Origin of the sequence: Bradyrhizobium sp. 45, from assembly GCF_023073155.1 — a bacterium.
In the GTDB taxonomy this organism is placed as follows: Bacteria; Pseudomonadota; Alphaproteobacteria; order Rhizobiales; family Xanthobacteraceae; genus Bradyrhizobium; species Bradyrhizobium canariense_D.
The window spans coordinates 54,733-272,679 of the sequence record NZ_JADPIX010000109.1 but is presented as its reverse complement, the minus strand read 5'-3'; the positions used below and the strand labels follow the sequence as shown (position 1 = coordinate 272,679).

The 217,947-nt window shown below is 64.4% G+C and carries 210 protein-coding genes, 2 pseudogenes and 1 riboswitch; of the genes and pseudogenes, 114 read left to right on the top strand and 98 right to left on the bottom strand.

Annotated elements, in window-relative coordinates; genetic code table 11:
• The 3 genes from IVB42_RS18885 to IVB42_RS18875 all read left to right on the top strand — a co-directional run.
• Positions 1-346, top strand: a 346-nt coding sequence (locus tag IVB42_RS18885) for a polysaccharide biosynthesis protein (RefSeq protein WP_247470852.1), incomplete at its 5' end; no start/stop codon positions are given.
• Positions 347-348: 2 nt separating this feature from the next.
• Positions 349-1,569: a glycosyltransferase family 4 protein gene (locus IVB42_RS18880; RefSeq protein WP_247470849.1), complete on the top strand. Its 1,221-nt coding sequence runs from the start codon at positions 349-351 to the stop codon at positions 1,567-1,569.
• Positions 1,566-2,513: an NAD-dependent epimerase/dehydratase family protein gene (locus IVB42_RS18875; RefSeq protein ID WP_247470846.1), complete on the top strand. Its 948-nt coding sequence runs from the start codon at positions 1,566-1,568 to the stop codon at positions 2,511-2,513. Before IVB42_RS18880 ends, IVB42_RS18875 begins: the two co-directional genes overlap by 4 nt.
• Here the strand turns inward: IVB42_RS18875 and IVB42_RS18870 are convergent.
• Together IVB42_RS18870 and IVB42_RS18865 are read right to left on the bottom strand one after the other, a co-directional pair.
• Positions 2,501-3,520, bottom strand: a complete 1,020-nt coding sequence (locus tag IVB42_RS18870; RefSeq protein WP_247470839.1) for a glycosyltransferase family 4 protein — start codon at positions 3,518-3,520, stop codon at positions 2,501-2,503. The two genes, IVB42_RS18875 and IVB42_RS18870, sit on opposite strands and share 13 nt — an antisense overlap.
• Positions 3,517-4,476, bottom strand: a complete 960-nt coding sequence (locus tag IVB42_RS18865) for a lysylphosphatidylglycerol synthase transmembrane domain-containing protein (RefSeq protein ID WP_247297118.1) — start codon at positions 4,474-4,476, stop codon at positions 3,517-3,519. The genes IVB42_RS18870 and IVB42_RS18865 overlap by 4 nt, the downstream gene beginning before the upstream one ends.
• A gap of 221 nt (positions 4,477-4,697) precedes the next feature.
• Between IVB42_RS18865 and IVB42_RS18860 the strand changes: the two are divergent.
• From IVB42_RS18860 to IVB42_RS18815, 10 genes and pseudogenes are all read left to right on the top strand, one after another.
• Positions 4,698-4,967, top strand: a pseudogene (locus tag IVB42_RS18860) (UDP-glucuronate 5-epimerase); the annotation flags it as partial.
• Between the two features lie 7 nt (positions 4,968-4,974).
• A complete protein-coding gene (locus IVB42_RS18855; RefSeq protein ID WP_247470836.1) occupies positions 4,975-6,387 on the top strand; it encodes a mannose-1-phosphate guanylyltransferase/mannose-6-phosphate isomerase in 1,413 nt (470 codons plus the stop codon).
• Between the two features lie 184 nt (positions 6,388-6,571).
• Positions 6,572-7,576 (top strand): Gfo/Idh/MocA family oxidoreductase, encoded by a 1,005-nt coding sequence (locus tag IVB42_RS18850; protein WP_247470833.1) that lies wholly within the window; start codon positions 6,572-6,574, stop codon positions 7,574-7,576.
• Positions 7,577-7,615: 39 nt separating this feature from the next.
• The gene (locus IVB42_RS18845) at positions 7,616-8,767 is read left to right on the top strand and encodes a DegT/DnrJ/EryC1/StrS family aminotransferase (protein WP_247470855.1); all 1,152 of its coding nucleotides are present in this window, start codon (positions 7,616-7,618) and stop codon (positions 8,765-8,767) included.
• Between the two features lie 43 nt (positions 8,768-8,810).
• Complete coding sequence (gene murJ, locus IVB42_RS18840; RefSeq protein WP_247470828.1) at positions 8,811-10,337, top strand: murein biosynthesis integral membrane protein MurJ; 1,527 nt, start codon at positions 8,811-8,813, stop codon at positions 10,335-10,337.
• Between the two features lie 163 nt (positions 10,338-10,500).
• On the top strand, positions 10,501-10,917 hold the full coding sequence (locus tag IVB42_RS18835) for an SRPBCC family protein (RefSeq protein WP_247470825.1): 417 nt from the start codon (positions 10,501-10,503) through the stop codon (positions 10,915-10,917).
• Between the two features lie 285 nt (positions 10,918-11,202).
• Complete coding sequence (locus tag IVB42_RS18830; protein ID WP_247297128.1) at positions 11,203-11,481, top strand: DUF1127 domain-containing protein; 279 nt, start codon at positions 11,203-11,205, stop codon at positions 11,479-11,481.
• A gap of 278 nt (positions 11,482-11,759) precedes the next feature.
• Entirely contained in the window at positions 11,760-14,069 is a 2,310-nt protein-coding gene (locus IVB42_RS18825) for a xanthine dehydrogenase family protein molybdopterin-binding subunit (RefSeq protein WP_247470822.1), read from the top strand.
• A gap of 91 nt (positions 14,070-14,160) precedes the next feature.
• Entirely contained in the window at positions 14,161-14,610 is a 450-nt protein-coding gene (locus IVB42_RS18820) for a cytochrome c (RefSeq protein ID WP_247409817.1), read from the top strand.
• Between the two features lie 250 nt (positions 14,611-14,860).
• Positions 14,861-16,156 (top strand): cystathionine gamma-synthase family protein, encoded by a 1,296-nt coding sequence (locus tag IVB42_RS18815; protein WP_247470819.1) that lies wholly within the window; start codon positions 14,861-14,863, stop codon positions 16,154-16,156.
• A 77-nt stretch (positions 16,157-16,233) separates the two neighbouring features.
• Here IVB42_RS18815 and IVB42_RS18810 read toward each other — a convergent pair whose 3' ends face one another.
• Positions 16,234-16,650 (bottom strand): CHRD domain-containing protein, encoded by a 417-nt coding sequence (locus IVB42_RS18810; RefSeq protein ID WP_007602019.1) that lies wholly within the window; start codon positions 16,648-16,650, stop codon positions 16,234-16,236.
• Between the two features lie 155 nt (positions 16,651-16,805).
• Between IVB42_RS18810 and IVB42_RS18805 the strand changes: the two genes are divergently transcribed.
• Complete coding sequence (locus IVB42_RS18805) at positions 16,806-17,735, top strand: cytochrome c (RefSeq protein ID WP_247470816.1); 930 nt, start codon at positions 16,806-16,808, stop codon at positions 17,733-17,735.
• A gap of 24 nt (positions 17,736-17,759) precedes the next feature.
• On the opposite strand, the gene IVB42_RS18800 is transcribed toward IVB42_RS18805, so the two are convergent.
• The gene (locus IVB42_RS18800; protein ID WP_007602021.1) at positions 17,760-18,005 is read right to left on the bottom strand and encodes an Lrp/AsnC family transcriptional regulator; all 246 of its coding nucleotides are present in this window, start codon (positions 18,003-18,005) and stop codon (positions 17,760-17,762) included.
• A gap of 129 nt (positions 18,006-18,134) precedes the next feature.
• Here IVB42_RS18800 and thiD point away from each other — a divergent pair, with 129 nt between their 5' ends.
• The 4 genes from thiD (at position 18,135) to IVB42_RS18780 (ending at position 22,058) form a co-directional block, all read left to right on the top strand.
• The gene (thiD, locus tag IVB42_RS18795; RefSeq protein WP_247470813.1) at positions 18,135-18,935 is read left to right on the top strand and encodes a bifunctional hydroxymethylpyrimidine kinase/phosphomethylpyrimidine kinase; all 801 of its coding nucleotides are present in this window, start codon (positions 18,135-18,137) and stop codon (positions 18,933-18,935) included.
• Between the two features lie 206 nt (positions 18,936-19,141).
• On the top strand, positions 19,142-19,954 hold the full coding sequence (locus tag IVB42_RS18790; protein WP_085383974.1) for a UDP-2,3-diacylglucosamine diphosphatase: 813 nt from the start codon (positions 19,142-19,144) through the stop codon (positions 19,952-19,954).
• A gap of 13 nt (positions 19,955-19,967) precedes the next feature.
• Entirely contained in the window at positions 19,968-21,011 is a 1,044-nt protein-coding gene (locus tag IVB42_RS18785) for a glycosyltransferase family 1 protein (RefSeq protein ID WP_247470809.1), read from the top strand.
• 63 nt (positions 21,012-21,074) lie between these two features.
• A complete protein-coding gene (locus IVB42_RS18780) occupies positions 21,075-22,058 on the top strand; it encodes a threonine/serine dehydratase (RefSeq protein ID WP_085348824.1) in 984 nt (327 codons plus the stop codon).
• 72 nt (positions 22,059-22,130) lie between these two features.
• On the opposite strand, the gene IVB42_RS18775 is transcribed toward IVB42_RS18780, so the two are convergent.
• Entirely contained in the window at positions 22,131-23,933 is a 1,803-nt protein-coding gene (locus IVB42_RS18775) for a caspase family protein (protein WP_247470806.1), read from the bottom strand.
• Positions 23,934-24,097: 164 nt separating this feature from the next.
• On the opposite strand from IVB42_RS18775, the gene IVB42_RS18770 reads away from it, so the two are divergent.
• Positions 24,098-24,541, top strand: a complete 444-nt coding sequence (locus IVB42_RS18770) for an RbsD/FucU domain-containing protein (RefSeq protein ID WP_018457525.1) — start codon at positions 24,098-24,100, stop codon at positions 24,539-24,541.
• Between the two features lie 30 nt (positions 24,542-24,571).
• Here IVB42_RS18770 and IVB42_RS18765 read toward each other — a convergent pair whose 3' ends face one another.
• Entirely contained in the window at positions 24,572-24,889 is a 318-nt protein-coding gene (locus tag IVB42_RS18765) for an antibiotic biosynthesis monooxygenase (RefSeq protein WP_018457526.1), read from the bottom strand.
• A 123-nt stretch (positions 24,890-25,012) separates the two neighbouring features.
• Here IVB42_RS18765 and IVB42_RS18760 point away from each other — a divergent pair, with 123 nt between their 5' ends.
• Positions 25,013-25,372 carry a hypothetical protein gene (locus tag IVB42_RS18760; protein ID WP_039800124.1) on the top strand — a complete coding sequence of 120 codons (360 nt, stop codon included), beginning with the start codon at positions 25,013-25,015 and terminating at the stop codon, positions 25,370-25,372.
• A gap of 221 nt (positions 25,373-25,593) precedes the next feature.
• Here the strand turns inward: IVB42_RS18760 and IVB42_RS18755 are convergent, their stop codons facing one another.
• Positions 25,594-26,991: a hypothetical protein gene (locus IVB42_RS18755; RefSeq protein ID WP_247470803.1), complete on the bottom strand. Its 1,398-nt coding sequence runs from the start codon at positions 26,989-26,991 to the stop codon at positions 25,594-25,596.
• Between the two features lie 75 nt (positions 26,992-27,066).
• Between IVB42_RS18755 and IVB42_RS18750 the strand changes: the two genes are divergently transcribed.
• The gene (locus IVB42_RS18750; protein ID WP_247470800.1) at positions 27,067-28,263 is read left to right on the top strand and encodes a major facilitator superfamily domain-containing protein 6; all 1,197 of its coding nucleotides are present in this window, start codon (positions 27,067-27,069) and stop codon (positions 28,261-28,263) included.
• Here the strand turns inward: IVB42_RS18750 and dgcA are convergent.
• Positions 28,233-29,234 (bottom strand): N-acetyl-D-Glu racemase DgcA, encoded by a 1,002-nt coding sequence (gene dgcA / locus IVB42_RS18745; protein ID WP_247470797.1) that lies wholly within the window; start codon positions 29,232-29,234, stop codon positions 28,233-28,235. The genes IVB42_RS18750 and dgcA overlap by 31 nt on opposite strands.
• A 143-nt stretch (positions 29,235-29,377) precedes the next feature.
• On the opposite strand from dgcA, the gene IVB42_RS18740 reads away from it, so the two are divergent.
• Genes IVB42_RS18740 through IVB42_RS18730 form a run of 3 tightly spaced genes read left to right on the top strand, consistent with a single transcriptional unit; the run spans position 29,378 to position 32,179 of the window.
• Positions 29,378-30,511 carry an ABC transporter permease gene (locus IVB42_RS18740; protein WP_247470794.1) on the top strand — a complete coding sequence of 378 codons (1,134 nt, stop codon included), beginning with the start codon at positions 29,378-29,380 and terminating at the stop codon, positions 30,509-30,511.
• Positions 30,512-30,513: 2 nt separating this feature from the next.
• On the top strand, positions 30,514-31,284 hold the full coding sequence (locus IVB42_RS18735) for an ABC transporter ATP-binding protein (protein WP_247470791.1): 771 nt from the start codon (positions 30,514-30,516) through the stop codon (positions 31,282-31,284).
• A gap of 16 nt (positions 31,285-31,300) precedes the next feature.
• Complete coding sequence (locus IVB42_RS18730) at positions 31,301-32,179, top strand: MlaD family protein (protein WP_247470788.1); 879 nt, start codon at positions 31,301-31,303, stop codon at positions 32,177-32,179.
• 205 nt (positions 32,180-32,384) lie between these two features.
• Here the strand turns inward: IVB42_RS18730 and IVB42_RS18725 are convergent, their stop codons facing one another.
• Positions 32,385-38,225, bottom strand: coding sequence for a negative regulator of septation ring formation (locus IVB42_RS18725; RefSeq protein ID WP_247470785.1), 5,841 nt, complete (start codon positions 38,223-38,225; stop codon positions 32,385-32,387).
• A 426-nt stretch (positions 38,226-38,651) separates the two neighbouring features.
• On the opposite strand from IVB42_RS18725, the gene IVB42_RS18720 reads away from it, so the two are divergent.
• Both IVB42_RS18720 and IVB42_RS18715 read left to right on the top strand, forming a co-directional pair.
• On the top strand, positions 38,652-38,996 hold the full coding sequence (locus tag IVB42_RS18720) for an Hpt domain-containing protein (protein ID WP_247470783.1): 345 nt from the start codon (positions 38,652-38,654) through the stop codon (positions 38,994-38,996).
• Between the two features lie 166 nt (positions 38,997-39,162).
• Positions 39,163-39,483: a 2Fe-2S iron-sulfur cluster-binding protein gene (locus IVB42_RS18715; protein WP_247470780.1), complete on the top strand. Its 321-nt coding sequence runs from the start codon at positions 39,163-39,165 to the stop codon at positions 39,481-39,483.
• 12 nt (positions 39,484-39,495) lie between these two features.
• Here IVB42_RS18715 and IVB42_RS18710 read toward each other — a convergent pair whose 3' ends face one another.
• Positions 39,496-39,963, bottom strand: coding sequence for a thioesterase family protein (locus IVB42_RS18710; RefSeq protein ID WP_247470777.1), 468 nt, complete (start codon positions 39,961-39,963; stop codon positions 39,496-39,498).
• 179 nt (positions 39,964-40,142) lie between these two features.
• Here IVB42_RS18710 and IVB42_RS18705 point away from each other — a divergent pair, with 179 nt between their 5' ends.
• The 3 genes and pseudogenes from IVB42_RS18705 to IVB42_RS18695 all read left to right on the top strand — a co-directional run bounded on the left by IVB42_RS18705 (position 40,143) and on the right by IVB42_RS18695 (position 42,623).
• The gene (locus tag IVB42_RS18705; RefSeq protein WP_018457536.1) at positions 40,143-41,171 is read left to right on the top strand and encodes an NAD(P)/FAD-dependent oxidoreductase; all 1,029 of its coding nucleotides are present in this window, start codon (positions 40,143-40,145) and stop codon (positions 41,169-41,171) included.
• Between the two features lie 115 nt (positions 41,172-41,286).
• Entirely contained in the window at positions 41,287-41,889 is a 603-nt protein-coding gene (locus tag IVB42_RS18700; RefSeq protein WP_026233392.1) for a DUF2147 domain-containing protein, read from the top strand.
• 376 nt (positions 41,890-42,265) lie between these two features.
• Positions 42,266-42,623, top strand: a pseudogene (locus IVB42_RS18695) (hypothetical protein).
• On the opposite strand, the gene IVB42_RS18690 reads toward IVB42_RS18695, so the two are convergent.
• From IVB42_RS18690 to IVB42_RS18650, 9 genes are all read right to left on the bottom strand, one after another.
• Entirely contained in the window at positions 42,569-42,946 is a 378-nt protein-coding gene (locus IVB42_RS18690) for a hypothetical protein (RefSeq protein ID WP_247470774.1), read from the bottom strand. The pseudogene IVB42_RS18695 and the gene IVB42_RS18690 sit on opposite strands and share 55 nt — an antisense overlap.
• A 260-nt stretch (positions 42,947-43,206) precedes the next feature.
• Positions 43,207-44,748, bottom strand: coding sequence for a galactarate dehydratase (garD, locus tag IVB42_RS18685; protein WP_247470771.1), 1,542 nt, complete (start codon positions 44,746-44,748; stop codon positions 43,207-43,209).
• A gap of 129 nt (positions 44,749-44,877) precedes the next feature.
• Positions 44,878-46,326 carry an aldehyde dehydrogenase family protein gene (locus tag IVB42_RS18680; RefSeq protein ID WP_247470768.1) on the bottom strand — a complete coding sequence of 483 codons (1,449 nt, stop codon included), beginning with the start codon at positions 46,324-46,326 and terminating at the stop codon, positions 44,878-44,880.
• A gap of 17 nt (positions 46,327-46,343) precedes the next feature.
• Complete coding sequence (gene gudD, locus IVB42_RS18675; protein ID WP_247470765.1) at positions 46,344-47,687, bottom strand: glucarate dehydratase; 1,344 nt, start codon at positions 47,685-47,687, stop codon at positions 46,344-46,346.
• 24 nt (positions 47,688-47,711) lie between these two features.
• A complete protein-coding gene (gene kdgD / locus IVB42_RS18670) occupies positions 47,712-48,656 on the bottom strand; it encodes a 5-dehydro-4-deoxyglucarate dehydratase (protein ID WP_247470763.1) in 945 nt (314 codons plus the stop codon).
• A 125-nt stretch (positions 48,657-48,781) separates the two neighbouring features.
• Entirely contained in the window at positions 48,782-49,687 is a 906-nt protein-coding gene (locus IVB42_RS18665; protein WP_007602059.1) for a LysR substrate-binding domain-containing protein, read from the bottom strand.
• A gap of 123 nt (positions 49,688-49,810) precedes the next feature.
• Complete coding sequence (locus IVB42_RS18660) at positions 49,811-51,151, bottom strand: MFS transporter (RefSeq protein ID WP_085383951.1); 1,341 nt, start codon at positions 51,149-51,151, stop codon at positions 49,811-49,813.
• A gap of 299 nt (positions 51,152-51,450) precedes the next feature.
• Positions 51,451-53,403 carry a hypothetical protein gene (locus tag IVB42_RS18655; RefSeq protein ID WP_247470761.1) on the bottom strand — a complete coding sequence of 651 codons (1,953 nt, stop codon included), beginning with the start codon at positions 53,401-53,403 and terminating at the stop codon, positions 51,451-51,453.
• Positions 53,404-53,557: 154 nt separating this feature from the next.
• The gene (locus IVB42_RS18650; RefSeq protein WP_247297161.1) at positions 53,558-54,640 is read right to left on the bottom strand and encodes a YbhN family protein; all 1,083 of its coding nucleotides are present in this window, start codon (positions 54,638-54,640) and stop codon (positions 53,558-53,560) included.
• Positions 54,641-55,056: 416 nt separating this feature from the next.
• Between IVB42_RS18650 and IVB42_RS18645 the strand changes: the two genes are divergently transcribed.
• On the top strand, positions 55,057-55,563 hold the full coding sequence (locus IVB42_RS18645; RefSeq protein ID WP_007612365.1) for a ferritin-like domain-containing protein: 507 nt from the start codon (positions 55,057-55,059) through the stop codon (positions 55,561-55,563).
• A gap of 154 nt (positions 55,564-55,717) precedes the next feature.
• Positions 55,718-57,115 (top strand): MFS transporter, encoded by a 1,398-nt coding sequence (locus IVB42_RS18640; protein ID WP_247470759.1) that lies wholly within the window; start codon positions 55,718-55,720, stop codon positions 57,113-57,115.
• A gap of 14 nt (positions 57,116-57,129) precedes the next feature.
• On the opposite strand, the gene IVB42_RS18635 is transcribed toward IVB42_RS18640, so the two are convergent.
• Positions 57,130-57,564 (bottom strand): hypothetical protein, encoded by a 435-nt coding sequence (locus IVB42_RS18635; RefSeq protein ID WP_018457549.1) that lies wholly within the window; start codon positions 57,562-57,564, stop codon positions 57,130-57,132.
• 79 nt (positions 57,565-57,643) lie between these two features.
• Between IVB42_RS18635 and IVB42_RS18630 the strand changes: the two genes are divergently transcribed.
• Positions 57,644-58,231: a hypothetical protein gene (locus tag IVB42_RS18630; protein WP_247470757.1), complete on the top strand. Its 588-nt coding sequence runs from the start codon at positions 57,644-57,646 to the stop codon at positions 58,229-58,231.
• Between the two features lie 62 nt (positions 58,232-58,293).
• Complete coding sequence (locus tag IVB42_RS18625; protein ID WP_018457551.1) at positions 58,294-58,893, top strand: YdcF family protein; 600 nt, start codon at positions 58,294-58,296, stop codon at positions 58,891-58,893.
• A 19-nt stretch (positions 58,894-58,912) separates the two neighbouring features.
• Here the strand turns inward: IVB42_RS18625 and IVB42_RS18620 are convergent, their stop codons facing one another.
• Entirely contained in the window at positions 58,913-60,256 is a 1,344-nt protein-coding gene (locus IVB42_RS18620; protein WP_247470755.1) for a PLP-dependent aminotransferase family protein, read from the bottom strand.
• Positions 60,257-60,440: 184 nt separating this feature from the next.
• On the opposite strand from IVB42_RS18620, the gene IVB42_RS18615 reads away from it, so the two are divergent.
• Positions 60,441-60,677, top strand: coding sequence for a DUF1127 domain-containing protein (locus tag IVB42_RS18615; RefSeq protein ID WP_018457553.1), 237 nt, complete (start codon positions 60,441-60,443; stop codon positions 60,675-60,677).
• Positions 60,678-61,589: 912 nt separating this feature from the next.
• Here the strand turns inward: IVB42_RS18615 and IVB42_RS18610 are convergent.
• The 3 genes from IVB42_RS18610 to IVB42_RS18600 form a co-directional block, all read right to left on the bottom strand.
• Positions 61,590-62,051 (bottom strand): hypothetical protein, encoded by a 462-nt coding sequence (locus IVB42_RS18610; RefSeq protein WP_085348849.1) that lies wholly within the window; start codon positions 62,049-62,051, stop codon positions 61,590-61,592.
• 15 nt (positions 62,052-62,066) lie between these two features.
• Entirely contained in the window at positions 62,067-62,492 is a 426-nt protein-coding gene (locus tag IVB42_RS18605) for a universal stress protein (RefSeq protein WP_007602088.1), read from the bottom strand.
• A 104-nt stretch (positions 62,493-62,596) separates the two neighbouring features.
• Entirely contained in the window at positions 62,597-63,130 is a 534-nt protein-coding gene (locus tag IVB42_RS18600) for a histidine phosphatase family protein (protein WP_247470753.1), read from the bottom strand.
• 194 nt (positions 63,131-63,324) lie between these two features.
• Between IVB42_RS18600 and IVB42_RS18595 the strand changes: the two genes are divergently transcribed.
• From IVB42_RS18595 to IVB42_RS18555, 9 genes are all read left to right on the top strand, one after another.
• Positions 63,325-64,782 carry an FAD-binding oxidoreductase gene (locus IVB42_RS18595; RefSeq protein ID WP_247406869.1) on the top strand — a complete coding sequence of 486 codons (1,458 nt, stop codon included), beginning with the start codon at positions 63,325-63,327 and terminating at the stop codon, positions 64,780-64,782.
• A gap of 85 nt (positions 64,783-64,867) precedes the next feature.
• A complete protein-coding gene (gene msrB / locus IVB42_RS18590) occupies positions 64,868-65,380 on the top strand; it encodes a peptide-methionine (R)-S-oxide reductase MsrB (protein ID WP_247368235.1) in 513 nt (170 codons plus the stop codon).
• 178 nt (positions 65,381-65,558) lie between these two features.
• Positions 65,559-67,814 (top strand): flagellar hook-basal body complex protein, encoded by a 2,256-nt coding sequence (locus tag IVB42_RS18585; protein ID WP_018459565.1) that lies wholly within the window; start codon positions 65,559-65,561, stop codon positions 67,812-67,814.
• Between the two features lie 35 nt (positions 67,815-67,849).
• Positions 67,850-69,733 (top strand): flagellar hook-associated protein FlgK, encoded by a 1,884-nt coding sequence (gene flgK / locus IVB42_RS18580; protein ID WP_247368231.1) that lies wholly within the window; start codon positions 67,850-67,852, stop codon positions 69,731-69,733.
• A gap of 21 nt (positions 69,734-69,754) precedes the next feature.
• Positions 69,755-72,157 carry a flagellar hook associated protein gene (locus IVB42_RS18575; protein ID WP_247406871.1) on the top strand — a complete coding sequence of 801 codons (2,403 nt, stop codon included), beginning with the start codon at positions 69,755-69,757 and terminating at the stop codon, positions 72,155-72,157.
• A 70-nt stretch (positions 72,158-72,227) separates the two neighbouring features.
• On the top strand, positions 72,228-73,010 hold the full coding sequence (locus IVB42_RS18570; protein ID WP_247368225.1) for a hypothetical protein: 783 nt from the start codon (positions 72,228-72,230) through the stop codon (positions 73,008-73,010).
• Complete coding sequence (locus tag IVB42_RS18565) at positions 73,000-74,649, top strand: hypothetical protein (protein ID WP_247470750.1); 1,650 nt, start codon at positions 73,000-73,002, stop codon at positions 74,647-74,649. The genes IVB42_RS18570 and IVB42_RS18565 overlap by 11 nt, the downstream gene beginning before the upstream one ends.
• Before the next feature lies 1 nt (position 74,650).
• Positions 74,651-75,904, top strand: coding sequence for a hypothetical protein (locus tag IVB42_RS18560; RefSeq protein ID WP_247456819.1), 1,254 nt, complete (start codon positions 74,651-74,653; stop codon positions 75,902-75,904).
• Positions 75,901-77,397 (top strand): aspartate aminotransferase family protein, encoded by a 1,497-nt coding sequence (locus tag IVB42_RS18555; protein WP_247406878.1) that lies wholly within the window; start codon positions 75,901-75,903, stop codon positions 77,395-77,397. Before IVB42_RS18560 ends, IVB42_RS18555 begins: the two co-directional genes overlap by 4 nt.
• A 118-nt stretch (positions 77,398-77,515) precedes the next feature.
• Here the strand turns inward: IVB42_RS18555 and flbT are convergent, their stop codons facing one another.
• The gene (flbT, locus tag IVB42_RS18550) at positions 77,516-77,953 is read right to left on the bottom strand and encodes a flagellar biosynthesis repressor FlbT (RefSeq protein ID WP_085357252.1); all 438 of its coding nucleotides are present in this window, start codon (positions 77,951-77,953) and stop codon (positions 77,516-77,518) included.
• A gap of 319 nt (positions 77,954-78,272) precedes the next feature.
• Between flbT and IVB42_RS18545 the strand changes: the two genes are divergently transcribed.
• The 4 genes from IVB42_RS18545 (at position 78,273) to flaF (ending at position 86,359) form a co-directional block, all read left to right on the top strand.
• Positions 78,273-80,561, top strand: coding sequence for a DUF1522 domain-containing protein (locus tag IVB42_RS18545; RefSeq protein WP_247456821.1), 2,289 nt, complete (start codon positions 78,273-78,275; stop codon positions 80,559-80,561).
• 340 nt (positions 80,562-80,901) lie between these two features.
• Positions 80,902-83,190, top strand: a complete 2,289-nt coding sequence (locus tag IVB42_RS18540; RefSeq protein ID WP_085358973.1) for a DUF1522 domain-containing protein — start codon at positions 80,902-80,904, stop codon at positions 83,188-83,190.
• Between the two features lie 226 nt (positions 83,191-83,416).
• Complete coding sequence (locus tag IVB42_RS18535) at positions 83,417-85,699, top strand: DUF1522 domain-containing protein (protein WP_247368213.1); 2,283 nt, start codon at positions 83,417-83,419, stop codon at positions 85,697-85,699.
• A 291-nt stretch (positions 85,700-85,990) separates the two neighbouring features.
• The gene (gene flaF, locus IVB42_RS18530) at positions 85,991-86,359 is read left to right on the top strand and encodes a flagellar biosynthesis regulator FlaF (RefSeq protein WP_007612319.1); all 369 of its coding nucleotides are present in this window, start codon (positions 85,991-85,993) and stop codon (positions 86,357-86,359) included.
• Between the two features lie 137 nt (positions 86,360-86,496).
• On the opposite strand, the gene IVB42_RS18525 is transcribed toward flaF, so the two are convergent.
• The 4 genes from IVB42_RS18525 to IVB42_RS18510 form a co-directional block, all read right to left on the bottom strand.
• Complete coding sequence (locus IVB42_RS18525; protein ID WP_085358969.1) at positions 86,497-86,856, bottom strand: hypothetical protein; 360 nt, start codon at positions 86,854-86,856, stop codon at positions 86,497-86,499.
• 159 nt (positions 86,857-87,015) lie between these two features.
• Positions 87,016-87,513 (bottom strand): hypothetical protein, encoded by a 498-nt coding sequence (locus tag IVB42_RS18520; RefSeq protein WP_247368212.1) that lies wholly within the window; start codon positions 87,511-87,513, stop codon positions 87,016-87,018.
• A gap of 11 nt (positions 87,514-87,524) precedes the next feature.
• Positions 87,525-87,890 (bottom strand): flagellar assembly peptidoglycan hydrolase FlgJ, encoded by a 366-nt coding sequence (flgJ, locus tag IVB42_RS18515; RefSeq protein ID WP_247368210.1) that lies wholly within the window; start codon positions 87,888-87,890, stop codon positions 87,525-87,527.
• A complete protein-coding gene (locus IVB42_RS18510; RefSeq protein ID WP_247406891.1) occupies positions 87,890-89,014 on the bottom strand; it encodes a flagellar basal body P-ring protein FlgI in 1,125 nt (374 codons plus the stop codon). Before IVB42_RS18510 ends, flgJ begins: the two co-directional genes overlap by 1 nt.
• Positions 89,015-89,284: 270 nt before the next feature.
• On the opposite strand from IVB42_RS18510, the gene IVB42_RS18505 reads away from it, so the two are divergent.
• Positions 89,285-89,698 (top strand): flagellar assembly protein FliX, encoded by a 414-nt coding sequence (locus IVB42_RS18505; protein ID WP_247368207.1) that lies wholly within the window; start codon positions 89,285-89,287, stop codon positions 89,696-89,698.
• Positions 89,699-89,702: 4 nt separating this feature from the next.
• Here IVB42_RS18505 and IVB42_RS18500 read toward each other — a convergent pair whose 3' ends face one another.
• Positions 89,703-90,074, bottom strand: a complete 372-nt coding sequence (locus tag IVB42_RS18500) for a helix-turn-helix domain-containing protein (protein ID WP_026233175.1) — start codon at positions 90,072-90,074, stop codon at positions 89,703-89,705.
• A 147-nt stretch (positions 90,075-90,221) separates the two neighbouring features.
• Here IVB42_RS18500 and IVB42_RS18495 point away from each other — a divergent pair, with 147 nt between their 5' ends.
• The 3 genes from IVB42_RS18495 (at position 90,222) to IVB42_RS18485 (ending at position 92,714) form a co-directional block, all read left to right on the top strand.
• A complete protein-coding gene (locus IVB42_RS18495) occupies positions 90,222-90,833 on the top strand; it encodes an NAD(P)-dependent oxidoreductase (protein WP_204511739.1) in 612 nt (203 codons plus the stop codon).
• A gap of 215 nt (positions 90,834-91,048) precedes the next feature.
• Positions 91,049-91,414, top strand: coding sequence for an RNA polymerase-binding protein DksA (dksA, locus tag IVB42_RS18490; RefSeq protein ID WP_008554760.1), 366 nt, complete (start codon positions 91,049-91,051; stop codon positions 91,412-91,414).
• A gap of 520 nt (positions 91,415-91,934) precedes the next feature.
• A complete protein-coding gene (locus IVB42_RS18485; protein ID WP_018456425.1) occupies positions 91,935-92,714 on the top strand; it encodes a fumarylacetoacetate hydrolase family protein in 780 nt (259 codons plus the stop codon).
• 292 nt (positions 92,715-93,006) lie between these two features.
• Here the strand turns inward: IVB42_RS18485 and flgH are convergent, their stop codons facing one another.
• The 4 genes from flgH to flgF are packed head-to-tail and all read right to left on the bottom strand — an operon-like array spanning position 93,007 to position 96,494.
• Positions 93,007-93,774: a flagellar basal body L-ring protein FlgH gene (gene flgH / locus IVB42_RS18480; RefSeq protein ID WP_018456424.1), complete on the bottom strand. Its 768-nt coding sequence runs from the start codon at positions 93,772-93,774 to the stop codon at positions 93,007-93,009.
• Between the two features lie 3 nt (positions 93,775-93,777).
• Complete coding sequence (gene flgA / locus IVB42_RS18475) at positions 93,778-94,917, bottom strand: flagellar basal body P-ring formation chaperone FlgA (RefSeq protein ID WP_247368204.1); 1,140 nt, start codon at positions 94,915-94,917, stop codon at positions 93,778-93,780.
• Positions 94,918-94,927: 10 nt separating this feature from the next.
• Complete coding sequence (gene flgG / locus IVB42_RS18470; protein ID WP_007602131.1) at positions 94,928-95,716, bottom strand: flagellar basal-body rod protein FlgG; 789 nt, start codon at positions 95,714-95,716, stop codon at positions 94,928-94,930.
• 16 nt (positions 95,717-95,732) lie between these two features.
• A complete protein-coding gene (gene flgF, locus IVB42_RS18465) occupies positions 95,733-96,494 on the bottom strand; it encodes a flagellar basal-body rod protein FlgF (protein ID WP_085349414.1) in 762 nt (253 codons plus the stop codon).
• Positions 96,495-96,873: 379 nt separating this feature from the next.
• Here flgF and fliL point away from each other — a divergent pair, with 379 nt between their 5' ends.
• From fliL to IVB42_RS18440, 5 genes are all read left to right on the top strand, one after another.
• Positions 96,874-97,374, top strand: a complete 501-nt coding sequence (gene fliL / locus IVB42_RS18460; RefSeq protein ID WP_007602133.1) for a flagellar basal body-associated protein FliL — start codon at positions 96,874-96,876, stop codon at positions 97,372-97,374.
• 19 nt (positions 97,375-97,393) lie between these two features.
• Positions 97,394-98,596: a flagellar motor switch protein FliM gene (gene fliM / locus IVB42_RS18455; protein ID WP_018456420.1), complete on the top strand. Its 1,203-nt coding sequence runs from the start codon at positions 97,394-97,396 to the stop codon at positions 98,594-98,596.
• Positions 98,593-99,039, top strand: coding sequence for a DUF6468 domain-containing protein (locus IVB42_RS18450; RefSeq protein WP_247470745.1), 447 nt, complete (start codon positions 98,593-98,595; stop codon positions 99,037-99,039). The genes fliM and IVB42_RS18450 overlap by 4 nt, the downstream gene beginning before the upstream one ends.
• 9 nt (positions 99,040-99,048) lie before the next feature.
• On the top strand, positions 99,049-99,807 hold the full coding sequence (locus IVB42_RS18445; protein ID WP_247470742.1) for a flagellar protein FlbB: 759 nt from the start codon (positions 99,049-99,051) through the stop codon (positions 99,805-99,807).
• 102 nt (positions 99,808-99,909) lie between these two features.
• Positions 99,910-103,656 carry a tetratricopeptide repeat protein gene (locus tag IVB42_RS18440; protein ID WP_247470739.1) on the top strand — a complete coding sequence of 1,249 codons (3,747 nt, stop codon included), beginning with the start codon at positions 99,910-99,912 and terminating at the stop codon, positions 103,654-103,656.
• 277 nt (positions 103,657-103,933) lie between these two features.
• On the opposite strand, the gene IVB42_RS18435 is transcribed toward IVB42_RS18440, so the two are convergent.
• The 3 genes from IVB42_RS18435 to IVB42_RS18425 form a co-directional block, all read right to left on the bottom strand.
• Complete coding sequence (locus IVB42_RS18435) at positions 103,934-105,139, bottom strand: multidrug effflux MFS transporter (RefSeq protein ID WP_247470736.1); 1,206 nt, start codon at positions 105,137-105,139, stop codon at positions 103,934-103,936.
• A 197-nt stretch (positions 105,140-105,336) separates the two neighbouring features.
• Positions 105,337-106,098 (bottom strand): flagellar type III secretion system pore protein FliP, encoded by a 762-nt coding sequence (gene fliP, locus IVB42_RS18430; RefSeq protein ID WP_026233171.1) that lies wholly within the window; start codon positions 106,096-106,098, stop codon positions 105,337-105,339.
• Entirely contained in the window at positions 106,095-107,066 is a 972-nt protein-coding gene (locus tag IVB42_RS18425) for a flagellar biosynthetic protein FliO (protein ID WP_247453350.1), read from the bottom strand. Before IVB42_RS18425 ends, fliP begins: the two co-directional genes overlap by 4 nt.
• A 350-nt stretch (positions 107,067-107,416) precedes the next feature.
• On the opposite strand from IVB42_RS18425, the gene flgB reads away from it, so the two are divergent.
• From flgB to atzF, 9 genes are all read left to right on the top strand, one after another.
• A complete protein-coding gene (flgB, locus tag IVB42_RS18420) occupies positions 107,417-107,821 on the top strand; it encodes a flagellar basal body rod protein FlgB (protein ID WP_247361815.1) in 405 nt (134 codons plus the stop codon).
• 18 nt (positions 107,822-107,839) lie between these two features.
• A complete protein-coding gene (flgC, locus tag IVB42_RS18415) occupies positions 107,840-108,265 on the top strand; it encodes a flagellar basal body rod protein FlgC (RefSeq protein WP_247361817.1) in 426 nt (141 codons plus the stop codon).
• Between the two features lie 16 nt (positions 108,266-108,281).
• On the top strand, positions 108,282-108,590 hold the full coding sequence (gene fliE, locus IVB42_RS18410; protein WP_007612285.1) for a flagellar hook-basal body complex protein FliE: 309 nt from the start codon (positions 108,282-108,284) through the stop codon (positions 108,588-108,590).
• Between the two features lie 152 nt (positions 108,591-108,742).
• Complete coding sequence (gene fliQ / locus IVB42_RS18405) at positions 108,743-109,006, top strand: flagellar biosynthesis protein FliQ (RefSeq protein ID WP_007612284.1); 264 nt, start codon at positions 108,743-108,745, stop codon at positions 109,004-109,006.
• A 17-nt stretch (positions 109,007-109,023) separates the two neighbouring features.
• The gene (gene fliR, locus IVB42_RS18400; protein WP_007602155.1) at positions 109,024-109,794 is read left to right on the top strand and encodes a flagellar biosynthetic protein FliR; all 771 of its coding nucleotides are present in this window, start codon (positions 109,024-109,026) and stop codon (positions 109,792-109,794) included.
• Between the two features lie 11 nt (positions 109,795-109,805).
• Positions 109,806-110,885, top strand: a complete 1,080-nt coding sequence (gene flhB, locus IVB42_RS18395; protein WP_247377919.1) for a flagellar biosynthesis protein FlhB — start codon at positions 109,806-109,808, stop codon at positions 110,883-110,885.
• 154 nt (positions 110,886-111,039) lie between these two features.
• The gene (locus IVB42_RS18390; RefSeq protein WP_247470732.1) at positions 111,040-113,622 is read left to right on the top strand and encodes a PAS domain-containing protein; all 2,583 of its coding nucleotides are present in this window, start codon (positions 111,040-111,042) and stop codon (positions 113,620-113,622) included.
• A gap of 291 nt (positions 113,623-113,913) precedes the next feature.
• Positions 113,914-114,906, top strand: a complete 993-nt coding sequence (locus tag IVB42_RS18385; protein ID WP_247470729.1) for a Tim44-like domain-containing protein — start codon at positions 113,914-113,916, stop codon at positions 114,904-114,906.
• A gap of 167 nt (positions 114,907-115,073) precedes the next feature.
• Positions 115,074-116,459: an allophanate hydrolase gene (atzF, locus tag IVB42_RS18380; protein WP_247297214.1), complete on the top strand. Its 1,386-nt coding sequence runs from the start codon at positions 115,074-115,076 to the stop codon at positions 116,457-116,459.
• 10 nt (positions 116,460-116,469) lie between these two features.
• Here the strand turns inward: atzF and IVB42_RS18375 are convergent, their stop codons facing one another.
• The 4 genes from IVB42_RS18375 to IVB42_RS18360 all read right to left on the bottom strand — a co-directional run bounded on the left by IVB42_RS18375 (position 116,470) and on the right by IVB42_RS18360 (position 119,991).
• Positions 116,470-117,195 (bottom strand): Crp/Fnr family transcriptional regulator, encoded by a 726-nt coding sequence (locus IVB42_RS18375; RefSeq protein WP_247406908.1) that lies wholly within the window; start codon positions 117,193-117,195, stop codon positions 116,470-116,472.
• Positions 117,196-117,281: 86 nt separating this feature from the next.
• Positions 117,282-118,121: an ABC transporter ATP-binding protein gene (locus IVB42_RS18370; protein WP_247368184.1), complete on the bottom strand. Its 840-nt coding sequence runs from the start codon at positions 118,119-118,121 to the stop codon at positions 117,282-117,284.
• 20 nt (positions 118,122-118,141) lie between these two features.
• Entirely contained in the window at positions 118,142-118,798 is a 657-nt protein-coding gene (locus IVB42_RS18365) for an ABC transporter permease (RefSeq protein WP_247368182.1), read from the bottom strand.
• 179 nt (positions 118,799-118,977) lie between these two features.
• A complete protein-coding gene (locus tag IVB42_RS18360; RefSeq protein WP_247361830.1) occupies positions 118,978-119,991 on the bottom strand; it encodes an NrtA/SsuA/CpmA family ABC transporter substrate-binding protein in 1,014 nt (337 codons plus the stop codon).
• A 365-nt stretch (positions 119,992-120,356) separates the two neighbouring features.
• Here IVB42_RS18360 and IVB42_RS18355 point away from each other — a divergent pair, with 365 nt between their 5' ends.
• Together IVB42_RS18355 and IVB42_RS18350 are read left to right on the top strand one after the other, a co-directional pair.
• Positions 120,357-121,034 (top strand): lectin, encoded by a 678-nt coding sequence (locus IVB42_RS18355; RefSeq protein ID WP_247297222.1) that lies wholly within the window; start codon positions 120,357-120,359, stop codon positions 121,032-121,034.
• 184 nt (positions 121,035-121,218) lie between these two features.
• Entirely contained in the window at positions 121,219-121,926 is a 708-nt protein-coding gene (locus tag IVB42_RS18350; RefSeq protein WP_247297224.1) for a glutathione S-transferase, read from the top strand.
• 78 nt (positions 121,927-122,004) lie between these two features.
• On the opposite strand, the gene IVB42_RS18345 is transcribed toward IVB42_RS18350, so the two are convergent.
• From IVB42_RS18345 to IVB42_RS18335, 3 genes are all read right to left on the bottom strand, one after another.
• Entirely contained in the window at positions 122,005-122,679 is a 675-nt protein-coding gene (locus IVB42_RS18345) for an isoprenylcysteine carboxylmethyltransferase family protein (RefSeq protein WP_247406912.1), read from the bottom strand.
• A gap of 113 nt (positions 122,680-122,792) precedes the next feature.
• A complete protein-coding gene (locus IVB42_RS18340; RefSeq protein ID WP_018456406.1) occupies positions 122,793-122,966 on the bottom strand; it encodes a hypothetical protein in 174 nt (57 codons plus the stop codon).
• Between the two features lie 282 nt (positions 122,967-123,248).
• Complete coding sequence (locus IVB42_RS18335; RefSeq protein ID WP_026233168.1) at positions 123,249-123,722, bottom strand: hypothetical protein; 474 nt, start codon at positions 123,720-123,722, stop codon at positions 123,249-123,251.
• 247 nt (positions 123,723-123,969) lie between these two features.
• Here IVB42_RS18335 and IVB42_RS18330 point away from each other — a divergent pair, with 247 nt between their 5' ends.
• On the top strand, positions 123,970-125,625 hold the full coding sequence (locus IVB42_RS18330) for a fumarate hydratase (protein ID WP_247337293.1): 1,656 nt from the start codon (positions 123,970-123,972) through the stop codon (positions 125,623-125,625).
• Between the two features lie 60 nt (positions 125,626-125,685).
• Here IVB42_RS18330 and IVB42_RS18325 read toward each other — a convergent pair whose 3' ends face one another.
• The 7 genes from IVB42_RS18325 to IVB42_RS18295 all read right to left on the bottom strand — a co-directional run bounded on the left by IVB42_RS18325 (position 125,686) and on the right by IVB42_RS18295 (position 131,082).
• The gene (locus IVB42_RS18325) at positions 125,686-126,735 is read right to left on the bottom strand and encodes a DUF3616 domain-containing protein (RefSeq protein ID WP_247337295.1); all 1,050 of its coding nucleotides are present in this window, start codon (positions 126,733-126,735) and stop codon (positions 125,686-125,688) included.
• Positions 126,736-126,818: 83 nt separating this feature from the next.
• On the bottom strand, positions 126,819-127,739 hold the full coding sequence (locus tag IVB42_RS18320; protein WP_247406916.1) for an SH3 domain-containing protein: 921 nt from the start codon (positions 127,737-127,739) through the stop codon (positions 126,819-126,821).
• Positions 127,740-127,753: 14 nt separating this feature from the next.
• Entirely contained in the window at positions 127,754-128,050 is a 297-nt protein-coding gene (locus IVB42_RS18315) for a hypothetical protein (protein ID WP_247470725.1), read from the bottom strand.
• Between the two features lie 104 nt (positions 128,051-128,154).
• Positions 128,155-128,709, bottom strand: coding sequence for a septation protein IspZ (locus IVB42_RS18310; RefSeq protein WP_247470722.1), 555 nt, complete (start codon positions 128,707-128,709; stop codon positions 128,155-128,157).
• 12 nt (positions 128,710-128,721) lie between these two features.
• On the bottom strand, positions 128,722-129,297 hold the full coding sequence (locus tag IVB42_RS18305; RefSeq protein ID WP_247406918.1) for a hypothetical protein: 576 nt from the start codon (positions 129,295-129,297) through the stop codon (positions 128,722-128,724).
• A 77-nt stretch (positions 129,298-129,374) separates the two neighbouring features.
• Positions 129,375-129,644 carry a hypothetical protein gene (locus IVB42_RS18300; RefSeq protein ID WP_026233167.1) on the bottom strand — a complete coding sequence of 90 codons (270 nt, stop codon included), beginning with the start codon at positions 129,642-129,644 and terminating at the stop codon, positions 129,375-129,377.
• A gap of 40 nt (positions 129,645-129,684) precedes the next feature.
• Entirely contained in the window at positions 129,685-131,082 is a 1,398-nt protein-coding gene (locus tag IVB42_RS18295; RefSeq protein WP_247392655.1) for a carotenoid oxygenase family protein, read from the bottom strand.
• 107 nt (positions 131,083-131,189) lie between these two features.
• On the opposite strand from IVB42_RS18295, the gene IVB42_RS18290 reads away from it, so the two are divergent.
• Positions 131,190-131,915 carry a TetR/AcrR family transcriptional regulator gene (locus IVB42_RS18290; RefSeq protein WP_018456399.1) on the top strand — a complete coding sequence of 242 codons (726 nt, stop codon included), beginning with the start codon at positions 131,190-131,192 and terminating at the stop codon, positions 131,913-131,915.
• Positions 131,916-131,933: 18 nt separating this feature from the next.
• Here the strand turns inward: IVB42_RS18290 and IVB42_RS18285 are convergent, their stop codons facing one another.
• Positions 131,934-132,554: a hypothetical protein gene (locus IVB42_RS18285; protein ID WP_018456398.1), complete on the bottom strand. Its 621-nt coding sequence runs from the start codon at positions 132,552-132,554 to the stop codon at positions 131,934-131,936.
• Positions 132,555-132,719: 165 nt separating this feature from the next.
• On the opposite strand from IVB42_RS18285, the gene IVB42_RS18280 reads away from it, so the two are divergent.
• Entirely contained in the window at positions 132,720-133,280 is a 561-nt protein-coding gene (locus IVB42_RS18280; protein ID WP_018456397.1) for an SET domain-containing protein, read from the top strand.
• 140 nt (positions 133,281-133,420) lie between these two features.
• Here IVB42_RS18280 and IVB42_RS18275 read toward each other — a convergent pair whose 3' ends face one another.
• Both IVB42_RS18275 and IVB42_RS18270 read right to left on the bottom strand, forming a co-directional pair.
• A complete protein-coding gene (locus IVB42_RS18275; RefSeq protein ID WP_018456396.1) occupies positions 133,421-133,819 on the bottom strand; it encodes a hypothetical protein in 399 nt (132 codons plus the stop codon).
• Positions 133,820-133,857: 38 nt separating this feature from the next.
• Complete coding sequence (locus tag IVB42_RS18270; protein WP_026233166.1) at positions 133,858-134,088, bottom strand: hypothetical protein; 231 nt, start codon at positions 134,086-134,088, stop codon at positions 133,858-133,860.
• A gap of 101 nt (positions 134,089-134,189) precedes the next feature.
• Between IVB42_RS18270 and IVB42_RS18265 the strand changes: the two genes are divergently transcribed.
• Both IVB42_RS18265 and IVB42_RS18260 read left to right on the top strand, forming a co-directional pair.
• The gene (locus tag IVB42_RS18265) at positions 134,190-135,011 is read left to right on the top strand and encodes a helix-turn-helix transcriptional regulator (RefSeq protein ID WP_018456394.1); all 822 of its coding nucleotides are present in this window, start codon (positions 134,190-134,192) and stop codon (positions 135,009-135,011) included.
• A gap of 40 nt (positions 135,012-135,051) precedes the next feature.
• Positions 135,052-135,876: a helix-turn-helix transcriptional regulator gene (locus IVB42_RS18260; protein WP_256470524.1), complete on the top strand. Its 825-nt coding sequence runs from the start codon at positions 135,052-135,054 to the stop codon at positions 135,874-135,876.
• Here IVB42_RS18260 and IVB42_RS18255 read toward each other — a convergent pair.
• On the bottom strand, positions 135,864-136,664 hold the full coding sequence (locus IVB42_RS18255) for a thioesterase family protein (RefSeq protein ID WP_018456392.1): 801 nt from the start codon (positions 136,662-136,664) through the stop codon (positions 135,864-135,866). The two genes, IVB42_RS18260 and IVB42_RS18255, sit on opposite strands and share 13 nt — an antisense overlap.
• 168 nt (positions 136,665-136,832) lie before the next feature.
• On the opposite strand from IVB42_RS18255, the gene IVB42_RS18250 reads away from it, so the two are divergent.
• On the top strand, positions 136,833-137,498 hold the full coding sequence (locus tag IVB42_RS18250; protein ID WP_247368172.1) for a DsbA family oxidoreductase: 666 nt from the start codon (positions 136,833-136,835) through the stop codon (positions 137,496-137,498).
• Between the two features lie 8 nt (positions 137,499-137,506).
• Here IVB42_RS18250 and IVB42_RS18245 read toward each other — a convergent pair whose 3' ends face one another.
• Positions 137,507-138,670: a GNAT family N-acetyltransferase gene (locus IVB42_RS18245; RefSeq protein ID WP_018456390.1), complete on the bottom strand. Its 1,164-nt coding sequence runs from the start codon at positions 138,668-138,670 to the stop codon at positions 137,507-137,509.
• Positions 138,671-138,841: 171 nt separating this feature from the next.
• Here IVB42_RS18245 and IVB42_RS18240 point away from each other — a divergent pair, with 171 nt between their 5' ends.
• Both IVB42_RS18240 and IVB42_RS18235 read left to right on the top strand, forming a co-directional pair.
• The gene (locus IVB42_RS18240) at positions 138,842-139,270 is read left to right on the top strand and encodes a YeeE/YedE family protein (protein ID WP_085396317.1); all 429 of its coding nucleotides are present in this window, start codon (positions 138,842-138,844) and stop codon (positions 139,268-139,270) included.
• A 5-nt stretch (positions 139,271-139,275) separates the two neighbouring features.
• A complete protein-coding gene (locus tag IVB42_RS18235) occupies positions 139,276-139,743 on the top strand; it encodes a DUF6691 family protein (RefSeq protein WP_247297238.1) in 468 nt (155 codons plus the stop codon).
• A 57-nt stretch (positions 139,744-139,800) separates the two neighbouring features.
• Here IVB42_RS18235 and IVB42_RS18230 read toward each other — a convergent pair whose 3' ends face one another.
• Both IVB42_RS18230 and IVB42_RS18225 read right to left on the bottom strand, forming a co-directional pair.
• On the bottom strand, positions 139,801-140,130 hold the full coding sequence (locus IVB42_RS18230) for a hypothetical protein (RefSeq protein ID WP_018456387.1): 330 nt from the start codon (positions 140,128-140,130) through the stop codon (positions 139,801-139,803).
• A gap of 110 nt (positions 140,131-140,240) precedes the next feature.
• Complete coding sequence (locus IVB42_RS18225) at positions 140,241-140,645, bottom strand: hypothetical protein (protein WP_018456386.1); 405 nt, start codon at positions 140,643-140,645, stop codon at positions 140,241-140,243.
• Between the two features lie 184 nt (positions 140,646-140,829).
• Here IVB42_RS18225 and IVB42_RS18220 point away from each other — a divergent pair, with 184 nt between their 5' ends.
• Both IVB42_RS18220 and IVB42_RS18215 read left to right on the top strand, forming a co-directional pair.
• Positions 140,830-141,063 carry a hypothetical protein gene (locus IVB42_RS18220; protein ID WP_247297239.1) on the top strand — a complete coding sequence of 78 codons (234 nt, stop codon included), beginning with the start codon at positions 140,830-140,832 and terminating at the stop codon, positions 141,061-141,063.
• On the top strand, positions 141,064-143,112 hold the full coding sequence (locus tag IVB42_RS18215) for a pyrroloquinoline quinone-dependent dehydrogenase (RefSeq protein ID WP_247470715.1): 2,049 nt from the start codon (positions 141,064-141,066) through the stop codon (positions 143,110-143,112). It abuts the gene before it with no gap.
• 46 nt (positions 143,113-143,158) lie between these two features.
• On the opposite strand, the gene IVB42_RS18210 is transcribed toward IVB42_RS18215, so the two are convergent.
• Positions 143,159-143,401 carry a PilZ domain-containing protein gene (locus IVB42_RS18210; protein WP_247297240.1) on the bottom strand — a complete coding sequence of 81 codons (243 nt, stop codon included), beginning with the start codon at positions 143,399-143,401 and terminating at the stop codon, positions 143,159-143,161.
• A 180-nt stretch (positions 143,402-143,581) separates the two neighbouring features.
• Between IVB42_RS18210 and IVB42_RS18205 the strand changes: the two genes are divergently transcribed.
• A complete protein-coding gene (locus tag IVB42_RS18205) occupies positions 143,582-143,929 on the top strand; it encodes an HdeA/HdeB family chaperone (RefSeq protein WP_247368170.1) in 348 nt (115 codons plus the stop codon).
• Between the two features lie 59 nt (positions 143,930-143,988).
• On the opposite strand, the gene IVB42_RS18200 is transcribed toward IVB42_RS18205, so the two are convergent.
• Entirely contained in the window at positions 143,989-144,453 is a 465-nt protein-coding gene (locus IVB42_RS18200; protein WP_247297241.1) for a PaaI family thioesterase, read from the bottom strand.
• Positions 144,454-144,813: 360 nt separating this feature from the next.
• Between IVB42_RS18200 and IVB42_RS18195 the strand changes: the two genes are divergently transcribed.
• Together IVB42_RS18195 and IVB42_RS18190 are read left to right on the top strand one after the other, a co-directional pair.
• Positions 144,814-145,125 (top strand): hypothetical protein, encoded by a 312-nt coding sequence (locus IVB42_RS18195; RefSeq protein ID WP_026233159.1) that lies wholly within the window; start codon positions 144,814-144,816, stop codon positions 145,123-145,125.
• A 106-nt stretch (positions 145,126-145,231) separates the two neighbouring features.
• Positions 145,232-145,486, top strand: a complete 255-nt coding sequence (locus IVB42_RS18190) for a hypothetical protein (protein WP_007612182.1) — start codon at positions 145,232-145,234, stop codon at positions 145,484-145,486.
• Between the two features lie 9 nt (positions 145,487-145,495).
• Here IVB42_RS18190 and IVB42_RS18185 read toward each other — a convergent pair whose 3' ends face one another.
• Together IVB42_RS18185 and IVB42_RS18180 are read right to left on the bottom strand one after the other, a co-directional pair.
• Positions 145,496-145,729 (bottom strand): hypothetical protein, encoded by a 234-nt coding sequence (locus IVB42_RS18185; RefSeq protein WP_018456379.1) that lies wholly within the window; start codon positions 145,727-145,729, stop codon positions 145,496-145,498.
• A 140-nt stretch (positions 145,730-145,869) separates the two neighbouring features.
• Positions 145,870-146,058, bottom strand: coding sequence for a hypothetical protein (locus IVB42_RS18180; RefSeq protein WP_247470712.1), 189 nt, complete (start codon positions 146,056-146,058; stop codon positions 145,870-145,872).
• Between the two features lie 296 nt (positions 146,059-146,354).
• Between IVB42_RS18180 and IVB42_RS18175 the strand changes: the two genes are divergently transcribed.
• Positions 146,355-146,612 carry a DUF2798 domain-containing protein gene (locus tag IVB42_RS18175; RefSeq protein WP_018456377.1) on the top strand — a complete coding sequence of 86 codons (258 nt, stop codon included), beginning with the start codon at positions 146,355-146,357 and terminating at the stop codon, positions 146,610-146,612.
• Between the two features lie 638 nt (positions 146,613-147,250).
• On the opposite strand, the gene IVB42_RS18170 is transcribed toward IVB42_RS18175, so the two are convergent.
• Positions 147,251-147,418: a hypothetical protein gene (locus tag IVB42_RS18170; RefSeq protein ID WP_247297243.1), complete on the bottom strand. Its 168-nt coding sequence runs from the start codon at positions 147,416-147,418 to the stop codon at positions 147,251-147,253.
• Positions 147,419-147,681: 263 nt separating this feature from the next.
• On the opposite strand from IVB42_RS18170, the gene recA reads away from it, so the two are divergent.
• The 3 genes from recA to IVB42_RS18155 all read left to right on the top strand — a co-directional run bounded on the left by recA (position 147,682) and on the right by IVB42_RS18155 (position 150,892).
• On the top strand, positions 147,682-148,770 hold the full coding sequence (recA, locus tag IVB42_RS18165) for a recombinase RecA (protein ID WP_026233157.1): 1,089 nt from the start codon (positions 147,682-147,684) through the stop codon (positions 148,768-148,770).
• A gap of 103 nt (positions 148,771-148,873) precedes the next feature.
• Positions 148,874-149,860: a hypothetical protein gene (locus IVB42_RS18160; protein ID WP_247368167.1), complete on the top strand. Its 987-nt coding sequence runs from the start codon at positions 148,874-148,876 to the stop codon at positions 149,858-149,860.
• A gap of 9 nt (positions 149,861-149,869) precedes the next feature.
• Entirely contained in the window at positions 149,870-150,892 is a 1,023-nt protein-coding gene (locus IVB42_RS18155) for a hypothetical protein (RefSeq protein WP_247470710.1), read from the top strand.
• 102 nt (positions 150,893-150,994) lie between these two features.
• Here the strand turns inward: IVB42_RS18155 and gcvP are convergent, their stop codons facing one another.
• The 3 genes from gcvP to gcvT all read right to left on the bottom strand — a co-directional run bounded on the left by gcvP (position 150,995) and on the right by gcvT (position 155,545).
• The gene (gene gcvP / locus IVB42_RS18150; protein ID WP_247297348.1) at positions 150,995-153,859 is read right to left on the bottom strand and encodes an aminomethyl-transferring glycine dehydrogenase; all 2,865 of its coding nucleotides are present in this window, start codon (positions 153,857-153,859) and stop codon (positions 150,995-150,997) included.
• Between the two features lie 157 nt (positions 153,860-154,016).
• Positions 154,017-154,385: a glycine cleavage system protein GcvH gene (gene gcvH / locus IVB42_RS18145; protein ID WP_085349374.1), complete on the bottom strand. Its 369-nt coding sequence runs from the start codon at positions 154,383-154,385 to the stop codon at positions 154,017-154,019.
• 11 nt (positions 154,386-154,396) lie between these two features.
• The gene (gene gcvT / locus IVB42_RS18140) at positions 154,397-155,545 is read right to left on the bottom strand and encodes a glycine cleavage system aminomethyltransferase GcvT (protein WP_247297248.1); all 1,149 of its coding nucleotides are present in this window, start codon (positions 155,543-155,545) and stop codon (positions 154,397-154,399) included.
• 159 nt (positions 155,546-155,704) lie between these two features.
• A riboswitch (glycine riboswitch) is annotated at positions 155,705-155,794 on the bottom strand.
• Between the two features lie 222 nt (positions 155,795-156,016).
• On the opposite strand from gcvT, the gene alaS reads away from it, so the two are divergent.
• Positions 156,017-158,710, top strand: coding sequence for an alanine--tRNA ligase (gene alaS / locus IVB42_RS18135; RefSeq protein WP_247297250.1), 2,694 nt, complete (start codon positions 156,017-156,019; stop codon positions 158,708-158,710).
• Positions 158,711-158,714: 4 nt separating this feature from the next.
• The gene (locus tag IVB42_RS18130) at positions 158,715-159,941 is read left to right on the top strand and encodes a cyclic nucleotide-gated ion channel (protein ID WP_247368163.1); all 1,227 of its coding nucleotides are present in this window, start codon (positions 158,715-158,717) and stop codon (positions 159,939-159,941) included.
• Between the two features lie 4 nt (positions 159,942-159,945).
• Here the strand turns inward: IVB42_RS18130 and IVB42_RS18125 are convergent, their stop codons facing one another.
• On the bottom strand, positions 159,946-160,440 hold the full coding sequence (locus IVB42_RS18125; RefSeq protein ID WP_247368161.1) for a DUF3455 domain-containing protein: 495 nt from the start codon (positions 160,438-160,440) through the stop codon (positions 159,946-159,948).
• A gap of 99 nt (positions 160,441-160,539) precedes the next feature.
• On the bottom strand, positions 160,540-161,754 hold the full coding sequence (locus IVB42_RS18120) for an NADP-dependent isocitrate dehydrogenase (RefSeq protein WP_018456365.1): 1,215 nt from the start codon (positions 161,752-161,754) through the stop codon (positions 160,540-160,542).
• Positions 161,755-162,111: 357 nt separating this feature from the next.
• Between IVB42_RS18120 and IVB42_RS18115 the strand changes: the two genes are divergently transcribed.
• Positions 162,112-163,311: a TrmJ/YjtD family RNA methyltransferase gene (locus IVB42_RS18115; RefSeq protein WP_247297255.1), complete on the top strand. Its 1,200-nt coding sequence runs from the start codon at positions 162,112-162,114 to the stop codon at positions 163,309-163,311.
• 60 nt (positions 163,312-163,371) lie between these two features.
• Here IVB42_RS18115 and IVB42_RS18110 read toward each other — a convergent pair whose 3' ends face one another.
• The 5 genes from IVB42_RS18110 to mddA all read right to left on the bottom strand — a co-directional run bounded on the left by IVB42_RS18110 (position 163,372) and on the right by mddA (position 168,473).
• Complete coding sequence (locus IVB42_RS18110) at positions 163,372-165,075, bottom strand: amidohydrolase (RefSeq protein ID WP_247470707.1); 1,704 nt, start codon at positions 165,073-165,075, stop codon at positions 163,372-163,374.
• 171 nt (positions 165,076-165,246) lie between these two features.
• The gene (locus tag IVB42_RS18105; protein ID WP_247297259.1) at positions 165,247-165,996 is read right to left on the bottom strand and encodes a hypothetical protein; all 750 of its coding nucleotides are present in this window, start codon (positions 165,994-165,996) and stop codon (positions 165,247-165,249) included.
• A gap of 28 nt (positions 165,997-166,024) precedes the next feature.
• Positions 166,025-167,002 carry an NADPH:quinone oxidoreductase family protein gene (locus IVB42_RS18100; protein WP_247297261.1) on the bottom strand — a complete coding sequence of 326 codons (978 nt, stop codon included), beginning with the start codon at positions 167,000-167,002 and terminating at the stop codon, positions 166,025-166,027.
• The gene (locus IVB42_RS18095) at positions 166,999-167,649 is read right to left on the bottom strand and encodes a helix-turn-helix transcriptional regulator (protein ID WP_247297263.1); all 651 of its coding nucleotides are present in this window, start codon (positions 167,647-167,649) and stop codon (positions 166,999-167,001) included. Before IVB42_RS18095 ends, IVB42_RS18100 begins: the two co-directional genes overlap by 4 nt.
• A 23-nt stretch (positions 167,650-167,672) precedes the next feature.
• The gene (gene mddA, locus IVB42_RS18090; protein WP_247297265.1) at positions 167,673-168,473 is read right to left on the bottom strand and encodes a methanethiol S-methyltransferase; all 801 of its coding nucleotides are present in this window, start codon (positions 168,471-168,473) and stop codon (positions 167,673-167,675) included.
• A gap of 148 nt (positions 168,474-168,621) precedes the next feature.
• Here mddA and IVB42_RS18085 point away from each other — a divergent pair, with 148 nt between their 5' ends.
• Positions 168,622-170,166 (top strand): alpha/beta fold hydrolase, encoded by a 1,545-nt coding sequence (locus IVB42_RS18085; RefSeq protein ID WP_247470705.1) that lies wholly within the window; start codon positions 168,622-168,624, stop codon positions 170,164-170,166.
• 138 nt (positions 170,167-170,304) lie between these two features.
• The gene (gene cynS, locus IVB42_RS18080) at positions 170,305-170,793 is read left to right on the top strand and encodes a cyanase (RefSeq protein WP_018455520.1); all 489 of its coding nucleotides are present in this window, start codon (positions 170,305-170,307) and stop codon (positions 170,791-170,793) included.
• Positions 170,794-170,848: 55 nt separating this feature from the next.
• On the opposite strand, the gene IVB42_RS18075 is transcribed toward cynS, so the two are convergent.
• Complete coding sequence (locus tag IVB42_RS18075; RefSeq protein ID WP_018455521.1) at positions 170,849-171,172, bottom strand: DUF1476 domain-containing protein; 324 nt, start codon at positions 171,170-171,172, stop codon at positions 170,849-170,851.
• Positions 171,173-171,482: 310 nt separating this feature from the next.
• Between IVB42_RS18075 and purC the strand changes: the two genes are divergently transcribed.
• Both purC and purS read left to right on the top strand, forming a co-directional pair.
• The gene (gene purC / locus IVB42_RS18070; RefSeq protein WP_008974302.1) at positions 171,483-172,250 is read left to right on the top strand and encodes a phosphoribosylaminoimidazolesuccinocarboxamide synthase; all 768 of its coding nucleotides are present in this window, start codon (positions 171,483-171,485) and stop codon (positions 172,248-172,250) included.
• 12 nt (positions 172,251-172,262) lie between these two features.
• Positions 172,263-172,505, top strand: a complete 243-nt coding sequence (purS, locus tag IVB42_RS18065) for a phosphoribosylformylglycinamidine synthase subunit PurS (protein ID WP_026232966.1) — start codon at positions 172,263-172,265, stop codon at positions 172,503-172,505.
• Between the two features lie 10 nt (positions 172,506-172,515).
• Here purS and IVB42_RS18060 read toward each other — a convergent pair whose 3' ends face one another.
• Positions 172,516-173,532 carry a magnesium and cobalt transport protein CorA gene (locus tag IVB42_RS18060; protein WP_018455523.1) on the bottom strand — a complete coding sequence of 339 codons (1,017 nt, stop codon included), beginning with the start codon at positions 173,530-173,532 and terminating at the stop codon, positions 172,516-172,518.
• Positions 173,533-173,695: 163 nt separating this feature from the next.
• Between IVB42_RS18060 and purQ the strand changes: the two genes are divergently transcribed.
• Positions 173,696-174,397: a phosphoribosylformylglycinamidine synthase subunit PurQ gene (gene purQ / locus IVB42_RS18055; RefSeq protein ID WP_247368158.1), complete on the top strand. Its 702-nt coding sequence runs from the start codon at positions 173,696-173,698 to the stop codon at positions 174,395-174,397.
• On the top strand, positions 174,394-175,365 hold the full coding sequence (locus IVB42_RS18050) for a tripartite tricarboxylate transporter substrate binding protein BugD (protein WP_247368156.1): 972 nt from the start codon (positions 174,394-174,396) through the stop codon (positions 175,363-175,365). Before purQ ends, IVB42_RS18050 begins: the two co-directional genes overlap by 4 nt.
• A 45-nt stretch (positions 175,366-175,410) precedes the next feature.
• Here IVB42_RS18050 and IVB42_RS18045 read toward each other — a convergent pair whose 3' ends face one another.
• A complete protein-coding gene (locus IVB42_RS18045) occupies positions 175,411-175,809 on the bottom strand; it encodes a RidA family protein (protein ID WP_018455526.1) in 399 nt (132 codons plus the stop codon).
• Positions 175,810-175,962: 153 nt separating this feature from the next.
• Here IVB42_RS18045 and IVB42_RS18040 point away from each other — a divergent pair, with 153 nt between their 5' ends.
• Positions 175,963-176,559, top strand: coding sequence for a TetR/AcrR family transcriptional regulator (locus tag IVB42_RS18040; protein WP_085349363.1), 597 nt, complete (start codon positions 175,963-175,965; stop codon positions 176,557-176,559).
• A 31-nt stretch (positions 176,560-176,590) separates the two neighbouring features.
• Here IVB42_RS18040 and IVB42_RS18035 read toward each other — a convergent pair whose 3' ends face one another.
• Positions 176,591-177,547: a DMT family transporter gene (locus tag IVB42_RS18035; RefSeq protein ID WP_247470703.1), complete on the bottom strand. Its 957-nt coding sequence runs from the start codon at positions 177,545-177,547 to the stop codon at positions 176,591-176,593.
• 75 nt (positions 177,548-177,622) lie between these two features.
• Positions 177,623-178,102 carry a PaaI family thioesterase gene (locus IVB42_RS18030; protein ID WP_085384292.1) on the bottom strand — a complete coding sequence of 160 codons (480 nt, stop codon included), beginning with the start codon at positions 178,100-178,102 and terminating at the stop codon, positions 177,623-177,625.
• 183 nt (positions 178,103-178,285) lie between these two features.
• Here IVB42_RS18030 and purL point away from each other — a divergent pair, with 183 nt between their 5' ends.
• Positions 178,286-180,496 carry a phosphoribosylformylglycinamidine synthase subunit PurL gene (gene purL, locus IVB42_RS18025; protein ID WP_247297271.1) on the top strand — a complete coding sequence of 737 codons (2,211 nt, stop codon included), beginning with the start codon at positions 178,286-178,288 and terminating at the stop codon, positions 180,494-180,496.
• A 101-nt stretch (positions 180,497-180,597) separates the two neighbouring features.
• Here purL and IVB42_RS18020 read toward each other — a convergent pair whose 3' ends face one another.
• Positions 180,598-181,776, bottom strand: coding sequence for an acyltransferase (locus tag IVB42_RS18020; RefSeq protein ID WP_085349361.1), 1,179 nt, complete (start codon positions 181,774-181,776; stop codon positions 180,598-180,600).
• Between the two features lie 190 nt (positions 181,777-181,966).
• Here IVB42_RS18020 and IVB42_RS18015 point away from each other — a divergent pair, with 190 nt between their 5' ends.
• A complete protein-coding gene (locus IVB42_RS18015) occupies positions 181,967-182,140 on the top strand; it encodes a DUF1328 domain-containing protein (RefSeq protein ID WP_007602280.1) in 174 nt (57 codons plus the stop codon).
• Between the two features lie 175 nt (positions 182,141-182,315).
• Here the strand turns inward: IVB42_RS18015 and IVB42_RS18010 are convergent, their stop codons facing one another.
• Positions 182,316-182,675, bottom strand: a complete 360-nt coding sequence (locus IVB42_RS18010; RefSeq protein ID WP_247297272.1) for a DUF427 domain-containing protein — start codon at positions 182,673-182,675, stop codon at positions 182,316-182,318.
• A gap of 210 nt (positions 182,676-182,885) precedes the next feature.
• On the opposite strand from IVB42_RS18010, the gene IVB42_RS18005 reads away from it, so the two are divergent.
• Both IVB42_RS18005 and IVB42_RS18000 read left to right on the top strand, forming a co-directional pair.
• Positions 182,886-183,122 (top strand): BolA family transcriptional regulator, encoded by a 237-nt coding sequence (locus IVB42_RS18005; protein ID WP_007602284.1) that lies wholly within the window; start codon positions 182,886-182,888, stop codon positions 183,120-183,122.
• Positions 183,123-183,146: 24 nt separating this feature from the next.
• A complete protein-coding gene (locus tag IVB42_RS18000) occupies positions 183,147-184,340 on the top strand; it encodes a low temperature requirement protein A (RefSeq protein ID WP_026232969.1) in 1,194 nt (397 codons plus the stop codon).
• Positions 184,341-184,365: 25 nt separating this feature from the next.
• Here the strand turns inward: IVB42_RS18000 and egtD are convergent, their stop codons facing one another.
• The gene (gene egtD, locus IVB42_RS17995; protein ID WP_085384329.1) at positions 184,366-185,337 is read right to left on the bottom strand and encodes an L-histidine N(alpha)-methyltransferase; all 972 of its coding nucleotides are present in this window, start codon (positions 185,335-185,337) and stop codon (positions 184,366-184,368) included.
• 52 nt (positions 185,338-185,389) lie between these two features.
• Entirely contained in the window at positions 185,390-186,682 is a 1,293-nt protein-coding gene (egtB, locus tag IVB42_RS17990) for an ergothioneine biosynthesis protein EgtB (RefSeq protein WP_162496424.1), read from the bottom strand.
• Between the two features lie 240 nt (positions 186,683-186,922).
• Here egtB and grxD point away from each other — a divergent pair, with 240 nt between their 5' ends.
• From grxD to IVB42_RS17970, 4 genes are read left to right on the top strand one after another with little or no spacing between them, the layout of a single operon-like run.
• Entirely contained in the window at positions 186,923-187,249 is a 327-nt protein-coding gene (gene grxD / locus IVB42_RS17985) for a Grx4 family monothiol glutaredoxin (protein WP_007602294.1), read from the top strand.
• A gap of 3 nt (positions 187,250-187,252) precedes the next feature.
• The gene (locus tag IVB42_RS17980) at positions 187,253-187,804 is read left to right on the top strand and encodes an O-acetyl-ADP-ribose deacetylase (protein WP_018455537.1); all 552 of its coding nucleotides are present in this window, start codon (positions 187,253-187,255) and stop codon (positions 187,802-187,804) included.
• Between the two features lie 46 nt (positions 187,805-187,850).
• Positions 187,851-189,137, top strand: a complete 1,287-nt coding sequence (locus IVB42_RS17975) for a serine hydrolase domain-containing protein (protein ID WP_026232971.1) — start codon at positions 187,851-187,853, stop codon at positions 189,135-189,137.
• A gap of 1 nt (position 189,138) precedes the next feature.
• Positions 189,139-190,401 (top strand): serine hydrolase domain-containing protein, encoded by a 1,263-nt coding sequence (locus IVB42_RS17970; RefSeq protein WP_247392675.1) that lies wholly within the window; start codon positions 189,139-189,141, stop codon positions 190,399-190,401.
• Here the strand turns inward: IVB42_RS17970 and IVB42_RS17965 are convergent, their stop codons facing one another.
• The 6 genes from IVB42_RS17965 to murI all read right to left on the bottom strand — a co-directional run bounded on the left by IVB42_RS17965 (position 190,402) and on the right by murI (position 195,325).
• A complete protein-coding gene (locus IVB42_RS17965; protein ID WP_247297275.1) occupies positions 190,402-191,469 on the bottom strand; it encodes a threonine aldolase family protein in 1,068 nt (355 codons plus the stop codon).
• A 90-nt stretch (positions 191,470-191,559) separates the two neighbouring features.
• Entirely contained in the window at positions 191,560-192,177 is a 618-nt protein-coding gene (rpsD, locus tag IVB42_RS17960) for a 30S ribosomal protein S4 (RefSeq protein ID WP_247470700.1), read from the bottom strand.
• Between the two features lie 196 nt (positions 192,178-192,373).
• The gene (locus IVB42_RS17955; protein WP_018455541.1) at positions 192,374-193,141 is read right to left on the bottom strand and encodes an acyltransferase; all 768 of its coding nucleotides are present in this window, start codon (positions 193,139-193,141) and stop codon (positions 192,374-192,376) included.
• A 105-nt stretch (positions 193,142-193,246) separates the two neighbouring features.
• The gene (locus IVB42_RS17950; protein ID WP_027518835.1) at positions 193,247-193,630 is read right to left on the bottom strand and encodes a cupin domain-containing protein; all 384 of its coding nucleotides are present in this window, start codon (positions 193,628-193,630) and stop codon (positions 193,247-193,249) included.
• A gap of 62 nt (positions 193,631-193,692) precedes the next feature.
• Positions 193,693-194,466: an aldolase/citrate lyase family protein gene (locus tag IVB42_RS17945; RefSeq protein WP_247470698.1), complete on the bottom strand. Its 774-nt coding sequence runs from the start codon at positions 194,464-194,466 to the stop codon at positions 193,693-193,695.
• Between the two features lie 61 nt (positions 194,467-194,527).
• On the bottom strand, positions 194,528-195,325 hold the full coding sequence (gene murI / locus IVB42_RS17940) for a glutamate racemase (RefSeq protein WP_247297282.1): 798 nt from the start codon (positions 195,323-195,325) through the stop codon (positions 194,528-194,530).
• Between the two features lie 173 nt (positions 195,326-195,498).
• Here murI and IVB42_RS17935 point away from each other — a divergent pair, with 173 nt between their 5' ends.
• Positions 195,499-196,050, top strand: coding sequence for a cytochrome b (locus IVB42_RS17935; protein WP_247297283.1), 552 nt, complete (start codon positions 195,499-195,501; stop codon positions 196,048-196,050).
• Positions 196,051-196,157: 107 nt separating this feature from the next.
• A complete protein-coding gene (locus tag IVB42_RS17930) occupies positions 196,158-196,799 on the top strand; it encodes a glutathione S-transferase family protein (protein ID WP_247297284.1) in 642 nt (213 codons plus the stop codon).
• 16 nt (positions 196,800-196,815) lie between these two features.
• On the opposite strand, the gene IVB42_RS17925 is transcribed toward IVB42_RS17930, so the two are convergent.
• Positions 196,816-197,622 carry a cyclic nucleotide-binding domain-containing protein gene (locus IVB42_RS17925; protein ID WP_018455547.1) on the bottom strand — a complete coding sequence of 269 codons (807 nt, stop codon included), beginning with the start codon at positions 197,620-197,622 and terminating at the stop codon, positions 196,816-196,818.
• A 278-nt stretch (positions 197,623-197,900) separates the two neighbouring features.
• Positions 197,901-198,992 carry a preprotein translocase subunit SecD gene (locus IVB42_RS17920; protein ID WP_247297286.1) on the bottom strand — a complete coding sequence of 364 codons (1,092 nt, stop codon included), beginning with the start codon at positions 198,990-198,992 and terminating at the stop codon, positions 197,901-197,903.
• A gap of 258 nt (positions 198,993-199,250) precedes the next feature.
• On the opposite strand from IVB42_RS17920, the gene IVB42_RS17915 reads away from it, so the two are divergent.
• The 4 genes from IVB42_RS17915 (at position 199,251) to IVB42_RS17900 (ending at position 206,477) form a co-directional block, all read left to right on the top strand.
• The gene (locus IVB42_RS17915) at positions 199,251-201,158 is read left to right on the top strand and encodes an acyl-CoA synthetase (RefSeq protein ID WP_247361890.1); all 1,908 of its coding nucleotides are present in this window, start codon (positions 199,251-199,253) and stop codon (positions 201,156-201,158) included.
• A 167-nt stretch (positions 201,159-201,325) separates the two neighbouring features.
• Positions 201,326-203,179 (top strand): caspase family protein, encoded by a 1,854-nt coding sequence (locus IVB42_RS17910; RefSeq protein WP_247361893.1) that lies wholly within the window; start codon positions 201,326-201,328, stop codon positions 203,177-203,179.
• Positions 203,180-203,218: 39 nt separating this feature from the next.
• Complete coding sequence (locus IVB42_RS17905) at positions 203,219-205,027, top strand: caspase family protein (RefSeq protein ID WP_247297292.1); 1,809 nt, start codon at positions 203,219-203,221, stop codon at positions 205,025-205,027.
• Between the two features lie 124 nt (positions 205,028-205,151).
• On the top strand, positions 205,152-206,477 hold the full coding sequence (locus IVB42_RS17900) for a hypothetical protein (protein WP_085358876.1): 1,326 nt from the start codon (positions 205,152-205,154) through the stop codon (positions 206,475-206,477).
• A gap of 105 nt (positions 206,478-206,582) precedes the next feature.
• Here IVB42_RS17900 and IVB42_RS17895 read toward each other — a convergent pair whose 3' ends face one another.
• Positions 206,583-207,755 (bottom strand): M20 aminoacylase family protein, encoded by a 1,173-nt coding sequence (locus IVB42_RS17895; protein ID WP_085349348.1) that lies wholly within the window; start codon positions 207,753-207,755, stop codon positions 206,583-206,585.
• Positions 207,756-207,863: 108 nt separating this feature from the next.
• Complete coding sequence (purB, locus tag IVB42_RS17890; protein ID WP_247337346.1) at positions 207,864-209,171, bottom strand: adenylosuccinate lyase; 1,308 nt, start codon at positions 209,169-209,171, stop codon at positions 207,864-207,866.
• A gap of 575 nt (positions 209,172-209,746) precedes the next feature.
• Between purB and IVB42_RS17885 the strand changes: the two genes are divergently transcribed.
• Complete coding sequence (locus IVB42_RS17885; protein WP_018455555.1) at positions 209,747-210,331, top strand: TetR family transcriptional regulator; 585 nt, start codon at positions 209,747-209,749, stop codon at positions 210,329-210,331.
• Positions 210,332-210,388: 57 nt separating this feature from the next.
• On the opposite strand, the gene IVB42_RS17880 is transcribed toward IVB42_RS17885, so the two are convergent.
• From IVB42_RS17880 to IVB42_RS17870, 3 genes are all read right to left on the bottom strand, one after another.
• A complete protein-coding gene (locus IVB42_RS17880) occupies positions 210,389-210,691 on the bottom strand; it encodes a hypothetical protein (RefSeq protein WP_018455556.1) in 303 nt (100 codons plus the stop codon).
• Between the two features lie 143 nt (positions 210,692-210,834).
• Entirely contained in the window at positions 210,835-211,482 is a 648-nt protein-coding gene (locus IVB42_RS17875) for a response regulator transcription factor (protein ID WP_085385056.1), read from the bottom strand.
• A gap of 7 nt (positions 211,483-211,489) precedes the next feature.
• Entirely contained in the window at positions 211,490-212,860 is a 1,371-nt protein-coding gene (locus IVB42_RS17870) for a histidine kinase (RefSeq protein WP_085361683.1), read from the bottom strand.
• A 179-nt stretch (positions 212,861-213,039) separates the two neighbouring features.
• Here IVB42_RS17870 and IVB42_RS17865 point away from each other — a divergent pair, with 179 nt between their 5' ends.
• From IVB42_RS17865 to IVB42_RS17845, 5 genes are all read left to right on the top strand, one after another.
• Entirely contained in the window at positions 213,040-213,810 is a 771-nt protein-coding gene (locus IVB42_RS17865) for a MotA/TolQ/ExbB proton channel family protein (protein ID WP_085351049.1), read from the top strand.
• Positions 213,807-214,493, top strand: coding sequence for a hypothetical protein (locus IVB42_RS17860; RefSeq protein WP_085351050.1), 687 nt, complete (start codon positions 213,807-213,809; stop codon positions 214,491-214,493). Before IVB42_RS17865 ends, IVB42_RS17860 begins: the two co-directional genes overlap by 4 nt.
• A complete protein-coding gene (locus tag IVB42_RS17855) occupies positions 214,486-215,091 on the top strand; it encodes a hypothetical protein (protein WP_018455562.1) in 606 nt (201 codons plus the stop codon). The genes IVB42_RS17860 and IVB42_RS17855 overlap by 8 nt, the downstream gene beginning before the upstream one ends.
• Before the next feature lie 116 nt (positions 215,092-215,207).
• Positions 215,208-215,948 carry a metallophosphoesterase family protein gene (locus IVB42_RS17850; protein ID WP_085351051.1) on the top strand — a complete coding sequence of 247 codons (741 nt, stop codon included), beginning with the start codon at positions 215,208-215,210 and terminating at the stop codon, positions 215,946-215,948.
• 6 nt (positions 215,949-215,954) lie between these two features.
• Positions 215,955-217,379: a bifunctional serine/threonine-protein kinase/universal stress protein gene (locus IVB42_RS17845; RefSeq protein WP_018455564.1), complete on the top strand. Its 1,425-nt coding sequence runs from the start codon at positions 215,955-215,957 to the stop codon at positions 217,377-217,379.
• Between the two features lie 24 nt (positions 217,380-217,403).
• Here IVB42_RS17845 and IVB42_RS17840 read toward each other — a convergent pair whose 3' ends face one another.
• Genes IVB42_RS17840 through IVB42_RS17830 form a run of 3 tightly spaced genes read right to left on the bottom strand, consistent with a single transcriptional unit; the run spans position 217,404 to position 217,938 of the window.
• Entirely contained in the window at positions 217,404-217,595 is a 192-nt protein-coding gene (locus IVB42_RS17840) for a hypothetical protein (RefSeq protein WP_085351052.1), read from the bottom strand.
• A gap of 21 nt (positions 217,596-217,616) precedes the next feature.
• Entirely contained in the window at positions 217,617-217,793 is a 177-nt protein-coding gene (locus tag IVB42_RS17835) for a hypothetical protein (RefSeq protein ID WP_162847283.1), read from the bottom strand.
• A gap of 4 nt (positions 217,794-217,797) precedes the next feature.
• Positions 217,798-217,938, bottom strand: a complete 141-nt coding sequence (locus tag IVB42_RS17830) for a hypothetical protein (RefSeq protein WP_162847284.1) — start codon at positions 217,936-217,938, stop codon at positions 217,798-217,800.
• Positions 217,939-217,947: the final 9 nt, after the last annotated feature.

Below are 217,947 nucleotides of genomic sequence, written 5' to 3'. Positions count from 1 at the left end.
GGACGTGTCGGTCTACGTGCTCAACATGGGCCAGCCGGTGAAGATCGTCGATCTCGCCGAGCGCATGATCCGTCTCTCGGGCTTGCAACCCGGCTACGATATCGAAATCGTGTTCACGGGCATGCGGCCCGGCGAACGGCTGCACGAAATCCTGTTCGCCTCCGAGGAGCCGACGCGCGAGATCGGCGTCGCCGGCGTCATGGCCGCGCAGCCGAACGAGCCGCCGATGCAGACGCTGCGCAAATGGATTGCGGCGCTGGAGCAGGCGATCGCGCGCGACGATCGGGCCACCATCAGGACCATCCTGAAGGACGCGATTCCGGAATTCGGGTCGACCGCGGCCTGATCATGCAGCCTCGAGGCAAGATCATCGTGGCGAGCCAGCATTACCCGCCTGATCCGAGCACGACCGCGGCGATCATGGCCGAGATCGCCTGCCGCATCGCCGGCGATCACGAGGTCGTGGTGCTGTCGGGCTCACCGGGCGCGTTGCCGGCCTCGCAGACCGGCCCGGGCAAGCCGCGGGTCGTCGCCGTCAAGAACCGGATGGCGGGCAAGGCGGCGCTGGTGCGGCGCGGCGCCTCCGAACTGCTGTTCGCGGCGCGCACGTTCCTGGCGTTGACACGGGAGCTGAGACGAGGTGACGTCGTGCTCACCGTCACCGCACCGTTCATGCTGCCTTACGCCGTCGCGGCGGCGGCAAGGCTGAAGCGCGCGCGCTCGGCGCTGATCATGCACGACCTCTTCCCCGACGTGCTAGTGATGGCGGGCCTGCTGAAGCCCGGTTCGATCGTGGCCATGACGATGCGTGCCGCCAACAGCCTGATGTTCCGTGCGCTCAATGCCGTCATCACCATCGGCCGCGATGCGGAACGGCCGCTGCTGAGCTATTCCGGCATGACGCGGAACAAGATCCGCTTCATCCCGAACTGGGCGACGCTCGTGGCCGCCCCCCGGCCGGTGACGGCGGATAATCCATTCCGCAAAGCGCTCTCGGCGCGTTTCGTTGTCGGCCTGTCGGGCAATCTCGGCTTCACCCATGATCCGGAGATCGTGTTCGAGGCGGCGCGCCTTTTGAGGGCCGAGCCGGACATCCACTTCCTGCTCTCCGGCTGGGGCATCGGCTTCGAGCGGTTGAAGCAGTTGCAGGCCGAAGCGACCTTGCCCAATGTCTCCTTCGTGGGGCGGGTTGAGGATGCCGAGCTCGAGGCCTTCCTGGCGGCGGCCAATCTGTGGATCATTCCGTACCGGAAGGACGTTGCGGGGGTGTCGGTGCCGAGCCGGTTCTACAATCTGCTGGCCGTCGGCCGTCCCGTGGTGCTGGTCTCCGAACCGGAGGCCGAGGCCGCGTTGACGGTGGTGGAGAGCGGGCTGGGCTGGGTCGTGACGCCCGGCCGTGCCGATCAACTGGCCGAGGCGATCCGCGCGGCCTCTTGCTCCGACGGTGTCACCATTGCGGAGCGCGCGGTCAAGGCGGCGGCGAAGTTCGATCGCGTCACCGCGATGAACGCCTATGCCGCCCTGATCGACGAATTGTTGCGCAACCCCGAACTGGAGGAGCAGAGATGAACGGACACAAGCCAGTCGTGCTGGTGACGGGTGCGAGCGGTTTCGTCGGCCGTCATGTCGTGCCCGCACTGGCGCACGAGGGGTGGTCGGTCCGCCGCGCGGTGCGCAGATCGAAAGGCATGGACGACGAGGTCGTGATCGAAACGATTGGGCCCGAAACCGACTGGCAGGCGGCGATCGAAGGCGTCGACGCCGTCGTTCATCTCGCCGCGCGGGTGCATCACAAGCACGAAGAGCATGCGGTCCAGCTCTATCGCAACGTCAACATTGCCGGCACGCTGCACCTGGCGCGCAGCGCGGCGACGGCCGGCGTGCGCCAGTTCATCTTCATCAGCACCGTTCTCGTGCATGGTCGCAGCAATGACGGTCGCGCGCCGTTCAGCGAGGACGATGTCCTGACGCCGCGCGGTCTCTACGGCATGTCCAAGGCCGCGGCCGAAGCGGGCTTGAAGACGCTGGCGCGCGACAGCGCCATGAAGATCTCGGTGATCAGGCCGCCGCTGGTCTATGGTGCGGGCGCCAAAGGCAATTTCGCGCTGCTGACGCGCGCAGTGAACCTCGGGCTGCCGCTTCCGTTTGCCGCGATCCGCAATCACCGCGCCTTCCTTGCCGTGCAGAACCTGTCGTCGTTCATCCTGCGACGGCTCTCTCAGCCAGATCCCGCGAGCAATTTCGAGATCTTCCTGGTGGCTGACAGGGAACAGGTCTCGACTCCTGACTTCATCAAGCGCGTGGCCATCGCGTCCGGCAAGAACCCCCGGCTGTTCGGCATGCCGCCGGACCTGCTCAGCAAGCTTCTCATCGTGATGGGCCGGCAAGAAACGCATGACAGCCTGATCGGCTCGCTCGAGCTCAACGTCTCCAAGGCGATCGCAACCGGGTGGCAGCCGCAGGTCACCCTGGACGAGGGCCTGCGGCTTGCACTGTTGGCTCAGGACAGCTGAGGGCGCGAGAACCGTCGCAGCACGAATCCTACTGCGATCGCACCTGCCAGCAGCGCCAGCATCGTGATCGTCGCCACACCGGCACGAATGGTGACGACAGCAAGCAGCGCAAGCACGAGATTGAGCGCGAACACCTCGCCGACCACGCGGGAGACCGTGAAGCCGTGGTCGGTGGCGCGCTGGTAGAAATGCGAGCGATGCGCCGACCAGAATTGCTCGCGTCTTGCGATGCGCCGGAACAGCGTGATGGTGGAATCCACGAGGTAATAGGCCGGCAGCAACAGCGCCGCGGCGGGCTGCCCGCGCCAGGCGAGCTCGAGCAGGCACCAGCCGAGCAAAAGGCCGATCGGCAGGCTGCCGACATCGCCCAGGAAGACTTTTGCGACCGGCTTGTTGAACGGCGCAAAGCCGAGCATGGCGCCGCACAGCGCCGCGGCGATCAGCGCGGCCGGCCACGACAGATCGCCGAGCAGTCCCAGCAGCAGCAGCGCCGCGGTGACGGGCACGACTTCCGCCACGGTCATCAGGTCGAGCCCGTCCATGAAGTTGACGAGGTTCACGAACCACACGCCCGCCAGCAGGATGAGGCCGCGCTCCAGCGCGAGCGGCAGCGCCGGCACGATGCGCGCGTCCTCGGGCGTGGTGAACACGACGGCGCCGACGGCTGCGGCCTGCAGCACGAGCCGTACCAGCACCGGCAGCGACATGATGTCGTCGGCAAATCCGACCACGGCGATCAACACAGTCGCAGCGATCAGCGCCGGCGGAATCGCGACATTCGCCCAGACTGCCCAGGCTGATGCGACCAGCAGCGTCGCTGATATCACGGCGATGCCCGCCCCCTGCGGGGTCGGGATACGGTGCGAGGACCGCGCGTTGGGCCGCGCCAATGCGTAACGCTGGAGCAGGGGGCGGCTGCTCCAGGTGATGACACCCGACACCAGCGCGGCAATCGCAACGGCAAGCAGCGAGGGGACGGCGCCGAGCGCATCGACGGCCGCGTTCACTGCGGCACCCCGAGCGGCGCCGATCCCTGCGCGGCTTTCTCGGCGCTGAGGATCCAGACCAGGCCGCCGATCGCGCCGACGATGAAGTACACGGCGCCGAACAGCAGCGAGACGTTGACGCCCTCGTTTGCGGCCAGCCCCGCGAAGCCGAACGCGAGGCCCATGGTGGCTTCCCGCACGCCCCAGCCGGCGATCGAGATCGGCATCATCGTGATCAGCATCACCGGCGGCACCAGCATAAAGACGTCGCTGAATCCGACCGGCGCGGCAATCGACTGCACGACGCACCAGGCGACCACGACGGCCAGCACATGCACGGCGAGCGACAGGATCACGACGGCCGGTCCGCGCGAGCGGCTGAAGATCACGCGGTTGGCGATCACGGCACAGGCGTGGATGTGATGCGTGGCCCACCAGGTTTTCAGCCAGTGCCATTTCAGCGCGCCGAAGACCAGAAAGCCGAGGCCACCCGCGAGCGCCGCGAGGTCGACGAGCAGCAGCGCCGAGCGCCCGTGCGGATCAGCGATGAGGCCGTAGCTCCAGGGTAGGCTCGCGACGATCATGATCGCGAGCGCGATCAAACCGATCGCGCGGTCGACGAAGATCGAGTAGGTCGCAGCGCGCCAGCCGGCGCCGGCGCGCGCGACGAGCCACAGCCGGACCGCATCGCCGCCGATCGCCGAGGGCAAGGTCTGGTTGAAGAACGATCCGATTACGTTGTAACGCATGGCCCGGCCGAGCTCGAGCGGGGCGCCGCATGCGGCGCTGATCTCGCGCCAACGCAACACGCCGACGAAGATTTGCAGGAACGTGACGGCGATCGCCAAGCCGATCCAGAACAGGCTGGTCACGGTGAAACGCGAAAACAGTTCGGACAGATCGACCTTGCGCAGCGCCAGGTATAGCAGCGCTCCGGAAATCAGGATCTTGGCCGTCGACAGCAGGATTCGGCGCATTTCGCCCGCATGAACAAGGTTTTGAAGCAACCCGACGCAAGGCGCCGAATTCGGCCGCTTTGGTATGGTTTTGGCGCCGATCTTGCAATAGCGGTGATCAGGAGCCCGCATGCAGGGCGGCCGGCTATTGCGGCCCCGTCGATGCGGAGGCTAAAGAGGCGCCGCGGGCGAAAGATCGAGCGACGGATCGGGCGAAGCGGTCCTTGGGAACAGGATGAGGGATCACCGCAGATCGTCCGGCTGCCGCAAATGCGCCGTCTAAGGTCTACAATGTCGGCAACCACCACCCGGAAGAGCTGATGCACGTCGTCGGAGTTCTGGAGCCGGAGCTGGGTCGGACGGCGATCAAAGAATTGCTGCCGAGAGACCTTTTGGAAACGTCCGCGGATGTCGAGGATCTGATGCGCGATACCGGCTTTGCACCGTCAACGCCGATCGCGCACGGAATTCGTAATTTTGTCACCTGGTATCGGAACGACCTCAAGGTTTGAAATGACGATGGACAAACGCATTATCCCCCTGATCATGTGCGGCGGTGCCGGAACGCGGCTGTGGCCGGCTTCGCGCGAGGTGCGCCCCAAGCAGTTCCTGCCGCTGTTCGGCACGCGCTCGACCTTCCAGGACACGCTGTTGCGCGTCTCGGAGGCCTCGCTGTTCGATCGCCCGATCGTCATCACCAATGCGTCCTATCGCTTCATGGTGCTGGAGCAGCTCGCCGAAATCGGCATCGAGGCCGACGTGATCCTGGAGCCGATGCGGCGCGATTCCGGTCCTGCGATCGCAGCCGGCGCGGTGTTCGCGCAGAACCGCGCCAGTGAGGCGATCGTGCTCGCGCTCGCCGCCGATCACGTGGTGCAGGACAATGCCGCCTTCGTCGCGGCGTGCCGCCAGGGCCTCACCGCCGCGAGCGCCGGGCGCATCGTCACGTTCGGCGTCAAGCCGGAGCGGCCGGCGACTGAATACGGCTATATCAGCCCGGGCGAGGTCATTTCCGGCGAGGTGCACGCGGTCGCGCGCTTCGTCGAGAAGCCGGATGCGGTGAAGGCGGCCGACTATGTCAATTCCGGCTATCTCTGGAACAGCGGCAACTTCATGTTTCCGGCCAGCGTATTGCTGGACGAATACCGCAAGGTCGACGCTTTGAGCGTGGAGGCCATCTCCAATGCCGTGACCAATGCCGGCCGCGATCTCGGCTTCGTGACGCTGGAGCCCGAGGCGTTCGGCGCAGCCAAGGCGATCTCGATCGACTATGCGGTGATGGAGAAGACCGCGCGCGCAGCGGTGGTGCCGGTGTCGTGCGGCTGGTCCGACGTCGGCTCCTGGCACGCGGTGTGGGAATTGTCGGACAAGGACGCGCAAGGCAATGCTTCGCATGGCAGTGCGGTGTTCGAGGATTCCCGCAACTGCAACGTCACCACCGACTCCGCGCTGGTCGCGCTCGAAGGTGTCGACGATCTCATCGTGGTGGCGACCGCGGACGCAGTGCTGGTCTCGCGTCAGAAGGATGCCAACGGGCTGAAGCGGCTGGTCACAAAACTCAAGGCGGTCGCACCGAAGGTCACCGAGGAGCACCTCAAGGTGCATCGGCCCTGGGGCAGCTACCAGTCGGTCGACAATGGCGAGCGCCACCAGGTCAAGCGCATCGTGGTGAAGCCGGGCGGGCGTCTGTCGCTGCAGAAGCACCATCATCGCGCCGAGCACTGGATCGTGGTCCGCGGCACAGCCCGCGTCACCGTCAACGAGACCGTCAAAAGCGTGCACGAGAACGAGTCGATCTACATCCCGATGGGCGCGGTGCACCGGATGGAGAATCCCGGTAAAATCATGCTGGAGCTGATCGAGGTCCAGACGGGAAGCTATCTCGGGGAAGACGACATCATCCGGATTGAAGACGACTATCAAAGGTCGTAACCACCACACTCCGAATCACGCGACCCGGGCCAAAAGAGTGGTCTCTTCCAGAGGCTTAAGGCCCGGGGAACGTGTAACTGTTTGAATCAAATCGTGTCCGGACCGCTAGCTCCGCATTCGCCACAAATGTGGCGTCCGTGCTAGAAGCGCCCCGGGGATTTGCGTTGAATCGGGGTTTGCTCAAATGAGTTCCACAGGATCTACACCGGCAAAGGCCGGCTTGCGCGTCGGCGTCATTGGTGCCGGCGTGATGGGCAGCAACCACGCGCGCGTGCTCGCGGGTCTTCCCGGCGTCAGCCTCGTCGGCGTCGTCGATCCTTCGCCGGCACATCGCACGCGGGCGATGGAGCTTGCCAATTGCGCGAGCTTTGAGACGCTCGACCAGCTCTTGGCCGAAGGCGTCGATGCCGTCACCATTGCGGCGCCGACCCATCTGCATCATGAGGTCTCGCTCGCCTGCATCGCCAAGAACATCCACGTGATGGTCGAGAAGCCGATTGCGTCCACGGTCGCGGAAGGCCGCGAGATCGTCACGGCTGCGCAAAAGGCCGGCGTGACGCTGATGGTCGGCCATGTCGAGCGCTTCAATCCAGCCGTTGCCGCCGTCAAGCAGGCGATCGCGGGCGAGGATATTCTGTCGATCGCGATCACGCGCGTCGGCCCATTCCCGCCGCGCATGTCCAATGTCGGCGTCGTCATCGATCTTGCCGTGCACGACATCGATCTGATCCGCTGGTTCACCGAATCCGACATCGTCGAGGTGCAGCCGCAATTGTCGAGTGCGGTCGCCGAGCGCGAGGACATCGCGCTCTTGCAGTTCCGCACCGCCAACGGCGTGCTCGCGCACATCAACACCAACTGGCTGACGCCGTTCAAGGCGCGCAGCGTCACGGTCGCGACCCGCGGCAAATACGTGATGGGCGATCTCCTGACGCGCCAGGTCACCGAATGTTTCGGCTTCAAGCCTGACGGCAGCTATTCGATGCGGCATCTGCCGGTCGGCCATGACGAGCCGCTCCGCGCCGAACTGATCGCGTTCCTCAAGGCCGTGCGCAACGGCGAGACGCCGGCGGTCACCGGCGACGAAGGCGTCGCCAGCCTCGAGATCGCGACGCAGTGCCTGGAAACGCCGTCGCGGCCCGCCGCCAAGTCGTCCGCCCTCAAGGGCCCGCGCCGCGTCGCGGGTTGATCCCACTCCATGTTGACCGATCAAAACCCGCAAGGCGCCATGAACCAGCATCTGCGTTCCGAACCCATTCCCTTCATCGACGTCGCCTCGCAGCGCCGCCGGCTCGGCGACTCGCTCGATGCCGCCGTGAAGCGCGTTCTCGATCATTGTCAGTTCGTCAACGGCCCTGAAGTCGCCGAGCTCGAGAAGCAGCTTGCGGCCTATTGCGGCGCCAAACACGTCATCGGCTGCGCCAGCGGCACCGACGCGATCCTGATGGTGATGATGGCGAAGAATGTCGGGCCTGGCGACGCCGTCCTGTGTCCGTCCTTCACCTTCATCGCGACGGCTTCGCCGGTGGCGCGGACCGGCGCGACGCCGGTTTATGTCGATGTTGACGAAGCGACCTTCAACATGAGCCCGGAATCGCTCAAGCGCGGCATCGCGACCGCCCGCAAGGCCGGCCTCAAGCCGGTCGCGGTCATTCCGGTCGATTTGTTCGGCCAGCCGGCCGATCACGATGCCATCGCGGAGATCGCCAAGGCCGAAGGCCTGTTCGTGCTCGATGACGCAGCCCAAGGCTTTGGCGCGAGCTACAAGGGCCGCAAGCTCGGCACCTTTGGGCTCGCCACCGCGACCAGCTTCTTCCCGGCAAAGCCGCTCGGCTGCTTCGGCGACGGCGGCGCGATCTTCACCGATGATGACGAGCTCGCGGCGACGCTGCGCAGCATCCGCGTGCACGGGCAGGGCGTCGACAAATACGACAACGTCCGCCTCGGCCTGACCGGCCGGCTCGATACCATGCAGGCCGCGATCCTGATCGAGAAGCTGAAGATCTTCGACGACGAGATCGCCGCCCGCAACAAGGTCGCGGAGCGCTACGCGCGCGGTCTCGGTAATGTGGTCACCGTGCCGCGCGTGGCGCCCGGCAATACGTCGGTCTGGGCGCAGTACACGATCCGCCTTCCCGAGGGTACCGACCGCGACGGCTTTGCCGCCGCGCTGAAGGCCCAGGGCGTGCCGACGGCGATCTACTACGGCAAGTCGATGCATCAGCAGACGGCCTACAAGCAGTACCCGGTGGCAGAGGGCGGTCTGCCGGGCTGCGAGAGCCTGTCGCAGGACGTCATCAGCCTGCCGATGCATGCCTATCTGACCGAAGCCGATCAGGAGCGAATCATCGCGGCCGTGCGCGGCGCGCTTTCAACCTGAATTCGCCGTTTTGCTGCGCGAGCTCTTCCTTTAGAAGGGAACGATGCTCGGACGTATCTTCACGGTTGGTGGCTACACGCTGCTCTCGCGGCTGACGGGATTTGCCCGCGACATCATGCTTGCCGCGATTCTCGGCGCCGGCCCCGTGGCCGACGCCTTTTTCGTAGCGCTGCGGCTGCCCAACCATTTCCGTGCGATCTTCGCCGAGGGCGCCTTCAACGCCGCCTGGGTGCCGGCCTATGCGCACGTGCACGGTGAGCGCGGGGAGGGGGCGGCAAGATTGTTCGCCGACCGCATCTTCACGCTGCTGCTGGCCTCGCAAGTGGTGCTGCTGATCGTCGCCTGGGTGTTCATGCCGCAGGCCATGAGCATTTTGGCGCCCGGCTTTTCCGAGGACGCCGAGCAGCGCAAGCTCGCGATCGAGCTGACCCGGATCACCTTTCCCTATCTACTGCTGATCACGCTGGTGACGCTCTATGGCGGCATGCTCAACGTGATGCAGCGCTTTGCGAGCGCCGCAGCCGCGTCGATCTTCCTCAACATCTCGATGATGATGACGCTGGCGCTCGCCGCATGGTTTCCCGGCGCGGGCCACGCTGCCGCCTGGGGTGTCCTGATCTCAGGTTTTTTGCAGTATTTCCTGCTCGCCGGCGATCTCGCCCGCCATGGCGGCCTGCCGCGCTTTGCGCCGCTCAAGCTCGACGAAGACGTCCGCGCATTCTTTAAAGCACTCGGGCCGGCGACGCTGGGCTCGATGGGCACGCAGCTCGCGCTGTTTGCCGACACCATCATCGCGACTTTCCTGCCGGCGGGCGCGCTGTCGGCGCTGTATTACGCCGACCGTCTCAACCAGCTCCCGATCGGCGTGATCGGCATTGCCATCGGCACGGTGCTGCTGCCGGAGATGTCGCGGCGGATCACGGCCAACGATCATGACGGCGCGATGAAGGCGCAGCGCCGCGCGTTCGATTTCACGCTGCTGTTCTCGGTGCCGTTCGTCGCCGCCTTCCTCACCGTGCCCGACGCGATCATGCGCGCGCTGTTCGCCCGTGGTGCGTTCTCGAAAGCCGATGCCGCCGCTGCCGGCGCCACGCTCGCGGCCTATGCCATCGGCCTGATCCCCTTCGTACTGATCCGCAGCGCGGTCGCGACCTTCTACGCGCGCAAGGACACGGCGACGCCGGTGCGGGCGTCGCTGACCGGCATCGCGGTCAACGTCGCCTTGAAAATTGCCTTGATGGGATCGCTGGCCCAGATCGGGCTTGCGCTGGCCACTGCCGTCGGCGTGTGGACCAACCTGCTACTGGTGCTGTTCTTCGCGGTGCGGCGAGGCTTTCTCGTGCCGGACCGCGCCTGGCTGTTGTCGCTCGCCAAATTCCTGCTGACCGGGCTCATCCTGGCCGCCGCCTTCTGGCTCATCGCGCGCTTCAGCAGTCCTTCGTTGGGCGCGATGCACTTCCGGGACGAATTGACGCTGCTTCTGCTGGCCGTCGGGGGCACGATCGTCTATGCGCTCGCCATCCTTGCGCTGTTCGGGCGCCGCTGGCTGGTCTCACTGGTGCGAGGTTAACTTTTTCATGTTTTCAACGCATTGACGGCTCGACCTTGTCGGCACGGGCCAGTCTCGATCGTCCTTGGATGGACACATCTCGGAAGTGCGGCGGATGGACCCTGCACACGTGACGTGATGCCGTCACCTCGAGCCGGCAAAATTCGAACCAGGAGCACTGTTTATGAGGATCACCGTCGAAACCAACGTAGCAGCCCCCATCGATCAGGTCTGGCGCGCTTATACGACGCCTGCCGACATCATGAAGTGGAACGCAGCGTCCGACGACTGGCATACGACCAAGGCGACCGTCGACCTGCGAGAAGGCGGTGTCTTCTCATCGCGCATGGAGGCCAAGGACGGCAGCATGGGCTTTGACTTCGCCGGTACCTACACGAAAATCGTCGAGCACAAGCGTATCGAATACGCGTTCGGCGAGCGAAAAGCCGAAGTCGAGTTTGTGCCCGGCCCGAAGGGCATTCTGGTGCGCGTGGTCTTCGATGGCGAATCGACGCATTCGGTCGAGCAGCAGCAAGGCGGTTGGCAGGCAATCCTCGACAACTTCGCACGATACCTGGAAGCGAAGCAGACGAAGTCGTGAAGGCGTTTAGAGGGGAAAAGAGTGCCAGAGCAGGGTGCTCGCCCCAAAGATGCAGCCGACGTCAACACATCTCTTGATTTTGCGCGATTGTTGTGGTAATCGCGTCGCATGATCAAATCAGTGCGCAAACTCAACCGCAACCACATGACCCGCTTCGGCCGGGCCGTGGAAGGAGTCGCGCGCTAGAAATTCGACGACGACATCTTTTCACCAGGCCCCGCCGGCATCGGACGGGGCCTTTTGTTTGGCCACGCTTCCCTGCCGGCACAACAGCAGGAGCGTCCGATGCCACCCCAACAGACGATCATGACATCCGAGACGGAGAGGCTCCCCCTCGAGCTTGCCTCGACGTGGAGCATCCCAGGCTTGCTCGCGCGATACTGGCGTGCGCTCCAGGACTGGCGCTGGCGGCACGGCCCACAAATCGCCTTGCGGGACCTGAGTGACCGGGAGCTGATGGATATCGGCCTGACGCGCGGCGAGATCGACTACATCTCGCCGGAACGGGCTATCGATAGGCTGAGGGATCACGCCAGAGATCTATGGAGCCGCGGGGGGATGTAACTGATGAGCCATCCGAAGCGGAGATGCGCTTTGCGAGCAAGCAGCCGTCAGCACGGCTGCGCGTTCTCAGGCGTGCACTGCGGGCGGGTTCGGCAACTATCATGCCATCAAGCGGACCGTTCCTCACGGCGAAATGACCGAGTTGCGGCGCTCCCGTTCCATCCTGCTCTGACAGGTGAGGGCGCTGGACGGTTTTCGCATGGCTAAACCCGTTTGCCTTGCCAGTTTTTCCACGGCAATATGCCGGCAAAACAACCATGAGAAACGGGACGAGAAAAATGGCGGCTCCCATCAAGTTTGGCGTTGGCCAAAGCGTGTTGCGCAAGGAGGATGACGCGCTCATCCGCGGCAAGGGCCGCTATACCGACGATTATGCGCCGCAGGCCGTGCTTCACGCCCTGATGCTGCGCTCGCCGCATGCGCATGCCAAATACACCATCGATGCGAGCCGCGCCCGCACCCTTCCCGGCGTCGCGCTGATCCTGACCGCCGATGACGTCAAGGATCTCGGCAATCTGCCCTGCCTGTTCAATCTCGAGACAGATCCCTTCACCGGCCCGCCTTACCCGATCCTCGCCAAGGACGAGGTGCGCCATGTCGGCGATTCCATCGCCTTCGTGGTCGCCGAGACCATCGACCAGGCCCGCGACGCGATCGAGGCGATCGAGGTCAAATGGAGCCCGCTGCCGGCAGTGACCGGCGTCGTCAACGCCGTGAAGAAGGGCGCGCCGCAGGTCTGGCCGGACAAGCCCGGCAACGTGCTGTTCGACGTCTCGATCGGTGACAAGAAAGCGACCGAAGCTGCCTTTGCAAAAGCGCATGCGGTGGCCGAGATCTCGATCGTCAATCCGCGCGTGGTCGCGAACTTCATGGAGACGCGCGCGGCGGTGTGCGAATACGACGCCAAGCGCGACCATCTGACGCTGACGGTCGGCAGCCAGGGCAGCCATCGCCTGCGCGATATCCTCTGCCAGAACGTGCTCAACATTCCGACCGACAAGATGCGGGTGATCTGCCCCGACGTCGGCGGCGGCTTCGGCACCAAGCTGTTTCCCTATCGGGAATACGCCCTGTTGGCAGTCGCCGCGCGAAAGCTGAAGAAGGCGGTGAAATGGGCGGCCGACCGCACAGAGCATTTCATGGGCGACGCGCAGGGCCGCGACAACGTCACCACCGCGAAGATGGCGCTGGCCGAGGACGGCAAGTTCCTCGCGATGGATTGCGACCTGATGGGCGACATGGGCGCGTATCTGTCAACCTTCGGGCCCTATATCCCGCATGGCGGCGCCGGCATGCTGCCGGGCCTCTACGACATCCAGGCGTTCCACTGCCGGGTGCGCACCATCTTCACCAACAGCGTGCCGGTCGATGCCTATCGCGGCGCCGGGCGGCCCGAGGCTGCTTACGTCGTCGAACGTCTCGTGGACGCCTGCGCGCGAAAACTCGACATGACGGTGGATGCCGTCCGCCGCAAGAATTTCATCCAGCCGAAGGCGCTGCCCTACAAGACCGCGACCGGCAAGGTCTACGATTCCGGCGACTTTGCCGCGCATCTGAAGCGCGCGATGGAGATCGCCGAGTGGAAGGATTTTGGCAAGCGTGCCAAGGCGGCCAAGAAGAACGGCCTGATCCGCGGCATCGGACTTGCGAGCTATGTCGAGGTCTGCGGCACCATGGGCGAGGAGACCGCCAATGTGCGGATGGACCCCAATGGCGATATCACGGTCCTGATCGGCACCCAGTCGAGCGGGCAGGGCCACCAGACGGCCTATGCGCAGATCGTTGCCGAGCAGTTCGGCGTGGCGCCCGAGCGCGTGCACGTCCACCAGGGCGACACCGAGATGATCGCCACGGGCCTCGGCACCGGCGGCTCGGCTTCGATCCCGTCGGGCGGTGTCAGCGTCGAGCGCGCGACCCGCGAGCTCGGGCAGAAGCTGAAGGAAATCGCGGCCCAGGCGCTGGAAGCCAGCGCCGGCGACCTCGAGATCACCGACGGCATTGTGCGCATCGCCGGCACCGACCGCTCGATCTCGTTCGCCGATCTCGCCAAGCGACCCGGCGCGGATCCCTCGAAGCTGAACGCGAGCGCGACCTTCGCCAGCGCCGACGGCACCTATCCCAACGGCACCCATGTCGCGGAGGTCGAGATCGATCCGGCCACCGGCATCATCAAAATCGTCAACTACGTGATCGTCGACGATTTCGGCATGACGCTCAATCCGCTGCTGCTGGCCGGCCAGGTCCATGGCGGCGCCATGCAGGGCATCGGCCAGGCGCTGATGGAGCAGGTGGTCTATGGCGCGGGCGACGGCCAGCTCGTCACCGCGACCTTCATGGACTACGCGCTGCCGCGCGCGGCGGACGGGCCGGCCTTCGTGTTCGAGACCGCCAACGTTCCCTGCAAGACCAATCCGCTGGGGGTGAAGGGGGCGGGCGAGGCCGGCGCGATCGGATCCTGCCCGGCCGTCGTCAACGCCATCGTCGACGGGCTCTGGCGCGAATACAAAATCGACCACATCGACATGCCGGCGACTCCGGAACGGGTGTGGATCGCCATCAACGAGCACCATCGCCGTCACAGCCTCTAAGCTGCGATCTCCCACGGCGGGAATAAACGCCCGTCGCCGGGTTCTATCCATGATGGCGCACCCCAAACTCTACGAGCGGAGAAACAAACCGATGAAACGGATGATGATTGTTGTGGGCATCCTCTCGCTGGGTGCGGGCGCCGTGATGGCGCAGCAGGAGATTGCCGTGCAGCAGGACAATCTCATGCGCTCGATCGCCAAGAACCAGTATGGCATCATCCAGAAGATGACGAAGGGCGATATCCCCTACGATCAGAAGGCCGTCGATCAGGCCATTGCCAGCATCGAGGCCGACGTCGCCAAGATCGCAAAGACCTTCGAGGTCAATCCCAAGCAGGACGTGGTGAACGCCACCTACGGTGCTTCAGCAAAAGTCTGGCAGAACAAGGCCGATTTCGACTCCAAGATTCCGCCGGTGCAGAAGGCGATCGCCGACGTCAAGGGCAAGATCAGCGATGTGGCGAGCCTGAAGGCCGCCTACACGGCTATCAACGAGCGCTGCAACGACTGCCATGAGACTTATCGGGTCAAGTTGAAGTAGCGGTCGGATTGCGCTTCGCTCCATCCGCGCTACTGTTGAGTCGAGAAAGGGCGGTTGCGAAAGCAGCCGCCTTTTCGGGAAATTCTATCCGCAAGGCCTGACGGATCGCTGCCGTAGCAGCTATCTTTGCTCCAGCCGCCGCGGCATTGGCGTGAGCTTTGACGCTGACGCATCTCGCTCCTGACTGCGTCACGACATCAGGAGTTCCAACCCACGGCGAGTGCCTCAATCAGCAACAGCGAGACAAGCCATGGTAAAACCGTTCCCGTCGAAGACGCACATCGGCAACCATATGCTGCATCCGGAAACGCTGATGCTGACCTATGGCTACGATCCGCAATTGTCGGAAGGCGCCGTCAAGCCGCCGGTGTTCCTGACCTCGACCTTCGTGTTCAAGACGGCCGAGGACGGACAGGACTTTTTCGATTTCGTCTCCGGCCGGCGCGAGCCGCCGGAAGGGATGGGCGCGGGCCTGGTCTATTCACGCTTCAATCACCCCAACAGCGAAATCGTCGAGGACAGGCTCGCGATCTATGAGCGCACCGAGAGCTGTGCGCTGTTCTCATCCGGCATGGCGGCCATCGCGACCACGATCCTGGCGTTCGTCCGCCCCGGCGACGTCATTCTGCACTCCCAGCCGCTCTATGGCGGCACGGAAACGCTGCTGACGAATACGCTTGCGCGTCTGTCGATCGGCGCCGTCGGCTTCGCCGATGGAGTCGATGAAGCCGGGGTCAGCCAGGCCGCGGAGGAGGCCATGCGCAAGGGCCGGGTTTCGATGATCCTGATCGAGACCCCGGCCAACCCGACCAACGGGCTGGTCGACATCGCGATGATGCGGCGTGTCGCTGAGAGCATCGGAAAGACCCAAGGACACGTTCCGATCATCGCCTGCGACAATACGCTGCTCGGACCGGTGTTTCAGCGACCGATCGAGCACGGCGCCGATATTTCCCTGTACTCGCTCACGAAATATGTCGGCGGTCATTCAGATCTGATCGCGGGCGCCGCGCTCGGCGCGAAGGCGGTGGTGAAAGGCATCAAGGCGCTGCGGGGCGCCATCGGCACCCAGCTCGATCCGCATTCCTGCTGGATGATCAACCGCTCGCTCGAGACGCTGAGCCTGCGCATGGAAAAGGCGGATGCGAATGCGCGCCTCGTGGCGGACTATCTCCGCGATCATCCCAAAGTGGCCAAGGTGCACTATCTCGGTCATCACGACGCGGCGTCGCCGGACGGACTTGTGTTTGCACGGCAATGCTCGGGGGCAGGGTCCACGTTCTCGTTCGACATCGTCGGCGGCAAGGCCGCCGCCATGAAATTCCTCAACGCGCTGCAAATCCTCAAGCTGGCGGTGAGCCTTGGTGGAACGGAGTCGCTTGCGAGCCTGCCTGCCACCATGACTCATTCCGGCGTTCCCGCCGACATCCGCCGGAAGATCGGCGTGCTCGATTCCACGATCCGGCTGTCGATCGGCATCGAACACCCGTCGGATTTGATCGCCGACCTCGCGCAGGCGCTGAACGCAGCCGAACCTGACGTGTGACGCCTGCGCCAGCGCTACGCGGAATCGGAAAGGGCGGCTGCGATGGCAGCCGCCCTTTTTGTTGGTCTGTGCGAAGCTTACTTCGTCACCTGACCGCGGATCTCGCCGCCCGGATTGGCCGCGGTGTGGATGTTGACGTAGAGCTTGCCGCCGAGCAGATCGGCGGCCTGCGCGTCGGTCAGCGTCGCCGAGCCCTCGGCCGGGCTGGTGGCAGCGCCTGGGATCGGGATCGCAACGCCGGCGTTCTTGCCGGGCTCGGCAGGTCCGTGGAAATGCGCGGCGGTGGCGGGCCCGGACAGGCCGGAATAGGTGACCTTCCAGGACAGCTTCTTGCTGGCGGCGTCGTAATCCAGATCGGCCGTTCCGGTGCCGCTGCTGGTCGTTGCGGGGACCTCGGACTTGGCGTCGAGCGTTGCTTTCAGCTTTTCCGCGCTGGCCGAACCCGCAAAAGCTACGGCGCCAAGCACTGACATGGCGATGACGATCTTGTTCATGATTTTTCTCCCTGCTGAACCCGTTTGGGCTGCCAAACTTCCAACAGCCGGCATTGCAGTTTATTCCCGTTTCATGCTGCGGTGGGCTAAATTCTTCGTGGCTGGAGCCGCGAGGACATCGGTCATAAGCTTCGCCGCGACGACGAAAGGACCGCATGTTGCGACGAACAATCTCCGTGGCGCTGCTCGCCGCACTCGCCACAGCCGGCGTCTATTGGTGGCTCAGCGCGCCGGTGGGGGCGGCCGTCGGCACCGCGCCTGCCCGCGTCCCTGATCTTGCCAATGGCCAGGTGATGTTCAACGCCGGCGGCTGCGCCTCATGCCATGCCGTCCCCGACCAGCCCGATCGTCTCAGGCTCGGCGGCGGCGTCGCGATCAAGTCGCCGTTCGGAACGTTCTATGCGCCGAACATCTCGTCCGATCCGACCGACGGCATCGGCAAATGGAACGATGCCGAATTCGTCAATGCGGTGATGCACGGGGTCTCGCCGGACGGAGGGCATTATTTTCCGGCCTTTCCTTACACGTCCTATCAGCACGCCAGGCGCGAGGACGTGCTCGATCTCTTTGCGTACCTGAAAACGCTGCCGGCCGTCGCAGGCAAGGTGCGCGACCACGATGTGCGCTTTCCGTTCAACATCCGGCGCAACGTCGGCATTTGGAAATTCTTGTTTCTGGACGACAAGCCCTTCGTCCCCGACAGCGCGAAGTCACCGCAGTGGAATCGCGGCGCCTATCTCGTCAACAGTTTTGGCCATTGCGCGGAATGCCACAGCCCGCGCAACGCGCTCGGCGGCATCACCGCCGCACAACGCTTCGCCGGCGGCCCCAATCCGGAAGGCGAGGGGTGGGTGCCCAACATCACCCAGAAGGGCCTCGGCGAATGGAGCGCGAAGGATATTGCCTATTTCCTGAAGACCGGCGAATTGCCCGACGGCGACAGCGTTGGCGGCGCGATGACGCGGGTGATCAAGAACACCTCGCAATTGCCGGACGACGATCTCGCGGCGATGGCGGCTTATCTCAAATCGCTGCCGCCGGTGGACGGTCCGCCGCGTCCCAAGCGCAAGGAGGGCGGCACCTGATCGGGCCTGCCCTTTTTCGGACGGTCAACTCGCGCCAAACGCCTTGAAGGTGATGATGGTGAGGGTGTCCTGGATGCCGGGCAGCACCTGCACCTTCTCGTTGACGAAGTGGCCGATATCGGTGTCGTTGTCGACGTAAAACTTCACCAGCAGGTCGTATTGCCCGGCCGTGGAATAGATCTCGGAGGCGATCTCGGCTTCGGCAAGCGCATTGGCGACCACATAGGATTGGCCGAGCTTGCATTTGATCTGGACGAAAAAGGGAACCATCGCGGTCACTCCGAAAGCATATCTGACGGCTAATAGGCCAAACCCGGCCGGATTTAGCAAGTGAACTTGCTGGGCTGGGAGAGGCGCGCTAGGACGGGCCATGGCTTCGAAAACGCTGAAGATCGCCCCATGACGACACCCGTAGCGCTGACCATTGCCGGCTCCGATTCGAGCGGCGGCGCCGGCATCCAGGCCGACCTGAAGACCTTCGCCGCGCTCGGCGTTTTTGGCGCTTCCGCCATCACGGCGCTGACGGCGCAGAACACCCGCGGCGTCACCGGCATTCACGCCGTGCCCGCCGAATTCGTCACCGCGCAGATCGACGCGGTGTTTTCCGATCTCGAGGTCGGCGCGGTCAAGATCGGCATGGTCGCGCAAGCCGCCAGCATCGATGCGATCGCGGCCGCGCTGTCGCGCTGGGCCCCCCAGCATATCGTGCTCGATCCCGTGATGGTGGCGACATCGGGTGATCGCCTGCTCGCGTCCGATGCCGTCGACGCCCTGCGCATCAAGCTGATGCCGCTGGCCTCGGTGATCACACCCAATCTGCCCGAGGCCGCGGCTCTGCTCGACGAGCCGGTCGCGGCCAGCGAGGCCGAGATCGAAAGCCAGGGGCGCCGGCTGCTGGCGCTCGGCTGCCGGGCGGTCCTGATCAAGGGGGGGCACGGCGAGGGCGCCGAGAGTATCGATTATCTCGTCGATGCCAGCACCACGATCGCGCTCGCCGCGCCGCGCGTTGCCACTCGCAACACCCATGGCACCGGCTGTTCGCTGTCCTCGGCGGTCGCCGCCGGGCTCGCCAGGGGCGAGGATCTCGAGCGTGCCGTGCGCAACGCCAAGACCTGGATCAGCGCGGCGATCGCGGCCGCTGATCGCTTCAGCGTCGGCCACGGCCACGGCCCGATCCATCATTTCCACAAATTTTACTGAACGCCGCTCGCGAGCGCGCCACCGCTAGTCCGTCCCGCCATGCAGCTCCGGCTTCTTGCGGAGGCTGCCGCGACGCCATGTCGCCTGATTGTCGCATGCGACTGATATTCGCGGGGTGGGCGAGGCAAGCGCGATTCGTATCTGAGGGTGCCTCAAAGGTTCGATTGGTCATCCCCCTGTCACGGGACATTGTTACAGGCTGGCGCATGGGAAGTTACGATGTGAGTGACGAGAGCCCGGAGCGGCGCTTTCGCACGTTGTTCATCTCCGACGTTCATCTCGGAGCCCGCGGTTCTCAAGCCGACCTTCTGCTCGATTTCCTGCGTTTCCACGACGCCGACACGATCTATCTCGTCGGCGATATCGTCGACGGCTGGGCGCTGAAATCGAGCTGGCATTGGCCCCAATCGCATAACGACCTCGTCCAGAAGCTTTTGCGCAAGGCGCGCAAGGGCGCCAAGGTCATCTACATCCCCGGCAATCACGATGAGTTCCTGCGCAACTATTACGGCACGCATTTCGGCGGCATCGACGTGGTGGAGAACACCGTCCACATCGGCGCGGACGGCAGGCGTTATCTCGTCATCCACGGTGACATCTTCGACCTCGTGGTGCAGAACGCACGCTGGCTCGCCCATCTCGGCGACAAGGCCTACGATTTCGCGATTCAGCTCAATCGCTTCGTCAACTTCTTCCGGCGCATGTTCAAGGTGCCGTATTGGTCGCTGTCGCAATGGGCCAAGCAGAAGGTCAAGAACGCCGTCAATTATATCGGCGCATTCGAGCAGGCACTCGCTGCCGAGGCACGGCGCCACGACGCCGACGGCGTGATCTGCGGTCACATCCATTACGCGGTGATCCGCGACGAGGGCGGAATCCGCTACATGAATTGCGGCGACTGGGTCGAGAGCTGTACGGCGCTGGTCGAGCACGACGACGGCCATTTCGAGATCATCACCTGGGCGGACCAGGCCGAGAAGCCGGCACAGGTCCCGCAGGTCGCAGCCAGAGCTGCATGACAAAGGCAGCCTGATGCGCATCCTGGTCGCGACCGACGCCTGGCACCCGCAAGTCAACGGTGTGGTTCGGACGCTGACCAAACTTGCCGACGCCGCCAAAAGTCTCGACGTCGAATTCTCGTTCCTGACGCCACAATCGTTCCGCACCTTTGCGATGCCGAGCTATCGGGACGTGCGGGTGGCCATGCCGCGCCCGGGCAGAATCGCGAAGCTGATCGAAGAGGCGCGCCCGGACAGCATCCACATCGCGACGGAGGGGCCGATCGGCCTGATGGTCCGCCGCTATTGCCGGCAGCGCAAGCTGCCCTTCACGACCAGCTTCCACACCCGCTTTCCCGAATATGTCCGCGCCCGCGTGCCGGTGCCGGGCTCGCTGATCTGGCGGGCGCTGTGCCGATTCCATAGCCCCAGCCGCGCCGTGATGGCGGCAACGCCGGCGCTCGCCAGCGAACTGACCGAGCGCGGCTTCGACAATGTCGTGCTGTGGCCCCGCGGCGTCGACACCCATCTGTTCCATCCCCGCCCGATTGATCTCTGCCTGCCGGCGCCGGTGTTCCTCTCGGTCGGCCGCGTTGCCGTGGAGAAGAATCTCGAGGCGTTCCTCGACCTCGAGCTGCCCGGCACCAAGGTGATCGTCGGCGACGGTCCGGCGCGTGTCGCGCTGGAGGAGGCCTATCCGGACGCGATCTTCCTCGGCGAAAAGCATGGCGAGGAGCTGGCGGACATCTACGCGGCCGCCGATGTCTTCGTGTTTCCGAGCAAGACCGACACGTTCGGCCTCGTTCTGCTCGAAGCGCTGGCGAGCGGCCTGCCGGTCGCGGCTTTCCCGGTGAAGGGCCCCCGCGACGTGATCGGCGATGCGCCGGTTGGCGCGCTCGATCACGATCTGCGCAGCGCCTGCTTTGCCGCGCTCGACATCTCCCGGCAGGACTGCGTGGAATTCGCCGCCAACTACACCTGGGAGGCCTCGGCCCGGGCTTTTATCGACAGCATTTTGGCCGTCGGCGCGGTAATGCCCGGCCGAAACGGGGCAGAGCCGGCGCGATTCGTCGCCTGAGAGCCCAAAGCCTCGCGCGGAGATGCCTTGCCCGCGCCTCATCCGGCGCGATAACATTCAGGCATGACAGAACAGCTTCTCCCGATCGGCCCTGCCGATATCGACGCCGCAGCACGCGTGATCGCACCTTTCGCCGTCCGCACCCCGCTGTTGTCCTTTCCCGTGCTCAACGAGCGTGTCGGTGCAAAGGTCTATCTCAAGCCGGAGATGCTCCAGCGCACCGGGTCGTTCAAGTTTCGCGGTGCCTTCAACAAGGTCGCCTCGATCCCGCAGGACAAGCGCGCCGGCGGCGTGGTTGCGTTCTCCTCCGGCAACCACGCCCAGGGCGTGGCGGCGGCGGCAAAGATCCTCGACATGCAGGCGACCATCGTGATGCCCGCGGATGCGCCGTTGTCAAAGCGCGAGCGTACCAAATCCTACGGTGCCGAGGTCGTGCTGTACGACCGCGACCGCGACGACCGCGAGGCGATCTCGCGCGGCATCGCCGAGAAGCGCGGCGCGACGCTGGTCAGGCCCTATGACGATCCCTTCGTGATCGCCGGTCAAGGCACGGCCGGCCGCGAGATCGCCGAGGACATGGCGGCACTCGGTCTCGCTCCTGACATCGTGGTAGCGCCGGCCTCCGGCGGCGGTCTGATCGCGGGCGTCGCGACGGCCGTGAAGGCACGCTTTCCGTTGGCCCAAATCGTCGTCGCCGAGCCCGAGGCATTCGACGATCATAGCCTTTCGCTGACCGCGGGCCATCGCGAGCCGCACGCACCCGCCGGCCGCACCATCTGCGATGCGCTGATGGCCCTGATTCCCGGCGAGATGACGTTTGCGATCAACAGCAAGCTGCTCGCGCGCGGCGTCACCGCCTCGGACAAGGAAGTCGGCGCGGCCGTCGCGTTTGCCTATCGCGAGCTGAAGCTTGTGGTCGAACCGGGCGGAGCGGTGGGCCTGGCCGCGCTGCTTGCGGGACGACTTGATGTTGCCGGCAAGAACGTCGTCATCGTGCTCTCCGGCGGCAATGTCGACGCCGATTTGTTTGCCGAGCTGGTGGCCTGATAATCAGTCTTCCGACATCAAGAAGGGCAGAGCGTCTCCGCTCTGCCCTTTGTCGTGTGTGGCCGACCGCGATCAGTGCATGAAGCCGCGGTGGTTGTTGCCGCCGTTGCCACCCTGGCTCTGGTTCATCGACTGCCGGAAGTTGTTGCTGCCGTTGTTGACGATCCGGTTGGTCTCATTGAACTGCGGGTGGTTGTTGTTCTGCACCTGCACCTTGTTTACGGGGTTGTTGCTGATCTTCGCCCCGTTGTTGATGCGGATCGGGTTGTTCTGGGTCTGAACGTTGACGGGCTTCGTATCGATGGTCGTGCCGCCCTTGCCGACATTGACCGGCATGCTCACGATCTTGCCAGGATTGCCACTGGTTGTGCCGTTGGCAGTACCATTCGGCGTCTTTTTGGTCGCAGGCAGCGTCACGATCTTGCCGATGCCGCCATTGTTGTTGGTGGTGTTGGTCGGCGCAGGCAGGGTCACGATCTTGCCCGGGGTCTGCGACGGCGTGCCGTTCTGCTGGTTGGGCTGGTTGTTGCCCGCGGGCAGGTTGACGATCTGGCCGCCATTGCCGAGCTTGCCGATGCCGTTATTGTCGCCCGACTTCTGCACGATCGGCAAATTGCCGTTCACTTGCGCGCCGCCATTACCCTGCTGCTGCGGCATGTATTTGGGCTGGCCGAGATTGCCGATCTTGAAGGTCGGGGCGATATTCTGCGGCGCCAGGAACTTGGTCGCCTGCATCAAGGGGATCTGCTTCGGCTGCATCTGGAGCTTCAGCGCGACCTGCGCATAGGGCGTGTTGCCGTAGTTGTCGTAGAAGTTCTTGTAGCCGAGCGGCGAGTTCGCGAGCACCGCCTTGTGCCAGGCCTGCGTGAGCAGCAGGTTGTTGAGCAGCCAGCGGACGTGATCGCACAGCGGGTCGTGCGGATACATCGTGATGAATTCCTGATAGTACTCCGGCCGAGCCTCGGACACCACGTAGTCATAGGCCTGGCGGGTCGAGCGGCTCGGCAGATTGGAGGCCATCTGCACCACAGGCGTATTCACCGGCGTGCGGCTGGCGGCAACGGCGGTGTCGCCGAAGAAAGTGAAGTCAGACGTCAGCGACGAGCTCTCCCACGGGATCTGCGCGCCGCTGGTGGTCTGGTTCACCTCGAGGCGCACGCGCTTGAACAGCTGCTCGATTGGCACGTTGGGCTCGCGCGCGACGTTCAGGAAGGCCTGCGTGTAGGGGCTGTGGCCGCCGGTGCCGTCCTGCGCTTCGGCGCCCGGCGCGGTCGAGTAGCCGACGATCGAGCCGTTCGGGGCATCGACGATGGCCAGGCCGCGGCCGGCATCGTTCACGTTCGGGAACGGGTTATTGCGGCAGGCATCGAGGATGACGATGCGCATACGGCTCGGGATCGTCTCCAGCGTCGACATCACGTCGACCAGGCGGACGGAGTTGTTGACGAGTTCGGTCTGGCTCGAGACCTTGGCGTCGACAGGAACGAGGTAGTTCTCGCCGGCGAGCTGCACGCCGTGACCGGCATAGTAGACCATCGCCACCGTGTTCGGACCGCGCGCTGACACTTTGGCGGAGAAGTCCTGAACGACGCGGAGCATGTCGTTCTGGGTCAGGTCGGTCGCGGCGACCACTTCGAACCCGGCGGAGTTCAGGAACTTCGCCATGGACTCCGCGTCGTTGTCCGGATTGGCGAGATGCGGCGCGTTCTGATAGTTCGAATTGCCGATCACCAGCGCGACACGCTGTTCCGGGCCTTGCAGCGCGGTGGGGGCCGGCTCGACCGGGGCGACTTGCGCGGAAACTGGGCCGCAGGCAAAGCCGAACAGGCTCCCCAGCAGGCTAGCCGTCATCAGGAAAGGTTTTAGGCGGAACATGGCGTGCTCCTTTGGCACTGATCTCGATACGGTATTGGTTGCCGGCAAACTTGGCCGCGTTCGAGTTTGATGTCCGTGATCCCCATCACCATGGTAGGCTGCGTGATCTGAATCACGCTTGGAACCTGCCAAGGTGGGCGCCCAATGGGAGGACAGTCCGTCACATGCTGAAATCGATCGATCCGATCCTCACGCCCGACCTGCTTTGGCTGCTGGCTTCCATGGGCCATGGCGACGATCTCGCTTTCGTCGATGCCAATCACCCCTCGGCGCGCATCGCGCAGAGCACGCATTCGCAGCGCTTGATCCAGTTGCCAGGCATGAGCATGGAGACCGCGATTCGCGCCATCATGTCGGTCTATCCGCTCGACGATTTCGATCCCGATCCGGTCCGCGTGATGATGCCGGTCGACGATCCCGACCGCGTCCCCGACGTGCAGCGCGCGGTGCTCGCGGAGATCGAGCGTGCCGCCGGCCGGCCCGTCACGCCCGGAAAACTCTCGCGGCCGGATTTTTATCGCGCGGCGGCGGCGAGCTTTGGCGTCGTACAGGTCGGCGACAGCAGCAGTTACGGATGCTTCCTGATCAGGAAGGGTGTGATCAGCTAGCAGCGCACGATCGAACGATGCGGGACGGCGTCACGCGTGCTCGAATGGTCCGACCTCGCGGATCACCTTGCAGATCTGCAGGAAGCCGCTGGCGTAGAATTCGGCATGTCCTCGCTTCATCGTCTCGACATGTTCGGGATGGGTGCGCCAGGCTTCGAGCGCTTCCTCAGAGGCAAAACGGAACACGGTGAGCTCCTCGCCGTCGTCGGCCTTGAACGACTTGACCGATACAAAGCCGGGAAGACGGCTGACGATGTCGTACATGCGCGCGCCGAGTCGGTCGTGTTCGTCGACAGAGGCGCCGTTACGCAATTGTAGATCGCCAATGACAATCACTTCACCAATCATATTTCTACACCTTAATTGATAGTATTCCTGCCGCTCGATCTGCTATTCGGTTTGGTGAGGGCTTTGTTACTTGGCACTCGAAATTGAATGGTCATTCCGCAAGCGGCCGTCTATCGTCCATCCATGTCACGCTTTTTATGTCTATCTGTCGCTATCGTCCTATCGCTGCTGCCGGCTGTCGCGCCGGCTGCTTCAATCCAAAAGCGTCCCAAGCAAGCTTGGCATGGCTACGGCTTCCTGCCGGGCTATCGCCAGCCGCTGAGCAACAGCATTCCCCTCTACAAGCAGAAGGAAGCGATGCGGCGGATGTCGCCTAGCGACCGGCGCCATTGGTATATCGATCCGGTTCCGCAATATTACGGCTGGGATGGTGAGTGGCGCTATTTCGGCCGGCCCGGCTTCGGCGGCGGCCGCTACAATGGCGGCAGTTTTGGGCCGTGCTGGACGCGGACGCCGATCGGTGCGGTGTGGAATTGCGGGTGATCGGCTGAGCATCCGTCATTGCGAGCGGAGCGCGCTGCGCTCGCAATGACGTTGAGGAGAGAGTGTTTCCTCATTCCGCTCTCGTGCCGCGGACGCAGCGTGGCGTCTCTTCGACGGTGCGCTGCAGAGCCGGGGCCATGTGGCGACGGAAGCTGTGGCTCGTGGGTCCCGGATCTGTGCTTCGCTTGTCCGGGACACGAGACGGAGCAGGCCGCATCCCCTTACGAGAAGAACGCGATCTTCTCGGCCTGGGTCATGCGGCGGATGGGCGCCATGGGATCGTTGGCGGCGGCGCGGGGCTTTTGCAGGATGCCGCTGGCGAGGATGGTGGCGCCAAGTGAGGCTTCCGGAACCGGCGACGTCATCGGGAGCGTCGTGGCCTGCGCCGCGCCGAATGTCGCGGATGCTGCCATGACGGGCGCTGGCTGCTCCATCACTTCGGCGGCGGCTTCCGCAATGGCGTTGGTGAGGCGCGCCAGCGATTCCATCGCGATCGGCGCTTCCTCTACGGGCTCCTCCACCATCGCTGCAGCGGCGACTGGCTCTGGTGCGAACGGCTCGGGTGCGATCGGCTCCGGTATCTCGGCTGCGATGGGCGCTGCGGCCTCCGCAACCACCGGCTCCGGAACCGTGGCTTCCATCTCGACCGGTTCGATGATCTCGTCGAATTCCGGGTCTGGCGCGGCCATCTCCAGCGCGATGGCCTCGAGGATGGCTTCGTCCTCGGCTTCGGCGGCGGCATCGAGCGAAAATTCGTCCGTCACCTCCGCGAAGGCCTCAGTGGCTGGCTCTTCAAAAGCGGTGTCTTCAGGCGCGATCCGGCTCTCGGCGACGGTCTCCGGCTCGAGCGCGACGTCCGTCGCCTGCTCGGCAACGGAGAAGCCCTCGGCGACGATTCCGGCCGCTTCCATGGCGGCTTCGGGCTCGATCGCCTCTGCGATGCCCTGCGGCGCCTCCGTAAGAGCCACGGGTGCTTCGCTGGCCATCGCCGCAGGCGCGGCCTCCGGCAGCGGAGCTTCCGCAACGGGCGAGGGTGCCTCCTGCACCGGAGCCGGCGAGGGGCGCGCGGCCTGCGGCATTGCGTCAGCGTCGGTCTGGTCGATCCGGTCCTTGAGCAGATCGAATGCGGCCTTGAGGTCGGCGCGAGGGTCGATGGTGGCAACCTGCGCGCAGGCCGCCTCGATCGACGCGAGCTGCGAATCAATCAGGTCGCAGATTCGCCCGTCGGCGCCGATCTCGCGCCAGCGCCAGGAGATCTCCTTGATGATGCGCAGGCCGCGCGGAATCGGCGCGAGGCTCGCCTCGATCGCCGCGGGATCGAACGCCGCGATCGCAATCGTCTCGGCTTCGCGGATCGCGTGCCGGATCGCGACCAGCGCCTCGGGGAGGCGGTCCTCGACGACGGGTTGGCGCTGTGCCGCAAGGGCTTCTTCGATTTTCGCGACCGCGTCGAGCACCATGCGGGTATCGGCATTGCGGTTGCGCTTGGCGTATTCGCCGAGGAACCAGCGGCCGCGCGCGGTCTCCATGAAGGCTTCGCGGATCGCGTCGTAATCCTGCTCGTTCGGCTCGGCCGCACGGGCAGACATAGGCGAGAGGGCGAATGCTTCGTTGGCCATGTCAATCTCGTCGCGCAAATCAGTGCGCGTTACAGTAACGATCATCACGATATCGACCGAATCGCAATTGGTTTAATGGCAGGCGAATCACAAATCCCCATCGCAGCAGCTCAGAAGCGGCGATTCGCCGTGAGCCTCGCGCTGTTCTACTCGGCCGTGTTCGCGGTGTCGGGAACGCATCTGCCGTTCTTTCCGCTCTGGCTGAAGGCGATCGGCATCGACGCGGCCTGGATCGGCCTCATCAACGCGCTGCCGGCGATCACGCGCTTCACCACGCTGCCGCAGATCACCGCCTTTGCCGAAAAGAGACATGCGATTCGCGCCGGCATGATGGTGTCGGTGCTGGCGACCGCGATCGGGTTCACGGCGGTCGGCTTGCAGCAGCAGCCGCTGGCACTGTTCCTGATCTATGCGCTGACCTGCATGATGTGGACGCCGACCATGCCGCTGACCGACGCCTATGCGCTGCGTGGCGTCGCCCGCTACGGGCTCGATTACGGGCCGGTGCGGCTGTGGGGTTCGGCAGCCTTCGCGGCCGGCTCGCTCGCCTGCGGCTATCTCGTGGACCATATCGCGGCGCGCGATCTAATCTGGGTCATCGTCGCCTGGGCCGTGGTTGCGGTCGCCGCCGGCATGCTGCTGCAGCCGCTCGACGATGTCAGGCGAAGGACGACGGCGGTGCCCGCCAGCAAGGCGCTGCTGCGCGATGCCGGCTTCTGGGCCATCATCGTTTCGGCCGCGCTGATCCAGGGCAGTCACGTCGCGTATTATACGTTCTCGGCCATCAACTGGCAGGCCCACGGTCTCGGCGGGCTGACGATCGCGGGCCTCTGGACGTTAGGGGTGATCGCCGAGATCGTCGTGTTCGCGCTGTCGCCGCGCTTCTCGCTGCACCCGTCCTCGCTCATGGCGATCGGGGGCGCGAGCGCGGTCGTGCGCTGGGTCGTCACCGCGTACGACCCGCCGCTCGCGCTGCTGGCGGTCGTGCAGCTCGGCCACGGCCTCACCTTCGGGATGACCATTCTCGGCACGATGAGTCTGCTGGTGCAGCGCGTGCCGTCGCATCAGATCGCGCGGGGGCAGGGCTATTACGCCGCGTGCAACGGGCTGCTGGGTGCGACCACCTCGATCGCGTCGGGCGCGATCTACGCCCGCATCGGCGACGGCCTGTATTACGTCATGGCCGCGATGGCCGGTGTGGGTGCGCTTGTGATCTGGTCGGCGCGCCACCGGCTGAAAGCTCATCCCCAGAGCGACGCGTCCGGCGGGTAGACCAGGCTGTCATCATAACGCAGGCCATGATCGCGGTCGCGCGTCAGCAGCAGCGGGCCGTCGAGATCGACGAAGCGCGCCTGCGGCGTCACCAGCATCGCAGGCGCCATCGACAGCGAGGTCGCGACCATGCAGCCGATCATGATCTCGAAGCCGAGCGCCTGCGCGGCATCGGCCATCGCCAGTGCCTCGGTGAGGCCGCCGGTCTTGTCGAGCTTGATGTTCACGGCATCGTAGCGCTCGCGGAGCGGCGCCAGCGAAGTGCGGTCGTGCACGCTCTCGTCGGCGCAAACCACCAGCGGCCGCTTGATCCGCGCCAGCGCGTCGTCTTGGCCTGCGGGCAGCGGCTGCTCGACCAGGGTGACGCCGACGGCCTCGCAGGCCGCAAGATTCTGCTCCAGATTGGCTTCGGTCCAGGCCTCGTTGGCATCCACGATCAGCTCGGATTCGGGCGCGGCGTTGCGCACCGCGGCGATCCGCTCCCCGTCGCCGTCGCCGTCGCCGCCGAGCTTGATCTTGAGCAGCGGCCGGTGCGCCGCTTTGGCGGTCGCCGCTGCCATGGCCTCGGGCGTGTCCAGCGAAATGGTGTAGGCCGTGGTGCGCTCGCCCGGCACCGGGCGGTCGAGCAGGCTCCAGGCCCGCAGGCCCGCCGCTTTGGCTTCCAGATCGATCAGGGCACAATCCAGGGCATTGCGGGCCGCCCCGGGCGGCATGGCGGCTTGCAGGGCCTGGCGGGTGAGGCCGCGGGCCACGGCCGCCTGCATGGCCTGGATGGCGGCAAGGGTCGCCTCCGGCGTCTCGCCATAGCGGGGATAGGGCACGCATTCGCCGCGGCCCGTCAGGCCCTTCCGGCGGACCTCGGCCACGACGGTAACGGCCTCGGTCTTGGCGCCACGGCTGATGGTGAAACTGCCGGCGATGGGAAAGCGCTCGATTCGCGCGCCGAGGGCAGGAACTTTGCTGGAAGTCATTTTGAACTCTGGCGAAATCTGAACCTGCTGGTTACCTCTAGCAACTAAGGTTAACCAGTTGGGGATACCTTCTCCGGGTAAGGGCGCGTGCGCAACCATCTGATTTCATCCGTTTCTCGCGCCTCGGCACGGGAGCGGTCATCTTGAGCGGCGATCCGAAGCTGGAACGGATTGCGAAGGGCAATGCGCTGGCACTCTGCGCCACCGGAACCTGGACGGCGAGCTTCGCGCCGGTTCTGGAGCGGATGGTGGCTGACGCCGAGAAGCTCGCCGGCGGCCCACAAAGCATCTTCATCGACGTGTCCGAGGTCGCCAAGCTAGACACCTTCGGCGCCTGGCTGATCGAGCGGCTGCGCCGCAGCCTGACGCAGGGCGCCGTTGAGGCGCAGATCGCCGGCCTCTCCGCCAATTATTCGAGCCTCGTGGACGAGGTGCGGCGGGTCAGGGCGACGCCCGTCATCGACAACAGCACGATCACCATCACCGGCATGCTGGAGCAGATCGGCCAGACCGTGGCCGGGGTTGCCGGCACCGTGGCAGGCCTGATCGACATGCTCGGCGCAGTGCTCGCGGCAGGCGCGCGCACCCTGATTCACCCGCGCTCCTTCCGCCTGACCTCGACCGTGCATCATCTCGAGCAGGTCTGCTGGCGCGCGGTGCCGATCGTGGTGCTGATCACCTTCCTGATCGGCTGCATCATCGCCCAGCAGGGCATCTTCCATTTCCGCAGGTTCGGCGCCGACATCTTCGTCGTCGACATGCTCGGCGTGCTGGTGTTGCGCGAAATCGGCGTGCTGCTGGTCGCGATCATGGTCGCCGGCCGCTCGGGCAGCGCCTATACGGCCGAGCTCGGCTCGATGAAGATGCGCGAGGAGATCGACGCGCTGCGCACCATGGGCTTCGATCCGATCGAGGTGCTGGTGCTGCCGCGCATGCTGGCGCTGGTGCTGGCGCTGCCGATCCTGGCCTTCCTCGGCGCGATGGCCGCACTCTATGGCGGTGGTCTTGTCGCCTGGCTCTACGGCGGCGTCGATCCCGAAGCCTTCCTGCTGCGCCTGCGCGACGCCATCTCGATCGACCATTTCATCGTCGGCATCGTCAAGGCGCCGGTGATGGCTGCGGTGATCGGCATCGTTGCCTGCGTCGAGGGCCTCGCCGTGCAGGGCAGTGCGGAATCGCTCGGCCAGCACACGACCGCGTCGGTGGTGAAGGGCATTTTCTTCGTCATCGTCATGGACGGCGTGTTCGCCATCTTCTTCGCCTCGATCGGGATGTGAGGATGGCAGGCGAGATCCAGAACCCCATCATCCGCGTCCGCGACATCACCGTGCAGTTCGGCGCGACGCGCGTGCTCGACGGGCTCGACCTCGACGTCAAGCGCGGCGAGATTTTGGGCTTCGTCGGCCCTTCCGGCGCGGGCAAGTCCGTGCTGACACGCACGATCATCGGCCTCGTGCCGAAGCTCGCAGGGAGCATCGAGGTGTTCGGTGTCGACCTGGATGCCTCCAATACCTCGCAGCGGCGCGCCGTGGAGCGGCGCTGGGGCGTGCTGTTCCAGCAGGGCGCGCTGTTCTCCTCGCTCACGGTGCGGCAGAACATCCAGTTTCCGATGCGCGAATATCTGCGGGTGTCGCAACGGCTGATGGACGAGATCACCATCGCCAAGCTCACCATGGTGGGTCTCAAGCCCGAAGTCGCCGATCGCTTTCCCTCGGAACTTTCGGGCGGCATGATCAAGCGCGTGGCGCTGGCGCGCGCGCTGTCGCTCGATCCGGATCTCGTCTTCCTGGACGAGCCGACCTCGGGCCTGGACCCGATCGGCGCCGGCGACTTCGACGAGCTGGTCAGGACGCTGCAGCGTACTTTGGGGCTGACCGTTTTCATGGTAACCCACGACCTCGATAGCCTTTACACAGCATGTGACCGCATCGCCGTTTTAGGCAACGGTAAGATCATTGCGGCAGGGTCGATCGCCGACATGCAGGCCTCGCAGCATCCCTGGCTGAGGCAATATTTCCATGGCAAGCGCGCTCGCGCGGTGATGGGCTGAGGTGCCGGAGTAGCTGATGGAAACGCGGGCAAATTACGTGCTGATCGGGTCGTTCACACTGGCGGTGATCGCCGCCGCGATCGGCTTCGTGCTATGGTTTCAGTCGCTGCACACGACCAAGCAGCGCAGCCCGCTCCGCGTCGTCTTCGAGGGCCCGGCCGCGGGCCTACGCAACGGCGGCAGCGTCAATTTCAACGGTATCCGGGTGGGCGAGGTGGTCTCGGTGAAGCTCGACAACCCGCGGCGGGTTGTCGCACTCGCCATGGTCGAGAACAACGCCCCGATCCGCAAGGACACCCTCGTCGGCCTCGAATTCCAGGGCCTGACCGGCGTCGCCGCGATTTCGCTCAAGGGCGGCGAGGAGGCAGCGCCTGCGCCGCCGCTCGACGAGGACGGCATTCCGACGCTGACGGCCGATCCCAACAAGCTCCAGGACGTCACCGAGGCGATCCGCGGCACGCTGCAGAACATCAACAAGATCGTCGCCGACAATCAGGAATCGGTGAAGAACTCGCTGAAGAACCTCGAGACCTTCACCAACTCGCTCGCCCGCAACTCCGAGAAGATCGACGGCGTGATGGCCAAGGTCGACGGGGTCATGCTCAAGGCCGACAGCCTCATGCTCGGCCTCAACACGCTCGCCGGTGGCAAGGACGGCGGCGAGCTGTTTCTGGCGGTGAAGTCGATCCGCGAACTGGCCGACGATTTCGACAAGCGCTCCGGCGCATTGATGGCGGACGGCCGCCGCACGCTCGGCGACATCAGCCGCGCCGTCAACAATTTCGATCGCAACCCGACCCGCGTCCTGTTCGGCGCCAGCAACAACGCGCCGGCGGCCGCGCCGCCACCGCCGCCAGAGCCGCCGAAACCCGCCGTGCCGGAGCGCAGGCGGTAGTAGGCGCGTTGCACTCGACCCTCTCCTTCGTCATTGCGAGCGAAGCGAAGCAATCCAGACTGCCTCCGCATAAGCAGTCTGGATTGCTTCGTCGCAAGAGCTCCTCGCAATGACGAGTTTGTGGAGGCGCAACAACCTCCCCAAAACAAAACGGAGGCCGTGAGGCCTCCGTTTTCATTCGTCATGCGTCTTGGCGACTGACCGCTTATCCCAGCCGGCCCGCTGCGTGAGCGAGCAGCGTGTACACCAGGCCCGTCTCCGAGGTCAGGTGGTTGCGCAGCTCCTGCGGGCCGCGGCCGTCGCGGGCGACTTCGTCGAGCAGGCGTTCGAACTCGGCGACATAGCGGTCGACCGTGGCCTTGAAGTTGCGGTCGGAGCGATACTTGCGGGCGACCTCATCAAAGGCCTTCTGGCCGGCGGGCGTGTAGAGCCGCTTGGTGAAGGCCTTGTTCTCGCCGCGCTGATAGCGGTCCCACATCTCGGAGGCGAGGTTGCGGTCCATCAGCCGGCCGATGTCGAGCGACAAGGATTCCAGCGGATTGCCGCCACCTTGCGGAGCCTGCGGCTGCGGAGCCGGTGCAGCCTGGCGGCCGCGCTGGGGCTCACGTCCGGTAGGCGCACCCTGGTTGGCGTCCGTGCGGCTCAGCAGGTCGGACAGCCAGCCGTCACGGCCCTGGTCGTTGCCGGCCGGTGCCACCGGCGGGGCTTCGGTGCGGCGCGAGGAGGCCGGCATACCGAGGTCCGGCGGTGGCAGCGTCGAGGCGCTGGCGCTCTCGCGCATGCGCGTCTCGGTGCTGCGCGCGCCGACGGCCGCCAGTATCGGCTCTTCCTGGCGCTGCACGCTGGCGCGCCCCGTCGTGGAGACGTCGAGACCACGGCCGTGCTGAGCCACGATGCGGTTGAGCTCGGCGAGCGCCTCGATCTGGTCGACGATCACCTTGCGCATCTGCGCAGTGCTCTCGGCCGCCTCCTGCGGCATCTCGAGCACGCCGCGGCGCAGCTCGTTGCGGGTGGCTTCGAGCTCGTTGTGCATCTCGAACGCCATCTGCTTCATGCTGGAGACGAGGTTGGTGAACTTCTCGGTGGACTGCTTGAACATCGCATCCGCCTCGTCGGTGGTCTGGCGGTAGATGTCGTGCATGGCCTCGACGGTCTGCCGATGCTCCTCTTCTGAGGCCGACCGCACCGCTTCGAACTGGCGGGTGATCGCGGCGGAACCGGCGCCGGCGGTCTCCGCGACGACGCGGGCGATGTCGCGGGCACGCTCTTCGGCGGCCGCCAGCGATTCATCGAGCAGGCCGGTGAAGCGCGACAGGCGCTGGTCGAGATCGGCCGTGCGCAGGTCGATCGTGGTGACGAGCGATTCCAGCGCCTCCTTGCGTTCGGCGAGCGAGGCGGTGGTGTTCTTGTTGCTCTGTTCCACGACCTGTGCGGCCTCGACCAGTGCCTTGCCGTGCGCGTCGAACTGGGTCGACAGCTCGCCGAGATCCTGGAGCGCCCGGGTGGTCTTGCTGTTGAAGACGTTGAGCTGGTCTTCCAGGTTCTGCGTCGCAGCGCCGTTGCGCGAGGTGACGTCGTTCATCGCCGAGACGAAGTCGGCGACGCGCGTCACCAGCGCCCGCTCGAGCGAGTTGAGGTTGTCGTGCGCACCGGTCAGCACCTCCTGGAGCAGGATGTTGCCTTCGCGCAGGCGCTCGAACAGGGCGACCGTGTCGGTGCGCAGGATCTTGCTGGTCTCCTGCATCTCGGTGACGGCCGCGATCGAGACCTGGCGCGACTGGTCGATCGCCGCGCGGGAGGCCTGCTCGAGGTCCTTGAGCGACTTGTTGACGGCACCTGTCGCCATCTCGCTCGCCGAGTTGATGGTTCGCGCCACCTCGGAGCCGTTGCCCATCATGGTCTGCGAGAACGCATGTCCGCGCGTCTCGATCGACTTCAGCGCGTCGGATGTGACGCGGTCGATGTCGAGCGTGAGCTGGCTGGTCTTGGAGCCGATCGCGTCCACGAGCGAGCCGCGCTTGGCGTCGATCATGTTGGCGAGACGGTCGGACTGCTGCTGCACGTAGGTGACGATCTCGTCGGTCTTGCCGGTCATGGCCTGGCCGAAGCTGCTGCTGGCGGCGAGCACCGAGCGCTCGACGTCGGCCGAACTCGACTTGACCCGCGAGCTCGCCTCGTTGGAGGCGTTGATCAACGCGTTCTGGGCGTTGAGCGCGCTGGTCTGGATGTCGTTGGTCGCGTTCGCGGTGGCCGTGCTCAGCGTACGCTCGATCTCGCTCGAGATCGTGCGGATCTGGCTTGCGGCATCCGCCGAGGTCGAGGTCAGCGAGGTCTGCGCCTCACGCGCGCTGTTGAGGATGGTCGAGGCGGTGTCGGCGCCGACCGAGGTCAGCGTGCGCTCGATGTCCGTGGTCAGCGACTTGATCTGGCTCGCAGCGTCCGTCGAGGCGGAGATCAGCGTGCCCTGGGCCTCGCGTACGCCGCTGGTGAGCGCCTCGATGGTGGCGCCGCCGGCGGTCGCCAGCGCGCGCTGCATCTCGGCCGCCAGCGAACGAACCTGGCCGGTCTGTTCGGCGGAGACCGCCAGCAGGGTGCTCTGGGCATCACGGGCGCTGGTCGTGATCGTCTCGGCGGTCGACTGGCCGACCTGCGAGAGCGAGCGATGCACTTCGGCGGCGAGAGACTTGACCTGGCTCGCCGCATCCGAGGATGCGTTGACGAGCGTGCTCTGGGCTTCGCGGGCGCCGGTCATGATGGTCTCTGCCGTCGCGGTTCCCGCCATCGAGAGCGAGCGCTGCACGTCCGAGGACAGCGCCTTGATCTGGTTGGCGGTCTCGCTCGAGGCCGCGATCAGCGCGCTCTGCGCATCGCGGGCGCCGGCGGTGATCGATTCCGCCGTGGTGGTGCCGGCCATCGACAGCGAGCGCTGCACGTCGGCGGTGAGGGTCTTGACGTGGTTGGCGGCGTCCGAGGACGCCGTGACGAGCGTGGTCTGTACCTCGCGGGCACCGGCCAGGATCGAGGCGGCGGTCGCCGAGCCTGCCGACGACAGCGTGCGTTCGACGTCGGCGGTGAGAGTCTTGACGTGGTTGGCCGCATCCGAGGACGCCGTCACGAGCGTGGTCTGCACCTCGCGGGCACCGGCCAGGATCGAGGCGGCGGTCGCCGAGCCTGCTGACGACAGCGTGCGTTCGACGTCGGCCGCGAGCCCCTTGATCTGGTTGGAGGCATCGCCCGACGCGGCGACCAGGGTCGACTGGGCTTCGCGGGCGCTGGTCAGGATCGAGTTCGCGGCACCGGTGCCGACGGCGGTCAGCGCACGCTCGACCTCGGCGGAGGTCATCTTGAGCTGGGCGTTGACGTCGGAGGAGACCGTCATCAGCGACTGCTGCGCGGTGCGCGCACCGGTCTGGATGGTCTCGCTGGTGTTGACCACGAGGTTGGTGAGCGAGCGCTCGGCGTCCTCGACATGCGAGCGAATCGCGGTCGAGATCATCTCGGCGCGGGACATCATGTCCTCGCTGGCCTGGCGTCCGCTGCTCTCGATGCGGCCGGCGACGGCCTCGACGCGCGAGCCGAGCAGGTCCTCGAACTGCGCCACGCGCACGTCGATGTCGCTGGCGACGGCACCGACCTTGGTCTCGATAGCCTGCTGGATGTCCTGGAAGCGCGCCGTGACCGTGTCGGTCAGGTGCATGCTGCGGCCGTCGATGATCTCGGCGACGCCGGTGATGCGGCGATCGACCGCCTCGATCGCCTGCGCGGTGCCGTCCGTGAGTGTCGAGGTCAGCAGGGTGAGGCGGGAATCGATCGACTGCACGGCCTGCGAGGCGCCGTTCGTCACCGCGCTGGTCAGGTAGGTGAGGCGCGTGTCGATCGATTCGAGCGCCTGCGACGCGCCGCCGGTGAGGGTGGTCGTCAGATGCGTGAGGCGCGTGTCGATCGTGTGGATGGTCTGCGACGCGCCATCGGTCAGCGAGGTCGCGAGGTGGTTGAGGCGGTTGTCGATGGTCTCGACAGCCTGAGACGCGCCGTCGGTCAGCGACGTCGTGAGGTGGGTGAGGCGGGAGTCGATCGACTGGATCGCCTGCGCGGCACCGTCGGTCAGCGACGAGGCGAGGGTGTTGAGCCGTCCGTCGATGGTCTCGGTAACCGACTTCGCACGGGTATCGAACGACTGTTCGAGCGCGGCGACGCGGCCGACGAGCTGCTCGTCGAAGGTCTTGATGTGACCGTCGATCGTGGAGTCGAGGCTCGAGATCTTGCCGTTCAGCGAGGCATCGAGGTTGCTGACACGTTCGCCGATCGTGGTCTCGAACTGCACCAGGCGCTGGTCGAGCACAGCGGTGATCGCGCCGCCATTGGCGGTGAAGCGGGTGTCGAAATTGTCGACATAGGTCTTCAGCGATTCATGGATGTCCTGCGTGCGCTGGCCCATCCGTTCGACGATCTCGCCGCCGAAGGTCTTCACGGTGCGGTCGAATTCGGAGATGTGGCGGGTGATCAGCGCGCCCAGCGTGCCGGAGTCGCGGGCGAACTTCTCGACCAGCTCGGTGCCCTGGTTCTTCACCAGCTCGTCGAAGGCGCTCATCTGGAGCGACAGCGAGTCGTGCGCGGTCTCGGTCTGGCTGACGACCTTGGCGACCAGCGTGTTGACGGTGGCGTCGAGCGCTTCGCTCGCCTTGTCGCCGGAGGTCATGATCTGGCCGGCGAGGCGGTTGCCGGCGTCATCGATCTTGGCGGAGAGGTCGTTGGAGCGCAGCTCGAGCTCGAGCAGCAGCGAGTCCGAAGAATTCTTCAGGCTGTCGTGCACCTGCTCGGTGCGCTCGGAGATGCCGTCGACGATCGCGGCGGAGCGCTGCTCGAACTCGCCGGTGATGCGGTCGATGCGCTCGTTGAGCATTTCGTGGACGCGGTCGGCCAGGTCGACGAACTCGTCGTGAACGTGGCCGGTCTTGAAATTGAGGCTGGTGGTCAGACGCTCGCTGGCGTCGAGCACGGCGCGCGTGGTCTCGTTGCTGGCCTCCTCGAGGCGGTCGAGCAGGTCGCCGCCGCGCTCGCCGAGCGCGAGGATCATGTTGTCGCCGGCGTTGCTGAGCGCACCGGTGATGTGGGCGCCGCGCTCTTCGAGTGCGCCGGTGATGGACTTGGCGACCTCGTCGACGCGCGAGGCGATCGCGTCCGAGATCAGCGCGATGTCATGGCGCAAATCGATCTGCACGCCGGAGATGGCGCTGCGGACCTGCTCGGCCTGGCCGACCAGATTGTCGCGCTGATGCGCGATGTCCTGGAGCAGGGCGCGGATGCGCACTTCGTTGTCGGAATAGGCGCGTTCGAGCGCCGCGACCTCGTTGGCGACCAGCGTCTCGAGTTCGCCGGCGCGCGCGATGGCGCGCTCGATGCCGTCGCCCATCGCCGCAACCTCGCGGCGGATGGCCTGGCCGACGGTCACCATGGAATCGGAAGCCGAGCCTTCCGGCTCGGAGAAGCGGATCGCAACCTGGGCCATCGCCTGCGCGACCGAGCTCATTTGCTGGCCGCGCCAGACGAGGCTCGCCAGGAAGAAGAACAGCATGATCGGCGCAAAGAACATCGTGACGAGGCCGGCAATGGCCAAGACGCCGCCGCTCTGGCCCATCGCCGCCTGGATCGAAGGCAGGAAGCCGACCGTCAGTGCGGCGCAGGCGGCCAGCCAGATGACGGTGAAGATTGTCGCGCCGGTGTAGATGTTGCGGGTCGGGCGTCCCGTCTGCAACGTCTGCAAGAGCTGGCCGATGGTCGCACGGTCGTCATTGGCGGCGCGGCGCGAGGAGCGCGGCTCCTCGATCTGGTCGAACATCGCGCGTTCGTTCGCGGCAGGGCGCGCGTCGAAGCTCGGTTCGTCGAACATCGGGGGAGCCGGTGGCGCGACCGGGGGCGACGTTTCGTTGCGCATCGAGGCGTTGCGGCTGGTGTCCGCGGCCGTGTCGCTGATGTTCAGGGCTTCCTGGATTGCAGAAAGCGCATCTTCTGTGGGGTCTTTGACCTTCTTCGGAGTGTTCGCCATGTTCAGTCCGAGCCCTCGTTACTTGTACGCGTCCCCCCGCGAGCTCTGCGCGCTGCGCAAGCCCACAGTCCGGATCATGCCGCTTGCGCGGATCTCCGAGCCATCCCCACCCGGATGGCTTGTCCGCCAATTTCTCCAACATCCTATTGGCAGAGCGTCGCGAATGAAATGCCCGCGATTAAGACAATCTTAATCATCGTTAACAGGATCGTGCCGTAACGCCTTAGCAATAAATGCAATTCTCCACCGGACTCGCCGGATTGCGGCAACTTTTCGTCAATAAGCAGGCAGATTTGCGCAAAACGGCCAGAACATTTCGTTAACCATTTCCGTGCTTGGGTGGAGGGAACTTGACCGCCGGACCGGCGGACATCGCGCGATGCCGGGGCCTGCGCCATGATGCCTGAACTGCAACGGATGGACTGGATGCCCTCGCCCCCGCTTGCACCCATCGACAGCCCGCTCGACCTCGATCATCTCTCCCGCATGACGCTCGGCGATTCCGAGCTGAAACAGGAAGTGCTGGCGATGTTTGCCGAGCAGGCGGTCCGCCTGATCGCGGCGATGGCAGCGCTGCCGGCCGAAGCCGGCGCACTCGCCCACAAGCTCAAGGGCTCGGCGCGGGGGATCGGCGCCTTTGCTGTGGCGGACGCCGCAGCCAGCCTGGAGACCGCGATCCAGACCGGCCAGGGCCGGCCTCACGCCTTCGCCGCACTGAAAGAGGCGGTGACCGAGGCTCGCACCGCCATCGAGGCGATCCTGAATCCTTAAGCCAACAGGGCCAGAACCGTGCTGTAGTCTTTTGTTTTGACGGGTTTTCTTCCCGCGAAGCGGTATTCGCGACTTCATCAAAACGCTATGGCGCCGGGCTGACCGACCCGTTATAGGACAGCCCGGACCCTCCTTCATTCCCTAGATCGCGGCAGCACGAGCACACATGGCCAAAATCCACTTTGTCGATCACAAGGGCGAAACCCGTACGGTGGACGTCGAGAACGGCGCGACTGTGATGGAAGCCGCCATCCGCAACAGCATTCCCGGCATCGAGGCCGAATGCGGCGGCGCCTGCGCCTGCGCCACCTGCCATGTCTATGTCGACGAAGCGTGGCGCGAGAAGGTCGGCAGCCCGACGCCGATGGAAGAGGACATGCTCGACTTCGGCTACGACGTGCGCCCGAACTCGCGCCTGTCCTGCCAGATCAAGGTCTCCGACGAGCTCGACGGCCTCGTGGTGGCGACGCCGGAACGGCAGGCTTAACTCTCTTAGCTATCATGTGCTGGGCTGCGCGACCTGGATGCCGCGCTTGTGCCAGGGGCTGAGCTTCTCGAGCACTTCCGCGGTCAGCGGCGTTGGCCGGCGCGACGCTTCGTCGATCATCACGGCGACCGATGTCGCCGATGCAATGCACTTCCCTTCCGAAAACACCACCTGCTCGAACGTGACCGACGTTCGTCCCAGCTTCACGACGCCGAGACCGAGCTCGATCGTGTTCGGCCAGTGCAGCTCCGCGCGAAAATGGATGTCGAGCCGCACCATGATCCAGGCAAGTCCGGGCGGCGTCAGGCCGTATTCCGGGAGCTTCATCAGCGTGACACGGCCGGTCTCGAAATAGGTGGCGTAGACCGCGTTGTTGACGTGCTGGTTAGGGTCGAGATCGCCGAAGCGGACGTTGTCGCTGAGGCGAAAAGGGTAGTCCTCCAGGCACGGCGTCGTATCGAGGCGGCTTGGTGCGTTCACCGATTGATCTCCGTCATATCGTTGCTGGTTACAGCCCAGTTATCCTGACCCGGCAAGTGGGCGCGGCCGCGGGGCGCTCCCGCTTTTATGCCTTCCCTGATCCATCCCCGTTGGCTAGACAGGCAGGGTCACCTCGGCCCAAAGGGCGCCGTCCCACGAACGACCGATAAAGAGACGACATGAGCGACGCGATCAAAACCGATGTGCTGATTATTGGTGCCGGCCCCTGCGGTCTGTTCGCCGCCTTCGAGCTGGGCCTTCTGGACATGAAGACGCATTTCGTCGACATCCTCGACAAGGTCGGCGGCCAGTGCGCAGAACTCTATCCGGAAAAGCCGATCTACGACATTCCCGGCATTCCGCAGGTTTCTGGGCAGGGCCTCACCGACGCGCTGATGGAGCAGATCAAGCCGTTCCATCCGACCTTCCATCTCGGCGAGATGATCGAGACCGTCGAGAAAATCGGCGATCCGCTGTTCCGCTGCACCACGGACGCCGGCAAGGTGTTCGAATGCAAGGTGCTGGTGATCGCTGCCGGCGGCGGCTCGTTCCAGCCCAAGCGTCCACCGGTGCCGGGGATCGAAGCCTATGAAGGAAGCTCGGTGCACTACGCCGTGCGCAAGATGGAGACGTTCCGCGACAAGAACGTGCTGATCGTGGGCGGCGGCGATTCCGCGCTCGATTGGACGCTCAATCTGCATCCGATCGCCAAGCGCATCACGCTTCTGCACCGTCGCGACGATTTTCGCGCCGCGCCCCACAGCGTCGAGCAGATGCGCGCGCTGGTCGCGGCCGGCAAGATGGATCTTCGGCTCGGCCAGGTCACTGCGCTGTCAGGCAATGAGGGCAAGCTGAGCGGCGCCACCGTGAAGGGCAACGACAACAGCGTGAACGAAATTGCCTGTGACACCATGCTGCCGTTCTTCGGGCTGACCATGAAGCTCGGTCCGGTCGCGAACTGGGGCATCGCGCTGGAGAACAATCTGGTGCCGGTCGAGACATCCGCGTTCGAGACCAACGTGCCAGGCATCTTCGCGATCGGCGACATCAACACCTATCCCGGCAAGATCAAGCTGATCCTGTGCGGCTTCCACGAAGGCGCGCTGATGTCGCAAAAAGCCCATCGCTACGTCTATCCGGGGAAGCGGCTCGTGTTCCAGTACACGACGTCGTCCTCCAGCCTGCAAAAGAAGCTCGGCGTCAACTGATGGCGGGGGCGATGCCTCATGTTTCTGGTGCTGGAACAGTTCGCGAAATCGCCGTAGTCTGCGGCCATTGCAGCTGGCGGCTTAGCAAGGCGATTGGCTCAGCAAGGTGATGATAATGCGGACTCTCTTTTTCAGCTTTCGGCTGTTCTCGCTTCTCGCGCTCGCGATGACGCTCGGTGCGGTGAGCCCGGTTGTGGCGCAAGTGCAGCAGCCGACCGCCGCAGGCCTCTGGCAGAAGGTCGAAGACGGCAAGACGGTGGGATGGTTTCTCTTCATCGACCACAACGGTGTGTTCGAAGGCGTCATCGCAAAAACCTTCCCGCGGCCCGGCGACGACCCGAACGAGATCTGCGCCAAATGCACGGACGATCGCAAGAACGCGCCGGTGCTCGGGCTCTCCTTCATCCGTGACATGAAGCGCGACGGCTTGAAGTATGACGGCGGCAACGTGGTCAATCCTCGCGACGGCAACATCTGGAAGGCCAAGATGACGGTCAGCCCGGACGGACAGACCCTGACGATGCGCGGTTTCCTCGGCATCTCCCTGTTCGGCAAGGACGAGACCTGGACGCGTCTTCCCGACGCCAACATCGCGCAGGTCGATCCCGCCATCGTCGCGAAATATCTTCCGGCGCAAGCGACCGCCGCGACCAAGCCGGTGCCTGTGGCACCGGCGAAGAAGGGCGGCGCAATGATGGCGCCGGTGCCGAAGCAGTAGGTCTACGTCGCGCGCTGTGCCACCTGAACTTCGGTAGCTCCACACACCGCCGTCATTGCTCGCGAAGGCGGGGATCCAGTACGCCGCAGCCTCTCGGTGTTCTGGCGCGGTGTCCGTGGCCTCGTGCGTAATCGCGCATGCGGCCAGCTATGACAGCGGAGATCTTGGCCCGCGAGCAGCGGTCATACCCGTCGAAAGACCAATGCGTGCCGGACTTGCGCCAGTAGTTCCCCGGAATGCGCGGTGGCGCCGGATTTGCATAGCTATCCGCAAAGCTGTTGGGGGATGAGTCGCCGTCCTTGACGCCTTCGCCGAGTCGCGGAAGGCGGACGGCAGTTATCGCCCCGCGGCGATGATCTCGATCCGCGGAGACGACATGAGACGTGCAATATCGTGTGCCGCCATGCTGCTGGTCCTGACGGTGCTGCTGACGGCCCCGATGATGGCGCGCGACGACGGGCGCTACGCCAACTCGCCATTAAAACACCTGGTTCGAGAGCCTGCACAGCGAATACGGCCAATGCTGCTCGGATGCCGACGGCTATATGGTCGCCGACGTCGACTGGGAATCCGACAAGGGCCGTTATCGCGTGCATCTCGAGGGCGAATGGGTGGTCGTGCCCGACGGCGCCGTCATTACCGAGCCGAACAAGATCGGCCGCACCATGGTGTGGAAGCACTATATCGACGGCCATCCGCGGGTGCGCTGCTTCATGCCGGGCAGCATGACGTAGAGTGAAACGTCATCCCGGGCGACGCGCAGCGTCGAACCCGTAATGGCGTCAAGGCTTAGCGCGCCTCGTTGTTCGCGCTGACGCTCGCAAGCCGCTTCACGCGTGGCGACAGCACCGACATCTGCGGGCGAGGCGGGCATGCCGGCGACGATCATCGCGGGCGCAGTCGACTGCTCCTCGACGCCTGCGCCGCCGAGCACCTGGACTTGCGTCGCCGAGATCGGAAACGACGTCACTTCGTAAGAGGGAAGCTCGCCGGCGAACGCGCCTGACGAGTTGGCAATCATCGCTGCGGCAACGGCAACCATCGAAAGAACGCGCATTGGAAAATCTCCGTGAGAAGTGCCAATCGGAGGTTAGGTCGCGGTGATGCCGCAACAGGTTCGCCTGTGTGCGAACATTAGATCGCGGTCGCTGATCTATTTGATTGCGTGATGTCGAGCGACGAAGCGCGAAGGAAGTTTTCCGCGCCAATGTTTCCGGGCGGTTTCGCGGAAGTGGTCGCGCGGTGACGTGTCGGTGCCCTACGTGCCGAAACGGCACCAATGCATCCACGCGGCGAGGCAGCGTCCGCGCGCGGCGCTCAGGTCACTGGCGCCGGATTGAACAGCGTCAAATCGTTGTGGATGCCCCAGCGATCCGACCACGGCTTGGTGCGACCGCTGGCGACGTCGAGGATCAGGCGGAACAGGTCCCAGCCGGTTTCCTCGATGGTCTTCTCGCCGGTGGCAATGCCGCCGGCATCGAAATCGATCAGGTCCTTCCAGCGTCGTGCCAGCTCGGTCCGTGTCGCGACCTTGATCACGGGCGCAGCCGCAAGGCCATAAGGCGTGCCGCGGCCGGTGGTGAACACCTGCAAGGTCATGCCGGAGGCGAGCTGGAGCGTGCCGCAGATGAAGTCGGACGCCGGCGTTGCCGCAAACAGCATGCCCTTCTGCGTTGCCTTCTCGCCGGGCGAGAGGACGCCGGTGATCGCGCTTGATCCGGACTTGACGATCGAGCCGAGCGACTTCTCGACGATGTTGGCGAGGCCGCCCTTCTTGTTGCCGGGCGTGGTGTTGGCGCTGCGGTCCGCGCCGCCACGGGCCAGATAGGAATCGTACCAGGCCATCTCGCGGACCAGCGCGCGGCCGACGGCCTCGTTGATGGCGCGCCGCGTGAGCAACTGGATCGCGTCGCGCACTTCGGTGACTTCCGAGAACATCACGGTGGCGCCGGCGCGCACCAGCAGGTCGGCGGCGAAGCCGACCGCAGGGTTCGCGGTGACGCCGGAGAACGCGTCGCTGCCACCGCATTGCAGGCCGATGACGAGATCGGCGGCCGGGCAGGTCTCGCGGGTGCGCTTGTTGAGGATCTTGAGGCGGGCCTCTGCCTGGGTCATGATTGCCTCGACGATGGCGCCAAAGCCGTCGAAGGCTTCGTCCTGCATGCGCACGATGGCATTGCTGACGCCTTCCGGCACCAGACGCTCGGGCGCAAGCTTCTCGCAGCCGAGGCTGATGACCAGGATCTCGCCGCCGAAATTCGGGTTCTGTGCGATGTTTTGCAGCGTGCGGATCGGAATCACGGCATCAGGCGCGTTGATGGCGACGCCACAGCCATAGGCATGCGTCAGCGGCACGACGTCGTCGACATTCGGATATTTCGGCAGCAGTTCGGCGCGGATGCGCTTCACCGCATATTCCATCGTGCCCTTGACGCATTGCACCGAGGAGGAGATGCCGAGGATGTTCTTGGTGCCGACCGAGCCGTCGGAATTGCGAAAGCCTTCGAACGTGAAACCTTCGAGCGGCGGCAGCGGCGCGGGAACGGCGGTGGAGATTTCCAGCTTGTCGAGGGCAGGGGCCTCCGGCATGCGGATGCGCGCTTCGTCCACCCATTCGCCGGCCAGGATCGGCGCGAGCGCATGGCCGATCACCTCGCCATAGCGGATGATCGGGGCGTCCTGCGGGATGTCGACCAGCGCCGTCTTGTGTCCCTGCGGCACGAAGGCGCGCAGCGTCAGCCCGCTGGCGAAGCGGGAGCCGGCGGGAAGCCCGAAATCATTGACAACGATCGCGACGTTGTCGCGCTCGTTGAGCTTGATGTAGCGAGGCTGCTCTTTCGCTGCGACTGACTGGTCCATCTGCTTTACCTCGGAAACTCAAGTCGTAGGGTGGGCAAAGGCGCAAAGCGCCGTGCCCACCATGCTTCGTGCCGAACGTAAGCGGTGGGCGCGCCTCGCTTTGCCTACCCTACGATATCTTGCCCGTGGTTAGCCGGGATAGGTATAGGCGGTCTTCACCGTCGTGTAGAACTCGCGGGCATAGGAGCCCTGTTCGCGGGCGCCGTAGCTCGAACCCTTCCGGCCACCGAACGGCACGTGATAGTCGACGCCGGCCGTCGGCAGATTGACCATCACCATGCCGGACTCGCTGTTGCGCTTGTAGTGCGAGGCGTATTTAAGGCTGCTGGTGCAGATGCCGGAGGCGAGGCCGAACTCGGTGTCGTTGGAGATCGCGAGCGCCTCCTCGTAGTTCTTGGCGCGAATGACGGCGGCGACCGGGCCGAAGACCTCCTCGCGCGAAATGCGCATGTTGTTGTTGGCCTCGGTGAACAGCGCCGGCTGGAGGTAGTGGCCGGGCGTTTCGCGCTTGAGCAACTCGCCGCCCCAGGCGAGCTTGGCACCCTCGTCCTGGCCGATCTTGATGTAGCGCAGGTCCTGGTCGAGCTGGCTCTGGTCGACCACCGGGCCGATATGCACGCCGGCCTTGAGCGCGTCGTCCACCGTGAGGCCTTTCAGGCGCTCGGTCACCGCCGCAACGAAACGGTCGTGAATACCTTCGGTGACGATCAGGCGCGAGGACGCCGTGCAGCGCTGGCCGGTGGAGAAATAGGCGCCGTTGACGGCGACTTCGACGGCGGTCTTGAGATCGGCGTCGTCGAGCACGACCAGCGGGTTCTTGCCGCCCATCTCGAGCTGGAATTTCTTCATGTTGCTCGAGGTCACGCAAGCCTGCGCGATCTTGCGCCCCGTCTGCACCGAGCCGGTGAAGGTGATCGCGGCGACGTCGGGATGCTCGATCAGGGTCTGGCCGACCACGGAGCCCGAGCCGACAACGAGGTTGAACACGCCGGCCGGGATGCCGGAGCGGGTGATGATCTCGGACAGCGCATGCGCCGAGCCCGGCACCAGTTCGGCAGGCTTGAACACCACCGTGTTGCCATAGCAGAGCGCGGGGGCGATCTTCCAGGCAGGGATCGCGATCGGGAAATTCCAGGGCGTGATCATGCCGACGACGCCCATCGGCTCACGGGTGAGCTCGACGTCGATGCCGGGACGGACGGAAGCACCCTTCTCGCCGATCATGCGCAGCGCCTCGCCGGCGAAGAATGCGAAGATCTGGCCGGCGCGCGCGACCTCGCCAATTCCTTCCGGCAGCGTCTTGCCTTCCTCGCGGGCGAGCAGTCGGCCGAGCTCTTCCTTGCGGGCGATGATTTCGAGAGAGATCTTGTTCAGCGCGTCGTAACGCACCTGCGGCGTCGACTGCGCCCAGGCGGGGAAGGCGGCCTTGGCGGCTGCGATCGCCTTCTCGGTCTGCGCCTTGTCGGCCTTGGCGTATTCGCCGACGACGTCGTTGGTGTCGGAGGGGTTGATGTTCTTGGTGACAGCGGAGCCATCGACCCATTCGCCGCCGATGAAGTTCTTCAGGATCGCAGTCATAGCTTCCTCCAGAGTTTTTAACGAACCAGGCAAGGACGCTTGTCGTCGAAGGTCCAGCCGGGGATCAGGTCCTGCATGGCAATAGCGTCATCGCGGGCGCCGAGTCCATGCTGCTTGTAGAGGTCATGCGCGGCGTCGATGGCGGCCCTGTCGATTTCGATACCCAGGCCGGGCCGTTCGGGCACGGCGATCTTGCCGGCCTTGATCTGGAGCGGCTCCTTGGTCAAGGCCTGACCGTCCTGCCAGATCCAGTGTGTGTCGATCGCGGTGACCTTGCCGGGGGCGGCGGCGCCGACATGGGTGAACATGGCGAGCGAGATGTCGAAATGGTTGTTGGAGTGCGAACCCCAGGTCAGGCCGTTGTCGCGGCAGGTCTGGGCCACGCGCACCGAGCCTTGCATGGTCCAGAAATGGGGATCGGCCAGCGGAATGTCCACCGCGCCGAGGCGCAGCGCATGGGACAATTGCCGCCAATCGGTCGCGATCATGTTGGTCGCGGTCGGCAGGCCCGTTGCGCGGCGGAACTCGGCCATGATCTCACGGCCGGAGAAGCCGCCTTCGGCGCCGCAGGGGTCCTCGGCATAGGCGAGGATGCCGTGCATGTCCTTGCAGAGGCTGACGGCCTCGTCGAGCGACCAAGCGCCGTTCGGATCCAAGGTCACGCGCGCATTCGGAAAGCGCTTGGCGATCGCGGTGACGGCTTCGATCTCCTGCTCGCCGCGCAGCACGCCGCCCTTGAGCTTGAAATCGGCGAAGCCGTAATGGTCGTGGGTGGCTTCCGCGAGCCGCACCACGGTCTCCGGCGTCATCGCCTCCTGATGGCGGAGGTTGAACCATTCCGCCTTGCCGGTCTCGCTGCTGACATAGTCGAGCTTGGACTTGCGGCGGTCGCCGACGAAGAAGAGATAGCCCAGCGTCTCGACGCTGGTGCGCTGCTGGCCCTCGCCGAGCAGGGCTGCGACCGGCAGGTTGAGATGCTGGCCGAGCAAATCGAGCAGCGCGGACTCCACGGCCGTGACGGCGTGGATCATGACGCGGAGATCAAAAGTCTGCTTGCCGCGGCCGCCGGCATCGCGATCGGCGAAGGCGGTCCTGATATCGGCGAGGATGTTGTTCATCGCGCCGACGGTCTTGCCGATCACGAGATCACGGGCGTCCTGCAGTGTCTGCCAGATCTTCTGCCCGCCAGGCACCTCGCCGACGCCGGTGTGACCGGCATTGTCGGTGAGGATGACGATGTTGCGGGTGAAGAACGGCGCATGCGCGCCGCTCAAATTGACGAGCATGCTGTCACGGCCTGCGACCGGGATCACCTGCATCGCGGTGACGACCGGTGCGCCAGTGATCTCGGTCTTGACCATCGCAGGCTCCTCCCTGTGTTGTTGTTATTCTGCAGCCTGTTGTGACGATCGGATGACGGGCAGATTCTTCACCAGCGCCGTGACTTCCGCGATCTCCTGCTCGGTGAGGTCGGTCAGCGGCGGGCGGACCGGGCCGGAATCGCGGCCGATCACTTTCATGCCGGCCTTGATGATCGAGACCGCATAGCCCTTCTTGCGGTTGCGGATCGCGATGAGGGGCAGGATGAAGTCCTTCAGGCCGGCGTGGATCGTCGCGTGGTCGCGCTTGCGCACGGCGGCGTAGAAATTGGTGGCGAATTCCGGAACGAAGTTGAATACCGCCGAGGAGTAGGTGGTCACGCCCATGTCGAGGTAGGGCAGTGCGAAGGTCTCAGCGGTCGGCAGGCCGCCGATATAGGTCAGGCGGTCGCCGAGCTTGGTGTAGACGCGGGTCATCAGCTCGATGTCGCCGATGCCGTCCTTGTAGCCGACGAGGTTCGGGCAGCGTTCGGCGAGGCGGGCGAGCGTATCGGGCTGGAGGATGGCGTTGTCGCGGTTGTAGACGATGACGCCGATCTTCACGGAGGCGCAGATCGCTTCCACGTGGGCAGCAAGCCCGTCCTGCTCGGCATGGGTGAGATAGGGCGGCAGCAGCAACAGGCCGTCGGCGCCGGCCTTCTCCGCGCCGATCGCGATCTCGCGCGCGGTGGCGGTGCCGTAGCCGGTGCCGGCGAGGACGGGCACGCGGCCCTTGGTCTCGTCCACGGCGATCTTGACGACCTGCGGAACCTCGGCCGCCGTCAGCGAGAAGAACTCGCCGGTGCCGCCGGCGGCGAACAGGCCTGCGACGTCATAGCCGCACAGCCAGTCCATGTTAGCGCGGTAGGTCGCCTCGTCGAAGGAGTAATCCGCCTTGAACGGCGTGACGGGGAAGGACAGGAGGCCGGATCCGATCTTCTGGGCCATTTCCTGCGGGGTCATCTTGCTCATGGGCGCTGCTCCCTGGTCTCGTGTTGTGGAGGACGCAAAGGCTGCGCGTCCATGCGACCGTGGTTTAGGAGACCGTTCGATGCGGGTCCAAGCCAAAGCCTATATCGACCAATGCGAAATCAGCATCAATCTTCCATCACCTCCGCCGAGGACAATTCGCTCGCGATTTTGACGAGCGCCGAGAGCAGCGGATTCTCATCGTCGCGGCGCCAGACCATGAACAACTCGACCGGGACGCGGGTGCGCAGCTTCAGCGGCCGCAGGCGGACGTCCGCGATCTTCAGGCTCGCCGCCGCCGCCGGCACGATGGCGAGGCCGAGGCCGGCGCGGACCATGGCGAGGATGGAGTGGATCTGGCTGAGGTGCTGCACATAGCGCGGCAGAATGTCGGCGCGGGTGAACAGCGCCACCAGCACGTCATGAAAGTAGCGGCTCTCATAGGGCGAATACATCACGAAGGGCTGGTTGTCGAAATCCTTGATCGTGACGCTCTCGGCATTCGCCAGCGGATGCTTTTTCGGGATTGCGGCGAGCAGGGGCTCGGCGACGACGCGGCGGCTGGCGATTTCGGGGCGCGCGATCGGCGGCCTGAGCAGGCCGGCATCGATCTGGCCCGAGGTCAACGCCTCGAACTGGTCGCCCGACACCATCTCCTTCAGCGAGAAGTCCACCTCGGGCAGCTTGGCGCGGCAGGCGGCGACGAGCTCCGGGAGGAAGCCGTAGGCTGCGGCCGCGGTGAAGCCGATCTTCAGCGAGCCGGACTTTCCGAGCGCGATACGGCGGGCGACCTGCGAGGCGCTTTCCGCAAGCTTCAGGATGCGCCGCGCTTCCGGCAGGAAGCTGCGCCCGGCAGGCGTCAGGCGCACCGAGCGGCTGGTACGCTCCAGCAGCGGCGCATCGATGATGTGCTCGAGCACCTGGATCTGCCGGGACAGCGGCGGCTGGGTCATGTTCAGCCGCGCGGCGGCGCGGCCGAAATGCAATTCCTCCGCCACCGTGACGAAACAGCGGAGCTGGTTGAGGTCGAACATCGATACATGCCTTAGATGGATAAGGCGTTTCCCCGGCGCTTCTAGCATCGATTACTCCCAAAACAAAGACGGCGGCCGTGAAGCCGCCGTTAAGTTGCCTGGTCAAGCCCCCATGGGGAGCCCTCAGGAGGAACGTTTGAGCACCACGCGCTCGATCTTGCCGACGACCACGAGATAGGCGAATGCGGCCACCAGCGCATTGGCGCCGACGAATATCAGCGCACCGTTGAAGGAGCCGGTCGCGGCCAGGATGTAGCCGATCACGATCGGAGTGCTGATCGAGGAGAGATTGCCGAAGGTGTTGAACAGGCCGCCCGAGACGCCGCCGGCTTCCTTCGGCGAGGTGTCGGAGACGACAGCCCAGCCGAGCGCGCCGATGCCCTTGCCGAAGAAGGCGAGCGCCATGAAGCCGACCACCAGCGCCTGGCCGTCGACATAGTTGCAGGCGATGATCGACATCGACAGCAGCATGCCGCCGACGATCGGGATCTTGCGCGCCATCGTCAACGAGCCGGTCTTGCGCAGGATCGCGTCGGAGATGACGCCGCCGAGCACGCCGCCGATGAAGCCGCACAGCGCCGGCAGCGTCGCGACGAAGCCGGCTTGCAGGATCGACAGGCCGCGCTCCTTGACGAGGTAGACCGGGAACCAGGTCAGGAAGAAATAAGTCAGCGTGTTGATGCAGTACTGGCCGAGATAGACGCCGAGCATCATGCGGTTGGAAAGCAGCTGGCGGATATGGTCCCATCCGGAGCCGGGCTCGGGCGCGCGCTCTTCCTTGGGAGCGTCGAGGTCGACCAGCGCACCACCTGCCTTGATGTAATCGAATTCGGCCTCGTTGACGCCGGGGTGCTCTTTCGGCCCGTAGACGGTCTTGATCCAGACCAGGCCCATGACGATTCCGAGCGCGCCCATCACGAAGAACACATAGCGCCAGCCGTAGTCGTGCGCGATCCAGCCCATCAGCGGCGCGAAGATCACTGTTGCGAAATACTGCCCGGAATTAAAGAACGCGGACGCGGTCCCTCGCTCGTTGCTCGGAAACCAGGCCGCGACGATGCGAGCATTGGCGGGGAACGAGGGCGCTTCGGCGATGCCGACAAGGAAGCGCAGGCCGAACAGCACGGTGATCGCGGTGCCGGCGCTGAAGAAGCCGACCCAGCCCTGCATCGTCGTGAACAGCGACCAGACGATGATGCTGAAGGCATAGACGAGGCGGGAGCCGTAGCGGTCGAGCAGCCAGCCGCCCGGCACTTGCGCGATCACATAGGACCATCCGAACGCCGAGAAGATGTAGCCCATCGCGACGGGATCGAGGTGCAGCTCCTTGGAGAGCGCGGGGCCCGCGATCGACAACGTGGCGCGGTCGGCATAATTGACGGTCGTGACCAGGAACAACATGGTCACGATGAACAGCCTGACGCGAGACCTTCTCACATCCGCTGCGGACATCACTGCGCTCATTGCGCGCCTCCTTAGAACTCGAAACGTTTCCCCACTGCGACTCCTAGAGGTGCGCGCGGCAAAGTGTCCAAGTTCAAGGCAGTATCGATCGATGCTGCTTTTGGATTGATGGAACGGCAGGTGGGAGGAACGATCGAGGTGACGGCGAACCCGATCGCACCACGCGCGCCGTTGTCATTCCCCGCGAAGGCGGGGAATCCAGTACGCCGCGACGTCTCGATTCAATCACGTCTGTCACGGAGTACTGGATCGCCCGCCTGCGCGGGCGATGACAGTGTGCGGTTAGAGGCTGCGCGCGTCTACTGCCGCGCGGCCGGCAGCAGCGGCGCGAGCAGCCCGCGTGTCACGCCCGGCGGTGCCGCATCCAGACCCAGCACGGCGCTTGCCGCCGGCAGTGCCGCGTCCGCCATCGCGGCGTGGCCTTCGGCGCTCGGATGCACGGCGCCGCCGTAGACGGCGGAGAGCACGCCCCAGGTCGCGTCATGAATGTCGGTCGGCTGGCTCGCCGCCGGCAGGCCTTGCGGATAGGTCATCGCGGCGAAATAGCTGTCGTTGGCGTCCCGGATCCACCGCGCGCGCGGCAAATAGGCGCGGAATTCGGAGGCGCCGCGGCCGCACAGCATCGGCTGGCTCGCCGCACTCACGATATCAGGATTGAAGCTCTGGCCGTTCTCGGCAAAGCAGGTGCGGTCGAATTCGGGATCGTTGCCCGAATGCGCGCAGAAGCCGTGATCGGCGAACGCCGCCTGATGCGAATCCACGAAGGTCATGCGGTCGGCCTCGGGATCGCGGCACAGCGCGCCACGGGTGCAGGTGGCGAGCCCCTTGAGTTGCGGCAGGAATTCGGTGTCGACGAAGGTCGAGACGCGGGCAAGGCGCTGCGGGTCGGCGTTGAAGGACGGATGAATGTCGAAGCCGGCGCGGCCGCCGCGGCAGGGCACGCCGCCATCGGCGAGCGCCGGGTTGGCATAGGAGACGTAGACCACATGCGAGAGGTCGCCGCCGACCAGCGGCTTCAGCGCCTCGCGCAGCTTGACGAAATTCTGCGGCAGTTCGCGCGCCAGCGCATCGCGGGAATCATCGACGCTCGCCATCACGCCGGAGCGGCGGAATATCGCGCGCTCGGTTGCGGTCTCGACGATCACGTCGGCAACGAGGCCGGAGAAATAGACGTCGTTGGCGCCGACCGAGAGCAGCACGAGGTCGAGCGTGCGCTCGGGCTGGCGTTTCCTGGCGGCGGTCAGCGCCTCGCGCAGCTCGGCGACCTGCGCGTTCACGCTGATGTTGCAGACGCCGGTCTTGCCGGGCGGGCATTCACGGGCACGCTGCGAGCCGAGCAGCCCGTCGCTGATGCCGGCGCCAGTGCAGGCGAGCGGCAGAAAGGTCACCGCGACGTGGGTGTAGCGTACCGCAAGCGCCAGCGCGGTGCGGGCCTGGTAGCTGTAGAGCGATCGGTGGCAAGGCGAGTTGAACCAGAGGGCGCTGTAGCGCTGCCAGTTGGCAAGCGTATCCGGCGCTTCGCAGGCGCGGCCGCCCTTGAAGCCGGCTCGGCTCGGCCGGTAATACTGCGCGCCGGCGGTGCCGAGATAGGAGCGGAAGCAAAAACCTTCGTCCGACAGCGCCAGCGGCCGGTCCGGATTGCCTTCGCCCGAGGCGATGCTGTCTCCGAGGCCAGCGACGAAGATGTCGCGGACCTGGATCTCGGTTTGGACCCGCTGGGTCGGATCGGAGCCGGAGGAGACATCGACGCTCGCAACCGTCTGTTTGCCGTAGCGGACCCGCAGATTGATCGGCTCGGCGCAGTCGAAGGTGGATTGCTGCGGCCCGTCGCCGTCGTCGAACGACCAGGCGCAGGTGGCGCCGACCGGCACCGCGCCGGCGAGGCGCACGGTGACGGGATGGTCGATGGGGGTGAGGTAGTTTTCCTTGGTGTTGTCGCGGGTGCAGGGCTGGTTGACCCGGCCCTGGAGGTCGATGCAGAGCCGGTTGACCATGTTGCGGGCCCAGCCGCGGCCCTCGCTCTGGAGCTCCAGCGATTGCTCGGCGGCGAGGATGCTGCGGTTACGCGCGTTCTCGACATGGAGCAGGAAGTCGCGCTCCTCGCGGAACAGCCGGAAGCGGTTGCGCACCTCCCAGCTGATCTGCATGGCGCCCGCGTCCTGCGCGGCCGCCCGCTCCGGCGGGAAGGCGGTGAGGAGCCCGGCGAGCAGCAGGGCACCGGCGAGGAAACGGCGATGGAAGAAAGGGATCATGGCCCGCGTCTTCAACGGCAAAGTTGAGGCGGAAATAAGAGAGCTAGTCTCCGCCTGCAACATTGGTCTGACGGTTTTGCCGGCCGGCGTCTAGCGGACTATCGTGGGAGCATGATCTTTTCGGAAAACCACTTCGCACTTTTCCGGATCACGCTCAGCGTTTGCTGGCCTGCCGCAGCGACCGCTCGCGCTCCATCGCTGCCACCTGCTTGGGCAGGTTGGCCTGCGCGCAGGCCTCCGCCAGCCGTCGGCGCTCCTGCCAGGGCTCCACCACATTCATCCAGAGCTCGCGTGCGCCCATGATGGAGATGGCAAGACCGAACGGGATCACGAAATAGAGGATGCGGAAGACGAGGAGCGTGGCCAGAAGCTGCTCGCGGCCGAATTCGGGCAGCGCCACCAGCATGGCGGCGTCGAACACGCCGAGCGAGCCGGGAGCATGGCTGGCGAAGCCGAGCAAAGTCGCCAAAATGAACACCACGGAGAGCGACAGGAAGTCGATCTGCGGAGTGGCCGGCACCAGAAGGTACATCGCCAGCGCGCAGAATCCGAGATCGACGACGCCGATCAGGATCTGCACCAACGTCAGCGGCGCTGAGGGCAGCACCACCTTCCAGCCTTTCTGGCCGAGCTCGCGGCGCTTCTCGCCCATGCACAGCCAGACCAGATAGGCGCCGATCGAGGCGAGGCCGCCGATCGCAATCAGCCGGTTGATCGACGACGGCAGCTGATCCATGTAGGAGGCGGCATCCGGATGGATGGCCATGCCGATCGAGAGCACGAAGATGTTACCGAGCCAGAAGGTCAGGCCCGACAGGAAGCAGATTTTTGCGACGTCGATCGCATTCAGCCCGTAATCCGAATAGATCCGGAAGCGGATCGCGCCGCCGGTGAAGACGGTGGCGCCGATATTGTGGCCGATCGAATAGGACGTGAAGCTGGAGAGCGCTGCGATGCGATAAGGCACGTGCCTCTTGCCGATCGTTCGCAGTGCAAAAAAGTCGTAGAAGGTCAGCGTACAGAACGCGAAGCATACGCAGATCGCCGCCAGCCCGATATTGCCGCGGGGGATCTCGGTCAACGCGGTCAGGATGACCCCGGTGTCGATGCCCTTGAGCGTCCGTACCAGCGTGGTGATCGCGAACGCGATGATGAAGACGCTCGCCGCAACGCCGAGTCGCCGCCAGCCGATCCATCTCTTGAAGCCGCGCTTGAGCGCGGTCAGCAGTCCGTGCATTCATCCTCCCGGCGGGGGGCAAGACCGACCAGGCCAGACATTGGCCGGTCGGATGCGATCAGTGCCCGATGTGGGCTTGGATCGCTAGGCATGATGTAGCTCATTTAAGGCAAAAACAGTGACTTGTGCAGCCCTTGACAAGGATAGGTTCTGCCTTGGACCAGCTACTTTGTCATACGCGGTTCACATCGGACGCGCGTTAAGCATATGAGTCGTGGCACCGGTCGCGTCCGTCCGTGACATAGTCTCAGACCCTGCATGGCCGGCATTGTTCCAGCGCAAGGGATGCGGGCTTTTTTGGAACGACGATGCCGTGCGCTGGTTAGTGCCCCATCAGCAATCGAACATGGCGGAATAACCGGCTTCTCCTGCGAGCCGGTGCCTCCGTGTTCCCACAACCCGAGAGGATCGGACCGATGGGATTGTTCACAAAAGACATCAAGACCATGAACGACCTGTTCGTGCATCAGCTCCAGGACATCTATTACGCCGAGCAGCAGCTCACCAAGGCTCTGCCTAAAATGGCGGATAAGGCGACCGATCCGCAGCTGAAGCAGGGCTTTTTGACGCACCTCGAAGAAACCAGAGAGCACGTCAAGCGCCTCGAGGAAGTGTTCAAGATGCACGGTGCGCAGGTGAAGGCGGTCGATTGCCCCGCGATCGACGGCATCATCGAGGAAGCCGACGAGACCGCCGGCGAAGTCGCCGACAAGGCGGTGCTCGACGCCGCGCTGATCAACGCGGCACAGGCGGCGGAACACTACGAGATCGTCCGCTACGGCAGCCTGATCGCCTGGGCCAAGCAACTCGGCCGCAACGACTGCGCCAGCGTGCTCGCCAAGACGTTGGAAGAAGAGAAGGCGACCGACAAGAAGCTGACCACGATCGCCGAGAGCAAGGTGAATCTGCGCGCGGCCAGCTGAGGGCAAGGCATAGCCAGGAGAGAGCGTCGCGCGGTCATCCGCGCGACGCTCGAACATGAGGCATCCGTCCCGCATCCATCATTCGATCCTTGTCGTAACATGACGAGGGGCTGGAAGCGTATCGTTCGCATGGGGCTGCAACCGAGATGGCAGCATGCGAGTAAGCACCGCCAGATACGAAGCCTTCGAAGCCGGCGCGCCGCATTCCGGCTCCCGCCTTGCGACGTCCCTCACCCTTGCCGCGATGAGCCTTGGTTATGGCGTGGTGCAGCTTGACGTCACCATCGTCAACACCGCGCTCGACGCGATGGGCAGGACGCTCGGCGGCGGCGTCGCCGAGCTGCAATGGGTTGTCAGCGCCTACACCATTGCGTTTGCCGCCTTCATCCTGACGGCGGGCGCGCTCGGCGACCGCATCGGCGCCAAGCGCGTCTTCATGGCGGGTTTCGCAATCTTCACCGCCGCATCGCTCGCCTGTGCGTTGTCGCCCAATGCAACCGTGCTGATTGGGGCGCGCCTGGTCCAGGGCCTGGCGGCGGCGATCCTGGTGCCGAATTCCCTTGCCCTGCTCAATCATGCCTATCCGGACGACCGCGAGCGCGGCCGCGCCGTCGCGATCTGGGCCGCCGGTGCGAGCCTCGCGCTCACCGCGGGCCCCTTCGTCGGCGGCGCGCTGATCACGCTGGTCGGCTGGCGCGCGATCTTTCTCGTCAACCTTCCGATCGGCCTCATCGGCCTTTGGCTGAGTTGGCGCTATGCGACCGAGACCACGCGCGCGCCCTCACGCGAGATCGATCTGCCCGGCCAGCTCGCGGCAATTGGTGCGCTGGGGGCGCTCGCCGGCGCGATCATCGAGGGGGGCGCGCTTGGCTGGCAGCATCCGGCTGTGCTCGCGGCGTTCGCTTCAGCCGCTTTCCTGGCGGTGCTGTTCGTCTGGCGCGAGAGCCGCGCGAGGCAGCCGATGCTGCCCCTGTCCCTGTTCGATCACCGGCTGTTCAGCCTGACCGCGCTCGTCGGCCTGCTCGTGAACGTCGCGATTTACGGGCTGATCTTCGTGCTCAGCCTTTACTTCCAGAGGATCAACGGCCTGTCGGCGTGGTGGACCGGTCTCGCCTTCGTGCCGATGATGGCGGTGGTGCTGCCGGTCAATCTGCTGGCGCCGCGTCTCGCCGAGCGCATCGGGTCGTGCCCGACCATCGTCGTCGGCGCCTGCGTCTCGGCGCTCGGCTGTCTCGGCCTGCTGTGGATCGAGGCCGGCACAAGCTATTGGGCGATCTTTGCGCAGATGATCGCGATCAGCAGCGGGCTTGGGCTGCTGGTGCCGCCGCTGACCTCGACCTTGCTGGGCAGCGTCGAGAAGGCACGCTCCGGCATCGCGGCGGGCGTCCTGAACGCGACGCGGCAGACAGGCAGCGTGCTCGGCGTTGCGCTGTTCGGTTCGCTGGTGGCCTCGGAAGGCACGTTCATGACCGGCCTGCACGCATCGCTGGTGGTATCGGCCGCCGTCCTCGTGCTCGCCGCCGCCGTGATCGGCGCGCCGTCGCGCGGATGAATTGTGCGGAGGAATTAGCCGCGGCGCAGTGCGAAATGCGCGCCGCAGAACGCCATCACGGCACCGAGGCCCAGCGCGGCAATCCCGGCCAGCACGCCTGAGACCGTCGGGACCGGGCTCGGCGCCGAGGCCACCTGGCCAGCCCCCGCAAGCAGCAGCACGCCGACCGCGATGAGGAATTGCCGCATCCGTTGCGGGATCTGGCCCGAGACGGCGCTCTGCATCAACGTCGCCGTGAAATAGCCGCCGGAGAAGCCGACGGAGGCGATCAGCCACCAGGCGATCGCCGCGCCCGCCGGTATGAACTCGTGCGAGTCCGAGTGCCAGAGGCCGCCGAGATCGAGCCCGTAGCGCGCGCCCAGCATGTGCACGGCGAGCGCGAGCAGCACGCCGGAGATCACGGCGGCGCCGAGAATCAGGCGGCGCGGAAAAAAAATCGTCTCAGCCATGTCTCGCTTGTAGGATGGGGCAGGGCGCTCACGCAAGCGGGTCGCAGACTGGATTGCCCGGATAGGATCGATTGTGAAGATGCGGGATTCGGGAGTTGAGCCGGCTGCGGGTGCGAGCTATGCCTACAAGGCGTCGCTGATCGGCTCGGCGCATCGCTTCGAACTGACCGAGGAGGGGCTGTCCTGGCACATCGCCGGCCGCACCTCGCTGTGGCGTTATGACGAGATCAGTGCGATCCGGCTGTCGTTCCGCCCCGTCTCGATGCAGCAGCACCGCTTTCGCGCCGATGTCAGCCACATCGGTGGCGGCCGTATCGCAATCCTCTCGACGAGCTGGCAGACCGCGGCCCTGATGGCGCCGCAGGACAATGGCTTTCGCAATTTCATCGTCGGGTTGCATGCGCGCATGGCGCAGGCCGGCAGCCACGCCGAGTTGACCGCGGGCCTTGGCCGCAGGACCTACGCGACAATGCTGGCTTTTCTTGCGGTGCTTGCAGTGGCGATGACGGGGCTCCTGATCCGGGCGCTTGCGATCGGCGAATTCGCCGGCGCGCTGTTCATCATCGGTTTTGCCGCGCTGTTCGCGTGGCAGATCGGCGGCTTCGTGCGGCGTAACCAGCCGCGGAGCTACAGCTTCGATCGCGTGCCGAGCGCCTTGCTGCCCTAGGTGCAACGGGCCGCAATCAAACGTGACTTCGCGCCGTTGCGGCAGTGTCGCATCGTGCTGCCATGTCAACCCTGGATCGCAGCACGCGGAGGCCTTCGGCGGATGAGATCGCCAGGATCAACTGCGCGCACCTGATCGATACGCGACTTCGGCCGGCCGACCTGTTGTTCATGTTCGGCACCCGCGAGGACGTCACGCTGCGGGCCGACACAGCAGCCCGGCTGTGGCACGAGGGTTTGTTCCGCTGGTCGATTGTCAGCGGCGGCGTGACGGCGGGCTCGGAGCAATCCGAGTGCACGATCATCAAGGCGGCGATGGTCGCGGCGGGCATTCCGGCTGACCGAATTCTCGAGGAACATCGTGCCCAAAACACCGGCGAGAACGTGATCCTCTCGCTGCCGATCATTGACGCGGCGCTCGGGCTGCACAATGTCCGCAGCGTGATCTGCCTCGGCAACACCTGGACCGCGCGGCGTTATCCGATGACGCTGCACCGGCACTGGCCGGAGGTCGAGAAAATGCTGCTCACAGTCGACAGCTTTGCGACGCCGCGCGCGCTCTGGCACACCGATCCCGAATTTCGCCGCCGCATGCTGCACGAATGGGACAAGATCGAGCCTTACAAGGCGAGGGGCTTCATCGCGGAATGGCCGGAGGCCTGAGCTTGGGGCAAGCGCCGCATTACTCCGTCGAGTCGAAATCCTCTTCCTTGGTGCCGAGCAGCGATGCGATCGTGCGCAGGCCGGAATCGAGCTGCTCGAACGAAGGCGGGGCGAGCGCGAGCCGCACTGCGTTCGGTGCGTGGCCATGGGCGATCGCGAAGGTCGAGGACGGTGTCAGCGCGATGCCGCGCCGGGCTGCCGCGGCGACGAAGGTCTGCGAGCGCCAGTGCGCCGGCAGCGTGAGCCAGAGATGATAGGAGCGCGGATCCGCGGCGAGCTGGTAGCCGGCGAGCAGCCTTGCCGCGGTCTGCTGGCGGCGCGCGGCGTCGATGCGTTTCAACCGCGTCAGCTCGGCGACGGTGCCGTCTGCCATCAGTCGCTGTCCGGATGCCAGCGCATGACCGGACGCGATCCAGCCGCCGGTGCGGACCGCGCTCATCACGTTCTCGCGCAATCGCGGCGGCGCGACCAGGATGCCGAGCGCGAGGCCAGGGGCGACCTTCTTGGACAGGCTGTCGATCACGATGCAGCGGTCGGGGCCGAGCGCGGCCAGCGGCGTGTCATCGGCCAGGAAGCCGTAGACGGCGTCCTCGATGATGGTGAGATCGAGCTTCTCGGCGACGCGCATGATGTCGGCGCGCCGCGTGGCGTTCATGGTGACGCCGAGCGGGTTCTGGATGATGGGCTGGAGATACAATGCCGACAGATGCGCCTCGCGATGCGCCTTCTGGATGGCGTCGGGGCGCGCGCCAAATTCGTCGATCGGTATCGGGACCAGCGTCACGCCGAGCCGCGCGGCGATGCTCTTGACGTAAGGATAGGTCAGCGCCTCGACGCCGCAGCGACCGCCGGTGGGAACGAGGGCTGCGAGGGCGGCCGCGAGCGACTGCTTGCCGTTGGCGGTGAAGACGATCTGTTCGGCCTGCGGCGCAAAATCCTTGCGCGCGAGATAGGCGGCGGCTGCATTGCGCGCGCTCTTGGTGCCGGTGCTGGTGGAGACGCGCAATGCGGATTCGAGCGCGTCGACACGCTCGAGGCCCGCAAGGCTTTTGGCGATCATTGCCCATTGCTGCGGCAGCAGCGGGTAATTGACCTCGAAATCGATCCGCGCGTCGCGCGGCTCGCTCAGCGCCTCGACCTCGCGCCTGATGTCGCCGGAGATGAAGGTGCCACGGCCGACCTCGCCGACGACGAGGCCGCGGCGGAGCAACTCCGTATAAACCCGGCTCGCGGTCGAGACCGCGATGCCGCGGTCATAGGCAAAATTGCGCTGCGGCGGCAGCCGGTCGCCGGGCCTTAACGTACCGTTAGAGATATCCGAGGCAATGGCATCGGCAAGCTTCACGTACTCGAACTTGGACATTATTGCACCGAGAGCAATGTTTCACTTGCTCCGAGTAGTGTACTGGAGCATTTAAGTTCCATCAAGCTTCACGATTGAGCCGAGGAGAGCGAGAGCAATCCGACGGCAAATGAGGTGCATGCGTTCAGGCGCTTGCGCCAACGGCATCCGCTTCGCCGCGTGGACAACAGGCCGGAGAAGGACAATGACCACGATCTCGCAGAACGCCGGGCGGAGTTTACGCTCATCCTCGTCAAACGGATTTTTCCGCAAGCTGGCCAACGGCGCCTATGCGCTGTTCGACAGTCTGGAGCAACGCTCCGCCGTCAAGACGCTGAACGACCTCGATGACCGCGCCTTGCGCGACATCGGCATCACGCGCAGCCAGATCGAGGACGCGGTCTACGGTCAGGCCAAAGCAGAGCTGACGCGGTATTTGTAAGCGCTTCGCTCTTGTCCCGGACGCGCAGCAGCGTTCTGACGCTGCTGCGCAGAGCCGACGAGACTGGAGCTTCTGGCATACCTGCTTCGACATCGTCATTGCGAGCGCAGCGAAGCAATCCAGAATCCCACCGCGGAAAGACCCTGGATTGCTTCGCTGCGCTCGCAATGACGGCGTTTGTGGGTAGCACTGTCGCTCCTTTAGCTCGCGCTTTCATTGCAGACACACCTTCGCCCTCTCGCGGCTTGTTCGCCCGAGCTTTGCTTGATCGCCTCACCCTCGAATGAAAGAGGGCGCAGGGAAGACCGGGCGCCGGCTGGCACCCGCGGTCCACTGTGCGAAGTTGCAGTAAAAAATCTGCACAGCGGCATACAGGTGAAGCCCAAACGTCCGGCCTTCCCTGCGCAGCGGTTTTACGGCTTATGCCGTGCTCTCCCCGGGGAGCGATGCACTATTGCCCCCGTCGCCTCATGGATGGCTGATGCGCGAACCCGGTCGGGCCGCCACATCACCACAAGACTTGACGCACAGACCCCGGGCGTCAGGACGACACGGTTTTGCCGTACGCTGTCAGCACCGGTCGTGTGCGCGACGCCTTCGCTCACGGTTGCCCGCCCTGCGAAACCATTCGCGCCGGTGTGGCCCAGCGTCCGCCGCTGTCCGGCCCGCGTTCGTGACGATCGCGATACGCCCCTCTTCCTTGGGCCGGGTTGCGGCGACACATACGTCGTTTCCGAATTTCGGTAAAGTGGAATATTTTCAGCGGCGGGCGTTGACCGACAGCTTGGGTGTTTTGCCCGACGGGCAATGCAAGGGCTCGTAGCCCGGATGAGCGAAGCGATATCCGGGAATCGTGATACGAGTCGTCGCGGGTATCGCTTCGCTCATCCGGGCTACGAGCTTGTATATGGCTCAGGCGAAAGCGGCCTGGTCCCAAACACCGCCGAGAGCTCGATCGTCTTCAGAGCGCTCGGGCTTGCGGTGAGGTCGTGTCGCTGCGCCGCGTTGGCGCCGATGCCGGACATCCCGACGCGGCAAATGTGCAGCGACGTTGCCCGCGAACTTGGCGATACGTGCGGCGGCCTGTTTAAGGACGAACAGCATCGTCGTGACGCGGCTAAGCGCGCCGAGCAGGATCAGCACCGAGAAGATGTCGATATAGGCGAGGAAGTCGCCGACCAGCATCAATTCCGGCGGGATTGGGATCCTGTGGTAGTAAGCCAGTACGAGGATCACGACGGGGATGAAGGCGATCACCTTCCGCACCGTCAGCCTGTCCAGCAGTGCGGCCAGTTGCACGACCAGCACCTCCCACAAAGCATCGCCGATCGCGAGCGGGATCTCGTACGTCCATCTCCGCCACCATTGCTTCACGACATTGCTCCGAGCTCAGTGCCTGACCACCAGCACGGAGCATTTTGCGTAGCGCACGACGTGCCCGGCATTGGAGCCGAGAAAGTAGGTGCGCATCGCCGGCCGGTGCGAGGTCATCACGATCAGCTCGGCCTTCATGTGAACGGCTTCCTCCAGGATCTCGTGATAGATGCCGCCCTGGCGCACCACGCTGGAGATGCGGGAAGGCTCGATGCCGGACTCGCGTGCCACGATGGCGAGGGCTTCTTCCGAGGTCTGGCGCTGCTGCTCGTCGAAATCGGCCGGCACGTATTCGGCCAGCATCACCGGCGTCATCGGCAGCACGTTGAGCAAGCGCACCACGCCGCTCCAGGTCTGCGACAGCGTTGCCGCGGTCGCGATCGCCGGCTTGGCGAGGTCGGTGTCGGCGAGGTCGATGGGCACGAGGATGGACTTGAACATCTGCGCCTCCAAATCTTCCAGTCAGGACGTCTTGCCGGCACGTCGCGCGATCAACCCGATCGAAGCAGCCTTAGCTTCGAAGCAGCCTTAACTTCGAAGTAGCCTTAGCTTCGAAGTAGCCTTGGACTGACGAACAGCACCAGCTTGCCGCGGCGGTAAGCCACGTCACCCCAATCCTTGACGTCAAAATCGAAGATCGCAAGCCCCGACGTGGGCAGGTTGTCGGCGAGCGCCTTGGCGGCGGCCGGATCGCCGCCGCCCGTCAGCATCAGGGCGATCTCGTGCATGCCCGGATTGTGGCCGACCAGCAGCAATTGTCTCGGATCAGCCGGAATGGTTGCAGTGCGAATGGATTCCAGGATCTGGGCGGGATCGGCGGCGTAGAGTTCCGGCAGGACCTCGACCTGCGGCGCGGCGACGCGGTCCTTCATGGTCTCCCAGGCAATGTCCCAGGTCTGCCGCGCCCGGACGGCATGCGATACCAGTACGGCCTCGGGAAAGGGGGGATGGGCGGCCATCCAGTCGCCGATCTCGGCGGCATCCTTGTGGCCGCGGTCGTCGAGCCGGCGGTCCTGGTCACGGCCGCTCGGCGCGTCAGTCTCGGTCTTGGCGTGACGCAGCAGCATCAAACGGCGCATGGCACTCTCGAATCGTTACGCGTTCCAGAATAATCTACAGGTGCCGGTTGAGGGCAAGGTGACAAGGGCCTGCACAGTCCTCTAAAGCGCGATGAGATTAGGACAATCCCCATCGCGCTTTAAATTATTGTTTTGAGCATGATCTTTTCGGAAAACCGCTGCACACTTTTCCGGATCATGCTCTAAGAAACGACATGAGCGAGACTTTCACAAGCGTGTCCCAGGAAGAAGCCGGCTTTCGTGAACGCGCGCGACTGTCGTTTGATCTCGACGCCGACATCTGCGTGATCGGGGCGGGGCTTGCAGGGCTCTCCATTGCGCTCGAGGCGGCCCGGCTGGGGGCCAGCGTCGCGGTGCTCGAGGGCCGCCACATCGGCTGGAACGCTTCCGGCAATCAACTCGGCACCGTGATGCCGGGCTTCGCGCTGCCGCTCGCCGAGCTGATCGAGCGCATCGGCTTCGAGGATGCGCGGGAATTGTGGACGCTGTCGAAAGAGGGCGCCGAGTTCGTCCGGGCCAACGCCACCGAAGAGAACATGCCCGGGATCGGCCGGACCGACGGCGTGCTCGAGGTCTCCAACGTCGATGCCGGCGACCGGCTGATCAGCCGGTTGCAGATGCTGAACGAGGATTTCGACACCGAGGCCGAGGGCTGGCAGGTCGATCGCGTCCGCGCGGCACTCAAGACCGATCGCTACTTCCACGGCGTGTATTATCCGAAGGCGTTCCAGGTCGACGGGCGCAAATATGTGCACGGCCTCTCGGCGCTGGCGCGGCGCGCAGGCGCCCGCATCTTCGAGGACACGCCGGTCGTCAGCATCGATCATTCCGGCATCCGCAAGCGCATCGTCACGCCCTCGGCGCGGCTGCGCGCCACCCATATCGTGCTCGCCGGCAACATCCATCTCGGCGCGCCGTTGCGGCGCCTGTCGGAAACGCTGCTGCCGGTCTGGCGCTATGCCGGCATCACCGCGCCGCTCGGCGAGCGCGTGCACGAGATCATCGGCTTCAAGGGATCGGTGATGGATTCCGACGGCGTCGACCATTTCCGGATCGTCGATGGCGACCGGCTGATGTGGGAAAGTCCGGAGACCACTTGGGCCGCACGGCCGCAGCGCTTTGCAGGCAGCGTCAGGCGGCGGATCCGGTCGATCTTTCCTCAATTCGGCAATGTCGAGATCACCGAGATGTTCGGCGGCGTCACCGGGCAGACCGTGCATGGCATGCCGCAGATCGGCCAGTTGCGCAAAGGCCTCTGGGTCGCAAGCGGCTTCGGCCGCCAAGGCATGAACACCTCGGCCATGGCCGGGCAGATGATGGCCCGCAGCATCCTGGGGGGCGACGAGCGCTGGAAGCTGTTCTCGCCGTTCGAGCTGGTCTGGGCGGGGGGAACGACCGGGCGGGTTGCCGGGCAACTGGTCGGAATCTGGGGCAGGGCGAGTTCCGCCGCCGCAGGCTCGCTTGCCCGCTATCGCGAGCGTGCCAGGGTCAAGGACCGGGAACGCGAGGCGCGGCTGGCCGAAGCCAACCGGGCCGCCGGGACCGGTCCGCGCCGTCCGCAGCCCGGGGTTCGGCCCCGGCCGGCCCCACCGTCGAAGCCTGTGGCGGAAGCCGTGGAACCAGTCCCGCAGGAGGACAGCGCCTCGCGATAAGGTGAGAAAATCCCCGCCCGGAAGTGTAACGTCGACGGTTAGAGTCCGTATCTCAGGGCGTAGACGCTCCCGCATGGAGAATGAGATGTTTGACCGCCGCATCCTGTTGACGACCGTCGCCGGCCTGTTCGGCTTTGCGGCCTTTCGCTGGCTCAGAGCATCGCCGGCTGAGGCTGGAGAGAAAGCCGCGCAAAAATTCGAGATCGAGAAGACCGACGCCGAATGGCGTGCCCAGCTCACGCCGCAGCAATATGAGATCCTTCGCAAGGAGGGTACCGAGCGGCCGGGCTCCAGCCCGCTGCTCAAGGAGCACCGCAAGGGCGTCTTCGCCTGCGCCGGCTGCGACCTGCCGCTGTTCGCCTCCGACACCAAATTCGAGAGCGGCACGGGCTGGCCGAGCTTCTACCAGCCGATCGAGGGCAATGTCGGCAAGACCGAGGACCGGACCTACGGCATGCTCCGCACCGAGGTGCATTGCCGGCGCTGCGGCGGCCACCTCGGCCACGTCTTCGACGACGGTCCCAAGCCGACCGGATTGCGCTACTGCATCGACGGTTTCGGGCTGGTCTTCCATCCCGCGGCGGCGTCCGCAACCTAGGTTTCGTCCCGGCAATTGTTGCCGGTCCCGGCAATTGTGCCCCGGTCATCAGACCGGGGCTTTTTCGTTAAGCCATTGATTTCATGAGAAAACCCGCATTGGCATAGCCCTTGCGACAGTCTCCTCCGACTGCGGCCATGGTCGACCGGCCGCCGAGATCGGATCTGGAGACAAAGTTATGGGTATCTTCGATGCAATGAACACCTCGGTGGGTGGCCTGCAGGCGCAGTCCTACGCGCTGCAGAACATTTCCGGCAACATCGCGAATTCTTCCACCACCGCTTACAAGGGCATCGGCACCAGCTTCGTCGATCTCATTCCCGACTCCTCGGTCCCGAGCAAGCAGGTCGCGGGCGGCGTGACCGCCAACGCCAAGGCCACCATCACCACGCAGGGCACAATCTCGGGCTCCAGCGTCGCCACCAACATGGCGATCACCGGTGATGGCTTCTTCTCGATCCAGAAGGCCACGGGCGTCGTCGACAATGCGCCGGTGTTCAGCGGGGTCACCTATTACACACGGCGCGGCGACTTCCAGCTCAATGCCAACGGCAATCTGGTCAACGGCGCCGGCTATTACCTGATGGGCGTCACGGTCGACCCGAAGACCGGCAACCCGCAAGGCAACGTTGCGACGGTCCTGAAATTCCAGAACAACTTCATCCCGGCGCAGGCGACCACATCGATCCAGTACGCGGCCAACCTGCCGACCCAGCCGAACACCGTGGCGAGCACGACGGCGGCAACCAAGACGCTGCTGGCGGCCGGCGGACTGAACCCGTCGGACTTCGCGGCCAACCCGCTGCCGGTCGGCACGCCGCCTCCGCCTTATGCAAACGCCACAACGTCCGGCGCTGCCGCGACCGGCAATGTCCGCTCGCCATACTCGTCGACCACTGCGACCGGCACAACGGCGCTCCAGAATAACTCTGCGGCGGTGGCATCGAGCACCACCTCGCTCGACAACTCCCTGGGTACGCATCTCGCCTCCAGCATTCTCGCTCAGCTGAGCGGCCAGACGCTGGTCGTCAACGGTCACAATATTGTTTTCGATAATAGCTTGACCAGCACTCCCGACGGTCTTGGCGGCACGGCGATTGGTCTCGGCTCGGGTACTAACACAACGGTGGCCAGCATCATCTCCGCTATCCAGTTGGCCGGCGGCCCCGGCGTCACCGCATCGCTCAGCCCCAGCGGCAACATCGTGATCTCCAGCGGCACCACCACCGACGTACCGGTTGGTAGCGGCCAGGTGGCCACGGCGCTTGGCATCAGCAGCGTGACGCGCGGCGGCAACGTGCTGTCATCGCCCGCGATCTCGGGCGCCACGGTGCTGAGCGGCGCGGCGGCGGCCGGCGGCGCCGAGGTGCTCACATCGGGCTTCTCCGCCGGCGACGTCATCACCGTCAATGGTCAGTCGCTGACCTTCATGGCCTCCGGCGCGTCAGGCCCGAACCAAATCAACGTCACCGACAACATCACGATGCTGCTCGGTAAGATCGACACTCTCTCCGGTGCAACGGGGTCGTCAGTCAGCAGTGGGGGCGTGATCACGCTGAACACCGGCACAGCTTCCAACCTTTCGGTGGCGAGCTCCAACAGCGCCGCCTTCGCCGCGCTCGGCTTCACCTCGACCATCATCAAGAATCGTGACGGTGGTGGCGTTGCCGGCACCGGCGGCGTGATCGGCAACGACATCGCCACCTTCACCAAGGAATCGATCAGCGGTGGCGCGGTGACCGCTTACAACGCGGCCGGCACGCCGGTGAACCTGCAATTGCGCTGGGCCAAGACCGACAGCGCCTCGCTCGGCGCGGGCCATGCCGATACCTGGAACATGTTTTACCAGACTGACCCGAATGCGACGGGCACGACCGTCGGTTGGGTCAATACCGGCCAGGCCTTCACCTTTGCCGCCGACGGCTCGCTCACTTCGCCGAGCGGCTCGGGCATCACCATCAACAATGTCAGCGTCAGCGGCCAGTCGCTGGGCTCGGTCTCCTTCAACATCTCCTCGGGCGGACTGACCCAATATGCCAGCACCAGCGGCGCGGTCACCATCAACACCATCACCCAGAACGGCTACGCCGCCGGTCAGCTTCGATCGGTCGCCGTCAACAACAACGGCCTCGTGGTCGGGACCTTCTCCAACGGTCAGAACCTCGACCTCGCACAGGTCTCGTTGTCGCACTTCAACGGCACCAACTACCTGAAGGCGCAGGACGGCGGCGCCTACGCCGCGACTGAACAGTCGGGCCCTGCCATCGACGGTGCTTCCGGTTCGATCAGCGGCTCGTCGCTGGAAGGCTCGAACACCGACATCGCCGACGAATTCACCAAGCTGATCGTGACCCAACAGGCCTATTCGGCCAACACCAAGGTGATCACGACGGCGAATACGATGGTTCAGGATCTTTTGAACGTGTTGCGCTGATTGGGGCGTGACGTAACCAGAGGCGGCAAGTCAACATGGGTTTGAGTTCAGCCCTCGCCAGTGCGATGAGCGGTCTGCGTGCCAATCAGGCTGCGCTCTCGATCGTTTCGTCGAACGTCGCCAACTCGCAGACGCCGGGTTACGTCGTCCAGACGCCGAACCAGATCGAGGTCACCACCGGCGACTTCGGCTCGACGGTCACGACGACCGGCGTCAGCCGCGAACTCGACACCTATGTGCAGAAACAGCTGCGCACCGAGACCGGCGGCAGCGGCTACGCCGACCAGATGGCGAACATCCTGAAGCAGCTTCAGAATGTCTATGGCACGCCCGGCAACAGCGGTACGCTCGAAACCGCGCTGAACAGTTTCACCACGGCGCTGCAGGCGCTGTCGACCAACGCGGGCTCGTCGTCGGCGCAAACGGTTGCGCTCGGCGCCGCGCAGACGCTGGCGCAGCAGCTCAACCTCACCACCAAGGGCATCCAGTCGCTGCGCTCCAACGTCGAGCAGGATCTCAGCACCTCGGCGCTAGCTGCCAACGCGGCGATGCAGCAGGTCGCCGACATCAACTCCCGGCTCCAGGGCCTGTCGGAACACGACCCCTCGGCTGCGACACTGATGGACCAGCGCGACCAGGCCATCAATAACCTGTCGAAATATGTCGACGTCCACGTCACCACCGACGGGTCCAATCAGGCCAACATCTACACCACCACCGGCATCCAGCTGGTCGGCGCTGGGCTGGCGTCGCAATTCACCTTTGCGTCCGCCGGCGCGCTGTCGGCGACTTCGCTCTACAACATCGATCCGGCCAAATCCGGCGTCGGCGCGTTCAACATCAAGCTCCCGAACGGATCCTCGGTCGACGTCATCGCCAACAACGTGGTGTCTTCGGGCCAGATCGCGGCCGATCTGAAGCTGCGCGACCAGACGCTGGTGCAGGCGCAGAACCAGATCGACCAGTTCGCCGCGACGATGTCGAGCGCGTTGTCGGACAAGACCACGGCCGGCAGCCCGGTCACCGGCCCGCCGGCCGGCTTCGATCTCGACCTTGCCGGGGCGGCGCCGGGCAACAGCGTCAACTTCACCTACACCGACACGACCACCAATACCAAGCGGCAGGTCACGCTGGTCAACGTGACCGATCCGGCGGCGCTGCCGCTCCAGAACCCCACCAACGCCAATCCGATGCAGATCGGGGTGAACTTCTCCGGCGGCATGGGCGCGATCGCCTCGGCGCTCAACACCGCGCTTAACGGCTCGCATCTGTCGTTCGCCGCCGCCCCGTCGCCGGCAACGGCGACCACATTGCGGGTTACCGACGACAACAGCGGCCTCGCCAAGGTCAATTCGGCCTCGATCACCAAGACGATCTCGTCGCTGACCTCGGGCAATCCGCAACTGCCGCTGTTCACCGATGGCGGGCAGGCGCTCTACACCGGTGCGATCACGGCATCGGGCTCGCAGATGACCGGCCTTGCCGGACGCATCGCCGTGAACACGCAGCTCACCACCGACCCGACCAGGCTGTCGGTCTACAATACCTCGCCGGTTACGCCCACCGGCGACACCACGCGCTCGGACTATCTCTATTCGCAGCTCACCTCGGCGGTGTTCTCCTATTCGCCGCAATCCGGTCTGGGCTCGGCGAGCCAGCCCTTCACCGGCAGCGTCTCGAACTACCTCCAGCAGTTCCTGAGCGTTCAGGGCAATGCCGCGACCCAGGCGACCCAGCTCCAGCAGGGCCAGAGCGTCGTGGTCTCGACGCTGCAGGCCAAGTTCAACTCGACCGCCAGCGTCAACCTGGACTCGGAGATGTCGAACCTGATCCAGCTCCAGAATGCCTATGCCGCCAACGCCCATGTCATGTCGGTGGTGCAGAGCATGATGAATACGTTGCTCCAGGCTCAAGTGTAACAAGTAACAGGGCTCTGAAACATGTCGATCAGCAGCATCAACTACTCCTCGTCGGTTCTCGGCTCGCAGATCCGCAACATCAACCGGCAGCTCACCGACCTGTCGACGCAGCTCTCGACCGGCAAGCTGTCGCAGAACTATTCCGGGATGGGCACCAACGAGGGCTTTGCGATCGCCGGGCGCGCGCAGCTCTCCAACATTGCCGCCTATACCGACACGATGACCAACGTCAACGTCAGCATCAACCTCGCCAATACCGCGTTGCAGTCGCTGACCACGATCCGCAACACGGTGCAGACGGGCTCGGCCAACACCGCGCAGGATCTCAACGTCAACGGCCAGACGGTTGCGCAGAACACTGCGGCTGCGCAATTCGGCTCGATGGTCGGCGTTCTCAACACGCAGTCTGGCAACCGCTATCTGTTCTCCGGAACCGCCTTCAACACGCCGTCGGTCGCGAATGCCGGCGACATCATCAACGGCACCACGACGCAGGCGGGCTTCAAGACCGTCATGGCGGAGCGTCAGGCCGCCGACCTCGGCGCCAACGGCATGGGCCGGCTGGTGCTGGCGACGCCACAGCCGACGCCGAGCTCGGTGAAGGTCTCCGAGGACGCGCCCGCATCGCCATTCGGCCTGAAGATCGCCGCAGTCTCCTCGACGCTGACCGGCGCGACGGTCACCGGCCCGAGCGGCTCGCCGGTGTCGTTCTCGGTCGACCTCAACGGCGTCAACCCGAAAAATGGCGACAAGCTCAGCGTCCAGTTCACGCTGCCCGATGGCTCGACCGAGCAGATCGACCTGACGGCATCGACGGCGACGCCGACACCTGTCGGCAGCTTTGCGATCGACCCCGGTAATCCCAATGTCGTTCCGGTCGTTCCTCCGGACCCGAACATCACGGCGACGAACCTCAACACTGCGCTGAATACCGCGATCAAGAAGCTCGCCGGCACCTCACTGGTGGCGGCGTCCGCTATCACGGCCGGTGACAATTTCTTCAATACGGCGGGATCCGCCACCGCGAATGTGGCGGCCACCGGCAATCTGCGCTCCTATACCTCGACGACCGGGACGGGCTCGGTCGCGTTGCAGGACAGCGCATTGGCGATTGCGTCTACGACCACGTCGCTCGATTCGTCGTCGACACCCCATCTCAACGGGACCATTCTCAACGCGCTCGCCAACGCTCCGACCGGTACCACACTGACCATCACCGGCGCGAGCGGCGCCCACACGATCACCTTCGACCCTACCGTCACTACCGTCACCACAACGGCCAGCGGCAATACCACTATCGGACTGGCTTCGGGCAGCGCCGCGAAGGTGTCTGATATCTTGAATGCGATCGCGACGGCCGCCGGCATCCCCGCCGCCAACGTAACTCTGAGCGCCGGCGGCAATATCCAGATCGCGACCGGCACCGGCACGGACGTGGCGGTCACCGGCGGCGCGGCGGCCACGGCGCTCGGTCTCAGCAGCGTGACGCGCGGCAGCGTGGCGTCGACGCCTCAGATCACCGGTTCAACTGTGCTGAGCGGCATTGCGACTACGGGCGGCCCGGAAGTCCTCTCAGCGGCGTTCCAGGCGGGGTCGGCGGGTCCGCCTGCCGTTAATCCCGATACGATCACGGTGAACGGTCAGACGCTGACTTTTGTCGCCTCGGGCGCCAGCGGCCCAAACCAGATCAACATCACCGACAACATCACAACTCTGCTTGGCAAAATCGATCAGATCACCGGCACCACGAAGCCGTCGACGATCCATGGCGGCGTGATCACGATCAACACGGACGATCCCGGGAGCCTCAACATCACGAGCTCGAACAGCACGGCGTTCGCGGCGCTCGGCTTCACGACCTCCCCGGTCACGGCGGCAAAGGCTCCGCTGCGCGTCGGCTCGTCGCCCCTCGGCTCGGCGATGACGCTGGTGAACGGCTCGGCCACCACCGTGCAATGGTACCTGGGCAATGACGGCCCCGGCTCGCCGCGCTCCACCGCGATGGCCCGGGTCGACGATTCCGTCACGGTGCAGTATGGCGCGCAGGCGAACGAGGACGCGATCCGCAAGGAGCTGCAGGCGGTCGCCGTGTTCGGGACGTTCTCGACCTCACCGACCGGGCAGTATTCGGGCGGGCAGGTCGCCGCGCTGAGTCTGCGGGTGACACAGGCCCTGACGAAGCAGCCAGGCGAGCAGCGCATCGAGGACATCCAGACCGACATCGCGATGGCCCAGAACACCATGAAGGACGCAGGCACGCGCCAGACCCAGGCCAAGGCGCAGCTCCAGACCATCATCGACCAGGCGGAATCAGCCTCGCCGGACCAGGTCGCGAGCGAGATCCTGTCGCTCCAGAATGCGCTCCAGGCGTCCTACCAGGTGACCTCGAACCTCGCGCAGCTCTCGCTCGTCAAGTTCCTGTAAGCGGGCGTTAAGGCGCCGTTAACCATGCCTCTTTACCTCTTGGTGAGGATTGCAGGGGGCGGAGCTGACGATGTCGGAGAAGATGAAACTGGTGGTGGCCACGCCATGTTTCGGTGGGCAGGTGACGAGCATCTATGCGAGCTCGATCTTCGCGCTTCAGCGCGCCGTGCACGGCATGGCCAATCTCGAGCTCAAGGTGCTGCTGCGCGACGGCGATGCGCTGATCACGCGCGCGCGGGCCAATCTGGCCGCGATGTTCCTGGACGATCCCGAAGCGACGCATTTCCTGTTCATCGATGCCGACATCGGCTTCAAGCCGGAGCAGGTGTTCCGGCTGATCGAGTGCGGCGCGGACGTCGTCGCCGGCTGCTATCCGATCAAGCGGATCAACTGGGACAAGGCCGCGCGGGCGATCCAGTCCGGCCGCACCGACGTGCCGGCCGCATCGCTCGACTACGTGCTCGAGATCGAGGACCCCGACCGCATCGTGGTGGTGAACGGATTCACCCGTGTGCGCTACGCCGGCACCGGCTTCCTGATGATCCGGCGCTCCGTGCTGGAGGCGATGTGCCGCCATCCGGACTACGCCGCCTTGCAATTCTTCCGCGAGCATTCGCATGACACGCTGGCGGCGAGCCAGAACCGGTTTGCCTTGTTCGAATGCATGATCGATCCGGCGACCGGCACCTATCTGTCCGAGGACTTCGCCTTCTGCAAGCGCTGGACCGACATCGGCGGCGAGATCTGGGCCGACATCGAGAGCTCGCTCGATCACGTCGGACCGTCGGTGTTCCACGGCGACATCACCTCGCAATTCGCACCGGCGCCCGCGGCGGCGGCCGATGCAGCGTGAGCCTTTCGGGATGAGCGCTGGCGCATCCCGTCTGTCAGCCGGCGAGCGCCCGTCCGACAGCGGCTCGCGCTATCGCCTGCGCGATCTCTTCACGCCACTGGATACGCTGCTTGCCTCCGGCGGAGATCCGCGGCTGGCGCTCGATCGGAACGACCGTGTCAACGCCTATGGCTGCGCGGCTTCCCCGGAGCCGGAGCTCTGGAATTTCGCCTCCGCGACCGCGTCGACGATCTCGCAGATGGCCTACGACCGCGCCGCGCTGGCGCGCGAAGAGCTGATGCACAAGTGCCTATTCGACGAGGTCGAAATCGCCTTCGACGCCCGCTGCGAGGACATGCGCGAGGAGCTGCGCGGCCACCTTGCGCTCTCGTCGCGCATCGAAATCGTGTTCTCGCCGTCCGGCACGGACTCCCAGCTTCACGCCCTGTTCGTGACGCGCGCGGTGCTCGGCGCGGCGCCGGTGACGATCGTGGTCGGCGCCGACCAGACCGGAAGCGGGACGTCGCATACCGCACGCGGCCACCATTTCAGCACGATGACGGCAGGCGGCATGGCCGTGCGCAAGGACGGCGCGGTGACGGGGCTCGCCGGCGACAGCATTGCGGTGCCGCTGATCGACATGGCGGCCGGCATTGCGATGCGCACCGATGCCGATGCCGCGGTGCTGCATGCGGTCGAGACCAGCCTCGCGCAAGGCCGGCGCGTTTTGTTGCAGATCATGGATTCGTCAAAACTCGGTTGGCGTGCCCCAAGCGAGGCGTGTCTCGACGAGATCGCGCGGCGCTGGCCGCGCAAGGTTCAAATTGTCGTCGATGCCTGTCAGGCGCGGCTCGGTCGCCGGCGGCTGCGCGCCTATCTCGACCGTGGTTACATGGTGCTGATCACCGGCTCGAAATTTTTCGGCGGACCGGCCTTCAGCGGTGCGCTGCTGTTGCCGAAAGGCCTGTCGCGGTCGATCGACCGGATGTGCCGGATCGCGCCTGGCATCTTCGACTATGCCGGTCGCTGCGACTGGCCGGTGGCGTGGACGATGCTGCGCTCGCGCTTTGAGCGCCGGCCGAATTTCGGTCAATGGCTGCGCTGGGAAGCCGCGCTGGCCGAGATCGGCAGCTACTACGCCGTGCCCGGGGCCTTCCGCGCCAGGATGCTGGCCGAGCTCGCAGCCGGCATCGACAGCATGATCGCGTTGTCGCCGTCGCTTCGTGCCATTCCAACCGCCATCGACAAGTCCAGCGCAGACGATGAGGAATTCGTGCAAGCCACGATCTTTCCGTTCACGCTGCTGCGCGGCGGCAAGCCGGTCTCGCTCGCCGAGACCAGCGCCGTGCATCGGGCGCTGGCGTGCGACATGGCCGAGGAGATCAGCGGCAGCGCGGCGGACCGGCAAGTGGCCGCCCAGCGCTGTCTCGTCGGCCAGCCGGTCCGACTGGAGCGGCAGGACGGTGCGCCTCAGGCCGTGTTGCGCCTCTGCGTCGGCGCACGATTGGTGACCGAGGCATGGTCGCCGGATACAATGCAGGCGCAGCGCAATGTGCAGCACGTTCTTGATCGCATCGCCCATGTGCTGGTGAAGATCGAGCTGCTGCTTGATCGTGGCGCGGTTGCGGCCGTGCCGGCAAAGTTCGCGTTCGAGGTGTGAGATGCAACATCCAGTTTCCGCGCCGAGCGGCGTGACCGCGCCGACCTATGCCGACCGCATCGGCTTTGCGCAGTTGACGCGCAGCGCCTTCGAGGGAGGTGACCTGTATCCGTTGCGCGAGCGGCTGCTGGCGCGGATCGAGGAGGGAACGGCGGAGGCCGGCGAAGGCCTCGATCTCTCGCTGATTGCCCAGCTTCTCGGCGAGAAGGAGGCTGGGCTGGTGATCCAGACCGAGGTGCTCTCCTTCCACCAATTGTTTCGTACGCCTTGCGCGGCTCCAAAACCCCGCCTGCGCGTGCTCGCGCTCGCCGCCGATATCGACATGGGCGGCAACACGCCGATCGACTTCCTGCTTGAAGATTCCGACATCGAGCTGTTGACGCTCTACGTTGTCAAGGGCATCGGCCTGCCGGATACTCTGCCGGAGCACGACGTCGCCATCGTGATCGCATCCGATTCCGAGGAGTGCCGGGAGGCGCTCGCGCTGATCGAGAAGGCCGCGCCGCACTGGCCGAAGCCGCTGCTCAATCGTCCCGATCTCATTGGCAATCTCGATCGCGACAAGCTGTATCGTCTGCTGACGGGCGTGCCCGGCCTCGACATTCCCGTGACCGCCCCCACGACGCGTGCGCAATTGTCGGAGCTTTCGCGAGGCAGGATCGTTTGCGAGGAGATCACGGGCGAACTGCGCTTTCCAATGATCGTGCGGCCGCGCGGTACGCATGCCGGCGTCGGTCTCGCGAAACTCGACGATGCTGGAGCGCTCGCGGCCTATCTCGCCGAGCGACAAGAGCAGGACTTCTTCGTCGCACGTTTCGTCGACTATGCGAGTCCGGACGGGCTCTACCGCAAATATCGTCTCGCGATGGTCGACGGCGAACCTTATGCCTGCCACATGGCAATCGCCGATCGCTGGGACATCTGGTATCTCAACGCCTTCATGGCGTTCAGCGAGGAGAAGCGGGCCGAGGAAGCCGTCTTCATGCTCAACTTCGACCATGCTTTCGCTGCGCGCCACAAAATCGCGCTGGACGAGATGAGCAGACGCGTCGGCCTCGACTACTTCATCGTCGATTGCGCCGAGAACCAGAACCGCGAGCTGCTGGTCTTCGAAGCCGACAATACCGCCGTCGTGCACAACATGGATCCGCCGGCCGTGTTTCCGTACAAGCCGCCGCAGATGCGCAAGATCTTTGCGGCATTCACGGCGATGCTGTCGCGGCATGCACAGGCCAGAGAAGAGAGTGCGGCATGAACGAGCTCATCCGCAACACGCACAGCTCCGTCACGCACACCTCGCTCGATCCGCAGGACTGGAGCGATTTCCGCGCGCTCGCCCATCGCATGCTGGACGAGACGATCGACGGCATCGCCAATATTCGCGCGCGCCCGGTGTGGCAGGCGATCCCCGACGAGGTCCGTGCGGCATTCAGGACGGACGTGCCGCGCGATGCCAGCGATCTCGCCGATGTCTACCGCGAATTCGCCGAGCATGTCGCGCCTTATGCGACCGGCAATGTTCATCCGGGTTTCATGGGCTGGGTGCATGGCGGCGGCACGGCCGTCGGCATGATCGCCGAGATGCTCGCCGCGGGCCTCAACGCCAATCTCGGCGGGCGCGACCACATGCCGATCGAGGTCGAGCGCCAGATCGTCGACTGGATGCGCCGCCTGTTCGCGTTTCCCGAGAGCGCGAGCGGCATCTTCGTCACGGGCACGTCGATGGCCAATCTGATGGCGGTGCTGGTCGCGCGCACCGCTGCGCTCGGCGCGCTGGCGCGGCAGTACGGCATCGGCAACGATGGCGCGCTGCTTACGGCTTATACTTCGCGGGCCGCGCATGGCTGCATATCGCGGGCGATGGATATCGCGGGATTTGGGAGCGACGCCCTTCGCAAGATCGGGGTCGACGCGGATCATCGCATCGACGTTGCCGCGCTCCGTGCGCAGATCGCTACCGATCGCGAGGTCGGCTTCAAACCGTTCCTCGTCGTCGCCTCCGCCGGCTCGGTCGATGTCGGCGCGATCGACGACCTCAAGGCCGTCGCCGCGCTGTGCCGCGAGGAGGGACTTTGGTTTCACGTCGACGGGGCGTTCGGTGCGCTCGCAATTCTTTCGCCCGAGCTCGCACCGCTGCTCGGCGGCATCGAGCTTGCCGATTCCATTGCGCTCGACTTCCACAAATGGGGCCAGGTGCCCTACGACGCGGGCTTCCTGCTGGTGCGTGACGGCGAGCAGCACCGGCGGGCCTTTGCCCAGCCGGCGGCTTATCTGAGCCGCGAGGCGAGGGGGCTTGCGGCCGGCGCGGTCTGGCCGTGCGATCTCGGCCCCGATCTGTCACGCGGCTTCCGCGCGCTGAAGTCCTGGTTCACGCTCAAGACGTTCGGTACCGACAGGCTGGGCGCGGTCATCGCGCGCAGCTGCGCGCTGGCGAAATATCTGGAGACGCGCGTTCTGGCCGACCCGCGACTGGAATTGCTGGCGCCAGTGAACCTCAACATCGTCTGCTTCCGCTACCGCGCCGGCGATGCGATCAATCGCGAGATTGTCGCCGACATCCAGGAGTCCGGCATCGCGGCGCCGTCGAGCACGACACTGGATGGCAGGTTCGCGATCCGTGCCGCGATCGTCAACCACCGCACCGCGGAGATGGATATCGATGCGCTGGTCGCGGCCGTGCTGGAGTTCGGCGGACGGCGCAGCGGCGGCGTGATCGAGGTCGAGGCGCCGCCGCTTGTGGCGCAGTGACATCAGGTTTTTTTGACGCGGTTTCTTCAAGCGAAGCGGTACCTTCGCTTGAAAGCGGTTGAACGAAAAACGCCCCGAACCTGGTTTGGGGCGTTTTTGTTTGCAATGCGTGAAGCGCTCAGGCGGCCGAGCTGACGTCTTCCTTGACCTCATCCTTGGGATGGGTGGCCTCGAACTGCTCACGCAGCTTGTCTTCATAGGCGATCAGCTTGCGGGCGTCTTTCAGCGCCCGGTAGAGGTCGCCGCTCATGATGTGGTTGTTGATGTCCTCGATGATAGGCCAGGCGCTCGGCACCGCCGTGACGATGTCACGCACCAGGTTGAAATAGGTGCCGTGCTGGCTCTGCGGATCCGGCGAGATGTACATGAGCTGGACCGCCAGATAGACGAGCTTGGCGGGCGTATCGGCGGTCTCCGGCGTGAGAATGTCGCGCTCGCGCAGGATCGGCACGTTGTCGCCGTCGATCAGAAGGCGGGCCCGCTGTTCAGTGTTGGTTATCACGCAGTTACCGACGATGATGCGTTCGTGCGGTCTCAGCTCGACCTTGAGGGCCATGCCTGTTCTCCATCAACGCTTTCGTAACCGAGCGTGTGTTGCGGCGGATCAGGGCGCAATACTCCATCAAGACTAGTTAACGAGTTGTAAATCTCGGGTCTGGGGACGAAAAACCCCAATCATTTCAACGCCGAACTATGCGGCGCCGGAGCGGCAGAAGCCGTTTGCCCCTCCGAATCATGCCGCGACTCAGCGAAAGCGCCGGTTTCATTTCATGCTTCGTTAGATTCTCGGCGCCACGGTCCGCCGGTCGCTGGATCATGCTCGATCCAAGCAGACGCGTAACAGTAAGCGTCGTTTACCAGAAAGGTAACACCCAATGTCCGGTATCGTTCTCTCCTCCTCGGTTCGTCAGAACCTGCTCTCCCTCCAGTCCACCGCTGATCTTCTCGCCACCACGCAGAACCGTCTGTCGACCGGCAAGAGCGTCAACTCGGCTCTGGACAGCCCGACCAACTTCTTCACCGCCCAGTCGCTCGACAACCGCGCCAGCGACATCAACAATCTGCTCGACGGCATTGCCAACGGCGTGCAGGTGCTGCAGGCCGCCAACACCGGCATCACCTCGCTGCAGAAGCTGATCGACAGCGCGAAGTCGATCGCCAACCAGGCGCTGCAGACCACCGTCGGTTACTCCACCAAGTCCAACGTCTCGGCCACGATCTCGGGCGCGACGGCGTCCGACCTGCGCGGCACGACTTCCTATGCAAGCACGGTTGCCACTAGCAACGTGCTGTATGACGGCACGGCGGGCGGCACGCACGCGGCGACCTCGGCGATCACCCTGGGCGCGACCCAGGGCGTCAACACCGGTGCGACTGCAACGGCTGGTGACGGCACGACGGCTCTCTCCGCTGGCATCACCCTGATCGCGAGCGGTGCGGCGACGGCGACCGGCCTGGTCGGCACCGCCCAGCCGGCCGACGGCGACACGGTCACCGTCAACGGCAAGACCATCACGTTCCGTGCCGGCGCTGCTCCTGCCGCCACTGCTGTTCCCAGCGGCTCGGGCTTCAGCGGCAACATCGTCACCGACGGCAGCGGCAACTCGACAGTCTATCTCGGCACCAGCGGTACCCCGGCTGCGACCGTGGGCGACCTCGCCACCGCGATCGATCTCGCCAGCGGCGTCAAGGTTGCGACCATCAGCGCCGGTGCGGCCACCATCAGCACGAGCGCTGGTGCGACGCCATCGGACGTCGGCACCACGACGGCCAGCAAGGTCACGCTGCGCAGCTCGACCGGTGCCGATCTCAGCGTCACCGGCAAGGCGGACTTGCTCAAGGCCCTCGGCCTGAGCTCGGCCGTCGGCGGCGGCAACGCGACGGTGAACGTGGCCCGCACCACCAGCGCGGCCTCGCTCGGTCAGTTGATCCAGGACGGCTCGACGCTGAATGTTGACGGACACGTCATCAGCTTCAAGAACGCCCCGGTTCCGGGCTCCGCGGGTGCTCCGGCCATTCCGTCCGGCTTCGGCAAGAGCGGCAACGTCATCACCGACGGCGCCGGCAACTCGACGGTCTATCTGCAGGCTGGTACCATCGGTGACGTCCTGAATGCGATCGATCTTGCCACCGGCGTTCAGTCCGCCAGCATTGCCGCCAACGGCACTGCGACGCTGTCGACCGCCTCGGGCCAGACCAACTCGTCGATCAACGCGTCGGGCCAGCTCAAGCTGTCCACCGGCGTCAACGCCGACCTGTCGATCACCGGCACCGGCAATGCGCTGAACTCGCTCGGCTTCGCCGGCAACACCGGCACCGCGACCGCTTTCACCGCGGCCCGCACCTCCGGCGTCGGCGGCATCAGCGGCAAGACCTTGACCTTCTCCTCCTTCAACGGCGGCACGGCGGTCAATGTCACCTTCGGCGACGGCACCAACGGCAGCGTCAAGACGCTCGACCAGCTCAACACCAAGCTGCAGGCCAACAACCTGACTGCGACGATCGACGCCAACGGCCTGCTGACGGTGTCGACCACCAACGACTACGCGTCCTCGACGCTTGGTTCGGCGGCGGCGGGCGGTGCGATCGGCGGCACGCTGACCTCGTCGCTGACGTTCTCGACCGCTTCCAGCCCCGTCCAGGACTCGGTTGCGCAGACGTCCCGTGCCAACCTGGTGTCCCAGTACAACAACATCCTGCAGCAGATCGACTCGACTGCGCAGGACTCCTCGTTCAACGGTGTCAACCTCTTGAACGGTGATCAGCTCAAGCTGGTGTTCGACGAAACCGCCAAGTCGAGCCTCAGCATCACCGGCGTGACGTACAACTCCAAGGGTCTGGGCCTCGCTGCGCTGACCAGTGGCGTCGACTTCATCGACAACGCTGCGACCAACAAGGTGCTGACCAACCTGAACTCCGCGTCGAGCACGCTGCGTTCGGAAGCGTCGGCGCTCGGTTCGAACCTGACCATCGTGCAGGTTCGTCAGGACTTCAACAAGAACCTGATCAACGTGCTGCAGACGGGTTCGTCCAACCTGACCCTGGCCGATACCAACGTCGAAGCGGCGAACAGCCAGGCGCTGTCGACCCGCCAGTCGATCGCAGTCTCCGCGCTGTCGCTGGCCAACCAGTCGCAGCAGAGCGTGCTGCAGCTGCTCCGCTAACAAGCGGACGACATCGCAAGCAAGATATCGTTAAGCAAGACATTGCGGCGGGGCTTCGGCTCCGCCGCTTTCTTTTTGCGTTTGTCCCGCGTCCGCAGCGTCGTGTCGTGCTCCGAAAAGTAACCAGCGGTTATGGTTAATGGAGCGTAAGCACGGAAAATCGCCAATAGATTCAGTCGGATTTCAGGCCGTGCCAACGCCTTCGGTCGGTTTATGGTGAACCGGCACTTACGCAGGCGAGGCTAGTTTCACCCTTTGTTAGCCATGTCGCGGCACGCTGTCCCCGTCACTCGATCCGAAGCGATCGAACGAAGACGCGTAAACCAGAAGGGTAAGAGTCATGTCCGGTATTGTTCTTTCTGCGTCGGTTCGCCAGAACCTGCTGTCTCTCCAGTCCACCGCCGATCTCCTCGCCACCACACAGAACCGTCTGTCGACCGGCAAGAGTGTCAACTCGGCTCTGGACAATCCCACCAACTTCTTCACCGCCCAGTCGCTCGACAATCGCGCCAGCGACATCAACAACCTGCTCGACGGCATTGCCAACGGCGTGCAGGTTCTGCAGGCCGCCAACACCGGCCTGACCTCATTGCAGAAGCTGATCGATTCCGCGAAGTCGATCGCCAATCAGGCGCTCCAGACCACGGTCGGTTATTCCACCAAGTCCAACGTCTCCACCACCATCGCGGGTGCGACTGCCGCCGACCTGCGTGGCACCACCAGTTTTGCCAGCGCGATCGCTTCCAGCAACGTGCTCTATGACGGCACTGCGGGCGGCACGCACGCGGCGACTTCGGCGATCACTCTGGGCGCGACCCAGGGCGTTAACACCGGTGCGACTGCAACGGCTGGTGACGGCACGACGGCTCTCTCCGCGGGCATCACCCTGATCGCGAGCGGTGCGGCGACGGCGACCGGCCTGGTCGGCAACGCTCAGCCGGCTGACGGCGACACGCTCACCGTCAACGGCAAGACCATCACCTTCCGTTTGGGGGCTGCTCCTGCCGCCGCTGCTGTTCCCAGCGGCTCGGGCTTCAGCGGCAACATCGTCACCGACGGCAGCGGCAACTCGACAGTCTATCTCGGCACCAGCGGTACCCCGGCTGCGACCGTGGGCGACCTCGCCACCGCGATCGATCTCGCCAGCGGCGTCAAGGTTGCGACCATCAGCGCCGGTGCGGCCACCATCAGCACGAGCGCTGGTGCGACGCCATCGGACGTCGGCACCACGACGGCCAGCAAGGTCACGCTGCGCAGCTCGACGGGTGCCGACCTCAGCGTCACCGGCAAGGCTGATCTGCTCAAGGCTCTCGGTCTCAGCACCGCCTCGGGCGGAGGCAATGCGTCCTTGAGCGTGACCCGTACCACCAGCGCGGCCTCGCTCGGTCAGCTGATCCAGGACGGCTCGGCGCTGAACGTCGATGGTCACACCATCACCTTCAAGAACGCCCCGGTTCCGGGATCCGCCGGTGCACCGGCGATTCCGACCGGCTCCGGCAAGAGCGGCAACGTCATTACCGACGGCAACGGCAATTCGATCGTCTATCTGCAGGCCGGCACGGTCGCCGACGTGCTGAACGCGATCGATCTTGCCACCGGCGTGCAGACCGCAAGCATTGCCGCCAACGGCACCGCGACGTTGTCGACCGCAACCGGCCAGTCCGCGTCCTCGATCAACACCTCCGGTCAGCTGAGGATCGCGACGGGTATCAACGCCGACCTCTCGATCACCGGTTCGGGCAATGTGCTCAACGCGCTCGGTCTCGCCGGCAACACCGGTTCGGCCAACGCTTTCCAGGCGGCCCGCACCTCCGGCATCGGCGGCATCGCCGGCAAGACCCTGACTTTCGGCTCCTTCAACGGCGGCACGGCAGTCAAGGTCACGTTCGGTGACGGCACCAACGGTACGGTGAAGACGCTCGACCAGCTCAATACGCAGCTGCAGGCCAACAACCTGGCCGCGACGATCGACGCCAACGGTCAGCTCACCATCACCGCTTCCAACGACTACGCGTCGTCGACTCTCGGCTCGACCACTGCGGGCGGTGCGATCGGTGGTACGCTGACCTCGGCGCTGACCTTCTCGACGGCGTCCACGCCGATCCAGGATGCAGTGGCACAGACGGCCCGTGCGAACCTGGTGTCTCAGTACAACAACATCCTGAACCAGATCGACACCACCTCGCAGGACTCCTCGTTCAACGGTGTCAACCTGCTGAACGGCGATCAGCTCAAGCTGGTGTTCGACGAAACCGCCAAGTCCAGCCTCAACATCACCGGCGTGACCTACAATTCCAAGGGTCTCGGCCTCGCCTCCTTGACCGTCGGCGTCGACTTCATCGACAACGCCGCAGCCAACAAGGTGCTGACCAACCTGAACGCCGCGTCGAGCACGCTGCGCTCGGAAGCCTCCGCGCTCGGTTCGAACCTCTCGGTGGTGCAGGTTCGTCAGGACTTCAACAAGAACCTGATCAACGTGCTGCAGACCGGTTCGTCCAACCTGACCCTGGCCGACACCAACGTGGAGGCCGCCAATAGCCAGGCGCTGTCGACCCGCCAGTCGATCGCGGTCTCGGCGCTGTCGCTGGCCAACACCTCGCAGCAGAGCGTGCTTCAGCTGCTCCGCTAAATAACTGAAGATACAAGAAGATTTAGAGCGGCGGGGCTTCGGCCCCGCCGCTTTCTTTTTGGCGTGAAGCCGTGTGAAACCGGGGGAGGGGCGCTAACCCCGCATTAACCGTATCCCTTAAACCGGCGTTAACCATACTTTAAAGGACAGGCTCTAAGACTGGACAAAAGCCCGCTTCCAGACCCGCGTGGCCGATTCGTATCCGGTTCAAGAGGAAGACCTGCCAATGTCCAACATCGTTCTCTCGGCGTCCGTTCGCCAGAACCTGTTGTCGCTGCAGTCGACGGCCGACTTGCTGGCCACGACGCAGGAGCGGCTGTCGACCGGCAAGAAGGTCAACACCGCGCTCGACAATCCCACCAACTTCTTCACGGCGCAGGGACTGGATAACCGGGCGAGCGACATCAGCAACCTGCTCGATGGCATCAACAACGGTGTCCAGGTGCTCCAGGCCGCCAACACCGGCATCACCTCGCTGCAGAAGCTGATCGACTCTGCGAAGTCAATCGCCAACCAGGCGCTGCAGACCACGGTCGGCTACTCAACCAAATCGAACGTCTCCACCACGATTCCCGGTGCAACGCCCGCCGATCTCCGCGGCACGACCTCCTATGCCAGCGCGACCGCCAACAGCAACGTGCTTTATACCGGCGCACCTGGCGGCGTGACGCCGGTAACGTCAGGCGCCTCGCTCGGTGCGTCGCTCGGATCGACCGCCGGCACACTGACCGGCGCGGTTGCCAAGGCAGCCGACAACGCCACGAACCTCGCCGGCACCAACACGCTGATCGGGGCGACCGCCGCGACCACGTTCGGATCGTCGCCGGCAGACGGCGACTCGATCACCGTGAACGGTAAGACGGTCACGTTCCGCACCGGTGCTGCACCTTCGGCGCAGCCGACCGGCTGGGGCCTCGACCCGAGCGGCCATATCGCCACGGACGGCACTGGCAATTCGATCATCTACATGGGAACGACTGGCGCTCCCACGGCTACGGTCAATGACCTCCTCAGCGCGGTGGACCTTGCCAGCGGGGTCAAGACAGCGACGATCAGCGCAGGCGCCGCCACGATCGCGACGAGCGGCGCGACAGTCGGTACGGCCCAGACGCCCTCGTCCATTGCCGCGGGCGCGGTTACGCTGAAGAGCTCGACCGGTTCCGATTTGAGCGTGACTGGCAAGGCCGACTTCCTGAAGGCGCTCGGACTGACCTCGGCGACCGGCGCAGGCAATGCCAGCGTGAGCGCCAACCGCCAGACGACTGCGGGTTCGCTCGGCAGTCTCGTCAAGGATGGCTCGACGCTGAACATCGACGGCCACACCATTACCTTCAAGAACGCCGAGACGCCGCAATCGGCCACGAGCGTGACCTCCGGCGGCGTTAGCGGCAACATCGTCACCGACGGCAACGGCAACTCGACCATCTATCTCCAGAGCGCGACGCTGACTGACCTGCTCAATTCGATCGACCTTGCTACCGGCGTGAAGACCGCCAGCATCTTCCTGGGTGCCGCGACGCTCTCGACCACCGCAGGCCAGATCCCGTCGTCGGTGAATACCAGCGGCCAGCTGGCGCTCTCGACCGGCATCAACGCCGACCTCTCGATCACCGGCACCGGCAATGCGCTCGCCGCATTCGGCCTCAGCGGCAACACCGGAACGGCGACCGCCTTCAGCGCGGCGCGCACCTCCGGCGTCGGCGGTGTTAGTGGCAAGACGCTGACCTTCACCTCCTTCAACGGCGGCACGCCGGTCAACGTCACCTTCGGCGACGGCACCAACGGCACGGTCAAGACGCTCGACCAGCTCAATGTGCAGCTTCAGGCCAACCACCTGACGGCGACGATCGACGCCAACGGCGTGCTGACGGTCACCACCGTCAACGAGTACGCATCCTCGACCCTCGGCTCGAGTACCGCTGGCGGAACGGTCGGCGGTACGCTCACCGGCGTGCTGGCCTTTACCACCGCGCAGCCCCCGATTCAGGATCCCGTCGCGCAGACCGCGCGCTCCGGCCTGGTCAGTCAGTTCAACAACATCCTGGCGCAGATCGACACGACCTCGCAGGACTCGTCCTTCAACGGCGTCAACCTGCTCAACGGCGACACGCTGAAGCTGGTCTTCAACGAGAACGGCAGTTCGACGCTCGGCATCAACGGCGTCGTGTTCAACGCGGCCGGTCTCGGTCTCAGCAATCTCGTTCCGGGCACGGACTTCATCGACAACGGTGCCACCAACAAGGTGCTGGCCAGCCTGAATGCGGCCTCGAGCACGCTGCGCTCCGAGGGTTCTTCGCTCGGTTCGAATCTGTCGATCGTGCAGGTGCGTCAGGACTTCTCCAAGAACCTGATCAACGTGCTGCAGACCGGCTCGGCCAACCTGACCCTGGCCGACACCAACGAGGAAGCGGCGAACAGCCAGGCGCTGTCGACCCGCCAGTCGATCGCGGTCTCTGCGCTGTCGCTGGCCAACCAGTCGCAACAGAGCGTGCTACAGCTGCTCCGCTAATTTCGCGGCGCAAGATCACTCATCGATTTCGCGGCGGGGCTAACGCTCCGCCGTTCATTTTACGGAGATCGCTAAGGCAGGATTAGCTGAGATCGACGCGCACCACGCGTGACGTGTTTACAGCGTGTACATGCGCGCCTAGCTTCACAATGACGAAGAACTCCGAGACCCGTAATAATCCGGAGTGCTTCCAAGCACACATGTAAGCAAATCTTAAGCGGTGCTGCCTAGGGTCGGGAAAGAAATCCTTAAGCGCGTTCAACGGGCTAGGTAACCTCCAGGGTGTGATTGATGTCGAATTCCGCTGCCTCGGCCTACGCGCGTGTTGCAACGACCACCGCATCTCCTCGCGACATCGAAGCGCAGACCCTGCTCAAGGCCGCGAACAAGCTTCAGGATGCGATCAACAGCGCCGAGCCGTTCAGCGAGCAGACCACGCAGGCCCTGATGTTCAATCGCAAGCTCTGGACGATTTTCCTGAGCGAGGCCATGCGCGAGAACAATCCGCAGCCGATCGACGTCCGGCAGAAGATCGCCAACATCAGCGTGTTCGTGCTGAGCCAGACCGCCGCGCTGCAGATGAGCCCGCAGTTCGATCACTTCCGTCCGCTGATCGAGATCAACCGCAATATCGCCGCTGGTCTGTCCGGCCGTCCGTGATCGAGCACGGCTCGTTCCTTCAACACCAAATTATGCTGACGTATACCGACAAGACGCAGATCAGGAACGTCGTCACCGGTCCCGCGACCGGTGCGAGCGATCTCGATGTTGCCGTTGCGACGCTCGACGCCTGATGGTCAGGCGCTGCGGTCCGTGCTGGCCGGACGCGAGGGCTCGGATTTCAAATCCTGCGCATGGAAATAGGCCCGCCGGCGCAGCATTGCTTCGTCGGGGAACTGGTTGACCACCGCGTCGGTCCTGTCGTTGACGACCTGGAAGACGAACGACGCCGCCGCCTGGTCGAACACGACCTGGCGTGAGACGTTCTCGTTGCTTCGCAAATCATTGCGTGCAGGCGCGCTCGCCTCGCCAGCGGCCACTGTCTGGCTCACGGGCAGATCGGTTTGTACGGCCTCGTTCGCCGCCGCATTCGACGTCGCTACGATCTGCACGGCAACCGGTATCCCCACCGGCCTGATGCTGAAATCTGTACTCATGGCAGCCTCCTGGTTGCCTCACGTGAGTCAAATCCCAACCCCTCTCAATACGCAACCATGGAACACCGGGATTGAACATCCGGTAAGGAAACGTGCCTAACCGCGCGACGATGTTGCCGCGCGGTTTTTCGTAAAATTGTGGCTTGTTGTTGCGCGCGCTCAGAGCGAGCGGCTGACCGCGAGCGGCGTGATGTGGCGCGGGCCCGGCGTGGCGCGTCGTCCCGCGGCCGTATAGGTGTTCGGCACGTTGCGCTTCTGGATCTCGGCGTTGACGCCGCGCACGACGCTCTCCGACACGGCGTGAGCGGTTGCGAGCACGGTGAGGTTGACCTGGAGCATCGCGCGGAATGCATCGTGGTGCCGATGCAGCGTCGAGAGCAGCTCGGGCGCGGATTTGGCGAGCTGGGCTTGGTTCGCCTTCAACTGGGTGACCGCGCCGACATAGTTTCGCGACAGCTCCTGCTTCTTGCTCTCGAGGGTCATCGCCTCGCGGACTTGGCCGGCGCGCACGAGCTCGGTCTCGCGCTCGATCAGACCGAGCAGGGCGCTCATCGCATCCATCAACTGCTCGGCGATCTTGCGCGCCTCGGCGCTGCTGGGTGCGGTGTTCGGGCGCTGCGCTTGCACGGGCTTACGCGAGGCGTTGAAATGATTCATCTCGTTTGACCTTATGCCGTGCGGATCGTTTTTGCCTGCTGCATGATCAGGGTGCGATAGACGTCGGTTGCGATGCCGACGCCGCCGGCGTTGGCGAAGTTCTTCGAATATTGCTCGGTCAGCATCGAGCGCCACACGCCGGTACCAGGCGTGTCGCCGAACGGGCCTTCGCCCTTCAGGCCCGAGGTCATCTGCGAGAACATGCTGTTGAGGAACATCGCCTCGAAGTCGGTGGCGATCTTCTGCGCCTTGGCCTGCTGTTTCGGCGAGACCTTTTGCAGTGCCGCGGCGAGATCGAAGTCCGGCCGGCCGTTGCGGCTCTCTACCGCGAAGGCGGAGCTGGCGAGCCGTGCGGTGTTGACCATGCCGGTCTGCATCACATCACCTCGATGTCGGCTTCGATCGCACCGGCGGCCTTGATCGCCTGCAGGATGCTGATGAGATCGCGCGGGCCGATGCCGAGACCGTTGAGGCCGTCGACGAGCTGCTGAAGCGAGACGCCGTCCTTGACGACAGCGAACTTCTTGCCGTCCTCGGTGACGCTGACGCTGCTGCGTGGTGCGACCACGGTCCGCCCCCGCGACAGCGGGTTGGGCTGGCTGACCTGCGGGCTCTCGGAGATGGTGACGGTGAGGTTGCCCTGTGCGACCGCAACGGTGGCGACGCGGACGTCGCGACCCATCACGATGATGCCGCTGCGTTCGTCGATGATGATCTTGGCGGCGAGATCCGGATCGACCTGGAGCTGCTCGATCTCGGTGAGAAAGGCGACGACGTTACCCTTGAACTCCGGCGGGATCGCAAGCTGCACGGTCGATGGGTCGATCGGCTCGGCGGTCTTGACGCCGAGATAGTCGTTGATCGCGGCGGCGATCCGCTTGGCCGTGGTGAAGTCGGCATTGCGCAGCGCAAGCCGGACGTTCGGCAGGCGATTGAGCGCAAATTCGATCTCGCGCTCGATGATGGCACCGTTGACAATGCGTCCGACGGTCGGCACGCCACGCACGATTTTCGCCGCCTCGCCCTCGGCCTGGAAGCCTGAGATCGCGAGCGAGCCCTGTGCGACCGAATAGACGTTGCCGTCGGCGCCGAGGAGCGGGGTGACGAGCAGGGTGCCGCCCTGGAGATTCTTGGCGTCGCCGAGCGCGGAGACGGTGACGTCCATGCGCGTGCCCTGGGTGGCGAAGGCCGGCAGATTGCCTGTCACCATCACGGCGGCGACGTTGCCGGTGCGGATGGTGGCGCCGCGGATGTTGACGCCCATGCGCTCGAGCATCGCTTGCAGCGACTGCTTGGTGAAGGGGATGTTGTTCAGGGTGTCGCCGGTGCCGTTGAGACCGACGACGAGCCCGTAGCCGATGAGCTGGTTCTGCCGCACGCCTTCGATGTTGGCGAGATCCTTGATGCGCGATGTCGCGCTTGCAGAATTGACCGAGAGCACCAGCGCTGACAGCGCGGCGCAGGCCACCCCCACAAGTCTCACCCAACGAACGCCTGGCATCCCCTGCTCCCCCGAGGCTCCTCAAATCGATGGACCATCACGAGACTCCCATGACGAGCTGGTCCGACGCTGTCCTTGCGAGCGCTGTGCCAACTCGGTGCAGCGGGGGTAGGTAGCTGAATAGGTTGAATAAATCTGTTTCGAGCGACCTCAGCACGTGTTGTCCTGAGGAGCGAAACTGCCGCCTGTCGGCAGATTTTGCCGGGCTGTTTACGCGCCGTTAACCATAAAACGGCGAATGTGGCGCATTGATCACCCGGATTGCTTCCGATGCGCATCTACGGACCGAACGGCACCACGCTTGGAACGCCGGCCAGCCAGGCCAGGCGCACGAGCTCCGGCAGCTTCGTGCTGCCCGACACCTCGTCGGCGCCGGAGACGCGAGGCGCCGCCGCACCGAAGGCGGCCGCAAACATCGACGGGCTGCTGGCGCTGCAAGGCATCGAGGAGGATCCGGTCGAACGTCGCAAGCGCTCGGTCGTGCGCGGAAAGACCGCGCTCGACGTGCTCGACGATCTCAAGATGGGGCTCCTCTCCGGCAAGCTCGACGCCTCGACCGTGATGCGGCTGCGTGACGCTGCGGCGAACCTGAAATCGTCCTCCGGCGATTCCGGCCTGGATTCGGTGCTGTCCGAGATCGAGCTGCGCGTCGAGGTCGAGCTCGCCAAGGCCGGGCAGGCGTAGCGGCTTACGCCGCTTCATCCTTCAACTGCGCGTCATAGCGGCGCTGGGCGGCGAGCACGTCTTTCAGATTCTGTTCGGCCCAATCGCGCAGCGGATCGACGGCGGCGGCGAGCGTCACGCCGAGCTGCGTGATCGAATATTCCACGGTCACCGGCACGGTTGCGATGGCGTGACGCTTGATCAATCCGTCGCGCTCGAGCGACTTGAGAACCTGGCTCAGCATCTTCTGCGAAATGCCTTCGATCGTGCGGCGCAATTGATTGAAGCGCATCGGATCCTCGCGCAGCAGCAGCAGGATCAGCACCGCCCATTTGTCACCGACGCGGTCGAGGATCTGTCGCGTGGGGCAGTTCGCTGCATAGACGTCTGGCTTCATCGTAGGGTCCTCACGATCCATTCCGCTGATTTGCCGGCCGCCGCCGGTTACTCCGGTGTAATCAGGTAAGCACAAAGTGCTCTCTTAACACCAGCGCTCTTTGCGATATTTAGTCACCGTTGGTTACTACGAGCAAAGGGGCCTTCCATGAAAATCGCAGTTGCCGGCGCCTCGGGCCGGGCCGGGTCGGAGATCACCAAGGAACTGTCCCGCCGCGGCCACGCGGTTACGGCCATCGCCCGCAACCCGGAGAAGATCGCGGTCCTGCCGAACGTCACGCCGACCAAGGGGGATGTGCTCGACCAGCCAGCCCTTGCCAAGTTGTGGGCCGGGCACGACGTCGCCGTGAGTTCCGTGCACTTCCTGGCCAGCGACGCGCTCAAGCTGATCGGCGCGGCCAAGGACTCCAAGGTCGGCCGTTACCTCGTCGTCGGCGGGGCCGGCAGTCTGGAGGTCGCTCCGGGCGTCAAGCTGGTGACAACTCCCGGTTTTCCGGCTCAGTACAAGGCTGAGGCGGAGGCGGGTTCAGCCTTTCTCGACCTGCTGCGGCAGGAAAAGGAGCTGAACTGGACCTTCATCTCGCCGTCGGCCCTGTTCATCGAGGGAGAGCGCACCGGCAAATTCCGGCTTGGGACGGATCAGCTTCTCGCAGATGCGAACGGAAAGAGCTGGATCACCTTCGCGGATTACGCCATCGCGCTCGCCGACGAGATCGAGCGGCCGGCCCATGAGAGCCAGCGTTTCACGGTCGGCTACTAGGCCGTCGGCCGCTCCCGGGCCCTCCAGGATAAACCTTCCTGTGCAAGGGCTTGGGGGCGCCGGTCGGGCGATCAGGGAAACATTGTCTGTCACAGGAGGCCGCTATATAACGCCCCGCTCAGCGGACCCCGTTCCGTGTACGAGTCGTTGCTTAGACAGATAGGCCGCCCTTGGAAAAGTTGAAAAACTACCGACCGACCGAAAAAGAGCCTTTCATGAACGACAGGCAGAAGGAGTACTTCCGCCTGAAGCTCCTCGCCTGGAAGGATGAGATCCTCAAAGAGTCCAAGCTCACCCTGCAAGCCCTGCAGGAGGAGAATGTGAACCACCCCGATCTCGCCGATCGGGCATCGTCCGAAACCGACCGCGCCATCGAACTCCGTGCCCGCGACCGCCAGCGCAAGTTGATCGCCAAGATCGACGCCGCGCTCCAGCGTATCGAGGACAACACCTACGGCTATTGCGAGGACACCGGCGAGCCGATCTCGTTAAAGCGGCTCGAGGCCCGTCCCATCGCGACGCTTTCGGTGGAGGCGCAGGAACGCCACGAGAAACGCGAGAAGGTCTATCGCGACGAATAGAGTCCGAGCCGCAGCGATGCGGCTCTTTGTTTTTTGAACGCAAGGTGCGCCTTTTCGCGCCGTGATCAGCATTTTGCCTGTCGCTTGCAACCGCGCGTTTCGGCGCGCGGGCGCAATCGCGAAAAGTGAATCGCGATCAATGGGCTAGACTCAACTCCTCCGAACTCACGTGAGTTCGGATGAGAAACAGCCTTCACTTCAGGTGCGAGAGGTTTTGCGAGTCGCATCAAGGACATCGACTCGAATGCTGAGGCGCTGATCCAGCAGCTTCATACATTGCTGCAATCAGGCCTGTTGCGACGCTACAAGGCGTGCATCCCCATAAAGCCCGGACCAGCTCAATATTTCCTTAAACGCCGGCGCCGCCCGTGAGGCTTGCCATGATGTGGACGATCAGCGTCCGCATCTCATCCAGCCTGGGCTGGCATGACGTGCTGCCGCGCGGCGCCCTGCGCTTGTCACGCCCCGGCGGGGATGCTGAAGTGCCGCCCTCGATTGTGGTGTGTAGGAGCCGGCGCCGATGGACAGAATTCTCGCAGCCGCAAAGGCGATCGCGCTGGCGCGCCGCAACCATGCGCCGCTAGCGGCGCTCGAAGTTCCTCCGGCCGATGAAGCCGAGGGCTATCAGGTCCAGCGGGCGCTGCACGATCTGCTGCTGCCGCATGCCGGCCCGCTGGTCGGTTACAAGATCGGCTGCACCAGCCAGGTGATGCAGGATTACATCGGGATTCCACACCCATGCGGCGGCGGCGTGTTCCAGAAAGGCGTGCACGACAGCGGCGTGCAGCTCGCGGCTGCCGACTATGTCCGCGTCGGCGTCGAATGCGAGATCGCGGTGCGGCTGAAGCGCAATCTCGCCGCCGGCGAGGCGCCGTTCACGGCCGAATGGGTCGGCGAAGCCGTCGAGGCCTATCATCCCGCGATCGAGATCGTCGACGACCGCTATGTGAAGTGGGAAACGATGGGCGCGCCGACGTTGATCGCCGACGATTTCTTCGCCGCCGGCTGCGTGTTGGGCGAGATCGTGCCGCGCTCGTCGGTGCCGGACCTGAAGGCCGTCAAAGGCCGCGCTATCGTCAACGGCGAAGAGGTCAGCCACGGCACCGGCGCCGACGTGCTCGGCCATCCCCACAACGCACTCGCCTGGCTCGCCAACCATCTCGCCGCCGAGGGCAAGGGTCTTCACGCGGGACAGCTCGTCCTGACGGGGAGTCTGGTCAAGACGCTGTGGCTGAAGGCCGGCGACAAGGTGCGGATGGAGCTGGACGGGCTGGGCGTGGTGGAGGCGGAGTTTACGTAGGCTCTGCGGGCACCGCGTTGTCATTCCCCGCGAAGGCGGGGAATCCAGTACGCCGCGGCTTCTCGGTTCATCGCTGACGTCTCGAAATACTGGATCGCCCGCCTTCGCGGGTGATGACAGTCGAGGGGGCGGAGAGGGGATAGCGGCGTCGCTACAATCGCGCGTCGCTGAGCGCTGTATGCAGCCATCGCCAAAATACATGCGGCCCTCGCCAGGGGAGCTAGCGAGGGCCGCGTCGTACATCGTCGTCCGCGCCTAGGTTCGCGAACACGATGTGGGAGCTCGGGAGAAGCTAGAAGGGCAGCAGCACGTCCATGACTTGCTGGCCGTAGCGCGGTTGCTGCACGTCCATGATCTGGCCGCGGCCGCCGTAGGCGATGCGGGCCTGCGCGATCTTGGTGGAATCGATGGTGTTGTCGCTCTGGATGTCTTCGGGACGGACGATGCCGGCGACGATGAGCTCGCGGATTTCGTAGTTGACGCGGATCTCCTGCTTGCCCTCGACCACGAGGTTGCCGTTCGGCAGGACCTGGGTGACGACCGCCGCGACGTTGGTCTGCAACGCTTCCTTGCGGTCCACGCTTCCTTTGCCCTCGCTGGACGCGGTCGAGTCGGCGGTGAGGATGCGGCCGGGCAACACCTTCTGCGCTTGGGCCCCCAATGTCTTGGCGCCGATGAAGTCGGTGATCCCGGAATCTTCCTTGTTGGTGCGGCTGCGCTGGGTGTCGTTTTCGATATTGGCCTTGTCGGTGATGTTCACGGCCACCGTCAGGATGTCGCCGACCTGATGGGCACGCTGGTCCTTGAAGAAGGCCCGGCTGCCGCTGCGCCACAGCGAGTTCGGATTGTAGGAGGCGACCTCGGGCTTCGGCATCGGCATCTGCACCGGCTTGTAACCGGGCTGCGTCGTCGGATTGTCGATCGCCGACAATTTCGGCTGCTCGCCGATCTGCGACAGACGGTCGATCGAGGAGCAGCCGCTCGCCAGCGCGCACGTCGCCAGCAGCAGGGCAGAGATCGCGATGCGACGGGGACGAAAAGCCGAACTGAACGTGGACATGACTTACTCTGACTTGGCTGGAGTTTGCGAGACGCGAACTTGCGGGATCTGGGCTTGTGCGATCTGGGCCGGGGATGCCGGGGCTTGGACCAGGTTCCGGACGAGGGCTGCGGTATCGACGGGGGCGGGCGCCTCGTCGCGCTTGAGCGAGGAGGTCTGTTCTACCGCGGCCGGCATCGGCGCGGCCTGGCTGGCGCCCTGGACCGTCACCTGGCCGCGGCCGGTGACGACGCCGCTCAGCGTGCGCTTGGTCTGCAGGTTGAGCACGCTGATGGTATCGCCCTCGGCGCCGCTCTCGATCGCCTTGCCGCGCGTGGTGAGATAGATTCCGGGAACCTGGTAGATGACGGTGACGTTCTGGTCGCGCTGCACGAAGTCGGGCTTGACGATGTCGGCGACGCGGATCGGCGTCCCCGCCCGCATCGGCCGGCGGAGCTGCATGCCGAGCGTGCGATCGCGCGAGGCGGCCTCACCGGTGACCTCGGCCTTCGGCCGCCGCTCCATGGCGACATCGGACGCCTTCAGGAGATCGACGCGGTCGATGTCGCGCGTCAGCACGGCCACTTCCACCGTTTCGATCGCGGTGCCGGTAAAACGCAGCTTGGTCGGTGCCGGATTGTTGTCGTTGTTGATCTCGAAGGCGATGTCGAAACGGCCGCTGCGGGCGTCGTAGCGGGTTGCCACCGGCTGCAGCACGCCGGTGTTGGAGGCATCCAGCCGCATGTCGGCAATGCCGCGGTCGAACGTGACGGTGATGTTGGCGGCATCGCCAAGTCCAAAGCGGCGCTCGAGCGCCGAGGCGACCGCGGTCTCGAGGTCCTTGTTCACGAGCGTGCGGGCGAGACGGGTGACCTGGACCTCCTTGATGTCGCCGGTCATCACGCCGATCACCTGCTTTGCGCGCAACACCGCCAGCACGTGGGCGACCGGCAGCGCGCCGGTGGTGCCGAGATCGGGCGAGCGGTAGACCGGGATTAGCGCGGCCGAGCCGGCATTGTCGATGAGATCGCCGACCCGCACCACGTCCGAGGTCACGGTGATGCTCGCGCGCAGCGTCGGCGTCGCGATGAAGTCGTCGGCGGCCCGTGCGGGCAGCGCCAGCACGAGGAGAGCGGAGATCGTGGCGAGGGTGGTGCGGATCATCGTCATCACCTCAGCGGAACAACGCCGTGGTCGACTGCATCATCTGGTCGGCGGCGCTGATCACCTTGGCGTTCATCTCGTAGGCGCGCTGGGCGGCGATCAGGTCGCTCATCTCCGAGACGACGTCGACATTGGCCTGCTCGAGGCTGCTCTGGGTGATGTTGCCGAAACCCTCGGAGCTCGCGGTACCGTCCTGCGGCGGGCCGGAGGAGGGCGTCTCGGTGAACTGATTGTTGCCGACCGGCTGGAGGCCCGCTTTGTTGATAAATCGGGTCAGGCCGATCTGGCCCTGGACGGCCGAGGTCGACGAACCCGGCAGCGTCACCGAGACCTGGCCCTGCACGTTGATGGTGAGGCCCGAGGCGTTGTTCGGGATCGTAATCGTCGGTTGCACCGGGTTGCCCTGCGCCGTGACGATGCGCCCCTGATTGTCCATCTGGAAGGTGCCGTCGCGGGTGTACTGGTAGCTGCCGTCGGGCATCAGGATCTTGAAGAAACCTTCGCCCGTGATGGCCATGTCGAGGTCGTTGCCGGTCTGCGACAGCGTGCCCTGGGTCATGCTGCGCGGCGTGCCGACGGTCTTGACGCCGCCGCCGATGTCGACGCCGACCGGCAGGATGGTGCCCTGGTCGGACGACTGGGCGCCGACCCGGCGGACGTGTTCGTAAATCAGATCCTGGAACGCCGCGGTCTGCTTCTTGAAGCCGGTGGTGCGCAGGTTGGCGATGTTGTTGGAGATCACCTGAACGTTGAGTTCCTGTGCCGCCATTCCGGTTGCTGCGGTGTGAAGCGCCTGCATGTCAGTTCTCCCTCAATCAGGCCGGAACGTCGGCGAGCTTCTCGATCGCCGACTTGTGCATGTCACTCTGCTGCTGGAGCAGGTTGGCGATGGCGGTGTAGCTGCGCATGACTTCGACCATGCGGCTCATCTCACCGACCGAGTTCACGTTCGACTTCTCGACATAGCCCTGCTGCACGGTCGACTTGGTGTCGGCCTGCGGGACCGCGGAGCCGATGTCATAAAGGTTGGCGCCCAGCTTGGTCAGCTTGGCCGGATCGTCGAACGAGGCCATGCGGATCTTGCCGCGGATCGAATCGTTTTTGGCCGTGCCCTCGAGCACCGTGACGGTGCCGTCCGGCGCGACGTTGATGTCGTGGTCGGTCGGCTGGAAGGTGATCGGGCCGCTGGTGCCCAGCACGAGGTTGCCGTCGGAGGTGACGAGCTGGCCGGTGCTGTTGAGCGAGAATTTTCCGTCCCGGGTGTAGCGCTCGGCGCCATTGGCCTGAACCGCGAAATAGGCATTGCCGCTGATCGCCATGTCGAGCGGATTCTTGGTCGGCTCCATCGGCCCCTGGCCGACGTCGCGGAAGGTGCCGCGGTCCTGCACATAGGAGACCCGGCGGTCGGAGCCGACGAAATTGTCCTCACGCGCGTTCGAGTTGAGGTACTCCTCGAACAGCGAATGATCGGCCTTGAAGCCGTTGGTGTTGGCGTTGGCGACGTTGTTGGCGATGACATCCATCTGCCGTTCCAACGTCATCTGTCGTGACAAGCCGATCAGAAGCGCGTTCTGCATCGGAAATCTCCCCTGAGTGAGATCTGCCAGCTCGCTCTCCCAAGCGCATTGGCCGATCCCGTGAACGAGACCTCGGGTTCTCCCAAACCTTGGGTCTCGGTCCTTTCTCAGCGAAACTCGTGCCAGGCGGGAAAATTATGTACTTTCAATACCTTGTCTGTTTTTCGAGGATGCGGGGAGGCGGCAGAAAGGGTCTGTTAGCCATGTTTGCCCGGCAGATTTTTCCTAGTGAAGGCCCAATCGAAAGGTTCCGTTAACCATTATTACCGTAGCGTTTGCGCGTAAGAGGAGCACTGCGCTGGGGCATTTGTATCGCGTCACTGTCTGCCAGGAGCTTCGCTCTTTCGACCCTTTTGAGAGATGAGCGAGCGCGGCGATCATGGCAGAGAATGAAGCGGAAGGCGGCGGAGCCGCTGAGGGCGCGGAAGCCGCTCCGCCCAAGAACAAGTTCAAGCTGATGATCATGGTGGTGGGCCTGCTCGCCGTTCTCGGCGGCGGCGCCGCGACGTGGTTCTTCTTTTTCCGTCACGGCGACGACGAGCATCACGCCGAGGCGGCGCCTCCGCCGAAGCCGCCGGCTTTCGTCGAGGTTCCCGACATCATGGTCAACCTCGCCGGCGCGCCGGGCGAGCGCGTGCAATATCTGAAGCTCAAGATCGTGCTGGAGCTGAAGGAAGAGAAGCAGGTCGAGGCGATCAAGCCGACGATGCCGCGCATCACCGACATCTTCCAGACCTATGCGCGCGAGCTGCGCTCCTCCGACCTCAACGGTTCCGCCGGCATCTTCCGCCTCAAGGAAGAGCTGACCAAGCGCGTCAATGCGGCGGTGGCTCCGGTCCAGGTCAGCGCGGTGCTGTTCAAGGAAGTCGTGATCCAGTGAGCATGACGGGCTAGGGATCATGGCAGGCACCGACCAACCAGACCAGGATGCAATTGCCGCCCAATGGGAGGCCTCGCTCGATTCCGAGGATCCCGCTGAGGCCGCGAAGGCTGCTGCCGAAAACGAACTATCCGAGACCATGGCCCTGCAATGGGCGGCCATGGTCGAGGATGGCAGCCGCGATCTCGGCGCCGGTAAGAATTCCGGCGAACGCGTGCTGTCGCAGGAGGAGATCGACAACCTCCTCGGCTTCGCGGTCGGCGACGTCACGCTCGACGATCATTCCGGCATTCGCGCCATCATCGATTCGGCAATGGTCTCCTACGAGCGTCTGCCGATGCTCGAAATCGTCTTCGACCGCCTGGTGCGATTGCTGACGACCTCCTTACGCAATTTCACCTCCGACAACGTCGAAGTCTCGCTCGACCGCATCACCTCGGTGCGCTTCGGCGACTATATGAACTCGATCCCGCTGCCCGCCGTCCTCACCGTCTTCAAGGCCGAAGAGTGGGACAATTTCGGCATGGCCGTGGTCGATTCCAGCCTGATCTACTCGATGATCGACGTGCTGCTCGGCGGCCGCCGCGGCTCGAGCCAGCTGCGCATCGAGGGCCGGCCCTACACCACGATCGAGACAGAGTTGGTCAAGCGATTGGTCGAAGTCGTCATGGCCGATGCCGAACAGGCGTTCCGGCCGCTGTCGCCGGTGACCTTCACCATCGACCGGCTCGAGACCAACCCGCGTTTCGCCGCGATCAGCCGTCCTGCCAACGCAGCGATCCTGGTGCGGCTGCGCATCGACATGGAAGATCGCGGCGGCAACATCGAGCTGTTGCTGCCTTACGCGACCATCGAGCCGATCCGGGGCGTCCTGCTCCAGATGTTCATGGGCGAAAAGTTCGGCCGCGACCAGATCTGGGAAGGCCACTTCGCCACCGAGATCGTCCAGGCCGAGATCTCCGTCGACGCCGTGCTCTACGAAGCCGACATTCCGCTCAAGCAACTGATGCGGCTGAAGGTCGGGGACACGCTGCCGCTGGACATGCGCGCGGATGCCAGCGTCACCGTTCGCTGCGGCGACGTCACCATCACCGAAGGACGCATGGGCCGGGTCGGCGACCGCGTCGCGATACGGGTGACGAAACCCTTGCGCAAGCCAAGTACGACACTTGCGATGTTCGAAAAGGTCGACGAGCAGAACAAGATGATGGAGGCCCCATGAACCACTCCCTGGGAATGGCGATCGAGACGCTGGTGGCTGTCCTGCTGATGCTGACTATCGTCTACTGCGTCACGCTCAACAAGCGACTGACGCGGCTGAAGGCGGACGAGCATTCGCTGAAGGCGGTCATCGGCGAGCTGATCACCGCAACCGAGATCGCCGAGCGCGCGATCGGCGGGCTGAAGCTCGCCGTGCGCGACGTCAACGAGAACCTCGGCAGCCAGCTTGCGGCGGCGACCCAGATGTCCGAGCAGCTCTACAAGCAGCTCGGCGAAGCCGACAACGTGGTGCGGCGCCTGTCCAAGATCGCGATCGCCGCGCGCCCCGTGACGAACCCGGAAACGGTCGCCGCGCCCGCAGCCAAGCCTTCGTCGGCGAAGGCGGTGGCGGCTGCGGCCGAAGCCTTCTCCGAACGCCGACGATCCAACGGTCTTGCCGCATAAAGTCAGGGTATGAAGTCTTTTCGCAACATCCGCGTCATTCCGATCGTGCTGGTTGCCGTCGCTGGCCTGGCCACGCTGAAGGTCACGGGTCTTGTGATCAATGGCGGCTATGTCTTCGACTACAAGCCGAGCCAGACCAAGAAGTCCTGGGCGCAGGAGAATCTGAACTTCCCGGCCAGCCGCGAGGATCCCGATATCACGGGCTCGACCCATGGCGCGCCGAAGGAGGCGCCGAAGCCGGCCGCACCGGACACCAAGTCCGAAGGCGCCGCGGTCAAGGAGGAAGCCCAGCCGCAGATCTCCGCCTCGGAGCGCTCGATCCTGGAACGCCTGCAGTCGCGTCGCCAGGAGATCGAGGCCCGCCAGCGCGAGATCGACATCCGCGAGAGCCTGTTGAAATCCGCCGAGAAGCGCATCGAAAACAAGGTCGAGGAGATGAAGGCGGTAGAAACCCGTATCTCCGCGACGCAGGCCGAGCAGAAGGCCGCCGAAGCCCAGCGCATGAAGGGCCTCGTGACCATGTATGAGGGCATGAAGCCCAAGGACGCCGCGCGGGTCTTTGACCGGCTCGAGATGGGCGTGCTGATTGAGATCGCCTCGCAGATCGCGCCGCGAAAAATGTCGGACATCATGGGATTGATGTCCCCGGAGGCCGCCGAGCGGCTGACGGTCGAGATGGCCCGCAGGGCCAATGGCGGCGGCGATCAGTCCGCCTCGGCCGGCGAGCTGCCCAAGATCGACGGCAAGCCGACGCAAAAGCCGAATTGAGGGCTCATACTTAAGAAGTCCTTAATTGCCAAAATCTACAGTCTGGGGCAGGGGCCGGCAGCAATGCCGGCGTGGACCGTCGAACCGGAAGTAATGCCGCCAATGGCGCGAGACGCTGCCGCTGGATTTGTGTCGCGAGCCCGCGCCCTGGCGCGGAGGCTGTCGCGTCATGTCCGCGCGGCGCCGCTGCTGGCAGCCAGCCTGCTGATCGGCTTCACGGCGCCTGTCCGGGCGGCCGACGCGATCAGGGGCGAGGCGACTTTCTCGGCCAGCGGCGGCTTTGCCCGTCTCGTGATCAAGCTCGGGGAGGACGTTCCGTCAGAGGTTACGACGGCCGGCTCCATTCTCGTCATCCGTTTCGACCGGGCGGTCGACGTTCCCGTCGATCGCGTCCCGGAAGGCGCGCCCGATTACGTCAACTCCGCCCGCCGCGATCCCGATGGCGGCGCCATCCGCCTGTCGCTGGCGCGGCGCGTCACCGTCAACACCATGAATGCCGGCGAACGCACCTTCATCGACCTCTTGCCGGAGGGTTGGAAGGGGCCGCCGCCAAGCCTGCCGATGGACGTCGTCAAGGAACTCGCCGAGCGCGCGCGCGTCGCCGAACGCGCATTACGCGCCCAGCGCGCCGCGGCGGAGAGCAAGAAGCGGCCGCAGATCCGCGTGCGCGCGTCGGTGCAGCCGACCTTCGTCCGCTTCGTGTTCGAGATGCCGGACGGCGTCGGCGTATCCTCCGTGCTCAACGAACAGAAGCTCACGCTCGCCTTCAACGCCAACCTGAATTTCGATCTGGCGGACGCGGTCGTCGCAGCGCCGCCGAACGTCGCCTCGATCAAGCAGAAGGCCGACATCGACCAGACCAGTGTCGAGATCGCGCTGATCGGCGATTCCGACGTGCATTCGTTCCGCGACGAGAAGAACTACGTCGTCGACATCTCCTTCCAGCCGGACAAGGGCAAGATGGCCACGTCGGCGGAAGCTGCGATCGCGCAGGCCAAGCCCGCCGCTCATGGACCGGCGCCTGCGCCTGAAAAGCCGGCGGCCGAGAAGCCGAAGGACGCGCATCGCGAGATCGCGCCGCCGACGTCCGAGACGATCGCGCGCGAAGCCAGGATCGATGCCAAGCCCGAGGTGAAGCCGGAAGCGCCTGCCGCCATGCCGCCCGCTGAAGCGCCGAAATCGGTGCCGGCTCCTGCATCCGAAGCCGCGCCCGCTGCGCAAGCGCCCAAGGAAGCGCCCAAGGAAGTTTCGAAGTCTGTCGCGCCAGTTGCAGACGCTGCGGTCGCGCCCGCCAAGCCGGTCATGGCCGAAGCGCTTCAAGAGGTCGTGAAGGATGCTCCCAAAGAGCCGGTCAAGGAGCCCGTCAAGGCCGCGCCAGCAGGGGCGCCCGCTGCGCCGCAGCCGACTGGTGCCAGCGTCGATGTCCGCCGCGACAGCGACGGCCTGCGGGTAACTTTCCCGCTTCAGGTCGCAACCCCTGCGGCGGCGTTCCGCCGCGGCGACACCGTTTGGCTGGTGTTCGATACGGCAAAGCCGATCGACGTCGAGGCGATCCGCACCAAGGGCGGTGCGATGATCGGCGAGGTCGGCCGCGTCCCGCTCGAGAAGGGACAGGCCGTGCGCATCCGTCTCACCCGGCCGCTGGTCTATTCGCTGTCGAGCGAGGAGGTCGGCAAGCAGACCAACTGGCTCTTGACCCTCGCCGACAAGATCCAGGCGACGCCGCTGCCGCTGATGATCTCGCGCAACATCACCGACCCGGCGCTCGCCAACATCGCGATCCCCTTCGCCAATCCGGGGCTCCTGCACAAGCTCACCGATCCCGATGCCGGCGACACGCTCTATGTCATCACCGCGCAGCGGCCGGTGCGCGGCTTCATCAAGCGGCAGGACCTCGTCGATCTCGCGCTGCTGGAATCCGCGCATGGCATCGCGATCCGGCCGAATTCCGATGAGGTCGGCGTCGAGGTCGGGGCTGACAAGGTCATCCTCGGCAAAAAGGGCGGGCTAACGCTGTCCCCGGTCGACATCTCGGCCGAGCGCGCGCCGACCGCAGTGCGGCCGGTCTTCAGCCCCGAAGGTTGGCGCAAGGGCCAGTCGGAAAATTTCATAGCGCGCCAGAACGAGCTGATCACGGCGATCGCCAACCTCGAACCGGCGATGCGTTCCCTGCCGCGGCTCGACCTCGCGCAATTCTACATGTCGCGCGCGATGTATCACGAGGCGAAGGCCGTCACCGAATTGATGCTCGCCGATCCTCTCAACAAGGAGGAGAGCGGTGCGCTGATCATGCATGCGATCGCGAGCATCCTGATCGGTCGGCCGGCGCAGGGCCTGAAGGACCTCGCCAACCCCGTGATCGGCAACAGCCACGATTCCCAGCTCTGGAAAGCGCTCGCCTATGCGCGCCAAGGCAAATGGGCGGACGCGCGCGAGAAGTTCAAGAACGTCGAATTCGCCATCGCCTCGCTACCGCTCGACATCCAGCGCATCGTGACGATGGAGGCGATGCGCGCTTCGCTCGAGGTGAAGGACTATGCCGGCGCCTCCAAGCGCCGCAGCGAGCTCGAGGTGGTCGGCGTCTCGCCCGAGGCCGCGCCCGGCTTTGCCGTGCTGCGCGGCCGGCTTGCCGAGGCGCTCGGCCACGACAAGGACGCGCTCGACGACTACAAGTTCGCCGTCGGCTCGTCCGATCGGCCGGCTGCGGCCGAGGCCAAGCAGCTCGAGGTCGCGCTGCGGCAGAAGCGCGACGAGATCGGCAAGGAAGACGCGTTGCGCGAGCTCGAAACGCTCTCGATGACCTGGCGCGGCGACTCGATTGAGGTCAAGACGCTGCAGATGCTGTCGCAGATGTTTGCAGAGAACGGACGCTACCGGGACGCGCTCACCGCGGCGCGCACCGCGACAAAGCTGCAGCCGAACGCGGAAGCCTCGCGCCAGGCGCAAGACCTCGCCTCCGACCTGTTTACGCAGCTCTTCCTGGGACCCAAGGGCGACGAGCTGCCGCCGATCGAATCGCTCGGGATGTTCTACGAGTTCCGTGAGCTGACGCCGATCGGCCGCCGCGGCGACGAACTGATCCGACGCCTCGCCGACCGTCTCGCCTCGATCGATCTGCTCGACCAGGCCGCCGAGCTCCTGCAATACCAGGTCGACCATCGCCTCGAAGGCGCGGCGCGTGCGCAAGTCGCTGCGCGCCTCTCCATGATCTATCTCGCCAATCGCAGACCCGACATGGCGATCACGGCGTTGCGCGCGAGCCGGATCAGCGACCTCTCAGGCGAGCTCAGGCAGCAACGCCTGCTGCTGGAGGCGCGTGCACAGAGCGACGTCGGCCGCCACGATCTTGCGCTCGATATCGTCTCCAACGTTACAGGCCGCGAGGTGCTGCGCCTACGCTCGGATATCTTCTGGGCGGCGCGGCGCTGGCGTGAATCCGCCGAGCAGATCGAGCTCTATTACGGCGAGCGCTTCCGTGACTTCAAGCCGCTCAACGCGGTGGAGAAAAGCGACATCATCCGCGCCGCCGTCGGTTATGCGCTCGCCGACGACTCGATCGGCATGTCGCGCTTCCGCGAGAAATATGCGCCGCTGATGAGCGAGAGCGCCGATCGGCTCGCCTTCGACATCGCGAGCAAACCGACCGGCGCTTCCAGCGCCGAATTTGCCGATATCGCCAAGCTGGCTGCCAGCGTCGACACGCTCGACGGCTTCCTGCGCGAGATGAAGCAGCGCTTTCCCGACGCCACCGCCCGCGCGCCGGCCTCTCCACAGGCCAAGGACGAGTCCGACCACACCGGCTCGCTGCCCACGATCCCCGTCGTGCGCCAGATCAAGATGACGCGATAGGATCGCCGCTCCTTCTTGGCCTCGCGACAGGTACCCGTGAGCCAGTTCTCAAGTGACGGGCAGGGCCGAAGACTATCGCCCGCGTACTCATCAACCCGATCAGTCCGCGAGGACGTAGGCCTTGTCCATTCAGTCTTTGAGACCGGACATGGCCCGTTTGCCTTTGCTAGTCGGCTGAGGGCTCCAGGTCCATTGTGAGAAACATATGCTCCGCGAACCGATCTTAGGGCGTGGAAACAGGGGAAGCCGCTAAGGCCAGCAAGCGACGTTAACGGGGCTAATTGAGCTTTGCCCGGACCTGATAAATTGCCGAGCCCAAGCTCGAGGCAAGCACTAGCACAAGACCAAGCCCGATCATGGGGTTGCTTGCGATCACCGCCGCAAGCGATACGCCTAGCGCCGCGGCCAACATCTGCCAGAAACCTAACAGGGCCGAGGCAGCACCGGCGCGATCGCCGAATGGCGAAAGAGCTTGCGCGCTGCAGAGCGGATTGACCATGCCCATGCCCAGCAGGAATACACATGCGCCGACAAGAAATGGCAAAAAGCGCCCGTCGAAAAGCGCGAATAGCAACACCATGCCGCCGCCGACACAGGCCAGCGCGAGACCGATGCAAATCGATCGGTCGAGACCAAGGTGCGGAACAATTTTGGTAGCGATAATGCCGGCACTAAAGACGATCATGACAGTGCCTGCGAAGAACAGGCCGAGTTGCATGGGTGTGAAGTCGAGGCCTTCTATCAAGACACGCGGCAACGCCGAAAACATTGCAAACAGCGCACCTAAGATGAGGCTAACAGTTGTGGCAGGAACCACGAAACGGCGGTCAGTCGATAGCGACCAGTAATTCTTGGCGATCGTCGAGGAATTGAACTCGGCGCGTGGCGCGTGGTGCGTTTCTCCGAAAGCCGCAAGAAATGCCGAAGCGGCGACGACGGCAAAGATTCCGACGAACACAAAGGCTGAACGCCAGCCAAAAAAATGATCCAGCGCGCCACCGACCAGGGGCGAGAATCCAGGCGCCGCTGCCATCGCAACCATAACAAAGGTGAGCACGCGCGCTAGCTTTTCGCCCTGGAAAAGATCTCTTGCGATAGCTCGCGAAAGGACAGACGTGGCACATGCGCCACCGGCCTGCACAACGCGGCCAATCAATAGTGCCGCCAAATCATTGGCTAACGCGCACCATATGCTACCTGCGAAAAATACAGCAAACCCGATCATCACGGGCACGCGCCGGCCGAAACGATCCGACAACGGACCGACAACAAGTTGTCCCACCGCGAACATGGCGAGGAATATGGTGATAGCTGACGTTACCTGAGCGCTGGAGACGCCTACCGCGACGGCGATACTCGGTAGCGAAGGCAACAGAATGTTGGTGGCCAACGTGCCACTCGCAGACAACGCAGCAAGAACGGCGACCTGAAGACCGAGCGGCACGACCCGAGCGAGCAGATGGTTTTCGACGTTGCTGGTCATAAGCCGCTTCGGATCTAGGGATGATGACCATCATATCAATGACCCATTGAATGCGCAACCTGAGCATATTCCGATATATCACGAGCCTCCGAACGCGCTGACGATAGCAGGCTTCCGCCTTGCGCTGGTAAGCTCAAGTGCACGCCTACAAGCATCGGGCTAGAGAGGATGGGGTCGCTGACCTCTGCCCAGGACCGCTACCCCCCGTAACTCTGCACCAGACTGCCTGCCACCAGCGACCAGCCGTCGACCAGCACGAAGAAGATCAGCTTGAACGGCAGCGAGATCGTTGCCGGCGGCAGCATCATCATGCCCATCGACATCAGCACGGACGCGACGACGAGGTCGATGATCAGGAAGGGAAGGAACAGCAGAAAGCCGATCTCGAAGGCGCGCTTCAGCTCCGAGATCATGAAGGCGGGGACGAGGATGCGTAAGCCTAGATCGTCGGGGGTTGCCGGCGGCGGCTCGCCGGAGAGATCCAGGAACAGCTTGAGGTCCTTCTCGCGGACGTTCTTCTGCATGAAGCCGCGCAGGGGGACGGAGGCGCGCTGGAGCGCGTCCTCGACGCCGAGCTGATTGGCGACCAGCGGACGGATGCCTTCGTCGTAGGATTTTTGCAGGACGGGTCCCATCACGAAGAAGGTGAGGAACATCGCCAGCGCGATGATCACCGAGTTCGGCGGGGCGGTCGCGGTGCCCATTGCGGTGCGCAGCAGCGACAGCACGACCACGATGCGCGTGAACGACGTCATCATGATCAGGATCGACGGGGCGATCGACAGCACCGTGAGCAGCGCGATCAGCTGGATCGCGCGCTCGGTGACGCCGCCACCGCCAGCGCCTCCGCCGCCGAGATTGATGCTGATGTCCTGCGCATGTGCCGGCATCGCGAGCGAAGCCGCGCCGATCAGGACAGAAAGAAGAAAAACTCTACGCGGGAGGGCCGGCAGCCTCACGAAGACGGCTTCGGACGGCCGAGCAACGAGGCCATCTCGTCTTCGAGATTTTCAAAGCTGGTCTTTTCCGGAGCCGGCTTTGCGGCAGGTGCCGATGGCGCCGGCGGCTCGCTGCGGGCCACACGCGGAGGAGCGGCCGGGGGCTCCGGGGCGACCGGTGGGGCAAGCGTCTCGCCGGCGGGGCGGCGCAGCGCAGCTTCGAGCCGCTGCGCCATCTCGGCGAGATTCTGCTCGGCGCTCGATGGCCCCCCAGGAGCGGACGCCGGCGGCGGAACGGGCGGAGCCTGCGGCACAGGCGGAGGAGGCGCGGCTACGCGCTCGGAGCGCACCGGAGGCGCCTTTACCGGCTCGCTCTGGCGGGGCGGGCGCGGCATCAGAGGGGGTTCGTTGCGCGCAACGCGCGGCGGAATAGGTTCGGGACGCGGCTCGCGCTCGGGGCGCGGCGCGAGCGGCTCGGAGGTGAAGCCGGCCAGTGGCGGCTCGTTGCGGCGTTCGGCCAGCCCGGGAGCGGGCCGGCGCACTTCGTCGGCGAAGGAGGGACGCGCGGGCCGCGGTGGCGGCTCGGGCATTTGCGGCTCGGGATGATCGAGCAGCTCGGGCCGCGGTGCTTCGTCGGCCCAGCTGCTGGTATCATGCATCGGCGCAAGACGCGGCGGCTCGGCGGCATTGGAACGCTGCGGGAGCTGGTCGCGGCCGGGTACTGCGCGCACGATGTTGGGTTCGACGACGATGTCGGTGGGGCCACCGATCATCAGAAGATGCTCGACATTGTCACGCCGGACCAGCACCAGACGGCGGCGACCGTCGACCGCGGCGGCATCGATGACGGCGAGCCGGGGCATCCGGCCGCGCTGGGTGTTTGCGCCGAGCCGGCTGGTGGCGAATCGGCGAACCAGCCATGCAGCGACGCCGATCAACGCCAGAACGACGATGAACGCGACGATGAAGGTGATAGGGCTGCCTTGCATACTTGTCCCCGACAAATGGCGCTTGTCTCGGGCCAGTGGTCAGATGCGCCAACCACCGGCTTACGTTGCCCCAAACTGCGATTTCTTAACGTCCCACGGCAAGTTTTGCCGTCCCCAACTCTTAATAACCCATGAATCGCTCGATCCAAAACGACTTCTTGACCTGTGAATGCGCCGCCAAGCGGTTGGGTTAATGCCGCTTCTGGAGGCGTAGAATCACGGGGCACGCGCAGTGGTGTCCCGCCGGGGGACAACTGCCTGCGACCTCCTTAACCGGCTGTTAACCATACAGGCGGCAAATTCTGCCTAGCTTCGGACCTGGGTCCTGCGAGGCGGAAGGAGCCGCAACGATGTCCATCAACGATCTTCCGGTGCTATCGGCGCTTCGCACCAAGATGCAATGGCACCAGGAGCGCCAGCGCGTCCTGTCCGAGAACGTCTCCAATTCCGACACGCCCAAATTCCGGCCGCGCGACCTGGTGGAGCCGAAACTGGACAAGGCCGGGGCCGTCACGGGTTCGATGGGGCCCTTGACGCTTACCCGCACCAGCGGTTCCCACATGGCGCCGTCAGGCGCGGCCTCCGGATTCGACCAAAACAAGAATGCGGGTTTTGAGACCCGCCCCGCGGGCAACGCCGTCAATCTCGAAGAGGAGATGATGAAGGCCGCCAGCAACCAGATGGATTATGCGGCGGCGACCTCGCTCTACTCGAAGAGCCTGCACCTGCTCAAGACCGCGATCGGCAAAGGCTAGAGCTAGAGGAAGCGCATCATGGCGAATGACAGCAGCGACTTTGCCCGTTCGATGGCTATCGCGACCTCCGGTCTGCGGGCGCAGGCCGGGCGCATGCGGGTGATTTCCGAGAACATCGCGAACGCGGATTCGACCTCGCAGACCGCCGGCGGCGATCCCTACCGGCGCAAGGTGCCGACGTTCTCCTCCGCGCTCGACCGTACACTCGACGCGCAGGTCGTCACCCTTGGCAGGATCAAGCCCGACCAGTCCAATTTCCGCACCAAATACGAGCCGAACAATCCGGCGGCGGATGCGACCGGCAACGTCAAATATCCCAACGTGAACTCGGTGGTCGAGATGACCGACATCCGCGACGCGCAGCGGTCGTACGAGGCCAACCTCAACATCATCAGCGCGACGCGCCGGATGATCCAGCGCACCCTCGACATCCTCAAGAGCTGAACAGGACATTTGAACCATGGCAACACCGACAATTGCCGCCAACGCCTATGCAAACCTCGCTCGCGTGCTGGAGAACAGCGGTGCCGGCAAGGGCAGCGAGCCGAGCGGGCAGTCCTTCGCCTCTCTTCTGAAAGATACTGTCGGCAGCGTCCTGGAGTCCGGCCGTAAATCGGACGCACAGACGGTGGCGATGGCCGCCGGGAAGGCCAACGTGATGGACGTGGTGACGGCGGTCGCAGATACCGACGTCGCCGTGTCCACGCTGGTCTCTGTCCGCGACCGCGTGATCGCGGCCTATGAAGACATCATGAAGATGCCGATCTGATTTTATCCATCGTCATTGCGAGCGTAGCGAAGCAATCCAGAATCTTTCCGCGGTGGCAGTCTGGATTGCTTCGCTTCGCTCGCAATGACGAGGAGAGGTTCGTGTCGTCCTCATCAAGCGGTGGGGATGAGACTTGAATAGAGGACTGTGCAATGACCGGACCGGAAACCCTCGACGTCGCGCGTGATGCGATCTGGACCATCGTGATCGTGTCGTCGCCCCTGATGGTGGTTGGCCTCGTTGTCGGCGTCGTCGTGTCGCTGTTCCAGGCGCTGACGCAGATCCAGGAGCAGACGCTGATCTATGTGCCGAAGATCCTGGCCATCTTTGCCACGATGCTGTTGGCATTGCCGTTCATGGCCGACGCACTGCATTCCCACATGCTGCGGATATCGTCGCGAATCATCGGCGGCTGAGGCACTATGCGCCCATCATGCGCATCGACGTCTCGCTGCTGCCGGCGCTTGCCGCCTCCTTCATGCTCGCCTTTGCCCGGGTCGGCGCGATGGTGATGCTGTTGCCGGGGCTGGGCGAGACCAATATCCCGACACGGATCAAACTGTCGATCGCGCTGCTGCTCACGCTGATCATCCTGCCGCTGCATCGCAACGCCTATCAGGTCGATATGGGCTCGATCGCGCCGCTGCTGGTCCTGATGCTGCATGAGATCGTGATCGGCATCGTACTGGGGGCGACCGCGCGGGTGACGTTGTCGGCGCTGCAGGTCGCCGGTGCCGTGATCGCACAGCAGATGGGGCTCGGCTTCGTCACCTCGGTCGATCCGACGCAGGGACAGCAGGGCGTGCTGGTCGGCAACTTTCTGACGATACTGGGGGTGACGCTGCTGTTCGCCACCGATAGCCATCATCTGGTCATCGCGGCACTGAACGACAGCTATACTATCTTCGCGCCCGGCGAGACCGTATCGAGCGGCGATGTCGCTGCGCTTGCGACGCGCGCCTTTGCCGCCGCGTTCCGCCTGGGTTTGCAACTTTCCGGCCCGTTCCTGGTGTTCGGCCTCGTCTTCAACATCGGGCTCGGCGTGCTGGCGCGGCTGATGCCGCAGATGCAGGTCTATTTCGTCGGCGTGCCGCTCTCGATTTTCGCCGGCTTCCTGGTGCTCGCCGTGGTGCTCACGGCGATGATGGGCACCTATCTCGACTACTTCATCGGTGTCATGCACCAGATGATGCCACTCAAGTGACCAGGTGATCGATGGCGGAAGACAACGATCCAGAGAGTCAAACAGAAGACCCGACGCAAAAACGTCTCGAAGAGGCGCTGGAACGCGGTGACGTCGCCAAGAGCCAGGAGATCAACACCTGGTTCATGATCGCGGGCGCCACGCTCGTGGTTTCGAGCTTCTCGGGATCAGTCGGCAGCGGGCTGTTGGCGCCGATGCGCAACCTGCTCGCCAATTCCTGGATGATCAAGACCGACGGCAGGGCGCTGCTCGCCCTGATGCAGCAGATCGAAGTCGCGGTGCTCGCGGCGGTGGGCGTTCCGCTGCTGATGCTGGTGCTGGCGGCAATTGCCGGCAACATGCTGCAGCACCGCCTGGTCTGGTCGGCCGAATCCCTCAAGCCCAAGTTCAGCAAGCTGTCGCCTGCCGAAGGCCTCAAGCGCATCTTCGGCAAGCAAGCGGCGGCGAACTTCCTCAAGGGTCTCGGCAAGCTGATCGTGCTCGGCGCGGTCATGACCGTGATCCTGTGGCCGGAGCGGCATCGCATGGAGGCGATGGTCAGGCTCGATCCGGCCGCCCTGCTCGGCGCCTCCACCAGCCTGACCATTCATCTGCTCGGCGCGGTAGTCGCGGCGCTCGCGATCATCGCCATCGGCGACTATTTCTTCCAGTATCGCAGCTGGTTCCAGCGCCAGAAGATGTCGCTCCAGGAGATCAAGGAAGAGTACAAGCAGTCCGAAGGCGATCCGCACATCAAGGGCAAGCTCAGGCAGCTGCGCCAGCAGCGCTCCAAGAAGCGCATGATGGCGGCGGTTCCCAAGGCCTCGGTGATCATCACCAACCCGACCCACTATTCGATCGCGCTGTCCTACGAGCGTGGCATGTCGGCGCCGATCTGCGTCGCCAAGGGCGTCGACAACCTCGCTTTCAAGATCCGGGAGATCGCGCGCGAGCACGACATCCCGATCGTCGAGAACGTTCCGCTCGCCCGCGCGCTCTACGCCACCGTCGAGATCGACGAGGAAATCCCGACCGAGCATTACCATGCGGTCGCCGAAGTCATCGGCTACGTCATGCGTCTGAAGAGCGGATTCGGTGCCAGCCGGCAATAAAACCCCTGAAAAGTACTGGAAATGGCCGTAATCTGGGAATCAGCGTACCTTTCGCCCATGCTGCCCTTGCGCCTGCGGGTCCGATTCAGGCAGGGAGGACCCTGCGCGCCCTGTAGCGCGTTGATTCTCTGCCGACAGGCTGTGCCAGCTTGAGATGACTGCCGAGACCGACCACGACCTCACACGCGAGCCCGTTGCGGCGCACGAGCCGTCGCCGCGCTCGGGCAGCATTGCGCTGGTGCTGCTGGTGGCCGCCGGCCTCGTCGCCGTTGCCGTCGGGTTGATGACGCTCGGGCGCGCGCAGGCCCAGCCCTATATCCTCGGTATCCTCGCCGTGCTGGCGATGGTCGGCCTGTTCAACCTGTTCGCCTTCGCCGCCGGCATCATCCGCTTCGCCGATCGCAATCTCGACGATCCCGTGATGGGGCGCATCGCCGACCACGCCTTCGACGGCCTCGCCGTGACCGACCCGCGCGGCCATGTGGTCTATTCCAATGCGGCCTACCTGACGCTGACCGGCGCCGCCGGTCCGCAGGACGTGCGCCCCGTGGAGCGCGTCTTCATCGGCAACCCCGACGTCTCCGAGGCGGTGTTCCGCCTGTTGAAAGCCGCGCGCGAAGGCAAGCGGCAGCAGGAAGAGGTCCGCATCTCCGGCAATGATGGCAGCCAGGGCCGCTGGCTCCGCATGCGGGTGCGGCCCCTCGGCACCGGCAAGCGCGAGACGAGATACGCGGTGTGGTCGATCGCAGACATCACCCGCGACCGCGAGCGCCAGGAGGACGTGTTCCAGGAACTCCAGCACGCGATCGAATATCTCGATCACGCGCCTTGCGGTTTCTTCTCGGTCAATCCGGCCGGCGAGCTCGCTTATGTCAATGCGACGCTGGCGAACTGGCTCGACTACGACCTCGCCGAGATCGGCTCGGGCGGGCTGAAGCTCACCGACATCGTCTCCGGCGACGGTGCTTCGCTGCTCACCGCGATCGTGGCGGTGCCGGGCGAGGTCAAGACGGAAGTCTTCGACATCGACCTGCGCATGCGTACCGGCAAGACCATGCCGGTTCGGCTCTATCACAAGCTCGCCTTCGGCGCCGACGGTGCGCCGGGCCCGTCGCGTACGCTGGTGATCAGCCGTGCCCGCGACGAGCGCAGCGATCCGGATCGCGCCGCCGAAGTGCGCTTCATGCGCTTCTTCGACCATACCCCGATGGCGATCGCGACGGTAGACCGTGGCGGCAATGTCGTGCGCGCCAATGCGCGCTACGCCAAGCTCGGGCAGGCACTGGGGCTCGACAGCGCCAGCAAGTCGATCTTCCGCGCGGTCAATTCGCGCGACCGGCACCTTTTGATCGCGGCCATCAACCAGGCTGCCCAGGGCCAGGCCGACGTCGCGCCGGTCGAAGTGGCGCTCGAAGGAACCAGAGAGCGCTGGGGCCAGTTCTTCGTCACGCCGGTGGATGCGGCCGAGAACGACGCCGAAGTCGCCATTGTGCACATGCTCGAGACCACCGAGCGGCGCGCGCTGGAGAACCAGATCAACCAGTCGCAGAAGATGGAGACCGTCGGCCAGCTCGCGGGCGGCATCGCCCACGACTTCAACAACGTGCTCTCCGCCATCATGATGGCGAACGACTTCCTGCTGAACGCGCACAAGCCGACCGACCCGTCGTTCCAGGACATCATGCAGATCAAGCAGAACGCGACGCGGGCCGCCACGCTGGTGCGGCAGTTGCTGGCGTTCTCGCGCCGGCAGACGCTGCGGCCGCAGGTGCTCGACCTCGGCGATGCGCTCTCCGATCTCGCCATGCTGCTGCGCCGGCTGATCGGCGAGAAGGTCAAGCACGAGACCATCCACGGCCGAGATCTCTGGCCGGTCAAGGTCGACGTTTCCCAGTTCGAGCAGGTCATCGTCAACCTCGCGGTCAACGCGCGCGACGCCATGCCCGACGGCGGCAAGCTGATCATCCGCACCGCAAACGTCACCACCGAGGAAGCGGCCAGGCTGGCCTACAAGGGCATGCCAGCCGCCGACTATGTGCGGATCGAGGTCGCCGACACCGGTACCGGCATTCCCGCCGACATCCGCGACAAGATCTTCGAGCCGTTCTTCTCGACCAAGGAGGTCGGCAAGGGCACCGGCCTCGGGCTCTCCACCGTCTATGGCATCGTCAAGCAGACCGGCGGTTTCATTTACGTGGACTCCGAGCCCGGGCAGGGCACCTCGTTCCACATCTTCCTGCCGCGCCATCATGCCGAGCCGGAGGTGCAGGTCGAGCAGCCGGCGCCGGTCGTTGGCGCCAGCAATGGTGCCGCGAAGGAGGCCGGGTCCGTGGCGGACGCCAAGCCCCGCACCGATCTCACCGGACAGGGCACCATCCTCCTGGTCGAGGACGAGGAGGGTCTGCGCGCGCTCAACGCACGCGGGCTGCGCTCGCGCGGCTACACCGTGGTCGAGGCCGAGAACGGCGTCGAGGCGCTGGAGGTGCTGGAAGAGCAGAGCGGCGGAATCGATCTCGTCGTGTCCGACGTCGTCATGCCGGAGATGGACGGCCCGACATTGCTCAAGGCGATGCGCGAGAAGAACCCCGACATCAAGTTCATCTTCGTTTCCGGCTACGCCGAGGACGCGTTCGAGAAGAGCCTGCCCGAAGGCCAGCAGTTCGACTTCCTGCCCAAGCCGTTCACACTTAGCCAGCTCGTGGCGGCCGTGAAGGAGACGATGGCGAAGGCGGGGTGAGGGCGCGGGCTCCACATTCTCCGTCATTGCGAGGAGCGAAGCGACGAAGCAATCCAGTTGCCTCCGCGGAAACAGCCTGGATTGCTTCGCTTCGCTCGCAATGACGGAAAAAAGCTGAACTGCTGTCGCCAAACCGACCGGTAGCCGGCGACCGCGGCTCCTTTGCACACCCGGCCAAGCCGCCGCCAAATATGGGCTTTTGCCACATCCCCGCGACTGAGGGCCGCAGCCATAAGTTCCGATAGTGGCTTCCTTTTTACGGAAGGCTGCCCATCTTAGGGGCACATCCCCATGCCGGGGATCTGGGAAACCAACATGAATTTCTCGCAACGCTCCCGCAGTCTCTTGAAGACGATTGCCGTCGTGCTGGCGCTTGCGCTGCCGACTGCGCTGGCGATCTCGTCCGCCGACGCGCGCGTCGGTGGCGGTATGTCGTCGGGTTCGCGCGGTTCGCGCACCTATTCGGCCCCGCAATCGACCACGACCGCGCCGGGCTCGACCTCGCAGTTCAATCGGACCTACACCCAGCCGGGCGCAGGCATGAATTCGGCTGCCGCCGCACCCGCGCGTGGCGGTCTGTTCGGCCGGGCCGGCGGCTTCATGGGCGGCCTTGCGGCCGGGTTCCTCGGCGCGGGCCTGCTCGGCATGCTGTTCGGCGGTGGCCTGTTCGGCGGCCTCGGTGGCCTGTCGTCGATCATCGGCCTGATCATCCAGATCGTCCTCGTGGTGCTCGTGGTTCGGCTGGCGATGTCCTGGTGGCAGCGCCGCCACACCCCGCAGGCGGCCTATGCCAATGCTGACGCCGGTGCCGGTCCGGGACCGCAGGCGAACAATCGTAGTGGTCTTGGCGGTGGCTTCGGCTTCGGCGCCAACAACGCACCGCTCGAGATCAAGCCGGACGACTATGAAGCGTTCGAGCGCCTGCTCAGCGACGTCCAGTCGGCCTGGTCCAACGAGGACGTGGCCAAGCTGCACACGCTCGCGACGCCGGAAATGGTCTCCTATTTCGAGCAGGACCTCGGCCAGAACCGCGCGCGCAATGTCGTCAACAAGGTCAGCGGTGTGAAGCTGTTGCAGGGCGACCTCGCGGAATCCTGGCGCGAAGGCGAGACCGATTACGCGACGGTGGCGCTGCGCTTCGCGCTCACCGACAAGACGCTCGACCGCAATACCGGCGCGATTGTCGCCGGCAGCGAGCAGCCGGGCGAGGCCACCGAAGTCTGGACCTTTGCCCGACGTCCGGGCGGCACCTGGGAACTGTCGGCGATCCAGCAGACCAACTGATCGCCCGTATAGCGACAAACGAGGGCGTCGTGCTTCGGCACGGCGCCCTTTTTGTTTGAGCGGTGCGTTTCCGGTCAGGCGGCCATTTGGGCGAAGCACTTAATTGCTTGTTGGCCGCGCAGAGCTGCCGCAATTTCGCGCCTGCCGGTTGGATGAGGAGATATTCCGTGAGCCAGTGTGTCGCGCGCCTCAGGACAAACTACGAAGGCATTGCCAGGAGTTCGTCCCTGCTGCTGGAGGCGATCGGAACGGCGTATGACCGGATCGAGGCCGAGCGCGACCGCAATTGCTGGATCTATCTTCGCCCGCGGCAGGAGGCACTCGAAGAATGCCATAAGCTGGTGGCGCGCGCGCGGACGGGCGAAAATCTTCCGCTGCTCGGCATTCCATTTGGTGTGAAGGACAACATCGACGTCGCGGGAATGCCGACCACTGCCGCATGTCCGGCGTTCAGCTATACGCCCTGGCATTCCGCGCATAGCGTCGAACGCCTCACCGCAGCCGGCGCAATTTGCCTCGGAAAGACCAATCTCGATCAGTTCGCCACAGGCCTGTCCGGCGTGCGCTCGCCCCATGGCCCTTGCGCGTCGGTTGCCGATGCGCGCTATGTTGCGGGCGGTTCCAGTTCCGGCTCCGCGGTCGCCGTGGCGGCGGGGCACGTCGCCTTTGCGCTCGGCACCGATACCGGCGGCTCGGGGCGCATACCTGCCGGGTTCAACAACATCGTCGGAATCAAGCCCACCGTTGGGCTGGTGTCATCACGTGGCCTGGTGCCGAATTGTCCGACGATCGATTGCGTGTCGGTATTCTGCAATACCGTCAGCGACGGCGAAGCAATCCTCGACATCATCGAAGGGTTTGATTTCGAAGATCCGTACAGCCGCCTGCCCAGAACCTTTTTCCCCGCCAACGGGGCGGCGGCATCATTCCGGTTCGGCCGCGTTGCGCCAGCAGATCTCGAATGCTTCGGCATGTCGGAATGCGGCGAACTCTACGAGAGTGCCTGCGAACGTCTTGCTCATATCGGAGGAACGGCGATCGAGGTGGACTTCGCCCCATTCCGCCAGGCCGGGGAGTTGATGTTCAGCGGTCCCTGGGTCGCGGAGCGGCACTCGGCCATCGCTTCGCTCATCGACGTCGAATCCGGCGCCTTGCTTGATGTCACGAGGACCGTGCTGGGCTCAGCCGCCGGGTATTCGGCGATCGACACGTTTGGCGCCATTCACCGGCTGCACCGGCTTCGCCGCGACGCCGAAGCAATCTTTGCCGGCATCGATGCCCTGGTGGTTCCGACAGCACCGCGGCCGTTCACACTGGAGGAGATGCATCGTGATCCGATCACCCTCAACAATCGTCTGGGCTACTACTCGTACTTTGCCAATCTGCTCGATCTCTGCGGCGTCGCCGTTCCGAATACGAAATTGCCGAACGGCATGCCCATGGGCGTGACCCTGCTGGCGCCGGCCTGGCACGATCGCGCGCTGATCGGACTCGCACGGCGGTTCGAGGCCGGCGCAGACGGATCGGCATTCGAATTGAAGTCTGCCGGCTAACGGGCGGACATTATCCCATCGCCTGCCCGAGTGTAGAAACATCCAGGATCGAAATCACGGATCTTTCGTATCTGATCACGCCTTCGTCCTGGAGCCGCGCGAGTTGCACGGTCACCCATTGGCGGGTGGATCCGATCAGATTGGCAAGGTCGCCGTGCGTAAACGGCATGCCGACGACGATCTCGCCGTCGCGTTTCACGCCGTAGACGTGCGACAGGAAGATCAGCAGGCTGTGCAGCCGCTCGGTGACCGAGCGCGTCCCAAGCATCTGGGCCATTGCCGAATAGCATCGCGCCTTGAATGCGAGGGCATCCAGCAAGGCGACGGCGATTGCCGGCGATTCGAGCGCAAGCCCCCGCAATGCCAGTCCGGGCATGAACGTCAACCGGCTGCGCTCGGCCGCAACCGATGTCCACATGTGCGGGCCCGTCCCGAATATGTCGGGCCCGCCGACGAAGTTGCCGGGAAACCAATAGGCGAGCGTGACTTCGCGCCCCGACGGTGCCGCATAGTAGCTGCGTATGCGCCCCTCGCTGATCAGGTAGATTCCGGCCTGTGCGTCGCCCTGAGACCAAACCAGTTGGCCGGCTTCCAGGATCTTTTCGCGTCCGATCGCACGCAAGCGATTGCAATCAGCCCGGTTGAGACCATCCAGCAGGCCGGGCAGCGGTCTGACGAGATCGTCCGACTCCGCGAGCATCACACCTGCCGCTATCGCGCTGTTCGCCCTGTGCATGGCCGGCTCCGCATGTGAGACCCGGCATCGGCTATTCAAGAACCATGCCAGCCCGCTGCGTTCGCCTCAGACGCGCGGGCTCCGCGTCAGTCCGCGTCCGACTGATTGAACGCCCGCAACCCTTCTGCGCGGATGACGTCGAGACAATCCTTCTTGAGCGAAAGATATGCTGGCTCGACCATGACAGAACTCGACCGTGGGCGCGGCAGCTTGACCGCGACTTCGCGCAGGATGCGGCCGGGTCCCGCGCTCATGATGAGAACGCGGTCGGCCAGCACGATGGCTTCATCGATGTCATGCGTCACGAACACGATCGTCGCCTTGATCCGGTCGCGCAGCGCCAGCAGATTGTCCTGCATCACCGCGCGGGTCTGCGCGTCGAGCGCCCCGAAGGGCTCGTCCATCAGCAGCACACGGGGCTGATTGGCCAGCGCTCGCGCGATCGCCACGCGCTGTTGCATGCCGCCGGACAGCGTGTTCGGATAAGCGTCGGCGAAACGCTTGAGGCCGACCATCGCGATCAGATCGTCGGCGATGGCATACGCTTCCGTCGTGGACTTGCCGAGCATCCTGGGACCGTGGGCGATGTTGCTGCGGACGGACTTCCAGGGGAAGAGATGCGGCTGCTGGAACACCATGCCGACATCGGGACGCGGACTGTAGACGGGCGCGCCCTCGACCAGGATCTCGCCTTCGAACGGCACTTCCAGCCCGGCGATCGTATTGAGCACCGTCGACTTGCCGCAGCCGGAGGGACCGGCGATGCAGACGAACTCGCCAGGCGCCACGTCAAACGAAACGCGATCGACCGCGATGATTTGCCCGCGCTTGGTGTCGAAAACGATGCTCAGGTTCGAGACTTGAATGGCCGGTTGTTTTCGCGCCGATTCGACGGAGGCAGGCGAACTTGCCAGTGCCAGTTTCATGCCCGATCGAGATCCCGACATCAGCGCCACCAGACGATACGTTCGGCAAGAGCCGCAAACAGCCGGTCGGCGATGAACGACATCAACCCGAGCGCTGCGAGCCCGCCCATGACCTGGCCCGTTTGCAAATTCTGCTGCGCAATCTCGATCCTGTACACAATGCCGGCGAAAGCGCCGGCCAGTTCAGCCGCGACGAGCGTGTAGAAGGAGATGCTGACGGCGGTGCGCAACCCGACGACAATGTAGGGAAGCGCGCCCAGCAGCACGATCTCCTGCAGCATCTGCCGTCGGGGCGTGCCGAGCATCAATGCCGCCCGGATCAGGCCACGGTCGACCTTCTGCACGCCGATGTGAGTCGAAAGCCATACCGTGAAGAATACGCCCCATACGACGAGGAACAATTTTCCCGCCTCCGACAGGCCGAACCAGAGGATGACGATCGGCACGAACGCAATCGGCGGAATTGGCCGCAAGATATGGAATAGCGGGGACAGCAAGCTCGAGATAACGGGGAATTGGCCGGTGAGAACACCGAGCAGGATGCCGAGCGTGCCGCCTATGATGAATCCCGTGGTGACGCGAAAGAGGCTGGCCAACAGATCGCTAAAGAACTGTCCGCTTCGTATCCACTCAAGCACGGCCGCAGCAACCACCGTCGGCGGTGGAAACAGCACCATGTTGACGGTCCCGGAACGGGAGACCAGTTCCCAGAGCCCAATGAACAAGGGAAGCGAAAGCGCCCCGACCAGAATATTGAGGCGGCGAAGCCGAACTGAATTCGGCCGAGCGCGACCGCCAGTGCGGATGGCAATATCGCGTCCTGCTGAAATGGCTTCCTGCATGGCCGCGCGGGTGCCTATTTCCACGACAGGGTGACGCGTGCGGGATCGACCTTTTTCAGTGGCTCGGTGACGACGACCTTGCTGAAGTCGGGCATCGCCGCTCCCGGAGGATGGTTGCCGCTCTCGAGGCGCCATGCGGAATGGGTCTTCAGAATCTCGATCAGCCGGTCGTCGAGACGCACCCGGTAAACATAGTCGGCCCAGATGGGGGCGAGTTCGTCCCGCTTCATTCCAACTGCGTCCGCGACTGTCGTGATTGCTTCATCCGGCTGTGCCTTCATCCAGATCTCGGCATCGATCAGTGCGGCGATGAATTTCTCGACCAGCACCGGGTTGGCGTCCAGGTAGGGCTTCATGACGACGATATTGAACGTCTCGGAGTAGGTGCCCTTTGTATCTACCTCAGTGACGGCTTCGCCCAGGGCTTTCTTCGCGTTGGCGACGTGGGGCTCCCAGGTGTCGATCGCGTCGATGCTTCCGGCTGCAAGTGCCGGCAGCATCTCCTGCGGCCGCAGATTGACGAGGGTGACATCCTTGGGCGTCAATCCCGCCGACTTCAGCAAGGTCGCCGTGTAAACCTCGCTACCGGTGCCGGCAGTGAAGGCGATTCGCTTGCCGCGAAGATCTGCCTTGGTCTTGACGCCGGCCTTGGCCGCGACGAGCGTCTTGAGATCGGAGTATTCCATCCCGGCGACGAAGGCGATGGGCTGGTTTGCCATCGTCGATGCGGTGACCGGCGCCTCCGCCGTGGTCGCGATGTCGGCACCGCCCCCGATCACGGTGTCCAGGCACTGCTTGCCGGACGTGAAGTTCGAAACCGTGATGTCAAGTCCGTGCTTTTCGAAGATTCCCTTCGACTTGGCGACGATCGCAAGGCCGGAGATCGGTGCGAGATTTTGCGCCAGCCGGGCTTTGAGCAGTTCCGCGGCCAAGGCGCAGTTCGGACCCAGGGCAAGACCGACGGCAAGGCAGCAAAGGGTGGCGCGGCCGGCAATTGTCGTGATTGGGCGGATTGTGGTCCGGTGCATGAACGATCTCCCCTTGCGCCGCGCGCTACGCAGCCCCGATGTGATCGCGGATACCGCCCTGAACGGTCCCGCCACAGTCCCCCGCGTCCTCCCCTGGACGATCACTTGAGGATCGGCCCATTTGGTATGCTCGCCCGGCACCATTGTCCCGGGAAGCAATTAATCGACATGGCAGTCGGGAAGCGGCTGGGAATCGTCGGCGATCCCGTCGACCAACTGATCGCAGACGACATGAAAAAACCAGGGCATCGTGCTTCTTGCACGGGGCCTTTTTCTTTTGGGCGTCTCGCATCGCGGCATCGGAATAAGCGGGCCTGCGTCGGGTTGAAATCTGGCGGCCAACGACAACACAAATGGAGGACAGGATGATCCGCATTGAGAGAACCATGACGATTTCAGGCCTCGCGCTCGCTGCGGCCTTGCTTGCGGCGCCATCGGCGCAGGCGCAGTCGGCCAACATGACGTTCTTCGTGACTTCCAACGGTCCTGGCAAAGGCGCCGATCTCGGCGGTCTGGAGGGGGCCGATGCGCAGTGCCAGAAGCTGGCCCAGGCCGGCGGCGCCGGCAGTAAGACCTGGCGCGCCTATCTCTCCACGCAGGCCGCCGACGGCAAGCCGGCCGTCAACGCGCGCGACCGCATCGGCAAGGGACCGTGGCAGAACGCCAAGGGCGTGGAAATCGCCAAGGACGTGGCCGATTTGCACAGCGCCAACAAGATCAGCAAGGAGACAGCGCTGACCGAGAAGGGCGAGATTGTAAACGGCTATGGCGACCAGCCTAACCGGCACGACATTCTCACGGGATCGCAGTCCGACGGCACCGCGTTTGCGGGTCCCGACGACCGCACCTGCAAAAACTGGACGTCGAGTACGCAAGGCGCGGCGATGCTCGGCCACTCCGACATCAACGGCCCTGCGACCAACCCGACGGTCAAATCCTGGAACACCGCACACCCCTCGCGCGGACCCGATGGCGGCTGCTCGCAGGCCGATCTGAAGAGCACCGGCGGCGGCGGCTTGCTCTATTGCTTCGCATCGAATTGAGGCTTCCGTCATTGCGAGGAGCGCAGCGACGAAGCAATCCAGAGTCCCTCCAGGGTGACAGTCTGGATTGCTTCGCTGCGCTCGCAATGACGGAGCGTGTGGTGCCGCCCTTCAGCCCCATCCTGACGGAACCTTGTCGCGCGTGATAGATTGGTCCTGTCGCTTCCACGCTCACGGACCCTCCATGAAATACGAGCTCTATTATTGGCCCGAGATCCAGGGCCGCGGTGAATATGTGCGGCTGGCGCTGGAGGAGGCGGGCGCGGCATACGTCGACGTGGCGCGTGGCCCACGCGGCACAGCCGCGATGATGAAGATGATGGACGCGCACAGGGGCACGCCGCCCTTTGCGCCGCCGTTCCTCAAAGCCGGCAAGCTCGTCATCGGCCAGACCGCGAACATCCTGCTCTATCTCGGCGCCCGCCACGCCCTCGCCCCGAAGTCGGAGGCGGGTCAACTCTGGGTGCATCAGCTCCAGCTGACGATCACCGATTTCGTGGTCGAGATTCACGACACCCATCACCCGCTCGGGCCCTCGCTCTACTACGAAGATCAGAAACCGCCGGCAAAGAAGCGCACCGCCGACTTCTGGGGCGAGCGCGTGCCGAAATATCTCGGCTATTTCGAAGAGCTTCTCGCGGACAATGGCGGCGCCTATGTCACCGGCCGCAAGCTGACCTATGTCGATCTCTCGCTGTTCCAGCTCGTCGCGGGACTACGCTATGCGTTTCCGAAGCGGATGAAGGCGTTCGAGACAGATATCCCAGGCCTCGTCGGCCTGCACGACCGCGTGTCGGCGCGCCCGAACATCAAGGCTTATCTCGAAAGCGAGCGCCGTATTCCCTTCAACGAGCAGGGCATCTTCCGCCGCTACCGCGAGTTGGATGGCTAGAGCGCCTGCGAACGCTTCGGGCGACGTCAGTCGATCGGAGGAAACGCTTTTCCGCAAATTGCAGACTGATGCGTGCGCTCACCACACGCCAGGCAGCAGGCGATAGCGCACGCGCGTCACATAGTCGGCATAGCCCGGCAGGCCCTCGCGCAGCGTACGCTCCTCGATGCGAATGCGGCCCGCAAACAAGACGAGGAATAGCGGCACCATCAGAAGTCCCCACCATGAGCCCAGAAGCAGCGGCACGCCGGCGAAGAACAGGATCATGCCGCTGTACATGGGATGGCGCACATGGGCATAAGGCCCCGTCGAGATCACGTGCTGCGCGCGCTCGGCTTGCAGCTTCACCACGGGCGCCGCGAACGAGTTCTCGCGGAACACCCAGAGGATGAACAGCGTCGAGAGCAGGAACAGGGCGAGGCCGAGCACCTGCAGCGCCATCGGCATGTCGGAGGACCGCGTACGCCGGTCGAGCCCCATCGCCGCCAGCCAGACCAGCATCGCGACGACGAAGACGGTCATGAACACCTTGTCGGCAGCGGGCTGGTCCTTTTGCAGGACCGGCCGCAGACGTTCGGCGAGCAGTGCGGGGTCGACCCGGTAAAGCCACCAGCCGCAAAGCGGGCCGAGCAGGGCGGAGGTCGCGAGGAACACCCAGGCCGACGGCCAATGCAAGGTGCCGGCGGACGCGAACAGCAGCGCGCCCATGGCGGCGGTGGTGATCGTGCTCTGCAACAGGAGTCTTGCGATCATGCAGGTCTCAGGGTAGCCGCGCACGATATTGGTCCCGCTATCCGGCGAAGTTGCGGCCGGACACGCGAAAAGCCCGATCGACCGGATCGGGCATTTCATCTCGACGCGGCTGATCAGGCGAGCTGATCGATCCGAGTACCCTGACCCGGCGGCAGCGGCGCAGGCGGCGGCGGCTTATAGGTCGGGTCGTTGTCCTTGGTCTTGGTCTGATCGTCCTGCTGCTTGGTCGTGTCGTAGCTCGGCACCACGATCGCGATCGGCGGCGGCGAAACGGTAGAAACGCTCATCCACAAATCCTCACATATGGAACAATTGACCCTGCGCCGCGAGACGCAAAATTTCCTTCAAGCCAATCGTTAAAATGCGAGGGATCCGGTGCGGTGGAGAGGCCGCTTTCGTGCCGCCACACGCGCTGTTTCCGCGAGAGGACAGACCTCTCCTCGTCATTGCGAGCGCAGCGAAGCAATCCAGTCTGTCTCCGCGGAGGGATTCTGGATTGCTTCGCTACGCTCGCAATGACGGTCTGTAGTGGGCGGTGTGCTGTCAGGCGCACACCGCGCGGGGACCGCCTATTCGTCCTTGCCGCGCGTGATCGCGATGGACGCATCCGTCTTGGTGCGGGCGCATTCCATGTTGAGACGCCGGTAACGCATGCTGATCTTGTCGCCGCGCAAGAGCCCCATCCGCTTCAGGCAGCGTGTCGCGCCCGTCGTCGTATCGTCCTTGGTCACGGTGAAGACGATCGCGGCCATCGACCCCACCAGCGCAAAGAACTCCGGCTTGGGCTTGCGATCGCCCTTGGCATAGAGCTCGATCGAATATTTGTCGCCACGGCAAGCCACGGACAATTCCTTGGCCGCCGGATGAGTCAGGTAGACGACGTTGGCGGCGCGGAAATTCACCTTGAGGCGATCGACCTGGTTCGCCAGCTCCTTGGCGCTGTCATCGCAGCGGTCCGCGCGGGCGGGCGAGGCGATGGTCACAAGGCCGGTGATGGCGGCGGCGACCAGGATCGCGCCGCGGACGTGCAAGTTCAATGTCATGATGAAAAGCCCCTTAGCGGGCGCATTCAACCGTCGTCCCGCGCGTAGCGCAAGGGGTGCACCCAGGGTCTTCACCGGCATCATGAGAGCATGGTGTCCGCCGACAGCCGCCGAAAATAGGTCGCCGTGCCGTCGAATCGGGATGCCCCGACCGCACCAGAGCGCCTTCCCTTTGCGGCAAAAAAGCTTAGAACGCTTCTATGAAAGGGGCCCATGCGAGGGCTCCAAAACCCCGAGATTCCCGCCCATGAACGCTCCCACCACTTTCCCCGACCCCGCAAAGCCCGTTCCGCCCTACAAGCACACGCCGCTGTTTCCGCTGGGTAAGGACGAGACCCCCTACAAGAAGATCACGGCCGAGGGCGTGCGGGTCGAGAAGGTCCTGGGGAAAGACATGCTGGTGGTGTCGCGTGAGGCGCTGCGGGCATTGTCGGAAGCGGCCTTTGGCGACATCAACCACTATCTGCGGCCGGGTCATCTGAAGCAGCTCCGCGCGATCCTGGAGGATAGCGAGGCGAGCCCGAACGACAAGTTCGTCGCGCTGGACTTCCTCAAGAACGCCAACATCGCCGCCGGCGGCGTGCTGCCGATGTGCCAGGACACCGGCACCGCGATCATCATGGGCAAGAAGGGCTGCAACGTCATCACCGATGGTGACGACGAGGCGGCACTGTCGGAAGGCGCGCGCGATGCTTACCTGCGCCGCAATCTGCGCTACTCGCAGGTCGCGCCGCTGTCGATGTATGAGGAGAAGAACACCGCCAACAACATGCCGGCGCAGTGCGAGATCTACGCCGAGGGCGATGACGCCTACAAGTTTATGTTCATGGCGAAGGGCGGCGGCTCCGCCAACAAGAGCTTCCTCTTCCAGGCGACGCCCTCGGTGCTGACCAAGGACCGGCTGCTCGCCTTCCTGAAGGAGAAGGTGTTGACGCTGGGCACCGCGGCGTGCCCGCCCTATCACCTCGCGATCGTCATCGGCGGCACCTCGGCCGAGCTCTGCATGAAGACGGTGAAGCTGGCGTCGGCTCGCTATCTCGACGCGCTGCCGACCCACGGCTCGCCCGACGGCAACGCGTTTCGCGATCTCGAGATGGAGCAGGAAATTCTGAAGATGACGCAGTCGCTCGGCGTCGGCGCGCAGTTCGGCGGCAAATATTTCTGCCACGACGTCCGCGTGATCCGCATGCCGCGTCATGGCGCCTCGCTCCCGATCGGGCTCGGCGTGTCCTGCTCGGCCGATCGCCAGGTGCTCGGCAAGATCACCAGGGAGGGCGTCTATCTCGAGGAGCTCGAGCACAACCCGGCGCAGTATCTGCCTGAGGTCGAGCAGTCGCTCGGCGGCGAGGTCGTCAAGATCGACCTCAACCAGCCGATGAAGGATATCCTTGCCACGTTCTCGAAGTACCCGACCAAGACGCGGGTATCGATGACCGGCACCATGATCGTCGCGCGCGATTCCGCGCATGCCAAGCTGCGCGAGCGGCTCGACAAGGGCGAGCCGCTGCCGGACTATTTCAAGAACCATCCGGTCTATTACGCGGGCCCGGCCAAGACGCCCGAGGGCTATGCCTCCGGTGCGTTCGGCCCGACCACTGCGGGCCGTATGGATTCCTTTGTCGATCAGTTCCAGGCCGCCGGCGGCTCGATGGTGATGGTCGCCAAGGGCAACCGCGCGCCAGCCGTGCGTGAGGCCTGCAAGAAATATGGCGGCTTCTATCTCGGCTCGGTCGGCGGCGCCGCGGCGAATCTTGCCGAGCACTGCATCAAGAAAGTCGAGGTGCTCGAATATCCCGAGCTCGGCATGGAAGCGATTTGGCGCATCGAGGTCGTCGACTTCCCGGCGTTCATCATCATCGACGACAAGGGCAATGACTTCTTCAAGGAGTTGAATCTCGGCTAGCCAGGTCCTGGCGTCCTTCCGCCGGTTCTTGGACCGGCGGAGGATTTACGCAGCCTGCGCTCAGCGCTTTATGCTGAACGATACAGCGCCGCCATTTTCCGCGCTGTCGAACATGACGAGGGCGCGAATGCTGGCTGAGTCTTCCTCGAGGGGAAGTAGAATCTCCGCTTTGGCGTCCGCTGTGACGGTGCTGAGGTCGAGCGTTGCCAACGGCTTTGCCGTCTTGCTGCTGCCGTCCCACAACCAAATTGTATAGGAAACCTTTTCATTCCGCGTCGGGCCTGCGAGAATCAAGATGCCGTCGTTCACCGCGGCAAGGTCCCGGATCCCGGTATTTTCCCCGAGTTCTAACGGGATCGAGTCCGGCTTGAGGTCGTCGGCCTTTGTGAACAGTGCTCCCGCATCGACGCTGAGCACATAGGCTTGCTTGTCGAGCGACGGTCCTCGCAGCCCGAAGTACATGCGTCCGTTCCTGACCGCGATCCCTTCGATATTAACGCCGCCCTCCGCAAGAGGCTTGTTGAATTTCGCTTTTACATATTTGTCGTTTTCAATAACCTCGCGCATCCGCGGGCTCGCCTCCACGCCATCGACCTTCTTAGCGTTGGGTTCGGTCTTGGGAATACCGGTTTGCGGATCCACGGCGATCCGAAACACGACGTAGCTCGACAGGTTCTCCTTGTCTTTCTTGCGGCTGCGGCCGTGCGAGCCGGTCACATAGAAGAAACCCTTTTCGTAGGCGACGCCTTCGGCATCGGGATCCTTGTCTTCATCGGAAAGCCGGATGAGCTTCCGTGGAACGAGGACGTTTCCTTCGATCGAGAAGAACTGCGCGTATTTCTTCTCATCATTGGCAATCAGGCACGACGTGAATTTTGGTGTCGTCGGCACGCACGCCGCGCCGCTCAGATTCATGCGCGGCTGATCCTCGAAGTTGTCGTCCTTGTCTTCCTTCTCAAAGATCGAGGCAGGCTTCCAGGCAGTCGCCTCCGGCGAAATCTTCGGCGGCAACGGTTCGCCGCGGCCGGCCGACGCCGTAGCTGCCAGCACAATGCAAACGAAGGCGGCGGTCAGTGATCGATGAAATGAAAGCGTGTCGTTGTGCGGCATTTTTCCCTTCCGCGTGCAATGCTTAACTACAACCCTGAATTGTTAAGGCAAGGGCGGCGATGTCGCGGAGCGGGATTTTCTCGTCAGCTACAATTCGTGACCTGGTTAGAGCACAGCCCGCGCCACCAGCCGCGGATGCCGTCCTGGCTCTCGACCAAGCCCCAGAGGCCACTGCAGGCAAAGATGCGCTTCGGGCCGCCATCGGTGTCGATCGCGCCGCCGAGTTCGCGCTGGGCGGGCATCCATTTCGCATCAACGAAGGGCGCCTGGAACAGACCGCCCATGCGTGTCGCGCCATTGGCGTAGGACGCGCCGACCTTGTTGGAGGCGACCCAGCCGCGTCCGGCATAGGGCTTTGGCGCGCTGCGCGGATATTTCTTGTCGTCCTCGTAGTCCTTGCCCGGCGGCTTGGCGCCTTCGATCAGAAACCAGCCGTTCTTGAAGCCGATGATGCGGAATTCGGTGAGCCAGCCGCCATCGGGCGTGTTCTCGCTGCCGCCGAGCTTGAGCCGGTAGGGCGGCGGAAGCGTGCCGAGCACACGCGCCTTGATCGATGGTTCGGCACGCACGTTGAGGCCATCAGGATCCTTGTCGACGGACCAGGCGCTGAAATCGCAGGGCTCGGTACCGTCGGGAAGCGTCGAGCGCTTCGCGGCGAGATCGGCATGCAGCTTTGGGAAGTCGGTGTCGTCGGTGTCAGGATCGGGCCCGCTACGCGGTTTCAATGCGACCGAGACTGCGCGCGTCGCATCCGGCGTCAGCGCGACCACGAGAGCCTGGCGCGTGGCGAACACGCTTGCAGGTGACTTCGGATCGTTCGACGAGATCGGATAGACGGCGAGGTAGCCCGTCGCCCCTTCGGTTCGATAGGCCGTGCCGGCGACATAGCCTGCCGGTAGCATGGCGAGCGCGCTTGCCCGCCACGCCGGTTCGGCGTCGTCCGCGCTAGCCGCTTGTGTCGCGACACACAGGATCGTCGCCGCGATGAGACCGAGCGCGCGCACCGTTGCCGCGCGGCTTAGGCGCGCGTGCCGGTGAACGGGAAGCTGCCCATCGGGCCGATGCCCATCTCACCGCTCATGCTGTCGCCGGAGACGGTTCCGATGAATTCGAGCGTCAAGGGCATCGGATTGGTGATCGAGACCTTCCAGTTGACGGCATCGCCGCTGACGGTGCCATCGAAAATCTCGGCTGTATCGCCTTCCGCGCCCTGCGTCCCCGTGAGCGTGCCGCCGGCAGCCGTCAGGCTCAGCGTCGCCTCGCGCTCGCCCATGGGGGTCGTCAGGGTCAGAGTCCAGTTGCCGTCGACGGCCATTCGCGTCTCCCAAGATCCCGGCGGACCGCGACGATCCGCGGGCCAGTCCCGGCCGAGCGTATAGCGCAACTCGCCGCTCGCGCCTAACGCTCCGTTGGAGGCATTTAGGCGCGGGCGGCGGCGCGTCGTCGGCTGGTGACGATGAGGCGAAGCACGACGTATTGCACGGTGAAGGCGAGGATCTTGGCGCCGCCCGCGACCACCGTGATGTAGAACGCCCACAGCTTCAGATCGCCTGTGGAGGCGACGGCGATCATGCCGGCGCCGATTACGAACATCAGCGCGGCCCAGGCATAACCTGCAGCCGTCACATATTCCGGAACGGTCTCGACGACGATCGGCGGCATGTAGCGCAGCATCCAGCCCCGCTTGAGCATGATGGCGCCGATCGCGAAATGCGCGATCGAGGGCTTTGCGAGCATGAAGCGGGGATCGTTGGTCAGCAGCGTGACCGTGCCGAGCACGACGACGAGCGCGACGCTCGCATAGGTCATGTAATTGAGCTGCTGCCCCTTGACGCGCGCGTAGATCACCTGCGCGATCGCTCCGGCAATCGCCACCGACGTTGCCAGGACGACGTTGTCGGTGATGATGTAGATGACCAGGAAGACGATGGCAGAGAAGAGGTCGGAGGCGAGGCGGGCGAATACGTCCTTCATCGTCGATCCTGTTCAGCGGGAGTTGGACATTGGGCCGGCCGGCGCACCGTACTTGATCTGCCGATATTCGGGATACCATTTTGTGAAATAGATCGCGCTGTTGCGGGCGGCGAAGGCGACCGCAAGGCTCGACCAGAGCGGCAGGCCGGGGACATAGAGCAGCACGAGATTGGCGGCCGCCATCAGCAGCGCAGCCGCGGTCCAAGCGCCCGTGATGACGTAATTGGCATAGAGAAAGCCGGGCATTGCCGCGATCTCGGCCGGCACGGATTCGACCGCGTATTGCAGCGTGAAGGGACGCCGCACCAGCATCGAGCCGAGCGAGATGACGAAGATGCCGATGTCGACCGACAGCTTGACACCGAGCGTGCCAAGCGCCGGGTCGAACAGCGCGAGGTGGAGGCCGATTGCGGCGAATAGCAGCGCCGAGCCCATAGCCAGGATCTTCACCGAGCGACCGCGCACGACATCGATCGCCACGGTGGCCAGACAGGTTGCCGAGGCTACGAATACGCTGATCGTGGCAGACGTCATCAGCATCAGGAAAGTGAAGGCGCCGTAGGGCGCGAGGATCAGGAAAATCGCCATGGTTCGCCTCGGTCAGGCCTTATCTTTACGATGTAAAGATCAATATGTCAGGAGCGAGGCGGGGTCAAGTAGAATCTTTACAGTGTCAAAATGACGTAAGCGACTTCCAAAAATCGAATTGCTGCAACGGCTTGGTCGGCCATCTCATCGATGAAGCCGGCCCAGGACAGGTGCGGCAGCACAGGTAACGCACAGGCGATCGAGAGGACGAAGGCGAGCAAGATACCGCCGTTGAAGATGGTTTGGCCGCTCCGCCGCGGCCGGATCATCGGGAGCGTGATCCCGGCGCAGATCAGGAACAGGATCAGGACAGCGAGGCGGTCCGCGGTGATCGAGGGCATATGCATGAGAGACCTTTTGGTGACATCAGCGATGTCGAGAGGAGAGCTACCGCGCGCCGACCCAACTGCCGTGAAAACCGTCGGGCACGCGATGGCCGAGCTGCACCAGCGCGACGGGGCCGGCCTCGACATCCTTGGCATTGAACACGGCGAGGTCGCTGCGGTTTTCCCGCGCGCGCCAGACCACCGCCAGCAGCCAGCCGTCGCCTTCCGCCGCATCTTTCGACCGCTCGACGAAGACCGGCTCTGAGATGGTGTCGCCGGCCGGCAGCAGATAATGGCCGAGGCGCGTTCCATTGCCATCGACATGGACGACGCCGGACAGCGCGCCGAACATCGGCAGCTTCGGATTGGCGCAGGCGTACCAGCCGTGACGGCTCTTCAATCCGGCGCGGCGGTCGTCGATGCGCGGGAATTCGCCGGTGAGATCGTCGAGATAGGTCTGCTGGAAGCGGTCGGTCTTCCCGGCAAGATTGAAGGTCCAGCGGCAGTGGCGAGCGAAGGATTTCTCGGGATTGGTGGGCGTGCCGTCGGGATGCGTAAATAGTGGTGCTTCCTCGAACTGCATGACGTCCGCGATGATGCGGTCACCGTCCTCCCAAGCATTCATGACGTGGAAGACGTAGCAGGCTTCAGCACGAAACCAGACGATGTCCTTCGCGCTGCCCTTGCGCTTGATCACGCCGACATAGGCGCCCTTGTCCGGCTCCCAGGCATAGGGCGGCCGCCCACTGATCGCGCGCTCCATGCTGCCGGTGATGGGCAGGATCGGAAACAGCACGTGGTTCTCGGTGACGATGAAGTCGTGCACCATGCTGGCATAGGGCGCCTCGAAACGTTCGAAGCGCGTCGCCTTGCCGGACGCGTCGATCGAGCCGTAGGAGAGGGCAGGCGTCAGCGGACCCGCGGCGTTGTAGCCGAAGAACACCAGCTCGCCGGTGACGGGATCGATCTTCGGGTGCGCGGTGAAGCTGCCGGCGACACGGCCGTGATAATTGTGATAGCCGCGGGTTGCGAGCGTGCCCGGATCGATCTCAGTCGGCAGATGGGCTTCTTCCAGCGCAAGCAGCTTGCCGGCATGGAAGATGATGTTGGTGTTGGCGACGCCGCCGTCGGTGAGATCTTGCGGCGCATCCGGCAGCTTGCGGCCGAAGCCCCCGAACAACGCGCGGCCGGCATCGTGCTCGGCCAGCCATTTCGGCGTACGGACCCAGCGATTGCGATGGCTGGCGCGGCCGTTCTCGAGGTGAAAGGTGTGCAGCATGCCGTCGCCGACGAACCAGTGCGCGCCGGGCGAGTCGAACTGCGGATTGGGGCCGTTGCGATAGAGCGTGCCGTTCAGTTCGCGCGGCAATTCACCGATGATTTTCAGGAAGGGCGCGTCGGCCTCGAACGGAATCGGACCGAGGTTGTGGCGGCGTTCGGCAACGGCGTCCTGCTGCACGGCGTATCCCTTCTTTATCTTTACATCGTAAAGATCAAATAGCCGTACGAGGGGTTCTGGTCAAGTGAAATCTTTACACTGTCAATATTGCATCCTATAGCTGGCCCATGGGCAAGAGTGAGATCAGGACAGAAACCGCGCGCGGTGCGCGTACTTCAAAGAAGGCGAGCGCGCCGGCGCGTCCCGCGCGACGACCGGCGAGCGTCAAGTCCGAGGCGCCCTATCACCACGGCGCGCTGCGCGAGGCGCTGCTCCAGGCCGCCGAACGGGTGCTGGAGCGTGACGGGCTCGCCGGCCTGACATTGCGCGCGGTGGCGCGCGAGGCGGGCGTCTCGCACGCCGCGCCCACCCATCATTTCGGCGACCTCACCGGGCTTCTCAGTGAGCTCGCGGCCGTCGGCTTCCGCCAGTTCAATGCGGCGATGGCGTCGTCCTCTGACACCGCCACCACCCCGCTTGAACACGCGCTGGCGCGGCCGAAAGCCTATGTTGCCTATGCCCAGGCTCATCCCGGCATGTACGGCATCATGTTCCGCACCGAGCGCCTCGACTATTCCAGGCCGTCGCTGCACGAGGCCGCCGAGGCGTCCTTTGCGGGACTCGCCAATGCCGTCGGCATGATGCGGCAGGAGCAGATCCGCGGCGACGCGCTGACGCTCAATCAGGGCGCTGCGATCGCGCGCGCCTGGTCGATGGTGCACGGTTTTACGATGCTGCTGCTCGATGGACGGCTGGAGGATATTCTGGGGCGTCTGCCCGAGGGCACGACTCCCGAACGCCTGCTCGAGGCCATGCTGATGTCGCCCGTGACGGGGAAGCCGCCGGGCCCCTGATCGATTGCCGGCGAGCGCCTAGCGCATCGTCGCGAGCTCGACCGCGCGGCCGCGTGCGCCTATGATCTTCACCTCGTCCTTGCCGCAGGTAAAGCTGCGGGCGAACTCGTCCGCGGCCTTGCGCGCGAGCTCATTGGCGTTCGGGTTGGCGATCGCGTCGACATAGGCGACGTGGCAGACGGGGCCGGGTGGCAGCCGGGTCACGATGAGCATGGCCTTGGTGTTCGGCCGCCCCTGCTTGTCGGGATCGGTGCCATCGGCGATGTGCCAGCGCTGGATCATCGCAAACGGCTTGGCCCCAGCGGTGCGCCATTCGACGGTGGTTTCGGACGAGCTGAACGGAGCGAACCAGACTTTAGCCGCCGGTTCCTCGGCCGCGGCCTCGCGATTGCGGCCGACGGAGACGATTTCGCGAAGATCGTCTTCGGCGATCAGGACCACGAGGCCATCCTTGCCCTTGCAGACCCGCGTGGTGCTGCCGTCGAGCTCGCTGGGCTTTCCGATCTGGCGGCAATCCTTCGGGGCCGTCGAGGTATATTGGCTGCCCACGGATCGGGCGTCGGCTCGGTCGAGACCACTGCACATCAGCAACATGGCCAAGAGCAATAAGGCCAAGCCTGCGGTGGTGATGCGGAACATGACGACGCCTTTGATCGAGTGGGAACTCCGTACCATCAGACGTCTTGATTGTGGGCAAGGTTCAAACGGGGTCAACAGACACCTGACAGCGGCGCGGAATCGTTCTAGAAGAGCGGCTTCGCTTGGGCTCTTTCAGCCTCGTTCGCGTCCTCGTTTTTCGTGATCATGCCAGCCACCTCGTCCAGCAAACCTTATCGCGTCGGCCGCTCGAAAACCGGGCTCGGCCTCTTCGCCACCAAGCCGATCAAGAAGGGCACCCGGATCATCCGTTATTACGGACCGATCCTGGACTCCCGGATTCCCGAGCACGACGACATCGAGAACAAATACCTGTTCGAGCTCAACGGTCGCTGGACCATTGACGGCTCCGTGCGCAAGAACCTCGCGCGCTACATCAACCATTCGTGCAGGCCCAACGCCGAATCCGACGTGCGGCCGCGCGAGCGCAAGGTTTTCATCCGCGCCATCAAGAACATCGAGCCGGGCGACGAGATCAATTACGACTACGGCACCGATTATTTCAAAGCCTACCTGAAGCCGATCGGCTGCAAGTGCGAATCTTGCGAGAAGAAGCGCAAGAAGCTGCGCGCCGAGGCGCGGGCCGAACGCGCCAAGGTGAAGGCGCGCGCGGAGCGCAAAGCCGAGAAGGCGAGCGTGAAGTCCGCCAAAAAGAAGAAGCTTAATGGTCATGCCGTCGGCAAGGCGAAGGGCCGCGCGCGGGCCTAGCCTGAGTTCGAGCTTCTGGCATAACTGTCATGCCCCGCGAAAGCGGGGCATTCAGTACGCCGCAGCTCCGTATGCGACGACTACCTCTGGAATACTGGGTCGCCCGGTCAAGCCGGGCAACGACAGCGAGTGATGTGGCCTCAGGCAGCCAGCACACTCCCGCTCCTGCGCAATCCCACATATTGCAGTTCGGCAAACACGCCGGTCGCGATCGCCTGCGCCACGACCATGAGCTCGCCGGCAAGGTTCGGCGACACCGCGCCCGAGAGCAGCAGCGCAATGCTGCCGACGGTCCAGGCCGCGTTGCCGACCACGACCAGCAGCACGAGCGGCTTTGCCACGGAGGCGCGTGAGGCGAGCCAGCCGACCAGCGCCGTGTAGGCGATCAGGAACAGGCCGGTCTCGCGCAGCAGCGCTTCGGGTAGGTTGAACAGCGAGGCGAACGCGCTGGCGCCGAACGTGAAACCGAGAGCGGCCACGCCGCTGAAGATCGCGTCGGCAAGAAGCGCGCGGCGAAGGAAGGTGGATGCGTCGATCATCGTGGGTCTCCATGGTTGGGGTGGGCTCGAGGTGAAACTCAGTGCAATCCACGCCACCAGGCGCGGAGCAGGCGGGCGAGGCGGAACGGGCAGAGGCTCCTGCCGACGCTGTGCTCGAAGGCCGTGACCTGCGCGACGACGTAGTCGCCGGTCGAATGCACCAGCGGCTCCGGCATGTTGAGGCTGCGCGCCAGCATCCGGGTTGCGAGCGCCATGGCCCAGGGAACTAGCTGGTCTGTGACGGTCCGGTAGAGCAGCAATGCGATCATGGTCGTCTCCTGTTGCGACCCAAGATGCGCCGGCCCGAGCCCCAATTCGATTACCTCCGACGTAATGGAAGGGCCGAAATCTGCGTGCTAGGTTTTCGACCATGAACGCACATGCATCCACGGCACAGGCCGAACGCAGCCAGCCGGTCCATATCGGCGACCATTTGCGCGAATGGCGGCAGCGCCGCCGCATGAGCCAGCTCGATCTCGCCGGTGAGGCCGAAATCTCGGCGCGGCATTTGAGCTTCGTCGAGACCGGTCGCGCCGCGCCCTCGCGCGACATGGTGCTCAGACTCGCCGAACGTCTCGACGTGCCACTGCGCGAACGCAACGTGCTGCTGGTCGCCGCCGGCTATGCCCCGGCCTTTCCGCAACGCACGCTGGAGGATCCCGCCTTGAAATCAGCCCGCCAGGCGATCGACCTCGTCCTCAGGGCGCATGAGCCGAATCCGGCGCTGGCCTATGACCGGCACTGGAATCTGGTCTCCGCCAACCGCATGCTGGCGCCGCTGCTCGCCGGCATCCCGCAGCGGCTGCTCGGTCAGCCCTTCAACGTGCTGAGGCTTGCCTTCCATCCCGAGGCGCTGGCGCCGCGCACGGTCAATCTCGCGGAATGGTGCGGACATCTCCTGGAGCGGCTGCACCGGCAATGCGAGGCCACCGCCGATCCCGAGCTGATCAAGCTGTATAACGACTTGAAGGGTTATCCGATCCCGGCGCGCGCGGCGCCGCTGTCGAGCGACAATGTCGCGATCCCCTTCAAGCTGCGCCACGAGGGGGAGATACTAAGTTTCTTCTCCACCACCATGGTATTCGGTACGCCCGTCGACATCACGCTGTCGGAGCTGGCTCTGGAAACCTTCTTCCCGGCCGACGAGCGCACTGCCGAGCGGCTGAAGCAGATGGCGGCTGGCTTGCAGTAGTGCCGTTTACAGGAGGCGGTGGCGCTCGCATAATCCCCGGATGGACACACGCTCGTCCCGGCCATTACGGTCGGCCAATCCGGTCGGCGACCTTTTGCGCGGCTGGCGCATGCGCCGTGCATTGAGCCAGGCGGAGCTGGCGTTCGAGGCCGGCATTTCGATCAAGCATCTGAGCTATGTCGAGACCGGCAAGTCGGCGGCAAGCCGGGAGATCCTCCTGCAGCTCGCGACCGCCCTCGGTTTGTCGCTGCGTGATCGCAATGCGCTGCTGGAGGCCGGGGGTTTCGCGCGACTATACGGCGAGCGCGATCTTTCAGCGCCGGAGCTTGCCGACGCGCGGCGCGCGATCGATCTTCTGCTCCGGCGGCACGAACCGTTTCCCGCGATCGTGACCGATCGGCGCTGGAACATGATGGAGGCCAACTGCGCCGCGTCGCGGCTGATGACGATGCTGCTTGGGCAAGAACGCATGCAGCGGCCGCTCAATCACATGCGCATGTTCCTCGCGCCGAACGAGCTCAAGCCGTTCGTCGAGAATTGGCCCATCGTCGCGACCGCGTTGTTGTCGCGTGCGCGGCACGAAGCGATGGCTGCACCGCTCGACGAGGCCCTGCAATCGACGTGGCGCGAATTGACGCGGCTGCCGGAGCTTCCCGCACTCAGGATCGAGGACAACGTCGCGCCGGGGCCGCTCTGCGAAGTGCGCTTACGAAAGGGCGACGCCCGCATCGGTCTGATCGGTGCGGTGCCGACGCTCGGGACCCCGCAAGACGTGACGCTTCAGGAGCTTCGCGTTGAAATGTTCATGCCGGCGGATGCCGTGTCCGAGGCCACTCTGATCGCGCTTGCGGCTCAGGAGGCCTGAGCTCGCTCGGCGTCGCGGCGCTCAAAGCTCACGGCTTGCATCACCTCCGCAAACGGACCTTTGAGATCGCTCAGTGTCGCCATGGTCAGGCCCGCGCCGTTGGTGCCGACGCGCGTGGCGGCGCGGATCAGGATCCATTCGCTCTCCGGCGGTCGGAAGAAGTAGAGGCTGATCTCGGGATTGATAAAGGTCCAGTTGCGCATGTCGACGATCTGCGCAACGCCGCTCGAAAAGTCCGCGGCCTGCACCGCTTGGAGCAGTGGTGTGTTCGGTTCGCCCTCCACCAGGGGTGCATCAAGTCGCATCCAGGCGGCGGCCGGGCCGGGCTTCTCCAGCGCGCCCTCGATCAGCCGCACCGACACGTTCTGGAAATACCGGCTCCATTTCTGCGCGAAGGCCGGCGGTGCTGCGCCTGTCTCAGGCGTCTTGTCGATAGTCGCGGGCCTGGTGAAGGGATCGACGGGCGATTCTCCGCTCGGCGCCGTCAAGAGCGCTGTGCAACGGCCGATCTCGGTCTCTCCGTCCATCAGCCGCACCTGGGCGGTCTTGGCCTTGCGGCCGTCGCGCAACAATTCGGTGGTGGTCTGGAAGACGCGCAGGCCCGCCGGTCGCCACAGGTCGAAGGTCAGGCGCCGCACCGCGAAGCCGGATTCGGTGGCGAGACGGTCGATGTCGCGGGTCATCAGGGCGGTGGTGGCGCTTCCCTGCAACATGTCAGGCGACCACGGGCCGCCGGCATGCTCCGTAGCCCGGAACTGCTGGCCTTCCGGCTTGAAAATAGCGGTCATCGCGGTTTCCCCTCGTGCTTGATCGTGGCCGCGAGTATCGGGTCGGGTGAGGCCTGTCACAATAACCGCAGAGGTGAAGTCGTGAGCCATGCAGGACCGGTGCCTTGCGCCGCCTCCGGTTCGGTTTATCTTCCGACGAACCCGTACCGTCCGAAGGAGACGTCCGACATGAGCACGTTGAAACCGCTTCAGATCGACGTCGTTTCCGACGTGGTGTGCCCCTGGTGCTATATCGGCAAGCACCGGATCGAGAGTGCGCTGGCGCTGGTGCCCGATGTTCCGGTCAAGCTCAATTTCCGTCCCTTCTTCCTCAATCCCTGGGTGCCGTCCGAGGGCATCAGCCGGGAGGAGTATCTCACCAAGAAGTTCGGCTCGGTCGAGGCCTACAAGGGCATTGCGGGACGCGTCGTTGCGGCCGCGGGCGAAGAGGGGCTCGTCTATCGGCCCGAGCTTGTCGCGCGTCAGCCCAACACCACCGACTGCCACCGCCTGATCCTCTGGGCCGAGGCGATCGGCAAGGCGCCCGAGATGAAGCAGCGCCTGATGGAGCTCTACTTCCGCGACGGCGGCGACCTCACCGATTTGAACGTGCTTGTGCAGGCGGCTGCCGATGTCGGCCTCGATGCCGACGACGTGCGCCGGCGCCTCGCCACCGACGAGGACGTCGCGCGCGTATCGGCGGACGCGCAGGAAGCCGCCGAGAAAGGCATCTCCGGCGTGCCGACCTACGTGTTCGCGCAAAAATACGCCGTCTCCGGCGCGCAGGATCCCAACATGCTCGCGCGCGCCATCCGCGAGGTCTCGGCGGAGATCAACGCCGAGGCGGCGGAGTAGGAGCTATCCTATTTACGAAGCAGGCGAACTGCGCGACGCGCCGCCGCGTAGGCGATGCCGTGCGCCGCGAGCGCTCCGTGAACCAGCGCCACGATGGGGTCGTTCCGCCGCAACGGTATCAACACGTCGCCGACGGCGAAGCGCCCGCGCCAGATCGGATTGATCATGGGGTGATCGGCGCTCGCCGTGGAATCCGCGCTGGCGATGGCTGGATCGGCGCAGAGGCGGCGGGTGAGCTCGAGTGTAAGCTGCACGCCCGGCGAATATCTTGCGAAGCGCTCGTCGATGCCGAGCTTGAAGAAGAAGGCGCGGTCCTGGTGGCGCAGCACGATGCCGGCGGCCACCGGCGTCGCGCCGGCGCGAAGGCTGACGATCTCGCATTGCGCGGTTTCCGCCAGCGCGCGAGCGGCGCGGCGGATGAAGGTTGCATCGCCCGCGTGCTGGACCAGCGCGGTTCCGCGCTTCCCCTTCCAGCCGCTGGCTTCGAGCTGCAAAAATGTCTCGAGCGCCGGCCCGATCTCGTCGGGGCTGCGCGCGACGTCGAACACGATTGCGCCGTGTTCTTCGAGGCGATGCCGTTGGCGGCGTAGCTCCTTGAGCTTTTTGGTGCCGAGCGCGTCGCGTAGCAGCGTCTCACCGTCCTGGGTCGCGTCGAGGCTGGCGCGGATGTAGGAGTTGAGGAGGCGCGGCTTCAGGCCGTCGCGATTCAGAACCTGGCTGAGGGCGGTCATTGCCGCCCCAGCGAGCGCGACATCGTTCAGCACGAGCGCATGCGCCCCGTTTGCGCGGGCCTGCTGCAACAGGCGCGCCGCTGCCTCGATCGGGGCATCGCGGTCGATCAGCGGGCTGCACAGCGTACCATAGGGATGCGCGCTCACCAGCGCGGGCAGGGGGATCTTCCATGCCCGCCAGAGCGAGATCACCGGCATCAGCCCGATCAGCCGCGATCCATCGTATGCGGAAAGCGCCGAGGCATCGGTGCGGCCGCGCGCGGTTGCACTGACAGCGAGCTCCCAGCCCGGCAGGTAATATCCGTTCGGCTCGATCGCGCGCTGCGCGAGTGCGCGCCACTGGCCGGGTTCGATCGCGGTGAGCGGGACGCGCGCGCGCGCCGTCGCGGCATGCTTTGCCGATGCCGGATTGATCGCAGCCTGGTGCGCGATATCGACCACGTCCCGTCGTCCCCGTTCAGGAGGCCATGCTTAGCGCAAAGATTGGAAAATACAGTTGGGACACCGCTTCAATTCGAGTGGTAATATTAACGTTTCGTTGAGCATCCGGCCGCGAGCCGGCCGGATGCGCCGATGGATACGCCAGAATTGCTCTCGACACGGAGGATCATCATGGTCGCCACATCTTTTACGCCGATTGCGTCGCTCCTTGGCGGCGCGTTGATCGGCCTGTCCGCCGTGCTGCTGATGTGGACGACGGGGCGAATCGCCGGGGTCAGCGGTATCGCGGCGCGGCTGTTTCCGCCTTACGAGGATCGGCAATTCGCCGGGCGGCTCGCCTTCGTAGCGGGCCTTATCGTCGCGCCCGTTCTGGTGCGCCTTGTCACGGGAGGCCTGCCGGCGCAAACGATCGGCGCCGGAACGCCGCTTCTGATCGTCGCGGGATTGCTCACCGGCTTCGGCGCGGTGTGGGGCAGCGGCTGCACCTCTGGCCACGGCGTCTGTGGCTTGTCGCGGTTGTCGGTGCGATCGCTAGTCGCGACCATGACGTTCATGGCGGCGGGCATGGCGACCGTCTTCGTGATGCGGCACTGGAGCTGACCGCGATGACGATCCTCATTCAGTTCGCGATCGGTGTGGTCTTTGGCCTTGGTCTCATCGTCTCAGGCATGTCGAACCCGGCAAAGGTCCTGAATTTCCTGGACGTTGGCGGCATCCCGGCAGGAACGTGGGACGCGAGCCTGGCCTTGGTGATGGCTGGCGCGGTCGCGGTGACCTTCATTGGCTTCAGCCGCGTCTTGAAACTCGCAAGGCCTGTCTTCGCCGACCGCTTCTATGTCCCAACGCGAAACGATATCGATCCGAGAATTATCGCCGGTCCCGCCATCTTCGGTATCGGCTGGGGCCTCGTAGGCTTTTGTCCAGGCCCGGCATTGACCGCGCTCGGATTTGGCTCGGCCTCCGCCTTCATCTTCGTCGTCGCGATGTGTGCCGGCATGGTGCTCGCCCGCTTCATCGCGCAGCTCCCGTCGGCAACGCGTATTGTCACGCCGGGAAAACCGCTCGAGATCTGACATGGACAGGACCGGGCGAGTTATCTCGTCCGGTCCTGCATTTCATGGCTTCATCGACTACCAGCGATCGCCGACACCAACGCCAACACTGACGCCGGGTGCGCGGATGCCGACGCCGCCGCGCGGACCATCGTCCCAGTCGCGATAGGTGCGGCGCTCATAGTAGCGGTCACGCGGCATCGTCGCGTAGGAGTCGCGCACGATCACACGCGAGCCGCCGCGGGTGCGATAGCAATTGCCGGAATCGTCGCAGACCAGCCGCACTTGCTGGACGAGATCGGGGCTGGTGTATTCGCTGGTCGTATAGACGTCGGCGGCCTTCGCGCCGCTCACCGCTGCCAAGGCTCCAACGCCAGCCAGCAACGCAATCGTGAATGTCCTCATCATGTCCTCTTCGAAACTGCCCTCGGCGGTAACAAGAAGGGGAGGCCATGATCGTTCCGGCAAAATTACAGGTTTTTCCCGGAACCGGATCGGACGTCGGCTTCATCCGTTTCCTAGATCGGCTCGTAGCTTTCCGATCCGCAGATGTCGTCCGCTTCGGCGCGGCGGCGATCGACCACCTTTCCGCCTGATATGGTCACGATGTAGGTCTGTGGCCCGAGCGGCGATCCGGTCGCCGAGGTGAGCTGGGCGCGGACGCAAGCTGTCCAGCCCGGTCCTCGTACCTCACGATGGGGTGTGGCGACATGCACCTCACGCGGATAGGACGTGCTGAGGAAGACGACTTCGATCTGCTCGCGCACGACGCGTTTGACGTCGGGGGGCGATTCGGGCGGCGGCTGCTCGGCCTCCTTCATGCGCATGAACTCGGGCACCGGTGCGCGGCTGTCGGCAAACCCGCAGGCCCCGAGCGCGAGCGCGCTGGCCAGCAGCGCGGCATGAGCAATAATCCGTAACATCCGTGAAGGTCCCCTGCGGGCCAAAACATAGGCACGAATGCGATCCGACGAAGACCCGGCCGATCAAAATTTGCTGAAGCCAAGATTTCCTGAAGCCAAGATTTCCTAAAGCCCTGGAGCCCGCGGCATTGGCTATTCCATGATTGCCGGCTAGTTTGTACCCCAGACGAGGGGGATTGCGCCCATGAGGATTTTGGTCATAGCGGCCGCCGTGCTGGCGCTGGCGGTTGCCTCCGCGCAGGCGCAGATGGGTGGTGGCAGGCGTCAGCCTAACGAGGGCGGCCAGAAGGCGGACAACAAGCCCAAGGTCGACGAGAAGGCCTACAAGGCCGCACTCGAGCGCATTCCCGAGTCCAAGGAGAAGTACGATCCGTGGAGCGGGGCGCGTCCGCCCGAACCTGGCAAGAAGGCGAAATAGGTGAGGCGGGCCTTGGCGACCCGCTCCTGCTATTTGGCCGCTCTCATCCCGCTCCTCTTGTTTTCGTCGCGGCCAGGCATCGCCTGGGAGAGCTGGGGTGGCGATCCCGGTGGCTCGCGCTTCTCGCCATTGCGAGAGATCACGCCCGACAATGTCGGCAACCTGGTTCGGGCCTTCGAATTCCACACGGGCGATCTCGCGGCGCGGCCGCCCGGGGTGATGCGGCGAACCAAATTCCAGGCGACGCCGCTGTTCGTCGAGGACAGCCTGGTCTTCTGCTCGCCTTTCAACGAGGTGATCGCGCTCGATCCCGGTACGGGCGCGCAGAAATGGCGTTACGATCCCAGGATCGCGATGAACCAGCGTCCCGCCAACCGCTACGTCTGCCGCGGCGTCACTTACTGGATCGACGATGAGGCGCCTGTAGATGCCGCATGTCGATCGCGTATCTTCATGGGCACGAACGATGTTCGCCTGATCGCGCTCGATGCGAAGACGGGAATCCCCTGTGCCGGCTTCGGCGAGGGCGGTGAGGTCAGGCCCGACATTGGCATGAAGCTGGAATGGCCGGGCGAATTCCAGATCACCTCGCCGCCGGCGGTCGGCCGCGGGGTCGTCGTGGTCGGCTCCGCGATTGGCGACAACCGCCGCGTCGACGCGCCGAGCGGTGTGGTGCGTGCGTTCGATGCGCGTAGCGGTCAGCCGCGCTGGACGTTCGAGCCGCTCAAGCGCGACGGCATCGAAGCCGGTCACGCCAATGTCTGGGCGCCGATGTCGGTCGACGCGGTGCGCGGACTGGTATTCCTGCCGACGTCCTCGCCGTCGCCGGATTTCTGGGGCGGCAAGCGGCCGGGCAACAACGAACATGCCAATTCGGTGGTCGCGCTGCGCATCGAGACGGGCGAGCTCGTATGGGCATTCCAAACCGTGCATCACGACGTCTGGGATTACGATCTGCCGGCGCAACCGACGCTCACGCGCATCGACGCCGGCGATGGTCAGCGCGATGTCGTGATCCAGCCGACCAAGCAGGGCTTTGTCTTCGTGCTCGATCGCGACACCGGCAAGCCGGTGTGGGCGGTCGAGGAGCGCAGCGTCCCGCAGGGGGCCGCGGAAGGTGAACGGCTGTCGCCCACGCAGCCATTCCCGACGCATGTGCCACCGCTGATGTCGCAAAAAATCTCGGCTGAGGATGCGCTCTCGCTCGTTCCTAGCCTGCGCCGCTCAGCATGCGAGAAGCAGTTTGCGGAGGCACGCAACGAGGGCCTGTACACGCCCCCCTCAACCCAAGGCACGCTGGAGTTTCCCTTCACCGGCGGCGGAGTGAACTGGGGCAGTGCGGCCTTCGATCCCGTCAACCAGGTCCTCTATGCCAACACCAGCCGGGCCGTTCATCTCATCAAGCTGATTCCGCGGGCGGAGGCGGTCGGATTCGATCCTCCGCCCGGTCATGATTTCGGCCAGCAGACGGGTGCGCCGTTTGCGATGTCGCGTGCGGTGGCAATGTCGCCGCTCGGGCTTCTTTGCAACAAGCCGCCCTGGGGCGAGATGGTCGCGGTCGATCTGAAGGCCGGCAAGATCCTCTGGCGTTCGACGGTCGGCACCACCGAGGATCTCGCCCCGCTCGGCGTGCCGCTGCCGTGGGGTGCGCCGCTCGTCAACGGGCTCGCGGTCACGGCAGGTGGGCTCGTCTTCACCGGAGCGATGGATGCCTATTTGCGCGCCTTCGATGCGCGCAGCGGCAGGGAGCTGTGGCAGGGTCGGCTGCCCGTGCCCGGCGTCGCCAATCCCATGACCTATCTCTGGAAGGGCGAGCAGTATGTCGCGATCGGCGCCGGCGGCCACTCCGAGGCAGGCACCTCGATCGGCGACAGCGTCGTTGCGTTTCGCCTGGCACGGCCGGGCGAGGGGCCGTCGCTGTGGTCGCGTACGATCGATCGCCCCGGTGGACGATTTTTTGCGGCATCATCGGCGATCGCGGTCGCGATCGTCGCGCTCGTGGTTGCAAGCCTGCGCTGGCGTCGCCGACGTCGTGTCGCGCGAACATGACGCAGCATCAGGCGCGCGATGCGAATGATCGTTCACATCGTATGCACTACTGTACGAAAGCGAGGCCGATGCGCCTGTCGCTACGCCAGACAGGGCGGCATTTTCGCACGAAATTGTCGCGCGCGATCGCGAGCGTGAAGGATTGCGGCAATGTGACGAGGGCATCGAGGTCGATTGCGGCGCCGTCCGCCGACATGTTTCGCACCGTGCATGTGATGCCGCTGTTTTCAAAGGTGATCTTTCCACCCTTGAAAACACGGTAACGCTGCGCTGCACGCTTCTCGATCATCCGCGTCAATCCATAATGATCTTTGTGAAGTAGTGCATAGAAATTACGTTGAACTAAACTCAATACTGGCGCTACTTGCACAGCGCTTCAGATTTCGTTTACGACGTCGAAGCGGAAGTCACTCCGCGGATTTTTCCCCAAGCCGTTCCTTTGTGGCGCTACGCGCCGATGGAGATATTGATGAAGACCACGTTTTCGCTTCTGTTCGCCGCAGCGCTCTCGCTCTCGTCCATGCCCGCCCACGCCACCAAGCTCGATCTCGCGACCATGAGCTGCAAGCAGTTCCTGGAGAGCGGCGACGACACCATCAAGATGGTGCTGACCTGGATGGACGGCTGGTACAAGGGCGACGAAGAGAATGCGATCATCGACACCGACGTATTCGTCGAGAACGCCAAGCAGTTCGGCAGCTATTGCGGAAAAAATCCCAACGTCAGCATTGTCACCGCGGCTGACGAAGTGCTCGGCAATTTCTGCCGCGTGTCGGCACGACGCGCGATCACAACCGCGCTTCCCGTCTCGACATGACGCCATTGAGAGCCGCGGTGCGCATTGCGCTCACGCGGCTTTCTTCTTTCGGATGATGCTCACCCCGGCAGCATCGCGAACGCGCTCGACACCATCGCCACCGGCTTGTTGTCGGTGGCCGAGAGCAGCGTGACCCGGCCAAAGCTCATGGTGCGTCCGAGTCGCACCACGCGGGCGTCGGCCAGCACGTCCGACGAGGAGACCGCGCGCATGAAATGCGTGGTCTGGTCGACCGTCGTCATCGGACGATAGCCGCGGTTGGCGGCTAGGTTCGCGATCACCATCGCGGTGTCGGCGAGCGCCATCAGGGCCTGGCCGCAGACCACACCACCGTTGCGGCACAGCCGCTCCGAGAACGGCATGCGCAGGAGCGCTGCCGGCTGCCAGTCCGGCACGTCCGGCGGCGGCAGGTGATCGATGCGCTCGACCGACAGGTTGAGATCCTGGACCCAGGGCGCAAAGACTTCGCCGAGGATGCGTCGGGCCTGATTGATGCCGAACTCGGCTTCTGGCTGCGATGGCATTGCTGTCGTTCCCTCCTGTATTGCCGGATGTTCGGCATTTCGAGCGGACCGGCGCGGCAAAGTCGCCGGTCTGCCGCGGGTCCCGTCGGCTTGAAAATGCCTGACTTCGCCCGGTATGATGCCATGGAGTGGGTATGGGTGGGTGATGTTGCGTAGGTATGTCCTCGTATTTTGTCTGGCCGGGCTCGGCCTGTTGCTGAACGGGTGCACCAAGTGCGGCCCGATCTGGGACGACTGGCTCCACGCGCCGAAATCGTGCAGATCGGACCGGCTCTAGCGGGCCGAGCGGCCCCTGCGGTTGTGGCAGGGGTGACAAGGCGCGGGCGACCCGCGCCGCCATGGATGATCAAGGAGTCAATGATGAAGCTTTTCCGTATGGCCGCGGTGCTGGCTGTTCTGGCGGGACCGACCGTGCTGGCGGGACCGGCTTATGCGCAAATGCCCAATCTCAATTTGCTGCAGGAGGGGCCTGGCAAGACCCCCGAGGAGAAGGCCGCTGAGGCCGAGCGTGACAGGGCTTACAAGGAAACGCTGAAGAAGATTCCAGACTCCAAGGCGTCCAACGATCCCTGGGGTGGCATGCGCTCCGACCCGCCGAAGCCGTCGGCGGCGCCAAAGGCGTCGGCCGCAACCGGTGCGCCGAAGAAGAAGTCCGGCACGACTGCCAATTGACCTTCCGCCCGAGCGGCGGCGGTTGAATGCCTCCGGCCGGGACTCCTCTTTGATCGGCCTGCTTCCTACATTGCGCGGGAGTGTATCGCGTCGAGGAGAGCAGAACATGGCCGATCGTCCGCGGGATCTCGCCGAGCGGATGGCGCGCCGGCGAAAAATGGGCGGCAAGCCCGGCCCGACGGCCGGCGACGGCTATCTGCGCGAGACCTTCACGCTGCCGCGCGCGGCGGCACGGGAGAGGGCGCAGGCTTTCTTCGCCCGCTACCCCAAGGCCGGCTATATGAGCGCGGTCGAGACCTGGCGCGAGCTGCCCGGCGGCGACATCGAATTCACGATGCGGCGGCTGCCCAGCGCGGATTAGGGCCGGCCCCTATTCGAAGGTTTCGGATGTGATGCGGATCCGGAATACGGGCTCCTTGGCCTCGTCCAGCAACTCCATATTCCATTCGGAATTTTCCTGGAGCTTGCGGGCGATGCCGGCGGCCATGTCGGCGCAGACGCTGGTCATCTCCTTCCAAGCCAGATCGCGATCGGCAAATTCCGACGCCTGGTCGGCACAGCCGGAATAGCGGCCGTTCCGGATTCGAAAGAAGTAGAGCGGCATGGTTCGCACCGATCGCGCCTGATGGCTCCGTCCCCACGGCCATAATCCCGGCAGTCCAATCCCAAACCGTCGGCAGATCAATTCCGGTCGGCTACGGAATAGCCCCATGGACGCCAGCCCACCGATCTCGGTCCGACGGCTCAGGCCGTGTCGCGTCCGATCGCCTTCAGCTCCCGATCGATGCGCAGCTGCACCCGTCGGATCGCCAAGAGATCGATCTTGGTCTCAGTCTTGCCGGTCTTGATCTGCTCGCCGATCCGGAACTGCCACTGCCAAATGCCGGGAATTGCCGTCTTGGCGACGGTGAACTCGATGCCCCCGTGATTCATGGGCCATCTCCCACGATTCACTTCCATCACTGAGAACATGCTGGGCGGCATAATATTCCAAGAAAGCCAAACCTGTCGGTAAGCCCCGGATCGCTCACGGCTATCGCGCAAACGCACGCGCTCTGGAACATACGAAATCGAAATTCGAAAGACGCCGGCCGCCCAGCGGCGGCGCGACCTCATGCCCGTGGTTCTCCGGCCAAGAACAGAGTTCCTGGGATGGGTAAGGGCACCTTCCGGAACGCGGCGGCATGTGCCTTGCTTGGCCCGATGCGGCTAAGCAACATGGACGCGTCATGCCGGGCATTCCCCGCCGCTATTCTCATTTCGTGTTCGGAATCATCCAGTCGGGACTGACCTCGCTGATCGCCGCGGGCATCGCCAGCTTTCCCGCAGGGAACGCGCTGGACTTCCTGGCGCACTGGATGGTGTCGTGGCTGATCGCATGGGCGGCGATGCTGCCGATAGTGCTGCTCGCAGCGCCGGCGATCCGCGCCTTCTCGCTGCGGCTGACGCAGGAGGAGGGCGGTTCGCAAACCGGCCGGCCGGCATGAAAATCGGAATGAAAAAACCCCGCTTGGGAGAACCAAGCGGGGAGAAGGTTATTGGAGGCTGAGGTGCTGGGCTGCAACACCATAGCCGGGCGACCCTAGCCGGCTCAGCTTACGACAGCCTGACAAGGCCCGACGGTGGCAGCAAAAGCCGGAGCGCGGGGGCCGCAGACTGGCCCCGCACCGGTCCCAATTTCGACATCCGTTCGCACAACTCAGGACACAACCGCAGGCGAGATTTCGCGGCGACGGTGCTGCCATGGGGGAAACGTGGCGTGCCGGCAACGGGGTGGCATCATGGACAACGTAGAGCGGTCATTCGCCGCCGCGACGGCGGCTGGCTTCGTCGTGCTGGTGATCGGCATCGGGTTGCTGGTTCTGCTGTAGGCGCTGTTGGGTGCGGGAGATGGCTCCGAGGGTGGAAAGGCCCGTGCGCGCCTTTCAAAAATCGCGAAAACAACCCCATGCACAGTAGCGTGCCTACAAATTTCCCCGCCCAATCAATGGCTTACTGGTAGTATTTAGATACCATATCGGCTCGGATTCGCCTTTCACGGCCATCCGAATCCCGATACCCGTGCCGATTCCCTGAGATCAACGGGCTGCCGCTCCGGCACCGTCGCCAGCGCGGTCCCAGCGGCCTAATGAACCTTGATCGCGTCCAGCGGCAAACGGAGTTCGGCGGCACGCTCTTCGCGGTCTTTCTTGCGGAACTCGTTTTCCTTGCGCTCGAACTTGCTCAGCTCCTCCCGCGCCGCCTCCAGCAGCGGAGTGCGCCGGGTCGTATCGTGATGCGTGTTGTCCGTCATGACTGAAGTCCCCTCAGTTGCGGTCCCATCCAAGAGTCCATCCAGGAGAAGGCCGCAGACCGCGAAAGGTTCGTGCCGCAGGATGACGGAATTCTGACGGTGTGCGGGTCATCCGTCTTTGATGCGCGTCAGCCAGAGCGTGCAAATTCCCAAAAGAACATATTGCGAACCTAGAACAAATAGGGTACATTGTTTTTATCGCCGCGCCGCCTCGCCAATCGTTTGTCCCTCACGCGAATCCTCGTCATAAGGAGCACGACCCGATGTCCACCACTGCCTTGCGTATCGTCGAAGGATCCTCCATGGACAAGAGTAAAGCTCTCGCCGCCGCGCTCTCCCAGATCGAGCGTCAGTTCGGCAAGGGCTCGGTGATGAAGCTCGGCAAGAACGACCGTTCGATGGATGTCGAGGCGGTCTCTTCGGGCTCGTTGGGGCTCGATATCGCGCTCGGGATCGGCGGCCTGCCGAAGGGGCGCGTCGTGGAGATCTACGGGCCGGAATCCTCGGGCAAGACCACGCTGGCGCTGCACACGGTGGCGGAAGGGCAGAAGAAGGGCGGCATCTGCGCCTTCATCGACGCCGAGCACGCGCTCGACCCGGTCTATGCGCGCAAGCTGGGCGTCAATATCGACGAGCTCCTGATCTCCCAGCCGGACACCGGCGAGCAGGCGCTGGAAATCTGCGACACGCTGGTGCGCTCCGGCGCGGTCGACGTGCTGGTGATCGATTCGGTCGCGGCGCTGGTGCCGAAGGCCGAGCTCGAGGGCGAGATGGGCGATGCGCTGCCGGGTCTGCAGGCGCGTCTGATGAGCCAGGCGCTGCGCAAGCTGACGGCGTCCATCAACAAGTCCAATACCATGGTGATCTTCATCAACCAGATCCGCATGAAGATCGGCGTGATGTACGGCTCGCCGGAGACCACCACCGGCGGCAACGCGCTGAAATTCTATGCTTCCGTCCGCCTCGACATCCGCCGCATCGGCGCGATCAAGGAGCGTGACGAAGTGGTCGGCAACACCACGCGCGTCAAGGTCGTCAAGAACAAGCTGGCGCCGCCGTTCAAGCAGGTCGAGTTCGACATCATGTACGGCGAGGGCGTCTCCAAGATGGGCGAGATCCTCGATCTCGGCGTCAAGGCCGGCATCGTCGAAAAATCCGGCGCATGGTTCTCCTACGACAGCCAGCGTCTTGGCCAGGGCCGCGAGAATTCGAAAGCGTTCCTGAAGGCCAACCCCGACATCACCGCCAAGATCGAGACCTCGATCCGCCAGAACTCCGGCCTGATCGCCGAGCAGATTCTGGCCGGCAGCCCCGAGCGTGACGCCGACGGCGAGGAGCCGGCGGACGAGTAAGCTTCAACAGTAAAGTTTTTCGCGAGGAGCGGGCGCTGAGGACGTTGAGTTGCCGACGTCTTCGGCGCCTGTTTCGTTTGGCGTGGGGGCACCGGGTGGTGCGATGAAGCGTCTGATCTTGACCAGTTCGTCCGGAGGCCAGCTCGCACGATCCGGGTTGGCGGAGCTTGTCATCTCATCCTCGTTTCACTTTGAGTGGGGACCGCTGCCCTCGCCCGAGAAGCTCGCAGCCTATTTCGCGCCGCGTTCGGCGAATCTCGGGCCTGGTGATCATTGGTCTGATTGGGGCATCCGGTGGCCCAAGAGCATCAAGGATCGCAAAGACTTGTCCCTTGCGGACTTCTGCGAGCAATATGACTTGGTTGAACTTTGGTTCGACCCAGCTCCCCGGGATCAATTGCAGCTCGTCTGCCTGCTGGACCACCTCAGCTCCTGCTCCTCGCTGGTGCCAAAGCTTCGACTTCGACTTGTCTCATCCGAGCTGACGACAGCACACGGTGAGGATCTCGCTGCGTCCGAGCCGCACATCCATGTCGTGCCTGTTAGGGACCAGGAGTTCGAGACTGCCCGGTTGGCGTGGTCGGCCTACCGTGCGATGACCCCTGAGGCGTGCGTCGATCTCCTTCACCAGGATCTCAGTGCATTGCTGATGCTGCGCCCGGCCTTGCTCGATCTCTTGGCAGAACTGCCGTCGCCTTTCACGGGTCTCGGTGCGACCGAGATGCGATTTCTGGAGCTCCTTGCCAGAGGGTTTGCAAACACGAATGCGTTGTTTCACCTGCGCTCGCAACGGCGCACATATGTGTTCGGAGAATTTGAGTTGGGTTCGTTGCTCGAGGGGCTCGCGCTCGGCCCCAACCCCGTAGTGGCCGGGTTGGGCGACGAACTGCGCACGATCGATCGCGAAAATTTAAGAGCTCGGCACGAGGTCTATCTCCGCAGCCGGTTGTCGTTGACCGAGTTCGGCAGGGCCGTCCTGGCCCATCAGGAAGATTTCAGTCGCCACAATCCGATCGATCGCTGGTGGGGCGGCACGCACCTGACCAATGATCGGCTGTGGCGTTACGGTAATGTTTTGACGAAGCCTTGAGACCACGGCATGACGCGGCTCATTGTCACGACCGACTCGTCCATCGCCGGCGCTATTCAACAGGCGGGCCTTGCCGACCTCGTGATTGCCATCGAGCGCCGGCTGGTCTGGGGACCGTTGCCAGCCGATGCAGAGCTGGACGCATTCTTTGCGCCGCGTACGACACAGCCCCGCGGGCTTCACTGGCTCGACGATACGCCGTCCTGGCGTCTCGAGGAATCAGGCGTGAAGGATCGAGGACTGATTGAACTGCTCGCGGAATATGACACGGTCGAGTTTTGGCGAGGGCCGGAGCCAAATGCGCAATTGATCCTGCTCTGGCTGCTCGATCATTGGGGCCGCCGACACGATGCAAATCCCGACTTTGTCGTGCGCTCCCTGTTCTTGGGTGTCAGGGATTTCGACCCACCGCGAAGCGAACTCTACCCGCCGGCTGTCGCGATCACACCTCGTCAACTCAAATCGGCCAAGCGTGCATGGCGGGCCTATCGCGCGTCGGCCCCGCAAAGGTGGCGGGATCTCTTCAAGACGGATTTGAGCTGGCTGCCACAACTCGCCCCCCACGTGAGGGCTCTTCTCAACGAGCTTCCGCGCCCCGCCTCAGGCCTTGGAGCCACCGAAGCGCGAATACTCCAGCTCATCGCGCGAGGCGGCATGCAGCCTTTCGATGTCTTTCCGGGCCACCAGAAGTGCAACGGGCTGGATGTGTATGGTTATTGGGAAGTTGGAGCGCTGCTTGACGGCCTTGCGCGGTGCGAGAGGCCGGCGGTGTCCGGACTGGATGAAGGTCCGTTTTCGCTAGAGATGCACGACGATTCCAGTCAGTTCGATCGGTACAAGCGATCGCAATTGACGCTGACCGAGTTCGGTAAGGCGGTGCTGGGAGGCGACCAGGATTTCCGCCGGTACAACCGGATTGATCGCTGGTGGGGCGGCACTCACCTGACCAACGAGCGGCTCTGGCGGTGGGACCCCGAGACCCGCTCGTTGGTTGCGCCCAAAATGCGTGTTCCGTGCCGGAGGGTGGGTTAGCGAAGTGTAGCCCACCTCTTCCATTTCGCCAGAGACAGAAGTGGTGGGTTACGCCAGCGACTGCGCTTCGCGCAGCCGGTGGCTAACCCACCCTACAAACGGTTACTCCGCCGCCTCCGCGTAATCGCTCACGGGCGGGCACGAGCACACCAGATTGCGGTCGCCATAGACGTTGTCGACGCGCCCCACCGGGCTCCAGTATTTGTCGGTGCGCGAGGTGCCCGCGGGGAAGCAGCCCTCGGCGCGGGTGTAGGCGCGCTTCCAATCGTCGTCCGCGATGTCATGCACGGTGTGTGGGGCATGACGAAGCGGCGACGCCTCGATCTTGAAGCGGCCTGCTTCGATCTCGGCGATTTCCTTCCGGATCGCGATCATGGCATCGCAGAAGCGATCCAGCTCCGCCTTGGATTCCGACTCGGTCGGCTCGATCATCAGCGTGCCCGGCACCGGAAAACTCATGGTGGGCGCATGGAAGCCGTAATCGATCAGGCGCTTGGCGATGTCGTCGACGGTGACGCCTGAGGTCGTCTTCAGCGCGCGGGGATCGACGATACACTCGTGCGCGACGCGGCCCTTTTCGTTCTTGTAGAGCACCGGGAAGTGCGCATCGAGCCTTGCTGCGACGTAGTTGGCGTTGAGGATCGCGATCTCGGTGGCGCGCTTGAGGCCTTCGCCGCCCATCATCAGAATGTAGATGTAGGAGATGGTGAGGATCGAAGCCGAGCCGAACGGCGCGGCCGAGACCGGCCCCACGGGCGCTTTCCCATCCGTCGCGGGATGACCGGGCAGGAACGGCTTGAGGTGCGACTTGACGCCGATCGGGCCCATGCCCGGGCCGCCGCCGCCATGCGGGATGCAGAAGGTCTTGTGCAGGTTGAGATGGCTGACATCGGCGCCGTAATCGCCGGGCCTGCTAAGGCCGACCTGCGCGTTGAGGTTGGCGCCGTCGAGATAGACCTGCCCGCCATGGCCATGCACGATCTCGCAGATCTCGCGGATGTGCTCCTCGAACACGCCATGGGTCGAGGGATAGGTGATCATGACCGCGGCGAGGTCGTTCGAATGCTTCTCGGCCTTGGCGCGGAGATCATTGACGTCGACGTCGCCGTTCTTCTCGCAGGCGACCACCACCACGTCCATGCCGACCATCGCGGCCGAGGCCGGGTTGGTGCCGTGCGCGGAGGAGGGGATCAGGCAGATCTTGCGATGCGTCTCGCCACGCGCCGCGTGATAGCCGCGGATCGCGAGCAGCCCGGCATATTCGCCTTGCGCGCCCGAGTTCGGCTGCAGCGAGATCGCGTCATAGCCGGTGATGTCGCTCAGCCATTTTTCCAGCCGCGCGAACAGCGCGTAGTAGCCCTTCGCCTGCTCAGGCGGGGCGAACGGATGCAGGCTGCCGAATTCCGGCCAGGTCAGCGGCATCATCTCGGTGGTCGCGTTCAGCTTCATGGTGCACGAGCCGAGCGGGATCATCGCGCGGTCGAGCGCGAGGTCGCGGTCGCTGAGCTTGCGCATGTAGCGCAGCATCTCGGTTTCCGAGCGATGCGCGTGGAAGACGGGGTGGGTGAGGAAAGAGGTCGCACGCTTGAGCGTCTCCGGCAGCGCCTCGCGCGTGGTGGCGTCGATCTCGGCGTATGCAAGCTGCCCGCCGAAGGCGCGCCAGACTGCTTCCACCGTTGCGGGCGTGGTGGTCTCGTCGAGCGCGATCCGCAATGCAGTTTCGCCAGCGCCGAGATTGATCTTCTCGGCCGCCGCGCGCGCCACGATTTCGGTACGCTTCGCCCCTGCATCCACGCTGAGCGTGTCGAAGAAACTGTCGGACTGCAGCGCAAAGCCGAGCTTGCGCAGGCCGGCAGCCAGCACCGCCGTGCGGCGATGCACATTGCGCGCGATCTGCGAAAGGCCTTCGGGGCCGTGATAGACCGCATACATCGAGGCGATCACGGCGAGCAGCACCTGCGCGGTGCAGATGTTGGAGGTCGCCTTCTCGCGGCGGATGTGCTGCTCGCGGGTCTGCAGCGCGAGGCGATAGGCCGGCATTCCGCGCGAATCCACGGAGAGGCCGACGATGCGGCCGGGCAGCGAACGCTTCAGCGCATCGCGCACCGCCATATAGGCTGCGTGCGGCCCGCCATACCCCATCGGCACGCCAAAACGTTGCGCCGAGCCGATGGCGATGTCCGCGCCGAGCTCGCCGGGCGAGGCGAGCAGTGTCAGCGCCAGCAGATCGGCGGCAATGATCGCGAGTGCGCCCTTGGCCTTCAGGCTGGCGATCGCGGGCCTGAGGTCGCGCACAGCGCCTGACGAGCCCGGGTATTGCAGCAGCGCGCCAAGCACGTCCGTCTTGTCGAGATCGGTGAGGGGGTCGCCGACGACCAGGGTCCAGCCCAGCGGCTCCGCGCGGGTGCGCATCACGGCGAGCGTCTGCGGATGCACGTCCTTGTCGACGAAGAAGGCCTTTGCTTCGACCCGCGAGTGCCGCTCGGCGAGTGCCATCGCTTCGGCGGCCGCGGTGGCTTCGTCGAGCAGCGAGGCGTTGGCGACGTCGAGCCCGGTGAGGTCACAGATCATGGTCTGGAAGTTGAGCAGCGCCTCCAGCCGGCCCTGGCTGATCTCGGGCTGGTAGGGCGTGTAGGCCGTGTACCAGGCCGGGCTCTCCAAGATGTTGCGCTGGATCACCGCGGGCAGGATCGTGCCAGAATAGCCCTGGCCAATCAACGAGGTGAAGACCTGGTTCTGGGCGGCGAGTTCGGCCATATGCGCGATCGCCTCGGTCTCGCTCAAGGGCTTGCCGAGATCGAGTGGAGCAGTCTGCCGGATCGAAGCCGGCAGCGTCTGCGCCATCAGCGCGTCGACGCTGTTTGCGCCGACGGCCTCGAGCATCGCGGTGACGTCGCGCGTGGAGGGGCCGATGTGGCGGCGAACGAAGCTCGTGGTATCGCCGTTGGATTTGCGGTGCGCGGTCATCATGGGTCCTCGCTAGGAGTTGCTGTCATCGCCCGCGAAGGCGGGCGATCCAGTACGCCGCGGCCTCTCGGCTGTAGCCGAAGCGGCTGCGTTTACTGGATGCCCCGCCTTCGCGGGGCATGACAGTGAGTATGGGGAGACGGCTCGGCTCATATCTTCACGCCGTATGGGCCTTGTACGCCGCTTCATCCATGAGGCCGCCGAGCTCGCTCTTGTCGGCCATCTTGATCTTGAAGAACCACGCATTGCCCTGCGCGTCCGAGTTCACCAGCGCCGGCTCGCTCGCGAGCTCGGGGTTGGTCTCGAGCACCTCACCGCTAACAGGCGCGTAGACGTCCGATGCGGCTTTGACCGATTCCACGACAGCGGCGGCTTCCGCCTTCTTCAGCACGCGGCCGAGCTTGGGCAATTCGACGAACACGACGTCGCCGAGCTGCGATTGCGCGTAGTCGGTGATCCCGACGGTGGCGACATCGCCGTCGATCGCGAGCCATTCGTGGTCGGAGGTGTAGAGCGTCGTGGTCATTTTCTCGGTCCTCAGCGTTTGTAGGTGTTTTTCACGAAGGGCATGGCGGCGATTTGCACGGCCAGGCGTTGGCCGCGCACCTCGGCGAAGAGTTTTGTGTCGATCGCGCTCGATGCGGTGGGCACATAGCCCATCGCGACCGGCGCATTCAGGCTCGGGCCGAAACCGCCCGAGGTGACCTTTCCGATCGGCTCGGCGGAGGTCGCATCCGCAAACAGCAGCGCGCCTTCGCGCACCGGCGCGCGGCCCTCGGTGCGCAGGCCGACGCGGCGGCGGGATGCGCCATGGTCGAAATGGGCGAGAATCTTTGCCGCGCCGGGGAAGCCCCCGCCACGCGCGCCGCCGGTGCGGCGGCTCTTCTGCACCGACCATTCCAGTGCCGCCTCGACCGGCGTGGTCGCGGTGTCGATGTCGTGGCCGTAAAGACAAAGCCCGGCCTCGAGCCGCAGGCTGTCACGGGCGCCGAGCCCGATCGGCATGACGTCAGGATTGTCCAGCAGGGCCTTGGCGAGCCGTTCGGCATCGCCGGCAGGAACCGAAATCTCGAAGCCGTCCTCGCCGGTATAGCCGGAGCGCGAGACGAAGCAGTCGAGGCCGGCAACCTTGTGCGGGCCGGAATCCATGAATTTCATGGCGGGCGCCTCTGCACATAATTTCGCCAGCGCCGATTCCCCCTTCGGCCCCTGCAGCGCGATCAGCGCGCGGTCAGCCAGCTGCTCGATGACGCAATCGTCCGAGAGATTCGCGCGCAGATGCGCCTCGTCCTCGGCCTTGCAGGCGGCGTTGACGACCAGGAAGAGGTGATCGCCGAAATTGGCGACCATCAGATCATCCAGAATCCCGCCCTCGGCATTGGTGAACTGGGCGTAGCGCTGCCGGCCAGGCGCGATCGCCAAAATATCCTGCGGCACCAGCCGTTCCAGCGCGCGGGCGGCGTCCTCGACCTTGCCGGATTTCGGCCGGAGTGCGATCTGGCCCATGTGGGAGACGTCGAACAGGCCGGCTGCGTTGCGGGTATGAAGGTGCTCCTTCAGGACTCCGGCCGGATATTGCACCGGCATGTCATAGCCGGCGAACGGCACCATCTTGCCGCCGAGCGAGACATGCAGGTCGTAAAGCGGGGTGCGTTTCAGGGAGTCTTTGTCGTCACGCGCAAGCATCGGGGGGCCCTCGGCGGTTCCCCGGGAACGATTTCCCGTGGACACCAGTCGAAGCCCCATCTGTCGCTGTGCCTGAGAGTATTATCCCGTCGGCGGACGCTGTCCGAACCTACCCTTTAAAAGGTCTTGGCCCGTCGGCGCCTCTTTCCAGATGCTGTCAAAGCCACGCGGTCCTTTTGCCTGAGAGTTTCCGGGGCGGTTGCTCCTTCGGCGCCGGCTACCAGTGCCGGTCTCTCCCGACGTGGCCGTACGATAGAGATAGGTAAAGACCACAGGCCGGCCAAGCCTGTCAACGCGGCATCGGCGGCTTTCCAACGGATTACGCGACTGCGGCAACGCCTTGATCTGGTTGCACAGTTTCTGGACAGCGAAGCTGGCCTTGTCTAAAAGCGCATTGGCCCGCAGATATCAGCCCAAACTTGCGGTTTGGATGGCTGGAAGGCGGGTGCAAGCACACCCGATTGGATGAAAATGAGCGGCGTCAACGAGATCAGGTCGACCTTTCTGAATTTCTTTGCCGAGAACGGCCACGAGATCGTGTCGTCCTCGCCATTGGTGCCGCGCAACGATCCGACGTTGATGTTCACCAATGCCGGCATGGTGCAGTTCAAGAACGTCTTCACCGGCGTCGAGAAGCGGCCCTATCAGCGCGCCACCACCTCGCAGAAATGCGTGCGCGCCGGCGGCAAGCACAATGACCTCGACAATGTCGGCTACACCGCGCGCCATCTCACCTTCTTCGAGATGCTCGGCAACTTCTCCTTCGGCGACTATTTCAAGGAGCGCGCGATCGAGCTGGCCTGGACGCTCATCACGAAGGAATTCGGGCTCAAGAAAGACAAGCTGCTCGTCACGGTCTACCACACCGACGACGAGGCGGCTGGACTGTGGGAGAAGATCGCGGGCTTCTCCGACGACCGCATCATCCGCATCCCGACCTCGGACAATTTCTGGGCGATGGGCGACACCGGCCCGTGCGGGCCGTGCTCGGAGATCTTCATCGATCGCGGCGAGCACATCTGGGGCGGGCCTCCGGGCTCGCCTGAGGAGGATGGCGATCGCTTCCTCGAATTCTGGAATCTCGTCTTCATGCAGTACGAGCAGGTGACGAAGGAGGAGCGCGTGGCGCTGCCGCGTCCCTCGATCGACACCGGCATGGGGCTGGAGCGCATGGCCTGCATCATGCAGGGCGTCGATAGCGTGTTCGAGACCGACCTGTTCCGTCATTTGATCGACGCGACGGCGTCGGCGCTCGGAAGCGGACCGGACGAGAAGACCGTGGCCTCGTTCCGCGTCATCGCCGACCATCTGCGTTCGTCGGCCTTCCTCGTCGCCGACGGCGTGCTGCCCTCGAACGAGGGCCGCGGCTACGTGCTGCGCCGGATCATGCGCCGCGCGATGCGCCATGCGCAGCTGCTCGGTGCGCAAGAGCCGCTGATGCATCGCCTGGTCTGGGCGCTGGTGCGCGAGATGGGCCAAGCCTATCCGGATCTGATGCGCGCGGAAAATTTGATCGAGGAAACGCTGCGGCTGGAAGAAACCCGCTTCCGCAAGACGCTGACGCGCGGCCTCGCCATTCTCGACGAGAAGAGCGCGTCCTTGAAGAAGGGCGACATGTTCGACGGCGACGTCGCCTTCACGCTGTACGACACTTACGGCTTCCCGCTCGATTTGACGCAGGACGCGCTGAAGTCGCGCGGCATCAGCGTCGACCAGGCCTCCTTCACCGATGCGATGGAGCGTCAGAAGGCCAAGGCGCGCGAATCCTGGAAGGGGTCTGGCGAGGCGGCTTCCGAATCGATCTGGTTCCCGCTGCGTGAGAAGCTGGGCGCAACCGAATTCCTGGGCTACGAGACCGAGAGCGCTGAAGGCGTGGTCACTGCGCTGGTCAAGGACAGCAAGGAAGCCACGAGCCTCAAGGCCGGCGAGCTAGGGGCGATCGTGCTGAACCAGACGCCTTTCTACGCGGAGTCCGGCGGCCAGGTCGGTGACACCGGCGTATTGACCGGCGAGGGCGGCATCAAGTTCCGCGTCACCGACACTCAGAAGAAGCTCGGTGATTTCTTCGTTCACGTCGGCACATTGGAGAGCGGCGAGCTGAAGCTCGGCACCGCGCTGCAGCTCGAAGTGGATCACGGCAGGCGCTTTTCGATCCGCGCGCATCATTCGGCGACCCATCTCATCCACGAGGCGCTGCGCCAGGTGCTCGGCGACCACATCGCCCAGCGCGGCTCGATGGTCGCGCCGGATCGTTTACGTTTTGACTTCGTGCATCCGAAGCCGATCACGGCGGAAGAGCTCGCGCGCGTCGAGGACATCGCCAACGAGGTGGTGCTGGAGAATGACGAAGTCTCGACCCGCGTCATGGGCGTGGACGAGGCCCGTGAGGCCGGCGCACGCGCCCTGTTCGGCGAGAAATATGGCGACGAGGTTCGCGTCGTCTCGATGGGCCGGACCGCGCGCGAGCGCGGCGCCAACGCTCTCGGCTGGTCGGTCGAACTTTGCGGCGGCACGCATGTCAGGCGGACCGGCGACATCGGGCTGATCACGCTGACGGGCGAGAGCGCGGTCGCCTCCGGCGTGCGCCGCATCGAGGCTTTAACCGGCAACTACGCGCGAAAACACGCCAACGACACCATGGCGCTAGCGAAGACCGCGGCCCACGAGCTGCGCACCTCGATCGACGACGTCCCGGCGCGCATTGCCGCTCTGATGGAGGAGCGCAAGAAGCTCGAGCGCGAACTCTCCGACGCCCGCAAGAAGCTGGCGATGGGCGGCGGTGCAGCTTCGAGCAACGGCGCGGCCTCAGGTGTGCGCGAAGTCGGCGACGTCAAGCTGATGGCGCGCGCGGTCGAGGGCATCGAGATGAAGGATCTCAAGAGCCTTGCCGACGACGGCAAGAAGCAGATCGGCTCCGGCGTCGTCGCTATCGTCGGCGTCACCGAGGATGGCAAGGCCGGCGTCGTGGTCGGCGTCACCGCGGACCTCACTTCGCGTTTCAATGCGGTCAATCTGGTGAAGGTCGCCTCCGAAGCGCTCGGCGGCAAGGGCGGCGGCGGGCGGCCCGACATGGCGCAGGCCGGCGGCCCTGATGGCGAAAATGCTGCCGCGGCGCTCACGGCGATCGAAAAAGCCATGGCTGAACAAAAATCGGCCGGCGCGTAGGCAGGTGCGCCCCGTTCCGCGAGGAATTGGGCTTCGCGATCCCAATCTGAGGGATCGCCTCTACGAATTGCTGGAGCATGATCCGCTGGCCTACTCGGTCGGGTCGCGCTTCATCCAGCTGATCATCGGCGTCATCGTGCTCGATGTCGCCGCGATGATCCTTGCCTCGGTGCCGGAGCTGGACGCGCAATTCGGCGCGCTGTTTTCGGCGATCACCATCCTGTCCGTGATCGTGTTCGCGCTGGAATATGCGGCGCGGCTGTGGACCGTGGCGGGCCATACCCAGCGCGCAGCGTCCGCGCTGTCCGACCGGCTCAGCTATGTCTTCTCCGCACTCGGCATCATCGATCTGCTCGCGTTCCTGCCGGCTGCGATCGTGCTGGCCACGGGCCGGCATGCGACGCTGGCAGCGCTCGGCGTGCTGCCGTTCTTCAAGCTGGTGCGCTACTCGCCGGCGATGCGGTCGCTGCTCGCGGCCGTGCACGCGGTGCGGCGGGCGCTGATCGGCTGCATCGTCATCCTGATCGGCGCGGTGCTGACGTTTGCCTCGCTGCTCTATGCCATCGAGCGCGACGTGCAGCCGGACAAGCTCGGAACCATTCCGCAGGCGATGTGGTGGGCGATCGTGACGCTTGGCACCGTCGGTTACGGCGACGTCGTGCCGGTGACGGCGCTCGGAAAGTTCATCTCCGTCTTCACCATCATCAGCGGCTTTGCCATGATCGCGCTGCCGGTCGCGATCATCTCGACGGCCTTTGCGGAAGAGGTGAAGCGGCGCGACTTCGTGGTCACCTGGGGCATGCTGGCGCGGGTGCCGCTGTTCTCGCATCTCAGCGCATCCGAGATCGCCGACATCATGCGGCTGCTGCGGGCGCGCACGATCGAGCAGGGCGAGATCCTGGTGCGGCGGGGCGATGCGGCTTCGTCGATGTATTTCATCACCGCCGGCGAGGTCGAGATCGCGCTGCCGAACCAGCAGGTGCGGCTCGCGGATGGCACATTCTTCGGCGAGATCGCGCTGCTGCATAAGACAAAACGCAGCGGCACGGTGACGGCGACACGCAAGAGCCGGCTGCTGGTGCTCGACGCCCAGGACTTTCACGCCTTGATCGAACGCATGCCGACGCTCGCCGCGCACGTCCACAAGACGGCAAAGGCGCGGCTGGAGGGCAGCGGCGACCTTGCAGTGGCGGAGCTGGCGCAGGTGGAGCGCGACGGCACCGACCGCTGAGGGCTCAGCCCTTCTTCAGGAAGACGTAGTCGGCCGAATAGGGCGCGCTCTTGAAGTCGCCGGCCTTGTCGCACGCGCCGTCGAGCTTGCCGCCATGGGTGTTGATGCGCTGAACCGTGGTAACGGGCGTGAGGACGCCGCTGCCGCGGTGGGCGGTCACTTCCAGCTTCAGCCAGGGAATGTCGGCGGCAGTGGTACCCGGCGCATTGCCGGCGGCCTTGGCGGCCACGGCGCTGCCGTCGGCATGCTCCCAGTTCGGTCCGGCATAGTGCCGGCCGATCGTCTTGCCCTCGGCGAGCAGGGTGGCGATCGGTTCACAAAAAGCCCAGGCGAGCTTGCCGTCGGTGCCGGCCTTGCATTCATAGACCTGCGCGCCCTCGGCGTGGACGCTGAGCACGATGCTCTCGCCGGGCGCGGCGATGGCGTCGGGAAGCGGGTCGGCGGCCACAGCCGGTCCAGCGAGCAGCAACAGGCAGGGGACGGCAAGCTTGATCGACATGGTCGCATCTCCGCGCAAAGGTCCAAATAAGCGAACGGGCCGCGTTTGCGACGCGGCCCGTGATGATGTCCGGCCCAGTCGGGCGAAATTGCGGACGGCTTACGCCGCCAGCGCCTTGCCGAGGTTCTCGGCGACCTTGTCGAGGAAGCCGGTTGTCGAGAGCCAGCGCTGGTCGGCGCCGACCAGGAGCGCGAGGTCCTTGGTCATGTAGCCTTCCTCGACAGTGTCGACGCAGACCTTCTCCAGGGTGTTGGCGAACTTGGCGAGCTCGGCATTGTTGTCGAGCTTGGCGCGGTGCGACAGGCCACGGGTCCAGGCGAAGATCGATGCGATCGAGTTGGTCGAGGTCTCCTTGCCCTTCTGATGCTCGCGGTAGTGGCGGGTCACCGTGCCGTGGGCGGCTTCGGCTTCTACCGTCTTGCCGTCGGGGGTGAGGAGAACCGAGGTCATCAGGCCGAGCGAGCCGTAGCCCTGCGCCACCGTGTCGGACTGCACGTCGCCGTCGTAGTTCTTGCAGGCCCAGACATAACCGCCGGACCATTTCAGCGCGGAGGCGACCATGTCGTCGATCAGGCGGTGCTCGTAGGTCAGGCCCTTGGCGTCGAATTCCTTCTTGAACTCGCGCTCGTAGATGTCCTGGAAGATGTCCTTGAACCGACCGTCATAGACCTTCATGATCGTGTTCTTGGTCGAGAGATAGACCGGGTAGTTACGCAGCAGGCCGTAATTCAACGATGCGCGGGCGAAGTCGATGATGGAATCGTCGAGATTGTACATCTGCATCGCGACGCCGGCGCCGGGGGTCTTGAACACTTCCTTCTCGATGACGGTGCCGTCCTCGCCGACGAACTTCATCGTCAGCGTACCCTTGCCCGGGAACTTGATGTCGGTGGCGCGATACTGGTCGCCATAGGCGTGGCGGCCGATGATGATCGGCTTGGTCCAGCCGGGAACCAGGCGCGGCACGTTCTTGCAGATGATCGGCTCGCGGAAGATCACGCCGCCGAGGATGTTGCGGATGGTGCCGTTCGGCGACTTCCACATCTGCTTGAGGTTGAACTCCTTCACCCGGGCTTCGTCCGGGGTGATCGTGGCGCACTTGACGCCGACGCCGACCTTCTTGATCGCCTCGGCGGCGTCGATCGTGACCTGATCGTTGGTGTGGTCGCGGTACTCCATTCCCAGGTCGAAATATTGCAGCTCGACATCCAGGAACGGGTTGATCAGCTTGTCCTTGATGTACTGCCAGATGATCCGGGTCATCTCGTCGCCATCGAGTTCGACGACGGGGTTGGACACCTTGATTTTTGCCATGATCGGGGAAGCCTCTTGGGAACGGCGCTTGTGGCGCGCCACGGGAATATCCGCCGCCTCTTAGCACCGGGACGCGGCCGGCGAAAGCCAAGGGATTATGCACTTTTAGCTCATCCAGCCTCCGCAGATGGGGGGCGGGAGCAGCCCTGCCGCGGGGACCGGGCTGAGGTTTCAGGCGAGATTCAAAAGTCGAATCCAACCCGTTATTTCCCTTGAGAATTTCGTCAGGACAGGCAAACGACAGGCGAACGGGCGCCGGCCCAAGACCGAGGTCAGACCAGGTCAGGACCGGCCTTGAATCAATTCATGAAGAGCGCCTGTCCAAGACCTTGAGAACCAGTGTGAAAGCGAAGCGAGATGTCCGGGACTGACAAGAGCAAAGCGGGCCTTTCTCTCGACGGTCCCATCGTGATCCTGGTCGAGCCGCAGCTGGGCGAAAACATCGGCATGGCCGCGCGCGCCATGGGCAATTTCGCGCTGAGCCGATTGCGCATCGTCAACCCTCGCGACGGCTGGCCCAACATCGCCGCCCAGCGCGCCGCCGCCGGGGCCGACTATATTCTGGACAAGGTCGAATTGTTTGACACGGTCGGTGAGGCCGTCGCCGACCTCGACCTGCTGTTCGCCACCACCGCGCGTCCCCACGACCAGGCCAAGCCGGTGGTGGGACCGGAAGCCGCAGCTAGCGAGATTTCCGGGCACGCCGCCGCCGGCGGCAAGGCCGGTATCCTGTTCGGCCGGGAGCGCTGGGGCCTGACCAATGAGGAGGTCGGGCTCGCCAACCGCATCATTACGTTCCCGGTCAATCCGGGCTTTGCCTCGCTCAACCTCGCCCAAGCGGTGCTGCTGGTCGGCTACGAATGGTTCAAGCGGGCGACCTCCGGCGAGCTGCCGCACGCCATGCCGGAGCGCTCCGAGCGCGCCTCGCAGCACCAGATGCAGGCCTTCTTCGACAATCTCATCCGCGAACTCGACCGGGTCGAATTTCTGCGCCCGGCCGAGAAGCGCGACACCATGCTGGTGAACCTGCGCAACATCTTCACCCGGATGGAGCCGACCAAACAGGACATGCACACCCTGCACGGCGTGGTGATGGCGATCGCGGAGGGACGGAAAGGACCGGCCAAGGGCGGCGTGCTCGACGGCGAGCAGGCAACGCGCCTGCGCGCGCTGTTGGCCGAGCACGGGCAGGGTGGCGGCGTGCCCGACAGCGGCTCCACCGTGCGCGGCCTCGCCCGTCTGCTCCGCCGCAACCCAACCGATGCCGAGCGGCTGCTTTGGCAGGCCCTTACACGCGACCGCCGCTTCGCAGGCCAGTTCAAGCGCCAGACTCCTGTGGGGCGGCATATCCCGGACTTCGTCTCGTTCCCGCACCGGATCGCGATCGAACTGGTGAACACGGGCGAGAATGAGACGATCGTCGCGGATCGCGCGTCGCGGCGGGCGTGGCTCGAGGCGCGCGATTATCGCGTGATCGAGATGCGGGCTGCGGACGTGGAGCGGGATCTCGAGGCGGAGCTGGTACGGTTGCAGGGGATGATCGAGCAGAGCGTGTAGATTTCGTCGGGAAGCAGAGCGAATGGTCGCTGTCGCTCACCTTGGCCGATCAGGGCCGGTTCAGCGCTGGAAGACCACCTTGCCGCCGACCAGGGTTAGGTCCACCTTGATGTCCTTGATCTGCTCCTCCGGCACGGCCGCGTGGTCAGCAGAGAGCACCACGATGTCCGCCAGCTTTCCGGGCTCAATGGTCCCTTTGCGCGCTTCATCGAACGTATAACGCGAAGCCGCGCTGCTGTAGAGCCGGAGGGCCTGCTCGCGCGTGATGGTTTCTGCCGAGCCGTAGACGTTTCCGTTGGGGTCCTTCCTGGTGACCATGATGTACATGTTGAGGAAGGGGTTGATCGGGTTGACCGGAAAATCCGTCCCGGCGCCGAGGCTGTTGAGCCCCATTTTTTCGATCAACGTCCTAGTCGGCACGGCGCGGTCGGCGGTTGCTTTCCCGAGAAATCGTTCGACGGTCGCTGCCTTATCCCACATGAAAACGTTCTGGAAATCTATGCGGACTCCCAGTCTTTGCGCACGCTCCATCTGTTCTGGCCGGATCAGGCTGGCGTGGATGAGGACGAAGCGACGGTCGCGGATCGATTTTTCTTTATCCGCTGCCTCGAAGGCATCGAGCACCTGGTCAATACCCAGATCGCCCACCACGTGGACACCGACACGCCAGTCATAACGGTTGCAGACGGAGATGAGTTGCTTCAGCCGCTCGGGAGTCTGCTGCGTGATGCCGTGATAGTTGTCGTGTGAATCGGGATACACGTCACGCATGAGCGCTGTCTTCAGCGTCATGCCGCCGTCGTAAAAGATCTTGATGCCCGCGAACTTGAGCCAATCGTCGCCGAAGCCTGATGAGGCCCCATTGCCTGACATGATCGCTTCCCATGCCGTCACATCGGCTGGGGGCTCCGGTCGAAACATCACGCCGGTGCGCAAAGTGGCTTTCCCGGCTGCGACAAGCTTCTGCAGCGTGCGGACATCGCGCGGCTCTGTTGCGCCTTCGATCACACTGGTGATGCCGAAGCTGTTCAGCACACCTTCGGCGATGGTGAATTGCCGCATTTCGTCGTCTTCTGTCCAGGGTGGTACGGCCTTCTCGACCCGATCGATCGCCGTCTCCACGAGCACGCCGGTCAATTCACCGGCTGCGTCGCGTTCAAACTTTCCACCACTCGGATCCGAGGTGGTCTTGTCGACACCGACCACTTGTAGAGCCATGGTGTTCGCCATCGAGAAATGCCCGACGGTGCGAAGATAGACCGGGTTGTTCGGAGCAACGCTATCGATCTCCTGCCTCGTGAGATAGCGCTTCTCGGCCAATTGCGAGGGCGGGTGCCACGCGCCACCTACAATCCACTCACCCGGCTTCTTCTTGGTGACGAACGATTTGATGGCCTCGAGCGCGTCCGCAACGGTCTTGGCTCGGCCCAGGGTTACGACATAGTCGCCCAGACCAGCGGCCTTGAAGTGAGCGTGTGTATCGATCAATCCGGGGATGACGGTCTTGCCAGACACATCGAGCACGCGGGTCCGGGCGCCTGCAAGCGCCTTGATCGAAGCACTGGTTCCGGTCGCGATGATCTTTCCATCCGCGACGGCGACTGCCTCCGTGACGGTCGATCGGTCGTCTAAGGTCAGAACCTTGCCATTAACGAGGACCAGGTCAGGCGCATTAAGCTCCGGCTGCTGTGCCTCGGCATTTGCGACGCCAGCGATGAACATGCCCGTAGCAAGGATTGCAAATGCCTTTAACTTGCGGACCATCGCGTACCCTCTTGGATCTTTTTTGCTTGGCGACAACTGCAAGAATATCTTTGATTAAACGTGGGTTCAACGCTTCTCGAGGCTTGGCAGCGTCGCACGGTGGCTAAAGTGGAGTGCTCCCGTGGTTAGCTGGAAAGCTGGCCCTCCTGGTACCGGGCACCCATGTCCCCTCTACGAAGGACGTCCGAGCTGCACTTCGCGCTGGACCGCAATCCATGTCGCTCGCGCCACCGCCAGCAATCTCCCGGCTTCATCGTGAAGCGCAGCTTCGGCCGCGCGTTTGCGGCCGTCGCGGCCGATGGGCCAGGCCGTGATGATGCAGCGTTCTCCCGGGCGCGGGCGGGCTTCGATCCGTGCTGACATTCGCCCCAGCAGCAGCGGTGCCTTGTCGAAGCCGCCGCTCTGTGGATCGCAATTGCAGGCAAAACCGGTGGGGCAGTCGAGCGCCGACCAGAGGAATTCCGGCGCGACGAGGCCGTCGTCGGCGGCGAGATTCTGATCCGGCGTCCAGCTCGCCGCGAGAACGGCGTTGTGACCACGGAGCGCGCCGGCAAAAATGCGCAAGCCGTCGCCTTTCGCCCTTGCCGGACCGCACACGAAACATGTCGGCAATGGATGCTCGTGCGGCTTGACCGGCGTCAGCAATTCGGCGGCGCAGGCGTCCTCGAAGCTGGCTGTCTCCAGTCGCGAAAGCTCCACGCTTGCCGGCTGCCCGGTCGCGACGATCTTGTTGCCGTCGCGAAGCTCCCATGTGCCGTCGTCGGTTGCGACCGCATCGAGCGGAGTGTCCAGCGGCGGCGGCGCGCGCAGCGTTATCTCCGCGGCGCCGGGAATGTGGCGGGCGAGCCGGCCGCAGACATAGCCGCCGTTGCCGGAGTTCGGAGGACCGCAAAAGCGTTTGTCGATGATGATCTGTGTCATCGGTTTTGTTCTCTCTTTCCGGCTCACCTTACCTGATCTTGAGGACAATTCGCCCCTGAACCGTTCGGTTGGCCACGGCGCGCATGGCTTCTCCGGCCTCCTCCAAACGAAGGACGCGATCGATGTGCGGACGGATTTTTCCCTCGGCCAGCAATTGCATCAGCGTGGCGTTCATACGCGCGGCATCAGCTGAGAATTTCTCCGCCCAGGCGCCGACGAAGACGCCGAGGATGGAATAGTTCTTGAGCAGCGGCAGGTTCATCGGGAGCTGGGGAATTTCGCCGCTGGTGAAGCCGATCGGCATCAGCCGTCCGCCCCATTTCATCGACCGCGCCATCTGCTCGAAAATCGCGCCGCCGATCGTGTCGAAGCCGATGTCGATGCCTTCTCCTGACGTGATCGACTTGATGCGGTCGCGCAGATCCTCGCTACTATAGTTGACGATTTCGCCAGCCCCATAATTGCGGACGAGGGCACCCTTGTCATCGGAGCCGATACCGGCGACGACGTGCAGGCCCAGGTGGCGGCCAAGGTCGACCGCGGCAAGGCCGACTCCGCCGGCGGCACCGGTGACGAACAGCGTTTCGCCGCGCTGCGCCCTGGCCCGCTCGACCAGCGCATAATAGGCCGTGCCGTAATTGTGCAGGACCGTCGCCGCTGCCTCGAACGCGACGCCTTCCGGCAGAAGCACGCACTTTGAGTCCTTCGCTATCATCCGTTCGGCGTAGCCGCCGGTCCAGGCGCTGCACGCCACGCGGTCACCAGGCGCGAATCCCGTGACCTTGTCGCCGACCGCGACGACGACACCGGATGCTTCCGTGCCGGGCACGAAGGGCGTCGGCGGCCGCATCTGATAGAGACCCGAGACCACCAACTGGTCCATGAAACTGACGGAGGCCGCATGGACGTCGATCAGGATCTCGTCGCCGGAGGGCTTCGGCTCGTCGATTTCACTAAGGCGCAAATCGGCGGGGCCAGTGAATGAGCTGCATAGAATTGCTCTCATCGTGTCGCTCCAACGGATTGTCTGCATTCGGCAGGTTTGCGTAACGGCGTCGCATATCCCGCGACAAGCTTGACGAAATCTGCCTGTCGCGCTGCACCGGTCTTTTCAAACAGGCGCCGGACATGCGTCTTGATCGTCGTATTGGCGACGCCGAGTGCCGCCGCCACTTCGGGAACGCCGCCGCGTTCGACGATCGCGAGCATCACACGCAACTCGGTCGGCGTCAGTTTGAATGCCTTGCCGATCACTTCGGAACGAGACGGTAGCATCAGCGCCGCCCTGCGGACGAACAGCGCGGCGACGGCGCTGTAGGCGACACCCCCACGTCGGCGCGCGCCGGAAGTTAACGGCAGAGCATGGGCGACGTGGCGCTTCCCATCCCGCCCGATCATCGGCAGCGCGATCCCGTCGGCGCCGAGGAACGCGTTTTCCTGCCCGGCGGCGGCGAAAAAATGCTGCAGGGTCCGGTTGACCGTCGGATCGCAAGCCGCGAGGTGCCCGCGGATTTCGTGCAGGATGTCGCGCGCTTCGATCATGTCCTGCCCGGCAGTATTGGCGTGAATGAGACGCGCCTCCGCGTCAACGAGACAAAGACCGACGTCAAGCCCATCCAGCGTATCGGCAAACGTGGCGGCCTCCGCCGACATCCGGGGAATAGCTGATATTGTATTCATTGCGACGCTCCAGCAGGCCGAGGCGGCTGGCGATCTTCCGTCCGACGACCGAAAAGACGCGGCAGCAGCATGGGAACGCGCCGGCGATAGTCATGGTAGGTCGCGCCGAACTCGGCGATCAGGTCGCGCTCCTCGAACTGAAGCGCGGCCAGGATGTAGGCGGTGTTTGCGAGCGCAAACAGAAGGTGGCCAACAGTCATCTCGGGCGTGGCCCAGAACGCGAGCAGAAAGCCGAGCATGATGGGATGGCGCACGATCTTGTAGAGCAGCGGCGTCCTGAACGATTGACCTGGTATCTCGCTCCCGCGGAACGCGACGAAGGCCTGGCGGAGGCCGAACAGATCGAAATGATCGATCATGTGGGTCGAGGCGAACGCGATGAGCCAGCCCAGCCAATGCACGCCGATCAGCAACCAGGCCACCATTCCGCTCGCCTCCCAGATCGGCGTCGGGATCGGACGCCACTGCCAGAACAGCAGCAACAAGATCAGGCTGGAGAGCAGCACATAGGTGCTGCGCTGGCAGGCGAGGGGAAGGAATTTGGCCGACCATCGTTTGAAGGCCGGGCGCGCCATGACGCTGTGCTGGATCGCAAACAGGCTCATCAGCAGCAGGTTGACGACGATGGTGAAGCTCAGGTCCGTGGGGTTGCCGACATCGATCGACTTATCGATCGACATATCGATCGACTTGGGCACGACATAATTGCCGACGAAACCGAGCGCATAGAGAAATGAGACCGTGAAGATCACGTAGCTCACGATGGCGTAGAGCAGGATCAGGAGGCGCGAGATCATGTTTTTTCCTATTGTGCCTGATGCAGCCGTGCCGCATGGAGGAGCCTGAATTGCTCGCCCGCGAGCAGGCTCGATCTGCCCCGACTGCTATTGCTGGACCGTCCCCTGTGCGTCCCCCGGGGGCGCCGCAAGGGGAGGGAGGACTTTCATGACGGCTTTCTCGCTGGGGACATTCGGGTTCCCTGAGGTCCACGCCGACGGCCGCCCGATCAAGTTGGCCTTGCGCAAGGGCCTGGCGCTGCTGGTCTATCTCGCGGAGGCCAAGGGCGCTGTGGCCCGCGAAATCGTGGCGACGCTGCTGTGGCCTGAAACTGACCGCGAGACCGGCCTTGCGCGGTTGCGGCGGCTGCTTCACCGAATCGAGCTGACGCTCGGTCAGCAGGTGTTCGAGACCGACCGCACCAGTCTGCGATGGTCTCCGGCAGTCGCGCTGCAGGTCGATGCACATATTTTCGAGAGCGCCTGCGATCGCGGTGACTTTGACGAAGCCTGCCAGATTTATCGCGGAGATTTCCTCGCAGGCTTCTCCCCGGAGGACTGTCCGGAATTCGACGATTGGGCGTTCTTCCGCCGCGAGGCGCTGCGGGGACGGCTGATGCACGCGCTGGAGCGTCTGGTGCAGGACAAGACCGCTGCCGGAGACTACTTCGCCGCGACCGCGCATGCGACCCGTCTGGCCAAGCTCGATCCTTTGAGCGAGGTCTATGGCCGGCATCTGATCCGCAGCCTGCTGCTGGCGGGCGACCGCAGCGCGGCAGAGCGGCACCATGCGGCACTGACGCGGCGGCTGCGTGACGAGCTTGGTGTTACGCCGGAAGCCGAGACCGCGGCGTTGATGAGTCCTGCGGCGGCACACTCTGTACCAGCGACGCGCTACGTCAAGGGCGCCGGTGTGCATCTGGCGTATCAGACCTATGGCAGCGGTCCGCTCGACATCCTGGTCATGCCCGGCTTCGTATCGCATGTGGAACGCGCCTGGGAGCATCCGGCGAGCCGAACCTTTCTGGCCTCACTGACGAAGCTGGGGCGTCTGATCGTGTTCGATCGTCGCGGGATCGGGTTGTCCGACCGGGTTGGGTCGGCGCCTGATATCGACGTCACCGCGGAGGATATCGGCACCGTGCTGCGCGCCGCGGATGCGCGCCGCGTCGTGCTGTTCGGCGCATCCGAGTGCGGGCCGGCCTGCATCAAATTCGCCGTCGACGAGCCGCGTCTCGTGGCCGGACTCATCCTGTTCGGTGCATTGGCCAAGGGCTGCTGGTCGCAGGACTATCCGCACGCGTTGCGCGCCAGCCAGTACGACGCCTGGAGCAAGCACCTCATCGCGCAATGGGGAGGTCCGGTGGGGATTGAGACCTTCGCACCCAGCCTTGCCGGCGATCCCCAGGCCCGCGCATGGTGGGCGGGGCTATTGCGCGCGGCCTCCAGTCCCGGCGGCATCTCGGCCGTGCTCGAGGCGTTTCGCGACGCCGACGTGCGGCAGCTTTTGCCGCAAATTGCCATGCCGACATTGGTGTTGCATCGTCGGGACGACAAGGCCGTACGGATCGCGGCCGGCCGCGATGTGGCGAGCCGGATCAAAGGTGCGCAATTCGTCGAGCTCGACGGCAACGATCACTGGTTCTTCGCGGGCGATCAGCAGCCGGTGCTCGATGCGATCAGGGGATTTACGGAAGCATTGCCGAGGCGATGAGGCGAGGCACGTAAATCCGTAGCCCCGGTCATTGGCACGTTTCGTGCCTGCCAAAGTGGCACAAAAAAGCGTCGCGTCTATCCGCTGCCTCGAGGAAATGAGCCGGCGCGACATAGTCTTAGCCAAGGAGACCCTGACATGAAACGCGAAGACCTCACCGAGAAGCTGCTCGACATCAAGCGCGAGAAGGGCTGGAGCTGGAAATATATCTGCGAGAAGATCGGCGGCTATTCCGAGGTGCTGATAACAGGCGCGATCCTCGGCCAGATGAAACTGACGAAGCCGCAGGCGGCCAACGCCGGCGAACTGTTCGGCCTGTCGAAGGCGGAGACCGCCATGCTGAACGAGGTGCCGATGCGCGGCACCGGCACGCCGATGCCGCCGACCGACCCGCTGATCTACCGCTTCTACGAGATGGTGATGGTCAACGGCCCGGCCTGGAAGGCGCTGATCGAGGAGGAGTTCGGCGACGGCATCATGTCGGCGATCGACTTCGACATGGCGATCGAGCGCGTGGCGAATCCGAAGGGCGACCGCGTCAAGTTCACGATGAGCGGCAAATTCCTGCCGTACAAATATTACGGCGCCAGCGGCAACGTGCCGGAATATGGGTTCAAGGAGGGATAGCTGGTTGGCATTCCGGGGGCGCGTCGCAGACGTGGCCCCGGAATGATGCTTCGCCTTATTTCCCGGCCTTCACCTCGGCCGCCGCCACCGCGATCAGCTCGTTCATCTTGGCGCGAATTGCCTGTTCGGTGACGGCCACGTTCTTGGCGGCGAAATCGGCCATGACCTTGCGCAGGACGTCGGCGTCACCGGCTTCCTCGAAATCGGCCGCGACCACCTCCTTGGCATAGGCCGTGGCGGCATCACCCGTGATGCCGAGCTTTTCGGCCGCCCACAGCCCGAGCAGCCGGTTGCGGCGGGCTTCCGCCTTGAATTTCTGCTCCTCGTCGAGGGCAAACTTCTTCTCGAAGCCTTCCTCGCGCTTGTCCAACGTGCTCATGCCTTTTCCAATTCCCTGCTGACTGGACCCGGCTGGCCCTCGTTGCGAGAGCCCCGGTGCATGCCTAGATAGGGGGCAGGAATCGGCAAAACAACGAGCCGTTAAGCCGCAGGCAAGGCGGTATAAGTTTGATGCCGGACGGCCGGATCGATTGTGCTGGGACAGCCAATCGGATAGGTTGCCTCAGGCTGGGTTCCCGTTCTGTTTTCTAGGGGTTCCGGGCCGTTCACGGCAGCTCCGCTGTGGGTCGTAGTCTCGTCAACCGGAGCACACCAAATACATGGATTTCAACAAAACACGGTACATCCCCATGAGCCGTCGGCGTCGCATTTATGAAGGCAAGGCAAAGGTTCTTTACGAAGGCCCGGAGCCCGGTACCCTGATCCAGCACTTCAAGGATGACGCCACCGCGTTCAATGCGAAAAAGCATCAGGTGATCGAGGGCAAGGGTGTCCTCAACAACCGGATCTCGGAGTACCTGTTTCAGCACCTCAACGACATCGGGGTGCCGACCCATTTCATCCGCCGCCTCAATATGCGCGAGCAATTGATCCGCGAAGTCGAGATCGTGCCGCTGGAAGTGGTGGTGCGGAACGTTGCCGCCGGCTCGCTGTCGCAGCGCCTCGGCATCGAGGAGGGCACGCAGCTGCCCCGCTCGATCATCGAGTTCTACTACAAGAACGACCAGCTCAACGATCCCATGGTGTCGGAAGAGCACATCACCGCTTTCGGGTGGGCGACACCGCAGGAGATCGACGACATCATGGCACTTGCCATCCGTGTCAACGACTTCCTCACCGGTCTCTTCCTCGGCATCGGCATCCGCCTCGTCGACTTCAAGATGGAGTGCGGCCGGCTGTTCGAGAACGAGATGATGCGGATCATCGTCGCCGACGAGATCTCGCCGGATAGCTGCCGCCTGTGGGACATCAAGTCGAACGAGAAGCTCGACAAGGACCGTTTCCGCAGGGATCTCGGTGGGCTGCTCGAGGCCTATACCGAAGTCGCCAAGCGTCTTGGCATCCTCATGGAGAACGAGCGTCCGGCGGGCTCAGGCCCGGTGCTGGTGAAGAGCTAAGAGGGATCTGACGTGAAGGCACGTGTTACCGTGACGTTGAAAACGGGCATCCTCGATCCGCAGGGCAAGGCGATCGAGGGTGCGTTGAAGTCGCTCGGCGTCGACGGCGTCGCCAGCGTCCGGCAGGGCAAGGTGTTCGACATCGAGCTCGCGGGCACGGACAAGGCGAAGGCGGAGGCGGCGTTGAAGGATGCCGCCGACAAGCTGCTGGCGAATACCGTGATCGAGAACTACCGGGTCGAGCTGATCGGGTGAACGGGATGGCTCACAGCCATCCGACCCGACGAAAACGCCAATACAGCGCGCCGCACGCCGTCAGCATCACGCCGAGCAGCGTGTAATAGCCGTACTCCCAGTCCAGCTCCGGCATGTGCTTGAAGTTCATGCCGTAGATGCCGGCAAGCGCGGTCGGGATCGCGATGATCGCGAGCCAGGAGGCAAGTTTCTTGGAGACCGCCGTCTCCTGGGCCTGGCCGACCAGCAGGCTCGCTTCGAAGGCGAAGGCCAGCACCTCGCGCATGGAATCGATCCGCTCCTGGATGTTGCGGACGTGGTCGGTGACGTCGCGGAACAGCGGCTGCATCGTCGCGCGCACCATCGCAAGCTCGTCGTGCTCCAGACGGCGGCAGACCTCCACCAGCGGCCCGATCGCGGTCCTGAGCCGCAAGAGGTCGCGGCGCAGCATATAGAGCCGCTCGATCTGCGCCTTGCTGATCGCCTTGGAGAGCACGTCATCCTCGATGCTCTCGACCTCTTCGTGAATGCTCTCGAGCACGGGCGAGTAGTTGTCGACGATGAAATCGAGGATGGCGTAGAGGATGTAGTCCTCGCCGCGCGCGAGCGCTCGCGGGCAGCTTTCGCAACGTTCGCGCACCGGCGTGTAGGATGTCGACGCGCCGTGGCGCACCGAGACCAGATAGCCTTCGCCAACGAAGATGTGCGTCTCGCCGAAGGCGATCCGGCCCTCGATCAGTTGCGCGGTTCGCGCCACGATGAACAGGGCCTCGCCATATTGCTCGATCTTCGGTCTCTGATGGGCGTGGTTGGCGTCCTCGATGGCAAGCTCGTGCAGGTCGAACTGCTTCTGCACCGCGCTGAGCAGCGCCATGTCGGGCTCGTGCAGCCCGATCCAGACCACGTGGCCGGGCTTCGCCCGCCAGCTCGAGGCCTCGCTGATGGCAATATTGGCGACGCGCCGGCCGTCGACATAGGCACCGGCGGCGATCACGCCCTCGGTGGACACCGGCTCGGAGAGGGATGCGGGCAGCGAGGGGACATTCATGGCTTTAATCCCGGGCGAATCGATCGGCCGATGGCGGGCTATGGCCTGTGCACAACGCTCGCGGCCGAGGCTAGCACTGGTAAAATCCCCGTCAAATGGATATGTCTGCTCACGATTTGGCAGCCGTGCCAGCCCCATTCAATCTTCGTTCGGAACCTCTGCCATGAAAGCCGCCATCCTCGTCTTTCCCGGAATCAACCGCGAGCGCGACATGGCGCGTGCCTTGAGGCTGATCTCGGGCAGCGAGCCCGCGCTGGTGTGGCATGCCGAGACGTCGCTGCCTGATGGCACCGACCTCGTGGTGGTGCCCGGCGGGTTCTCCTATGGCGATTATCTGCGCTGCGGCGCGATTGCGGCGCGGGCGCCGGTGATGGACGCGGTGCGCGACTATGCGGCCAAGGGCGGCCTCGTGCTCGGCGTCTGCAACGGTTTTCAGATCCTCTGCGAGTCCGGCCTCTTGCCTGGCGTCCTGATGCGCAATGCGCGGCTGAAATTCATCTGCCACGACGTGCATCTGCGCGTGGAGCGCTCCGACACGCCATTCACGCGCGGCTACAATGCCGGGCAGGTGATCCGCGTGCCCATCGCGCATGGCGAGGGCAATTATGCGGCGGACGCGGAGACCATCAAGCGGCTCGAAGGCGAGGGTCGCGTCCTTTACCGCTATTGCTCGGCTGACGGCGCGATCGACGATATCAGCAACATCAACGGCGCCGCGCAATCCATCGCCGGCATCGTCAACGACAAGGGCAACGTGCTCGGCATGATGCCGCATCCGGAAAACCACGTCGAAGACATCATGGGCTGCACCGACGGTCGCGGCCTGTTCGCCGGCCTCACCGCGCATCTGGAAAAAGCCGCGTGATTGCGTTCGTGCTGAAGCGGCTGCCGGCCGCTGTCGCCGTCGTTGCGTTCGCGACGGCCGCGTTCGCACAGGATTTCCCCAAGCGTCCCGTCACCATGATCGTGCCGTTCGCGGCCGGCGGCACGTCCGACGTGATCGCGCGCACGGTTGCCGAGCAGATGGGCATCGCGCTCGGCCAGACCATCGTGATCGAGAATGTCGCCGGCGCCGGCGGCTCGACCGCACTGGCGCGCGCCTCCCGCGCCGAGCCTGACGGCTACACCATTGCGATCGGCAATGCCGGCACCAACGCTGCGACCTATACGATCTATCCAAAGCTGCCGTTCACGCCGGACTCCTTCGTGCCGATCGCCATGGTGGCGAAGACGTTCGGCATCATCGCCGTGCGCAAGGATTTTCCGGCAAAGGACCTGAAAGAGTTCATCGCCTACGCCAAGGTCAATCCGGGCAAGATCAATCTCGGCCATGCCGGCGTCGGGTCCTCGAACTACCTGATCTGCAAGAGCTTCGTCACAGCCGCCGGGATCGACGCGACGCTGGTCGGCTATCGCGGCGCCGCCCCCGCGCTCACGGATGCGATCGGCGGCCAGATCGACGGCGTCTGCGATGCGGCAGCCTCCGTCTCGCAGTCGATCAACGAGAAGCTGGCGCGCGGGCTCGTGGTCGGCTCGACCGTGCGGCTCGCGACCCTGCCGGATCTGCCGACGTCGGCCGAAGCCGGCCTGCCCGAATTCGAGGCGCAGGGCTGGAACGGCCTGTTCGCGCCCAAGGGCACTCCGCCGGCGGTCATTGCCAAGCTGAATGCCGCCGCGCGTACGGCCGTGGAAACCGACGCGGTGAAGAAACGGTTCGCCGACCTCTCGACCGTTGTCCCCGATCCCGACGAGCACACGCCCGAGGTGCTGCAAAACCTCGTGACGCGCGACGTCGAGAAGTACCGCAAGATGCTGGCCGACGACGCCAAGTAATAGCGCGAGGCTCCTGACGGTTGGCATCATAGCCACCGAGAACGCTTACCCCGCAGCAGGAATGCGGGCGATCACCTTGATCTCGAAGTCGAACCCGGCAAGCCAATTCACTCCGACTGCCGTCCAGTTCGGATAGGGTGCCTCCCCGATCTCCGCAGCGCGAATTGCCATCACCTTCTCGATCTGCGTGGCCGGATCGGTATGGAACGTGGTGACGTCCACCACATCGTCCAGCGTGCATCCGGCCGCTGCGAGAACGGCACGCAGATTGGCAAACGCGCGTCGGACCTGGTCCTCAAACACCGGTTCGGGCGAGCCGTCCTCGCGACTTCCAACCTGCCCGGAGACGAAGAGCAGGTCGCCGGACCGGATCGCGGCCGAATAGCGGTGCGCTTCATAGAGGGCGTGGCGGCCGGCCGGGAAGATTGCGTCGCGCTTGGGCATGTCTGGATCCTTGATTGATGGATGGCGGTCGCAGCTGTGGTGGGCAGGGCCTGCCACTGGATTTCCACGAGCTGTTCATATACGTAGCGTATGTGGAATATGGATCACATACGGACCGTATGTCAATAGGGTCGGCAAATGGAGTTGGGAAGCATGGCGAAGGGCAAGCGCGCCGAGGCGATGGCGGAAAGTCGGGCCAAGCTCATCCGGGCCGCGCGCAGGGCGTTTGCCACACAAGGCTATGCAGCCGCGTCGATGGACGAGCTGACTGCTTCCGTCGGACTGACGCGGGGCGCGCTGTATCACAACTTCGAAGACAAGAAGGGGCTGCTCTGGGCCGTCGTTGAGCAGATCGACAGCGAAATGGCGGAACGGCTCCGCACGGCCCGCGAGCAAGCGCCGAGCTTGTGGCAAGGACTGCTTGCAGAGGGGACCGCCTATATCGAGATGGCGCTCGATCCTGAAATTCAGCGCGTCATGCTTCTGGATGGACCGGCCGTGCTCGGTGATCCATCCAAGTGGCCCGGCGAGAATGCCTGTCTTGAGATTACCATGCGAACCATTCGGTCGCTGATCGAACAGGGGATTGTGAAGCCCGTCGATGTCGAAGCGGCGGGACGCTTGCTGAACGGGGCTGCGCTGAGCGCAGCGCTGTGGGTCGCCGCAGCCGACGATCCGCCAGGCGTCCTGACCAAGGCCGTTGACGCCTTCCAAGCGTTGGCGAGCGGATTGTTGCGCAAGCCGCATTGAGCGCCTCGTGCCGAACGGCGGAAGCAACGGGTCACCGCAGCTTCAACCGCTCCGTCGGCACCGTCATCGCGGCGACGCCCGCCATGACCAGCACCAGTCCCAGCGCCAGGTTCGAGGGCACGCTCTCGCCGAGCAGCAGCACGGAGAGGCCGACGCCGATCGGGATGCGCAAATAGCCTTGCGCGTTCGTCGTCAGCGTGCCGAGCCGTCCCAGGCACATGTAGAACAGCATCAGCCCCAACGCGCTGGAGACTATGCCCATGACAATGGTGGCTGTGATCGCGGTCAGCGTCGGGTGCAGCGTCCAGGGCTGGTCGACGATCAGCGAAGGCGGCAGCAGCACGAGGCCGCCGAACAGCAGCGAGCCGGCTGCCACCACCATCGGATCGTATTCGGACAGCCGCAGGCCGAAGATCGTGGCGCAGGCGAACGAGATGGTGGCGAGCAGGATGGCGATCTCGGCCACGATCTCGTTGCCGAAGCCGCGCAGCGCATCCAGGCCCACGATGACGATTGTGCCGGCGAGGCCGAGGAGCGCGCCCAAGAGCTTCAACAGCGTTGCCGGTTCGTGACGCGTGATCAGCGAGGTGATCAGGAAGGCGAAGATCGGCGTGGTCGAGGCCAGCACCACCGTGTTCGACGCCGGCACATATTGCTGCGACCAGGTGATGATCAGGAACGGAAAGGTCGAGTTGATCAATTGCTGGGTGGCGAACAACTTCCACGCCTTGGCGTCGGTCGGGATCCTGACGCCGCGCATCCACAGGATCGCGAACAGGAAGGCGGCCGCGATCAGCGAGCGCGCCGAGATGAAGGTCACGGGCGGGATCGTATCCAGCGCGAGCTTCGCCAGCGGATAGGTTGAACTCCAGCAGCAGGCCAGCGCGAACAGCAGCGCATAGTCGCGCCAGTTGCGCGCGCCTGTGGCGGGCATGGACGGCAATTGCGAGACTGTGGCCCGCCCCGTCGGCGATGTGCTCTGCGGCACCTTGATGTTGCTCCCCGGCGCGACAGCGCTGGACACAAGTCTGGGCGAGGGGGCGCCAAAAGGGAAGGCGGCGAGCTATGCGTTTGGCTGCGGTGCCGGCTTCCGCTTCACCCGCTTGATCGTACCGGAGAAGGTGAAGAGAGGCCGCCCGCCCGATATCAGCTTGCCGCGCAGGAAGATCAGCGAGCCGCCGGCGCGGGAGACCTCGCCGACGCATTCGATCAACTCGCCTTCGCGCGCCGCGTCGAGGAAGTCGCAGGCGAAATTGGTGGTCACCGCCGGCCCATCCAGTTCGTGGGTGGCGATCGCGAACAGGCAATAGTCGGCAAACGCCATGAAGCAGCCGCCATGGACGTTTCCGGAGCCGTTGAGGTGCTTTTTCTCGACCCGGAACGCCGAGCGGACGCTGCCGTCGTCCTCGATCTTGTGCCAGAACGGGCCGATATGGCTCTCAAAACTGTCACGAATCCAGGTTCGCCAGCCCTGGAATTCCCCATCGGTGGCGACGTGGAGGTCGGGGCGGCGAGGCGGGGGCGCTTTGGTCAATTCATGCAAGGAAATGGGCCTTCAATTGCGGGTCTTTTGTCCTTAAATCCGATCTGTCCGCGCTGTGCAATTCCTGTTCCCGCAGCCCCCGGCCGCAAAACGTGGGACAGCGGGAAAATGCGCCATAAAGGGCTTTTCCAAGCCGTCCGATGTTCCTAAGAACGGCCAACCGCCGTCGAAAGCCCAAATTCCATGAAGAACGAACCCAAGATCACCCCCGAGCTGATTGCCGCCCACGGGCTCAAGCCCGACGAGTATGAGCGCATTCTCAAGCTGATCGGGCGGGAGCCGACCTTCACCGAGCTCGGCATCTTCTCGGCGATGTGGAACGAGCACTGCTCGTACAAATCCTCGCGCCTCCATCTCAAGGGCTTGCCGACCAAGGCGCCCTGGGTGATCCAGGGCCCGGGCGAGAATGCCGGCGTGATCGACATCGGCGACGGCCAGGCCGTGGTCTTCAAGATGGAGAGCCACAACCACCCGAGCTACATCGAGCCTTACCAGGGCGCGACCACCGGTGTCGGTGGCATCTTGCGCGACGTTTTCACCATGGGCGCGCGGCCGATCGCCTGCCTCAACGCGCTGAGCTTTGGCGCACCGGAGCATGCCAGGACGCGGCATCTCGTCTCCGGTGTCGTCGCTGGCGTCGGCGGCTACGGCAACTCGTTCGGCGTGCCGACGGTCGGCGGCCAGGTCCGTTTCCACACCCGCTATGACGGCAACATTCTCGTCAACGCGATGGCGGTCGGCCTCGCCGATACCGACAAGATCTTCTATGCCGCCGCCTCCGGCGTGAACATGCCGATCGTCTATCTCGGCTCCAAGACCGGCCGCGACGGCATCCACGGCGCCTCGATGGCCTCGGCCGAGTTCGACGACAAGTCCGAAGAGAAGCGTCCGACCGTGCAGGTCGGCGATCCCTTTGCCGAAAAGCTGCTGTTAGAGGCTTGTCTCGAGATCATGGAGAAGGGCTGCGTCATCGCGATCCAGGACATGGGCGCGGCGGGCCTGACCTGTTCGGCGGTGGAGATGGGCGCCAAGGGCGACCTCGGCGTCGATCTCGATCTCGACGCGGTGCCGACGCGCGAGCTCGGCATGAGCGCCTACGAGATGATGCTCTCGGAGAGCCAGGAGCGCATGCTCATGGTGCTCAAGCCCGAGAAGGAGAAAGAGGCCGAGGCGATCTTCAAGAAGTGGGGCCTCGATTTCGCCGTGGTCGGCTACACCACGCCGAGCAAGCGCTTCGTGGTCAAGCATGGCGGTGACGTCATGGCCGATTTGCCGATCAAGGAGCTCGGCGACGAGGCGCCGCTCTATGATCGCCCGCATGTCCCCTCCGCCGCGCTGCCGGTCGTGCATGCGCGCGAGGTGGCGGCGCCGATGGGTCTCGGTGCCGCGCTCGAAAAGCTGATCGGCACGCCCGATATGTGCAGCAAGCGCTGGGTCTGGGAGCAGTACGACCACGTCATTCTCGGCAACACCATGCAGCGTCCCGGCGGCGATGCCGCGGTGGTGCGCGTGCAGGACGGCCCGAAGGGCTTGGCGCTGACCGTCGACGTGACGCCGCGCTATTGCGAGGCCGATCCGTTTGAAGGCGGCAAGCAGGCGGTGGCGGAAGCCTGGCGCAACATCACCGCGGTTGGCGGCAAGCCGCTTGCGATCACCGACAATCTCAATTTCGGCAATCCTGAGCGGCCCGAGATCATGGGCCAGTTCGTCGGCTGCCTGAAGGGCATCTCGGAAGCCTGCCGTACGCTCGACTTCCCGGTCGTGTCCGGCAACGTCTCGCTCTACAACGAGACCAACGGCCGCGCGATCTTGCCGACGCCCTCGATCGGCGGCGTCGGCCTGCTCGATGATTTCACCAAGTCCGCGTCGCTCGCCTTCAAGGCCGAAGGCGAGGCGATCCTCCTGATCGGCGAGACTCATGGCTGGCTCGGCCAGTCCGTTTACTTGCGCGACATCTGCGGTCGCGAGGAGGGCGCGCCGCCGCCGGTCGACCTCGCGGCTGAGAAGCGCAACGGCGACTGCGTGCGCGGCATGATCCATGCGGGCACCGCGACCGCCGTGCACGATCTGTCCGACGGGGGCCTGCTGATTGCGCTGGCCGAGATGGCGATGGCGGGCGGCATCGGCGCCAAACTGCTCGCGGCGCCGACCTCCTTGGTGCCTCAGGCCTATTGGTTCGGCGAGGACCAGGCGCGCTATCTCGTCACCGTGCCTGAAACCGAGGCCGGCCGCGTGCTCGCCAAGATGCGCGGCTGCGAGGTGCCCTGCGTGCGGATCGGCACCACCGGCGGCGACGCGATCGCGATCGCGGGCGAGGCGCCTGTAACGATCGAGGCGCTGCGGACCTCGTTCGAGCGCTGGCTGCCGGAATATATGGGCGGGAAGGCAGCCTGAGGGGCTGAACCGGTAGCCCGGTTGAGCGAAGCGATATCCGGGTCTTTGTCGTGAGGTTTCCCGGATATCGCTACGCTCATCCGGGCTACGGGTATCGCGCCTCACAACACGTGCGACGCTCCCGGAATCTTCCGTAAGGCCGCCGTCAGACCCCAGCTCAGGATCACCGTAAGCACGAAGCCGATCGCAGCCTTCACGATCGCCGGCAGGCTGTAGTCGAACAACGCGTACTGGATCCACAACGCGATCGGGTAGTGCACCAGGAAGATGCCGTAGGCATCCGCCTGCATGCGGTCGAGCAGGTTCGGGCCCGGCGACTTCTGGTGCAGGAAGAACGCGAGAATCGCGAGCAGGATCGAGCCTGAGAACAGCACGAAGAACGTACCGTAGATCGCCTGATACCAGTGCGGTTGTGGGTCGGGATTACCGAGGATCTCGCGCTTGATGTAGATCATGCCCCACATCAGGCAGTAGGCGATCAGCGTGGCGATCACCCACAGCCAGCGCTGTTTCGGCAACTGCCCGCCGGCGCTGAGGATGCCGCGATCGAAGTTGGCCGCTCCAACGCTGACGCCGATAAAGAAATAGGCGAAGTAGAGCAGGATGCGGCTCGCCTGCACCGAGAACGGCCCGAGCTCGAACCATTTGCTGCCGCCGAAATAGAGCAGCGCCGGCACGTAGGCGATTGCCGTGACGACGACGAGCAGCAGCCAGAATACGGCCGGCTGGTCGAATCCGCGCAGCGACACCCGGTTGCCCGGGTCGACCAGACGCGCGGAGACCCGGTAGAGCAGGCTCGCGGTCAGGTCGAATGCCAGCAGCACCCACACGAACCAGATCGGGCCGCTCGGCCACGGGCCAACCGTGATCGTCTTCCACCAGAACGCCGTGAAGCTCAGCCCGGGATCGTGCCGCAGCGCGATCGCGTAATAGGCGAGCGGGATGACGGTGAACGCCGCGATCGCGAACGGCAGCCCGAGCCGCAACAGGCGGTCGCGGAGAAAAACTGACGGCGCCTTGCGCGCGATGCCCGGCCAGGTGAACAGTCCCGACAGGAAGAAGAACATTGCCATGAAGAAGCTGTCGGTGGCCAGCACGACCACGTCGAAACCGGCCCAGGACGCCGGATCGGTGTGCCCGAAATAGGTGTAGGGAATCACGGCGTGGTGCAGCAGCACCACCAGCGTCAGGAAGGTGCGGGCGCGATCGAGCGACAGATTGCGCGCCTTGGCCCTCGGCGCCGCGTGCGCCTCTGCCCCGATCGTCGCTGAATGTGACATCGTCATCGTGGCCGCCCCGGTCGCGCTTCGGTCCCGCCCGGACTTTGCCGCCGGGAACCGGATTCAGCAAGGGTCGTTTGGGACGCCCGCGGGTCCCTGAGACCGCCAGGAACCAGTTCCCTGCGACGAAGTTAGCGTTCGCCAAAAGGGCCTGAGGACCGCGGCAGGCGGTACAATTTCGGAGCTGGCGATGACGATCCTGAAATGGGCACTGATCTTCTTACTTGTCTCGATCGTAGCCGGCGTGCTCGGCTTCACCGGCATCTCGGCCGCCTCCGCCGACATCGCCCGCTTCCTGTTCTACGTGTTCGTCGCGATCTTCCTGGTGCTGCTGATCCTGGGGCTGACGATATTCAGGGCGTAGCGGGGCGCTGCCCACGCACACAGTCGTCATGCCCGGGCTTGAAGCTTCGCCGGCCCAACACCTATAGCCCGGCGAAGCCTCGGCGGAGCCGGGTCCCGGGCATCGACGTTGTTCTGTATCCGCGATTGCCCAAAAACGTGGATGGCCGGGACGAGCCCGGCCATGACGGAAGCAGCTACCCCAATTCCTCGATCTTCACCTTGTCCGGATAGAAGGCGAGATGGCTCGAAATCTCGGTCATCGCGGGAAAGGGGGCCTCATAGGTCCAGATCGCGTTGTCCAGTGTCTTGCCGTCCGCCTTGACGCTGTAATAGCTCGCATCCCCCTTGTAGGGGCAGTGGGTGACGCGGTCGGTGCGCTCTAGCAGCGCCATGTTGGCGTCCTGCCGCGGCACATATTGCACCGCCGGATATTTCGCCTCTTTCAGCGTCAGCGCTTTGGTGGTCTCGGCGATCACGATATCGCCGGCTGTGACGCGGACGCGCCGGGGATTTGGGGTGATGGTGATGGGGTGGTCGGGCCCTGGAAGCTTCATGATTTCACGCCTTTTTCGATCACTCTGCCGCGCGCGGCACTTTGTCGTGGCTTTATCCAGATCGGATCACCGATATAGTGCCGGAAGGCGTGACGTAGAAGGCCGTTCACGCTAAGTTTGGCCGCGCCGGAAGGTTGGCTTTGTAGAACCGGACCCCGGCAGCGATTCGACGACAAGACTGATTGCAGCCGAGACAGGAGCACGACCCGAATGCCAATGGACGCCCACGATATCGAGGCGATGATCAAGGCGGCGATCCCCGATGCCGAGGTGACCATCCGTGACCTCGCCGGGGACGGCGATCACTATGCCGCGACCGTGATCTCGGAGACCTTCCGCGGCAAGTCCCGCGTCCAGCAGCACCAGATCGTCTATCAGTCCCTCCGCGGCCAAATGGGCGGCGTGCTGCATGCGCTGGCGCTGCAAACCGGGGTGCCGGGCGCTTGATCTGATCGTGACGGGGGGATGACGATGGCTGCGGACAATCCGCGCGGCGCGATGTTTCGCGTCATCCTGCCAAACCAGCACAGCCGCGTCACCAATGCCGAGCTGTTCTTCGACCTGGTCTTCGTTTTCGCGATCACGCAGGTCTCGCACACACTGCTGCACCATTTCACGCCGCTCGGTGCCGTGCACGTCGCGGTGCTGTTTCTCGCGGTATGGTGGGTGTGGGTCTACACCGCCTGGGTCACCAACTGGCTCGATCCCGAGCTGACGCCGGTCCGGATCCTGCTCTTCCTGATGATGCTGGGCGGCCTCGTGCTGTCGACGACGATCCCGACCGCCTTCGAGGGGCGGGGCCTGTGGTTTGCGATCGCTTACGCAACGATGCAGGTCGGGCGCACCGCCTTCTGGATGTTTGCAACGCCGCGGCATCGAACTGCGGTCCGGCACAATGCGATCCGCATCCTGACGTGGCTCTCGGTCTCCGCGATCTTCTGGATCCTCGGCGGCCTCGCCCATGACGAGGCGCGGCTATGGTTCTGGATTGTGGCGCTGACGATCGAATATGTCTCGCCGGCGGTGCGCTTCTGGATCCCCAAGCTGGGCTTCTCGTCGGTCGAGGCCTGGGCCGTCGAAGGCGGCCACATGGCCGAGCGCTGCTCGCTGTTCGTCATCATCGCGCTTGGCGAGGCCGTTGTCGTCAACGGTGCGACGTTTGCCGAGCTTGACTGGACCGCTGACAACATTTCGGCCTTCGTCTCCGCGCTGGTCGGCAGCATCGCGATGTGGTGGGTCTATTTCCACAAGGGCGCCGAGGCCGGAGCCGAGCGCATCTCGAGATCCGCCGAATCCGGCCGCTTGGCGCGGCTCGCCTACACCTACCTGCATATGCCGATCGTCGCCGGCATCATCCTGACCGCGGTCTCCGACGAACTCGTGCTGAAGCATCCGGTGGGGCATTCAGATGTCAGGATCATCGTGAGCACGATCGGCGGGCCGCTGCTGTTCCTGGTCGGCACCATCCTGTTCAAGCACGCGATCCGCGGCTTCCTCCAGCTCTCGCACGGGATTGGCATCATCGCGCTCGCGGCACTGTGGTGGTTTGCCGCCGAACTGTCGCCGCTATGGCTGTCGGTCGCCGCGACGGTGATCATGATCGTTGTTGCGGTATGGGAGTCGGTTTCGCTGGGATCGACGCCGGAAGAAGCCGAGGAGCATTGAGCCGCCGCCATTGGCGCCGGAGCGCTTACTCCGCCACCTCCAGCGCGTGCACTGAGAACATCTTCGCCGCATCCGTCCAGCTCTCGCGCACCCGCCAACCCGCGCCTTGCGCCAGCGTCGCGAAGCGCTCGATGCTGTATTTGTAGCTGTTCTCGGTGTGGATGCTCTCGCCGGCGCGGAACGAAAAGCTGGTGCCGAGCAGGCGCACGGTCTGGCTCTTCTTGCTGATCAGGTGCATCTCGATGCGGTGCCGCTCGCGATTGTAGATCGCGCGATGGGTGAAGGCGGAAAGGTCGAAATTGCCGCCGAGCTCGCGGTTGATCCGCACCAGCACATTGAGATTGAAGCGAGCGGTGACGCCGGCGGCATCGTTATAGGCGTCGTGGAGCAGGCGCTCCTCCTTCTCGAGATCGGCGCCGATGATCATCTGCGCGCCGCGGCCCAGAATGGCGCGTGCGCTCTTCAGGAAGGCCTGCGCTTCATGCGGTTCGAAATTGCCGATGGTCGAGCCTGGGAAGAACCCGACCTTGGGCATGGTCGCCACCGCCTTGGGCAGCTCGAACGGCGTGGTGAAGTCGGCCGCCACCGGGTAGATGCCGAGTGACGGAAAATCCCGCTTCAGTCCGTTTGCCTGCGCCGTCAGGAAGTCGCCGGAGATGTCGACGGGCACATAGGCCGCGAACTTGCAGTGGTTGAGCAGCAGGCGGACCTTTGTGGTCGCGCCTGCGCCGAATTCGACGAGGGCCGCGTGCTCCGGAATGATTTTCGCGATCTCGCTGCCGCGCTCCTTCAGGATCGCTAGCTCCGTGCGCGTCGGGTAATATTCCGGCAGCCGCGTGATGGCCTCGAACAATTCAGATCCGGCCGCATCGTAGAAATATTTCGGCGACAGCTTTTTAGGCTGCTGCGACAGGTCCTCGATGGCCTCGCGGGCAAAGGCGGTGGTCTGTTCGTCGGGAAGATGGGCTTCGGCCAAGGCGCTAGCGTGCACATTCATGATACTCTCCTGAACGCGCTGTCCGGCGCGCATTTGTCGTCGGATGAGAATTTTACTCGTAGTCGGCGAGCCGCAGTCCCGTGAATTGCCAGCGGTGGTGCGGATAGAAGAAGTTGCGATAGGTGATACGGCTGTGCCCCTCCGGAGTTGCAAGCGAAGAGCCGCGCAGCACCAGCTGGTTGACCATGAACTTGCCGTTGTATTCGCCGAGCGCGCCTTCGATCGCGCGATAGCCGGGATAGGGCGAGTAGGACGATCGCGTCCACTGCCAGACGATGCCGAAGGCATCGTTGAGCTGGCCCGAGCGGGCCGCGACCTCCCATTCCATCTCGGTCGGCAGATGTTTTCCGGCCCAGCGCGCAAAGGCGTCAGCCTCGTAATAGCTGACGTGGCAGACGGGCGCGTCGGGATCGACCGGCTTGAGGCCGGCCAGCGTCATCACATGCCATTGGCCGTCGATCTCGCGCCAATGACCGGGGCAGTCCCAGCCCTCGTTGTTCACGGCCGCAAAACCGTCCATCAGCCACAGCGTTGCGGTCCGGTAGCCCCCGTCACGCATGAAGGCGAGCCATTCGCGATTGGTGACGAGATTGCGTGCGAGCTTGACCGGGCCGACGAGGGCGCGGTGCGCCGGCTTCTCGTTGTCGAAATGAAAACTATCATCGACGTGACCGACGGTGTGGATGCCTTCGTTCAGCGTCAGCCAATCCTCGCTGGCCGGCGTCGCGGCCGGGAAGCGCCAGTCCGGATCATAGGCCGGCGGGATCGGGTTCTGCGCGAAGGCGTGCAGGATGTCGGTGAACATCAATTCCTGATGTTGCTGCTCGTGATTGAGGCCGACCTCGACCAGCGGCGCGATCTCGCGAAGCTTGTCCTCGCCGGCGTCGCGGAAGAATTTCACGACGGCAGCGTCGACATGTTTTCGATAAGCGCCGACCTGATCGGCGCTCGGACGGGTGATGTCGCCGCGGTGATTGCGGGAATGGCGCGGACCGGCGCTGACGTAATAGGAATTGAACAGGAAGGCGAAGTCAGGGTGAAAGGGCCGGTAGCCCGCACAGTGCTCGCCGAGCACGAACTGCTCCCAGAACCACGTGGTGTGCGCCCTGTGCCATTTCGTCGGGCTCGCATCCGGCATGGACTGGATCTGCTGGTCCTCCGGCGACAGTGGCGCGGCCCGGCGCTCCGTCTCGTCGCGAACGGCGAGAAACGCGTCTTCCAGCCTCTGGGCAAGGCCGCCCAAATCGACCGACAGTGACGGAGCGGGGGCCGGAGCGGAGGCTTGTTTCGTCACGTTTTTCTCCAGACAGGACAAGAGAACGTTGTTGGTGTGGACGGGTTCCAAAACGCCGGGTTCGTCCTAGATAGGGGCTCCGTGACGGTATGAAAGTCCTCCCTGACGATGATATTCGTGGCATCATGCAATGGGCCGGTGCAGCCGAGAGCGGTCCACAAGAGGCAGCTCGCCGCCATTTTACTTTGGATGCACAACGGTTTGGGCTACATATATACCCAGGTATCGGGTTAGATCGGCGGAGCCAGCCCGAAGCAATTGGAGTGGGCTCCGCCCCATAAGGACACGGATATGAGCATCGAGGAATTCATCGCCAACGAAGTGAAGTCGAACGACGTGGTTCTGTTCATGAAGGGCACACCGCAATTTCCGCAGTGCGGGTTCTCCGGCCAGGTCGTCCAGATCCTCGACCACATCGGCGTCGGCTATAAGGGCCTCAACGTTCTCGAATCCGCCGAACTGCGCAACGGCATCAAGGACTATTCGAACTGGCCGACCATTCCGCAGCTCTATGTGAAGGGCGAGTTCGTCGGCGGCTGCGACATTGTCCGCGAGATGTTCCAAGCCGGTGAATTGCAGCAGCTCTTCTCCGAAAAGGGCGTCGCTGTCGCGGCCTGATACGTGACCCAGCTGACGCGCCGGATCGGCGGCGCGGAGCTCAAGGTCATCGTTGCTGACATCACCACGCTGAGCGTTGACGCCATCGTCAACGCGGCCAACACGTCGCTCCTGGGTGGGGGCGGCGTGGATGGCGCGATCCATCGGGCGGCCGGGCCCGAGCTTCTAGCCGCGTGCCGGAAGCTCGGAGGATGCCCGACCGGCGATGCCAAGATCACGAAGGGCTACCTTCTCCCTGCGCGTCATGTCATCCATGCAGTCGGTCCGGTCTGGCACGGCGGCACTCGCGGTGAGGCAGAGGCGCTGGGCTCCTGTTATCGCCGTGCGCTTGAGCTCTGCGGGGCCAATCAGCTGACCTCCGTGGCGTTCTCCGCGATTTCGACCGGGGTTTACGGCTTTCCAGCCGACCAGGCCGCGAAGATTGCGGTCCATGCGACCATTGAGGCCCTGCCGGCCGCGCCGTTGGTCGTCGACGTCATATTTTGCTGTTTCTCGGAAAAGAGCGCGGCTCTGCACGCGGACGCTTTGGCGCGGTACGGCGGCCCTTGTGCCTGATGACGTGGTCGGTACACTCCGCCGGGCCATGTTCCGGGGAGGGGATATGATTTCACAGTCTGGACTGCGCGCGCTTGTCTGCGCCGCGCTTGTATCGTTAGGTACGATGTCGTTCGCGCGGGCGGAGGGCACCTACGAGATTCCGGCCGGCGCGCATTTCAATCCGGACAAGCTCGCGAGGATCACCGAGTTCTTCAAGAACGAGGTCGCGACCGGCAAGATCGCAGGGGCAAACGTCCTCATCAAGCAACATGGCAAGCCCGTCTACCACGAAGTCTTCGGCGTGCAGGACGCCGTCAGCAAGGCGCCGATCACCGACAAGACGATCTTCCGCCTGTTCTCGATGAGCAAGGCGATCACTTCCGTCGTTGCAGTGAAGTTGATCGAGGAAGGTACGATCAAGCTCGACGATCCCGTCTCGAAATACATTCCCTCCTTCGCCAATGTGAAAGTCGGCGTCGAGAAGAAGGCCGAGGACGGCACCAAGTCGCTCGAGCTCGTGCCGCCCAACCGGCCGATGACGGTGCACGATTTGATGACGCACACCTCCGGCGTCACCTACGGCTTCTATGGCGACAGCCTGGTCCGCAAGGCCTATCGCGACGCCAACATCTATGCCGGCGATTTCGACCTCGCGGAGTTCGCCGAGCGCATCGCAAAACTGCCGCTGCACAACCAGCCGGGCGCGCTGTGGCAATACGGCCATTCCACCGACATCCTGGCGCGGGTCATGGAAGTCGCGGCCGGCAAGCCGCTCATCGAGATCGAACGGGAGAAGCTGCTCGACCCGCTCGGCATGGTCGACACCGGCTTCTTCGTCACCGATCCCGAGAAGCAGAAGCTGCTGGCGCAGCCGGTGCCGAACGACAGCGATTTCCGGGTCGGGCGGATCAACGATCCGACAGTCGTCAAGAAGATCCAGTTCGCCAGCGGCGGTATGGTCACGACCATGGCCGATTATGAGCGCTTTACGCAGATGCTGCTACAGGGCGGCAATCTCGACGGCAAGACGATTCTCAAGCCCGAGACGTTCAAGCTGATGGTGACTGACCAGATCGGCCTCAAGTCGGGCGTCGATCGCGATTATTTTTATTTCCCCGGTGACGGTTTTGGTTTCGGTCTCGGACTTGCGGTGCGCACCGACCCCGGCAACGCAAAACCGCCGCCGCCCGGCGATCTCGGCGAATTGAAATGGGATGGCGCCTCCGGCTGCTATTTCGTGGTCGACCCCAAGCAGGACATGTTCTTCGTGCTGCTGGAGCAGACCCCGACCGAGCGCCAGCGCGTGCAGCGAACATTGAAGCAGCTGGTTTATGAAGCGATGGAGAATTGACATGTTCGGGCGCCGCGCATTGATCGCGGCGCTCGTCCTTCTCGCCGGCGGCATCGTTGCGAAGGCAGGTTCCGAGAGACCTGCGGTCCACACGCTCGCGCCCGCGGGGCTGGCGAAGGTTTCCGACTACATCCGCAACGAGGTGGCCACCGGCAAGATCCCCGGAGCCATCCTGCTGCTTCAGCAGCACGGCAAGCCGGTCTATTATCAGAATTTCGGCGTCCGCGACGTCGCGACCGAGTTATCGATGAGCGCGGACACGATCTTCCGCCTCTATTCGATGTCAAAGCCGGTGACCTCAGTCATGGCGATGATGCTGGTTGAGGAGGGCAAGCTGTCGCTCGACGATCCCGTCTCGAAATACATTCCGGCCTTCGCCGGCATGAAGGTCGGCATCGAGAAGAAGGCCGAGGACGGCAAAGTCGCCCTGGTGCTGGAGCCGCTGGAGCGACCCATCACGATCAAGGATCTGCTGCGCCACACCTCGGGGCTGCCTTACGGCTATTACGGCGGCGGCATGGTGCGCGAGCTCTATGCGAACGCCAATCTCTTCAACAGCGATCTGACCAACGCCGAATTCGCCGCCAAGATCGCCACGCTGCCGCTTGTCGAGCAGCCCGGCACGGTGTGGGATTACGGCTATTCCACCGACGTGCTCGGCCGCGTCGTCGAAATCATTGCGGGAAAGACGCTGCTGCAGTTCGAGAAGGAGCGGCTGCTCGATCCGCTCGGCATGACCGAGACGGCTTTCTTCGTCGCCGATCCCGCCAAATTCCCGCGCATCGCCGAGCCGATGCCGGAGGACCGCAACATCAATCCGACGACGCAGGTCCGCGACATCAGGCGGCCTGCGACCTGGGAATCGGGCGGCGGCGGCATGGTCGGTACGATCGGCGACTACGCCCGCTTCGCCCAGATGCTGCTGAATGGCGGCACCTATGACGGCCGACGCTATCTCAAACCGGAGACCATTGCGCTGATGGCCTCGGATCATATCGGTCCGGAGACGAAGATCGCGCGCGACCAGAACTATTATCCGGGCGGGTCTTCCGGCTTCGGCCTCGGCCTCGCCGTGCGCATCTTGGTGCCTCCTGGAACAACGTGGCCGCTTGGCGAATATCGCTGGGACGGCGTCGGCGGCACGTTCTTCTTCATCGATCCCGAGGACGATCTGTTCGGGATCTTCATGGTGCAGACCCCGACGCAGCGCGGCCGGATTCAACTGGCGCTGAAGACGCTGATCTACCAGGCGATGGGGCGGTGATTACGCTCCGCGCACGATCTCGCGGATATATCCGATCGTCTCCTCGACCTGGCTCGCATTGACGTCGAGATGCGTGCAGGCGCGGATGCGGCCGTCCATCATCGCAAGCGTCACGCCGCGCTGGCGCAGCGCCGCGACCATCTTGTCGCCGGGAACGCCGGTACCATCGGGCTTGAAGAACACCAGGTTGGTTTCGGGCTCCTGCACCTCGATGCCTGCGATCTGCGACAGTCCGCGGGCGAGCGCGCGCGCGTTGGCGTGATCGTCGGCGAGCCGATCGACATGATGGTCGAGCGCGTAGATGCAAGCCGCCGCGCAGATTCCGGCCTGTCGCATCGAGCCGCCGAGGCGCTGCTTCCACTGCCAGACCGCATCGATGAAGGCGCGCGAGCCCGCGAGCACGCCTCCGATCGGCGCGCCCAAGCCCTTCGAAAAGTCGATCCAGGCCGAATCCCACCCCGCGGTCATGTCGCGCGGAGAGATGCCGCTCGCAACTGTGGCATTGAGGAGGCGCGCGCCGTCCATGTGGGTGACGAGGCCATGTTGTTTCGCGATCGCGACGATCTCGTCGAGCGCGGCCTTCTTCCAGACCGTACCGCCGCCGATATTGGCGGTCTGCTCGACGCTGACCACCGTCTGCGGCGGCTGGTAGCGGGTACGCGGATGCAGCGCTCTGCGAAAGGTCTCCGGCGTGAACTGGCCGTCGGGTCCCTTCAGCTGCGTGACCTGAAAGCCGCCGATCGCGGCATGCGCGCCGCCTTCGCGCGCGATGATGTGGGCGCTCTCATGGGCGAGGATCTCGTCGCCGGGGCGGCAATGCACCAGCGTCGCGGTGACGTTGCACATCGTGCCTGACGGCATGTACACCGCGGCTTCCTTGCCGAGCAGCTCGGCCACGCGCTCGCACAGGGCGTTCACGGTCGGATCGTCGCCGACCTGCTCGTCGCCGACCTCCGCCCGCGCCATCGCCTCGCGCATCGCAGGTGTCGGCTTTGTCTGCGTGTCCGAGAGCAGATTGATGCGCACCGGCGGCGCCTTGGGATCGATCGGGGGAGGGGTATAGAGCATGCGACGCCTCCTGAAGGTAAACGGCCACTGAAGTGTGGCTCTTTAAGCAAAAAAGGCCCCGGCGAACCGGGGCCTTTCGATATTCAGATCTTAGCGCGAATAGAATTCGACGACCAGATGCGGCTCCATCTGCACCGGGAACGGCACGTCGGAGAGGTGCGGGATGCGAATGTATTTCGCGGTCATCTTGCCATGGTCGACTTCGAGATAGTCGGGGGTGTCACGCTCGGAGAGCTGGCTGGCTTCGAGGACGTGGGCAAGCTGCTTGGATGATTCCTTGACCTCGATCACATCGCCGAGCTTGACCAGATAGCTCGAGATGTTGACCTTGCGGCCGTTCACCTTGACGTGGCCGTGGTTGATGAACTGGCGCGCGGCGAAGATCGTCGAGACGAACTTGGCGCGGTACACAACCGCGTCGAGACGGCGCTCGAGCAAGCCGATCAGGTTCTCGCCGGTGTCACCCTTGAGGCGGCTGGCCTCGACATAGGTGCTGTGGAACTGACGCTCGGAGATGTTGGCGTAATAGCCCTTCAGCTTCTGCTTGGCGCGGAGCTGCACGCCGAAGTCGGAGAGCTTGCCCTTGCGGCGTTGGCCGTGCTGGCCGGGGCCGTATTCGCGGCGGTTCACGGGGCTCTTCGGGCGGCCCCAGATGTTCTGGCCCATACGGCGATCGAGCTTGTACTTCGCCTCACTGCGCTTAGTCATCGCGTCCTCTTCAGGTACTTGGTTTGAGGAAACGCGCCCTCCTGTGTGACGGGCTAGCCCGGCACTGACAGGTCCGATCCCAAAGCTTAAGGGACAGGACCACGGGTCGCGAAACGCTTCGCGGGCCGAAATCGGCCCGCGAGCAAGCGGCTTTTAGGGGGATTTGGGGCTCGCTGTCAATGCGAATGGCCCGGAATCACGTTCCGACTGCCCGGATCGACTTCGACCCGGCCGCACGCAATTCGGCAGCGATTTCAGTGTTCAGGACCTGTTCCAGCCGGGTCAGGACGCGGGCGATCGGGGCGGCGTCGGTGACCCGATGATCCCAGCGGATCACGACATGGATGGTCTGGTCAGGCCCGACCACCCCATAGCTGACGATGAAGGGGCCGGGCGTGATCGGGTGAAGCTCGCCACCGCCATAGGCGGCCACCGAGCTCACTGCGAAGCTGCCGAACCAGTTGCCGCGCTGCCGGCCGAAATTCAGCCCGATCGCCCAAGACAGCCGCCGCAACGGCAGCGGCAGGCGGGTCGCCCGCATGATCTTGCGAAACATGGGAATTTCGTCGATCGGGGCGGTCTTTGCGTGCCGGATCTCGGCGTCGACCGCAGTCAGCGTCATGGCCTCGGGAGCCGCGATTCGCTGCGGGATCACGCATTCCTCGCCGCCCTCGACCCGGGCAATGGCCACCGACGCTACGCTCTTCGGCAGCTCGTAAAGCGACGGCCAGGGCCATTTGGCATAGACGGTACGCAGGACCGGCTCGTCCCTGGCGACGAGGGCAAAAGCCTTGACGAACATGGCCGCCCAGCCGGCTGGCGCCATCGCGCCCGCGCGGGCCTCCAGCAGGGGGCCAATATCGAGCGAACGGGACAGGGACACGAAGGGCACGCCCATCGAGGCGTGCATGAGGTCGATAATCAGGCGACGCGGCAGCGAAATGGTCTTGGGCGTCCCGCGCATCGCTCTTTGGTTTCCCCTGATTAAAGTTTGTGCAGCGAGCGGGGTTCCCGCTCGCCGCCTGCTCTAGCACGAACCAACCCGCATGGGGCCGGTCGGTTCGCCGCATCAGGGCGCCGGCGAGGCCAGCGGCTTAGTCTTGTCGACGACGTAAACTCCAAGCACTTTCATAGCCTTATCGCCGTGGGCTTTGGCGTCATGCACGACGCCCGCCGGGATCTGGTAGGAATCGCCGGCTTTCAGCGTCTTTTCCGGCTGCCCGTCGATGAGGAGATTGAGTTCACCTTCGAGCACGTAGCCGGTCTCGATGCCCGGATGGGTATGGCGTCCGGCCGCGCCGCCCGCCGGGACCTCCGCGATGGCCGTGATGGTGTTGTAGCCATCCGGAAACTCGACCTTCTGGAGCGGGGTGCGCTTGATGCCGGGCTGCTGGGCGAAGGCCGCAACAGCGAGGCCGGTGAAGGCGAGAGCGAGCAAAGTCTTTTTGAGCATGGTTTTTCCTCCCTGGAACGGCTGAGCCTAGCAGCGCCGCGGTTCCCGGCAAGACTCAATGGCTAGCGCTTGATCCCCTCGAACGCTGCTATGATGCCGCGCTGGAATAGCGACCAGTCGAAGCCGAGCGCGATCGCGCGGTAGCCGCGGTCGACCAGGGCGTTGGCCTGGTCCGCGGTACGGGCCACACCGCCGATCGGCACACCGCTTCTGAGGATGCCGGCCTCGGCCCGCGCCACCAGCTCCAGCAATTCCGGATCGTCCATCTGGCCGCGCTTGTTGATGGAGGTGGCGAGATCGCCGGGGCCGATCACAGCTACATCGATGCCGGGCGTGGCCATGATCTCGTCGATGCGGTTGACGGCGTCGACGTGCTCGATCGTGATCATGCAGATCATCTCGTCGTCGGCGCTGGCCATGTAGTCCGGCATCGACTGGCCCCAGCGGAATGGCGCATGGAACGGACCCCAGAGCCGATCGCCGCGTGGAGGATAGCGCACGCTGCGCACTGCTTTCTCGGCCTCCGCGCTATTGGTGATCATCGGGAAATTGATGCCGAAGGCGCCGATGTCCATCGGTGCCTTCGCAAGCCATGGCTCGTTCGCCGCGATGCGCACCAGCGGCGTGCATGGGGTGCCGGTGGTGGCCGCGATCATCGCATGTGCTTCGGTCAGTCCAATCGGCCCGTGCTCGAGATCGACGATGATGCAGTCGAGAGAGCGCGCCATGATCTGCACGGTCTGCACGCTCGGGATCGTCGCGATCGCGCCGAAGGCAGGACGACCCTCGCGCCAGAGCTGGCGAAGACGGTTGAGCGGCGTGGTCGGGACGGACATGGGAAGAACCTGTAGGAAACGACGACGGCGGACCCTAGCAGCGGGGCGTCGAGGCGCAAGATCAGGCTGGAATGCGGCCGCCGAAGAACGGCGTCAGCATGGCCGAAAGGCCATGCACGCGGTTCGAGGTGAAGATCATTTCGGCGCCGGATTGCGCGATGCCACCGGTGTGCGGGCCGAGCAGATCCGAGACGCGGCGGGCGATCGCGGGCGCCGGATCAATCCAGTCGACCGGCCAGGGGGCGAGCTTTTTCAGCCGGTCGAGCAGCAGCGGGTAATGCGTGCAGGCGAGCACCACGGTGTCGGTGCGTGCGCCTGCGTCCCCGGCATCGCCCACGAAACACGGGGCGAGCTCGGCGAGGATGGCGTCGTCGCTGACGGGAGAGCCGCTGAGCTCGGATTCAGCCAGCGCGGCCAACTCGGGCGAGCCGACCAGTGTCACCTCGCAACCCTGCGCGAAATCGCGGATCAGCGCCTTGGTGTATTCGCGCTTCACCGTGCCCCTGGTGCCGAGCACCGACACGCGCCGGCTCCTCGACTGCGCGCAGGCCGGCTTGATCGCCGGCACCGTGCCGACGAAGGGCAGGGAATAAGCGGCGCGCAGATGCGATAGGACCAGCGTGGACGCCGTGTTGCAGGCGATCACGACGAGGTCAGGATCGTGCATGCCGATCAATTCCCCCATCAGCGGCACCACGCGGGCGATGATCTCGTCCTCGCTGTGGTGGCCATACGGGAAGAAGGCGTCGTCCGCGACGTAGACGTAATGCGCGTCGGACCGCGCAGCCACGACCTCACGCAGGACCGTGAGGCCGCCAAGGCCGGAATCGAACACCAGAATCGTCGGGGAATTGGTCACGTGAACACTCTAGCCCGCCATGGTTACCATTCGGTTTTTGGGGCGGTTTTGCGGCAGGGGCACTTAGGGCTATTTTGGAACGATTCAATTTCGCGACGGCCACATGTTCCCGGTATCAGCTGCCGTACTGCGGTGCGGACAGGGACAGGCCCGCAAAACTCCGGAGCACCGACATGATCAGAAATACCAGTTACGGCTGGGGCAGCATTTCCCGATGGCTGCACTGGAGTCTGGCGCTGACCATCATCGGCATGATCGGCTTCGGGTGGTGGATGAACCATATCCCGGCGCGTCCCGACCGCTTCTTCTACCGCTCGATCCACGCCGATATCGGATATGTGATCCTGCTGCTCACGGTGCTTCGCCTGGTCTGGCGTCTCGTCGACCCGGCGCCCGCCATGCCGGCCGGGACCTCGCGCTGGCAGAAGGTCGCGGCCCATGTCAGCCACGGCGCGCTCTACCTCGCCGTCATCGTCGTCACCCTGCTCGGCTGGGCGCATTCCGGTGCGCACGCCCCTGATTATTCGGACTTCTTCGGCCTGTTTCACGTGCCGCAATTCACGGCTCCCGACCGCGCGGCGGCTGGCGTCTATGAAGACCGCCACATCCTCTTTGCCTATGTGCTGCTCGCCTTGATCGCGATTCACGTGATCGCCGCCCTGTGGCACCATTTCATCCGCCGCGACCGCATCGTGGCGCGGATGGTGACGGACGAGGCGGGGTAGGGCGGACATGGGAGGAAGCATCGCGCCCGCGATTGCTTCGCGGCGCTCGCAATGACGGAGTAAGGTGTGGGGTCACGAACTATCCAATTGCGATCGCAGGAGGCCTCATGCTCACCGTCCATCATCTCGGCAAGTCGCAGTCCGAGCGTATCGTCTGGCTGTGCGAGGAGCTGGGGATTCCCTACGAGTTGAAGCGCTATGCGCGCGATCCCGTCACCATGCTGGCTCCGGCCGAGTACAAGGCGCTGCATCCGGCTGGCACGGCGCCGGTGATCACCGACGGCGAGTTGGTGCTCGCGGAATCCGGCGCCGTCGTCGACTACATCGTTGCAAAATATGGCAACGGCCGACTCGTGCTCGGTCCCACTGATCCCGCCTTCGCGCAGTTTCTGTATTGGGTTCATTTCGCCAATGGCAGCCTGCAACCCGGTATGGGACGGATGATGATCCTGAACCGGCTCGATCTCGCCAAGGACAATCCGACCCTGCTCGCGATGAAGGGGCGTCTCGATCAGGCCTACGATCTTCTCGACGCAAGGCTTCGCGAGGCCGAATATCTTGCGGGCAGCGCCTTCACGACCGCCGACATCATGACAGTTTTCTCGCTGACCACGATGCGCTACTTCCAGCCCTATGACCTCCAGCGCTCTCCGAACGTGGTCAAATATCTCGGCCGCATCAGTGCGCGGGCGGGCTATCGGCGTGCGATGGAGAAGGGCGACCCGGGCATGGCGCTGCTCTTGGACTGAGCGGCGAGGCGATCGCTCACGCGATCCTGTTCGTGGTGGCGGCCCTCTCTGTTGCCAGCTGCTTCTGCAGGCGCTCGATGTTTTGCAGCAGCCGCTGGCTGGTCAGCACCAGGAAGTAATAGCCGAACTGCGGGTCCTGGAAGTAGATCTCGAGCAGCCGGTCGTAGGTGATCGTCAGCACCTGGCCGTCCTCGATGCATTCGACCGTTCCGGTGCGCCGGTTGTCCGGCGTGAGGAAGCCGAGTTCGCCCATGAGCGTTCCGGGCAGGATCTCGATGTTGATCTCCTTGACCAGGAACTTGCCGGTGACGGTGAGGAACATCTCGTTAGCCGGATCGCGCAGCTTGAACAGCGTATCGCCGCGACGATATTTGCGTTCGGTCATGAACGGCTTGAGCCATTCGATCGACATGTCGCCTTCGGCTGCATGGCGCGCCTTCTTGACGAGCTTGAGCATCTGCCGCAGGCGCAAGGCGTTGATCGGTAGCAGCAGGAGATAGAGCAGGAAGGTCGACACGTTGGCGGAGAGCGCGCCGAAGACGGCGAAGAACGCGCAGCCGACCATGTTGGCGACGCGCAGCGGCACCATCGTTCGCATCAGGAGGGTGGCGACGAAGAAGCCGGCGCCGACCGCGGCGAACATATTGGCCAACGTGATGTTCTGGACGAAGATCTCCAGCATCCGATTGAAGATCGAGTCATAGGTGACGTTGTTTGGATCGAGGCCCATCTGGACCAGGATCTTCGCGATCCTGAGGTTATCCGTCGCCGCCTCGAGAATGCGGTCGAGGATCGACGAAATGTCTGTGCTGCCGGACGGCATGGTACTATCCCCGCGTAAGGCCTTCAGTCCCGGTCGGTATTCTCGACACCTATAGCCGAAATCGAACGACGACCGCTTGAATGAAGTTTTGGGCCGCCGTGCCGCAAGAGGCAAATTTTAGCCTGATCGGGCGTTTCGGCAATTGCCTGTTTGGCGGTGCATATGGCCGTGGCGCGCCCGCGATTCGGGGGCCAGTGGGTACGAGCCTCGGCGTGGTCGACCTCGGCGGCCGACCGGGCGAGGGGGACCAGGCGTGGGCGTGGGGCGATCCCCCCGCCTTAGGGCTTGGCGGGCGGCACGACCTCCTGCTCGACCAAGCCGAGGTGCCCCGGCAGTGAACCAGCGCGCAGCAGCATGGCGACGCTGTTTGCTTCCTCCAGGGTGAAATTGCCGGAGATCTGGCCCGAGCCGCCGGTGATGGGCTCGCGGATGATGGGGGCGGAGATCACCTTGCCGTCGAGCACGATGGCGAAGGGCTTTGCGATATTCTCTTCGGTGATGTGGGCAAAGCGCCGCGTGCCGCGGCCGTTGAAGCGGAACGAGGCGATCGGCTCTTTCGTGGCGCTCGCAAACCCCGGGCCCGCATAGCTGATGTCGTCGCCGTCGAGCACGCTGTCCTTGGCGACCAGATAAAGGCTCTTGTCCTTGAAGCCGGGCAGGACTTCCGTGCCTGCCGGTGGCGTGCCGGATTGCGCCTGCTCCGGCGGCACCGAGAGGTCGATCAGGCGGAAGCCGACCTTGACCCTGCGGGCGAAGACCGCGGTGACGCGCTCGGGCTCCATCACACCGGGCAGGAAGATGCGGATGCGGTCGGTCCCATCGGGCTGGACGCTGGCCAGCTGGACGCCGGCCTCCTTCAGACGCTGCTCGATCATGGCGATGGCATCTTCGACGAGTTCGTGCAACCGCGCGGCGGATGCCGCATTGGTCGGCACGAGCCTGACCAGTCCGTCGCCGTCGGTCACGGCGAGTGCATGCGACGGCAATCCTTCCGCGGCCGACGCGAGCTTGCGCGCGAGTTGCTCGCGGCCCTTGACGTCGGCAATCTTCAACTCAACGCCGCCGTCGCGGATCGCAAGACCGGAGAAGGCGATCTTGCCCTCGCGCAGGTTCTTGTAGACGTCGTCGCGCAAATCCGTGACTACGCTCTCGCGCAGGCCATCGGTGTCCACCTTGTAGACGATGCGTGACCCGCCGAGCTTCTCCATCTTGTCGCCGATGAAGGCCGAGATCTTGGCGCGCATCTTGTCGAGCTGGCCGTCCTCGGCGAGTGCCGCGCGGGGGAGGGCGATCACCGATGTCATGATCCCCGCTGTCACGGCGAGCGCGATGAACAGCCGGGTAGCGCAATCCCGCGGGGGCGTAGTCATGATCACCTCAGTCTTGCGCCAGGGCGCTGGCGAGGACGCCGGCATGTGAGTCCTATGCCAGTTCTTGGTCCCCGGATCGGGCGCGCAGGTTCAAAAGCCTCTCACCACAGCCCGATTACGGCGGCCGTTAGGTCATGGACGAACGCCAAATCATCCATCATTCTGCCCGTGCTCGGCCGGCCATCGGTCGAGGCCCCGCCAACCCAAAAGTCAAAAGACAGGGCGCGGGGAAATGCATCTGAGGGAGGACGGAATTCCATGGCGGGCATCCATGCGCTCGATCGGCTCATCGGCAGCGACTATCCCGACCTGGCGACGGACGCAGAGGTTCGAGCCTTCGAGCAGGTCCCTTACGCCGATCGCGTCGCGGCCGAGAGCACTTACGACGCCGTCAGGCTGGGTGCGGTCCGCAACCCCGACGGGCCGGCGATCCAGTTCCTGCAAAATGCCGATCCCGCCGACACGCCGGTCGTGGTCACGTACCGCGACTTCATCGCGCGCGTCACGCAAGCGGCCAACATGTTTCACGCACTCGGCGTGGAGAAGGGCGACGTCGTCAGCTTCATGCTGCCGCTGGTGCCGGACGCCTTTGTAACGCTGTTCGGCGCGGAGGCCGCCGGCATCGCCAATCCCGTCAATCCGCTCCTGGAGCCGCACCAGATCGCTGAGATCCTCGAGGCCGCGAATACGAAGATCCTGGTGGCGCTCGGGCCGATGCCGGGCACCGACATCTGGCAGAAAGTCGAGCAGATCAGGCCGCAACTCAAGCAGCTCAAGGCGATCGTGCAGGTGTTCGGTGCTGGCGATCCGGCGAGAGGAATCTTTGCCTTCAACGACCTCATCAAGCCGCAGCCTTCGGACCGCCTTATCAGCGGACGCAAGATTCTCGGCAGCAACATCGCCGCCTATTTCCACACCGGCGGCACCACCGGCACGCCAAAGCTGGTGCGGCACACGCATGCCAACCAAGTCTATCAGGCCTGGGCGCTCAATCTGCTGCTGAAGTCGAAGCCGGGCGCCAACATGCTGTTCGGCATGCCGCTGTTTCACGTCGGGGGCTCCTTGACGCAGGTGCTGACGACGCTGTCGGCTGGCGGTTCGCTGGTCGTGCTGTCGCCGAGCGGATGGCGCAACCCGAATGCGGTGAAGAACATCTGGCAACTGGTCGAGCGCTTCAAGCCGGAGGCGCTGTCGAGCGTGCCGACGGTACTCGCCGCGACGCTCGCGGTACCGCCTGGCAATGCAGACATCTCCAGCCTGAAATATGCAGCCGGTGGCGGCTCCGCGATCCCGGTCGCGGTGGGGTCTGCGATCCAGGACAAGCTCAAGCTGCCGGTCGTCGAGGTCTACGGCATGACCGAGACCTCGAGCGTGCACACGCTGGCCTATCGGTCGCGGCCGATCCGGCTCGGTTCGGTCGGCCTTCCCATGCCTTACGCGCGGGTCCGCATCGTCCAGCTCGATGCCGAGGGCAAGCTGATCCGCGACTGCGCGCCGGACGAGATTGGCGTCGTCATCATGGCTGGCCCAGGCGTGTTCGGCGGCTATCTCAACGACGAGCACAACAAGGGTGCCTTCGTCGACGAGGTCTGGGTCAATTCCGGCGATCTTGGCCGGCTCGATGCCGACGGCTATCTCTGGATCACCGGCCGCGCCAAGGATCTCGTGATCCGCGGGGGCCACAACATCGATCCGGCGCCGATCGAGGAGATCATGTTCCGGCATGCCGCCGTCGGCTTTGCCGCCGTGGTCGGCCAACCCGACGCCTATGCCGGCGAGCTGCCGGTCGGTTACGTGCAGCTGAAGCCGGGCGCGACCGTCGAGCCGGGCGAGTTGGAGACATGGGTGCGCGAGCGTACGCCGGAGCGCGCAGCTGTCCCGGTGCAGGTCATCCCGATCGATCCGATGCCGGTGACGGGCGTCGGCAAGGTGTTCAAGCCGCAGCTGCGCTGGGACGCAGCCCAGCGCGTGTTCACGAAGGTGCTGACACCGCTCACTGAGCGCGGCATCGACTGCAAGGTCAGGGTCGGTGCTCACGGCAGCCACGGTTCGATCGCGACTGTGACGCTGGCGGGCCTGCCGGCGGATCAGCGCGAGGCGGTTGCGAGCGAGGTGCACGCACTGCTTGCACCGTTCGTGATGCGCCATGAGGTGGTGCAAATGTAGCGGACCCAACAGACGGCTTCGACCGTCGGCCCGAAAGCGGGGCGACGCTTCGCCGCATTATCCATAACGCCGGTAGAGCCTCTTATGTGACAAATATCACATAGGAAGAGTTGGTAATTGAGCGATGGTCCGAATAGTCTCGTGGAATTGCATCCGGGGGGACGCAAGTGATTCCGTTTCGGATATTTGTTTTGTTGATTTTGGCCATTGGCCTCGCCTGCGGACCAGCCCATGCGGACCGGCGGGTGGCGCTTGTCATCGGCAATTCCGCCTACAAGAGCGCGCCCAAGCTCGGCAATCCCGTCAACGATGCCACTCTGGTCGGCGGCATGTTCAAGAAGGCGGGCTTTGATTCCGTCGATGTCAGGCTGGATCTCAGCGCCAGCGAGATGCGGCGCATGTTGCGCGAGTTCGCCGGCAGGACCCGCGATGCCGATATGGCGGTGATCTATTACGCCGGCCACGGCATCGAGCTGGAAGGCACCAACTATCTCATTCCGATCGACGCGACGCTGGAGACGGATGGCGACGTGCTCGACGAGACCATCCCGGTGGAGCGCGCGCTGTTCGCGGTAGAGCCGGCCAAACAGCTGCGCCTGATCATCCTGGATGCCTGCCGCGACAATCCGTTTTCCAAGACCATGAAGCGAACGCTGGCTTCGCGCGCGATCGGACGCGGACTCGCCAAGGTCGAGCCGACCAGCCCCAACACCATGATCGCCTTCGCGGCAAAGGCCGGTTCGACTGCGTCCGACGGCGATTCGAGGAACAGCCCGTTCGCCACCGCGCTGGTCGAGCACTTGCCCAAGCCGGGCCTAGATTTGCGCAAGGCGTTCGGATTCGTGCGCGACGACGTGCTGAGGAGCACCGGGAACAAGCAGGAGCCCTTCGTGTATGGCTCGCTGGGCGGCGATGACGTGCCGTTGGTTTCTGCCAAGCCGGCTGCAACCGGTCCGCAGGCAAATCCGCAGGATTCGATTCGCAGGGATTACGAGCTCGCGCTGCAGCTTGCCACGCGCGACGGTTGGGAAGCCTTCCTGGCGCAATATCCCGAAGGCTTCTATGCCAATCTGGCCAAGGGCCAGATGAACAAGATCGCTGCTGAAGAGACGCGCGCGTCGGCCGAGCAAAAAGCGAACGCGGCCGAGCAGCAGAAGGCAAGGCTCATTGCCGAACGCGCCCAGAAGGCCGAGCAGGACAAGGCGGCCGCGGCTGCCAAGGCCGCCGAAGAGGCCCGGGTCGCGGCGGAGAAGCAGAAGCAGATCGAGCAGGCAAGGGCGGACGCGGCCGAGCACCAGCGCAAACTGGCTGAGGCTGCCGCGGCAAAAGCACAAGCCGAGAAGCAGGCAGCGGAGAAGGCCAGGGCCGAGCTTGCCGCCAAGCAGGCCGCCGAGAAGGCGGAGCAGGCGGTAAAACCGGCGGCCGATCGGCAGATGCCTGAGGTCGAGCAGAAAGTTGCAGCCCTTGCGCCGGCGCCGGCATCCACATTGTCGGTGGCTGATCTGACGAAATCACTCCAGAGCGAACTGCGCCGCGTCGGCTGCCTGTCCGTCACTGCGGACGGCGACTGGAATTCAGCTTCGCAGCGCTCGCTGGCGCTGTTCAACAAATACGCCGGTACTCAGTTCGATGCCAAGCTCGCCAGCGCCGACGCGCTCGATGCCCTGAAAGCCAAGCCGGGACGCGTCTGCCCGCTCATTTGCAATTTCGGCTCCAAGGCCGACGGCGATCAATGCGTGAAGATTACCTGCCGCGCCGGCTATCGCGTCGGTGATGACAACGAGTGCGAAAAGACTCAGGAGAAGAAGCCGGTCGCCACGCGTGAGGATTCGCGGAGGCGGGATACGGACCGGAAGGCAAGCGAATCTTCGCCGTCCAGGCCTGAGGCGAGTGGACAGATTATTTGCAGCTCGACGGGATGTCGCCCGGTGCAAAAGGGATGTCGGCTTGTCAGCGGGACGATCCCCGGCAGGGTTAGTTCGAATACAGCCACAGGCGGCAACTTCGAGGTCTGCAATTAGGGTGTCACAGGCAATCGCCCGTAAAAGGCTCGGCGTTTCATGATCGTCTTGCGATCTCTTTCACTGTTGATTTTCGGTCTTTGGCTGGGGTGCGGATCGGCCCAGGCCGACAAGCGCGTTGCGCTCGTCATTGGCAATTCCGCTTACAAGAACGCACCGCGGCTTGCGAACCCGGTGAATGACGCCGGGCTCGTGGGCAGCATGTTCAGGAACGCGGGTTTCGATACGGTCGAGATCCGGCTGGACCTCAATGCCAGCGAAATGCGGCGATCGCTACGCGAGTTCGCGGCCAGGACGCGCGATGCCGACATGGCAGTCATCTACTATGCAGGCCATGGCATCGAGCTGGACGGCAGCAACTATCTCGTTCCGACCGATGCGATGCTGGAAACTGACGGTGACGTCCTCGACGAGACGGTCGCGCTGGATCGCGCGCTGTACGCGGTCGAACCGGCCAAACAACTCCGTCTCGTCATCCTCGATGCGTGCCGCGACAACCCATTCGCCAAGACGATGAAGCGCACCCTGGCCTCGCGCGCGATTGGTGGCGGACTTGCCAAGGTCGAGCCGACCAGTCCGAACACGATGATCGCCTTTGCGGCCAAGGCGGGATCGACGGCGTCGGATGGCGACTCCCGCAACAGCCCGTTCGCGGTCGCGCTGACCGATCATCTCCCGAAGCCCGGGCTCGACTTGCGCAAGGCATTCGGGTTTGTCCGTGACGACGTCTTGAAGAAGACCGGCAACAAGCAGGAGCCGTATGTCTATGGCTCCCTGGGCGGCAGCGACGTGCCGCTGGTGCCGCTGAGGCCAGTCGCCGCAGCAGGTCCGCAGGCGAACCCGCAGGACAGTGTGCGCAAGGACTACGAGCTGGCGCTTCAGGCCGGCCTGCGCGAAGCCTGGGAAGCATTCCTCCAGACCTATCCGGACGGCTTTTACGCCAACCTCGCTCGTGTGCAGTTGAAGAAGATTGCCGCCGAGGAGGATCGCACGGTGGCGACCGAGAAGGCGCGTCTGGCCGAACAGGAGAAGGCGAGGCTCGCGACCGAACGAGCCCAGAAGGCCGAGCAGGAGAAAGCCGCCGCAGCTGCCAAAGCCGCGGAAGAGGCGAGGATCGCGGCCGAGAAAGCCAAGCAGATCGAGCAGGCCAAGGCGGAGGCGGCCGAACGAGATCGCAAGGCGGCGGAAGCTGCCGCGGCCAAGTCGCTCGCGGAGAAGCGGGCGCTCGAGAAAGCGGCGACGGAGGCCGCAACGAAGCAGGCGGCGGACAAGCAGGCGGCTGATGCCGAAAGCAGGAAGGTCGCCGCGCTGTCGCCGCCGCCAAGCTCCCCGCCGCCCGGCGATCTCGCGAAATCCGTTCAGAGCGAGCTGCGCCGCGTCGGCTGTCTTTCGGCCGCCGCTGACGGCGATTGGAACGCCGCATCGCAACGCTCGCTGACGCTGTTCAACAAATATGCCGGCACCCAACTCGACGCGAAGCTTGCAAGCGTCGACGCGCTCGATGCGCTGAAGGCGAAACCAGGACGCGTCTGTCCGCTCGTATGCAATTTCGGCTTCAAGGCCGACGGCGATCAATGCGCGAAGATCACCTGCCGCGCCGGCTATCACGTCGGCGATGACAATGAATGCGAGAAGGTGCCGGAGAAGAAGCCGGTGGTCACGCGCGAGGATTCGAAGAGGCGCGACCAGGACCGCAAGGAGGCGGAGTCCGCGGCTCCGAAGTCGCAGTCCTCTGGGCAGATGATCTGCAACAACGCCGGCTGCAGACCGGTCGCAAAGGGCTGTCACCTCGGGCCGGTGCCCAATGCGAACGCCAGCGCCAAGATCACCGGCGAGGTCTGCAACTGAGGGCCAGGCAGCGGTGATGTCCGGCCGGACCAGACACGTCTGCGGTTGAGGTGAGGGCAGGCGACACGAGGCTTGCGTGCCCCGCCGCAAGCGAGCATCATTCCCAAAAAAATGGGGAAAACCGATGCTTGAGCTCTCGCGCCGCAGTCACCTTCAGCAATTGTCGGCCGTGCTCGGATCCGCCGCGCTGCCTGGGTGGTCGAGATGCGCTAGGGCTTCGGAGGCAGACATTCCCCCCGAGGGCATCGGCAAGGGCATCAAGCACATCTCCTACAGCGACATCGGCGGACGGCCCGACAGCGTGCAGGTGATGTTCAACCGGCAGCATGTCTATGTCGGACATATGTTCAGCGACGGCGTGACGGTCCTGGACGCATCCGATCCGCGTGCGCTGAAGCCGGTCAATTTCTTCACCGCGGGACAATACACTCGCACCCACCATTTACAGGTGGCGGAAGACCTGCTGCTGCTTGCAAACGGCGCCAACATCGTCGCGATGCAGTCCTACGACAATATGCGCGGCTATTTCGAGAACACGCTGGTCGACAGCATCACCAAGGCCAAGAAATTCCGCTGTGGGCTGTCGATCCACGACATATCGAAACCGAACGAGATGCGCGAAATCGCATTCCTCGAAATGCCCGGCTTCGGCATCAATCGGCTGTGGTGGCCGGGCGGCCGCTATGCCTATGTATCGGCGCATCTCGACGGGTTCACCGACCACATCCTTTGCGTGGTCGATCTCAAGACCATCACCAAGCCGGAGATCGTCGCGAAATGGTGGCTGCCGGGCATGAACCGTGCGGCCGGCGAGCCGGCAACGCCGAAGGGCAAGCGCTTTGCGCTCCATCACATGATCACGGCGGGTGATCGCGGCTATGCTGCCTGGCGCGATGGCGGCTTCACCATTCACGACATCAGCGATCCCGTGAATCCAAAGCTGCTGTCCCACATCAACTGGTCGCCGCCCTTCGCCGGCGGGACGCATACGCCGCTGCCGCTGCCCAAGCGACAGCTCGCAATCGTCGCCGACGAAGCGAACGCAGACAATTGCGCCAAGGGGCTGTTCCATACATTCGTTCTCGACGTGCGCGCGCCGGCAAATCCGGTGCCGATCGCGACCCTGCCCACCCCGCGCGACCGCGATTTCTGCACGAACGGCACCTTCGGTCCGCATAATCTGCACGAGAACCGCCCGGGCTCGTTCCAGAGCGAGGAGACGATCTTCGCAACCTACAACAATGCCGGCGTCAGGGTGTTCGACGTCAGGGACGCCTTCGCACCGAAGGAGATCGCGTATTGGGTGCCGCCGACACCGAAAAAGCTCATCGATCCGCGCCCGAACGTCGCGCTCGCGGCCAAAACCTGCGACGCCTATGTCCGGCCTGACGGGCTGATGTTCGTCTCCGACTGGAACGCCGGCATGCACGTGCTGCAATATCAGGGATGAGCGGTGTTGTAGGGTGGGCAAAGGCGCGAAGCGCCGTGCCCACCATTTGCAGCGGAGAAGTTTGTGGTGGGCACGCTTTCGCTTTGCCCACCCGGCGGACCTGCACTAACCCGCCGGCATCCGCGTCTCCACCAACCGCGCCCAGAACGATGCGCCGTGGCCCAAAATGTTGTCGTTGAAGACGTAGGCCGGGTGGTGGCACTCGTTGCCGTCGCCCATGCCGACCAGGATCATCGCGCCGGGGCGTGCTTCCAGCATGAAGGAAAAATCTTCGGCGCCCATCATGGGAATGAACTTGTCGTTGACGCGCTCGGCACCGACGATGTCGCGGGCGACGTCGGCGGCAAGGCCGGCCTCGCGCGCATGGTTCATCGTCACCGGATACATCCGCGTGTATTTGGTCTCCGCCGAGCCGCCATAGGCGCGCGCGATGCTCTCGGCGACTTCGCCGATGCGGCGCTCGACGAGATCGCGCACTTCAGGGTCGAGCGTGCGCACGGTGCCGCCGAGCTCGGCGACCTCGGGGATGATGTTGAAGGCCGTGCCGGAGTGGAATTGCGTGATCGAGATGACGGCTGATTTGAGCGGGTCGACGTTGCGGGACACGATCGACTGCAGCGCGTTGACGATCTGAGCGCCGATCAGCACGCTGTCGATCGACTTGTGCGGACCCGCGCCGGCATGGCCGCCCTTGCCGTGCACCGTGATCTGGATGTTGTCGGAGGAGGCGAGCATCGCGCCGGGTGTGGTCGCGAAATGGCCTTCGGGCAGGCCCGGCATGTTGTGCATGCCATAGACCTCCTGGATGTTCCAGCGCGTCATCAGCCCGTCCTCGACCATCGCCTTGCCGCCGCCGCCGCCTTCTTCCGCGGGCTGAAAGATCACCACGGCCGTGCCGTCGAAATTGCGCGTCTCGGCGAGGTATTTGGCGGCGCCGAGCAGCATCGCGGTGTGGCCGTCATGGCCGCAAGCGTGCATCTTGCCGGGGACCTTGGAGGCATAGGGTACGCCCGACGTCTCCATGATCGGCAGCGCATCCATGTCGGCGCGCAGGCCAATGGTCTTGCCCGAGGCGGACTTGCGGCCGCGGATCACGCCGACGACGCCGGTGCGGCCGATGCCCGTCACCACCTCGTCGCAGCCGAACTCGCGCAAGCGGTCGGCGACGATGCCGGCGGTGCGGTGGACGTCGTATTGCAGCTCCGGATTCTCGTGGAAGTCATGGCGCCAGGCGGCCATTTCGTCGGAGAGGGCGGCAACGCGGTTGACGATGGGCATGAGGGAGGTCCGCCTTGATTTGTAGCCCGGATGAGCGAAGCGAAATCCGGGATTTTTTGTGGGAAAAGTCCCGGGTGTCGCTGCGCTCACCCGGGCTACGAATGACGCTCAGCTTTCGCCGAACACGCGCTTGAAGATCGTGTCGACGTGCTTGAAGTGATAGCCGAGGTCGAACTGCTCGTCGATTTCGGCGTCGGTGAGATACTTCTTCACGTCAGCGTCCTTCTTCAGGAGCTGGAGGAAGTCGCCCTCGCCGCGCCAGACCGGCATGGCGTTGCGCTGCACGAGCTTGTAGGCGTCCTCGCGGCTTGCGCCCTTCTGCGTCAGCGCCAGCAGAACGCGCTGCGAATGCACGAGGCCGCCGAGGCGGTCGAGGTTCTTCTGCATGTTGGCGGGGTACACCAGCAGCTTGTCGATCAGGCCGGCGAGGCGGACCAGCGCGAAGTCCAGCGTCACGGTCGCGTCGGGGCCCATCATGCGTTCGGCAGAGGAGTGCGAGATATCGCGCTCGTGCCAGAGCACGACGTTCTCCAGCGCCGGGGTCACATAGGCGCGCACCATGCGCGACAGCCCGGTGAGGTTTTCCGAGAGCACCGGATTGCGCTTGTGCGGCATCGCGGACGAACCCTTCTGCCCTTCGGAGAAGAACTCCTCGGCTTCCAGCACTTCGGTGCGCTGCATGTGGCGGATCTCCACCGCGAAACGCTCGACCGAGGAAGCGATCACACCGAGCGTCGAGAAATACATCGCGTGGCGGTCGCGGGGGATGACCTGCGTCGAGATCGGCTCGGGGACGAGGCCCATGGCATTGGCAACATGCTGTTCGACGCGCGGGTCGATCTGGGCAAAAGTGCCGACCGCACCAGAGATGGCGCAGGTGGCGACTTCCTTCCGCGCCGCGATCAGGCGCTCCCTGGCGCGCGAGAATTCCGCATAGGCATAAGCGAGCTTGAGGCCGAAGGTCACGGGTTCGGCATGGATGCCGTGGCTGCGGCCGATGGTCGGCGTCATCTTGTGCTCGAGGGCGCGCTTCTTCAGCGCCGCCAGCACCTTGTCGAGGTCGGCGAGCAGCAGGTCAGCGGCGCGGGTGAGCTGGACGTTGAGGCAGGTGTCGAGCACGTCGGAGGAGGTCATGCCCTGATGCACGAAGCGCGCTTCGGGGCCGACGATCTCGGCGAGGTGGGTGAGGAAGGCGATGACGTCGTGCTTGGTCTCGCGCTCGATCTCGTCGATGCGGGCGACGTCGAAAGTGGCGTCCTTGGCCTTGCCCCAGACCGTTTTGGCGGCCTCCTTGGGAATCGTGCCGAGCTCGGCAAGGGCGTCCGCCGCATGCGCCTCGATCTCGAACCAGATCTTGAACCGGGTCTGCGGCTCCCAGATCGAGGCCATTTCCGGGCGGGTATAGCGGGGGATCATTGGACTGCTCCAGGAAGGTGGGCGGGCGACCCAGAAGGGGCGACCTGCCAAAATGCTTTTTACGCCGTGACTTAGCAGAGCGGGGAGAGCGAAACAAACGGCACCGGCAACGTAGCGGGGGATGATTGGGCTGGGTGGGGGGCATCGGCCGGCCGCGGCGCGCGATGAGCGGCACGTGCCCCGGGGCCGCAGATATTAACTGTCAATCACGGATCATTGACTGACAGATATTGAAATCTGTCAGCGAGACGTGTATATCCGTTCTCGGACGCTCCAATCGGGCGTCTGGCGGCATCCCGGGAGCCCGACGTCCCAAGCAGATGGGGGATTGAGGGTCGCAATTGAACAACAGGGACCGCCAATTGATTGGAGACTTACGACAATGACGACCGAAATCATCAATTTGACCGGGACGATTGGGCACTGGCTCAATTTACTGGTGGCGCGCCAGATCGCGGCGCAGGCTGCAAAACTGCCTCATTAAGGCGAGAGCTTTCCGAAACGACCGGCACGGGCGCTTCGGAAGCAGCTCTGTCACCGGGTAACTGAGCCCTCAACGGGAACATGGTGCTGGCATGAACGAAGCCGTTATCTTGACGCCGGAGCGGATCCTCGAAGTCACCGAGGACGTGCTGCGGCGTTACGGACTGGCCAAAGCCACCGTGGTCGACGTTGCCCGTGCGCTCGATGTGAGCCATGGCAGCGTCTATCGCCATTTCCCGAGCAAGGCTTCGCTGCGCGAAGCGGTTGCCAAACGCTGGCTTGACCGCATCGACGCGCCGCTGCTGGCGATCGCCAAGGAGCAGGGCCCGGCGCCTGACAGGCTCGACCGCTGGCTGCGCACGCTGTTCGCCGCCAAACGTTCGCGTGTGCTCGACGACCCCGAGATGTTCGACACTTATCTGACCCTGGCGCGCGAAGCCTGCGCGGCCGTCAAATGTCACAAGGACACCATGATCGACCAGATCGCGGCAATCCTGTCCGACGGCGTGACGCAGGGCGTGTTCGCCGTCGATGACGTCAAGACCACCGCGCGTGCGATCTTCGATGCCACAGTCCGCTTTCACCATCCGGCCCATGCCGACGAGTGGAAGGATGCCGATCTCTCGGCGCGTGTCGATGCGACGCTGGCGCTGGTATTGCGCGGGCTGAAGGCGTAGGCCGAATACTCCACGCGCTGTTCCAAAGCCGCTCGATCGCCCGCATGGGCGGCGCTTTTATCCGTCGACCTTGTGGGCGAGGGCACCATCGCGAAGCGAACGCGGATGGTGGGACTTTTTCCGCGCACGAAGAGCGGTACCCGCCAATGGCACGACCGGGGGGCTTTCCGGATACGCATTGACTTCAATTTCGACGAGGTCCTTCGCCCGCTTTCGAAGCCTGTAGAATGCAAGCTCCTGTTCGAGCATGGGGCAGTGGAATCGAATGGTTGCTGTGTCTGGCAAGCGGCAGAGTTCATCGATGAGCTCGCCGACAGTGATGAGCGCGGGATAGGTAGCTTCGCGGATAGCCTTACTCATGGCGGAACTCCTTCACTGCGGTACTAACTGGAGTTCGATGGCCTCCGTTCCAATCCGCATCGCAAGGCGGTCGAAATATACCTGGGAGACGCCCGCATGCGGAGGATGGCTCCGTGCGCCTGCCTTCAGGGAGGGGCAAACATCTAGATCTTCGTCAGTCCACAATTGGCTGCCAGCCGCACCAGCTGCGCGTCCGTACGCGCGCCGGTCTTGGTCTTGATCAGATAGTGATAGTTCTGCACCGTCTTGACGCTCAGATTGAGATGCGCAGCGATCTGTTCGGTCGTGGCACCGCCGGCGAACTGGCGCAGGATCTCGATCTCGCGTTCTCCCAATTGATCCAGCGCCGAGCCCGCCGACAGACTGTCCTCGGCCAAGATGTGCGCGATGTCGTCGCTCATGGCGCGCTCGCCGCGGGCAACGCTGCGGATCGCGGACACGACCGCGGACGGCTCGCTACTCTTGGTGACGAAGCCGCTGGCGCCGGCACTGAAGGCTGCCTTCACCAGAACGGCTTCGTTGTGCATGGTAAAGACGAGGATGCGCGCCCGCGGACTGCGCGCGCGGATGTTGCGGATGGCTTCCAGTCCGCTCGCGCCGGGCATCGAGATATCAAGCACGACGACATCAGGATCGCGCGCCTTGAAGGCGCTGTAGGCATCCGCAGCGTTGTCGGCTTCCGCCACGACATGCAGATCACCCTGGCTTTCCAGCACGCGCCGATAGCCTTGCCGCACGATCGGATGGTCGTCGACCAGCAGCACGGAAATGCCTGTTGCCATCTCGTTCATGCCGGCCTCATGCGGCGAGCGGGATGGTGGCGGCGACGCTGAGTCCGCCTCGGGCAGGCAGGATCGAGAATGAGCCGCCGGCCGCTGCGACGCGCTCGCGGATGCCGGTGAGGCCGAAGCCGGCCGACTGCTTGACGCGTGCCGCGTCGCCGCCGCCATCGTCGTCGACACGGATCAGCAATGCATCGTCGTCGCCCGCGCGCCGTTCCACGCTGAGCGAAATCTCGCGTGCCGCGCCGTGGCGCAACGCGTTGGTCAGGCATTCCTGCGCGACGCGATAGGCCGTGATAGCGGCCGGGCCGCTGATGTCGGTGAGGTCGCCCTTGAGATCGAGCTGGATCGTCGGCCGCGCCGAGCTCTGCGAGCGCCAGCTATCCACCAAATTCACGAGGCTCGCCTCCAGCCCAAGCTCGGCGGGCAGGGGATTGCGCAGGCGCTTCAGCGCGTCGCGCAGCGAGGCCATCAGATGATGCGTGGCCTGCGAGATCATCCGCGCGTCCTGCGCGACGTCGTTGTGCTTGTCTCCCTTCGTGCTCGCCGTTTCGATGGTGTTGGCGAAGGCGAGGATGGCCGAGAGATTTTGTCCGAACTCGTCGTGCAGCTCGCGGGCGAGCGCGCAGCGTTCGTCGTCGCGGATCTCGATCAGGCGCCGCGTCAGCGCCGCGCGCTGTTCGGTAGCCTCCTCCAGCCGGCCGCCGAGCTCGCCGACGGCGCTGCCGATCATCGCCAGCTCCATCGACCGGAAGCGCGGCAGTTTCGTGCGATATTGGCCGCGGGCCATGCGCTGCAAGGCCGTGACGATCGTGCGCGCCGGCGCCAGCGCATGCGCAATCGCGAGCGAGGCCAGCAGCGCGATCGCCGCCGCCATCAAAAGCGCGACGTCGATCACGTTGAGGATGTACTCCCAGGCAAGCGAGATGGCGGCCGTTTCATCCGGCGTCGCGACCACCGTTCCGGCGGTCGCCGCGCGGGGACTGACGGGCCGTATCACTTCGGCATGGCTGCCGAGGAAGGTCGGCACGATCGACGCGAACCAGCGCGGCGGCGTCTTGCCCAGCCCCTCGCTCTGGCCGCAGAGCGGCTTTTCGAATGCGATGGCCGGTTGGAATTCGACGCAGACGCCGGGTGAGATCAGCTTCATCGTTTCCAGCGTGCGCCACTCCGGAACCGGCAGAAGCTGCTCGCGTGTTCTGCTGCTACGCAACAGGAATTCGTGCCAATACAGGGCCTGAAGCGCCTGGGCGACCCGCTGCGCCGAGGCCGCAGTCGCCCGGTCCACGCTGCGATAGGCGTCGAACGTGGCCCAGATCGTCGCCGCGCCAAGGCAGAGCACGACAATGAGAAACAGACGGGCGACAAGCTGAAGCACAAGGCGCATGCGATCACCCCAAAGTTTGCTAAGGTCAGCCTAACAACGCCGCCGCGCCTTGCCAATTGCGAGGCACGGCAAGATGGTAGCTCGGGCAAATTTCCCATGCTGGATTGGGCATGGCTCTTTGGACCGGGCGCGGCGGCTTTGATCTAATGGGCGGAATTCACGGCCAGGAGCGGTGCAGCATGAGTTCGATGACGATTGGGCCGATCGCGGGGCCTGCTGCCGACCCATCCGAGCGCAGTGCGCTCCTGTTCTGGATGATCTTCACCGGGCTTTCGATCTTCGCCGTCGTGCTGCTGTGGCGGTTCGGCCTGATCCGCTTGATGCTGACCTCAGATCGGACCTACATTTCCAGCGTGATCGCGCTGCTCTATGTCCTCACCTGCGGTCACTGCTTCCTGCGCACGCGGGCCATTGCCCGCGAGGGCGCGGCGGCAAGGCGCTGCCGCGCGGTGCTTGCGGCCCCCGAGGGCGGCAGGGCGCTCGACGTCGGCGCTGCCGCGCTGCCGCGCGGGCTGGTGCGGGACCACATTGAGAGCCTCGTGACCAAGGCCGCGGCGCAGGACTACCGCCCCGTCGACCAGACGCTATTGCTGCGAACGCTCGCCGACCGGCTGCGCGGCTCCAACGGCTTCGGGGCCTTCGTCTCGGATACGCTGATGAAGCTCGGCCTGCTCGGCACCATCGTCGGCTTCATCATCATGCTGGCGCCGATCGCGGGACTGGATGCCGCCGACAAGGTCGCGATGCGATCCTCGATGGGACTAATGAGCGACGGCATGGCGGTCGCGATGTACACGACGCTGGCGGGCCTCGTCGGTTCGATCCTGGTCCGCATCCAGTATTACATGCTGGATGCCGCGACCCAGAAGGTGTTCTCGGATGCGGTGGTGCTGACCGAGACCTATGTGACGCCGGTGCTGGAACGTAAGGGCGCTGGAATCGCGACATGATGGATGATTTCGGTCTCTATCCGCGCGAGGAGCCGTTCGATCCCTTGGGCGTGATGCTGTTCAAGGCGCTCCAGGTGATCGCTTTCCTGTTCTTCCTCGCGCTGCTCGCGGTCTCGCCGGACGCCAAGGACGGCAAGATCGACTCCAAGGCCGAGTTCATGATCACGCTGGACTGGCCCGACAGCCATCCCGACGATCTCGACCTGTTCGTGCAGGATCCCGTGGGCAATATCGCCTGGTATCGCCACCGCGAGGCCGGCTTCCTCACGCTCGACCGCGACGATCGCGGCGGAGCCAACGACTTCATCATGGTCAACGGCAAAAAGATTGCCTCGCCGATCCGCGAAGAGATCGTCACGGTGCGGGGCATCGTTCCCGGCGAATACACCGTCAATGTCTCACATTTCGTGGCTACGACCGGCGAGCCTGTGACGGCCAATGTGAAGGTGCAAAAACTCAATCCGACGGCGCAGGTGATCTTCGATAACAAGTTCACGGTCGATCACACCGGCGACGAGAAGACCGCGGTGCGGTTCCGACTCGACGCCGAAGGCAAGGTCGTCAATGTGGACCAGCGGCCGAAATCGCTGCTGGAGACCTTTCGCAGCGGCTGGCGCAACGGCGCCGATCTCGACCCGAGCACCGGCGTGAGCAAGAACGCTGTGAGGGTGCGCCGTGACTAGCCTGCCAACGGTCATCCTCACGCTATCGATAGCCTACGCCGTCATCGGTGCGCTGCTGCTGGTCGTTCTGGTCTATGCGCGGCTGCATTGGTCGTTCAAGGCGGTCGCGGTGGTCGTGACCAGTGCGTTCTATGTCGTCAGCTTCACCGAGATGCGCGGGCTGCTCGGCTGGGCCAGCGCCGATCGGCTGCCGGCCTCGTTCAAGCTGCTGAAGGCCCGCATCGTCGAGCCGCATTCGCTGGAGGGCGATCCCGGCTCGATCTATCTCTGGGTCGAGCAGCTCGACGAGGACAATCGGCCGAGTGGCATCCCGCGCGCCTTTCGTGTGCCCTACAATGACAGGCTGGCCGACAAGACCCATGCGGCGGAGAACGAGATCGCGCTGGGACATCCGCAAGGCGGCCGGGCCGCCGATTTCGGCGGCGGCGATGGCAGCCTCATCGACATGGTCCGGGAATATGTGACGCCCAAGACCATCATGGAGACGAGCGGAGGCGATTCCTCGACCGGCGAATTCCTGGCACCACCGGCCGGCGCGCAGGGCGCCGTGTTCACGCCGTTGCCGCCGCCCCGGATGCCGCCGAAGGACGAGCAATAGGCTCTTCACCATCGCGACAGGGCAGTGCTGGCAAACCGCGCGCCGCTGGCGCATGTTCTTGACCTCCCTCAATTTAGCCTTATCGGCTCCCAATAAGGTTCGAGGGTGGAGGGTGCGTGCTTCTCGCTGTCTTCTCGGATATCCACGGCAACCGGCAGGCGTTCGAGGCGTGCCTGAAAGTCGCGCGGGCGCGTGGCGCCGAGCGCTTCATCCTGCTTGGCGACTTCGTCGGCTATGGCGCCGATCCGGAATGGGTGGTGGATACCGCGATGGAGCTGGTTGTCCAAGGCGCCGTCGCCGTGCGCGGCAATCATGACCAGGCGGTGAATTCCTCGGCCGAGACCATGAATGCCGAGGCGCAAATCGCGATCGAATGGACCCGCGGCCGGCTCGACACCGCGCAGCGGCGGTTCCTGGCGGAATTGCCGATGCTGGTGGAGGACGGCGATCGCCTGTTCGTGCATTCGGAAGCCTCCAGCCCCCGAAGCTGGCACTATGTCCGATCGACCGCCGACGCAGCCAAGAGCCTGATCGCGACGCCGGCTCATGTCACGTTCTGCGGTCACATCCACCGCCCGGCGATCTATTCGATGTCGGTGACGGCGAAGATGTCGGGACTCGTGCCCAAGACTGACGTCTCCGTACCGCTGCTGCGCGGCCGGCAATGGCTTGCGGTGCTCGGCTCGGTCGGCCAGCCGCGCGATGGCGATCCATCCGCGGCTTTCGCGCTGTTCGACACGGTCTCGTGCCAGATCACCTATTGCCGCGCGCCCTACGACGTCGAGACGGCCGCGAACCGGATCCGCGAGAACGGCCTGCCGCATTGGCTCGCCGACCGACTGTCGCAGGGGCGTTAGAGGCCGATGCCGAAACCCCTCGTCAAATCGGGCGCAGAGATCGACGGCTACACGATTGGCGAATGTGTCCATGCCGGCGGAATGGCGACGCTGTGGACCGTCACCCGTCCCGGCCTCGACGTGCCGCTGCTGATGAAAATTCCGCGGGTGTCGGAGGGCGAGGACCCCGCGGCGATCGTCTCCTTCGAGATGGAGATGATGATCCTGCCGCGGCTTGCGGGTCCGCACGTGCCCTCCTGTTTCGGCACCGGCGATTTCGCCCACCAGGCCTATGTCGTGATCGAGCGCATCTCCGGGACCACGCTCTACAAGCGGTTGCCCGACCTGCCGCTGCCGTATGACGAGGCGCGGCAGCTCGTCGCCAGGATCGCAACGGGGCTTGCTGATTTGCACCGGCAGAACGTGATCCATCACGACATCAAGCCGAGCAGCATCATGTTCCGCGAGAGCGGCGAGGCGGTGTTGATCGACTATGGCCTGTCGCATCACAACCATCTGCCGGACCTGTTGCAGGAGGAATTCCGCCTGCCTTACGGCACCGCGCCCTATATGGCGCCAGAACGGTTGTCAGGGGTGCGCGACGATCCGCGCAGCGATCTGTTCTCGCTGGGCGTGCTGCTCTATTTCTTCACGACCGGCGAGCGGCCGTTCGGCGAGGGCGAGACACTGCGTGCGATGCGGCGCCGGCTTTGGCGCGATCCGCACCCGCCGCGCGGCTTGCGCGCTGATTATCCGCCCTGGCTCCAGGAGGTGGTGCTGCGGTGCCTCGAGATCGAACCGGTGCGGCGCTATCCGACGGCGTCGCAGCTCGCCTTCGATCTGACCCATCCGGACCAGATCAGGCTCACCACACGCTCGGAGCGGATGAAGCGCGACCCGTTAAGCGTCGCTTGGCGGCGCCGCTTCAACCAGGGCGTCATGCAGCCGCGCGCGAAATCGGATGTCGCAGCCCAGATCGCATCAAGCCCGATCCTCGCGGTCGCGCTCGACACGGTGGAAGGCGCCCCCGAGCTGAACGAAGCGTTGCGCGTCACCACCGAGCGTATTCTCGCCACGCTGCCGTCGGCGCGGCTCGCCTGTCTCAACGTGCTGAGGCTCAACCGCATCGCGATTGACAGGACGCTGGATGAGCAGGGCTCCAACAAGCATATCGACCGGTTGGTGGCGCTCAGACACTGGGCCACGCCGCTCAAGCTCGATGAGAGCCGGCTCTCGGCTCACGTGCTGGAAGCCGTCGATCCCGCGGCGGCCATCCTGGAGTTTTGCGAGGTCAACCACGTCGACCACGTCATCATCGGCGCGCGGCAGGGCTCGTTCAGGCGCACGCTGCTCGGCAGCGTCTCGGCCAAGGTGGCCTCGGAAGCGGCCTGCACCGTCACCGTGGTACGGCCGCCGCGAATGGCTGCGGATGCGGGCGAGGAGGCCGGATAGGGCCGCGCTCTGGATCCTGGAGGCTCAGGCCGCGTGAGCGGTGTGGACGGAGCGCTTGCGACGGATCGGCCAGGAGAATTGCGGGCCGGGCTCGCAGTGATCCGCGCTGCCGCCGAAGAACTGGATGATCTCGCGGCACGGCTCGCAGTTGAACAGGTTACGCGACGCGGATGCCTTGGTCATTTCCTTGAGGCAGTTCGGGCAATGCGGCTTCATGAGCTTGGTCCAGAAAAGAATTCAATGCCGGCGCGGTGACCGGAGCGGGTGATCCAGGTCCATCTCGGGCCCGGTGTCGTCGCGCATCTCGCCTTCGGTGCGTTCGAGCCGACCGAAGAAAAAATCGAGGTCAGGATGTGGGCGCCGCGGGATGCGGCACCGGCGCTTCGGCTGACGTTTCACGAGCGCGATCTGCATGGGGTCAGGCCCGATACCAGTCGCGACGAGCGATGCGGGCCGAGCGTACCGAGACCTTCACCGGTCCGGCCGATGGACCAAACACAACAAACGCACAAAAACCAAGCCACAACGCCACGCCAGTCCAGACCAGGGTCGTCGTCATGATGTGCTC

Bases quoted from the DNA above. Each gene is read 5' to 3' on its own strand.
- IVB42_RS18880 (WP_247470849.1), top strand. From the start codon at position 349: ATGCAGCCTCGAGGCAAGATCATCGTGGCGAGCCAGCATTACCCGCCT.
- IVB42_RS18875 (WP_247470846.1), top strand. From the start codon at position 1,566: ATGAACGGACACAAGCCAGTCGTGCTGGTGACGGGTGCGAGCGGTTTC.
- IVB42_RS18865 (WP_247297118.1), bottom strand. From the start codon at position 4,476: ATGCGCCGAATCCTGCTGTCGACGGCCAAGATCCTGATTTCCGGAGCG.
- IVB42_RS18855 (WP_247470836.1), top strand. From the start codon at position 4,975: ATGGACAAACGCATTATCCCCCTGATCATGTGCGGCGGTGCCGGAACG.
- IVB42_RS18850 (WP_247470833.1), top strand. From the start codon at position 6,572: ATGAGTTCCACAGGATCTACACCGGCAAAGGCCGGCTTGCGCGTCGGC.
- IVB42_RS18845 (WP_247470855.1), top strand. From the start codon at position 7,616: ATGAACCAGCATCTGCGTTCCGAACCCATTCCCTTCATCGACGTCGCC.
- murJ (WP_247470828.1), top strand. From the start codon at position 8,811: ATGCTCGGACGTATCTTCACGGTTGGTGGCTACACGCTGCTCTCGCGG.
- IVB42_RS18835 (WP_247470825.1), top strand. From the start codon at position 10,501: ATGAGGATCACCGTCGAAACCAACGTAGCAGCCCCCATCGATCAGGTC.
- IVB42_RS18830 (WP_247297128.1), top strand. From the start codon at position 11,203: ATGCCACCCCAACAGACGATCATGACATCCGAGACGGAGAGGCTCCCC.
- IVB42_RS18825 (WP_247470822.1), top strand. From the start codon at position 11,760: ATGGCGGCTCCCATCAAGTTTGGCGTTGGCCAAAGCGTGTTGCGCAAG.
- IVB42_RS18820 (WP_247409817.1), top strand. From the start codon at position 14,161: ATGAAACGGATGATGATTGTTGTGGGCATCCTCTCGCTGGGTGCGGGC.
- IVB42_RS18815 (WP_247470819.1), top strand. From the start codon at position 14,861: ATGGTAAAACCGTTCCCGTCGAAGACGCACATCGGCAACCATATGCTG.
- IVB42_RS18810 (WP_007602019.1), bottom strand. From the start codon at position 16,650: ATGAACAAGATCGTCATCGCCATGTCAGTGCTTGGCGCCGTAGCTTTT.
- IVB42_RS18805 (WP_247470816.1), top strand. From the start codon at position 16,806: ATGTTGCGACGAACAATCTCCGTGGCGCTGCTCGCCGCACTCGCCACA.
- IVB42_RS18800 (WP_007602021.1), bottom strand. From the start codon at position 18,005: ATGGTTCCCTTTTTCGTCCAGATCAAATGCAAGCTCGGCCAATCCTAT.
- thiD (WP_247470813.1), top strand. From the start codon at position 18,135: ATGACGACACCCGTAGCGCTGACCATTGCCGGCTCCGATTCGAGCGGC.
- IVB42_RS18790 (WP_085383974.1), top strand. From the start codon at position 19,142: ATGGGAAGTTACGATGTGAGTGACGAGAGCCCGGAGCGGCGCTTTCGC.
- IVB42_RS18785 (WP_247470809.1), top strand. From the start codon at position 19,968: ATGCGCATCCTGGTCGCGACCGACGCCTGGCACCCGCAAGTCAACGGT.
- IVB42_RS18780 (WP_085348824.1), top strand. From the start codon at position 21,075: ATGACAGAACAGCTTCTCCCGATCGGCCCTGCCGATATCGACGCCGCA.
- IVB42_RS18775 (WP_247470806.1), bottom strand. From the start codon at position 23,933: ATGTTCCGCCTAAAACCTTTCCTGATGACGGCTAGCCTGCTGGGGAGC.
- IVB42_RS18770 (WP_018457525.1), top strand. From the start codon at position 24,098: ATGCTGAAATCGATCGATCCGATCCTCACGCCCGACCTGCTTTGGCTG.
- IVB42_RS18765 (WP_018457526.1), bottom strand. From the start codon at position 24,889: ATGATTGGTGAAGTGATTGTCATTGGCGATCTACAATTGCGTAACGGC.
- IVB42_RS18760 (WP_039800124.1), top strand. From the start codon at position 25,013: ATGTCACGCTTTTTATGTCTATCTGTCGCTATCGTCCTATCGCTGCTG.
- IVB42_RS18755 (WP_247470803.1), bottom strand. From the start codon at position 26,991: ATGGCCAACGAAGCATTCGCCCTCTCGCCTATGTCTGCCCGTGCGGCC.
- IVB42_RS18750 (WP_247470800.1), top strand. From the start codon at position 27,067: ATGGCAGGCGAATCACAAATCCCCATCGCAGCAGCTCAGAAGCGGCGA.
- dgcA (WP_247470797.1), bottom strand. From the start codon at position 29,234: ATGACTTCCAGCAAAGTTCCTGCCCTCGGCGCGCGAATCGAGCGCTTT.
- IVB42_RS18735 (WP_247470791.1), top strand. From the start codon at position 30,514: ATGGCAGGCGAGATCCAGAACCCCATCATCCGCGTCCGCGACATCACC.
- IVB42_RS18730 (WP_247470788.1), top strand. From the start codon at position 31,301: ATGGAAACGCGGGCAAATTACGTGCTGATCGGGTCGTTCACACTGGCG.
- IVB42_RS18725 (WP_247470785.1), bottom strand. From the start codon at position 38,225: ATGGCGAACACTCCGAAGAAGGTCAAAGACCCCACAGAAGATGCGCTT.
- IVB42_RS18720 (WP_247470783.1), top strand. From the start codon at position 38,652: ATGCCCTCGCCCCCGCTTGCACCCATCGACAGCCCGCTCGACCTCGAT.
- IVB42_RS18715 (WP_247470780.1), top strand. From the start codon at position 39,163: ATGGCCAAAATCCACTTTGTCGATCACAAGGGCGAAACCCGTACGGTG.
- IVB42_RS18705 (WP_018457536.1), top strand. From the start codon at position 40,143: ATGAGCGACGCGATCAAAACCGATGTGCTGATTATTGGTGCCGGCCCC.
- IVB42_RS18700 (WP_026233392.1), top strand. From the start codon at position 41,287: ATGCGGACTCTCTTTTTCAGCTTTCGGCTGTTCTCGCTTCTCGCGCTC.
- IVB42_RS18690 (WP_247470774.1), bottom strand. From the start codon at position 42,946: ATGCGCGTTCTTTCGATGGTTGCCGTTGCCGCAGCGATGATTGCCAAC.
- garD (WP_247470771.1), bottom strand. From the start codon at position 44,748: ATGGACCAGTCAGTCGCAGCGAAAGAGCAGCCTCGCTACATCAAGCTC.
- IVB42_RS18680 (WP_247470768.1), bottom strand. From the start codon at position 46,326: ATGACTGCGATCCTGAAGAACTTCATCGGCGGCGAATGGGTCGATGGC.
- gudD (WP_247470765.1), bottom strand. From the start codon at position 47,687: ATGGTCAAGACCGAGATCACTGGCGCACCGGTCGTCACCGCGATGCAG.
- kdgD (WP_247470763.1), bottom strand. From the start codon at position 48,656: ATGAGCAAGATGACCCCGCAGGAAATGGCCCAGAAGATCGGATCCGGC.
- IVB42_RS18665 (WP_007602059.1), bottom strand. From the start codon at position 49,687: ATGTTCGACCTCAACCAGCTCCGCTGTTTCGTCACGGTGGCGGAGGAA.
- IVB42_RS18660 (WP_085383951.1), bottom strand. From the start codon at position 51,151: ATGAGCGCAGTGATGTCCGCAGCGGATGTGAGAAGGTCTCGCGTCAGG.
- IVB42_RS18655 (WP_247470761.1), bottom strand. From the start codon at position 53,403: ATGATCCCTTTCTTCCATCGCCGTTTCCTCGCCGGTGCCCTGCTGCTC.
- IVB42_RS18650 (WP_247297161.1), bottom strand. From the start codon at position 54,640: ATGCACGGACTGCTGACCGCGCTCAAGCGCGGCTTCAAGAGATGGATC.
- IVB42_RS18645 (WP_007612365.1), top strand. From the start codon at position 55,057: ATGGGATTGTTCACAAAAGACATCAAGACCATGAACGACCTGTTCGTG.
- IVB42_RS18640 (WP_247470759.1), top strand. From the start codon at position 55,718: ATGCGAGTAAGCACCGCCAGATACGAAGCCTTCGAAGCCGGCGCGCCG.
- IVB42_RS18635 (WP_018457549.1), bottom strand. From the start codon at position 57,564: ATGGCTGAGACGATTTTTTTTCCGCGCCGCCTGATTCTCGGCGCCGCC.
- IVB42_RS18630 (WP_247470757.1), top strand. From the start codon at position 57,644: ATGCGGGATTCGGGAGTTGAGCCGGCTGCGGGTGCGAGCTATGCCTAC.
- IVB42_RS18625 (WP_018457551.1), top strand. From the start codon at position 58,294: ATGTCAACCCTGGATCGCAGCACGCGGAGGCCTTCGGCGGATGAGATC.
- IVB42_RS18620 (WP_247470755.1), bottom strand. From the start codon at position 60,256: ATGTCCAAGTTCGAGTACGTGAAGCTTGCCGATGCCATTGCCTCGGAT.
- IVB42_RS18615 (WP_018457553.1), top strand. From the start codon at position 60,441: ATGACCACGATCTCGCAGAACGCCGGGCGGAGTTTACGCTCATCCTCG.
- IVB42_RS18605 (WP_007602088.1), bottom strand. From the start codon at position 62,492: ATGTTCAAGTCCATCCTCGTGCCCATCGACCTCGCCGACACCGACCTC.
- IVB42_RS18600 (WP_247470753.1), bottom strand. From the start codon at position 63,130: ATGCGCCGTTTGATGCTGCTGCGTCACGCCAAGACCGAGACTGACGCG.
- IVB42_RS18595 (WP_247406869.1), top strand. From the start codon at position 63,325: ATGAGCGAGACTTTCACAAGCGTGTCCCAGGAAGAAGCCGGCTTTCGT.
- msrB (WP_247368235.1), top strand. From the start codon at position 64,868: ATGTTTGACCGCCGCATCCTGTTGACGACCGTCGCCGGCCTGTTCGGC.
- IVB42_RS18585 (WP_018459565.1), top strand. From the start codon at position 65,559: ATGGGTATCTTCGATGCAATGAACACCTCGGTGGGTGGCCTGCAGGCG.
- flgK (WP_247368231.1), top strand. From the start codon at position 67,850: ATGGGTTTGAGTTCAGCCCTCGCCAGTGCGATGAGCGGTCTGCGTGCC.
- IVB42_RS18575 (WP_247406871.1), top strand. From the start codon at position 69,755: ATGTCGATCAGCAGCATCAACTACTCCTCGTCGGTTCTCGGCTCGCAG.
- IVB42_RS18570 (WP_247368225.1), top strand. From the start codon at position 72,228: ATGTCGGAGAAGATGAAACTGGTGGTGGCCACGCCATGTTTCGGTGGG.
- IVB42_RS18565 (WP_247470750.1), top strand. From the start codon at position 73,000: ATGCAGCGTGAGCCTTTCGGGATGAGCGCTGGCGCATCCCGTCTGTCA.
- IVB42_RS18560 (WP_247456819.1), top strand. From the start codon at position 74,651: ATGCAACATCCAGTTTCCGCGCCGAGCGGCGTGACCGCGCCGACCTAT.
- IVB42_RS18555 (WP_247406878.1), top strand. From the start codon at position 75,901: ATGAACGAGCTCATCCGCAACACGCACAGCTCCGTCACGCACACCTCG.
- flbT (WP_085357252.1), bottom strand. From the start codon at position 77,953: ATGGCCCTCAAGGTCGAGCTGAGACCGCACGAACGCATCATCGTCGGT.
- IVB42_RS18545 (WP_247456821.1), top strand. From the start codon at position 78,273: ATGTCCGGTATCGTTCTCTCCTCCTCGGTTCGTCAGAACCTGCTCTCC.
- IVB42_RS18540 (WP_085358973.1), top strand. From the start codon at position 80,902: ATGTCCGGTATTGTTCTTTCTGCGTCGGTTCGCCAGAACCTGCTGTCT.
- IVB42_RS18535 (WP_247368213.1), top strand. From the start codon at position 83,417: ATGTCCAACATCGTTCTCTCGGCGTCCGTTCGCCAGAACCTGTTGTCG.
- flaF (WP_007612319.1), top strand. From the start codon at position 85,991: ATGTCGAATTCCGCTGCCTCGGCCTACGCGCGTGTTGCAACGACCACC.
- IVB42_RS18525 (WP_085358969.1), bottom strand. From the start codon at position 86,856: ATGAGTACAGATTTCAGCATCAGGCCGGTGGGGATACCGGTTGCCGTG.
- IVB42_RS18520 (WP_247368212.1), bottom strand. From the start codon at position 87,513: ATGAATCATTTCAACGCCTCGCGTAAGCCCGTGCAAGCGCAGCGCCCG.
- flgJ (WP_247368210.1), bottom strand. From the start codon at position 87,890: ATGCAGACCGGCATGGTCAACACCGCACGGCTCGCCAGCTCCGCCTTC.
- IVB42_RS18510 (WP_247406891.1), bottom strand. From the start codon at position 89,014: ATGCCAGGCGTTCGTTGGGTGAGACTTGTGGGGGTGGCCTGCGCCGCG.
- IVB42_RS18505 (WP_247368207.1), top strand. From the start codon at position 89,285: ATGCGCATCTACGGACCGAACGGCACCACGCTTGGAACGCCGGCCAGC.
- IVB42_RS18500 (WP_026233175.1), bottom strand. From the start codon at position 90,074: ATGAAGCCAGACGTCTATGCAGCGAACTGCCCCACGCGACAGATCCTC.
- IVB42_RS18495 (WP_204511739.1), top strand. From the start codon at position 90,222: ATGAAAATCGCAGTTGCCGGCGCCTCGGGCCGGGCCGGGTCGGAGATC.
- dksA (WP_008554760.1), top strand. From the start codon at position 91,049: ATGAACGACAGGCAGAAGGAGTACTTCCGCCTGAAGCTCCTCGCCTGG.
- IVB42_RS18485 (WP_018456425.1), top strand. From the start codon at position 91,935: ATGGACAGAATTCTCGCAGCCGCAAAGGCGATCGCGCTGGCGCGCCGC.
- flgH (WP_018456424.1), bottom strand. From the start codon at position 93,774: ATGTCCACGTTCAGTTCGGCTTTTCGTCCCCGTCGCATCGCGATCTCT.
- flgA (WP_247368204.1), bottom strand. From the start codon at position 94,917: ATGATCCGCACCACCCTCGCCACGATCTCCGCTCTCCTCGTGCTGGCG.
- flgG (WP_007602131.1), bottom strand. From the start codon at position 95,716: ATGCAGGCGCTTCACACCGCAGCAACCGGAATGGCGGCACAGGAACTC.
- flgF (WP_085349414.1), bottom strand. From the start codon at position 96,494: ATGCAGAACGCGCTTCTGATCGGCTTGTCACGACAGATGACGTTGGAA.
- fliL (WP_007602133.1), top strand. From the start codon at position 96,874: ATGGCAGAGAATGAAGCGGAAGGCGGCGGAGCCGCTGAGGGCGCGGAA.
- fliM (WP_018456420.1), top strand. From the start codon at position 97,394: ATGGCAGGCACCGACCAACCAGACCAGGATGCAATTGCCGCCCAATGG.
- IVB42_RS18450 (WP_247470745.1), top strand. From the start codon at position 98,593: ATGAACCACTCCCTGGGAATGGCGATCGAGACGCTGGTGGCTGTCCTG.
- IVB42_RS18445 (WP_247470742.1), top strand. From the start codon at position 99,049: ATGAAGTCTTTTCGCAACATCCGCGTCATTCCGATCGTGCTGGTTGCC.
- IVB42_RS18440 (WP_247470739.1), top strand. From the start codon at position 99,910: ATGGCGCGAGACGCTGCCGCTGGATTTGTGTCGCGAGCCCGCGCCCTG.
- IVB42_RS18435 (WP_247470736.1), bottom strand. From the start codon at position 105,139: ATGACCAGCAACGTCGAAAACCATCTGCTCGCTCGGGTCGTGCCGCTC.
- IVB42_RS18425 (WP_247453350.1), bottom strand. From the start codon at position 107,066: ATGCAAGGCAGCCCTATCACCTTCATCGTCGCGTTCATCGTCGTTCTG.
- flgB (WP_247361815.1), top strand. From the start codon at position 107,417: ATGTCCATCAACGATCTTCCGGTGCTATCGGCGCTTCGCACCAAGATG.
- flgC (WP_247361817.1), top strand. From the start codon at position 107,840: ATGGCGAATGACAGCAGCGACTTTGCCCGTTCGATGGCTATCGCGACC.
- fliE (WP_007612285.1), top strand. From the start codon at position 108,282: ATGGCAACACCGACAATTGCCGCCAACGCCTATGCAAACCTCGCTCGC.
- fliQ (WP_007612284.1), top strand. From the start codon at position 108,743: ATGACCGGACCGGAAACCCTCGACGTCGCGCGTGATGCGATCTGGACC.
- fliR (WP_007602155.1), top strand. From the start codon at position 109,024: ATGCGCATCGACGTCTCGCTGCTGCCGGCGCTTGCCGCCTCCTTCATG.
- flhB (WP_247377919.1), top strand. From the start codon at position 109,806: ATGGCGGAAGACAACGATCCAGAGAGTCAAACAGAAGACCCGACGCAA.
- IVB42_RS18390 (WP_247470732.1), top strand. From the start codon at position 111,040: ATGACTGCCGAGACCGACCACGACCTCACACGCGAGCCCGTTGCGGCG.
- IVB42_RS18385 (WP_247470729.1), top strand. From the start codon at position 113,914: ATGCCGGGGATCTGGGAAACCAACATGAATTTCTCGCAACGCTCCCGC.
- IVB42_RS18375 (WP_247406908.1), bottom strand. From the start codon at position 117,195: ATGCACAGGGCGAACAGCGCGATAGCGGCAGGTGTGATGCTCGCGGAG.
- IVB42_RS18370 (WP_247368184.1), bottom strand. From the start codon at position 118,121: ATGAAACTGGCACTGGCAAGTTCGCCTGCCTCCGTCGAATCGGCGCGA.
- IVB42_RS18365 (WP_247368182.1), bottom strand. From the start codon at position 118,798: ATGGTGCTGTTTCCACCGCCGACGGTGGTTGCTGCGGCCGTGCTTGAG.
- IVB42_RS18360 (WP_247361830.1), bottom strand. From the start codon at position 119,991: ATGCACCGGACCACAATCCGCCCAATCACGACAATTGCCGGCCGCGCC.
- IVB42_RS18355 (WP_247297222.1), top strand. From the start codon at position 120,357: ATGATCCGCATTGAGAGAACCATGACGATTTCAGGCCTCGCGCTCGCT.
- IVB42_RS18350 (WP_247297224.1), top strand. From the start codon at position 121,219: ATGAAATACGAGCTCTATTATTGGCCCGAGATCCAGGGCCGCGGTGAA.
- IVB42_RS18345 (WP_247406912.1), bottom strand. From the start codon at position 122,679: ATGATCGCAAGACTCCTGTTGCAGAGCACGATCACCACCGCCGCCATG.
- IVB42_RS18340 (WP_018456406.1), bottom strand. From the start codon at position 122,966: ATGAGCGTTTCTACCGTTTCGCCGCCGCCGATCGCGATCGTGGTGCCG.
- IVB42_RS18335 (WP_026233168.1), bottom strand. From the start codon at position 123,722: ATGACATTGAACTTGCACGTCCGCGGCGCGATCCTGGTCGCCGCCGCC.
- IVB42_RS18330 (WP_247337293.1), top strand. From the start codon at position 123,970: ATGAACGCTCCCACCACTTTCCCCGACCCCGCAAAGCCCGTTCCGCCC.
- IVB42_RS18325 (WP_247337295.1), bottom strand. From the start codon at position 126,735: ATGCCGCACAACGACACGCTTTCATTTCATCGATCACTGACCGCCGCC.
- IVB42_RS18315 (WP_247470725.1), bottom strand. From the start codon at position 128,050: ATGGCCGTCGACGGCAACTGGACTCTGACCCTGACGACCCCCATGGGC.
- IVB42_RS18310 (WP_247470722.1), bottom strand. From the start codon at position 128,709: ATGAAGGACGTATTCGCCCGCCTCGCCTCCGACCTCTTCTCTGCCATC.
- IVB42_RS18305 (WP_247406918.1), bottom strand. From the start codon at position 129,297: ATGGCGATTTTCCTGATCCTCGCGCCCTACGGCGCCTTCACTTTCCTG.
- IVB42_RS18300 (WP_026233167.1), bottom strand. From the start codon at position 129,644: ATGCATATGCCCTCGATCACCGCGGACCGCCTCGCTGTCCTGATCCTG.
- IVB42_RS18290 (WP_018456399.1), top strand. From the start codon at position 131,190: ATGGGCAAGAGTGAGATCAGGACAGAAACCGCGCGCGGTGCGCGTACT.
- IVB42_RS18285 (WP_018456398.1), bottom strand. From the start codon at position 132,554: ATGTTCCGCATCACCACCGCAGGCTTGGCCTTATTGCTCTTGGCCATG.
- IVB42_RS18280 (WP_018456397.1), top strand. From the start codon at position 132,720: ATGCCAGCCACCTCGTCCAGCAAACCTTATCGCGTCGGCCGCTCGAAA.
- IVB42_RS18275 (WP_018456396.1), bottom strand. From the start codon at position 133,819: ATGATCGACGCATCCACCTTCCTTCGCCGCGCGCTTCTTGCCGACGCG.
- IVB42_RS18270 (WP_026233166.1), bottom strand. From the start codon at position 134,088: ATGATCGCATTGCTGCTCTACCGGACCGTCACAGACCAGCTAGTTCCC.
- IVB42_RS18265 (WP_018456394.1), top strand. From the start codon at position 134,190: ATGAACGCACATGCATCCACGGCACAGGCCGAACGCAGCCAGCCGGTC.
- IVB42_RS18260 (WP_256470524.1), top strand. From the start codon at position 135,052: ATGGACACACGCTCGTCCCGGCCATTACGGTCGGCCAATCCGGTCGGC.
- IVB42_RS18255 (WP_018456392.1), bottom strand. From the start codon at position 136,664: ATGACCGCTATTTTCAAGCCGGAAGGCCAGCAGTTCCGGGCTACGGAG.
- IVB42_RS18250 (WP_247368172.1), top strand. From the start codon at position 136,833: ATGAGCACGTTGAAACCGCTTCAGATCGACGTCGTTTCCGACGTGGTG.
- IVB42_RS18240 (WP_085396317.1), top strand. From the start codon at position 138,842: ATGGTCGCCACATCTTTTACGCCGATTGCGTCGCTCCTTGGCGGCGCG.
- IVB42_RS18235 (WP_247297238.1), top strand. From the start codon at position 139,276: ATGACGATCCTCATTCAGTTCGCGATCGGTGTGGTCTTTGGCCTTGGT.
- IVB42_RS18230 (WP_018456387.1), bottom strand. From the start codon at position 140,130: ATGATGAGGACATTCACGATTGCGTTGCTGGCTGGCGTTGGAGCCTTG.
- IVB42_RS18225 (WP_018456386.1), bottom strand. From the start codon at position 140,645: ATGTTACGGATTATTGCTCATGCCGCGCTGCTGGCCAGCGCGCTCGCG.
- IVB42_RS18220 (WP_247297239.1), top strand. From the start codon at position 140,830: ATGAGGATTTTGGTCATAGCGGCCGCCGTGCTGGCGCTGGCGGTTGCC.
- IVB42_RS18210 (WP_247297240.1), bottom strand. From the start codon at position 143,401: ATGATCGAGAAGCGTGCAGCGCAGCGTTACCGTGTTTTCAAGGGTGGA.
- IVB42_RS18205 (WP_247368170.1), top strand. From the start codon at position 143,582: ATGAAGACCACGTTTTCGCTTCTGTTCGCCGCAGCGCTCTCGCTCTCG.
- IVB42_RS18200 (WP_247297241.1), bottom strand. From the start codon at position 144,453: ATGCCATCGCAGCCAGAAGCCGAGTTCGGCATCAATCAGGCCCGACGC.
- IVB42_RS18195 (WP_026233159.1), top strand. From the start codon at position 144,814: ATGAAGCTTTTCCGTATGGCCGCGGTGCTGGCTGTTCTGGCGGGACCG.
- IVB42_RS18190 (WP_007612182.1), top strand. From the start codon at position 145,232: ATGGCCGATCGTCCGCGGGATCTCGCCGAGCGGATGGCGCGCCGGCGA.
- IVB42_RS18185 (WP_018456379.1), bottom strand. From the start codon at position 145,729: ATGCCGCTCTACTTCTTTCGAATCCGGAACGGCCGCTATTCCGGCTGT.
- IVB42_RS18180 (WP_247470712.1), bottom strand. From the start codon at position 146,058: ATGAATCACGGGGGCATCGAGTTCACCGTCGCCAAGACGGCAATTCCC.
- IVB42_RS18175 (WP_018456377.1), top strand. From the start codon at position 146,355: ATGCCGGGCATTCCCCGCCGCTATTCTCATTTCGTGTTCGGAATCATC.
- IVB42_RS18170 (WP_247297243.1), bottom strand. From the start codon at position 147,418: ATGACGGACAACACGCATCACGATACGACCCGGCGCACTCCGCTGCTG.
- recA (WP_026233157.1), top strand. From the start codon at position 147,682: ATGTCCACCACTGCCTTGCGTATCGTCGAAGGATCCTCCATGGACAAG.
- IVB42_RS18160 (WP_247368167.1), top strand. From the start codon at position 148,874: ATGAAGCGTCTGATCTTGACCAGTTCGTCCGGAGGCCAGCTCGCACGA.
- IVB42_RS18155 (WP_247470710.1), top strand. From the start codon at position 149,870: ATGACGCGGCTCATTGTCACGACCGACTCGTCCATCGCCGGCGCTATT.
- gcvP (WP_247297348.1), bottom strand. From the start codon at position 153,859: ATGACCGCGCACCGCAAATCCAACGGCGATACCACGAGCTTCGTTCGC.
- gcvH (WP_085349374.1), bottom strand. From the start codon at position 154,385: ATGACCACGACGCTCTACACCTCCGACCACGAATGGCTCGCGATCGAC.
- gcvT (WP_247297248.1), bottom strand. From the start codon at position 155,545: ATGCTTGCGCGTGACGACAAAGACTCCCTGAAACGCACCCCGCTTTAC.
- alaS (WP_247297250.1), top strand. From the start codon at position 156,017: ATGAGCGGCGTCAACGAGATCAGGTCGACCTTTCTGAATTTCTTTGCC.
- IVB42_RS18125 (WP_247368161.1), bottom strand. From the start codon at position 160,440: ATGTCGATCAAGCTTGCCGTCCCCTGCCTGTTGCTGCTCGCTGGACCG.
- IVB42_RS18120 (WP_018456365.1), bottom strand. From the start codon at position 161,754: ATGGCAAAAATCAAGGTGTCCAACCCCGTCGTCGAACTCGATGGCGAC.
- IVB42_RS18115 (WP_247297255.1), top strand. From the start codon at position 162,112: ATGTCCGGGACTGACAAGAGCAAAGCGGGCCTTTCTCTCGACGGTCCC.
- IVB42_RS18110 (WP_247470707.1), bottom strand. From the start codon at position 165,075: ATGGTCCGCAAGTTAAAGGCATTTGCAATCCTTGCTACGGGCATGTTC.
- IVB42_RS18105 (WP_247297259.1), bottom strand. From the start codon at position 165,996: ATGACACAGATCATCATCGACAAACGCTTTTGCGGTCCTCCGAACTCC.
- IVB42_RS18100 (WP_247297261.1), bottom strand. From the start codon at position 167,002: ATGAGAGCAATTCTATGCAGCTCATTCACTGGCCCCGCCGATTTGCGC.
- IVB42_RS18095 (WP_247297263.1), bottom strand. From the start codon at position 167,649: ATGTCGGCGGAGGCCGCCACGTTTGCCGATACGCTGGATGGGCTTGAC.
- mddA (WP_247297265.1), bottom strand. From the start codon at position 168,473: ATGATCTCGCGCCTCCTGATCCTGCTCTACGCCATCGTGAGCTACGTG.
- IVB42_RS18085 (WP_247470705.1), top strand. From the start codon at position 168,622: ATGACGGCTTTCTCGCTGGGGACATTCGGGTTCCCTGAGGTCCACGCC.
- cynS (WP_018455520.1), top strand. From the start codon at position 170,305: ATGAAACGCGAAGACCTCACCGAGAAGCTGCTCGACATCAAGCGCGAG.
- IVB42_RS18075 (WP_018455521.1), bottom strand. From the start codon at position 171,172: ATGAGCACGTTGGACAAGCGCGAGGAAGGCTTCGAGAAGAAGTTTGCC.
- purC (WP_008974302.1), top strand. From the start codon at position 171,483: ATGAGCCGTCGGCGTCGCATTTATGAAGGCAAGGCAAAGGTTCTTTAC.
- IVB42_RS18060 (WP_018455523.1), bottom strand. From the start codon at position 173,532: ATGAATGTCCCCTCGCTGCCCGCATCCCTCTCCGAGCCGGTGTCCACC.
- purQ (WP_247368158.1), top strand. From the start codon at position 173,696: ATGAAAGCCGCCATCCTCGTCTTTCCCGGAATCAACCGCGAGCGCGAC.
- IVB42_RS18045 (WP_018455526.1), bottom strand. From the start codon at position 175,809: ATGCCCAAGCGCGACGCAATCTTCCCGGCCGGCCGCCACGCCCTCTAT.
- IVB42_RS18040 (WP_085349363.1), top strand. From the start codon at position 175,963: ATGGCGAAGGGCAAGCGCGCCGAGGCGATGGCGGAAAGTCGGGCCAAG.
- purL (WP_247297271.1), top strand. From the start codon at position 178,286: ATGAAGAACGAACCCAAGATCACCCCCGAGCTGATTGCCGCCCACGGG.
- IVB42_RS18020 (WP_085349361.1), bottom strand. From the start codon at position 181,776: ATGTCACATTCAGCGACGATCGGGGCAGAGGCGCACGCGGCGCCGAGG.
- IVB42_RS18015 (WP_007602280.1), top strand. From the start codon at position 181,967: ATGACGATCCTGAAATGGGCACTGATCTTCTTACTTGTCTCGATCGTA.
- IVB42_RS18010 (WP_247297272.1), bottom strand. From the start codon at position 182,675: ATGAAGCTTCCAGGGCCCGACCACCCCATCACCATCACCCCAAATCCC.
- IVB42_RS18005 (WP_007602284.1), top strand. From the start codon at position 182,886: ATGCCAATGGACGCCCACGATATCGAGGCGATGATCAAGGCGGCGATC.
- IVB42_RS18000 (WP_026232969.1), top strand. From the start codon at position 183,147: ATGGCTGCGGACAATCCGCGCGGCGCGATGTTTCGCGTCATCCTGCCA.
- egtD (WP_085384329.1), bottom strand. From the start codon at position 185,337: ATGAATGTGCACGCTAGCGCCTTGGCCGAAGCCCATCTTCCCGACGAA.
- grxD (WP_007602294.1), top strand. From the start codon at position 186,923: ATGAGCATCGAGGAATTCATCGCCAACGAAGTGAAGTCGAACGACGTG.
- IVB42_RS17975 (WP_026232971.1), top strand. From the start codon at position 187,851: ATGATTTCACAGTCTGGACTGCGCGCGCTTGTCTGCGCCGCGCTTGTA.
- IVB42_RS17970 (WP_247392675.1), top strand. From the start codon at position 189,139: ATGTTCGGGCGCCGCGCATTGATCGCGGCGCTCGTCCTTCTCGCCGGC.
- IVB42_RS17965 (WP_247297275.1), bottom strand. From the start codon at position 191,469: ATGCTCTATACCCCTCCCCCGATCGATCCCAAGGCGCCGCCGGTGCGC.
- rpsD (WP_247470700.1), bottom strand. From the start codon at position 192,177: ATGACTAAGCGCAGTGAGGCGAAGTACAAGCTCGATCGCCGTATGGGC.
- IVB42_RS17955 (WP_018455541.1), bottom strand. From the start codon at position 193,141: ATGCGCGGGACGCCCAAGACCATTTCGCTGCCGCGTCGCCTGATTATC.
- IVB42_RS17950 (WP_027518835.1), bottom strand. From the start codon at position 193,630: ATGCTCAAAAAGACTTTGCTCGCTCTCGCCTTCACCGGCCTCGCTGTT.
- IVB42_RS17945 (WP_247470698.1), bottom strand. From the start codon at position 194,466: ATGTCCGTCCCGACCACGCCGCTCAACCGTCTTCGCCAGCTCTGGCGC.
- IVB42_RS17935 (WP_247297283.1), top strand. From the start codon at position 195,499: ATGATCAGAAATACCAGTTACGGCTGGGGCAGCATTTCCCGATGGCTG.
- IVB42_RS17930 (WP_247297284.1), top strand. From the start codon at position 196,158: ATGCTCACCGTCCATCATCTCGGCAAGTCGCAGTCCGAGCGTATCGTC.
- IVB42_RS17925 (WP_018455547.1), bottom strand. From the start codon at position 197,622: ATGCCGTCCGGCAGCACAGACATTTCGTCGATCCTCGACCGCATTCTC.
- IVB42_RS17920 (WP_247297286.1), bottom strand. From the start codon at position 198,992: ATGACTACGCCCCCGCGGGATTGCGCTACCCGGCTGTTCATCGCGCTC.
- IVB42_RS17915 (WP_247361890.1), top strand. From the start codon at position 199,251: ATGGCGGGCATCCATGCGCTCGATCGGCTCATCGGCAGCGACTATCCC.
- IVB42_RS17905 (WP_247297292.1), top strand. From the start codon at position 203,219: ATGATCGTCTTGCGATCTCTTTCACTGTTGATTTTCGGTCTTTGGCTG.
- IVB42_RS17900 (WP_085358876.1), top strand. From the start codon at position 205,152: ATGCTTGAGCTCTCGCGCCGCAGTCACCTTCAGCAATTGTCGGCCGTG.
- IVB42_RS17895 (WP_085349348.1), bottom strand. From the start codon at position 207,755: ATGCCCATCGTCAACCGCGTTGCCGCCCTCTCCGACGAAATGGCCGCC.
- purB (WP_247337346.1), bottom strand. From the start codon at position 209,171: ATGATCCCCCGCTATACCCGCCCGGAAATGGCCTCGATCTGGGAGCCG.
- IVB42_RS17885 (WP_018455555.1), top strand. From the start codon at position 209,747: ATGAACGAAGCCGTTATCTTGACGCCGGAGCGGATCCTCGAAGTCACC.
- IVB42_RS17880 (WP_018455556.1), bottom strand. From the start codon at position 210,691: ATGAGTAAGGCTATCCGCGAAGCTACCTATCCCGCGCTCATCACTGTC.
- IVB42_RS17875 (WP_085385056.1), bottom strand. From the start codon at position 211,482: ATGAACGAGATGGCAACAGGCATTTCCGTGCTGCTGGTCGACGACCAT.
- IVB42_RS17870 (WP_085361683.1), bottom strand. From the start codon at position 212,860: ATGCGCCTTGTGCTTCAGCTTGTCGCCCGTCTGTTTCTCATTGTCGTG.
- IVB42_RS17865 (WP_085351049.1), top strand. From the start codon at position 213,040: ATGAGTTCGATGACGATTGGGCCGATCGCGGGGCCTGCTGCCGACCCA.
- IVB42_RS17860 (WP_085351050.1), top strand. From the start codon at position 213,807: ATGATGGATGATTTCGGTCTCTATCCGCGCGAGGAGCCGTTCGATCCC.
- IVB42_RS17845 (WP_018455564.1), top strand. From the start codon at position 215,955: ATGCCGAAACCCCTCGTCAAATCGGGCGCAGAGATCGACGGCTACACG.
- IVB42_RS17840 (WP_085351052.1), bottom strand. From the start codon at position 217,595: ATGAAGCCGCATTGCCCGAACTGCCTCAAGGAAATGACCAAGGCATCC.
- IVB42_RS17835 (WP_162847283.1), bottom strand. From the start codon at position 217,793: ATGCAGATCGCGCTCGTGAAACGTCAGCCGAAGCGCCGGTGCCGCATC.
- IVB42_RS17830 (WP_162847284.1), bottom strand. From the start codon at position 217,938: ATGACGACGACCCTGGTCTGGACTGGCGTGGCGTTGTGGCTTGGTTTT.